219 protein-coding genes, 1 tRNA gene, 1 pseudogene and 5 riboswitches (2 of these 226 running past the window's edge) are annotated in these 230686 nt (G+C 46.0%); of the genes and pseudogenes, 164 read left to right on the forward strand and 57 right to left on the reverse strand.

Annotated features, from left to right (window positions below; translation table 11 throughout):
• The 3 genes from nhaC to ACN6KS_RS02065 form a co-directional block, all read left to right on the forward strand.
• Positions 1–862: the 3' portion of a Na+/H+ antiporter NhaC gene (gene nhaC / locus ACN6KS_RS02055; protein WP_440961221.1), read on the forward strand. It extends 617 nt beyond the left edge of the window; the window shows 862 of its 1479 coding nt (coding positions 618–1479); the start codon falls outside the window, past its left edge; the stop codon is at positions 860–862.
• A 23-nt stretch (positions 863–885) separates the two neighbouring features.
• Positions 886–1275 (forward strand): RidA family protein, encoded by a 390-nt coding sequence (locus tag ACN6KS_RS02060; RefSeq protein WP_440961222.1) that lies wholly within the window; start codon positions 886–888, stop codon positions 1273–1275.
• A 218-nt stretch (positions 1276–1493) separates the two neighbouring features.
• Positions 1494–3044, forward strand: coding sequence for a flavocytochrome c (locus tag ACN6KS_RS02065; RefSeq protein ID WP_094869686.1), 1551 nt, complete (start codon positions 1494–1496; stop codon positions 3042–3044).
• A gap of 114 nt (positions 3045–3158) precedes the next feature.
• Here the strand turns inward: ACN6KS_RS02065 and ACN6KS_RS02070 are convergent, their stop codons facing one another.
• From ACN6KS_RS02070 to ACN6KS_RS02095, 6 genes are all read right to left on the reverse strand, one after another.
• Positions 3159–4001 carry an ABC transporter ATP-binding protein gene (locus tag ACN6KS_RS02070; RefSeq protein ID WP_440961223.1) on the reverse strand — a complete coding sequence of 281 codons (843 nt, stop codon included), beginning with the start codon at positions 3999–4001 and terminating at the stop codon, positions 3159–3161.
• A 16-nt stretch (positions 4002–4017) separates the two neighbouring features.
• Positions 4018–4779: an ABC transporter permease gene (locus ACN6KS_RS02075; RefSeq protein WP_076300092.1), complete on the reverse strand. Its 762-nt coding sequence runs from the start codon at positions 4777–4779 to the stop codon at positions 4018–4020.
• A complete protein-coding gene (locus ACN6KS_RS02080) occupies positions 4776–5069 on the reverse strand; it encodes a thiamine-binding protein (RefSeq protein ID WP_036682688.1) in 294 nt (97 codons plus the stop codon). Before ACN6KS_RS02080 ends, ACN6KS_RS02075 begins: the two co-directional genes overlap by 4 nt.
• Before the next feature lie 290 nt (positions 5070–5359).
• Positions 5360–6409: an ABC transporter substrate-binding protein gene (locus tag ACN6KS_RS02085; RefSeq protein ID WP_440961224.1), complete on the reverse strand. Its 1050-nt coding sequence runs from the start codon at positions 6407–6409 to the stop codon at positions 5360–5362.
• Positions 6410–6568: 159 nt separating this feature from the next.
• Positions 6569–6679: riboswitch (TPP riboswitch) on the reverse strand.
• Between the two features lie 154 nt (positions 6680–6833).
• A complete protein-coding gene (locus ACN6KS_RS02090) occupies positions 6834–8288 on the reverse strand; it encodes a hypothetical protein (protein WP_440961225.1) in 1455 nt (484 codons plus the stop codon).
• Positions 8289–8368: 80 nt separating this feature from the next.
• Positions 8369–9583 (reverse strand): MFS transporter, encoded by a 1215-nt coding sequence (locus ACN6KS_RS02095; protein ID WP_440961226.1) that lies wholly within the window; start codon positions 9581–9583, stop codon positions 8369–8371.
• Between the two features lie 161 nt (positions 9584–9744).
• Between ACN6KS_RS02095 and ACN6KS_RS02100 the strand changes: the two genes are divergently transcribed.
• The 7 genes from ACN6KS_RS02100 (at position 9745) to ACN6KS_RS02130 (ending at position 15316) form a co-directional block, all read left to right on the forward strand.
• Positions 9745–10164 carry a pyridoxamine 5'-phosphate oxidase family protein gene (locus ACN6KS_RS02100; protein ID WP_440961227.1) on the forward strand — a complete coding sequence of 140 codons (420 nt, stop codon included), beginning with the start codon at positions 9745–9747 and terminating at the stop codon, positions 10162–10164.
• A 149-nt stretch (positions 10165–10313) separates the two neighbouring features.
• Entirely contained in the window at positions 10314–10988 is a 675-nt protein-coding gene (locus tag ACN6KS_RS02105; protein ID WP_094877905.1) for a response regulator transcription factor, read from the forward strand.
• A complete protein-coding gene (locus ACN6KS_RS02110) occupies positions 10985–12409 on the forward strand; it encodes a histidine kinase dimerization/phospho-acceptor domain-containing protein (protein ID WP_440961228.1) in 1425 nt (474 codons plus the stop codon). The genes ACN6KS_RS02105 and ACN6KS_RS02110 overlap by 4 nt, the downstream gene beginning before the upstream one ends.
• Before the next feature lie 70 nt (positions 12410–12479).
• Positions 12480–13391 (forward strand): ABC transporter ATP-binding protein, encoded by a 912-nt coding sequence (locus tag ACN6KS_RS02115; RefSeq protein WP_094877907.1) that lies wholly within the window; start codon positions 12480–12482, stop codon positions 13389–13391.
• Positions 13388–14104 carry an ABC transporter permease gene (locus ACN6KS_RS02120; protein ID WP_094869694.1) on the forward strand — a complete coding sequence of 239 codons (717 nt, stop codon included), beginning with the start codon at positions 13388–13390 and terminating at the stop codon, positions 14102–14104. The genes ACN6KS_RS02115 and ACN6KS_RS02120 overlap by 4 nt, the downstream gene beginning before the upstream one ends.
• Before the next feature lie 2 nt (positions 14105–14106).
• On the forward strand, positions 14107–14841 hold the full coding sequence (locus tag ACN6KS_RS02125; protein ID WP_094877909.1) for an ABC transporter permease: 735 nt from the start codon (positions 14107–14109) through the stop codon (positions 14839–14841).
• A 109-nt stretch (positions 14842–14950) separates the two neighbouring features.
• Positions 14951–15316: an ArsR/SmtB family transcription factor gene (locus tag ACN6KS_RS02130; protein WP_094869696.1), complete on the forward strand. Its 366-nt coding sequence runs from the start codon at positions 14951–14953 to the stop codon at positions 15314–15316.
• A 108-nt stretch (positions 15317–15424) separates the two neighbouring features.
• Here ACN6KS_RS02130 and ACN6KS_RS02135 read toward each other — a convergent pair whose 3' ends face one another.
• Positions 15425–16186, reverse strand: coding sequence for a CPBP family intramembrane glutamic endopeptidase (locus ACN6KS_RS02135; RefSeq protein ID WP_280787168.1), 762 nt, complete (start codon positions 16184–16186; stop codon positions 15425–15427).
• Between the two features lie 232 nt (positions 16187–16418).
• Here ACN6KS_RS02135 and ACN6KS_RS02140 point away from each other — a divergent pair, with 232 nt between their 5' ends.
• The gene (locus ACN6KS_RS02140) at positions 16419–18665 is read left to right on the forward strand and encodes a heavy metal translocating P-type ATPase (RefSeq protein ID WP_094877911.1); all 2247 of its coding nucleotides are present in this window, start codon (positions 16419–16421) and stop codon (positions 18663–18665) included.
• Positions 18666–18735: 70 nt separating this feature from the next.
• Here ACN6KS_RS02140 and ACN6KS_RS02145 read toward each other — a convergent pair whose 3' ends face one another.
• The 3 genes from ACN6KS_RS02145 to ACN6KS_RS02155 all read right to left on the reverse strand — a co-directional run bounded on the left by ACN6KS_RS02145 (position 18736) and on the right by ACN6KS_RS02155 (position 20864).
• Positions 18736–19698 (reverse strand): L-lactate dehydrogenase, encoded by a 963-nt coding sequence (locus tag ACN6KS_RS02145; RefSeq protein ID WP_094877912.1) that lies wholly within the window; start codon positions 19696–19698, stop codon positions 18736–18738.
• Between the two features lie 171 nt (positions 19699–19869).
• Entirely contained in the window at positions 19870–20370 is a 501-nt protein-coding gene (locus ACN6KS_RS02150) for a CcdC family protein (RefSeq protein ID WP_094869700.1), read from the reverse strand.
• 233 nt (positions 20371–20603) lie between these two features.
• On the reverse strand, positions 20604–20864 hold the full coding sequence (locus ACN6KS_RS02155; RefSeq protein WP_094869701.1) for a GlsB/YeaQ/YmgE family stress response membrane protein: 261 nt from the start codon (positions 20862–20864) through the stop codon (positions 20604–20606).
• A 250-nt stretch (positions 20865–21114) separates the two neighbouring features.
• On the opposite strand from ACN6KS_RS02155, the gene ACN6KS_RS02160 reads away from it, so the two are divergent.
• On the forward strand, positions 21115–22164 hold the full coding sequence (locus ACN6KS_RS02160; RefSeq protein ID WP_094869702.1) for a lactonase family protein: 1050 nt from the start codon (positions 21115–21117) through the stop codon (positions 22162–22164).
• 128 nt (positions 22165–22292) lie between these two features.
• Here ACN6KS_RS02160 and ACN6KS_RS02165 read toward each other — a convergent pair whose 3' ends face one another.
• On the reverse strand, positions 22293–24503 hold the full coding sequence (locus ACN6KS_RS02165) for an alpha/beta hydrolase family protein (RefSeq protein WP_440961229.1): 2211 nt from the start codon (positions 24501–24503) through the stop codon (positions 22293–22295).
• A gap of 441 nt (positions 24504–24944) precedes the next feature.
• On the opposite strand from ACN6KS_RS02165, the gene ACN6KS_RS02170 reads away from it, so the two are divergent.
• The 4 genes from ACN6KS_RS02170 to ACN6KS_RS02185 all read left to right on the forward strand — a co-directional run bounded on the left by ACN6KS_RS02170 (position 24945) and on the right by ACN6KS_RS02185 (position 28946).
• Complete coding sequence (locus ACN6KS_RS02170) at positions 24945–26072, forward strand: sulfate ABC transporter substrate-binding protein (protein ID WP_094869717.1); 1128 nt, start codon at positions 24945–24947, stop codon at positions 26070–26072.
• Positions 26073–26338: 266 nt separating this feature from the next.
• Positions 26339–27193, forward strand: coding sequence for a sulfate ABC transporter permease subunit CysT (gene cysT, locus ACN6KS_RS02175; RefSeq protein ID WP_076285184.1), 855 nt, complete (start codon positions 26339–26341; stop codon positions 27191–27193).
• A gap of 553 nt (positions 27194–27746) precedes the next feature.
• The gene (gene cysW, locus ACN6KS_RS02180; protein WP_042184404.1) at positions 27747–28610 is read left to right on the forward strand and encodes a sulfate ABC transporter permease subunit CysW; all 864 of its coding nucleotides are present in this window, start codon (positions 27747–27749) and stop codon (positions 28608–28610) included.
• Between the two features lie 111 nt (positions 28611–28721).
• Positions 28722–28946, forward strand: a complete 225-nt coding sequence (locus tag ACN6KS_RS02185) for a YezD family protein (RefSeq protein ID WP_042184406.1) — start codon at positions 28722–28724, stop codon at positions 28944–28946.
• A gap of 330 nt (positions 28947–29276) precedes the next feature.
• Here ACN6KS_RS02185 and ACN6KS_RS02190 read toward each other — a convergent pair whose 3' ends face one another.
• A complete protein-coding gene (locus ACN6KS_RS02190) occupies positions 29277–29585 on the reverse strand; it encodes a hypothetical protein (RefSeq protein WP_094874205.1) in 309 nt (102 codons plus the stop codon).
• 256 nt (positions 29586–29841) lie between these two features.
• Here ACN6KS_RS02190 and ACN6KS_RS02195 point away from each other — a divergent pair, with 256 nt between their 5' ends.
• From ACN6KS_RS02195 to ACN6KS_RS02205, 3 genes are all read left to right on the forward strand, one after another.
• Positions 29842–30255, forward strand: a complete 414-nt coding sequence (locus tag ACN6KS_RS02195) for a GNAT family N-acetyltransferase (protein ID WP_094878239.1) — start codon at positions 29842–29844, stop codon at positions 30253–30255.
• Between the two features lie 217 nt (positions 30256–30472).
• Entirely contained in the window at positions 30473–31105 is a 633-nt protein-coding gene (locus tag ACN6KS_RS02200) for an NAD(P)-dependent oxidoreductase (RefSeq protein WP_094878238.1), read from the forward strand.
• A gap of 46 nt (positions 31106–31151) precedes the next feature.
• On the forward strand, positions 31152–32792 hold the full coding sequence (locus ACN6KS_RS02205; protein WP_094874202.1) for an NAD(P)H-hydrate dehydratase: 1641 nt from the start codon (positions 31152–31154) through the stop codon (positions 32790–32792).
• A gap of 7 nt (positions 32793–32799) precedes the next feature.
• Here the strand turns inward: ACN6KS_RS02205 and ACN6KS_RS02210 are convergent, their stop codons facing one another.
• Together ACN6KS_RS02210 and ACN6KS_RS02215 are read right to left on the reverse strand one after the other, a co-directional pair.
• Positions 32800–33255, reverse strand: coding sequence for a hypothetical protein (locus tag ACN6KS_RS02210; RefSeq protein WP_094874201.1), 456 nt, complete (start codon positions 33253–33255; stop codon positions 32800–32802).
• Between the two features lie 32 nt (positions 33256–33287).
• Positions 33288–34187: an SDR family oxidoreductase gene (locus ACN6KS_RS02215; protein WP_440961230.1), complete on the reverse strand. Its 900-nt coding sequence runs from the start codon at positions 34185–34187 to the stop codon at positions 33288–33290.
• A 129-nt stretch (positions 34188–34316) separates the two neighbouring features.
• Between ACN6KS_RS02215 and ACN6KS_RS02220 the strand changes: the two genes are divergently transcribed.
• The 3 genes from ACN6KS_RS02220 to sdaAA all read left to right on the forward strand — a co-directional run bounded on the left by ACN6KS_RS02220 (position 34317) and on the right by sdaAA (position 36748).
• Positions 34317–34898, forward strand: a complete 582-nt coding sequence (locus tag ACN6KS_RS02220) for a DUF4269 domain-containing protein (protein ID WP_440961231.1) — start codon at positions 34317–34319, stop codon at positions 34896–34898.
• Between the two features lie 264 nt (positions 34899–35162).
• A complete protein-coding gene (gene sdaAB / locus ACN6KS_RS02225; RefSeq protein WP_076285196.1) occupies positions 35163–35873 on the forward strand; it encodes an L-serine ammonia-lyase, iron-sulfur-dependent subunit beta in 711 nt (236 codons plus the stop codon).
• Positions 35870–36748 (forward strand): L-serine ammonia-lyase, iron-sulfur-dependent, subunit alpha, encoded by an 879-nt coding sequence (gene sdaAA / locus ACN6KS_RS02230; RefSeq protein ID WP_440961232.1) that lies wholly within the window; start codon positions 35870–35872, stop codon positions 36746–36748. Before sdaAB ends, sdaAA begins: the two co-directional genes overlap by 4 nt.
• A gap of 28 nt (positions 36749–36776) precedes the next feature.
• On the opposite strand, the gene ACN6KS_RS02235 is transcribed toward sdaAA, so the two are convergent.
• Positions 36777–37079 carry a hypothetical protein gene (locus tag ACN6KS_RS02235; protein WP_094878233.1) on the reverse strand — a complete coding sequence of 101 codons (303 nt, stop codon included), beginning with the start codon at positions 37077–37079 and terminating at the stop codon, positions 36777–36779.
• Positions 37080–37140: 61 nt separating this feature from the next.
• Here ACN6KS_RS02235 and ACN6KS_RS02240 point away from each other — a divergent pair, with 61 nt between their 5' ends.
• On the forward strand, positions 37141–37338 hold the full coding sequence (locus ACN6KS_RS02240) for a YwbE family protein (RefSeq protein WP_042184438.1): 198 nt from the start codon (positions 37141–37143) through the stop codon (positions 37336–37338).
• A gap of 104 nt (positions 37339–37442) precedes the next feature.
• Here the strand turns inward: ACN6KS_RS02240 and ACN6KS_RS02245 are convergent, their stop codons facing one another.
• Positions 37443–38168, reverse strand: a complete 726-nt coding sequence (locus ACN6KS_RS02245) for an HNH endonuclease (protein ID WP_440961233.1) — start codon at positions 38166–38168, stop codon at positions 37443–37445.
• Between the two features lie 362 nt (positions 38169–38530).
• Between ACN6KS_RS02245 and ACN6KS_RS02250 the strand changes: the two genes are divergently transcribed.
• From ACN6KS_RS02250 to ACN6KS_RS02300, 11 genes are all read left to right on the forward strand, one after another.
• Positions 38531–39013 carry a hypothetical protein gene (locus tag ACN6KS_RS02250; RefSeq protein ID WP_094874195.1) on the forward strand — a complete coding sequence of 161 codons (483 nt, stop codon included), beginning with the start codon at positions 38531–38533 and terminating at the stop codon, positions 39011–39013.
• Between the two features lie 52 nt (positions 39014–39065).
• Positions 39066–40085, forward strand: coding sequence for a LacI family DNA-binding transcriptional regulator (locus ACN6KS_RS02255; protein ID WP_280787177.1), 1020 nt, complete (start codon positions 39066–39068; stop codon positions 40083–40085).
• A gap of 305 nt (positions 40086–40390) precedes the next feature.
• The gene (locus tag ACN6KS_RS02260; protein WP_094874193.1) at positions 40391–41728 is read left to right on the forward strand and encodes a glycoside hydrolase family 30 protein; all 1338 of its coding nucleotides are present in this window, start codon (positions 40391–40393) and stop codon (positions 41726–41728) included.
• A 28-nt stretch (positions 41729–41756) separates the two neighbouring features.
• Positions 41757–44984: a cellobiose phosphorylase gene (locus tag ACN6KS_RS02265; protein WP_440961234.1), complete on the forward strand. Its 3228-nt coding sequence runs from the start codon at positions 41757–41759 to the stop codon at positions 44982–44984.
• A 305-nt stretch (positions 44985–45289) separates the two neighbouring features.
• Positions 45290–46240 (forward strand): ABC transporter permease, encoded by a 951-nt coding sequence (locus tag ACN6KS_RS02270; RefSeq protein ID WP_256990030.1) that lies wholly within the window; start codon positions 45290–45292, stop codon positions 46238–46240.
• Between the two features lie 18 nt (positions 46241–46258).
• A complete protein-coding gene (locus ACN6KS_RS02275) occupies positions 46259–47149 on the forward strand; it encodes a carbohydrate ABC transporter permease (RefSeq protein ID WP_094874190.1) in 891 nt (296 codons plus the stop codon).
• Between the two features lie 109 nt (positions 47150–47258).
• Positions 47259–48959, forward strand: coding sequence for an extracellular solute-binding protein (locus ACN6KS_RS02280; protein ID WP_094874189.1), 1701 nt, complete (start codon positions 47259–47261; stop codon positions 48957–48959).
• A gap of 119 nt (positions 48960–49078) precedes the next feature.
• Positions 49079–50989 carry a cache domain-containing sensor histidine kinase gene (locus ACN6KS_RS02285; protein WP_440961235.1) on the forward strand — a complete coding sequence of 637 codons (1911 nt, stop codon included), beginning with the start codon at positions 49079–49081 and terminating at the stop codon, positions 50987–50989.
• Positions 50986–52548, forward strand: coding sequence for a response regulator (locus tag ACN6KS_RS02290; RefSeq protein WP_440961236.1), 1563 nt, complete (start codon positions 50986–50988; stop codon positions 52546–52548). The genes ACN6KS_RS02285 and ACN6KS_RS02290 overlap by 4 nt, the downstream gene beginning before the upstream one ends.
• Positions 52549–52697: 149 nt before the next feature.
• Positions 52698–53501, forward strand: a complete 804-nt coding sequence (locus ACN6KS_RS02295; RefSeq protein ID WP_440961237.1) for an aminoglycoside N(3)-acetyltransferase — start codon at positions 52698–52700, stop codon at positions 53499–53501.
• A 38-nt stretch (positions 53502–53539) separates the two neighbouring features.
• Entirely contained in the window at positions 53540–54178 is a 639-nt protein-coding gene (locus ACN6KS_RS02300) for a histidine phosphatase family protein (RefSeq protein ID WP_094874185.1), read from the forward strand.
• A 161-nt stretch (positions 54179–54339) separates the two neighbouring features.
• On the opposite strand, the gene ACN6KS_RS02305 is transcribed toward ACN6KS_RS02300, so the two are convergent.
• Both ACN6KS_RS02305 and serS read right to left on the reverse strand, forming a co-directional pair.
• Positions 54340–62247 (reverse strand): 5'-nucleotidase C-terminal domain-containing protein, encoded by a 7908-nt coding sequence (locus ACN6KS_RS02305; protein ID WP_440961238.1) that lies wholly within the window; start codon positions 62245–62247, stop codon positions 54340–54342.
• Positions 62248–62625: 378 nt separating this feature from the next.
• Positions 62626–63912: a serine--tRNA ligase gene (gene serS / locus ACN6KS_RS02310; RefSeq protein ID WP_440961239.1), complete on the reverse strand. Its 1287-nt coding sequence runs from the start codon at positions 63910–63912 to the stop codon at positions 62626–62628.
• A 497-nt stretch (positions 63913–64409) separates the two neighbouring features.
• Between serS and ssuE the strand changes: the two genes are divergently transcribed.
• Entirely contained in the window at positions 64410–64958 is a 549-nt protein-coding gene (gene ssuE / locus ACN6KS_RS02315) for an NADPH-dependent FMN reductase (RefSeq protein ID WP_094874470.1), read from the forward strand.
• A 172-nt stretch (positions 64959–65130) separates the two neighbouring features.
• On the opposite strand, the gene ACN6KS_RS02320 is transcribed toward ssuE, so the two are convergent.
• The 4 genes from ACN6KS_RS02320 to ACN6KS_RS02335 form a co-directional block, all read right to left on the reverse strand.
• Positions 65131–66162 (reverse strand): ribonucleotide-diphosphate reductase subunit beta, encoded by a 1032-nt coding sequence (locus tag ACN6KS_RS02320; protein WP_094874469.1) that lies wholly within the window; start codon positions 66160–66162, stop codon positions 65131–65133.
• A gap of 246 nt (positions 66163–66408) precedes the next feature.
• A complete protein-coding gene (locus tag ACN6KS_RS02325) occupies positions 66409–68742 on the reverse strand; it encodes a ribonucleoside-diphosphate reductase subunit alpha (RefSeq protein ID WP_094874468.1) in 2334 nt (777 codons plus the stop codon).
• Between the two features lie 56 nt (positions 68743–68798).
• Complete coding sequence (gene nrdG, locus ACN6KS_RS02330) at positions 68799–69314, reverse strand: anaerobic ribonucleoside-triphosphate reductase activating protein (protein WP_440961240.1); 516 nt, start codon at positions 69312–69314, stop codon at positions 68799–68801.
• Positions 69311–71296 carry an anaerobic ribonucleoside triphosphate reductase gene (locus ACN6KS_RS02335; RefSeq protein ID WP_094874466.1) on the reverse strand — a complete coding sequence of 662 codons (1986 nt, stop codon included), beginning with the start codon at positions 71294–71296 and terminating at the stop codon, positions 69311–69313. Before ACN6KS_RS02335 ends, nrdG begins: the two co-directional genes overlap by 4 nt.
• A gap of 217 nt (positions 71297–71513) precedes the next feature.
• A riboswitch (cobalamin riboswitch) is annotated at positions 71514–71747 on the reverse strand.
• Positions 71748–72123: 376 nt separating this feature from the next.
• On the opposite strand from ACN6KS_RS02335, the gene ACN6KS_RS02340 reads away from it, so the two are divergent.
• From ACN6KS_RS02340 to ACN6KS_RS02365, 6 genes are all read left to right on the forward strand, one after another.
• Complete coding sequence (locus tag ACN6KS_RS02340; protein WP_094874465.1) at positions 72124–72432, forward strand: MTH1187 family thiamine-binding protein; 309 nt, start codon at positions 72124–72126, stop codon at positions 72430–72432.
• A 95-nt stretch (positions 72433–72527) separates the two neighbouring features.
• A tRNA-Thr gene (locus tag ACN6KS_RS02345) sits at positions 72528–72599 on the forward strand.
• Between the two features lie 161 nt (positions 72600–72760).
• On the forward strand, positions 72761–73810 hold the full coding sequence (locus ACN6KS_RS02350; protein WP_440961241.1) for a tyrosine-type recombinase/integrase: 1050 nt from the start codon (positions 72761–72763) through the stop codon (positions 73808–73810).
• 2 nt (positions 73811–73812) lie between these two features.
• Entirely contained in the window at positions 73813–74565 is a 753-nt protein-coding gene (locus tag ACN6KS_RS02355) for a helix-turn-helix domain-containing protein (protein WP_440961242.1), read from the forward strand.
• Positions 74566–74674: 109 nt separating this feature from the next.
• Positions 74675–74782 (forward strand): putative holin-like toxin, encoded by a 108-nt coding sequence (locus ACN6KS_RS02360; RefSeq protein ID WP_440961243.1) that lies wholly within the window; start codon positions 74675–74677, stop codon positions 74780–74782.
• A gap of 258 nt (positions 74783–75040) precedes the next feature.
• Positions 75041–75988, forward strand: coding sequence for a tyrosine-type recombinase/integrase (locus tag ACN6KS_RS02365; RefSeq protein WP_440961244.1), 948 nt, complete (start codon positions 75041–75043; stop codon positions 75986–75988).
• Positions 75989–76138: 150 nt separating this feature from the next.
• On the opposite strand, the gene ACN6KS_RS02370 is transcribed toward ACN6KS_RS02365, so the two are convergent.
• From ACN6KS_RS02370 to ACN6KS_RS02385, 4 genes are all read right to left on the reverse strand, one after another.
• A complete protein-coding gene (locus ACN6KS_RS02370) occupies positions 76139–76747 on the reverse strand; it encodes a replication-relaxation family protein (RefSeq protein ID WP_440961245.1) in 609 nt (202 codons plus the stop codon).
• Positions 76680–77873: an FtsK/SpoIIIE domain-containing protein gene (locus tag ACN6KS_RS02375; protein ID WP_440961246.1), complete on the reverse strand. Its 1194-nt coding sequence runs from the start codon at positions 77871–77873 to the stop codon at positions 76680–76682. Before ACN6KS_RS02375 ends, ACN6KS_RS02370 begins: the two co-directional genes overlap by 68 nt.
• Before the next feature lie 222 nt (positions 77874–78095).
• Entirely contained in the window at positions 78096–78281 is a 186-nt protein-coding gene (locus ACN6KS_RS02380) for a hypothetical protein (protein WP_440961247.1), read from the reverse strand.
• 121 nt (positions 78282–78402) lie between these two features.
• A complete protein-coding gene (locus ACN6KS_RS02385; RefSeq protein WP_440961248.1) occupies positions 78403–78627 on the reverse strand; it encodes a helix-turn-helix domain-containing protein in 225 nt (74 codons plus the stop codon).
• A gap of 165 nt (positions 78628–78792) precedes the next feature.
• Between ACN6KS_RS02385 and ACN6KS_RS02390 the strand changes: the two genes are divergently transcribed.
• From ACN6KS_RS02390 to ACN6KS_RS02435, 10 genes are all read left to right on the forward strand, one after another.
• Positions 78793–78951 (forward strand): hypothetical protein, encoded by a 159-nt coding sequence (locus ACN6KS_RS02390; protein WP_440961249.1) that lies wholly within the window; start codon positions 78793–78795, stop codon positions 78949–78951.
• An 18-nt stretch (positions 78952–78969) separates the two neighbouring features.
• Positions 78970–79266 (forward strand): hypothetical protein, encoded by a 297-nt coding sequence (locus ACN6KS_RS02395; RefSeq protein ID WP_440961250.1) that lies wholly within the window; start codon positions 78970–78972, stop codon positions 79264–79266.
• The gene (locus ACN6KS_RS02400; protein ID WP_440961251.1) at positions 79266–79604 is read left to right on the forward strand and encodes a hypothetical protein; all 339 of its coding nucleotides are present in this window, start codon (positions 79266–79268) and stop codon (positions 79602–79604) included. The genes ACN6KS_RS02395 and ACN6KS_RS02400 overlap by 1 nt, the downstream gene beginning before the upstream one ends.
• A gap of 107 nt (positions 79605–79711) precedes the next feature.
• Positions 79712–80137: a hypothetical protein gene (locus ACN6KS_RS02405; RefSeq protein WP_440961252.1), complete on the forward strand. Its 426-nt coding sequence runs from the start codon at positions 79712–79714 to the stop codon at positions 80135–80137.
• On the forward strand, positions 80124–80690 hold the full coding sequence (locus ACN6KS_RS02410; RefSeq protein WP_440961253.1) for a hypothetical protein: 567 nt from the start codon (positions 80124–80126) through the stop codon (positions 80688–80690). The genes ACN6KS_RS02405 and ACN6KS_RS02410 overlap by 14 nt, the downstream gene beginning before the upstream one ends.
• A gap of 1310 nt (positions 80691–82000) precedes the next feature.
• Positions 82001–82801, forward strand: a complete 801-nt coding sequence (locus ACN6KS_RS02415) for a BRO family protein (protein WP_440961254.1) — start codon at positions 82001–82003, stop codon at positions 82799–82801.
• Positions 82802–82872: 71 nt separating this feature from the next.
• Positions 82873–83850 (forward strand): hypothetical protein, encoded by a 978-nt coding sequence (locus tag ACN6KS_RS02420; RefSeq protein ID WP_440961255.1) that lies wholly within the window; start codon positions 82873–82875, stop codon positions 83848–83850.
• Positions 83851–84344: 494 nt separating this feature from the next.
• Positions 84345–84791, forward strand: a complete 447-nt coding sequence (locus tag ACN6KS_RS02425; RefSeq protein WP_440961256.1) for a hypothetical protein — start codon at positions 84345–84347, stop codon at positions 84789–84791.
• A 200-nt stretch (positions 84792–84991) separates the two neighbouring features.
• Positions 84992–85441, forward strand: a complete 450-nt coding sequence (locus ACN6KS_RS02430) for a hypothetical protein (RefSeq protein WP_440961257.1) — start codon at positions 84992–84994, stop codon at positions 85439–85441.
• Between the two features lie 562 nt (positions 85442–86003).
• Positions 86004–86393, forward strand: a complete 390-nt coding sequence (locus ACN6KS_RS02435) for a phBC6A51 family helix-turn-helix protein (RefSeq protein WP_440961258.1) — start codon at positions 86004–86006, stop codon at positions 86391–86393.
• A gap of 161 nt (positions 86394–86554) precedes the next feature.
• Here the strand turns inward: ACN6KS_RS02435 and ACN6KS_RS02440 are convergent, their stop codons facing one another.
• Entirely contained in the window at positions 86555–87115 is a 561-nt protein-coding gene (locus ACN6KS_RS02440; RefSeq protein WP_440961259.1) for a tyrosine-type recombinase/integrase, read from the reverse strand.
• A 477-nt stretch (positions 87116–87592) separates the two neighbouring features.
• On the opposite strand from ACN6KS_RS02440, the gene terL reads away from it, so the two are divergent.
• The 26 genes from terL (at position 87593) to ACN6KS_RS02570 (ending at position 110151) form a co-directional block, all read left to right on the forward strand.
• The gene (gene terL / locus ACN6KS_RS02445; protein WP_440961260.1) at positions 87593–89275 is read left to right on the forward strand and encodes a phage terminase large subunit; all 1683 of its coding nucleotides are present in this window, start codon (positions 87593–87595) and stop codon (positions 89273–89275) included.
• A 14-nt stretch (positions 89276–89289) separates the two neighbouring features.
• Positions 89290–90747, forward strand: coding sequence for a phage portal protein (locus tag ACN6KS_RS02450; protein WP_440961261.1), 1458 nt, complete (start codon positions 89290–89292; stop codon positions 90745–90747).
• Entirely contained in the window at positions 90747–91580 is an 834-nt protein-coding gene (locus ACN6KS_RS02455) for a phage minor capsid protein (RefSeq protein WP_440961262.1), read from the forward strand. Before ACN6KS_RS02450 ends, ACN6KS_RS02455 begins: the two co-directional genes overlap by 1 nt.
• An 82-nt stretch (positions 91581–91662) precedes the next feature.
• A complete protein-coding gene (locus ACN6KS_RS02460; protein WP_440961263.1) occupies positions 91663–92277 on the forward strand; it encodes a phage scaffolding protein in 615 nt (204 codons plus the stop codon).
• Between the two features lie 69 nt (positions 92278–92346).
• Positions 92347–93273, forward strand: coding sequence for a major capsid protein (locus ACN6KS_RS02465; RefSeq protein ID WP_440961264.1), 927 nt, complete (start codon positions 92347–92349; stop codon positions 93271–93273).
• Between the two features lie 19 nt (positions 93274–93292).
• Entirely contained in the window at positions 93293–93517 is a 225-nt protein-coding gene (locus ACN6KS_RS02470) for a hypothetical protein (protein WP_440961265.1), read from the forward strand.
• 14 nt (positions 93518–93531) lie between these two features.
• Positions 93532–93915: a hypothetical protein gene (locus ACN6KS_RS02475; protein ID WP_440961266.1), complete on the forward strand. Its 384-nt coding sequence runs from the start codon at positions 93532–93534 to the stop codon at positions 93913–93915.
• Complete coding sequence (locus tag ACN6KS_RS02480; protein ID WP_440961267.1) at positions 93915–94235, forward strand: hypothetical protein; 321 nt, start codon at positions 93915–93917, stop codon at positions 94233–94235. Before ACN6KS_RS02475 ends, ACN6KS_RS02480 begins: the two co-directional genes overlap by 1 nt.
• Positions 94235–94615: a minor capsid protein gene (locus ACN6KS_RS02485; protein WP_440961268.1), complete on the forward strand. Its 381-nt coding sequence runs from the start codon at positions 94235–94237 to the stop codon at positions 94613–94615. The genes ACN6KS_RS02480 and ACN6KS_RS02485 overlap by 1 nt, the downstream gene beginning before the upstream one ends.
• Positions 94616–94684: 69 nt before the next feature.
• Positions 94685–95215 carry a hypothetical protein gene (locus tag ACN6KS_RS02490; RefSeq protein WP_440961269.1) on the forward strand — a complete coding sequence of 177 codons (531 nt, stop codon included), beginning with the start codon at positions 94685–94687 and terminating at the stop codon, positions 95213–95215.
• Positions 95216–95274: 59 nt separating this feature from the next.
• Positions 95275–95709 (forward strand): hypothetical protein, encoded by a 435-nt coding sequence (locus ACN6KS_RS02495; protein WP_440961270.1) that lies wholly within the window; start codon positions 95275–95277, stop codon positions 95707–95709.
• A 308-nt stretch (positions 95710–96017) separates the two neighbouring features.
• On the forward strand, positions 96018–96419 hold the full coding sequence (locus tag ACN6KS_RS02500; protein ID WP_440961271.1) for a hypothetical protein: 402 nt from the start codon (positions 96018–96020) through the stop codon (positions 96417–96419).
• Entirely contained in the window at positions 96416–100183 is a 3768-nt protein-coding gene (locus ACN6KS_RS02505) for a hypothetical protein (protein ID WP_440961272.1), read from the forward strand. The genes ACN6KS_RS02500 and ACN6KS_RS02505 overlap by 4 nt, the downstream gene beginning before the upstream one ends.
• Positions 100180–100728 carry a phage tail domain-containing protein gene (locus ACN6KS_RS02510; RefSeq protein ID WP_440961273.1) on the forward strand — a complete coding sequence of 183 codons (549 nt, stop codon included), beginning with the start codon at positions 100180–100182 and terminating at the stop codon, positions 100726–100728. The genes ACN6KS_RS02505 and ACN6KS_RS02510 overlap by 4 nt, the downstream gene beginning before the upstream one ends.
• Before the next feature lie 72 nt (positions 100729–100800).
• Complete coding sequence (locus ACN6KS_RS02515; RefSeq protein WP_440961274.1) at positions 100801–101205, forward strand: phage tail fiber protein; 405 nt, start codon at positions 100801–100803, stop codon at positions 101203–101205.
• A 19-nt stretch (positions 101206–101224) separates the two neighbouring features.
• Positions 101225–103213: a glycosyl hydrolase family 28-related protein gene (locus tag ACN6KS_RS02520; protein ID WP_440961275.1), complete on the forward strand. Its 1989-nt coding sequence runs from the start codon at positions 101225–101227 to the stop codon at positions 103211–103213.
• A gap of 17 nt (positions 103214–103230) precedes the next feature.
• Positions 103231–103509, forward strand: a complete 279-nt coding sequence (locus tag ACN6KS_RS02525; protein ID WP_440961276.1) for a hypothetical protein — start codon at positions 103231–103233, stop codon at positions 103507–103509.
• An 85-nt stretch (positions 103510–103594) separates the two neighbouring features.
• The gene (locus tag ACN6KS_RS02530) at positions 103595–104104 is read left to right on the forward strand and encodes a phage distal tail protein (protein ID WP_440961277.1); all 510 of its coding nucleotides are present in this window, start codon (positions 103595–103597) and stop codon (positions 104102–104104) included.
• 14 nt (positions 104105–104118) lie between these two features.
• The gene (locus ACN6KS_RS02535; RefSeq protein WP_440961278.1) at positions 104119–106248 is read left to right on the forward strand and encodes a phage tail protein; all 2130 of its coding nucleotides are present in this window, start codon (positions 104119–104121) and stop codon (positions 106246–106248) included.
• A gap of 75 nt (positions 106249–106323) precedes the next feature.
• Entirely contained in the window at positions 106324–106884 is a 561-nt protein-coding gene (locus ACN6KS_RS02540; protein WP_440961279.1) for a hypothetical protein, read from the forward strand.
• 72 nt (positions 106885–106956) lie between these two features.
• Positions 106957–107175, forward strand: a complete 219-nt coding sequence (locus ACN6KS_RS02545; RefSeq protein ID WP_440961280.1) for a hypothetical protein — start codon at positions 106957–106959, stop codon at positions 107173–107175.
• A complete protein-coding gene (locus tag ACN6KS_RS02550) occupies positions 107176–107487 on the forward strand; it encodes a hypothetical protein (protein WP_440961281.1) in 312 nt (103 codons plus the stop codon). It begins immediately after the preceding gene.
• A 2-nt stretch (positions 107488–107489) separates the two neighbouring features.
• Positions 107490–108263, forward strand: coding sequence for a M15 family metallopeptidase (locus tag ACN6KS_RS02555; protein ID WP_440961282.1), 774 nt, complete (start codon positions 107490–107492; stop codon positions 108261–108263).
• A 4-nt stretch (positions 108264–108267) separates the two neighbouring features.
• Positions 108268–108486, forward strand: a complete 219-nt coding sequence (locus ACN6KS_RS02560; RefSeq protein ID WP_440961283.1) for a hypothetical protein — start codon at positions 108268–108270, stop codon at positions 108484–108486.
• Positions 108487–108935: 449 nt separating this feature from the next.
• Positions 108936–109067 (forward strand): YjcZ family sporulation protein, encoded by a 132-nt coding sequence (locus tag ACN6KS_RS02565; RefSeq protein ID WP_218832805.1) that lies wholly within the window; start codon positions 108936–108938, stop codon positions 109065–109067.
• Positions 109068–109608: 541 nt separating this feature from the next.
• Entirely contained in the window at positions 109609–110151 is a 543-nt protein-coding gene (locus ACN6KS_RS02570) for an NAD(P)H-dependent oxidoreductase (protein ID WP_440961284.1), read from the forward strand.
• 64 nt (positions 110152–110215) lie between these two features.
• Here the strand turns inward: ACN6KS_RS02570 and ACN6KS_RS02575 are convergent, their stop codons facing one another.
• A complete protein-coding gene (locus ACN6KS_RS02575; RefSeq protein WP_341133642.1) occupies positions 110216–110590 on the reverse strand; it encodes a winged helix-turn-helix transcriptional regulator in 375 nt (124 codons plus the stop codon).
• Positions 110591–111035: 445 nt separating this feature from the next.
• The gene (locus ACN6KS_RS02580) at positions 111036–111428 is read right to left on the reverse strand and encodes a hypothetical protein (RefSeq protein WP_094874463.1); all 393 of its coding nucleotides are present in this window, start codon (positions 111426–111428) and stop codon (positions 111036–111038) included.
• Positions 111429–111920: 492 nt separating this feature from the next.
• Positions 111921–112011: riboswitch (cyclic di-GMP riboswitch) on the forward strand.
• Between the two features lie 110 nt (positions 112012–112121).
• Between ACN6KS_RS02580 and ACN6KS_RS02585 the strand changes: the two genes are divergently transcribed.
• From ACN6KS_RS02585 to ACN6KS_RS02630, 10 genes are all read left to right on the forward strand, one after another.
• Positions 112122–114245 carry a choice-of-anchor A family protein gene (locus ACN6KS_RS02585; RefSeq protein WP_440961285.1) on the forward strand — a complete coding sequence of 708 codons (2124 nt, stop codon included), beginning with the start codon at positions 112122–112124 and terminating at the stop codon, positions 114243–114245.
• A gap of 172 nt (positions 114246–114417) precedes the next feature.
• Positions 114418–115353, forward strand: a complete 936-nt coding sequence (locus tag ACN6KS_RS02590) for an alpha/beta hydrolase (RefSeq protein WP_094874524.1) — start codon at positions 114418–114420, stop codon at positions 115351–115353.
• Between the two features lie 820 nt (positions 115354–116173).
• A complete protein-coding gene (locus tag ACN6KS_RS02595; protein WP_094874525.1) occupies positions 116174–116563 on the forward strand; it encodes a NusG domain II-containing protein in 390 nt (129 codons plus the stop codon).
• The gene (locus ACN6KS_RS02600) at positions 116547–117104 is read left to right on the forward strand and encodes a Gx transporter family protein (protein ID WP_094874526.1); all 558 of its coding nucleotides are present in this window, start codon (positions 116547–116549) and stop codon (positions 117102–117104) included. Before ACN6KS_RS02595 ends, ACN6KS_RS02600 begins: the two co-directional genes overlap by 17 nt.
• Before the next feature lie 29 nt (positions 117105–117133).
• Positions 117134–117988 carry an ATP-binding cassette domain-containing protein gene (locus ACN6KS_RS02605; protein WP_094878683.1) on the forward strand — a complete coding sequence of 285 codons (855 nt, stop codon included), beginning with the start codon at positions 117134–117136 and terminating at the stop codon, positions 117986–117988.
• Positions 117979–118884, forward strand: coding sequence for an ATP-binding cassette domain-containing protein (locus ACN6KS_RS02610; RefSeq protein WP_094874528.1), 906 nt, complete (start codon positions 117979–117981; stop codon positions 118882–118884). Before ACN6KS_RS02605 ends, ACN6KS_RS02610 begins: the two co-directional genes overlap by 10 nt.
• Positions 118877–119668 (forward strand): energy-coupling factor transporter transmembrane component T family protein, encoded by a 792-nt coding sequence (locus ACN6KS_RS02615; protein ID WP_042184497.1) that lies wholly within the window; start codon positions 118877–118879, stop codon positions 119666–119668. The genes ACN6KS_RS02610 and ACN6KS_RS02615 overlap by 8 nt, the downstream gene beginning before the upstream one ends.
• A 43-nt stretch (positions 119669–119711) precedes the next feature.
• On the forward strand, positions 119712–121637 hold the full coding sequence (locus tag ACN6KS_RS02620) for a peptidase U32 family protein (protein WP_094874529.1): 1926 nt from the start codon (positions 119712–119714) through the stop codon (positions 121635–121637).
• 99 nt (positions 121638–121736) lie between these two features.
• Complete coding sequence (locus ACN6KS_RS02625) at positions 121737–123023, forward strand: aspartate aminotransferase family protein (protein ID WP_440961286.1); 1287 nt, start codon at positions 121737–121739, stop codon at positions 123021–123023.
• A gap of 40 nt (positions 123024–123063) precedes the next feature.
• The gene (locus tag ACN6KS_RS02630; protein ID WP_094874531.1) at positions 123064–123948 is read left to right on the forward strand and encodes a UbiA-like polyprenyltransferase; all 885 of its coding nucleotides are present in this window, start codon (positions 123064–123066) and stop codon (positions 123946–123948) included.
• A 486-nt stretch (positions 123949–124434) separates the two neighbouring features.
• Here the strand turns inward: ACN6KS_RS02630 and ACN6KS_RS02635 are convergent, their stop codons facing one another.
• The 6 genes from ACN6KS_RS02635 to ACN6KS_RS02660 form a co-directional block, all read right to left on the reverse strand.
• Complete coding sequence (locus ACN6KS_RS02635) at positions 124435–125298, reverse strand: IS3 family transposase (protein WP_440962363.1); 864 nt, start codon at positions 125296–125298, stop codon at positions 124435–124437.
• Positions 125299–125309: 11 nt separating this feature from the next.
• Positions 125310–125627: a transposase gene (locus ACN6KS_RS02640; protein ID WP_440960679.1), complete on the reverse strand. Its 318-nt coding sequence runs from the start codon at positions 125625–125627 to the stop codon at positions 125310–125312.
• A gap of 235 nt (positions 125628–125862) precedes the next feature.
• On the reverse strand, positions 125863–126843 hold the full coding sequence (locus tag ACN6KS_RS02645; RefSeq protein ID WP_094874532.1) for a polyprenyl synthetase family protein: 981 nt from the start codon (positions 126841–126843) through the stop codon (positions 125863–125865).
• A 17-nt stretch (positions 126844–126860) separates the two neighbouring features.
• Entirely contained in the window at positions 126861–127310 is a 450-nt protein-coding gene (locus ACN6KS_RS02650; protein ID WP_042184507.1) for a hypothetical protein, read from the reverse strand.
• Between the two features lie 247 nt (positions 127311–127557).
• Complete coding sequence (locus ACN6KS_RS02655; RefSeq protein WP_094874533.1) at positions 127558–129438, reverse strand: FAD-dependent oxidoreductase; 1881 nt, start codon at positions 129436–129438, stop codon at positions 127558–127560.
• A 48-nt stretch (positions 129439–129486) separates the two neighbouring features.
• Positions 129487–130377, reverse strand: coding sequence for an FMN-binding protein (locus tag ACN6KS_RS02660; RefSeq protein WP_094874534.1), 891 nt, complete (start codon positions 130375–130377; stop codon positions 129487–129489).
• Between the two features lie 448 nt (positions 130378–130825).
• On the opposite strand from ACN6KS_RS02660, the gene ACN6KS_RS02665 reads away from it, so the two are divergent.
• From ACN6KS_RS02665 to ACN6KS_RS02685, 5 genes are all read left to right on the forward strand, one after another.
• The gene (locus ACN6KS_RS02665; protein WP_094874535.1) at positions 130826–131029 is read left to right on the forward strand and encodes a CsbD family protein; all 204 of its coding nucleotides are present in this window, start codon (positions 130826–130828) and stop codon (positions 131027–131029) included.
• A gap of 170 nt (positions 131030–131199) precedes the next feature.
• The gene (locus tag ACN6KS_RS02670) at positions 131200–132612 is read left to right on the forward strand and encodes an ATP-binding protein (RefSeq protein WP_341133648.1); all 1413 of its coding nucleotides are present in this window, start codon (positions 131200–131202) and stop codon (positions 132610–132612) included.
• Between the two features lie 95 nt (positions 132613–132707).
• Positions 132708–133982, forward strand: coding sequence for an MFS transporter (locus tag ACN6KS_RS02675; RefSeq protein ID WP_094874810.1), 1275 nt, complete (start codon positions 132708–132710; stop codon positions 133980–133982).
• A 19-nt stretch (positions 133983–134001) separates the two neighbouring features.
• A complete protein-coding gene (locus ACN6KS_RS02680; protein ID WP_094874809.1) occupies positions 134002–134667 on the forward strand; it encodes an oxidoreductase in 666 nt (221 codons plus the stop codon).
• 92 nt (positions 134668–134759) lie between these two features.
• Positions 134760–135140 carry a RidA family protein gene (locus ACN6KS_RS02685; protein WP_076285938.1) on the forward strand — a complete coding sequence of 127 codons (381 nt, stop codon included), beginning with the start codon at positions 134760–134762 and terminating at the stop codon, positions 135138–135140.
• A gap of 81 nt (positions 135141–135221) precedes the next feature.
• Here the strand turns inward: ACN6KS_RS02685 and ACN6KS_RS02690 are convergent, their stop codons facing one another.
• Positions 135222–135995: a tryptophan-rich sensory protein gene (locus tag ACN6KS_RS02690; protein WP_094873954.1), complete on the reverse strand. Its 774-nt coding sequence runs from the start codon at positions 135993–135995 to the stop codon at positions 135222–135224.
• Positions 135996–136497: 502 nt separating this feature from the next.
• Between ACN6KS_RS02690 and ACN6KS_RS02695 the strand changes: the two genes are divergently transcribed.
• Together ACN6KS_RS02695 and ACN6KS_RS02700 are read left to right on the forward strand one after the other, a co-directional pair.
• Positions 136498–139584, forward strand: coding sequence for a DEAD/DEAH box helicase (locus tag ACN6KS_RS02695; protein WP_094873956.1), 3087 nt, complete (start codon positions 136498–136500; stop codon positions 139582–139584).
• 32 nt (positions 139585–139616) lie between these two features.
• The gene (locus tag ACN6KS_RS02700; RefSeq protein WP_094877494.1) at positions 139617–140420 is read left to right on the forward strand and encodes a hypothetical protein; all 804 of its coding nucleotides are present in this window, start codon (positions 139617–139619) and stop codon (positions 140418–140420) included.
• Between the two features lie 100 nt (positions 140421–140520).
• Here the strand turns inward: ACN6KS_RS02700 and ACN6KS_RS02705 are convergent, their stop codons facing one another.
• Complete coding sequence (locus ACN6KS_RS02705; RefSeq protein WP_256990013.1) at positions 140521–141195, reverse strand: GTP pyrophosphokinase; 675 nt, start codon at positions 141193–141195, stop codon at positions 140521–140523.
• A gap of 305 nt (positions 141196–141500) precedes the next feature.
• On the opposite strand from ACN6KS_RS02705, the gene ACN6KS_RS02710 reads away from it, so the two are divergent.
• From ACN6KS_RS02710 to ACN6KS_RS02725, 4 genes are read left to right on the forward strand one after another with little or no spacing between them, the layout of a single operon-like run.
• A complete protein-coding gene (locus ACN6KS_RS02710; protein WP_094877493.1) occupies positions 141501–142283 on the forward strand; it encodes a zinc ribbon domain-containing protein in 783 nt (260 codons plus the stop codon).
• A gap of 33 nt (positions 142284–142316) precedes the next feature.
• Positions 142317–143135 carry a TrmB family transcriptional regulator gene (locus ACN6KS_RS02715; protein ID WP_094873964.1) on the forward strand — a complete coding sequence of 273 codons (819 nt, stop codon included), beginning with the start codon at positions 142317–142319 and terminating at the stop codon, positions 143133–143135.
• 22 nt (positions 143136–143157) lie between these two features.
• Positions 143158–143460, forward strand: coding sequence for a hypothetical protein (locus ACN6KS_RS02720; protein WP_094877492.1), 303 nt, complete (start codon positions 143158–143160; stop codon positions 143458–143460).
• Positions 143461–143502: 42 nt separating this feature from the next.
• Positions 143503–144096 (forward strand): xanthine phosphoribosyltransferase, encoded by a 594-nt coding sequence (locus tag ACN6KS_RS02725; protein ID WP_094873968.1) that lies wholly within the window; start codon positions 143503–143505, stop codon positions 144094–144096.
• A 100-nt stretch (positions 144097–144196) separates the two neighbouring features.
• On the opposite strand, the gene ACN6KS_RS02730 is transcribed toward ACN6KS_RS02725, so the two are convergent.
• The 3 genes from ACN6KS_RS02730 to ACN6KS_RS02740 all read right to left on the reverse strand — a co-directional run bounded on the left by ACN6KS_RS02730 (position 144197) and on the right by ACN6KS_RS02740 (position 146711).
• Positions 144197–145153, reverse strand: coding sequence for a diacylglycerol/lipid kinase family protein (locus ACN6KS_RS02730; protein WP_440961287.1), 957 nt, complete (start codon positions 145151–145153; stop codon positions 144197–144199).
• A gap of 110 nt (positions 145154–145263) precedes the next feature.
• Positions 145264–145602 carry a DUF4870 domain-containing protein gene (locus ACN6KS_RS02735; RefSeq protein WP_094873972.1) on the reverse strand — a complete coding sequence of 113 codons (339 nt, stop codon included), beginning with the start codon at positions 145600–145602 and terminating at the stop codon, positions 145264–145266.
• 92 nt (positions 145603–145694) lie between these two features.
• Entirely contained in the window at positions 145695–146711 is a 1017-nt protein-coding gene (locus tag ACN6KS_RS02740; RefSeq protein ID WP_440961288.1) for a serine hydrolase domain-containing protein, read from the reverse strand.
• A gap of 469 nt (positions 146712–147180) precedes the next feature.
• On the opposite strand from ACN6KS_RS02740, the gene ACN6KS_RS02745 reads away from it, so the two are divergent.
• The 7 genes from ACN6KS_RS02745 (at position 147181) to ACN6KS_RS02775 (ending at position 153238) form a co-directional block, all read left to right on the forward strand.
• Entirely contained in the window at positions 147181–147369 is a 189-nt protein-coding gene (locus ACN6KS_RS02745) for a hypothetical protein (protein ID WP_042123803.1), read from the forward strand.
• A gap of 398 nt (positions 147370–147767) precedes the next feature.
• Positions 147768–148814 (forward strand): cytochrome c oxidase subunit II, encoded by a 1047-nt coding sequence (gene coxB / locus ACN6KS_RS02750; protein ID WP_042123804.1) that lies wholly within the window; start codon positions 147768–147770, stop codon positions 148812–148814.
• Positions 148815–148941: 127 nt separating this feature from the next.
• Positions 148942–150789 (forward strand): cytochrome c oxidase subunit I, encoded by a 1848-nt coding sequence (gene ctaD / locus ACN6KS_RS02755; protein ID WP_094874004.1) that lies wholly within the window; start codon positions 148942–148944, stop codon positions 150787–150789.
• A complete protein-coding gene (locus ACN6KS_RS02760; RefSeq protein WP_094877489.1) occupies positions 150786–151412 on the forward strand; it encodes a cytochrome (ubi)quinol oxidase subunit III in 627 nt (208 codons plus the stop codon). Before ctaD ends, ACN6KS_RS02760 begins: the two co-directional genes overlap by 4 nt.
• A gap of 5 nt (positions 151413–151417) precedes the next feature.
• Entirely contained in the window at positions 151418–151744 is a 327-nt protein-coding gene (locus tag ACN6KS_RS02765; RefSeq protein ID WP_042184535.1) for a cytochrome C oxidase subunit IV family protein, read from the forward strand.
• Between the two features lie 82 nt (positions 151745–151826).
• Positions 151827–152747: a cytochrome c oxidase assembly factor CtaG gene (gene ctaG, locus ACN6KS_RS02770; RefSeq protein ID WP_094873976.1), complete on the forward strand. Its 921-nt coding sequence runs from the start codon at positions 151827–151829 to the stop codon at positions 152745–152747.
• A 26-nt stretch (positions 152748–152773) separates the two neighbouring features.
• On the forward strand, positions 152774–153238 hold the full coding sequence (locus tag ACN6KS_RS02775) for a DUF420 domain-containing protein (RefSeq protein ID WP_042123812.1): 465 nt from the start codon (positions 152774–152776) through the stop codon (positions 153236–153238).
• Positions 153239–153627: 389 nt separating this feature from the next.
• Here ACN6KS_RS02775 and ACN6KS_RS02780 read toward each other — a convergent pair whose 3' ends face one another.
• Positions 153628–153777: a hypothetical protein gene (locus tag ACN6KS_RS02780; protein ID WP_179283708.1), complete on the reverse strand. Its 150-nt coding sequence runs from the start codon at positions 153775–153777 to the stop codon at positions 153628–153630.
• 372 nt (positions 153778–154149) lie between these two features.
• On the opposite strand from ACN6KS_RS02780, the gene ACN6KS_RS02785 reads away from it, so the two are divergent.
• Genes ACN6KS_RS02785 through ACN6KS_RS02810 form a run of 6 tightly spaced genes read left to right on the forward strand, consistent with a single transcriptional unit; the run spans position 154150 to position 158696 of the window.
• Positions 154150–154878 carry a hypothetical protein gene (locus ACN6KS_RS02785; RefSeq protein WP_094873978.1) on the forward strand — a complete coding sequence of 243 codons (729 nt, stop codon included), beginning with the start codon at positions 154150–154152 and terminating at the stop codon, positions 154876–154878.
• A 60-nt stretch (positions 154879–154938) separates the two neighbouring features.
• Positions 154939–155334 (forward strand): GntR family transcriptional regulator, encoded by a 396-nt coding sequence (locus ACN6KS_RS02790; RefSeq protein WP_094873980.1) that lies wholly within the window; start codon positions 154939–154941, stop codon positions 155332–155334.
• A gap of 19 nt (positions 155335–155353) precedes the next feature.
• Complete coding sequence (locus ACN6KS_RS02795) at positions 155354–156283, forward strand: ATP-binding cassette domain-containing protein (protein ID WP_094873982.1); 930 nt, start codon at positions 155354–155356, stop codon at positions 156281–156283.
• Positions 156284–156287: 4 nt separating this feature from the next.
• Entirely contained in the window at positions 156288–157190 is a 903-nt protein-coding gene (locus ACN6KS_RS02800; RefSeq protein WP_094873984.1) for an ABC transporter ATP-binding protein, read from the forward strand.
• A complete protein-coding gene (locus ACN6KS_RS02805) occupies positions 157183–158472 on the forward strand; it encodes an ABC transporter permease (RefSeq protein WP_094877486.1) in 1290 nt (429 codons plus the stop codon). The genes ACN6KS_RS02800 and ACN6KS_RS02805 overlap by 8 nt, the downstream gene beginning before the upstream one ends.
• Before the next feature lie 32 nt (positions 158473–158504).
• The gene (locus ACN6KS_RS02810; protein ID WP_094873988.1) at positions 158505–158696 is read left to right on the forward strand and encodes a hypothetical protein; all 192 of its coding nucleotides are present in this window, start codon (positions 158505–158507) and stop codon (positions 158694–158696) included.
• Positions 158697–158981: 285 nt separating this feature from the next.
• On the opposite strand, the gene ACN6KS_RS02815 is transcribed toward ACN6KS_RS02810, so the two are convergent.
• Positions 158982–159434: a hypothetical protein gene (locus tag ACN6KS_RS02815; RefSeq protein WP_440961289.1), complete on the reverse strand. Its 453-nt coding sequence runs from the start codon at positions 159432–159434 to the stop codon at positions 158982–158984.
• A gap of 39 nt (positions 159435–159473) precedes the next feature.
• Positions 159474–159983: a hypothetical protein gene (locus ACN6KS_RS02820; protein ID WP_094873992.1), complete on the reverse strand. Its 510-nt coding sequence runs from the start codon at positions 159981–159983 to the stop codon at positions 159474–159476.
• 573 nt (positions 159984–160556) lie between these two features.
• A riboswitch (cyclic di-AMP (ydaO/yuaA leader) is annotated at positions 160557–160722 on the reverse strand.
• Between the two features lie 422 nt (positions 160723–161144).
• Positions 161145–161334: riboswitch (cyclic di-AMP (ydaO/yuaA leader) on the forward strand.
• Between the two features lie 190 nt (positions 161335–161524).
• Between ACN6KS_RS02820 and ACN6KS_RS02825 the strand changes: the two genes are divergently transcribed.
• The 6 genes from ACN6KS_RS02825 to ACN6KS_RS02850 all read left to right on the forward strand — a co-directional run bounded on the left by ACN6KS_RS02825 (position 161525) and on the right by ACN6KS_RS02850 (position 169075).
• Positions 161525–161941, forward strand: coding sequence for a hypothetical protein (locus ACN6KS_RS02825; RefSeq protein WP_440961290.1), 417 nt, complete (start codon positions 161525–161527; stop codon positions 161939–161941).
• 126 nt (positions 161942–162067) lie between these two features.
• On the forward strand, positions 162068–162145 hold the full coding sequence (kdpF, locus tag ACN6KS_RS02830; RefSeq protein WP_076285959.1) for a K(+)-transporting ATPase subunit F: 78 nt from the start codon (positions 162068–162070) through the stop codon (positions 162143–162145).
• A 12-nt stretch (positions 162146–162157) separates the two neighbouring features.
• The gene (kdpA, locus tag ACN6KS_RS02835; protein ID WP_440961291.1) at positions 162158–163834 is read left to right on the forward strand and encodes a potassium-transporting ATPase subunit KdpA; all 1677 of its coding nucleotides are present in this window, start codon (positions 162158–162160) and stop codon (positions 163832–163834) included.
• Positions 163835–163850: 16 nt separating this feature from the next.
• Entirely contained in the window at positions 163851–165884 is a 2034-nt protein-coding gene (kdpB, locus tag ACN6KS_RS02840) for a potassium-transporting ATPase subunit KdpB (RefSeq protein WP_094873998.1), read from the forward strand.
• Positions 165885–165939: 55 nt separating this feature from the next.
• A complete protein-coding gene (gene kdpC, locus ACN6KS_RS02845; RefSeq protein ID WP_094874006.1) occupies positions 165940–166548 on the forward strand; it encodes a potassium-transporting ATPase subunit KdpC in 609 nt (202 codons plus the stop codon).
• Positions 166549–166750: 202 nt separating this feature from the next.
• Positions 166751–169075, forward strand: a complete 2325-nt coding sequence (locus ACN6KS_RS02850) for a histidine kinase (protein ID WP_440961292.1) — start codon at positions 166751–166753, stop codon at positions 169073–169075.
• Between the two features lie 202 nt (positions 169076–169277).
• Here the strand turns inward: ACN6KS_RS02850 and ACN6KS_RS02855 are convergent, their stop codons facing one another.
• Positions 169278–169517, reverse strand: coding sequence for a glutaredoxin family protein (locus tag ACN6KS_RS02855; RefSeq protein WP_440961293.1), 240 nt, complete (start codon positions 169515–169517; stop codon positions 169278–169280).
• Complete coding sequence (gene ytxJ / locus ACN6KS_RS02860) at positions 169514–169840, reverse strand: bacillithiol system redox-active protein YtxJ (protein WP_042123836.1); 327 nt, start codon at positions 169838–169840, stop codon at positions 169514–169516. The genes ACN6KS_RS02855 and ytxJ overlap by 4 nt, the downstream gene beginning before the upstream one ends.
• Positions 169841–170164: 324 nt before the next feature.
• Here ytxJ and ACN6KS_RS02865 point away from each other — a divergent pair, with 324 nt between their 5' ends.
• The 9 genes from ACN6KS_RS02865 to ACN6KS_RS02905 all read left to right on the forward strand — a co-directional run bounded on the left by ACN6KS_RS02865 (position 170165) and on the right by ACN6KS_RS02905 (position 178339).
• Positions 170165–170887: an SDR family NAD(P)-dependent oxidoreductase gene (locus tag ACN6KS_RS02865; RefSeq protein WP_440961294.1), complete on the forward strand. Its 723-nt coding sequence runs from the start codon at positions 170165–170167 to the stop codon at positions 170885–170887.
• Positions 170888–170928: 41 nt separating this feature from the next.
• Positions 170929–171564 (forward strand): ThuA domain-containing protein, encoded by a 636-nt coding sequence (locus ACN6KS_RS02870; protein ID WP_094873540.1) that lies wholly within the window; start codon positions 170929–170931, stop codon positions 171562–171564.
• 128 nt (positions 171565–171692) lie between these two features.
• A complete protein-coding gene (locus tag ACN6KS_RS02875; RefSeq protein ID WP_094877474.1) occupies positions 171693–172085 on the forward strand; it encodes a MerR family transcriptional regulator in 393 nt (130 codons plus the stop codon).
• A 38-nt stretch (positions 172086–172123) separates the two neighbouring features.
• Positions 172124–172450: a thioredoxin family protein gene (locus ACN6KS_RS02880; RefSeq protein ID WP_094873544.1), complete on the forward strand. Its 327-nt coding sequence runs from the start codon at positions 172124–172126 to the stop codon at positions 172448–172450.
• 180 nt (positions 172451–172630) lie between these two features.
• Positions 172631–173539 (forward strand): RNA polymerase sigma-70 factor, encoded by a 909-nt coding sequence (locus ACN6KS_RS02885; protein WP_440961295.1) that lies wholly within the window; start codon positions 172631–172633, stop codon positions 173537–173539.
• An 85-nt stretch (positions 173540–173624) separates the two neighbouring features.
• Positions 173625–174062 carry a carboxymuconolactone decarboxylase family protein gene (locus tag ACN6KS_RS02890; protein WP_440961296.1) on the forward strand — a complete coding sequence of 146 codons (438 nt, stop codon included), beginning with the start codon at positions 173625–173627 and terminating at the stop codon, positions 174060–174062.
• Positions 174063–174272: 210 nt separating this feature from the next.
• The gene (locus ACN6KS_RS02895; protein WP_440961297.1) at positions 174273–176015 is read left to right on the forward strand and encodes a spore germination protein; all 1743 of its coding nucleotides are present in this window, start codon (positions 174273–174275) and stop codon (positions 176013–176015) included.
• 27 nt (positions 176016–176042) lie between these two features.
• A complete protein-coding gene (locus tag ACN6KS_RS02900; protein WP_440961298.1) occupies positions 176043–177134 on the forward strand; it encodes a GerAB/ArcD/ProY family transporter in 1092 nt (363 codons plus the stop codon).
• Positions 177131–178339 (forward strand): Ger(x)C family spore germination protein, encoded by a 1209-nt coding sequence (locus ACN6KS_RS02905; RefSeq protein WP_440961299.1) that lies wholly within the window; start codon positions 177131–177133, stop codon positions 178337–178339. The genes ACN6KS_RS02900 and ACN6KS_RS02905 overlap by 4 nt, the downstream gene beginning before the upstream one ends.
• 22 nt (positions 178340–178361) lie before the next feature.
• On the opposite strand, the gene ACN6KS_RS02910 is transcribed toward ACN6KS_RS02905, so the two are convergent.
• The gene (locus ACN6KS_RS02910) at positions 178362–179246 is read right to left on the reverse strand and encodes a CHAD domain-containing protein (RefSeq protein ID WP_440961300.1); all 885 of its coding nucleotides are present in this window, start codon (positions 179244–179246) and stop codon (positions 178362–178364) included.
• A 178-nt stretch (positions 179247–179424) separates the two neighbouring features.
• Between ACN6KS_RS02910 and ACN6KS_RS02915 the strand changes: the two genes are divergently transcribed.
• Positions 179425–180354: a lipoate--protein ligase family protein gene (locus ACN6KS_RS02915; protein WP_440961301.1), complete on the forward strand. Its 930-nt coding sequence runs from the start codon at positions 179425–179427 to the stop codon at positions 180352–180354.
• A gap of 71 nt (positions 180355–180425) precedes the next feature.
• Here the strand turns inward: ACN6KS_RS02915 and ACN6KS_RS02920 are convergent, their stop codons facing one another.
• A complete protein-coding gene (locus ACN6KS_RS02920) occupies positions 180426–181205 on the reverse strand; it encodes a carbon-nitrogen family hydrolase (RefSeq protein ID WP_094873558.1) in 780 nt (259 codons plus the stop codon).
• Positions 181206–181368: 163 nt separating this feature from the next.
• Here ACN6KS_RS02920 and ACN6KS_RS02925 point away from each other — a divergent pair, with 163 nt between their 5' ends.
• The 8 genes from ACN6KS_RS02925 (at position 181369) to ACN6KS_RS02960 (ending at position 188148) form a co-directional block, all read left to right on the forward strand.
• Complete coding sequence (locus ACN6KS_RS02925; RefSeq protein WP_094873560.1) at positions 181369–181797, forward strand: MarR family winged helix-turn-helix transcriptional regulator; 429 nt, start codon at positions 181369–181371, stop codon at positions 181795–181797.
• Positions 181798–181839: 42 nt separating this feature from the next.
• Positions 181840–182481, forward strand: a complete 642-nt coding sequence (locus ACN6KS_RS02930) for a nitroreductase family protein (RefSeq protein WP_440961302.1) — start codon at positions 181840–181842, stop codon at positions 182479–182481.
• A 27-nt stretch (positions 182482–182508) separates the two neighbouring features.
• Entirely contained in the window at positions 182509–182802 is a 294-nt protein-coding gene (locus tag ACN6KS_RS02935) for a putative quinol monooxygenase (protein ID WP_094873564.1), read from the forward strand.
• Between the two features lie 172 nt (positions 182803–182974).
• Positions 182975–184543 carry a phospholipase D-like domain-containing protein gene (locus tag ACN6KS_RS02940; protein ID WP_440961303.1) on the forward strand — a complete coding sequence of 523 codons (1569 nt, stop codon included), beginning with the start codon at positions 182975–182977 and terminating at the stop codon, positions 184541–184543.
• Positions 184544–184604: 61 nt separating this feature from the next.
• Positions 184605–184982, forward strand: coding sequence for a hypothetical protein (locus tag ACN6KS_RS02945; protein ID WP_094873568.1), 378 nt, complete (start codon positions 184605–184607; stop codon positions 184980–184982).
• A gap of 73 nt (positions 184983–185055) precedes the next feature.
• A complete protein-coding gene (locus tag ACN6KS_RS02950; protein WP_042123860.1) occupies positions 185056–185382 on the forward strand; it encodes an ArsR/SmtB family transcription factor in 327 nt (108 codons plus the stop codon).
• A gap of 99 nt (positions 185383–185481) precedes the next feature.
• Positions 185482–187260 carry a SulP family inorganic anion transporter gene (locus ACN6KS_RS02955; protein WP_440961304.1) on the forward strand — a complete coding sequence of 593 codons (1779 nt, stop codon included), beginning with the start codon at positions 185482–185484 and terminating at the stop codon, positions 187258–187260.
• Between the two features lie 186 nt (positions 187261–187446).
• On the forward strand, positions 187447–188148 hold the full coding sequence (locus tag ACN6KS_RS02960; RefSeq protein WP_440961305.1) for a DUF1361 domain-containing protein: 702 nt from the start codon (positions 187447–187449) through the stop codon (positions 188146–188148).
• Here the strand turns inward: ACN6KS_RS02960 and ACN6KS_RS02965 are convergent.
• On the reverse strand, positions 188145–188462 hold the full coding sequence (locus ACN6KS_RS02965; protein ID WP_440961306.1) for an MGMT family protein: 318 nt from the start codon (positions 188460–188462) through the stop codon (positions 188145–188147). The genes ACN6KS_RS02960 and ACN6KS_RS02965 overlap by 4 nt on opposite strands.
• A 221-nt stretch (positions 188463–188683) precedes the next feature.
• Between ACN6KS_RS02965 and ACN6KS_RS02970 the strand changes: the two genes are divergently transcribed.
• The 10 genes from ACN6KS_RS02970 (at position 188684) to galU (ending at position 199526) form a co-directional block, all read left to right on the forward strand.
• Positions 188684–190234, forward strand: a complete 1551-nt coding sequence (locus tag ACN6KS_RS02970; RefSeq protein WP_440961307.1) for a spore germination protein — start codon at positions 188684–188686, stop codon at positions 190232–190234.
• The gene (locus tag ACN6KS_RS02975; protein WP_440961308.1) at positions 190231–191385 is read left to right on the forward strand and encodes a Ger(x)C family spore germination protein; all 1155 of its coding nucleotides are present in this window, start codon (positions 190231–190233) and stop codon (positions 191383–191385) included. The genes ACN6KS_RS02970 and ACN6KS_RS02975 overlap by 4 nt, the downstream gene beginning before the upstream one ends.
• Positions 191386–191624: 239 nt before the next feature.
• Entirely contained in the window at positions 191625–192731 is a 1107-nt protein-coding gene (locus ACN6KS_RS02980) for a GerAB/ArcD/ProY family transporter (protein ID WP_440961309.1), read from the forward strand.
• Positions 192732–192855: 124 nt separating this feature from the next.
• Positions 192856–193482: a hypothetical protein gene (locus ACN6KS_RS02985; protein WP_440961310.1), complete on the forward strand. Its 627-nt coding sequence runs from the start codon at positions 192856–192858 to the stop codon at positions 193480–193482.
• A 19-nt stretch (positions 193483–193501) separates the two neighbouring features.
• A complete protein-coding gene (locus ACN6KS_RS02990) occupies positions 193502–193798 on the forward strand; it encodes an antibiotic biosynthesis monooxygenase family protein (protein ID WP_440961311.1) in 297 nt (98 codons plus the stop codon).
• A gap of 14 nt (positions 193799–193812) precedes the next feature.
• On the forward strand, positions 193813–194631 hold the full coding sequence (locus tag ACN6KS_RS02995; protein ID WP_440961312.1) for a phosphotransferase family protein: 819 nt from the start codon (positions 193813–193815) through the stop codon (positions 194629–194631).
• Between the two features lie 26 nt (positions 194632–194657).
• Positions 194658–195203: a DUF1697 domain-containing protein gene (locus ACN6KS_RS03000; RefSeq protein WP_440961313.1), complete on the forward strand. Its 546-nt coding sequence runs from the start codon at positions 194658–194660 to the stop codon at positions 195201–195203.
• A 193-nt stretch (positions 195204–195396) separates the two neighbouring features.
• Complete coding sequence (locus tag ACN6KS_RS03005; protein ID WP_440961314.1) at positions 195397–197535, forward strand: glycosyltransferase family 39 protein; 2139 nt, start codon at positions 195397–195399, stop codon at positions 197533–197535.
• Positions 197536–197613: 78 nt separating this feature from the next.
• Positions 197614–198594 (forward strand): glycosyltransferase family 2 protein, encoded by a 981-nt coding sequence (locus ACN6KS_RS03010; RefSeq protein WP_440961315.1) that lies wholly within the window; start codon positions 197614–197616, stop codon positions 198592–198594.
• A gap of 20 nt (positions 198595–198614) precedes the next feature.
• Positions 198615–199526, forward strand: coding sequence for a UTP--glucose-1-phosphate uridylyltransferase GalU (gene galU, locus ACN6KS_RS03015; protein ID WP_094878270.1), 912 nt, complete (start codon positions 198615–198617; stop codon positions 199524–199526).
• A 374-nt stretch (positions 199527–199900) separates the two neighbouring features.
• Here the strand turns inward: galU and ACN6KS_RS03020 are convergent, their stop codons facing one another.
• From ACN6KS_RS03020 to ACN6KS_RS03030, 3 genes are all read right to left on the reverse strand, one after another.
• Positions 199901–200467, reverse strand: coding sequence for an FAD-dependent oxidoreductase (locus ACN6KS_RS03020; protein WP_042184618.1), 567 nt, complete (start codon positions 200465–200467; stop codon positions 199901–199903).
• 148 nt (positions 200468–200615) lie between these two features.
• Complete coding sequence (locus ACN6KS_RS03025) at positions 200616–202199, reverse strand: sensor histidine kinase (RefSeq protein ID WP_440961316.1); 1584 nt, start codon at positions 202197–202199, stop codon at positions 200616–200618.
• Positions 202196–202879, reverse strand: a complete 684-nt coding sequence (locus tag ACN6KS_RS03030; RefSeq protein WP_076116779.1) for a response regulator transcription factor — start codon at positions 202877–202879, stop codon at positions 202196–202198. Before ACN6KS_RS03030 ends, ACN6KS_RS03025 begins: the two co-directional genes overlap by 4 nt.
• A 463-nt stretch (positions 202880–203342) precedes the next feature.
• Between ACN6KS_RS03030 and ACN6KS_RS03035 the strand changes: the two genes are divergently transcribed.
• The 3 genes from ACN6KS_RS03035 to ACN6KS_RS03045 all read left to right on the forward strand — a co-directional run bounded on the left by ACN6KS_RS03035 (position 203343) and on the right by ACN6KS_RS03045 (position 208262).
• Positions 203343–204506: a glucose-1-phosphate adenylyltransferase gene (locus tag ACN6KS_RS03035; protein WP_094873597.1), complete on the forward strand. Its 1164-nt coding sequence runs from the start codon at positions 203343–203345 to the stop codon at positions 204504–204506.
• Positions 204507–204628: 122 nt separating this feature from the next.
• Positions 204629–205732, forward strand: coding sequence for a glucose-1-phosphate adenylyltransferase subunit GlgD (gene glgD, locus ACN6KS_RS03040; RefSeq protein WP_094873599.1), 1104 nt, complete (start codon positions 204629–204631; stop codon positions 205730–205732).
• Positions 205733–205829: 97 nt separating this feature from the next.
• The gene (locus ACN6KS_RS03045; protein ID WP_094873601.1) at positions 205830–208262 is read left to right on the forward strand and encodes a glycogen/starch/alpha-glucan phosphorylase; all 2433 of its coding nucleotides are present in this window, start codon (positions 205830–205832) and stop codon (positions 208260–208262) included.
• Between the two features lie 199 nt (positions 208263–208461).
• Here the strand turns inward: ACN6KS_RS03045 and ACN6KS_RS03050 are convergent, their stop codons facing one another.
• Positions 208462–208941, reverse strand: a complete 480-nt coding sequence (locus tag ACN6KS_RS03050) for a GAF domain-containing protein (protein ID WP_094874767.1) — start codon at positions 208939–208941, stop codon at positions 208462–208464.
• A gap of 228 nt (positions 208942–209169) precedes the next feature.
• Here ACN6KS_RS03050 and ACN6KS_RS03055 point away from each other — a divergent pair, with 228 nt between their 5' ends.
• The 3 genes from ACN6KS_RS03055 to ACN6KS_RS03065 all read left to right on the forward strand — a co-directional run bounded on the left by ACN6KS_RS03055 (position 209170) and on the right by ACN6KS_RS03065 (position 211729).
• A complete protein-coding gene (locus tag ACN6KS_RS03055) occupies positions 209170–209451 on the forward strand; it encodes a hypothetical protein (protein ID WP_094874766.1) in 282 nt (93 codons plus the stop codon).
• 184 nt (positions 209452–209635) lie between these two features.
• The gene (locus tag ACN6KS_RS03060) at positions 209636–210196 is read left to right on the forward strand and encodes a GNAT family N-acetyltransferase (RefSeq protein WP_094874765.1); all 561 of its coding nucleotides are present in this window, start codon (positions 209636–209638) and stop codon (positions 210194–210196) included.
• A 24-nt stretch (positions 210197–210220) separates the two neighbouring features.
• Positions 210221–211729: an MDR family MFS transporter gene (locus ACN6KS_RS03065; protein ID WP_094874764.1), complete on the forward strand. Its 1509-nt coding sequence runs from the start codon at positions 210221–210223 to the stop codon at positions 211727–211729.
• 114 nt (positions 211730–211843) lie between these two features.
• Here ACN6KS_RS03065 and ACN6KS_RS03070 read toward each other — a convergent pair whose 3' ends face one another.
• Positions 211844–212311, reverse strand: a complete 468-nt coding sequence (locus tag ACN6KS_RS03070) for a MarR family winged helix-turn-helix transcriptional regulator (protein ID WP_042123913.1) — start codon at positions 212309–212311, stop codon at positions 211844–211846.
• A gap of 344 nt (positions 212312–212655) precedes the next feature.
• Between ACN6KS_RS03070 and ACN6KS_RS03075 the strand changes: the two genes are divergently transcribed.
• From ACN6KS_RS03075 to ACN6KS_RS03085, 3 genes are all read left to right on the forward strand, one after another.
• Positions 212656–213999, forward strand: a complete 1344-nt coding sequence (locus ACN6KS_RS03075) for an MFS transporter (RefSeq protein ID WP_440961317.1) — start codon at positions 212656–212658, stop codon at positions 213997–213999.
• Between the two features lie 201 nt (positions 214000–214200).
• Positions 214201–214941, forward strand: coding sequence for an ABC transporter ATP-binding protein (locus tag ACN6KS_RS03080; RefSeq protein ID WP_179281789.1), 741 nt, complete (start codon positions 214201–214203; stop codon positions 214939–214941).
• Positions 214920–216200 (forward strand): ABC transporter permease, encoded by a 1281-nt coding sequence (locus tag ACN6KS_RS03085; RefSeq protein ID WP_143812452.1) that lies wholly within the window; start codon positions 214920–214922, stop codon positions 216198–216200. Before ACN6KS_RS03080 ends, ACN6KS_RS03085 begins: the two co-directional genes overlap by 22 nt.
• A 67-nt stretch (positions 216201–216267) precedes the next feature.
• On the opposite strand, the gene ACN6KS_RS03090 is transcribed toward ACN6KS_RS03085, so the two are convergent.
• A complete protein-coding gene (locus ACN6KS_RS03090; protein WP_094877195.1) occupies positions 216268–217536 on the reverse strand; it encodes an NAD(P)/FAD-dependent oxidoreductase in 1269 nt (422 codons plus the stop codon).
• A 278-nt stretch (positions 217537–217814) separates the two neighbouring features.
• Between ACN6KS_RS03090 and ACN6KS_RS03095 the strand changes: the two genes are divergently transcribed.
• From ACN6KS_RS03095 to nadE, 3 genes are all read left to right on the forward strand, one after another.
• Positions 217815–219437 (forward strand): two-component system sensor histidine kinase NtrB, encoded by a 1623-nt coding sequence (locus tag ACN6KS_RS03095; protein WP_143812417.1) that lies wholly within the window; start codon positions 217815–217817, stop codon positions 219435–219437.
• A gap of 116 nt (positions 219438–219553) precedes the next feature.
• Complete coding sequence (locus ACN6KS_RS03100; protein ID WP_440961318.1) at positions 219554–219988, forward strand: BrxA/BrxB family bacilliredoxin; 435 nt, start codon at positions 219554–219556, stop codon at positions 219986–219988.
• Between the two features lie 168 nt (positions 219989–220156).
• The gene (gene nadE, locus ACN6KS_RS03105) at positions 220157–220966 is read left to right on the forward strand and encodes an ammonia-dependent NAD(+) synthetase (protein WP_094870726.1); all 810 of its coding nucleotides are present in this window, start codon (positions 220157–220159) and stop codon (positions 220964–220966) included.
• 171 nt (positions 220967–221137) lie between these two features.
• Here the strand turns inward: nadE and ACN6KS_RS03110 are convergent, their stop codons facing one another.
• Positions 221138–221959: an alpha/beta hydrolase gene (locus ACN6KS_RS03110; protein WP_440961319.1), complete on the reverse strand. Its 822-nt coding sequence runs from the start codon at positions 221957–221959 to the stop codon at positions 221138–221140.
• A 207-nt stretch (positions 221960–222166) separates the two neighbouring features.
• Here ACN6KS_RS03110 and acpS point away from each other — a divergent pair, with 207 nt between their 5' ends.
• Both acpS and mutY read left to right on the forward strand, forming a co-directional pair.
• Complete coding sequence (acpS, locus tag ACN6KS_RS03115) at positions 222167–222565, forward strand: holo-ACP synthase (RefSeq protein ID WP_440961320.1); 399 nt, start codon at positions 222167–222169, stop codon at positions 222563–222565.
• A gap of 37 nt (positions 222566–222602) precedes the next feature.
• On the forward strand, positions 222603–223976 hold the full coding sequence (gene mutY, locus ACN6KS_RS03120) for an A/G-specific adenine glycosylase (RefSeq protein WP_280788345.1): 1374 nt from the start codon (positions 222603–222605) through the stop codon (positions 223974–223976).
• 933 nt (positions 223977–224909) lie between these two features.
• On the opposite strand, the gene ACN6KS_RS03125 is transcribed toward mutY, so the two are convergent.
• Positions 224910–225518: a superoxide dismutase gene (locus tag ACN6KS_RS03125; RefSeq protein WP_042184652.1), complete on the reverse strand. Its 609-nt coding sequence runs from the start codon at positions 225516–225518 to the stop codon at positions 224910–224912.
• Between the two features lie 479 nt (positions 225519–225997).
• Between ACN6KS_RS03125 and ACN6KS_RS03130 the strand changes: the two genes are divergently transcribed.
• From ACN6KS_RS03130 to folE, 5 genes and pseudogenes are all read left to right on the forward strand, one after another.
• Positions 225998–226417, forward strand: a complete 420-nt coding sequence (locus ACN6KS_RS03130; RefSeq protein WP_036676822.1) for a GNAT family N-acetyltransferase — start codon at positions 225998–226000, stop codon at positions 226415–226417.
• 190 nt (positions 226418–226607) lie between these two features.
• Positions 226608–227216, forward strand: a complete 609-nt coding sequence (lepB, locus tag ACN6KS_RS03135; RefSeq protein ID WP_256990523.1) for a signal peptidase I — start codon at positions 226608–226610, stop codon at positions 227214–227216.
• Positions 227217–227253: 37 nt separating this feature from the next.
• Positions 227254–228450, forward strand: a pseudogene (gene queG, locus ACN6KS_RS03140) (tRNA epoxyqueuosine(34) reductase QueG); the annotation flags it as partial.
• 129 nt (positions 228451–228579) lie between these two features.
• Positions 228580–228831, forward strand: a complete 252-nt coding sequence (locus ACN6KS_RS03145) for a YneF family protein (RefSeq protein ID WP_042123938.1) — start codon at positions 228580–228582, stop codon at positions 228829–228831.
• Between the two features lie 45 nt (positions 228832–228876).
• Positions 228877–229470, forward strand: coding sequence for a GTP cyclohydrolase I FolE (gene folE, locus ACN6KS_RS03150; RefSeq protein ID WP_042123940.1), 594 nt, complete (start codon positions 228877–228879; stop codon positions 229468–229470).
• A 121-nt stretch (positions 229471–229591) separates the two neighbouring features.
• Here folE and ACN6KS_RS03155 read toward each other — a convergent pair whose 3' ends face one another.
• Positions 229592–230686 carry the 3' portion of a Fe-Mn family superoxide dismutase gene (locus tag ACN6KS_RS03155; protein WP_440961321.1) on the reverse strand. Its footprint extends 84 nt past the window's final position, so 1095 of the gene's 1179 nt are visible here — the last part of the coding sequence; its start codon lies off the right edge, out of view; it ends in the stop codon at positions 229592–229594.

Consider the following 230686-nt stretch of genomic DNA (forward strand, 5'->3'; position numbering starts at 1 on the left):
CGTTGCAAGCGTTGTCTTTATTATCACAGGCCTAAACACAGATGCTGCGGGTGCTATTGTTCCAGAAAAGGTTGGAACGATCATGGGAACATTAGATACCATTTACGACTTTAATCTGCTGCTATTAGTGCCTGTATTAATCATCTTGTATGGTTCTATTACGAAGAAGCCGACCATACCAGTCATGCTGATCTCTTCCATGTTCGCTATGGCCAACGCACTTGTATTTCAGGGATTTACGTTGAATGATGTCGTATCTTCTGTTGTTAATGGATTTAATATTTCTATGGTTCAAGTAGCTGGATTTGATTCTGCTAACATTATTGAAGATGTACCCCGTCTTTTAAATCGTGGCGGAATGAACTCTATGATGGGTACACTTCTCATTTGCTTCTGTGCAATCACGTTCGCTGGAACCATATCTCTGACGAAATCCTTGGAATTAATTGTTAATAAGCTTTTGAAGTTCGTCCATTCCACAGGTTCAATGATCGTAGCAACCATTGTTACAGGTCTTACGATGATCGGGGTTACAAGTAATGGTCAGGTATCCATCTTAATGCCAGGTGAAATGCTGCGTGAAGCATATATCCGTCGGGGCTTGCATCCGAAGAATTTGGGACGTACGATCGAGGATTCAGCGGCGATTACCGAGCCTATTCTGCCTTGGACAGCTGCAGGTGCTTATATGGCGGGAACGCTGGGTGTTGCAACGTTAGACTATTTACCTTGGGCTGTTCTCTGTTGGACAGGAATAATCTTTGCGACGATATGGGGCTTCACGGGATTTGGTATCGCGAAGTTAACGCCAGAGCAACAGGCAGAAATGCTAAAGGAATATGACGGTAAAACTAATGAATAAGTTGGATAAAGGAGTCTTTTAAAATGAAAAATATGCATAAAGAAACTGTAATAACAACGGATGCACCAGGTGCAATTGGACCTTATTCTCAAGCTGTAAAGCTTGGGAACGTCCTATATACTTCAGGACAACTCGGACTAGACCCGGTTAGTGGGACTTTTCCTGCTACGGTTGAGGAACAGACGGAACAGTCGTTGCTGAATGTCAAAGCCATACTGGAAGCGGCGGGTACAAGCATGGACCAGGTAATAAAGACGACCGTTTTCCTAAAGGATATGAATGATTTTCTTAAGGTAAATGAGATTTATGGAAGGTTTTTTGCTCAGCCATATCCTGCTCGCAGCGCAGTTGAAGTAGCACGTCTGCCTAAGGATGGGCTCGTAGAAATTGAAGTTATTGCTTATATACCATAAGTGACTAGAAAATAAGGCAGATGGCCGCCCTGAAAAGGGTGGCTTTTTTTGAGTAGTAAGTTGCGGAAATATTGAAAGCAAGAATTTTTATGAAAATTTAAATGAAAATATTCATGAAAATGTAACAGTAAGTATAACTAATTACTAAAAAACCTTCACAAAACAGCATCCTTGCGTTATCATAAATGTGAAAACATTCACAAAGGGGCGTTATAAAGATGAAGAAGACAACAAGTACTGCTCTCATTCTCATTCTCTCTGTCATGCTCGTAATCGCAGGCTGCGGTAACAGTAATAGCAACAGCGCAGGTAATAGTAATGGCAATGAGAACAAAAGTAAGGTAAATGAGACGGCCAAAAATGATAAAGCTGAAGCCGTATCAGGTGCATCAGAAGCTAGTTACACACCACTGGATCAATTAAAAGATAATTATGATATCGTTATTGTCGGTGCTGGTGGTGCGGGAATGTCTGCTGCACTGGAAGCTAAGGCTAAGGGCTTGAATCCGGTTATTTTAGAAAAAATGCCGGTTGCAGGTGGGAATACAAGTAAATCCTCCTCAGGGATGAACGCTTCCCAAACGAAATTTCAAAAAGAGCAAAGCATTGAAGATAGCAATGATAAGTTTTATGAAGAGACGCTAAAAGGCGGTCATGACACGAATGATAAAGAGATGCTTCGTTTCTTCGTTGACAATTCCGCAAGTGCGATCGATTGGTTAGATTCGATCGGAATCAAGCTGAACAATATTACAATCACAGGCGGCATGAGCGAAAAACGCACCCACCGTCCAGAAGATGGATCTGCGGTAGGCCAATACCTTGTCAAAGGATTGGTTAGAAACGTACAAGAAAAAGAAATTCCACTGTTTGTGAACGCGGATGTTAAAGAAATTACTCAAAAAGACGGTAAGGCTAACGGCGTCAAAGTACTCTTTAATCAAGCTGATGAAAAAACCATTACAGCGAAGGCAGTTGTTGTAACAACAGGTGGTTTTGGATCCAACATGGATATGATATCAAAAGTTAGACCTGATCTGGAAGGATACGTTACGACTAACCAAATCGGTAGTACAGGCGACGGCATCAAGATGATCGAGGCACTTGGCGGAACTACTGTCGATATGGATCAAATTCAAGTTCACCCAACAGTTCAACAAGATAAATCTTATCTGATCGGGGAAGCCGTTCGCGGTGAAGGATCTATCCTCGTGAACAGCGAAGGCACACGGTTTGTAAACGAATTGACTACACGTGATAAAGTTACCGAAGCGATCAATGCACTTCCTGAAAAAGCGGCAACGCTTGTCTTTGATTCCGGCGTTAAATCACGCGTGAAAGCAATTGAACAATATGACAAAATGGGCTTCGTAATCCAAGCGGATACCATCGAAGCATTGGCGAAAGAAATCGGTGTTCCAGCCGATAAGCTAAAAGCGACACTTGATACTTGGAACAGCGCAGTAAAGAACAAGAACGATGCTGAATTCGGCAGAACAACAGGAATGGACAACGATTTGTCCGTTGGTCCTTACTACGCTATTAAGATCGCCCCAGGGATTCACTACACCATGGGCGGCGTGAAGATCAATACGAATACAGAGGTATTAAATAAAGACGGCGCTGCTATTCCTGGCCTGTATGCGGCTGGTGAAGTTACAGGTGGATTGCACGGTCAAAACCGGATCGGCGGTAACTCTGTAGCAGAAATCATTATTTTCGGCCGTCAAGCAGGGATTAAATCTGCTGAGTTTGTACAAGCACAATAAGATTTAACTGTTATTCTGATTAAAACAAAAGAACCGCTTGGGCTAATTGAAGCCCGGGCGGTTCTTTGTTTAATCTCTTGTTTAAAGTGAGTGGAGTGACCTCTATTCAAAAAGCTACTTCCCGCTCTTAGCCTGTTCTTCGCGCATCCACTGTGACAGCTGGCGTTTGAGCTTAAGGAATTCCGGGGAATCCGTAATCTCATCGCGGCGTGGCCGTGGAAATGGCACGTCAACAGTATGTAGGATGGAGCCGGGGCGGCCCGAGAATATATAAATACGATTCGAGAGCAGCAACGCTTCTTCGATGTTGTGGGTGATGAACAGCACAGAGCGGCGATTCTCCTCCCACAGTTCGAGCAGCCAACGCTGCATTTCACTGCGAGTTAGGGCATCCAATGCGCTGAAAGGCTCATCGAGCAGCATCAACTCCTGCGGAGCCAGCAATGCCCTGAGAAAAGCCGCACGCTGCTGCATCCCACCAGACAGCATATGCGGATAAGCATGTTCGAACCCGCTCAAGCCAACCTTGGAGAGCCACTGGCGCGCTTCTTCACGAGCTCCATCCTGCAGAGCGCCTTTGATTTCCCCGGCGAGCAGCACATTATCCTCAATCGTACGCCAAGGGAAAAGCGCGGGCTGCTGTGGCATATAACTGATTTCACCACGTTGACCTGTAACGACCTTGCCGTTCATGCGGATCGTTCCTGCATCAGGCTTCACTAGTCCGCCGATCATATGGAATAAGGTGCTTTTTCCGCAGCCGGAAGGACCGACGATCGAAACGAACTCTTGCTGCTCTACCTTAAGAGAGACGTTGTTCAGCACGTTCGTCTCGCGGCGGCGATGGGTGAAGGACTTGGAGATGCCGCTTACTTCAAGAGCAGGTGGTGCAGTATGAGCTTCAGGAGAGCTTATGATTTCTGATGTTCTGTGCTCTATTTGCGTCGCTTGAGACATACAGGCATCTTCCTTTCTATGAGTTACGGCGCGGTTTCCAGCGAACTAACCATTTTTCGAGCAAGGCGATAATCGCAAAAAGTACAAGACTAAGGAGCACAATAATAACAATAGCGACAAACATCCGATCCGTACGGTAAGCCGATTTTTGCAGGAGCATATAGTAGCCAATCCCTTTATCCGCGCCAATCCATTCAGCGACCACGGCTCCCATAACCGCATAGGTAGCTGATATTTTCACACCGGAAAATAGTGCCGGTATAGAAGACGGAAGCTCCAGCTTGGTGAAGATTTGCCACTTGCTTGCGCCCGCCATTTTCATATAATTCATCATGACCTGATCACTTTGAGACAAGCCGCCCATTGCAGCGACAGCTACCGGGAAGAAGCATACCAGTGTAATCAGTACGATTTTGGGCAAAAGACCAAAGCCAAACCAGATGATAAGCAGTGGTCCGAGTGCGATAGAGGGAACATTTTGGCTCAGAATAATCAGTGGATAAAAAGCGCGTCTAGCCCAAGGCAAAAGATGCAAAAGTAGAGCGACGATCAAGCCTACACCTGTACCAATAGGAAAACCGATTAATGTGAGTCGGAGCGTAGCCATCGTATGAGCCCAGAGACCAGAAGCATTACTGGTGGATTCGCGGGCAATATCAGCAGGACTCGGCAGAATCCAGGATTCGATATGGAATAGAGAAACAGATAACTGCCATACGGTTAAAAAGAAGACGACCGCCACAAGGGGCGGCCATATTAGCTTCCAGGTCGATCTCACGGCCGATATTTCTCCGTCAATTTATCCATGCTGATTCCGTTAGGATTATGAGCGATTTTGATTTGTGAGATCACGCTTGGACTACCAGCTTCGATCAGCGCCTCCTGCATTTGACGTACAACCTCCAGGAGCTCGCTCAGTTCACCTTCCATAGTAGTTTCCAGTGGATTCACCTGATGTTTAACACCGGATTTTTGAATAACTTCAATCGCTTTATCTACGTATGGGATGGAATCCTCATTGTTTGGAGTCTTAGGAATTACTTGAATGCTGAGCAATGTGTTAGCCACAATAATCAATCCTCTCAATTTGTATAGGTAAGTTCAAAAAGCCAACTTTGATAACGAAGTAATTCAGGAAGCGGATTCGACATCGAATCTTGAACGAACTTGGGAAGTCCGGTACTCACGTAGCACATCACTACGCTCCGTTCCTCCTTCCTCAAGTAACGTTCAACCTTCTTGGTTCTGAAAGCCGACTTTTTGAGCTCTCATTGAAGTGGTAAGTTCAAAAAGCCAACTTTGATAACGAAGTGATACAGGAAGCGGATTGAATCTTGAACGAACTTGGGAAGTCCGGTCTACTCCGCCGGTAAAAAATCATTCGTGAATGCACTAGCTGCATCCAGCGGTTTGTCCAGCAGCTTCAAATCATACATCCAGTCGCCGTAATTCTGCCAGACCTCGGTTTTTTGCTCTCCCCAGCGGGGGGCGTCGTCTTTATATTTCGGGCTAAGCCATTTTTGGCTGGCTAGGACAAGCTCGGCATCAAGGTCAGGCACAGCTTTGGATAATGTAGCGGCAGCCTCTTCTGGATGATCAATCGCATATTGATAACCCTTCGATGTGGCTTTCAGGAAAGCCTTCACCAAATCTGGATTCTCAGAAATCTGCTTCTCGCTCGTGGTCAGCACAGGGGTGTAATAATCGAGCTGAGGCGCATAATCCTTCAAGTACAGCATATCCAGAGGCTCTCCACGCAGTTCGGCTTCAATACCGGTCCAAGCGTAGAAGATCCAAGCGAAATCAATGTCACGTTTGACTGCGGTAAAATAGTCAGCTTCACCAATACTGATTAGCTTCACCTTTTTCACATCGCCACCAACAGGGTCCATGATCGCCTTCATGGCTGCTTCCTCGGCGGGAGATCCCCAGCCTCCGTAAGTTTTACCCTCAAAATCTTTTGGCGATTTAATATTGCGATCCACTGGAGCGGCGAATCCCGACGTATTATGTTGAATAATGGCTGCAATCGAGACAAGGGGAACGCCTTGTAGACGAGCTAGAGTCAATCCTTCCTGAGCGCTGATCCCAAAAGCAGCTTCCCCAGAAGTAACCATGGTATCGGAGCCTGCTGCGCCAGGTTGAACGATTTCTACATCCAGACCTTCTTCCGCGTAATAACCAAGATCCTTGGCTACGTAAAGACCGGTATGATTCGTATTCGGTGTCCAGTCCAGTGCAACCTTAACTTTGGTAAGCTCTTTTGGAGCATTTGATCCGGTCGCTGCATTCGATTCCGCAGCAGTCCCTTTGTTTCCAGCTGTATTCCCGTTGTTGCTGCCGCATCCGGCAATCGCAAGAATGAGCATACAGATGAGGCTAAGCATGAGTGCTTTTTTGACATGCATGTCTTCTTCTCTCCTTTAAGGTTGCCAGATCCCGTCATCCAACATGAACCATAAAGTGTAGTATGTACATTTCTTCTACATCTTTTGTGATCTACACAAAAAAAGCGCCCGAGTGATCGGGACGCTGGCTTGGCGCAAGGTTAGTAAAGGTCACAGGGACCAAAACCAATTGGCAATTCCTACGCTGGCATTATCCAGATCAGGTATAAGGGTCAGTATCTTGTGGGATACAATCTCAGCCGGCCAATTCCAGCACCCCTGGTTCTATGAAGTTAACGGGTATTTCCACTTGAAATATAAGAAAGTTTAGGTTTTGCACCTATACTTTATAGCTTATATTTCTTGCATACGCTGTATTATAGACGGCTGTTCTCGGAATGTCTAGTAGCATGATCCTAAATTTTTCAAATCTCTTAGTCCGTTTTCATTCATCCAGATCTTTATGTTTCTTGCGATGACGCCGCTTAAGCTCAGTAACCAGAGCACCTAGTGTAAGGACAACACTGATCATTATCCCGCTCATTATCACGAAGAGAGCAAGAAACTCAAAGGGGGAATAGCTAACCATTTTACTCCACTGAATCTTTCCATCCAGATCGTCAATGACTTGATTCATGCCATAAATCCCACTTACCACCGTAAATACAGTGAGGATCATCAGCAGATTATCCCGGCGCTTCGACTGGAATTTATCTTGATACTGAAACAGGTCAGTCAATGTTTCTTTTACTTCCTCGAATAGAGCGTCGTTCCCGTATACTTTACGCAGCTGAAGAAAAATCTCCCGTCCTTGCGACTGTGAGATTAGCTCTAAGAAATAAAACTTTGCCGAGAATTTATTAATCGAGTAGATTAAATTATCGATCTCATCATAATCGTGGTTTATGCGTAGTCGGGAATGCATATTTGCCAGCTTTAGCAGAACGATTTTGTGGAAAATATTGAGTAGAAATCCGTAATAGTATTGCCCGTACATCTGGTCGGCCAGGCTAATGGCGATCTTTGGTTCAGCTCGGGTAAGGCAGCAAAAGGTCTGCTCATTCATCATATAATACGTGTCTGGGCCCCATCGATTATAGGAATGCTCATGACAATAATTCGCAATATACGCTGGGTCGCTGGCACTGGCATAGGGCTTGCCGTTCAGATCAATTCCATCAAGCTGAGAGGCGCGATAGCGGATATTTACACTAATCTCATCAGAATCTCCTTCATTCTGAAAGCCGTAAAAGGCTTGCACCTGCATTCTTTCATCTACGAAAAAGGGAAGGGTCTCGAAATAAGCCCCATTGATATCCGAGTGATCCAGAAAAGGCTCCAAGCCATCTACCAGATTTCGGAAGACAAAATCCTCTACCATCTCATAGGTCTGTTCCCCGCAATGGATATAGGTATAATCATCCTGTACGAAGGTATTCTCAAGCGTCCGGAAGCGGTCCGCGAATTCCAGTGCAATACTAAAGGGAATCGAATCCCCCTCAAGCTGGACACGCATGGTCACAAATCCAAGCTGAAAAGGACATATGAATATATCCGTCGAGAGAATTTTAAAAAATATAGACTGCTGAGGAATCTCTAGGATACAGTCCAGATCATTGACTCTGGAAAAGCGGCGGAAAGAGTCCACATCCTTCTTGCGTGGAAAAAGAATGTGTGCAGCAAACGGTAAATAGGTACGCTCCAGCCGTTCATGGGAAACACAGTAGCCTTCTCCGTAATAGGCATTTTCTAGCTCTTTATTATCCAGAAAAAAACGTGTGAAGCCATCATCCTGCAATTGTTGGATGAGCTTCTTAGAATCACCCTTTTTTATTGAAAAGGGAAAAATAAACTGCATAAGCGCAGTATGTAATAAAGGTTCAGTTGAAAGCTTATCCATTCATCGTCCATCCTTGTGCTCAGAATATGCTTATAGATGACATTACCCTTAAAAGATTAGGTTGATACCATTCTAACATTCTAAATACTGGAACTCTTTCTTTGTACTGCTTGCCTGGATTGGAATCTCCATGCGGCAATGCTCAGCAAGAATAGGAAGGCGGCAAAGCCGGCAAGTACCCCAGCAGTTTGTGCTACTTTTAAATGGTCCATAGACCAGCCCATAAATAGGGGCAGCAGAGCTCCACCGACACCTCCAGCAGCGATCATTATGCTGGGTGTTGATTCTTCGGCTCCTGGCAGCATCTTGCTGGAGAAGACTAAAGCTATGGAGAAAATACCGGACATAAATAGCCCAAGTAGCATAATTACGATGAATGCAGCTAATCGATTTTCTGTGAACGGAAAAAGAGCCAACAGTAACAAGGTCAGTAAACAGCTACATAAAATGTATACACGGTAAGAAATTTTCTCTGCAATCACTCCAGCAAACAATCTTCCCGTAGACATAGCTAGCCAAAAGAAAGTGACTGTCAGCGCCGCCGCAGATTCTGTCATTCCTAGCTTGGCGATAAAGATGGCGGGCATAAAGTTGACCAGACTCATCTCCGTACCTACATAGAGAAAGAAGAAAAGAATGAAGATACCCAGCAGAATCCATTGTTTCCCTTTATACGGAAGCTGTGTGCTGGACTGCGAGGAATGCGGGGATGCTGAGACTTTGCGAGGTGCTCGCTCGTCTAGTATACGTTGCAGATTCCCGAAATGGCCTCTTCCCCAGAGAATGAGGGAAAGTAATGAGAAGCAAGCGACAATTAGAAATGTCAATCTCCATGCTCCGGTAGCAATGAGCGGACTGGCGATAAGAGGCATTAGGAGTGCCCCTACCCCAAAAAGGACTTCAAGTCGGCTCATCGCGATCGCGGTTCCTTCTGTCACAGCTCCGATAATGATGGTGCCGATGACGGCTTCGATCATACCGAAACCAAAGCCAGCCGCAACAGCAATGACATACATCCATCCCCAAGGTGGCAGAAAAGCATATGCAATTTCAGCAGTCAGGAGAAGAGCGGTGGCGATAATGATGCCTCCTCGTTTGCCAAAACGGCGATTGAGTAGGGGAGAGACAAGCACACCAGCCAGAAAACCAGCGAATTGACTAAAGATTAATTGCCCGCCGGCACTATAATTTTGGTCATAATGCTGTAACAGAACGGGAAGAATAGATCCCAGTACGACATGAGCAAGTCCAATGACAAAGTAGGAAAGACAGCCGATCCAAATCAGTTTTTTCACGAAGTAAGCCCCTTATATTGAATGTAGTTTATGGAGTAAGGTCGGATTCAATGTGAACCTGAAGGGTACATTATAATAAGCACCATTGTTATGATAAATCCAAACGGTGAGCTTGGATATATAAACTTTTGTTTACATGCTTGAAGGGAGAGATTTACGTAATGGATAACAAACAACTGGAGCAACTCATTATTAAAGCATTGGATGCCAACAAGTTCGGTTCCTTTAGTACGATCGAAGAAGGAAATAAGCCGAAAGTACGTTATATGGCTATTTTCCATGAGGGTTTGAAGATTTATTTAGCTACGAATCGCAAAACTCATAAGGTGGAGGAATTATCGAATAATCCGAACGCCTTTTTGCTGCTTGGATATGAGTCAGGCGGAAGCAAAGATGTGCTGGAGATTGAAGCCACCGCTGCCGTTTCTAAGGATGAAGGGCTGCGCACAAAGGTATGGAACAAAGAGCTGGAGCCATGGTTTACAGGACCCGATGATCCTAATTATGTGATTCTTGAACTTACTCCAACGCGTATTGAGTATGTTGGCAGTAATAAAGAGCACGGCGTGTGGACTCCCTAAACCAATTTAAAATCGTTTCCGAGAGCCTTCCTATCCCCCACGGGTTTAGGAGGGCTTTTTTTAAAAGATAAGTCCCTGAGTGTCCTGTTAAAACATGTTATAATGACTTCAACTTTTTACGTAATTTCTCAGGGGAGGACTTAAAATACATGACCGTTACTCTGTTATATATTGAAGATGATCATGAAATCGGCAGCGTCGTGTCTGCGGATTTAAGTGAGCGTGGTTATAGTGTGCGTTGGCTGCGGAGCGGGGAGGGAGCGACGGAGGAAGCTTCGCCTTGTCAATTGGCCATTCTGGATGTAATGCTTCCGGGTCTGGATGGCTTTACTGTCGGACAACGATTGAAGCGGGCGTACCCTAAACTTCCGATCTTGATGCTCTCCGCACGGACTTCCATTGATGATAAACTGCAGGGGCTTGAATTCGCGGATGATTATTTGACGAAGCCTTTTCATCCGGATGAATTGGCAGCCAGAATTGAAGTGCTGCTCAGGCGGAATGGGGCATCTGTTCAGGATTCGCTCACGCTTAAGCACCTAATCGTATATGAAGGAGATAACCGGGTAATAAATGCTCAGACTCAGGAAGAAGTCATGCTTACGGGTAAGCAATTTCAGATTTTTTCTTATTTGCTGCGTCATCTCGGCCAGATTATGACGAAGGAGCAGATTTATGAAGCCGTCTGGGGAGAAGCCTATCTCGAAGGGGATAAAACTTTGATGGTACATATACGATATTTGCGCGAAAAGTTAGAACTTGATCCGGGCAATCCGGAAATTATAGAAACTGTCCGGGGGATTGGATATCGGGTAAGAGCATGAGTGGGTTAGGGCGCATTCGTAAGCAGCGCAACTCCTCTTTGCTGTCGGGATATTTGCTTATTATCGTTTCTGCACTGCTTTTTATCCCTGTGGTTCTGCCGTTATCTTTTGTTCTCTACAATATGGTTAATGAAGTGACTAAAGGGGCTCCACCTGTAGATACCTCTTTGTATTCGAGTGTTGCAGCGCTGGAGGCCATGTGGCATAAAGAGGCGCTTCAATTGGAAGATGCTTCTTCGGAAGGCATAAATAAGCGGTTAGATGAACTGAGCCGGAAATACACTGAGGCTACTATGTTTTGGGTAGATGGGCAGGGAATGACCCGATTGATTCTCACACCTGATAAAGGCAATCCGGATCATGGCAGCGGAGTTCCGGAGCAGTGGACTGCGGCTGAGGCTATTTATTTTATGAAAGAAAGTACAAAGCGTGATCCTTTAGCCATCGTCGCCTTCATGGGAGATCGAGTGGATGCGGGTAAAGGGTTTATGGTAATGCAAATTCCAAACAAGCTGCTCAACAAAGGCGCTTATGGGGGAGTCGGGGCTTGGGCTTTGTATTACTTTGTGCTCTTTGTACTTTTTGGAGGGTTCGCACTGGTTTCTTTGCTGTTCTTTAGAAAAATACGCAAACGGCTACTACAGCTGCAAACCGCGATGACAATTACGGGACCGGATAGAATGCCTAAGTCTATTATGACGGGCAAGCTGGATGAGATTGGAAGACTGGAGGAAGCTTTTAACACGATGGTGGCGAAGCTTGACGAAAGCCGAAAGAGGGAAATCGAAGAGGAAGAGCTGCGTAAGCGTCTAGTATCCAACTTATCTCATGATTTACGTACACCACTAACGGTTATTCGCAGTCACATCCATGTAATGACTAAAGAGAGCTTAACCCCGCAAGGACAACAGTCCTTAGAGTTAATGGATAAGCGTATAGCAGATCTTAGCGTCTTGATTGAGAATCTTTTATCCTATAATCTTCTCAACAGCGGACGGATCACTTTGAAGCGGGAGCGTAAAGATGTCTTGCGCTTGTTGCGGGAAAGTGCTGCTGCTTGGTACCCCGTATGGGAAAAAGAGACCTTCGAGATCGATATTGACCTGGAGGCTGAACCGCTGTTCTGGATGGTGGATGAGGTCTGGTTCCGCCGTATTCTTGATAATCTATTTCAGAATATTGTACGTCATGCCAGCAGTGGTCTTTATGTAGGGATTTCTATGGAGTCCCGTAATGGGAAACGTGTTATTTTGATTACGGATCACGGCAGAGGTATCCAGAGTCCATCCGATTACAAAGGGGCAGGATTAGGGCTGTCCATCGTGGATCTGTTAATGAAGCATATGGAGTTAGAGTGGGATATGGAGAGTACAGGAGATGGTACCTCTATTGTAATCTTCAATCCACGGGATGAAATTTAAACAAAACTTAAACTTCGTGCCGCCTTGTTCTTAACCTTGGGACGTTATGCTAATTACCGAGGTGAGGAACATGAAAGAAACAGTGATTGAAACGAAGGATTTATTAAAAAAATACCGTGGCCGGGCTGCGGTAGAAAATTTAAATTTGAATATCCGCAAGGGAGAAATCTATGGTTTTCTAGGCCCAAACGGGGCTGGAAAAACAACGACGATTCGTATGCTGCTTGGACTGATCACTCCGACATCAGGAGGGATTGAGGTGTTCGGCCAGGATCTTCGCAAGCATAAGCTGCAAATTTTGCGGAAGGTAGGGTCGCTTGTCGAATCTCCATCCTATTACGGGCACTTAAGCGCTGTGGATAATCTTGAAGCCATCCGCCGTATTCTTGGTGCTCCGAAGTCACGGATTGCTGAGGTGCTTGATATTGTTTCCTTAACAGGGGAAGAGAAACGTCCAGTGAAAGGGTTCTCTCTCGGGATGAAGCAGAGACTAGGTATTGCTGCTGCCTTGCTCGGGGAACCGGAGCTGCTTATTCTGGATGAGCCGACGAACGGACTTGACCCGTCAGGGATTCAGGAGATTCGCGGACTGATTAAACGATTGCCGCAGGAGCAAGGGATTACTGTCGTAGTATCCAGTCACTTGCTTAGTGAAATTGAGCAAATGGCGGATACCGTAGGGATCATTCGTCAAGGGCAAATGGTATACCAAGATAGTATAACGAATCTGCAGCGGCAAGCCGGGGGAGAAATGCGGTTAGCAGTCTCGGACCCGGAGGCCGCGCTGCGCCTTGCTGAAGAACGGGGATACACAGGGATACTTCAAGACCAAAAGCTAGTCTTCTCCCGGATGATCGATGCAAGAGTTGCCTTGCTAGTCAAAGCCTTGGTAGAGAACGGGCATGCTATTTATCGTGTAGAGGAGCGGAGACAATCACTTGAGGACTTCTTCCTGCAGGTTGTAGGAGGAGAGGAATCATGATGTGGCGGGCACTGTCGGCGGATTGGCTCAAAATCCGTGGCAAGGGACTCTGGTTTCTAGTGTTTCTTGGACCGCTTGGACTTGTAGCCATGCAAGGCCTAAACTTCGGCCTTCGTTATGACTATCTTCGTGAGCAGTATGGCGCGGATCTATGGGGTGGGCTTCTGAACAATGTGGCTGCCTTTGTGCCCATTGCTCTTTTTCTCGGAGGGACCTTAGTATGCTCGTTGATTGCAAATGTAGAACATCAGATGAGCTCGTGGAAGCAGCTCTTGGCGCTACCTATCTCACGTACTTCAGTATTTATGGCTAAGCTGGTCTTATGTTTGGCGCTAGTGGCGGTTTCTTGTTTGCTGCTCTCGGTGGGTACAGTTGGTTTAGGGCTTGTTTTAGGCTTCAAGGTCGAACTGATACCATATTTGGATGTATTACGAATTGGCTTTATGTCCTTTATTGCAGCGTTGCCGGTTATCGCTTTGCAACTGTGGCTTTCTCTGGCTAACCGTAATCAGACATTGCCAGTTGCTCTTGGAATAACCTTATCTCTGGTGTCTATCTTCTCCATGTTACTTTCGGAGTGGGTCCCTTTAACATGGCCATATATGGCTTGGGAATCTTCGCATCGTCTCTTATTTAGCGGTGCAGGGTTGCTGCTGGGGCTGCTGATTCTTTTGCCGGGTGCACTGCACTTCGCACGAAAGGATGTGGATTAACGATGAATACATTTTGGAGAGTGTTGTCGGCAGAACGATTAAAAATGTCTAAATCATATGTCTGGATTTTAGTTATAGGCAGCCCGATTTTAGCATTACTTCCCGGGGCATTGGCAGATAATCAAGGGGAGAAGATGAGTTGGGAACTGCTGTTAAATGTGATGTCCATGATGCATGCCTTGCTGTTTCTACCTGTGCTCTCGGGTATTTTTGCAGCGCTGATCTGTCGTTATGAGCATCATGACGGGGGCTGGAAGATGCTGCTGTCTCTGCCTGTGACTCGGTTATCAGTGTACCTCTCAAAATATGTGATGATTATCGGATTGCTGGCTGCGGTTCAACTAACGTTTCTGGTGATGGTACTAGGGATGGGCTTATTCCGAGATGTTCCAGGATCAATTCCCTGGTCGCTGCTACTAAGCTCGGTATTTGGCGGCTTTATTGCCTGTCTGCCACTCGCTGCACTGCAGCTGGCAATCTCTCAAGGCTGGAGCAGTTTTGGCGCACCGCTGGCGCTTAATGTGAGTCTGACCATTCCTAATATGCTGATCGCCAATTCTTCAACCTTTGGCCCCTATTATCCTTGGGTACAGCCGATGTTGGCTATGATGCCGTATGGTGATGACACGTTTGGTGCTTTTAATTTACCGTTCGAAACGCTGATGATAGTAGTGGGCGGTAGTTTTATTGTATTTTTTGCGGCAGGACTACTCTCCTTTTATCGTAAAGCGGTCTGATTTACAGCGATTCTTATAAACGCCTTCTCGATGGACATCCAGAGCTGGTTTTCATATAATTGAGGAACACAATCAGCAAAGCTGACTAGCTGGTGGAGGAGGCGATAGCATGGAGCCAACGGCATTAGAAGATTGCGATAACACATGCAAGGGTTCGGAGCTTGAACCGGAATCCATTGCATTGATTTTGCCTGACCGAGAAATAACGGATAAAATGGCAGAGATGTTCAAAGCGTTGGGTGATCCCACACGAGTGAGGCTCATTTACGCTTTGTCCCAGCAAGAATTATGTGTACACGATTTGTCCGTGATCCTTGATATGGGACAATCTGCGATATCCCATCAGCTCCGTTATTTACGGAATTTACGAATTGTGAAGCGTCGTAAAGAAGGAAAGACGGTATTCTATTCGCTCAACGATGCGCATGTAGAGCAGATTTTTCTGCAGACCCATGAGCATGTCCGTCACGAATAGCTGGGTATTAAGTATTTTTTTACATCAAAAAAGGGAATCTCAAAAGCCATGTAATGGCTGACGGGATTCCCTTTTCTTATAGATATCGTGAAGCAAGGGTTTAGTTTGTTAACTAGATTGATTTAGGTTGCTCGATACGGTTGGTTTTCTAAAGGATAGAGCCAGCCAGAGACAATGCACAGCGAGTACGAGAAGAATGAATAGATCGATCCCCATATATTCGCTTGTATTATCGTTACCAACAAACTGAATCAGATTATGTACAAAATGAAACAATATCAGCGGTAGAATATTATTATTTTTCAGCATCAACAAAGAAAGCACAAAACCGATCAGAACAGAATATACGAGCTGTAGGAGGATTTGCGTCATGTCTGTACCGGATAAAGCATTAAGTAAGTGGGTAATAGAGAAGAGTATGCTTGAAGTAATCACAGCCGTTTTAGCGCCCTTAGTGAGTAAAGTCTTGAAAATCAATCCGCGGTAAATACTTTCTTCTACAAAGGCTACAAGCAGGGTGAAGAAGATAAAGAACAACACCTCAGACGTACTGATCTCACGAAAACCTTTAAAGGATATGGTGATCAGGACGACAGCTAGAGGTGCATAATAGATCCACCTCCCAGAGGAAATGGTATTCAGAGGACGGAAGCCAAGATCACTCCATTTGTTCTTAACCGTGAAGTAGATGATCAGTACAAGTGCGATTGGAATAAAGGAGATCAGTACAGGGGCGGTATACGAAAGCTCTTTGATTGTAGCGTAAGTTCCGGCGGCAGATACCGCTAAAAGTAACAGCACCTCAATAATAACAACGGTCCAAACAGGGTGTTTCTGTGAAAAAGAAGACGTCTTGGCTAGCTTTGACATGGTATATATTCATCCTTCCTTCTGTGTAATTTAGTTGCCAATCCATCTCGGATGCAATCATACATGATTTACCATATTTTCACGAAAAGGTCAATTTATTTAATTTTTATGGGAGCGGAGAAAAATGGTGTATATCCCGTATTGACCTTCAAAAATAAAGGGAATATAATAGCAATAAGAAAACATATGAACAAGTGCTCATATATGGTTTTTATTTGAGGAGATGTGCCGTATGGATACGATGCAAGGAAAAGTAAAACGTCAGTGGGAATTAGAAGGCTTAGATTGCGCCAATTGCGCAAGGAAAATTGAAGATAAAGTGAGTAAAATCGAGGGCGTATCGTCTTGTTCCGTTAATTTTGTTACGAAGACAATGACGATGGAAACCGCCGCAGGTTATGAGGAATCGGCGATTGTAGAAGCAAAGAAAACGGTGAAGGCACTTGAGCCCCATGTAAATGTAAGAGAGAAGGCTCAGGGCAGTCGCAAGCTGCAGAATAACAGTAGTCACAAGCATGGGGAGGATCACAAACATGGCCATGAACATGATCATCAGACTGCAGACGGACATAAGCATGATGATGCGGATGGTCACAGCCATGGCCACAGCCACGAGCATGGAGTAGGTGATACCCGTAAGATTCTACTGCGGTTAGGTGGCGGTGGGATACTTGCGCTTGCCGGAATATTCTTACCGGTAGAGGGTGTAGTAGAACTGCTGATTTTCTTAGCAGCCTATCTCATCGTGGGCAGTGAAGTTGTCTGGCAGGCGGTTAAAAACATTATCCGGGGTCAGGTGTTTGATGAGAATTTCTTGATGGCTCTTGCAACCATCGGTGCTTTTGCGATTGGTGAGTATCCAGAGGGCGTAGCGGTTATGCTCTTTTACCAAATCGGCGAGCTGTTCCAAGGTCTAGCAGTAAACCGCTCACGCCGATCTATCACAGCACTTATGGATATCCGTCCTGAATTTGCTTATCTTAAGCTTGGAAATGATCTGAAAAAAGTCTCTCCCGAGGAAGTAGCGATCGGTGATTTGATTGTTGTGAAACCGGGTGAGAAGGTACCTCTGGACGGAACGATCCTTGAGGGTAACGCTATGATGGATACATCAGCACTTACCGGGGAATCTGTGCCGCGTTCGGCTGGACCAGGAAGTACGGTATTAAGTGGGTTTATTAACCGGAACGGTGTTATTACGATGCAAGTCACTCAGACCTTTGGAGAATCAGCGGTATCCAAAATTCTGGAGCTAGTGCAGAATGCTTCGAGCAACAAGGCCAAAACGGAGAACTTTATTACTAAATTTGCACGGGCTTACACCCCTGTAGTAGTGATCACAGCAGTACTGCTAGCTGTCATTCCTCCACTAGTGATTAGCGGGGCGACCTTTTCAGATTGGATTTACCGGGCGCTTGTCTTTCTAGTGATCTCCTGCCCATGTGCGCTTGTGGTCTCGATTCCACTTGGTTTCTTCGGAGGGATTGGTGCAGCTTCACGCAGTGGGATTCTGATTAAAGGAAGCAACTATCTTGAAGCATTGAATGATGTGAAAGTAGTTGTCTTTGATAAGACCGGAACATTGACTAAGGGGCAATTTAAGGTTACAGGAATTTATCCGTCAGGTGGCAAATCTAAGGATGAATTGCTGCAGACAGCTGCTTATGCGGAGAGCCATTCGAACCATCCGATTGCCGAATCGATTAGGGCGGCTTATGGAGAACAGATTTCTAAGGAAGCGATCTCGAATTACAATGAAATTTCCGGTCATGGGATCGAGGTTTCGATTGAAGGCAAGACTGTACTTGCAGGTAACGCGCGTCTGATGGAGCGAGAAGGTATAGCTTATGAGGTGCCAGAGCAGAGTGGTACAGTTGTTCACATCGCGGTGGATCATCAGTATGGGGGTTACCTGGTGATTGCTGATGAAGTGAAGGAGGACTCGCAGCAGGCTATTCAGAGCCTCAAGAAGCTTGGCATCCGTAAAACGGTGATGTTAACTGGCGATGCTTCTTCTGTAGCTGAAGATGTTGGGAAGCGGTTAGGTGTAGATGAGGTACACGCGGAGCTTTTGCCGCAGCATAAGGTAGAGGCCATCGAGAAGCTGGATCGTGAAAAGTCACATCGCGAGAAAATTATTTTTGTCGGTGATGGAATTAACGATACCCCAGTACTAGCTAGAGCAGATGTTGGGATCGCAATGGGCGGACTGGGCTCCGATGCTGCGATTGAAGCGGCAGATATTGTAATTATGACGGATGAACCTTCGAAGATTCCTGTTGCTATCGGAATTGCCAAGCGTACACGGATGATCGTATGGCAAAATATTATTTTCGCTTTAGGTGTTAAAGCTATATTTCTTATTCTCGGCGCATTTGGGATTGCCACGATGTGGGAGGCTGTCTTCTCTGATGTTGGGGTAACCGTGCTGGCTGTACTGAACAGTATCCGAGCATTAAAGGTTAAAGATCAAGGATAAAAAAATCGCTCTTTAGGGTATTGGTGTTATCTACCGATCCCTAAAGAGCGATTTTTCCGTTTGCAGGAGATTAAATGCTGTCTTCCAAATGTAGGCTCTCAATGCCTGAGCGAACAATGCTGCAGGAGGCGTTGAATTTCTCCGCTTCTTCGGTGTTTAGGTTAAGCTCCAGTAGTTCTTGAATTCCAGTGTTGCCAATAATGGCAGGTACGCCGGTACATATACCACTTTGCCCGTACTCTCCATCCAGAATTGCGGATACGGCAATGATCTTATGCTCATCATTCAGAATGGAACGAGTAATGTAAGCCAGTGCGCTGCCAATACCGAAATGTGTGGAGCCTTTTTTGGTGAATATCTCCCAGCCCGCATCTTTGGTCTTGCGGGAGATGTCCTCCAGATCCAGATGGTGGAAGCGTTCACGATGCTGATCCATAATTTGCAGGATGGGCTTGCCGCCAATCGTCACATGTGACCAAGCTACAAACTGGGATTCACCATGTTCTCCAAGTGCGTAGCCGTTAACGCTGCGTGGATCTATGGAGAACACATCAGACAGTAGTGTCTTAAGGCGCGAGGAGTCAATGGAGGTTCCTGTACCAATAATTCTATGGCGAGGAAGCCCTGATATTTTCCATACCATATAGGTGACAATATCGACCGGATTAGCGGCGACTACGAATATTCCATCGAATCCCCCAGCCATAATGTTGGTAATAATTTCTCTAGTAATAACTGCAGAGGCTTCCAGGACGTCAAGTCTTGTCTGACCAGCCTTTGGATTAGCGCCAGCGGTTAAGATAACTACATCCATTCCTGCGCAGTCGCTATGGGTTCCGGCATACACCTTGGTGCGTGTGCTTGTGAAATCCATGCAGTGTGAGAGATCAAGTGCTTGTGCCATAGCGCGGTCATAGGTGCGGTCGATCATCATGATCTCGTCGCAAATGGCCTGATTAACCATGGAGTAGGCGCAGCTGGAACCGACCATTCCGGCACCGACGATGGCAACTTTTCTTGATTTGCTTTTCAATTGCCTTGACCTCGCTTTCTATTGTTAGTATGCATATATTTTAACGTATCCCTCCAGAAGTTACCTAACATCGGACATAAAAAAATGTTGTTTACTTTAAGGTATTCATCCGCGTAAGAAGCCATCTCAATCGTATGAATTGAGATGGCTTCTTAGAATATCAATATATACTTATGACTGTAGGGACTGTGCCTCCGAGGAGGTGATAGCTTTATAACGTTTGTACATAAAGAATCTCCAATGAAGAATCATTCCGAAGGCCAAGATGAAGAATAATCCACCGGACTGAGGGATACTAACATAACTATTAATAAATTCATGGAGTAAGGTGCGAACTAAAAGGAGGCCGAGCAGAATGAAAGCAAAGCTCTTTGAACGCTGAGCATAAATTTGTCCATCCCGTTGTTCGAAGTTTGTGCTGCGTATTAGAGGATACGCAAAGATGAACCAGCCAATTAGAAAGGCGAGCGCTGCCCACCACCAAGGGAACCTAACTTCAGGTACAACGAACATGGCAAAGCCAGTCGACATCCCGAGAGGTGGAATCCATATTTTTCGAATGGTAACCGGACGTGCGCTAGCTTTTAGCCGAATAAAAATAACCATTAGCGCCATGAGCAAGGTCCCTATAGTGGAGCCGATATGTAGGAGTGAGGGGTTGATGCTACCCATGATTCACGACCTCTCTATGATTTGAGTCACTTGTATCTTCATTATAACAGAAAAACGATGGCAGAACATTGAAGTGTAGCCGCTGTATGGAGGTAGTAGCTCCATAAAAAGCACTGCATACTACTTTAAGTAGAAAGGGGCCGAAAACACCAAATAGCAGGTCAAGGTAGTTAACCTTGACCTGCTATTTTTAATAATATAAGTAGTCCAATAGTTATTGGTTCAGCCTAAGCTTATGAACGGCTACGTCCACTTGTCGAGCGAAGAATAAGGCTGACGATAAAGATCAGGACAATCGCACCGATCAAAGAAGGGAAGAAGTAGAAATCACTTACTTTAGGTCCCCAGCTTCCCAGAAGCACGCCGCCGAGCCATGAACCGATAATACCAGCGATAATGTTACCAATAACCCCGCCTGGAATATCTCTGCCCATAACCAGACCCGCTAACCAACCAATAATCCCACCAACAATTAACATCCATAAGAAACTCATGTTACTTCAACTCCTTCGTTTTGTTGTTTTCGATGTCTACTATTAACCTTGCCAATCATGTTTAAACCACTTGTAAAAACTTACATGTTCCGGGATAGTTAGGAAATGGCCTTAAAATACGCGTTCGATAATGTATTACAACTATAAACATGCTATAGTGAAAAAATATTATGAAATACTGCGTAAGCTGCTATTAGTAAAGGGTAATTAAGAAGTAAATACACTATATACAAACAAAGGAGTCGCTACTATGGAACGGCCTAATGAAGTATTGTTTTATGTGGGAACGTATAACCCTGAAGGTGAGGAAGCTATTCTACTATGCTCACTTAGTCCTTCATCAGGGGAAATGAAGATTCTAGAGGGTACTAAGGGTATTGAGAATCCATCGTTTTTAGCAGTAAACAGCACAGGCAGCGTGCTCTATGCGGTTAGTGAGAAGGATGAGGGCGAGGTCTATGCTTTTGCTGTTAATCCTGTTACTAAAGCGCTGAGTCCACTTGGAAGTCGTCCTACGGAAGGTGGCGCTCCTTGTTATGTCTCGATTAGTCCTAAGCAAGATTACATATTCGTCTCTAATTATTCCGGTGGCAATGCCAACGTATTTCCTGTAAATGAGGATGGTTCGCTTCAGGTCATGTCTGACCAAGTGAAGCATGTGGGTTCAGGAATTCGTGAAGACCGTCAGGAAGCTCCGCATCCACACTCTGTTATTCCGGATGGAAGCGGTAAGCATATCTTGGTTTGCGACTTGGGATTGGATCAAATTCTGATTTATCGCCTTGAAGAAGGTAAGCTGTCTAAGCATCGGGAGATTGATCTCCCACCAGGTTCAGGCCCCCGTCATCTGGCAGTACATCCTTCAGGACAATGGATTTACCTGGCGAATGAACTAAACTGTACAGTTACGGTGTTTGCTAATGATGAGCAGAATGGAAACCTCAGCATTTTACAGCATGTCAGCACGCTTCCAGAGCAATATAATGCGGGTAGTGACGATACAGCTTCCGATATTCATGTATCGCCATGTGGTAAATTCTTGTATGTCTCAAACCGGGGACAAGACAGTATTGCCTTATTCCATATTGAGGGTTCAACTGGTCATCTTGAAGCGGTAGATTGGCAGGTTACAGGCGGACGTACTCCGCGTAATTTCGCCATTATTGGTGGCAAGCTGCTCGCTGCGAATCAAAATAGTGATATTATTACTTCGTTCTCCATCGATAGTGACAGTGGCAGATTAATTCCTACAGGGAATGAGTTGAAGATTAAGACACCGGTTTGTATTCAAGCCTTGTAGGCTGGCAATAGGTTATTGTATGTTTCAATATTAGGGGCTATTCCCCGAAATTCATCAAAATAAAAGGCCTTCCAATCAGCTGTACATGTGCTGAGGGGAAGGCCTTAAAGGTATAATAGCAAGTTACCTTAAAATATATTTCGAATTCCTAGATCGTAAAATCCAATGTCATCTAGCATGATTTTATCTCCCTCGGCTTCAAGGTAGAAGGTGATTTCCGTCAGGTTCTCAGGCTCTAGCTCAGGTTCCTCCTCTTGAAACTGTTCGAACGGCATCTCATAGGTTTGAAATACAGCTTCGGACAGATCACCGTACTTCCCATCATTAATCCGTTCTTCAAGCCATGGGAATAACGTGAACTGAGTTTGCGGCAGTGGCAAAATATCCATTACCACACTTAACGGCAAGCGTGCTGAGGTATCATTTTTGTCGGTTAACTCAACCTCTACATTGGGAGGTAGCGGAATACTTAGTTCATCTTTGATATCACCATTGAGGTTTGCTAAGGAAAATGTAAGGCCATCTGCGTCTGAAAGGGCCATTTCAGTAACAACACTATCTTTAAGCTTAATGTTGTAATAAGCTTCCTCGTCTTTTTTGGCTGTACGTTCAAGAACGACACCATATGTGGCTTTGCTCTTCGATTCACGATCCTTCGCGAGCTCTTCCGACCAGGATAATCCGGATGCTTCTGCTGTTCCGAGATTAACGGTATTCTTGTTGCGATCCTCGTCAAATGTGGCTACTGGCCGATATCCCCCATCCTGGAATCGATTGTAGTAAGTGGTCTCCGGCAGCCATTTCAGTCCGCTGCGGTAATCCCGGAATAAGCTCTGGTATTCGTCTTTTCCATGCAAAGTGGTCTCCAGAAAAGCTGACACATACACTTTAGCGATTTGCCGCTGCTTGTCTGCACCCATAATTTGCGCTCGATTTAAAAAGAGGCCAGCAGGTAATGTCTGATCATATGCGCCCCAATCGCTGTTGAATTGACTGTGATTGGCGTCCGCAATATACAGCGAGCTTTTGAAAGCAGAGGACCCTTGGGAATAGGAAGTACGTATATACTGCCGGTCACCATAGAAATCATGTACATCCCCATCACGAGCCCCTTGGAGCGTCAAATAGTTGACATCCTTGAGAAGGGCTTGCTGATCGTCTATCGTTTTGTCCGTAGGGGCAAGGGCGATTACAGAGGCTATATTAAAACGATCTGCTGCCTTCATCACGGGATCATTTTTGAACCAGCGATCGGCATCTACTGCCATAGCAACAGCTTGTCCTCCACGGCTATGGCCGAGCAGGGCGGTTTTTGTGAAATCTATCTTTTGATAAAAAGGATTGTCTGGTTCATCCGAGAAAGCTGCTAGCTGCTCCAGGTGTTTTAGAATGATCCAGGTCCGTACTTTGAAATCATTGTCCGGAATACCGGACCAAGCAGAATAGTTCAGAAAATTCTCATCCAGGGAAATTGCGATAAACCCCCGGCTGGCCAAGAGTTCACCGAGATAAGCATAGCCTCCGTCAGAGTAATCCTCCATCATATGATTTCCGTGCACCATCAGAACTACCGGATAGGGACCTTCGCCCTCAGGCATCCATACTCGGCCGTTCAGTGGAAGTGCATTATAATTGAAACCCCAGAATAAAGTGCGGAGTTTTGACCAATCCTTAATATAAGCAGAAGCATCTACTGTAGAAGAGATCACATTGGTATCCTTGCCGTATTCGGTCCGATGCAAATCCTTACCGCTGGCATAAGTGAAGGTCTGATAGGCTTGATTGCCAGGTTGTGACGGACTTGCGGCTGTTAATGGAATTACATCGGAATCACTGATATCAATGGGTTCTAAAGTAGGTAGTTCCTGCACTCCGTTTGCCAGAGCAAGTTGGGAAAAAGTCACCGTAATAGTAAGCAGAAGTCCCATAGTTATTCTTTTACTGCGCAGCAGACCGATGGCTAATCCGCCCAAGGCACCTAATACTGATAGTAGAACAGCAATGACAGCCGCAGCTTCAATCTCAAAATCTGCGTAATATAAGATTAGTAGAATCGCTCCAACATCGCTCAATACACAGCCTGCGAATAGACGCGGGATGCGCAGTCCGGTCAACGCGATCAGGCCAGCAATGATATTGCTGGCAATGGCCAGCAGAATAGTACTCGTCCCTGCAGCAAGTGCAATATCTGTTGGCACCCCTAATCCAGTGGGGATACCTAATACGGCAGTGGTGAAGGCCAAAAAGCAAACGATCCAAAGACCAGCGATTGCTGTCCTCCAGACCGTTGTATCATAACGGTAAGTTCCCCTAATCCTTCGACTAATTTCTTGAGTCATTCTCCTATGAAGCCGTGGTCTTATCGGCGCAGGGGCGTACTCTAAATCCATACCCATGATATTCTCACTCCCGACATTAAGCGGTAATTTCTCTAGACCATAAGCTGTAGCAATAATATTACTTTATAGCATCAATAACAAGTGGATCTTACAGGAACCCACACCATTGCCTGTATAGCGAGGGGAATTGAAAGATTCCTTTGTCATTGGTTGGAAAAAAAGGTTTGACACGGTTAAAGGGTTTCAGTATTATATCCATATAAACCAACTAAGTAGATAGGAATAATTGAAGAAAGTTCTTACCGTACAGACGGAGGAACGCCTGCATTAGGCTCGCAGACACGTGTCATAGGACCGGTTTGACTTGCCATACGTGGGCTTTCCTCCGTTCTTTTTTTACGAAAGAAATGAAGGCAAGAAAAACATGGGGGAGTGGGAATGATGAAGAGAGCTATGAATAAAGGGCTTCTTGTAGGATTTACCTTGTTGTTGACGGCAGGACTTACTGCTGCTTGCGGCGGCAATAACAATAGCGGAAATAGTGCTAGTTCGGCAACGGACACACCAGCAAAAACCAACACAGCGGAGGCCACGAATGCTGCTGAAGCTACAAAAGCGCCATCCAAAGATCCAGTAGAACTACTGAACGTATCTTATGACCCTACTCGCGAATTGTACGAGAATTATAATAAAGCTTTTGCTGCCTATTGGGAGAAAGAAACAGGACAGAAGGTCACGATTAAACAATCCCACGGTGGATCGGGGAAACAAAGCCGTGCTGTGCTTGATGGTCTGGAAGCGGATGTTGTGACATTAGCACTTGGTTATGATATTGATGCATTGCAAGAAAAGGGCCTTATTAATGAAGGTTGGCAAAGTAAATTTGATCATAACAGTTCACCGTACACCTCGACGATCGTATTCTTAGTACGCAAAGGAAATCCAAAAGGAATCAAAGATTGGCCAGATCTGCTTAAGGAAGGCGTAGAAGTGATTACACCGAATCCGAAAACATCAGGTGGCGCACGTTGGAACTACTTGGCGGCGTGGGGTTACGCGCTAGACCACAACAATAACGACGAAGCTAAGGCTGAGGAATTTGTAAAAGAATTGTTCAAACATGTTCCGGTGCTGGATACGGGTGCGCGCGGTTCTACGACTACTTTTGTAGAGCGTGGAATTGGCGATGTGCTGATTGCATGGGAGAATGAAGCTTATCTTTCTGTAGAAGAGCTTGGTCCAGATAAATTCGATATCGTGAATCCATCTGAGAGCATCCTGGCCGAACCGCCGGTAGCAATAGTAGATAAGGTTGTGGATAAAAGAAATACGCGTGAAGTGTCCGAGGCTTACTTGAAGTATCTCTATACGGAGGAAGGACAAAAAATCGCAGCTGAGAACTACTACCGCCCGACGCTAGAAAGCGTGAAAGTACAATATAAAGATAAGTTCCCGGAAATAAAGCTCTTCACATTGGCTGATAAATTCGGAACCTGGAAAGAAACGCAAGAGAAGCATTTTAACGATGGCGGGATCTTTGACAAGATTTATGTGCCGGGTGCTAAATAACAGATTAATAAAACGGAAATTATATTTTTCTTTAAGTGCGTGTTCAAAAAGTACGGTTTTCAGCACCGAGAAGATTGAAAGAAGGTAGAAACTGAGGAGCGGAGCGTAGTGGAAGCTACGCCTGAATTCAATATTCGATGTCGAGTAAGCTTCTTGGGATACTTCGTGATCAAAAGTGGACTTTTTGAACAACCTCATTAAGAGATTTGTCCCTAGTAAGGGGCTGATCGGCTAACCTGCCGAAGGCGAGAAAGGATGAATAGGGGATGAATGTCACCGCAACGACTACAGCTGTATCGGCGACAACGCGACGAAAGATACTACCCGGTTTTGGGATAACGATGGGGTACAGCGTACTTTATCTGAGTCTCGTGGTACTCTTGCCACTCTCAGCATTGCTGTTCAATTCTACTGGGCTGAGCTGGGCGAAATTCTGGGATGTAGCTACTGATCCGCGTGTATTGGCTTCGTATCGTGTCAGTCTGTCTACGGCAGCGGCCGCTGCTTTTGTGGATGCTATTCTAGGTCTCTTGCTAGCGTGGGTACTAGTGCGTTACGAATTTCCGGGTAAAAGAATATTTGATGCGCTGATTGATCTTCCGTTTGCTTTACCGACAGCTGTAGCTGGTGTCTCCTTGACGGCTCTTTATGCCACAAATGGCTGGATCGGGGCGTGGCTTGAGCCACTAGGATTAAAGGTGGCATTTACTCCGCTTGGCATTACCCTCGCCTTAATGTTCATCGGAATACCGTTCGTCGTGCGAACGGTACAGCCGGTGCTGGAGGATTTGGACCGAGATATGGAGGAAGCCTCGGCAACCCTCGGTGCAGGCCGCTGGAGAACCTTTCGTTCAGTAGTACTGCCTGAGCTGTTCCCGCCGTTGTTAACAGGCTTTGCTTTGGCATTTGCCCGTGGTATTGGCGAATTCGGCTCTGTCGTGTTCATCTCCGGTAATATGCCGATGAGAACGGAGATTGCGCCTTTGCTTATTATGTCCAAACTGGAGCAGTATGATTATGCTGGTGCTACCGCCGTTGCGTTGCTCCTGCTTCTCATTTCCTTCTTAATGCTGTTAGTCATTAATACGCTCCAGCGTTGGGTGCGTAAGACTTCTCGGTAAGTTCTTTCGGTGTTACTCCTTATTTCTCTAATGTTTTTGTATTAGAACTTGCTGAGCGAGCACTAGCGAAGCTACACTCTAACAGGTAAATGACGACTTTATTTTAGGAAGCATACTTGCTTCCGTGAAAATGCGGAATCTTCCGTTAGATAAAGTACCCGAAGAGTAATTTGGGTGTTGGAGGAGCGATAGCGATCTCGGTGTTTGAAACTGAATAATTGGTAAGAAAGGAACGGAGAGGAATATTGGAACTGTAGAAGCGTAGCGTTCGCCCGAAAGCTTTCCAACGGAAAGCTAGCATCGTAAGCATATGCTTATCCTCGGATTTCTTCCGCGGTGAGCGGTTCAAATCAGGAAATCTGAGGATAACAGCGATCGGAAGTCCAATATTCCTTGGAGTGACTCATTCCAATAATCAGGGTTAACAAACTCGGAGATAGCAGACAGTCCGATAACTCCCAAATTTACTCAAGACCCTTCATATTTACCGCCATTCGGCATTTTTCAGAAGCAAATCATGCTTTCGTAAAACCCTTTAAAGGAGGAATAACTTGTGGCAGGCACCATCCCACTCCAAGCCCCCCGGCTGCAAAAGAATACGTCCTCGCCAGCGACAACGGAAACCAAGGCTGTAAAATGGGTATTGATCGGAGCTGCTGGCCTAGTCCTTTTTTGGCTGATTGCCTTGCCTTTGATTGTAGTGCTGACAGAGGCGCTGAAAAAGGGCTGGGACGTATATATAGCTGCTCTGACCGATCCAGATGCCCGTTCCGCGCTGCGGCTGACGTTGCTTGTTGCAGCGATTACTGTTCCACTGAATACCTTTTTTGGCGTAGCGGCTGCATGGGCAGTAACCAAGTTTCGTTTTCGAGGCAAAGGGTTTCTCATTACCTTGATTGATCTCCCCTTTGCAGTATCGCCTGTCATCGGCGGTCTGATCTTTGTGCTCGTCTTCGGCGCTAACGGTTGGTTTGGCCCTTGGCTGAGCGCCCATGATATCAAGATCGTATTTGCGCTTCCAGGCATAGTGTTGGCCACACTGTTTGTTACCTTTCCTTTTGTGGCGCGTGAGTTGATACCACTGATGGAGGATCAAGGGACACAGGAGGAAGAGGCAGCGATAACCCTCGGAGCACATGGGTGGCAAATCTTTTTCAGAGTCACGCTTCCTAATATTAAATGGGGGTTATTATACGGCATTATTTTGTGTAATGCGCGGGCCATGGGCGAGTTCGGTGCAGTCTCAGTCGTGTCTGGTCATATACGTGGGGAGACAAATACACTGCCGCTGCATGTCGAGATTTTGTACAATGAGTATCAATTTTCAGCCTCTTTTGCAGTAGCTTCTCTGCTCCTGTTGTTGGCTTTGGTGACGATGATTATTAAAAGCTGGTTATCACGAAAAAATGCCCATTGACAGTACTTTTGGTTCCGTGCTAAGTTAATTCATAGTATACTGGTTGGTAATAACGGAATTATGAAATTTAGGCGGATATAATCCTTTGGATGGGGAAAGGGAGGCTAGGGAATGGCTAAACCGCTGAAAGTGGATGATTTATGGCTTACGCGGATTGCAGGGCTTCTGGATGATATGGAATTTGGCTCCTTGCACATCGTGGTGCATGAAGGTCAGATTGTTCAGATGGAGCGTACGGAACGCAAACGTTTTGAGAATGGCAATGGCAACGCAAATGGGCGTTACATTAATGAGAGTGGAACCCGGCGGGCCGATTCCCAATCGGCAGGACGTTGATGCAATCTCGGGCAATCATAAAGGGATCAATTATCTTTCTGGATAAAAATTATGGAGTTGCCTCAGCAGCCTTGAAATCCCTGCTGGGGCAACTCCTCTGTTTTTTGATACAAAACACCGCTCGGACTCAGAAGACTCTAAACGCAGTTTTTTGCACATTTGGCATGCTAACGAACCTATAATCGCTATTGGCTTGAAAAACACCAAATAGGTAGCTCTTTTTAATGAATAGCAGCAGTGGAGAAGACAGAGCGCGATTCTTCCGAACATGGAGAAACGCTGCTCTGTTCTCTTTTCACCAAGCAAGCGACCGACGATACAGGCAGTTTTTTAATAACGAGGGGCTTGGCGTGAGGCGGACACACCCTCCATCAGCAGTACGAGCGCAGTGACGCCGTGCATAATCCAGCCTAGGATAGGGATGAACGCTAAAATCGAGGTGATGATACCTAGAACGTTTCCGACGATGGGTCTCCGCTCTCTTTGCAATATAACGATAGCTACTGCGTGTAGCAAAAAGGCAATGGCAAGTGGGACCCAACCATTAGCGATGATAAAGAGTCCACCGATCAACGGCAGAGCCAGAAAGGCTTCATACAGGCATGTTCCCCATTTGAACAGCTTGGCTACAGGAGACATTATGCTTCACCATCCCTTTTAGAGTATTGTTATAAATACTATTCCACACAGTGAGTAATAGGATTCAAGAATATAATACTTACCACTTTGTTGGATGTGTCTGTTTGCTTTATTTTTACTTAATGGTTAACAGATCAGTTCAACCCAACGAAGCCGGCGAGTCTTGCCTGTGTACCATAGAGTCGTATATAGTTGGTACAGCAATGCTGAACGGTGTTAAGCTTGGTTTATCGTATAAAGCTAGGAGGTGAACGGTATGGGGACAACAGGAAAGCTGGATATACGTCATGAATGTCCTTCAGTGGAACAGTATTTAGCGCTGAGAAAAGAGGCTGGACTGAGTGCAATGAGCTCCGAAGGGGCTGCAATAGGGCTGCCTCGTTCTATTTTTGCGGTAACCTTGTACGAGGAGAGTACCTTAATCGGGATGGGAAGGGTGATCGGCGATGGGGGATGCTTTTTTCAGGTCACGGATATCGCAGTGAAGCCTTCATATCAGGGGCGCGGTTTAGGGAAATTGATCATGGGGGAAATCAGGGAGTTCCTTTATACTGTACCGGGCAATTCCTATGTAAGTCTGATTGCAGATGGGGAAGCTTCTAAATTATATGCACAATATGGCTTTGAACCGGTCATGCCACGTTCTCAGGGAATGTTTTTGCGTCGTTAATGCGAGTACATGCTACTTAGTAGAGAGTGCCCCTTGTATTGGTTAAGGGGTTTTTCGTTTGGAAGTTAACTTGTGGGGATTATGATTTCAAGTAGACCTCATGGGATTAATAATGATTAAAGGTTGTAAGGGAAAGCTACAGAGACGAGTATTAAAAAATATAAAAAATAGGAAGGTCGTACGCTGGCCTTACCCGGAAAAAGTGAGGAAAAAACAGATGGATGTTGTAGTATTGGGTGCATCAGGAACGATTGGAAAGGCGATTGTACAGGAGGCTTTAAAAAGAAAACATGAGGTAACAGCTGCGGTACGGAATCCAGAATCAATAACCCTTGAACATGAACGTCTGCATATCACAACTGTAGATGTTCTAAATCCTGCTTCAGTTGCGGCTGCGGTCCGTGGACATGAAGAGGTAATCAGTGCATACGGTCCAGTACTCGGCCAAGAGAAGAATCTGATAACAGCTGCTAAGGCAATTGTAGAGGGAATGCAAGAAGCTGGGCTAAATCGACTGCTGGTTGTGGGTGGTGCAGGTAGTTTGAAGACTGAAACTGGAGAGCTATTGATGGATACGGCAGACTTCCCAGCTGAGATTAGACCATTGGCAGAAGCCCATGCGGAAGCCTATGAAATTTACAAAAATACAGAACTGGATTATACGTATGCCAGTCCTGCTGCGGTAGTTCATTCAGGTCGACGTACAGGCCAATTCCGCATTGGACTCGACCGTCTCGTTTTTGATGAGAATGGCGAAAGTATAATCAGTGTAGAGGATTTTGCTGTTGCTATGGTGGACGAGCTGGAGGAAGGGAATTTTAGCCGGACGAGATTTACTGTAGCGTATTGATATTAAGCTAGATGTGGATTGAAGTGTAGCGGAAAGGGGCCGAACCATGTATCTGGTAACTGCTGAGCAAATGCGGCGGCTGGACGGAGAAACAATTCAGCGGCTGGGGATTCCAGCTATTGCGCTGATGGAGAATGCGGGAAGAGTGATCGCAGAGGAGATCGTTGCACTGTGCCGGCGGAGAGGTGGAGAGGGCTGCAGAAATGCAGCCGGATGGGAAGACGCCGGGAAGGATGCCGCGCTGGCTGGCGCGGCATTTCAGGTCAGCGCAGATCATGCGCTGACCCTGGACAATGCCGCCGCCGAGCGATGGTTCATCCTCGTCGGCAAAGGCAACAACGGCGGCGATGGCCTCGCCGCCGCACGGTATCTTCGCGAGACTGGCATCGCCGTCACGCTCGTTTATGCGGTGCCGCCGGAGTCGCTCTCCGGCGAGGCCGCCCTGCAGCGCGATGCGGCTGCAGCCATGGGTCTCCCTGCCGTGGTGTACGGCAGGGATCGGCTGGACCTTGCCGAGTGCAGCGGCATCTTGGATGCGCTGCTCGGCACCGGCGCCGCGGGAGCCCCGCGCGGCGCCTATGCCGAGCTGATTGCCGCAGCGAACAGCAGCGGCAAAGTGATCGTGTCCGCGGACATCCCGAGTGGTCTGAACGCGGACACGGGTGAGACGCATGAGCCTTGCATTCATGCGTCGGTGACGGTTTGCCTCGCGTTTCTCAAGCGAGGCCTCCTGCAGTACCCCGGCGCTAGCGCTGCGGGGCAGGTGAAGGTCCGGGCCATCGGTATTCCTACTGCGTTGGCCCCTGAAAGCGGTGTGCAGGTTCACCTGCTGACACCGGAAGTGCTGCATGCCCATCTGGGCGTAGATCTGGCCCGCCGGCGTTCGCCTGAAGGCCATAAGGGGACTTATGGGCATGTCCTTCTTGTTGCCGGCACCTTAAGAATGAGCGGTGCCGGCCTGCTCTCTGCCCGTGCTGCGCTCCGGGCAGGCTGCGGATTAGTGACATGGGCGCTTCCGCAGAAGCTCTTGCCCTGTATCATCGGTTCTGCCCCTGAACTCATGCTAGCCGATGTTGAGGGTAATGAAGATGGAAGCTGGCAAGCAGGGAGCGTTTCAGAGCTACTGAAGCTAAGTAAAGAGCGAGATGTTCTAGCCATTGGTCCCGGTCTTGGTCGATTCGAGGCGGATACAGAATGGCTTCGCAATCTCTGGGAAGGGACGGATTGTCCTCTGGTGATCGATGCGGATGCTTTAAATATATTAGCTGACGCTGATTACAAGAGCTGGGCAAGTAGACGCCATCCGGTGATTCTGACGCCTCATCCAGGCGAGATGGCCCGTCTTGCTAGTATAACAATAGCTCAGGTGCAACGGGACCGCATCAGTCTGGCTATGGGATATGCGAAAGAGCATGGGGTTACGCTTGTATTAAAAGGAGCCCATACGGTAATAGCAACGCCTGAAGGACAAGCATATGTAAACACCACAGGCCATCCCGGCATGGGCACTGGTGGAGCCGGTGATGTGCTAACGGGCATCATTTCCAGCCTGCTGGCTCAGGGATTGAATGAGGCGCAGGCAGCAGCTTTTGGTGTATATCTACACGGATTAGCCGGGGAGAGAGCCGCCCGTCAGCGGAATAATCCAGCGGGTATCATTGCCGGTGATATCATAGAAGCACTCTGAGTGCAGCTTATAACAGCAGTAAGCAGAGCAGCGGTAGAAAAAGTGCAAACACTGGCAGTAACAGAGGGGAACGCTCTACACCCAGTTGCGTCACTCGTAGCAGCAACAGTCCCAAAATTCCAGCCAGGCCCCATAGCAGTAGCTCTGCACCTTGTTCTGCTGCCAGCCATAGACCTGCACCGAAACCTGCGGCTACGTATACAACAAGGGAAACGATGTGGGATGTGGAACGCAGGAGGCGCAGCAGAACATCGGCTACCAGTGCGGCTGGCAGTCCATAAGCGTAAATCGCATAGGGGATCGAAAGAGGCCAACCCTCAGGTATGCCGTTATGTTGTGGAAACCCAAGCATAAGTAAGGAGATAAGGACGTATGTTAGCCCTGCGCAGGCTAATTTTGTTAAGGCATACATGCCACTTGTTAAACGGACAGAAGGAATATCATAATCGGGCATCTTATTCATAGGTATACATTCCTCTCGTGGTGTATTGTGTATCAGCTGGTGACCATATCTCCACCGTTGACATGTATACATGTCCCGGTAACATATGAAGAATCAGGGCCCGCTAAAAAGAGATATGCTCCTGCTAGCTCATAAGGCTGTGCAGCACGTTTAAAAGGTGTATCTGTACCAAAGATACTAACTTCCTCTGCAGAGTAGCTTGAGGGAATCAGTGGGGTCCATACCGGACCGGGAGCTACACTGTTGACGCGGATGCCAGCGTCTACGAGAGACAAGGCTAAAGAGCGGGTAAAAGAGACCACCGCCCCTTTGGTGGAGGAATAATCTATGAGCTCTTTATTTCCTTGATAGGCAGTAATGGAAGCGGTATTAATGATGGATGCACCTTTTTTAAAATGTGGAAGTGCGGCTTGTGTGAGATAAAAGAATGGGAAGATATTCGTCTGAAACGTCTGGTACAATTGCTCTTCTGTAATATCCAAAATACTTTTCTGGGGATATTGGACCCCGTGATTATTGACCAGAATGTCCAGCTTGCCGAAGGTGCGGATCGTATACTCCACAGCCCTGAAGCAATTCTCCTTATGGCGTAAATCAACTTCAATCCTTAAACAGCGTTGCCCTAATTCTTCGATCCGCTTTTGAGTGACTTCTGCATCTGAGGCTTCGTATAAATAAGCTATAGCAATGTCTGCACCTTCTTTGGCAAAAGCAATGGCTGCCGCTTTCCCAATTCCGCTGTCGCCTCCGGTGATGAGTGCAACCTTTCCCTTCAGTTTTCCACTGCCGATAATTTCAGGGTTTTCACTGATGGGACGAGGATTCATCAGACTTTCCAGGCCCGGCTGACGATCTTGATGCTGTGGAGGAAAAGCAATAGGCTGCTCTTTACATACTGTCCGCTCCCCATAATAGGGGTAGATGGGATTCATTTTTTTGAAATACCCTCCTTGCATTCTATCTTCCGTATATTTCTATGCATGCGCCCAGAAAAGCGTGCGCTGTCATCAATACATACATATGCGTTTATAAACCCGAGTCGGAGGAGGCGCTTGTCCAGAATGAATGATTGGCGAAATGTTGATTATTTGATTCATGGAACCGCGGTTCAGAAAGAGGTCTATAACCTTCTTTTAGAGCTGGATATTATGAATTTGCTAACAGACTATAACCCTTTGTTGGTTGGGACAATACCGCTTGGAATTCAAGTGGAGGGCAGCGATTTGGATATCATTTGTGAGGTTTATGATCCTATGAAGTTTAAAGCGCTAGTTGTTCGATATTTTGGAGCCATGCAGGGGTTTGTTAGCGAATCACGAGTGGTTCAAGGCATTCCTCGAACGAAAATTAACTTTATGGTAAAGGGCTGGCCTATCGAACTGTTTGGACAGCCGAGGCGAACGGAGCTCCAGAATGGTTATTTGCATATGATCGTTGAAGCTGAAATTTTAGCTCAGATGGATGATGATTTTCGCGAACGGATCATTCTTTTAAAATCAAGCGGATGGAAGACAGAGCCTGCCTTTGCGAAAGCTATGGGATTAGAGGACGATCCTTACGAAGCGCTGTTGGAGCTGGAAAAGCTTCCTCGGAGCACACTTCATGCTTTATGCCATGCTGTTCAAGCGAGGGAACAAGTATGATTTATAGGAAAATGGTTGCGGATAATTATGAAGCTGCTTATCAGCTGTGGTAGCATACTGAGGTAGTATATAGGTGGAATTATGCTGTATTCTCAGGATATCTTGTGATACTCAGGACAAAATAGAAAATACTCCCCTCCCTCTGAATACGCAATATAAGATATATATTTATCACAGCAAATGTCACGGTGAACTCCGACTGCTAGTGCAGTATACTATATAGGAGTACGATAATTGCCTATTCTTGCAGGCAGGAGGTCTTTTATGCGTTTTAAGGATGTATTTTCAATTATTGGTCCGGCAATGGTCGGTCCTTCAAGCTCACATACCGCTGGGGCGGCACGGATCGGGAGGGCTGCAAGGCAGGTGTTGGGTGAAGTGCCGCGTGTGGCTGAAGTAACGTTTTTTGGTTCTTTTGCAGCAACTTATCAGGGACATGGCACAGATCGGGCGATTGTTGGAGGGTTACTTGATTTCACTACCGACGATCACCGGCTTCCAGATTCCCTAGAACTGGCGGTCGAAGCAGGGATGGAGGTTTCTTTTAAGCAAGGAACAGGTCTGTTCCCACATCCGAACACGGTTAAGCTGCATCTCATCGGACAAGAAACAGGAAGCGAACTGACGCTAACAGGGACATCTATTGGTGGAGGAAACATCGAAATTGTTGATATCGACGGTTTTGGGGTGAAGCTTACGGGGATCTATCCGACAGTTCTGATTAATCATATGGATTATTTAGGTGTTCTGGCAAGTGTTACGGAAGTAATGCGTAACGGACAGTTTAATATAGGGCATATGTCTCTGGATCGTAAGAATCGTAGTGGTGCAGCCTTAACGGTGCTGGAGCTGGATGAAGCGGCTACACCGGAGCTTATTGAAGCGCTTAAAGCGCTCACTGCTGTGAAGTCCGTGAAGCTGGTCAACTTAAACGAAGGTAAGCAAGATGAGAAGGGGAAGGAAAGTTTAACATGAATTTTCAAACACTTAGCGAGCTGGCTGTATTGTGTGAGGAACGTGGTCTCACGATTGGAGCACTTATGCTCGAAGAGCAAAGCGCGGAATCTGGACGTTCCAGTGATCATGAATTTTCCACAATGCGTGAATATTATGGCGTGATGAAAGAGGCTGTTCACCGCGGAATGAATGAGGATACAACTTCGCGCAGCGGCCTTACAGGTATGGATGCCCAGCGTGTAGGCGCATATAACGCGGCTGATGAGCCATGCCTAGGTGGACCTGCAGGTCAAGCTATGGCTTACGCGCTGGCTGTATCCGAAGTGAATGCTTCTATGGGCCGGATCATTGCGACGCCTACTGCTGGTTCATGCGGGATTATTCCGGGTGTATTTCTCAGCTGTCAGGAACGGTTTGGCTGGGATGATGACTACATGGTATCCGGATTGTTCGCAGCCGGGGCTATCGGTTATGTCATCGCCAATAATTCCTTTGTATCGGGTGCGGAAGGCGGCTGTCAAGCTGAGGTAGGTTCTGCCATTGGGATGGCAGCAGGCGCGTTAACCGAGCTACGCGGCGGAACGCCTGCACAAGCAGTGCATGCTGTCGGGCTAGCCCTTAAGAACACTTTAGGCTTGATTTGTGATCCGGTTGGCGGACTTGTAGAGATTCCTTGTATTGTTAGAAACGGATTCGGTGCAGTTACCGCACTTGCCGCCGCAGATATGGCACTGGCTGGTGTTCGTAGTGTGATTCCTTCCGATGAAGTTATCAAGGTCATGCTCGAGGTAGGCTCAGCTATGCCAGAGAAACACCGCGAGACTGCAGGAGGCGGTTTAGCACAGACCCCTACCGGCCGTAAAATCATGCAGGATTTACGAAGAAAGAAGTAATTAATACGTCTCAAATCACAATTTGTATTTAGAGCATTTTGAAACGTTCCAGCTGATCCCATAAACCTTCTTGCCGAAGGATTTCTGCCTGCCTTGGTCCAATGAGGTCGAAGTGGGGAAACGATGAACGATTATGAATATATTGGGCAGGCAGCCCATTCTTCTCGCACCAATGTTTCAGAGTGGTAAGATCACTACAGCCCACCTTGGTGACGGTAGTGATGCCAGGAAAACGAGGATCCAGCCAATAATGAGTCAAGAAGGCGATCTCTCCTGCGGAGACCGCTTTTTTCCAACGGGTTAATTCTTCTCTGTTGATGCCGAAGGCCATAATGTCTCATCCTTATCTATTGTTGTTGACAACATTATAACCCATGAAAGGGGATTATTTCATGAACGGACAAGTAAGAGCGGATATTCGTCCTGGGCTTGAAGTGGATATTGTACTTAAGCAGGATCAGCCTACAGGCAAGCTAACACACGGTACGGTGAAAGATATTCTCACGAACTCGCCTCGGCATCCGCACGGCATTAAGGTCAGATTGACTAGCGGACAGGTAGGACGAGTTAAGAATATTACAGGCAACTAAATAAACTACACTTCTCCACATTAAAAAGCGACCCTAACCTCGGAGGCTGTTCTGTTCACGGAAACAGAACAACCTCCGAGATTAGGGCTTTTTGATTTGAGTTGTTATATTCGGCCCATAAAATCCTCAACAGATTTATCAGCTTTAGTCTGATTACATAACGTGCAAGCACAGACACAATTATCTGGGGTTGTATGGCCGCCTTTAGCACGAGGTAGTAAATGATCAATGGTGTCCCCATAAGCGCCGCAGAAGTAGCAGGTGGAATTGTCTCTGGCTAGTATATAAGCGCGAAAATCCTTATTACTATACAATCGTCGAATCGTTCGACGGTTTACAACGATAGCGGCATGTTCCCTGACGAGGGTAATTGCAAGCGCTAGATCGATCTCCTGATGCCAGCGCCGTCCCTTGTCGCTATGACCGCGCATTAGAATCATCCCTTTGGCAGAAGGAATCAATTGGGTTGGATCTTCGGGATTTAGCTTTGTGCCTTGAGCATGCGGCCTTTTTCTTCGCTGCTCCAAACCTCGTACGCGTCGGTTCGGATTAGATTGTCCTGAAGAAGCAGCAGCGGAAGACGGCTTTCCCTCTTTGGGACGCTCCAATAGAGTGTGCTGATGGGTTTGGATCGTATCAAGCTTCACCAGTAAGGGGTTTGCTGTGAGTTTTATATTTAGTGTTTCCCGTTGCTTGCGACATTCACGGCAGGCACCACGGCGTGACTGCCCCTTGGAACGTTTGCCTGTACGTCTGCGAAATTCTGTGAGCGGCTTTAGCTTGTGGCAATAAGCACACTGCTTGGTAGATAGAAGGTCGGTATCGTTCATAGGTATGTTAGGTGCAGCGCATGTGTACGCATGTCCTGTCTCCTTGTTTTTGAAATATAAACTATAAGTTCCACACCATACTTTATGTCTTGGCTTTCTCGCTTATAAGGACGTAGAAGTTGTTTATGCTTTGGATTCAATGATGTTTATTTATGAGTTCCGTTAGGTGAAATGTAAGCTTCTAAACTTAGTATAACGTAAAGCGCTGCTGTTCACATCGTACGTAAAAAAACCGTAAACACAGCCAAATTTGTGATATGCATCTCGGTGACAAACAGGGAAAACTTGTAAAATAGAAAGAAGGGCAGATTCGTTATCTAGATAGGGTTGCTCTAATTCTTATTTGGAAATGGGGAAGTAAAATGGAATTAACGAAGGGAAGGCCGGGTACAGTAACATGGCTTTATATTCTTCTTATTTTTTTGGGGGTTGGAGCGTTAGGAGGGGGCGGTGCTCTTGTAATAGATCCAAGCGGGGATCTAATGAAAATGCCGACTTCTATGCTGGAAAGATCGCCATTCTCTGATTTTTTATTCCCGGGTATTCTGCTATTTATCGTATTTGGTCTACTACCCATCTTCGTTGTTTATGGTCTGGTCAAGAGACCTCAGTGGCACTTGGTGGAACGATTAAATCCGTTCAAGAAATTATATAGCTTCTGGGCTTTGTCTCTGTATATCGGATTTGGGCAAATCATTTGGATAACGGTGCAGACGTACATGCTGAATAGTGTTGCAATTATACATCTGATCTATATGAGTCTAGGGCTGTTGATTCAGGCCGTTACACTACTCCCCTCTGTACAAAGCTACTTTTCGCTGGACGGCGGTACGGAAAGACGTTAAAATTGCAGTGAACAAAAGGCATTTCATTTGTCAGGGCAAGGAGCGAGCCGATTTGACAACGATATACGATATTGCCAAAAGAACCGGTTACTCTCCAACAACGGTTTCTAAGGCGTTTAATAATTATTCCGATGTACGTGAGAAAACTCGTCAGGAAATATTCCGGGTTGCCCAAGAAATGGGATATTTACCGAATTCACATGCCCGTACACTGACCACTAAGAAATCGTGGACCATCGGTGTGCTATTCGTAGAGAATACGGGATTTGGTATTCGCCATCCTTTTTTCAGCGCTGTGATCGAGAGCTTTAAGAAGGTTGCTGTTGAAAAGGGTTATGCCCTCATGTTTATCTCCAAGGATGTTGGCGGTAAGCAAAGCGGTTATTTAGAGAATTGCAGAATTCGTGGCGTAGACGGCGTTGTTGTCTTCTTGTCCGATTATGAAGATCCGTATTTCCGTGAACTGCTTGAGAGTGATATTCCTACCGTTATTATGGATTTTGAGACTTCTGAGACGCATACGGTATGCTCAGATAATACATCTGGAGCCCAGCTGGCAGTGGAGTATCTAGCCTGCTTGGGGCATCGCAAGATTGCCCATATATCCGGAGGTATGAACACGTTTCCAGGGAAAATGCGGGAGCTGGGATACAAGACCGCCATGAAGCAACGAGGGTTTAAAGTGCCTAAGTCCTATGTAGTAAACGGAGCCTTTTATTCTCGGGAAAGTGGCTATAACGCGATGCTGGAGCTTCTTAAGCTCCCTGAACGTCCAACCGCCGTCTTTGCTTCGGGTGACTTACTAGCCTTAGGGGCTATTATGGCCGCTAAAGATAGTGGACTTTCCGTACCGATGGATATTTCAGTTATGGGTTACGATGACATCGATCTTGCCGAGTATGTTTCACCTGCGTTGACAACGGTGCGTCAGGACACGGAACTTCTTGGAAGCCGAGCAGCAGACATTCTTTTAACTACAATTGAGGGTAAAGTGTTAGATAAGGAAGCGATTTTAGTTCCGGTGGAAGTGGTTGAACGGGAATCCTGTGCACCTCCGACTAACGGATATTAGTCCGATAACTTGACGAACTGAAAAGAGTCCTGCTAAAGTAAAAGACAGTATAGCTTTGAATTGTTCATATGAGATGAAATAGTGGTATTTGGCACATCTTATTTAGTGAGATGGAGCTATAATAGAACCATTGTTTATAAAATGCTCTTTCAATTGATTTGGAAGATCATTTTTTTTCGAAATAATCGAAACCGGTTTCGATTATTTCGATTAAATGGCTCATTGCTCCGAATCTATAACATCGGAAGATGATCCAGTAAAGACTAGTGCTTTGGTAAGAAAACAATTCAGAGGAGATGGATGAAATGGCAAAAGTTCAAACTGTGGTAACTGCAAAAGATACAGGGGAACGCTTAACTCCAAAAGATGCAATTGTTTTTAGCGCAAGAGTAGGATCTGGGTCTGCCGATGTGGAGATTAAGCCAGAGCAGGAGTTTCAAAAGATGATTGGATTTGGCGGCGCTTTCACAGAAGCTGCAGCTTATACGTTGTCACGCTTGAGCTCCGAGAAACGGGCAGAGGTTATTCATCGGTACTTCCATCCTGTAGAGGGGTTAGGCTATAGCATGGGCCGTGTTCATATTCACAGCTGTGATTTTGCCCTCGGAAATTATACGTATGTTGCGGATTATGACACAGAGCTAGCTACTTTTGATATCTCACATGATCATAAGTGGGTACTTCCGCTGATAAAAGACGCCATGGAAGTAAGAGGCGGTGCATTCACGATGCTGGCTTCTCCTTGGAGTCCTCCGGCATGGATGAAAACCAATGGAGAAATGAATAACGGTGGATCACTGAAGCCGGAATTCGCAGAAGTTTGGGCACGTTACTATACGAAATTCATTGAAGCTTATGGAAAAGAGGGAGTACCGATTTGGGCAGTTTCCGTGCAAAATGAGCCGGCTGCCGTTCAGGTCTGGGATTCATGTATTTATAGTGCGGAAGAGGAACGGGATTTTGTTAAAAATCATCTTGGACCGGTGATGCATCAAACCGGCCATTCCGATGTGAACATTGTAATTTGGGATCATAACCGCGATATTATGGTCGAGCGTGCTTCGGCAGTATTATCTGATCCTGACGCTGCAAAGTATGTATGGGGTACAGGTATTCACTGGTACGGAGGTGAGGAGTTCGACAAAGTAGAAAAGGTACATGATTTATTTCCTGACAAGCATCTGTTGTTCACAGAGGGCTGCCAAGAGGGCGGCGTTAAGCTGGGGGAATGGTTTACTGGCGAACGTTACGGCAGAAACATGATTGGAGATTTCAATGCGTGGACAGAAGGATATCTGGATTGGAACCTGGTACTGGATGAGACTGGAGGTCCTAACCATGTAGGCAATCTCTGCGATGCACCGATTATTGCAGATACGACAGCGGATGAAGTGCATTATAACAGCTCCTATTATTACATTGGGCATTTCAGTAAATTCATTGCGCCCGGTGCGGTACGGATCGGATTTACATCTGAAGCGAAAGGTATCTTAACCACAGCATTCCGTAATCCTGACAGTAGTATTGCTGTCGTACTGATGAATGAAAGTGAAGAAGTACACAATGTAACGCTAGGTCTAGGCGAAGAAATTGCAAGCTGTGAGCTATCGCCTCATTCCATCGTAACGCATTTGATTTCATAAATAATCTACTACTTAGGAGGACATAAGTATGAGCAACTATTATTTCGAATCAGGTACATTTGTAATGGAGCAATTTGATGAAGGAAAGCCTTTCTCCAGTTTCTTACCGGGTCTTGCCGGACTGAAGGGAATTCCGATGTGGACTTTTTATGTGAATCGGGGTCAGGCCATTTGCAGCTTCGGGGTACGCGATAAGAATTCGCCGATCATGGAATTCTCTCCTGCAAATATCTCTTATAAGAACGTAGGCACGACCGGTTTCAGAACCTTTATCAAAATTAAAGGCGAGCAAGAGATTTATGAACCGTTTCAATCTGCACGTCCAGATCCTGCTGCAAAGCGCCTCATGACCATTTTGCCTAATGGACTTACCATTGAAGAAAGCCATGCCGGACATGGTCTTAAGACGACCGTACACTATTTTAATTTGCCTAATGACGATTATGCAGCATTGGTACGTCGGGTAGAGATTGAGAACATTGGCGGTAAAGAGATCGAGCTGGAGCTGATGGATGGTTTGCCTGAAATCTTGCCTTACGGCGTAGAGAACAGCGGATACAAGGAAATAGGAAATCTGCTGCGCAGCTGGATGGACGTATACAACTTAGAGAATGGCATTCCGTTCTATAAGCTGCGTTCCAGCACCAATGATGATGCACAGGTTAGCGAAATTACCAAGGGCCATTTCTACCTGTCGTTCACTGGAGAAGGAGAAAAAGTCTCGCCAATCGTCGATTTCGAGCTAGTCTTTGGTGGCAATACCTCGCTTACGTACCCAGACCGTTTTGCGGGATTAACTCTTGCCGAACTGGGCGAGCTTCCGCAATACCCGGTCAACAAGGTTCCATGCGGTTTTAGCGGAGTGGCAAGACGTTTAGCACCAGATAGCAGTCTGATCCTGAATACACTGGTTGGACATGTAAATGACATCGACAAAATCAATAAGAAGGCGGAGCAGCTATGCCGCGATGAATATATCCTGTCTAAATCTCAAGAGGCCGCAGGTCTGACGGAGGAATTAACAGAAGACATTGCTACGCACACTTCATCGGCTGTGTTTGATGCGTATTGCCGTCAATCCTATCTTGATAACTTCCTGCGTGGAGGCTATCCTTTTGTCTTCGACAATGGTGGGGATGGCTTTGTAGTTCATTTATACTCGCGTAAGCATGGCGACTTGGAACGTGACTATAACTTCTTCTCATTGGCTCCTGAATATTATTCACAGGGAAATGGTAATTTCCGCGATATGAATCAGAATCGGCGGAACGATGTGTTCTTCAATCCGAAGGTGGGCAGCTTCAACATCAAAATGTTCTATAGCTTGATTCAGGCGGATGGCTACAACCCACTGAGCGTACAAGGAACAACCTTTGAAGTGAAACCGGACCGTAAGGCGCAAGCTGCGGATTGGATTGGAGAAGCTGTAGCAGATCATCAAGCGGAGCTTGTAAAGCTGTGCAGCAGTCGATTTACACCGGGTAGCTTAGTGAACTATATTGCGGATCATAATGTTACCTTGAAGGTAAGTGAGCAAGAGTTTTTGTCGGGCTTACTAGCTTTGTCACAGCAAAACATTGAGGCTGCTTTTGGCGAAGGCTTCTGGTCGGATCACTGGACATATAATATGGATCTGGTAGTAGGTTATTTGGATATCTTCCCTGACAAAAAGCAGGAGCTTCTATTTGGGGATAACACTTATGCGTTCTATGACAGCCCAGCGTATGTGCTGCCACGCAGTGAAAAATATGTAATCAGTGACGGAAAAGCCCGGCAATATGGCGCACTCCTTGAGGATGAGGAGAAGCTGCACAAGCTGAAATGGAAAGCTGGAGATACCCATTGGCTGCGTACTGAAGGCGGTCACGGCGCCATTTACCACACCAATTTGTTCGTGAAGATGCTGTCTCTTGCCTTGAATAAATTTACTACACTTGACCCTTATGGTATGGGTGTAGAAATGGAAGGCAATAAGCCGGGCTGGAACGATGCTATGAATGGGCTGCCAGGATTGTTCGGCTCCGGAATGAGTGAGACTTTTGAGCTGAAACGTACCGTAGTCTTTTTGTTAGAGACTCTGAACAGCAAAGAGAGCGTCCAAGGAGCTGTAGACCTCCCAGAAGAAATTGCACAGTTGCTTGAAGAGGTATATCATGCGGTCACGGCGGTTCTGTCGGGAGAATTGGAACAATTCAATTATTGGGACACTGTAGCTTCGGCGCGTGAGGCCTATAGAGCACGTATCCGTTTCGGTATTACTGGGACTGAGTCTGAAGTAAACTTAGAATACATTCGTGAGGTTCTCTCCAAGTTCTTGGTCAAAATCGACGAGGGGATCAACAAGGCAGTAGAACTTGGTAATGGACTTACCCCAACCTACTTCCGTTTTGAGGCGAAGAAATTCCAGCAGGTAACAGATGCTGAGGGGCAACCGGTAATCAGCGGATATGGCCTGCCAAAAGCTGTGGTCGAGGAGTTTGAGGTCTATGCCTTGCCATATTTCCTTGAGGGACCTACTCGCTGGTTGAAGACGCTGAAAGATCCGGTGCAGGCGAAAGAAATATACAATTTGATTAAGCGAACAGAGCTATATGATCCGACTACGTCTATGTATCAAACATCGGTTAGTCTAGAGGGAGAGTCTCATGAGATCGGACGAATGAGAGCCTTTACGCCAGGCTGGCTGGAGCGGGAGTCTAACTTCCTGCATATGTCCTACAAATATTTGCTTGAGCTGTTGAAGGGCGGGCTTTATGAGGAGTTCTACGGAGAACTGAAGACCTCGCTGGTTCCGTTCCTGGACCCGGCTGTCTATGGACGCAGCACGCTTGAAAATTCATCCTTTATCGCTACCGGAGGTAATCCTGATCCGAACAATCACGGTAGAGGGTTCGTTGCAAGATTAAGTGGGTCGACCGCTGAATTTCTGAGTATGTGGAGAACGATGATGGCCGGAAGCCATGTTTTCAGAGTAGAAGATGGACAGCTTACATTATCTTTGGATCCGGTTCTACCTGGCTGGCTATTTGATGAACACGGCAAACTTTCCTTCATGTTCCTAGGTGGAACGGAAGTCACTTATTCGAACCCAGAACGTGAGAATACATTCGGTGAGAAGAAGGTTGTTATTCAGAGCATGACGCTCGTCTACTACGATGGAACAGTGACCGGAATTTCTGGAGCATTCGTTCGTGGTGAAGAGGCAGAGGCTTTGCGGCGTGGAGAAATTAAACAAATTCAAGCAATATTAGCATAACACTAAAGGGGAGGGCTTAGGCCCTCCTTATCTTTTTCCATATACAGGAAAGTAGAAGCTTCACATGATACATTATCCTTATTTTTCTTGCATAAACGCTTACCGTCTTTAAAGGATTCCGAAAGCGTTTTAGCTTGAACCCGAAAAATGGAACCTATAATCCGAAATTCAATACCTTACGGAGACAGGCAAAAGCAAATACAATAAGTATATAGATATTGTAAGCGCTTTAGAAATAGAAAAAGATATATAGCCTGGAGGTCCAAAGGATGGAGAACAAAAAAGGCGTGGAATTAAGTCCAGCGATGAAGCCGCTTATTCCTGGCAATTTCGAAACCGGTAAAGTAAACCGCACCCCGATTTGGAAGAAGTTCATTACTCAACGACATTTGCAGACAATGGCACTGCTCGGTGTAGTATGGATGATTATTTTTAACTACATTCCGATGTATGGCATTATTATTGCCTTCAAGGAGTACAACATCGTCAAGCCCATCTCGGAAGCCCCTTGGGTCGGTCTCGCGAACTTCAAAGAGTTCCTGGCAGACGATAATTTTATGTATGTAATGAAGAATACGCTGGGCATTAGCTTAATCAAACTATTGATCTTTCCGCTTCCGATCATATTCGCCCTCTTTCTGAACGAAATCCGATCCGTTCGCTTTAAGAAGAGTATTCAGACGATATCGTATCTGCCCCACTTCCTGTCCTGGGTCGTTCTTGGCGGGATTCTCGCCACTTGGCTGGCAGATGTGGGCATCATTAACAATATTCTGATGGCGCTGCATTTGATTGATCAGCCGATTTCGTTCCTGGCTGAACCGAAATATTTCTGGACCATTATTATTACCTCGGATTTATGGAAGGAGCTGGGCTGGTCAGCGATCATCTATCTGGCTGCCATTACCAGCATATCTCCAGAAATGTATGAAGCGGCCACTATCGACGGTGCCGGAAGATTCCAGAAAATGTGGTATGTTACCGTACCGACCATCAAAGGCACGATCAGCATCTTGTTTATTCTGGCGGTCAGCGGTGTACTGAACTCCAATTTTGACCAGATTCTGGTACTGCGCAATTCGCTGAATGACAGCGCGAGCAATGTGATTGACTATTATGTTTACTATACCGGTCTGCTCTCGGCCCGCTTCTCGTATTCAACCGCAATTGGGATGTTCAAATCGGTTATCTCGCTCATTCTGCTGCTAATTGCCAACCAAGTATCCAAAAAACTCAACGACACCTCGTTGTTTTAGGCCAAGGAGGACCTGTACATGATTACACTGAATCGCAGAACAAAGGGCGAAGTTGTCTTTGATATAGTCAACAATATTGGAATGCTTTGTATTTGCTTCGTTACGCTGTATCCGATCTGGTACGTGCTGATTAATGCTTTTAATGACGGAAAAGATGCTATGCTGGGCGGGATTTACTGGTTTCCGCGCAAATTTTCATTGGAGAACTTTAGTGCCGTATTCGCTAGCCCGGGAATTATGAGGGCGATGTGGCTTACCGTAGCTAAAACACTTCTCGGTGTAGGTCTGCATGTGTTCTTTACGGCGATGGTAGCATATGCGTTTTCCCGCAAGGATCTGGTAGGGGGCAAATTATACATCCTGTTAGGCACGATAACCATGATCTTTGCAGGCGGACTTATTCCGACGTACCTACTCATCAGAGATCTTCATCTACTGGAAAATTTTCTGGTTTATATTATTCCGGTTATGTTCAGCTTCTTCGATCTAATCATCTTCATGACCTTCTTCCGGGATATTCCTGATGGTCTGGAGGAAGCGGCGCGTATTGATGGAGCGAATGACTGGTCCATCTTCCTGCGGGTTGTCCTGCCGGTCTCCTTACCTGTACTGGCTACCATTGCGCTGTTCCATGGCGTTTACCAATGGAATGATTATTTTACCGGAATGATTTATATGAACAATGAAAACATGCAACCGATTCAAACTTTCTTGTACCGGGTTGTTGCCCAGTCCAGTTCCAATCTGATGATGACTGCCGTACAGGGAAGCGCCGTGACCAGGACCGTGACCTCGCAGTCCATCAAGCTGGCTACGATGGTTGTTACAACACTTCCAATTATCTTTGCTTACCCGTTCCTGCAACGTTATTTCGTGAAAGGGATGATGATTGGCTCCATCAAGGGCTAAGTGCCAGTCGCACTTCACCCGAACTAGTGGTAACTCCTCCGGACTGCTCCCGCAGTCTTGGAGTTATAAATTATATGATTAATCAATCTCAGAAAAGGGGTAAACAAGCATGGACATGAAAAGAAAGCCAAAGAAAATAATGCTGCTGCTAATGGCAGCAATCATGGTTCTGTCCGTAGCGGGCTGTTCCGGCAACAATGGCAACACCGCAAATAAAGGTAATGCCGCAAACAAAACTGAAGGTAACACAGCAGAGGCAACAGCTACAACAGCCCCAGAAGCTACAGCACTATCCGCTGATGAGCCGGGTTGGAAATCTGATACATCACCTATTACGTTTGACTGGTACCTGAACTTTGCCTGGTTCCCTAATAAATGGGGTGTAGATCCTACTTCCCAATATATCACTAAGAAAACCGGTGTTGACATTAACTTTATCGTTCCAGCCGGTAACGAAAATGAAAAGCTGAACACACTGATTGCTTCCGGTAAACTGCCGGACTTCATTACACTGGGCTGGTATGAAGATGCTGTTAAGAAAATGATTGAAGGTAATCTCGTGCTTCCTCTGAACAAACTGGCCGAAGAATATGATCCTTATTTCTTCAAAGTATCTGACCCTGACAAACTGGGATGGTACACACAAGCCGACGGCAATGTATATGGTTATCCGAATGCTTCTTCCTCACCTAAAGATTACGAGAAATATGGCGACACTTATGTATCCAACCAAACCTTCGTAGTCCGCAAAGACATTTATGAAGCGATTGGCAGTCCTGATATGCGCACACCGGAAGGATTCGTGGCAGCGCTGAAGGCAGCTAAAGAGAAATTCCCTGAAATCGATGGTCAACCGATGATTCCGCTCGGTCTGCATGAATTTACCGCAACCGGTAACGATTCTCTGGAACAATACATTCAGAATTTCTTAGCTATTCCAAGAGAAAAAGACGGAAAGCTGTATAATCGTGAGACTGACCCTGAATATATCCGTTGGATGAAAACTTTGCGTCAAGCCAACCAAGACGGCTTGCTTGCTAAAGATATCTTTATTGATAAACGTCCTCAAATGGAAGAAAAAATCGCTCAAGGCCGTTACTTCGCGATGCTGTACCAACGCACTGACTTTGCAGCCCAACTGGGAACGCTGTATCAGCAAGACCCGAACAAAATTTATATCGCTGTTGACGGACCGGCTAATACCAACCTGGATGCACCTACTCTAAACGGCCCTGCTATTTCCGGCTGGACAGTAACGCTGATCTCCAAAGATGTTAAAGATAAAGAACGTGCTATTAAATTTCTTAGTTACCTGAACAGCGAAGAAGGTAATAAAGACCTCTATCTTGGTGAAAAAGGCGTCAGCTATGATACGATTGACGGCAAAGACCAATTTAAACCAGAAGTCTTTGATCTAATGAATAAAGACCGTTCGGCATTCGACAAGCAATATGGTTCTTCCTTTACGTTCTGGATGCTGATGAATACCAATATTACAGCTCAATGGACACCTACAGCTGTAGAGCCTTTCAAACAGCTGGAAGACTGGACTCGCGGAAAAACAAAAAGTATCTCCGAGTTTGATCAAATCGATCCGTTGGCAAGCTCCCCGGAGGGCGTCATCTTATCTAAAATTAAAGATTTGCGCAGCAAAACGCTACCGAAGCTTTTGATGGCTTCATCCGATGCTGAATTTGATACCATCTGGACTGGTTACATCAAGAAGCAAGAGGATCTGGGTCTGGCTAAAGTGCAAGCCTTCCAACAAACAAAATATGAAGAGAATAAGTTAAAACTCGCAAATAAATAAAATAAAAACGACCCAATCGCCCGCTATTGCGGGCGATTGGGTTATTTTCAATCTATAATATGGTATAGATATTAAATAGGTTAAGCATTCACTATTTTAGCGAGGTGGACAGTACAGAAGTGTATAGAGTGAACAGACGTGAACGAGCTAGAGAATTATGGAATTCTTTTAGTTATTGGTGGGGAAGAAGATCTCTCCAGAGTCGTTTAATTGCAGCCTATGTTTTTATTATTTTAGGCCCGTGCTTGCTGGTATCCGTCTACTTCTATGAGTCTATCAATAATACCTATCTTAGAGATGCCATCGAGAAGAATGATTATTTGCTGCAAATGGAAAAGTTACATATCTATAATCAAATTGAGGCAATGGAACGTGCGGCACAGATGGCTTATTCTGATACCGATGTAGAAGATTTCCTTGCGAATGAAACCGAACCGCAGCTAGTAGATTTGATTAATTTCAATACAAATGCCTATGTGAATATGACTCGTATTCAATTTAATAATCCGAATATCGAGCATTTGCGGCTGTATTCGAAAAGCAATAAAGTGCATGAAATTTGGCCGATTATCTTTCGTGAAGAGAGAGTTTCTTCCAATCTATGGTTTCAGAAAGCGCTTCAAATGAAGGGGCAGGAATACTGGTCTTTTCAGAAAAGTGATCCGGATCTAATGCAGAGATACTTGGGAGCACCGACGGAAAGTCTGCCCAAGGTCTCATTGCTGCGTGAAAAGAGTCGTCCGGCAGACAATCATATAGGCATGGTGCAGGTGGATATGATGCTGAGTCGTTTTACACCTAAGACGTATACAGATGTCCGGGATAATCAGACCCAAATGTTCCTTGTGGATAGTGAACTGCAGCTTTTCACCAGACCGGATCATTCTTTTTTACAGAATAATCTGAAGATGGCTGATATGATTGCAGAACGGTATAAGCATTTTCGGGAAACTGGGGAATGGGATAGCGAGTACTCGGAGAATGGTCAATCGTTTTTGTTGATTAACACTCCGCTTGAACATATTGATGCTTATTTGTTAAATGTAGTGTCCATGGAGGGGGTTATGAAGGATATCTCCCGAACGCGCAACTTAATCATTGGTGCCAATGTCGGGTTTATTACCTTGCTAACGCTGATTGCTTATGTGACAAATGCCTTTATTCTAAAAAATCTACGTAGATTGACTGAAACAATGAAAAGAGTGCGTAGAGGTGAAGCGTACACTGGAATTATGATACGGGGTGGAGGGGAAGTTGGTGAGCTTGCCCATCATTTCTCTAAACTGATGAACACGATCAATACATTGGTAGCTCAAGCAGTAAGCAAGCAGGCATTGTCAAAAGAGGCTGAGTTACGTACGCTGCATAACCAGATTGACGCACATTTTTTATATAATACGCTGGAAAATATTAAAATGCTGGCTGAAATTGAAAACCAACGAACGATCTCAGATGCATTAACCTCACTAGGGGGGATGATGCGTTATAATTTCAAATGGTCCGGAGAGTATGTCAAGCTGCGAGACGAAATTCGTCATATTGAGAATTACATTGAAGTAATGAATATTCGTTTTGAGTATCCGGTTAAGCTGATGCTTCATATTGAACCCCGATATTTAGAGCTGGAGGTGCTTAAAATGTCACTGCAGCCAATTGTGGAGAACAGTGTTAAGCATGCTTGGTGCGATGAGAAAGATAATATGCAGGACCCGATCGTTCAAATTACTATTTCGGAAACGGAAGGTGATATTTTCATAGAGCTTCGTGATAATGGCATAGGACTAACACCAGAGCGTCTACATGCTTTAAACGAGGCGATTTATGCGAAAGATGAACGCCGTGAGAGCACTGCTGAACAGACAGCGACTGACCGCCGAACAGGTGGCATTGGTCTGAGAAATGTACATCAGCGTCTGCAAATCTTTTATGGCGATGAATATGGGCTTGTAGTACAGAGTGAAGCAGGAAGCTGGACGATGGTACGTTTAGCCTTGCCGAAAGTTCTTTTGACGGGAGAAAAACAACTATGAAGAAACTACTGATCATTGATGATGAGAAAAATATTCGTTTCGGTCTCAAGACTATGATAGAAAGAGAATTTCCGTCCATTTATACCATCACGATGGCGAGTAACGGTGCAGAGGGGTTGGATATCTATAAGACTGATGGTGCAGATATTATTATTACAGATATACGTATGCCAATAATGGATGGAATTACGCTGTTGAAGCAGTTGTCTTCGGCGACAAGGGGTGAGAAAAGTCCAGCAGTGGTAATTTTAAGCGGGTATGACGATTTTGAATATGCCAAAAGCGCGATCCGATATCGCGTGAAGGATTATTTACTTAAACCGATTCGTAGAGATGAATTATTCGAAATTTTGAAGTGTATAGATAAGGAGCAGGAGGAGCAGAATCTCAGCGCAAGGCAGCAGGAGCAGGAAGCAGAACATTTTCGCCGAGAGCTGCGCTCTAGCCGTTTACGGGGGCTGTTTATGCAGCAGGAAGTTCAGTTGGAGCCAGAGCAGCAGGAGAGTCTAGATGACTTGGAGGTTCCTTTTACAGTAGGTGTGTTGAATTACTATTGTAATGACGGATCAAGAATGAAGCCGGGGGATGTTCAGGGGCTGGTTGAACGATTGATAGGACCACTTGAAAAGTGTTTTTCGGAAATCACAACGGACTGGGACGGTAAATTAGTATTACTCGGAACCAGAAAACAGGATTTTATAGAGCTGTCCAGACAAGCAGAAGCTAAAGAAATAATGGGATTGTCGATTGGAATAAGCAGCGAAGGAAGAAGTCTCGCAGATCTTCGTTCCTGTTATAAGGAAGCGTCCCGGGCTTTACAGTATACTTTTGTATATCCGCAAGTGAACTTATTGAATTATGCGGATGTGAGTCAAGAACGGTCTAATTCTCCCTTACCGAAGGAGGGAATTCGTAAGCTGCTCAATATGCTTGGAACAGAACGCGAGAAGGAAATGAAGCATCTTCTGGCTGAGATTTTTCAGACCGAGCATTTGAAGGCGCTTGACCTGTCTTATTTGGAGTCGGTGGGACAGAATATCAATGAATTGGTGCTGGATGAAGTATTTCGGGTGCATGGCGAAGCCTCGGTAGAGGTGCTGAAACTGTATCGTACAGTAGGCAATATGTACAATTATCGTCATTTCCATGATTATTATCGTGCGCTGGAGAATTTGCTCCTGAGTGTGAGTGATTATATTCTAGGGGTGCGCTCTGCTCATACGGAGCATGCTGACATGGAGGAAGCGCTAAATTATATTGAGACGAATTATGCTCGTCCACTAAATATGGCTATGGTTAGTAACCATGTTTCTTTGAATTATTCTTATTTTAGCGAAGCCTTCAAAGCATATACTGGGGAGAATTTTGTCATTTATTTAAAAAAGGTGCGCATCCGTCATGCTAAAGAGCTGTTAGCGAAAGATTGTGGGAAGCTTGCGGAAGTTTCGGAAAAAGTAGGTTTTGAGAACAGCAAGCAATTTGCCCGTGTATTCAAAGAGTTGGAAGGAATCTCTCCAGGGGATTATAGAGCCAAAATGCTGTCTGAAGATTTTTCGTAAAAGGCAGGATAAGTAGCTTTAGTATAAATATCATTGCTGTACTGTACCTTGATGGACGGTATGGGTGTCGTTAGAAGTAATCCTCCTATATAATGGCAGTGAGAAGCTTTGTTAGGATTAGCAGCAAGAGAGTTTGGAGGGAATGAAGGGTGGAAGAAATTCAAGGCAATTTGATTACAGTTCAGACGTTGGCAGAGGACTTTAGGCGACTGGGTGTACAGGCGGGGATGACGATTATACTGCATTCGTCCTTCAAATCACTAGGCCAATGGGTGGCAGGTGGCCCGGTTGCCGTTATTTTGGCGCTTGAGGAGGTCCTTGGAGAAACAGGCACGCTTGTGATGCCGACGCATTCAAGTGATCTGACGGACCCTGCTGGCTGGAGTAACCCACCAGTGCCTGAATCTTGGTGGCAGAGTATCCGTGAGCAGATGCCGGCCTATGATCCAGACCTGACTCCACTGAGAGGGATGGGTATTATTCCGGATTGCTTCCGTAGGCAAAAAGGGGTAAAACGCAGCGATCATCCCATTCATTCATTTGCGGCTTGGGGCAATCATAGGGATGAGGTTATATATGGTCACTCCCTCGAATACGGTTTGGGGGATGACTCACCATTAGCTCGTATTTATGATCTTGGGGGAAGTGTACTGCTGCTAGGCGTAGGAAATTTAAATAATACTTCATTACATCTTGCTGAATGCCGTGCCTGCTATGAAGGAAAGAAGCAAGTCATTGGCGGGGCACCTATGATGGTGGATGGACATAGACAGTGGTTGGAATTCAAGGAGCTAGATTGGAACTCTGACGATTTCGTTGAACTTGCTGAACAATTCGGGCAAGAAACAGGGCTTATTACATATGGTCACATCGCCTCAGATGCTGCTCAATTGATTCCGCAGCGTGAAATTGTTGACTATGCGGTGAACTGGATGGAGCGAAACAGGAAGTAGACTATCTCTGGATTTGGGGCTAAGAGGAGGAGCGGCGGATGAATACTACAACGATATATCTAACGCGTCATGGTCAGACAGAATGGAATGTGCAGAATCGTATGCAAGGTCATATGGACTCTGCGCTGACGACGCTTGGTGTACAACAGGCGGAATGGCTGAGCCGGGGAATGCAGGCTATGAATCTTGATGTTATTTATGCAAGCTCTAGCCCAAGGGCGCTGCGTACAGCTGAAATTATACGCGGAGAGCGGGATGTTCCGCTGAAGATTTCCGATGCATTTAAAGAAATCGGCATGGGTGTATGGGAAGGTAGAGATTCTACTGAACTGGCAGCTCAGTATTCAGACCAGCATCGTTATTTCTGGAAGGACCCCGACCAATTTAAAGTGGAGGGCAGTGAGACCTTCGCAGAGGTGCAGATAAGAGCGCTAGAGAAGCTTCAGGAAATTCTCACTGCCCATCAGGGTGAGACGATTCTTATCGTAACGCATACGGTAGTGATCAAGCTCTTGATGGCTTATTTTGAGGGCAGAGAGTTGCCTAAGCTATGGGATCTGCCTTACATTTATCCAACCTGCTTATCGAGGATTGATTTTACGGATGGCGTGGCGGAGATCCTGCTGCACGGGGATACAAGTCATTATGAAGTGAATAAGGCTGGGATGGAATCGTAGAATTGTAGTACTTACATTCAATCTAGTAGGACTTATATATAAAGGCGGTTCCTCGGGTGCATGATGCACTCGGGGAACCGCCTTTTTGTAACGAGAAACGCAGGGATATCATAGAAACACTATATCACCGTTTCTTCCCTAGAGCTGAGGATCAGCCTATATTAGTTGATAAACTGGAGATATTTCAATGTCTTTTCGAGCATCGTAACGGCTTCAGCACGAGTTGCTAGTTTCTGTGGAGCAAAGGAACCGTCTGTCGCTCCTTGGATAATGCCCGCAGTAGCGATTTCTGTGATTGCTGCTTGGGACCAAGCAGGAATGCTTACCGCGTCACTGAATTTAGCTAGTGCTGCAGGATCGGCATTTAAGGTTTTGCCCGTGTACTTGATGGCTTTAGCTAATACAGAGGCCATTTCTTGACGAGTGATCGGGCTACCTGGCTTAAAGCTGCCATCGGAATAACCAGAAATCAATTCGGCTTCTGCTGCAGTGCGAATAGCATCAGCATACCACGCGCTTGGATTTACATCCTTAAATGATGCCTCACCACCTACTGTCGAAAGTCCTAGAGAACGCGTAATTAATGCTGCGAACTCAGCCCGTGTGATCGACTGTGAAGGAGAGAACGTATCGTTATTTGTTCCACTGACGATCAACTTGGAAGCTAACAGATCAATGGACGCTTTAGCCCAGTGTCCGTTAAGATCCCCGAACGTTTTGGAAGTCTTAACGACGGTGTAATAGCTGTTGCTATTCCGTTTAATCGTAACATCCGTGGTCCCATCAGCCTTAGGCGTAAATATCGCAGGTACGAAAGAAATCTTACCTGTAGCAGGATCGAAGACAACTGCTGTTGCGTTATTTGAATTTAAGGAAGAAGGTACATTGATCATCCGATTAACGTAAGTACTGCCGAAGCTGTTCAGCGGTACAAGCTTTGTTCCAGCTTGCGCTGAAACACTGAAATCAATTACTGGAGCAGCTAAAGTAGCATTGTCTAGCTGTGAAGAAATAGCTTGGTTTGTACGGTTTAGTGTTCCCGAATCCGCTAGAAGAATGGATACCGTAATTGTAAAGTCGCTGCTACCTAATTGAGCAGTAAGTGCTGCGCTGTTTATAACGCTGAGCGGTAAGGAATAAGAAGTGCCAGCAGTTGTAAAGGTAAGAACGGTATTAGGCTGTGCTGCAGCTTGTTGTACAAGCACACTGCCTGGAAGTACTACTTGAGCGCCGCTAGTAGTAGCTTTAACCGGAATGACCAGCTCATGGCTACCGATTGCCAGTTCACTGAGTTGCTTGGTCAGATCAGAAGCATTAATCGTTGTTACTTGCGGTGTCGCTATTGGTGCAACAGTTGGCGCCGGTGTCGCTGTTGGTGCTGTTGTTGCAGTTGGAACTGCTGGTGATGTTGGTACTGTTGTTGGTACTGTTGTTGGTACTGTTGTTGGCTCAGTTGTTGGTACTGTTGTTGGTACTGTTGTTGGCTCAGTTGTTGGTACTGTTGTTGGCTCAGTTGTTGGTGATGGTGTTGGCACTGGTGTTGGAGTTGGAGTTGTCTCCGGCAGTGGTGCCCCTTTCAGGTCCACAATGCGGCCCTCAACAGCGGAGGTATTCGCAGTGACAGTTCCAACTTGTTTAAGATAATTCGTAAATACATCAAAGTCCGGCAGATACAGCAGGTTCACGCGGCCTTCTTTATAGGCCTTCTCAAGGGAAGTATAGAAATCTCCACCTTTAGCTGTGAAAGCGTTAGTAGCTACTTCATAAGATGCCTTCAGATCCAGAGGAACGTATTTGTCTTCGTTCTTCACTTCAATCCGTAATACGCGTTCGTTCACAGGTTTCGTAGAGTCGTAATAGAATTTCAACCCTGCAACATGTGGGAAACGTCCGTCTGCTGCTGGAGTTTTGGAAACACCATTCTCCATCGCATCTTTAATTTCTTGTCCGGTTAAAGTGATCGTAACCAGATCGTTGTTGAATGGAAGTACGCCGAGTACTTCGCTTTGTGTAATCGGTCCTTCATTGATAGATTCGCGAATGCCGCCGCCATTTTGCAGGGCGATTACAGCATTAGTACCAGCTTTTTTGGCTGCAAAGAGCATACCATCGGCAATCAGGTTACCGAGATTGGTTTCCTTTGTGCGAACATTGTCACGAACGCCGTTTAGGACAACCTCTGAATTACCTACTACCTCATTGCCCAGTTCCTCAATACCCGGTTTATATTCGGTTTCCAAGATCAATTTGGCTTCAGGATCCTCTGCGATAACATAGTTAGCGCCATTTTTAGCATCGATGGAGATTAATTGGTCTTTCCAAGTAGTTAGTACGCCATCTTTGTTAAATTTAACTTCAAGTTTACCAAGGAATAGTCCTTTTTCACCGGTTTGTACAATAAGCTTCGGTGCTTTTGGATCGCTGTTATCTACAACGGCTTGATCCAGTTGTGTATGGCTGTGACCACCGACAATAATATCAATACCATTAACGGCTTTGGCTAGTTTGAGATCTTCTTCGTAGCCAAGGTGAGAGAGAACAATAATCTTGTTAACCTTCTCGTTTTGCAGCATAGCGACAGTATCTTTTGCTTTAGCTACAGCATTGTCGAAAGTCACTTTGCCTGGTGAAGCAATGTTGGCTGTATCTTCTGTCGTCAGGCCGATGATACCGATCTGTTCGCCGTCTACTTCTTTGATCAGTGCAGGGTAGATGGTTGCTGCGTTACCCGACCGACCAATTTCATTGGTGAACATTTTACTTAGGATTTCATCCGCAGAGAAATTTACGTTGGATGAGACAAAAGGGAATTCAGCTTTACGGATGAAATTGGAAAGCGTCTCAGAATTTTTATCAAATTCATGGTTCCCGAAAGTCATAGCATCATATTTTACCAAATTCATGAATCTGAGATCTGCTATACCCAGATATTTATTGAAGTAAAGCGTTCCAGAGAATACATCACCCGCATCGAGAAGAATAGGGTTTTCTGTAGTCGCCTTAGCCTCTTTGATTGCCGTTACACGGCGCAAGATATTATTTGGCGAGCTTACAGTGTCTAGTCCCGCATGTGTATCGTTGGTGTGTAGAACAGTTAACGGGAAGTCTTCATTTGTCTCCGGCAGTGGTGTACCTTTCAGATCTATAATACGACCTTCAACAGCGGAAGTATTCGCAGTGACAGTTCCAACCTCTTTAAGATACTTTGTAAATACATCGAAGTCCGGCAGATACAGCAAATTCACACGGCCTTCTTTATAGGCCTTCTCAAGGGAAGTATAGAAATCTCCACCTTTAGCTGTGAAAGCATTAGTAGCTACTTCATAAGATGCTTTCAGATCCAGAGGAACGTACTTGTCTCCGTTCTTCACTTCGATACGTAATACACGTTCGTTCACAGGTTTTGTAGAATCATAATAGAATTTCAACCCTGCAACATGTGGGAAACGTCCGTCTGCTGCTGGAGTTTTGGAAACACCATTCTCCATCGCATCTTTAATTTCTTGTCCGGTTAAAGTGATCGTAACCAGATCGTTGTTGAATGGAAGTACGCCAAGTACTTCGCCTTGTGTAATCGGTCCTTCATTGATGGATTCGCGAATACCACCACCATTTTGCAGGGCGATTACAGCATTAGTGCCAGCTTTCTTGGCTGCAAATAGCATACCATCGGCAATCAGATTACCGAGGTTAGTTTCTTTTGTGCGAACATTATCACGAACGCCGTTTAGGACAACCTCTGAGTTACCTACTACCTCATTGGTCAGCTCTTGAATGCCTGGCTTATACTCGGTATCTAGGATCTTCTTGGCTTCAGGATCCTCTGCGATAACATAGTTAGTGCCGTTCTTAGCGTCGATGGAGATTAATTGGTCTTTCCATGTTGTTAGAACGCCATCTTTGTTAAATTTAACTTCGAGTTTACCAAGGAACAGTCCTTTTTCACCAGTTTGCACAATAAGCTTCGGTGCGCTAGGATCGCTGTTATCTACAACAGCTTGATCTAGTTGTGTATGGCTGTGACCACCGACAATAATATCAATGCCGTTAACGGCTTTTGCTAGTTTGAGATCTTCTTCGTAGCCAAGGTGAGAGAGAACAATAATCTTGTTAACCTTCTCGTTTTGCAGCATAGCGACAGTATCTTTTGTTTTAGCTACAGCATTGTCGAAAGTCACTTTGCCTGGTGAAGCAATGTTGGCTGTATCTTCTGTCGTCAGGCCGATGATACCAATCTGTTCGCCGTCTACTTCTTTAATCAGAGCAGGGTAGATGGTTGCTGCGTTACCTGACCGACCAATCTCGTTGGTGAACATTTTGCTTAGGATGTCATCCGCAGAGAAATTTACATTGGATGAGACAAAAGGGAACTTAGCGTTGCCGATGAATTTGGAAAGCGTCTCAGAATCTTTATCAAATTCATGGTTGCCGAAAGTCATAGCATCATATTTGACCAGATTCATAAAGGCCAAATCGGCTTGACCCAGATATTTATTGAAGTAAAGTGTTCCGGAGAACACATCACCCGCATCGAGAAGAATAGGGTTTTCTGTAGTCGCCTTAGCCTCTTTGATTGCCGTTACACGGCGCAAGATATTATTTGGCGAGCTTACAGTGTCTAGTCCCGCATGTGTATCGTTGGTGTGTAGAACAGTTAACGGGAATTGTTCAGAAGTATTGAAATCAATCTGTGCCATAACCGCATCATGATCGGATACCCGACCTTTCGATGGTGAGAAGTCCGCATTTAGATGGACGACATCTACTTTTGAAGAAGGCGTTAGATTTTTACTGACAAGAATATGATCTAGTACTTGAGAGTTTCCGTCATAGGTATACGTATACTGCTCATTTAAAGGCAGTGTATCGATCAAATTGTCTAGCTCTGAGCCTTTTAAGATTGTTGCAGTTTTAGTGAATTGGAAATCATTCAAATCGCCAAGCGCTACTACGTTGGCTTTAGGATTTGCAGTCAGAATTTCTTTGACAAATCCGTTTACGACTGCTGCAATTTTATGACGTTGGGTTTCACTGGACAATACGGGGGGCTGAACATTTCCAAAAGGACCATTATCGCCGCCTTTTGAATTGAAATGGTTTGCGATCACGATCACTTTTTCGCCGCCGAAAATAAATTGTGCAGCGAGGGGTTTACGTGAACTTGCAAATGCGGCATTCGTTGGATCAATCCGTCCCGGATTGTAAGTTAGCTTATCTGTCGCTGTGTTGTAGCCGACGGATTGTGTAGCAGAGCCTTTTTGTCCAGTTACACTGTCTGCAAGCTGTACTCTTGTTGGGTTGTACAGGAATCCTACGCGAATGTTTCCGCCTGGGGCTCCGCCATCCTTATTGTTCTCCGGAGCGATATCTGTGTATTTGTATACAGGACCGCCAGCGGTTTCAATAGCTTTAATTAGCTCGTTTGCGCTTGCTTCAGTGATTCCGTTATCGGTTTCACCATTGCTGTCCTGCATTTCGACCACGCCGATAATGTCAGGCTTTTTCATATTATTCGTGATGGAGTCGGCAAGCTTCTGGATTTTTGTTGCTCCGACACCTGGGTAGAAGTTCTCAATGTTGTATGAAGCGATTAATAGCTTGTCCTCATTAACCTCAAGAGTAGTTGTTTCTTGTTTAAAGGTACTTGGGGTAATGGTTGGCAGCTTACCGTTCTCCGGAATTACTTTGAAATTACCATTGTTGTATCCGATGACCCCTGTAACATCTCCAGCGAACTTATCTCCGGTGATGACTTCTTGACCCGGATTTCCATAGGCAATGATAAGGCGCTGAGGATTGAATTGGTTATATTCCTTTAGAACTAGTCCACCAGCTGGTGTGATGACATCAGGAGTATCATTTTCTACTCTTGTAGGGATGTTATAAAGCATGGAATTTCCGCTACCACTTGTCCAGTAAGGACTAATGATCGTAGGGGTAGGGAGTTTTACAAGCATACCTTCTAACGATTCATAGAAATCAATAGCATCTTCACTAGGTTCAAAATCCGCCATGCCGTCATTATCAATGATGGAAGAAGGAATAGCTCTTCCACCTTTGCCAAGTACGATAGGTTCAGGCACAGTATAACTAGAAGAGGAATCTACTGTTAGTGATGTCATATTAATTTGAGTGGAGGTTAGATTGCTCGCACTTCCTTCGTTATACTCGGAAACGGCTCCATTAACGCGCACTAAATCTCCAACTTTAGGCTTAAGGGATGCATTTGTGCTGTAAACGAAAATACCTTCCGATGTGTTCACGTTATTGTCCGGCTGAGGGTCCTGCATAAAGAAACCTCTATAAGCGCCAGTTGCGAAAGTGTATCCGTATTGGGTAACGATGCCTTCAACATCAGTAACGTTCTGGCCTGCATACTCAGAAGTATGAGATTCTCCTTGGATATCATGGATACGAGGGAGATCAGAAGCTTTATAAGCAAAGGTATACACTTTACTGGTCTTGCCATCTGCTACGACAATTGCATTAAGGGTAAGATCTTTACTAACTGTAATTGGATCTGAATAAAGTTTGCTTGCTGCGGTTGGTTCTGTTCCATCAGTCGTGTAATAAATCTGTGCTCCAAGGGTAGGACTGGATAGGGTCACAGCACTTCCTTTAATGATGCGACCTGCACCAGGGCTCGCCATTACGGAAAAGGTTTCTTCCACCATAGCGTTTTCGTTAAGTGGAATGAATTGATAAGTTGTATTATATTGCTCAATAACCCCAGTAATGCTGTCAAAGGTTTTACCCTTAACGAGTTTAGGCAGGGTAGAGAAAATTGTGAATTGCTGCCCACCTTGACTTGCAGTCACTGTATTTCCATTTACATTGTCTATGGTCACATTATTCATAGTAACTAGCTGAGCTTCATGGCTTTCGCCGTTCGCTGCAGACAAGTCAGCTGCTGTAATCAATTTAGGTGCAGGAACACCCACATCATTCGCAACGATAGAATATTGAAGTCCACTTTGGAATTTGATTTCTTGCAGGTTGCTGTAGATATCCATCGTGCCACTAACTTCAACACGATCTCCAACGTTGGCGAACTCTGGGAATCCGTAAAGTACGATCCCGCCGGATTCATCCTGAATATACATTTTTGCTGCATTAATGTGAGTTACGATACCTTCTGTTGAAATATTCTGGCCTTTACTAGCAAGGCGTGCTGTTGCGACGTCTGTTTTGGTCAGAATTGTGTAATCAAAAGCCGTTATAGGGCTATCCGGCATATTTGGTTCTGAAGCATACGCCTTAATTGTAGTGTCCTCAGTTAAGGTAATAGGCCCTGTGTAAGGTTGGAAATCAGTTGAACCAGCTGCTCCATAAACAGCTGAATAGACGGATGCTCCAACTGTCGGAGAATTCAGAGAGATTTCAGTACCTACCGGCCAGGCATTAGCGGCTGGTGAAGCTACTACGGAGCTAGCTGTCTCCGGTGCTTTACCATAACTACTATTGCGTGGACTTGCTGCTTGAACAATAAAATCCGTAACGTTGTTGTCCGTATCTAGACCACGGCTATCTGCTGGCGCACCAGCTGCGGCTTTACGAATAGCGGCTGTTGCGTTGGTGAGAGCAGGGGTTGGAGTTCCCTCAACACCTGTAGCTGTACCGTAGCCAACTAAATCTATTGTATTATTCGATGGGTCAACCAAGTCGACTTTACCGTTTGTTCCACTCATAGCTAGGATACCTGTAGCATCAGGAGCAGGTAGTGCAGTAGTTCCTCCTGTTCCTGCAGCCTCTTGGACAAGGTAGTATCCATTTGCAGGAATCGTTCCTGTTAAATCTGTTCCGGTGCTAAAGGTTCCAGTAGCGGAAGTATATCGGACTTTCCATCCAGTCAAGACCACTGGTTTGTTGGTAGGATTGTATAATTCAATAAAATCATTCTTAAACTCTGCTCCGCTGTTTCCTCCACCGCCATAGACTTGTGAGATAACAACATTGCTATTATCCGGTGCTGCCTCGGCAGTCTGAATTGCTGGTAGCACACTGCCGACAAGCATTAATATTGCCAGTCCACTAGCCCACCATTTCCTTACTCTTGAAGAAATAATCATTTGGATAAGTATTCTCCCCTCAAATCTTTTATTAGAAACCTACTAAATCTTATCATTCAAATGTAAAATGAAAGGTTGGTTTGCATTAATATAAATTAAAGGTTCTATAAATTAAAATAAAAAAATAAAAAGTTATTGTTTTCGCATAAGAATAGGGGCTGAAAATAGTGCGTAAATACAATAATCCTTAAAATCTAGTGTTTATTGGAGGATGAATAATCCCATATATGAGTTAAATTTTACATTTGAATAACACATAGAGAAGGCGTTGTTAGGCTCGATTATTTGGGAGGTCTTAGAACAAAAAAATGCCCATTCAGCTTCTTGTTGAGAAGTGAATAGGCATTATTTATTTCAAATTTACTTGGATAAAACAGATTACTGTTGTAGAAGCTCTAGCTGCTCTAATCCGTCCATATATTTGCGCAGCGCCTGAGGGATGTAGATAGAACCATCCTCTTGCTGGTGATTCTCCAGCAGCGGGATCAGAATTCTTGGTGTAGCGACTGCGGTGTTATTTAAGGTATGGCAGTATTGTAAGCGACCATCAGCATTCCGATAACGGATGCCCGATCGGCGAGCTTGGAAATCGAGTAGATTAGAAGCCGAATGGGTCTCACCGTATGCGCCTCTGCTAGGCATCCATGTCTCGATATCATACTGCTTATGCGTCTTCAGGGACATATCCCCTGTGCAGACAGCCATGACTCGATAGGGGAGCTCTAAGAGCTGAAGGATGTGCTCGGCATTTGCGAGGATCTCGTGAAGCATATGGTCCGAGACACCTTCGTCATTTCGGCATAAGACGACTTGTTCAATCTTCGAGAATTGATGAACACGGTACAGCCCGCGCACATCTCGCCCCGCTGATCCGACTTCACGGCGGAAGCAAGTCGACATTCCAGCTAGTCGCATCGGTGTATCAAGCTCTACAATCTCGTCGCTGTAAAGCGAAACTAGCGACACTTCCGATGTGCCAACCAGCCAGCGATTATCTCCGCTGAGCTCGTACGTCTGATCCATCCCACCGGGAAAGAATCCGGTTCGCTCCAACGCTTCAGGGCGGACAATTACAGGAACATCCATCACGGTGAATCCGCGTGCAGTGAGCACATCTAGGGCTAGTCTCTGTACAGCAAGATGTAACATCAGTCCTGCTCCTTTAAGCACATAGCTGCGGGGGCCGCCTGCTTTGACGCCACGAGGGATATCGATGATATCGTGGAGTTCACCTAGCTCCACATGATCACGAGGTGTAAAGCCGAATTCCGGCACCGCTCCGTTCAACCGCAGTTCTAAGTTATCGTGATCATCGTGGCCGATGGGTGTATCCTGCGACACCGGATTCGGTGCGAGCAGCATGAGCTCTCTACAGCAGCGTTCAGCCTCGTTCAAATCTGCTTCCAGCAGGTTCAGCCTATTATTGAGTTCTCGTACCTGTGCTTTGACGATCTCTCCAGCAGGGCGGTCACCCTTACGTAGTAATTGTTCAACCTCTTTGGTTAGCCCATTACGTTCGGCTCTTATCTGTTCTGTTTCTTGTCGCAGGCTTCGGCGCTTTTCGTCCCAATTCAGCAATTCATCCAGTGGGAAGTCGACTCTTTTCCAGGTGGCAGTGTTTCTTACAAGTTCCTGATTATCCTTAATCCAGTTCATTTCCAGCATACCGTTTCGCTCCTTTTTGTTTAAAAGATAAGGAAGTGTAAGGTTCATCCTTCACTTTATCCTTCTATTTCTCGCACAAACACTTACCGTCCTTATAAGGACGACGAAGGTGATTATGCTTGAAAAAACGCAAAAAACGCCCTCATCCATGGGACGAGGAGCGTCAGCTCGCGGTGCCACCCAGGTTGATCGAATCTCCTTAACAACAGGAAAGAATCGACCCTCTTTGGTCTTCGCGGTAACGGGCGAAACCCGGTGAACTTAGGGAGTCATTATAGGCTCCGGTCGCAGACGCCTCACGGTTGGATGCCGATCATTGGCCTGATTCTTGGATTTAATATTGTTGCTTAGTATATCGCAAGAGTGGGATGAGCGCAAGCGTTTATGGTTTGACAATAATATCTAATCTGCGATAGGATTAATATTAATTTAAAGTATTCCTGTCGGGTTAAATATTGCAGTGTGAGCTGCTCAAGTGGGATGAAAGAGGTGGAGAAGTGGCTAAAATTGTTGTGATTAACGGAACGCCTTCCCTGGTATCGCGTATCAATGCAGTTATAGAGTATGCGGAGGCAAGCTTAACGGATCAGGGCTTTGAGGTTGAGCGTATTAACGTAGCTGAGCTGCCAGCGGAAGATCTGATTCACACCAAGTTTGAGAGCGATGCTATCGTCAAGGCGAATGGCCTTGTAGCTGAAGCGGATGCGGTAATCGTGGTTAGCCCGGTTTATAAAGCCTCTTATACAGGCGTGCTGAAGACCTTCTTGGATCTAGTTCCGCAAAAGGGATTGGCCGGCAAAATCGTACTCCCGCTCTTCATGGGTGGCAGTCTTGCACATCTCCTCACGATTGATTATGCTTTGAAACCTGTGTTGTCTGTACTCGGTGCACGTTACATTCTTGGTGGAGTGTATGCCGTGGATTCTCAGGTGGTTCGTAATGATCACGGAGTGGTAGAGCTTGCTGAGGAGCTGAAGCTGCGACTGAATGATGCATTAGCTGAGCTGGCAGAAGAAACTACACATCGAATAGAGCGCAAGGCATAGGACTCAGCAGTAGGCATTCTGTTTCTGATGGATTCATAACAAATATATAAGCGTCTCATTCATTCCTGATGTAAGGGTTGAGGAGACGCTTTTTTGCTATAGCAAAAAAGCCATCTCACTGTAAAAGTAGAGAATGGCCTCTTTTTTATCTATGGATCGTTATAGTCCAGTCTTACAAATCGTCAAATCCGTTATCATCGCCAACCTTACCGTAGTTGCGGGACTTGGCTTCGAAGAAATCAGTTTTCGTAGCATTCAGCGCATCGTCGGAGAAAGGCTTGATCCAAGGCATGCAGTTAACATCAACACCTTGGTAAGCTTTTTCCATACCCATCAAAGTCAGACGTTTGTTCGCTGTATATTTGATATAGTCGCTAAGCTCGTTAAGGTCAATGCCACGAACATTAGTGAGAGTGTAGTAAGCCCAGTTGGTTTCAAGCTCTACCGCGCGGTCGATGGTACGGTATACGTAATCCATGTTTTCTTTGGTGTTCAGCTCAGGGAAGTCTACGAGCAGCTGCTTAAATACTTCTGCGAAGAAGTAGCAGTGCTGATTCTCGTCACGTTGAATATAAGAGATCATTTGGCTGGTCGCCATCATCTTCTGGTCACGGGCCAGATTGTAGAAGAAGGCGAAAGTGCTGTAGAAGAAAATTCCTTCCAAGATGAGATCTGCTACCAACGCATGGAAAAAGGTTTGTTTCGTTGGATTATCACGGAACTCTTGATAAATATCGGAGATAAATTGGTTGCGCTCCAGTAGAACCGGATCTTTCTTCCAATACTCGAAAATCTCTTTCTGTTCACTATCCGACACGATAGAGGAAAGAACATAGGAATACGATTGGTTATGCACTACTTCTTGTTGCCCGATAATGGCAGAAATAGCTTCTAGTGAGGAGTCGGTGAAATAACGCTTCACGTCGCTGACGAACATCGTCTGCATCGAATCCAGCACAGCGAGCAGGGAGATGTTGATCTTAAATACACGTTGCTCCTCTGCATCCAGCATAGGGAATTGTTGCGCATCTTTGGACATTGGGATTTCATCCGCGATCCAGTGATTAAGCAGAAGGACCTTGTACAGCTTGTACATATGAGGCATGCGAATATCATTCCAGTTCAGAATGCCTGAGCATTCACCGTCGATAATGCGTGTGGATTGGTTAGGTGCTTCAGTATTAAAAATCTTTTGTAATTGCATTTCTTATCCCTCCATTTTTTTGCGCGGGTAATCTTTCTTTGGTGTCTTGTTCATAGAAAGACGGTGATGGAGTAACGGAGAGGAAGTTTGGAGCTGTAGGAGCTCAGCGACCGCCTTTGTCATCGGATGTCATCCGCTAATAGCGGTAAAGATCAAGACATCTGATGACAACAGCGGCCGGAAGCCCAAACATTCCTCGCAGTTACGAAATTCATCATCGTTTTTCTATTCAGGGCACTAAGATAATTAGCTAGCGCAAGAATCACACTCTTCTATTGTCAAAGCACGGCTACGCACATAATAAGTTGATTTCAATCCGCCCTTCCAGGCGTTCAGATGCAGCTCAAGGAACTCGGTAGCCTTGATGTCAGGACGAACATACAGGTTGAAGCTTTGGCCTTGATCGACGTGACGCTGACGAGCGGAAGCCATGCGGATCGACCAGTTTTGGTCAATGGTGAAAGCTGTCTTATAGTACCAGATTGTCTTGTCGGACAGATCTGGTGCCGGGTTAGCGATCTTGTAAGTTGTTTTCTCTTCATAGGAAAGCAGTTCATACAAAGGATCAATGCTGGCTGTGGAGCCGGCAATAATCGATGTGGAGCCGTTCGGTGCAATCGCGAACATCCATGCGTTACGAACACCGTCTTTAGCCACTTCTTCTTGCAGCTCGCGCCATTGTTCAGTGGTTACATATTTACCTTCTTGTTCACCGCTAACGTAGCCACGTGAAGTAAAGTACGCACCTGTCTCCCAATCGGAACCGGCGAACTTCGGATAACGGCCTTTTTCACGGGCAAGCTCCATGCTCGAACGTACCAACAGGTAGTTGATGTGTTCATACAAATGATTGTTATATTCTACGGCTTCATCAGATTCCCAACGAATGCCCTTGAGTGCTAATAGGTGATGCAAGCCGAATGTGCCGAGACCCACTGCGCGGTACTGGCTGTTCGTGTATTGTGCTTGCAGAACTTCAATATTATTGATGTCGATTACGTTGTCCAGCATACGTACTTGGATAGGTACAAGTCTTTCCAGCACGCCAGCTGGAATCGCACGTGCCAAGTGAATAGAATTTAGGTTGCAGACTACGAAATCGCCAGGAATCTTGGAGATAACAATCCGGGTCTTGCCATCTTTGGTTACTAATTCTTCCTGTTCAATCACGGTAGCGGATTGATTCTGCATAATTTCTGTGCACAGATTGGAAGAGAAGACCATACCTTGGTGGCGGTTCGGGTTCGTCCGGTTCACCGTATCACGGTAGAACATATACGGAGTACCTGTTTCGAGCTGTGATTTCATAATCCGTTTCATGATGTCGATCGCAGGAACGGTAATACGGGACAATTCCAGATTGGCTGTAGCTTCAGCATATTTTTCACGGAAAGTACCTTTACCAAGCTCTTCATCGTAGAAGTCTTCCAGACCCAGCGGACGACCATCCTCATCCGTCCAGCCCATAACCTTCTTCACTTCATGAGGGCAAAAGAGGTTCCAGTGGCTGCGTGATTCAACAGCTTCCATGAACAAGTCCGGCAGGGTTACACCGTGGAATACGTCATGGGCACGCATGCGCTCGTCACCGTTATTTAGCTTAAGATCGAGGAAAGCGAGAATATCTTTATGGAATACATCAAGGTAGACAGCGACAGCACCTTTACGAGTACCTAGCTGATCTACGCTGACTGCGGTATTATTCAATTGGCGAATCCAAGGGATTACGCCGGAGCTAGTGTTCTTGTGACCACGGATATCCGAACCACGTGCCCGTACTTTACCCAGGTAGACGCCGATACCGCCGCCCATTTTGCTAAGGCGCGCTACGTCTGTATTGGAATCAAAGATACCCTCTAGGGAATCGTCCACCGTATCGATGAAGCAGCTGGAGAGCTGTCCAGCGACCTTTTTACCGGCATTGGACATGGTAGGGGTAGCAGCTGTCATGTAGATGTTGCTCATAGCCCAGTAAGCTTCTTTTACAAGCTCAAGACGTTTCTCGGCTGGCTCACGGTGCATGAGGTACATAGCGATAATCATGTAACGTTCTTGCGGAAGCTCCATTACACGGCCGTCAAAATCATGCGCCAAATAACGGTCAGATAGCGTAAGCAGACCAATGTAATCGAATAGAAGGTCGCGTGTATAATCGATACATCCACCTAGCTCGATGATTTGCTCTTTAGTGTAATGCGTTAGAAGCTCCTCACGGTAGATTCCTTTTTTAACAAGATCCGTGATTAGAGGGTACAGCTCACCGTAAGGCTCTTCTGGATAAGCTTTATAGCGGCGGTGAACGGCTGCTTTTTTATAAAGGGTAGTCAGAAGGGCACGGGCAGCTGCAAACTTCCAAGTAGGCTCTTCTTTTGTTACAAGTTCTAGGGCACTCATAGTGAAGGCGTTGCTAATTTCTTCTCCGCTTACGGAGTCACGGCGCAGTTTGGAAATTACTCCCCGCAGCAATGTTTCTTTATTTAGTTGATCAAGACCCTCCAAGATACGGTCGGCGTATATGGAAAGGCGTTTCTCATCAAAAGCCAGTTGGCGATTATCTGGTTTAACTACGAATTGTGGCATGGTTATTTCATCCCTTCTTATTTTTGGATTAATTTTGAATATCAAAAATTGATATATTATAGCGCAGTAGGCTGCCACAGAAAGACCTCCGAGCCGTTCATACTGGCCGGAATGTCGATTATGCGTTGGTTAGAGCTTCCTCGGTAAGGAAGTGTAGTATCTTTTAATTCTTCTATAAAACGTCCATCTATTAATACCTGACACCGTGTAAGTAGATTCCACTCCGGAGAACCGGGAAGGGCGTTTAGTTCCTCATACGTATAACCACTGTAAATCCAGATGGGGAAGCCTGGGAGCACGGCGCGAAGCTCATGAATGAACCCAAGTACCTCTTCTGCCGAGAAAAAAGGATCGCCGCCTGCTAGTGTTAAACCATCCAGCAATGGGTTAGCGGCGATTTCTGCAATGATTTCATGTTGACGTTCTAAGGTGAAAACTTCTCCATATTTAAAATTCCATGTCTCGGGATTAAAGCATCCCGGGCAACGATGGCGGCAGCCGCTGAGGAAGAGGACGGCCCGCATGCCCTCTCCCTCGTTAATCGACTCCGGATAGTATCCGCAAATATTCATAGATGCTTAACACGATCCCGTACTTCGGCTTGTTTGGCGGCGTTGAAGCGGGTCTGATAGTCGCCAGTTAAATAACCTGTAACTCTGCGCAAACGACGGATGTGCACGTCATTCTCATGTGCGTTGCAGGAAGGACAGTTTGTTCCAATTACGCCTTCGTATCCGCAGCTTGAGCAGCGGTCAATCGGATGGTTAATGCTGAAGTAGCTGACCTGTTGTTCTAGTGCGTATTTAATGATTTTGATAAAAGCGGTTGGATTGCTGCGGGCATTACCGTTTAATTCGACATAAGAAATAGCCCCGGCATTGCAGTATTCATGGAAAGGAGCTTCCAAGCTGATCTTCTGAGCAGCGCCTAGATCATAGTATACAGGGATGTGGAAAGAGTTCGTATAATACTCACGGTCAGTTACGCCTGGAATAGAACCCAGTACCTTACGATCAATCTTGGTGAATTTACCGGACAGACCCTCGGCTGGTGTTGCGAACAAGGTGATGTTGAGATTCAGTTCTTCACTTTTCCGGTCGCAATACTCCCGCATGTGACGTACGATAGCCACAGCCTTGGCATGGACTTCCATATCCTCGCCATGGTGTTTGCCGTACATGGCTTTCATGCATTCCGCCATACCGATGAAGCCGAGCGACAGACTACCATGCTTCAGCAGTTCACCTACAGAGTCTTCAGGAGCGAGGGTTTCGCCGCCTTCCCAGACGCCTTCTCGCATCATGAAATCGGATGCTTTAGCTTTTTGCGCGCTTTGGATGCGGAACCTATGAAGAAGTCCTTCCAGCGCAATGTCCATATAGTGATTTAGATCCTCATAGAAGCCAGCTTCGTCTGCGACGGTACGCCGGCCTGTTACTGTGCCGTGTGCCAGACCGAGCCGAACCAGATTCAGTGTATTAAAGGAAAGGTTGCCCTTCCCGGAGCAATGGTTACGCCCAAAACGGTCACCGAGCACTCGAGTGCGGCAGCCCATTGTAGCAAATTCCGTATCAGGATCACTTGGATCATAATACTGCAAGTTGAGCGGAGCGTCTAGATTAGCAAAGTTCGGATACAGTCTGCGTGCAGAACATTCCGCTGCTTTTAGGAACAATTCATAGTTAGGATCGCCTTGCTGTTGGTTGATTCCTTGCTTGCATTTGAAGATTTGAATAGGGAATACAGGTGTTTCTCCGCTGCCAAGCCCGTTCATCGTTGCTGTTAGCAGGGAACTGATTACAAGCTGACCTTCTGGTGAAGTACAAGTACCATAATTGATACTGGTAAACGGAATTTGCCCGCCGGATCGGCTGGACATGGTATTGAGATTATGTACCATACTTTCAGCCGCTTGCAGGGTTTCGATTTCAGTTTCTTTCAGTGCATAACGGAACGATTTCGGATATACCTCGGCCAGATCGGTCCGGCTCATTGTGATCTCGCCCAAAGATTCATTAGCTTGTCCCTCATCAAAATAATCCAGACCCTTGCGGAACAGCTTAGCGAAGGATTTGGTTACATAAGGTGCCAGATCATAGTCGAGTTTATTGGCGGATACGCCGCCATATTGAGCATTTTGCTGGGATTGAAAAATGATTGCTACTAGTGACATAGCTGTCATTATGGAGTTCGGAGGACGAACACTGCCGTTGCCGGTGTTGAAGCCTTCTCGGAGAAGCTTATCAAACGGGATAAAAATGCAGTTAGTCGTTCCGATTGCGTATTGATCCAGATCATGCACATAGACGACATTGTCATCAATGGCTTGCACCAGCTGCGGCGGCATCGTAAAGTTACGGGCGTACCATTTTGAATATTCACTGCCGAACTTGCTCATTTTACCGGAGAAACTCTCTCCGTTCAAATTGGCATTCTCGCGCAGCAAGTCCAAATCCCGGCTGTCGATAATATCGCGTCCTAAATCAATGAGCTCTTCTAAAAGAACTTCCCGTGCATTTGTTGTACCGTTAAATTGTCTCTCCAACAACGTCATTGTATAGCTCTCCTCTCAGTCTATCGTCCTATCATTAAGAAGTGGGGCCGCATAAGCGGCCGTATATTCATTGTGATCTCATAAAAAAAGCATCCCCTAGCGAGGATGGCTGAAAATGCCCGATGCGTTATGTAAATATCCACACAGATATTTGTAGTGGTCTCTATGAAGATGACCGCATGCGGACACCGCTCCTGTTCCTCGCAGGCACTCATAGTTGGTGTCGTCGAAACAGGCAGGTCTCCTGGCTTCCGGAGGACCTCTCAGCGCCTTCCCAAGGGGGTTCTTACCCTCAGTGGCTTCTGCCAGGAGATCTGCCCATCTTTAGCTTCTAAAAGCTTGTAAAGGGCATCCGGTTACAGTGGCGGGACCGCAGCGGATTTTCACCGTACTTCCCTATTAAGCTCTAATTCCGATTAAGGATCAAAGCGCCTGTCTCCACTATATTTTGTTGTCGTTAGATAAAAATAACCCAAGATGTTGTGTTTGTAAACAGTTTTTTAGAAAACCCGCGCGGGGAGCGGGTTCTTCAAAAGTACTCCACAAATGATCCACAGGCTGTCCATAAGTAATCCACAATTGATCCACAGGCATATGAAAAATGATTCATAAATTGTCCGAAAAGATGCCACAAAGAGTCCATAAATGTAGTGCAGATGACCCTAGAATTCACGTAAGAAAAAATACCCGTGGCGAAAGTCATATTTCGGAGAATTTTTTGGGGAAAGAAGAAGGGGCATAATAAAGCTGAGATCATTTGTGGGAGAGCGGTGGAGTTGTTACAATAGAAGGAGACACATACTTTAAAATTCCGAGGAGGTATTTCCATGCCTATTGCTGAAGTAACCGTTATTCCGATTGGAACAGGTAGTACGAGCCTTAGCAGCTATGTTGCGGATATGCAGCGAGTGCTGAAGACGGTAGAAGGGATTACTTATGAGCTTACATCCATGGGTACAATTATCGAAGGGCCTCTTCAGCGTATTTTTGCTGCAGTCGAGGCGCTGCACGAGTCTCCTTTTGCCGCAGGTGCAGAGCGTGTCTCTACCTCACTTAAAATAGACGACCGCCGAGATAAACCCTCTACTAGCCGTGGAAAGCTGGAATCTGTGGAGCGTAAACTACAGATGGAATAGCAGTTCGGGAGAGCAGGGAAATAGAGAGAAATAGACTTGCGTTTCTGGGTGGAAGTTGTATAATATTTTTTGTTTGACAGAAAAATCAGCTTTAAGCTGGTGTAGCTCAGGGGTAGAGCAACGCACTCGTAATGCGTAGGCCGGGGGTTCAATTCCCTTCACCAGCATCTGCGTTAAAATTCCCCGTTATATCAACGTTTGTCAGCGTTGAATGTTACGGATAGGCATACGATAGGGCAACGCATTCCGGACGTTAATTCGTCGGTGCGTAGCCGCTGATTTACGGATAAATACGAGCCTCCTACGGTAAAATGTGGGAGGTTTTGTTATGTCTAATGATCCGCGATTAGGAAAGAAAGCCGTTATTAACTCGAAGAATAGCCGCGTAAATAAGCCGCCGGTAGGAACAACGCTCGAAATGGCGTTCGACTTGTTTTATAGTGCAAAACGGTCCGAGGGGCTACGCGAGCGCACGTTATCCGATTACCGCAGTTATTGGCGCTACTTTAACGAGTGGCTGGCGAAGTATGGATATGATATAACCGACGTTACGCAGATAAACGCGGAGCTGCTTCGTGAATATCTCGGCTATATGACGCACGATCATACGCGTTATGAGGACGTAGAGGATCGGCAGAAGGACGGTAAACCGCTGTCTAACGCGACTGTTACGTCCAGGCTCCGCGCTTTACAGACGATGTGTAAGTTTTGGGCGGAAGAAGATATCGTAAACGAGAACGCGGCAGCTCGTATTAAAGCACCGCGCCATGATACGGAGGATAAGACGGTATTTACGGACAAGCAGCTCGACGCCCTATTAGCGGCTCCGGATACAGGGAGCTACGTCGGCATAAGGGATAGGGCTGCCATGTTAACGCTCGCAGATACGGGCCTGCGCATTAATGAACTACTCGCGCTGGAGACTCCGTATATAGACTTCTCTGCACGTTGTATACGGCTCCCTGCGTCGTTGAATAAGAACCGTAAGCCAAGAATTATTCCGCTATCTCCGGCTGTCTTACGGGAGCTCCTGCGGCTTATACAGGAAACGAGCGCGCATTTCGATACGACATTTGTATTTGTAAGTAACTACGGGGAACAATTAAAGGCAGACCACTTCCGTAAGCAGCTACGCAAATACGCAACGCTGGCCGGCATTGATACGAAGGAAACGCGCATATCTCCTCACAGGTTCCGCGATTACTTCTGTACGAATTACCTCGTTAATGGTGGGGATTTATTCACGCTCGCTCGGATTGTTGCGCATGCGGACGTGAAGACGACGCAAGGCTATGTAAAACCGAGTGAAGGCGCAATTAGAGACAATCACGCGCAGTTCTCGCCTATATCACGTCTTAACGTAAAGAGACGGGGGTAAATATGAAACCATCAGGTGGAATTGTCCGCGTATCTAAACGCGATAGTAGTTACACGATACTCGATCCGTATTTCTTATCAGACGAGCGGTTGTCCTGGAAAGCGAAGGGGCTGCTCGGTTATCTCCTTTCAAAACCGTCGAATTGGCAGGTTTATATTGGCGATCTCGTAAAACGCTCTACAGACGGCCGGGATGCGGTCTACAGCGCTATTAAAGAACTAGAGGCTGCTGGATACGTTGAGCGCCGACAAACACGTGATTCATCTAATCGTATCACCGGCATGGAGACGATTATTTATGAGCGGCCAATCGTTGATGATCCAGAGCCGGATTTTCCACATACGGATATTCCCGATATGGACGAGCCGAAATCGGATAATCAGATACAAGTTATTAATGATTTAAGTAATAAAGACTTTAAGAGAGAAATAAATAAGGGCGCTACGGAAAATGATGAAGCAGTCCTACAAACATTATCAAAAGCACTGCGTAAACTGCCGCTCAACGATACGGCATCTCTTTACGATCACTACTTCGCGGATATATACCAAATGCTGACGCGGAGGTTTAACGGTCGCCTAGAGCCAGACATAATCGAACTGGCTGCGGATAGATACTTCGCGAAGGCGGTGGATCTTCGGACAGGGTTGCCGAAGGAGAGCGTATATTCTCCGGTAGGTCTGTTTTACGATGCCTATACGGAGGCACTAGCGGAGTGTAAGGCGCTGCGGTATAAACGAAGGGCTGGCGGTTGAATATAACGCGAAGGTACGCCGAAAACGAACATACGTTCGAAAATTGGTTGATGCGAGAATTAATATGCTATAATATGGATGCGAGACGAACGGCAATGGAGCGGATAAAATGAGTACTTATGAATCCTTATCGTTAATGTTCAATTTCGGAAACTACACTATTGCCGTGATGGCGCTTATTATTTCAATACAAGCTTTAAGACAAACAAAAAAGTAGCTCGCCCCGACCAAGAGTTAGCTACTTTTCTATGATCTACATTTAAAAATATGAAGCCGTATCGTCTCGCGATAATTACGGTCTTCTTACTTTTCTTACTCTTATTGTACGCTTTTTCGGGCAACGTTACAACAATTGTTGTTTATATGTTTTTACTTATAGGTATTGCTCGGCCTCCGAATCCTAAAGAGGTTGGGCGCTTTTTCTGTTTACAGTTTTGTGGTAGCCTTTCGAAGATACAACGAGGAGGTTACCTATATGGACTACAAGGAAAAAAGAAAATTAATACTTGAGGCACGCGAGGAAAAGGAAAAATTGGATATGTATTCTGCAATAAACATGTTCATAACATCGCGTAAGATTAAGAATTTGACCGAGAATACCACAGATTCATACAGACAAGCTCTCTCAAAATTCAACAATTTTCTAGACGACAACGGTATTGAGAGAATCAACGACATTATCGTTGAAGATATTCAAGAGTTTATTCAAACGAGAATGGATGACGGTAACAGCGCGCCGACGATCAACAAATATATACGGAGTTTGCGAGCATTCTTTAATTTCCTTTGCAGCGCCGGATATCTGATCGAGAACCCGATAGAGTCAGTAGAGAAGCTATCGGAGGAAAAACGTGTTTTGCGTACGCTGAGCCGTGATCAAGTGAAGGCATTACTTGACGTGCCTAATCGATCGACGCCGATAGGTTACCGGAATTACGTGTTTTTACTCTTGATCCTGGATACCGGTCAACGCCTAGAAGAAGCGTTGACGTTTCGTGTTGAGGATGTGCATTGGGAGGAACGAGTAATTAAAGTTTTCGGAAAAGGGCGGAAGGAAAGATTCGTCCCATTCAGCGACATACTTGCTGCACACATGCGCGAATATCTGGAACTCCGCGGTGAGACTGACTCTGCCATTTTCTTTGTTAATGTTGACGGACAACCCTTGAAACGTCGTACTATCCAGGAGGAGATATCTGAGTATGGGAAGACGGCCGGTATAAAGGGCGTTCGTGTGTCGTGTCATACTTTGCGTTATACCTTCGCCAGAAATTACGTGTTGAATTCTGGAGATGTCGTAAGTTTGATGCGGATTATGGGACACAAGAGCCTGCACATGGCGCAGCTGTATACTGAAATGTTTCAGGCCGACATATCAAAACAACACGATAAATTTTCGCCAGTCAGTTCGATCTTCAACTAGCGCAATCAAGCCGGAAAGCCTACATAGGCCAACCGGCTTTTTCTTCGTTATATCGTCATATACGTTAATTTTTCCGTCATTTAGCCGTGAATTAGCGCGTATGGGCCCTGTATGAGTATTAGCAGTATGGTACGAGGTAAAGGCGCTAATTTAACGCAATTCATCGACCGTTAGAACTCGCGCTTTCATCCCGTCTAATAGCGCCGCCAGCTTTTTGCGCCGGTATTCGCTCACTGTTACGTATAGAATATCCGGAAACGCTCCGTTCTTTGCCTGCCAGCGCCCACTATCCCGGATCTCACGGTACAGCGCTATCTTACGTTCATTCTGCGCCATAGATTGCGTAACATCCACCTCAAGAAACGTATATCCGCCCGGCTTACCATAGAGCGCGTCCGCTACGATAGATTTACCGTCCCACTTTACCGTATACTCTTCGCGCCATGATTCCGGCTTATATGCGATATATACTTCGTTTCTAATGATCGTATGTTGTACGTGTAACGTGCGCCGCCGCTGCGTTTGGCTGCCGATTTCCTTGCGGCCTTTTGCGCTTAAATACCATACGGTTTCACCTTCGCGGAACGACGAAAGCAGCTCGCCCATATCATTCAGTATACGCGTGGTATTACGCCGGCCGCCGAGGTTATGGAGCCGTTGTATCTGCGAAGTAGTAAGGTATCCGAAGCGATCACAGCTCGATAAAATTTCGATCCAACGTGAAACTTTTGCCTGCGTCCGGTTTACTGTCAGCGACATAAGGGGCGTCCTCCTTAATTTCCTTCGTAGGTAAGTCCGCGATTAACTTCCGAGCATCTTCCGCCGTTAGGTACGGAGCTTGTAACGTCTCATCATACGCCGTCTGGAATATAAGGCGTCCAGGAACATCCGGCAATTCTTCTGCGCTTGTGTTATCGAGGATAATGCGGCTCTGTGTACCGTCACGCGTACGGAAGCAGATTGACGCGGCGATATTCGTTTTAATCAATCCGTCTACGATATCCGCCGATGGACGCTGTGTAGCCAGTAATATAAGCACGCCAGCCGCGCGACCTTTAGCGGATATTCGCGTAAGTATCGACTTAATTTCGCCTTTTAGCTTACTGTCCGGGTCACCGGCGCGTGTTTTAAAGTCCGCTAACTCATCGACGACGAATATCGCCTTCTTACCGGACCATTTCTGCGAACCATTAGCGGACATCACCTCGTAGCGCCTTAACATTTCGGATTCAACGGAGGCAAGGACAGTCCGAACGTCCTGCAGCGTAGTAGCGAATCCCCTAACGCTTGCCAAATTACGAAAGATACCGAGCTCAACGCCGCCTTTGAGATCGCATAAATACATATCCGGCGCAGGTCCGGTTGCTAGCGTTGTTAATATTGAGCGCAGCATAACCGACTTGCCTCCGCCACTAATCCCGCCAATGAGCAGATGCGGATAAGCTCCGTCGAAGTCATAGTAACGTTCCTCACCGCGTCGCGTTACGCCAATAAGTACGCGGTACGAATCTCCCGACGGTTGTTTATGCGGGACTGAGTCCGGCATTCCTGCGGAAAATATATCGAGGATAATTCCGTCGTTGTAACGCATCTCTACGTCGTTCGGATCTACGCGGATAGCTTCGGCAAGCGCGAGCTTCTGGTCTATGAATTTCTGCGACGATAATCCAACGGGTAGACCGATGAGTAGCCGCACGCCCCAGGGATGCGCATACTCTGCATTGACGGAGGGGAGAGCAACTTCCTCGCCGTACGTTACCATCAGTCCGAGCGTTTTGCACGCAGAGATGAGCTGCTTACTTCGATCAAAAGAAAAAGAAAAAGAGAGAGAAGAGAATAAAGATACAACAGACCCAATCAATAACCCAATCCCAATCTCGAACAATTTGGGGGCCTCCTGTCTAAACTAAGGTTCTTTCGAGTTGGCGGAAGGGTAGCGTACAAGCTATAACGCTACTGCTGCAGCCATCTAACCATTCGGATTGACTGTTCGCCTGGCGCATAGTAAACGGATGAAATATCGGTATAAAGGGGGAGGGGGTTGCTTCGGCTAAACTCGGAAATGTAGGAACGCTATACGGTAGGGGTGGCGGAAGATCGGCGTCCGTTATCCGAGCATATCCATCATTGCGATGATCCATTCAGCCGCGATCAGTCCACCGGTAACTAATAGAAACATCCGGCCAAACCTCCGCGCAGCTAACGCCCCGTTCGTGTTGCCTGCCGTCCGGCATCGCTTTTCAACTAATACGGAACCTAACGTGACAATGACGATCGCTCCATACGTAACCATAATGTACAACCTCCTTCGGAATATTCCGTTCATGCTTATAACGTATGAACGTTGATATGTTGATATGTCAAAAAGTTGACTTAAAGGGCAAAATAAAAACGACCTACGCAGGTCGTTTTGTTTATTCGTTTGGAGTTAGTTTTAATATGTCTCCGGGCGTCAGGTCCAGCCCTACACATAAGCGTGTGAGTGTGTCGTAATTGATTTGATTAGTGGCGTTAGCAGCTAGTGACGTTATCGTGTTCCGGCTAATCCCGGTTAGTTCAACTACTTGTTTATTTGTGAGTCCCCGTTCTTTCATAACTACGCCTAAGCAACAGCGAACTTTCATAGTAAGTGTATCCACAAAAAATCCCCCAAAATAAATTAGTGTCAGGATGTTGACAAGTTGTGCCAAAAGGATTATATTCAATGTACGAGATGCACAACATGTTGACATATCGATATGTTAACTAATATGTAATACGCAGATTATAACATATGGTTTCACTATTATAAAGGAGGTTTCAAAATGTCTACCAATATCATCGAAGTTTGTCCATATCCAAGCCGCGCCCTCACACGTAACGGCATCCGTAACCGCCGCTCTATGCTTAGAGGTGCGTTATGGCCTATCGCTAAAGCTACCGTTTCCTTAACCGCCGTCTTTGTCCGCGAACTACTCTTTTAAATCGGAGGGATTACGCTAATGTCTAAAATCACCGTTGTAACTGAACTGTACGATAGGAACGAAGAATTAGAGCGTTACGAATATCCCGGCGTCCTCGTTGATGATAACCACGCGTTTTATATCGACGCTGAATACCGCACCGTTATCCTTGAGCGCGTTAACTGCGTCAACGGCGAATACCTAACAACCGGAGGCTCCGGAGCAGTCGGCTTCGATTTACCGGTAGACGATGTAACGTTTTTCGATCGCATAACGGAAATGTCGTCCATCGAACTTTTATCCAAGTTGGTCCGACGCAGTAAGGAGGGCGCGTAATGAACGCTAAGCCTATTACGCTAATCTACCTGTATGACGCTGATGACGAGGAACCGCAGTACGAAACGTTGCAGGCTTTCCTCATCGGCGAGGACCGCGCACTCTTTGTATCTGATAGCCAACTATGGGCGCAGGAAGTCCGCCAAAGCGAAGGTGATCCGGATATTTACGTAGGAGGCAACGAAGACGCTGGCGTGATTATTGCAGAGAACGTGACCGGCGCGGCTGCTGACGTAATACCGGCGCTGGTTAAAAAGTGGACAAGCATTTCGGCTTTGGAATTTATCGTGCGCGATTTGGTTGCCGCGCCGTTGCTGGAATTGGGGTTGACGATATAAACTACCGCCTGATGATGGCCCGTCGCGGCACGGGTTGAAACGGAGAACTCATATTTGAGTAGTCCGTCGCGGATTACCGCTATCATACACATATTGGAGGTTAAGTAATGACTATTAAGCTGAATTTCATGCGTTGCGACGAAGGTGTTCGCGTAGCGCTATCGTTGGGAGACGTGCAGGCAGGTCAGGGCGCCCTTATTGGTTTACCAACGTTTACAGCTATATTCCCGCAGGTAAGTCTTCGCAAAATGTACGGCGAGATCACAGCCACGCCAGCACAGACTCGGCAGCTCAACACTAGCGCCCCTATTGCCTGGGTCACGTACAAGCCCGGTCCATACGGTAATATTATCGTTTCCCTTCTCGATACCCCGCAAGAACTTGTAATCAACGCTCGTGCATTTCAACGTATTACTGGCGTTTCCGAACGAGCTGTTATCGGCAGCTTACCGGTTACACGCACACTCGCAGAAGATATCGGATTCATCATTCCTCCTACAGAAACGGAGGACCTCGCATATGCAGCTAGTTAAAATACCCAACGACATCAGCACCACAACTGACAACACAGCTTTACTCACGATTAAATATCTGCGCTGCGGAAGCAAGGGCGGCCGGGTGTCCTTTACCTTTGTAAGTGATGTTATAGGCATTCAGCGTGCGCTTATTGACTGGTCGGTAGCTGTCGCGGTCTTTCGTCGCTCTAGACTTCGATTAATGAGTGGGGAACTTTTGGTGACGTCGAGACAACTTCGTCAAATCGGTTTTAACGTTACAGTCGAACAATTAGTAGAAAAACCAAAATCAACTGAATGTTTTATTAAATTACCGCGCATACAGGAGATTGGTTATTGCGTGGATATCCGTAGAGGAAACTACATTGTCACGCTGCCAAAAAACAGATGGTCCCGTCGTCAGCAACGCGTCTTATCACCGAGGGCCTTCCTCCATGTTTTTCCTGGGACAGATCGGCGGTCGGCCGGCGGAACGCAATTCGCATCGGTTGCTCAGCTCGAATTGCTTGGATTCCGCATCACACCAGTTAAGACGGTAGTAAAAGATAATGTGCTCGCTATAATCGCCTAATGATTTTACCTTCACCGAGGGCGCTCGAACGCCGGAGAAGATGAATTCGCGCAATTCTATAAAGGAGGTGATAGCCGATGAAATGGGACCGTAGACTCGCCCGTAAAGACCGCCGCCGACTGTACATCCGCGAAGTTAACGATAAGTGGGCGGAAATTAAGCTCAATCCCGTAGGTGTGCGCCTCGGGTAACGATTTGCCTTCGGACCGTCTTCGCGCTAACGTTGATGGCCGATACTGAATGTTGACATTCGTTTTACTTCCGTACCTACCGGTTACAGACGGAGGATCGTCATGCGGGATTATAAAGACCTCTCAGCGCCACCACGTCATAACGTAGTACGTCAATACTGCGTGTAACACCCGCTCGTAGCGCCAAATGCTTGCGGATCATGTCCGGTCACTCACGCCAATGTGTGTCCGGATTTTATTACGCCAATTACTGTAATCTGCGGACTTGTCCGTCTGCAGGCTACGTTAACATATAGCGGGTGGCACCGCCTTTACTTTTAGCGGCTTCGGGGGCATCCGAGGTTGCTTGTCCTTTATATTACAGTAATACGAACGTATGTTCAATAGGTTCCAAATATTTATAAATTATTATCCCTGTTTATAAAACTGTTTACAAACACTATATATCGGGTTATTTTTACCTAAATAGACTATATATAGTACATACGGGCGCTATAAGAAGAAGAAAGCGTCCTTTTTCATGCGATCATGGTGCGTGAGTGTCTGTAGACTTCCAATAATGTAGTATAGCGCATGTCTCAGTTTGTAGAATTAGCGTCCATATCTATAGTATAGGCGTTTTTCCACAGATAGTGCGGGAGGCGATGGTATACACCCAAATTAACGTATAAGCGTGCGGGTAGGCGTGTAACGGGAGCATTCGTTATGGGGGGGGTGTTGATATCCGAATTAGTGCGGGAAGCCGAAGTCATTACGTATATATTCGTATAGTGTGTACGGAACGAGATCGACCACGTTAATACAGTTATACGGAAAGTGTGCGAAACAGTAGTCTGCGGCACCAAGTACAGTAAGGGCGCAATTTTCTCCGAAGTGTGCGATAGGACACTGCGCTGTAAATAATACCGTAAATGGTGTGGGAGGCTCTGTAGGCTGTAAGTATATGAGTAGCGGATATTTTATTTTCGCTGAAAGTGTGCGGGAGGGTAGGCGTTTACGTTGATAATTATAGAGGTGTTTAAAATCCACACGATAAGGGAGGACGCGGATATAATACCGACGCGGCTGCCTTTCGTAGCTTAGTCGTTTATATAAAACCAAACAAAAGGAGGCAGCGTAATGGAGCAGCTAACGAAAGTATTTTCGTACGAATCGGCGGAAGTGAGAACGGTAATGGTCGAAGGGGAACCATGGTTCGTTGCGAAGGATATAGCGGAGGTACTTGAGTTTTCGGAGACCTCTGCGATGACGAGATACCTGGACGATGACGAAAAAACCAACCTGTCAATTAAGCAGGGCGGTAGTAACTTAACCACCAACATAACAGCGATTAGTGAGCCGGGTCTGTATTCCGCAATTCTGCGTAGCCGCAAGCCGGAAGCGCGTGCCTTCAAACGCTGGATCACACACGAAGTAATCCCGTCGATCCGCAAAACGGGGATGTACGCGACTGATGCGCTCCTCGATGATCCGGACTTATTATTAAAGACGGTCACACGGCTTGCGGAGGAACGGAGAGCCCGCCTCGCGGCAGAAGCGCAAATCGTCACAATGGCGCCAAAGGTCGAGGCCTTCGATACGTTCATCGACGCAGACGGGACGATGACGGTCGATCAAGTGGCGAAGTTGCTCGGCATGAAACCGAAAGTGTTACGCGACACACTAAGAGACCGTAAGTTGATCCGCCAAGACGGACTCCCTTATCAGCGGTATACTCCGCGCTATTTCGAAGTAATACCGTATGTGTCTCCCGGCGGAGTAGCGCGTCCATACTCTCGCGTAACGACGGAAGGTATTGCGTACATTGAGCGCGTTCTCGCGGGTAAGGTTGCACCGGAAGCCTATCCGCCGGGTAACGTAATCACTTTCGAACCGCGTCGGCCATCCTCGATAACGCTTAATTTAAACCTGAACGCATAAACAGACCGAAAAGAGGCACTTTCAGATTTGAAGGCGCCTCTTTTTCACAAACAAACGGAGGAGGAATACGGATGGATTTTCGCCAAGCAGTAGCCGCGTACCAAACGGGCGGTGAGCGCCACATAATCGAAGTAATACTTGAGGATGTCGAAATGGATTTCTTAGCGAATACTTCACGCAGATACAAAACGAACTTCACGCACGATATTTCGATTAATCTAACAAGCCCGGAGGAGTATATCGCATATCGGATAAAGGCGATCCGCGAGAAGGCCGTCAAACAGGTGTTTTATATACGTAAAGAATCTATGTGGGCGCATTCGGAGATAAATCGCTACCTATCAATTATGGTACTCGATTTACGTATGCGCGTCCCCACCAAACCGGTGCGGCAGAACGATTTCGGCTATGAATACACGTTAACACCGGAATTAACCGCTTGGCTAAGAGAAAAGAACAGCCGAATAGAGCTAAGATTCCGCGAAGAAGGATTCGGTAGCTCGTTCGGACACTTCAAACACGCCCTAGACGTTGCCGAACGTACTGAACGGGAAGTCGTGATTGAGGAGGCGCGGATACGGGCGGAGGTTATGGCGGACATGGTCTGCGCGCTAGAATACGCGCTTAAACACGTAGATGTCAGCCGTAGTCCAAGGGAGGTTGTTACCTACGTCAATAAGGCGCTATTAACGCGCTACTATGAAGCCCAAGCGCGCCGAAAAGGGATGCGGAGGGTTACCGTAGACGGGCGGCGCCGAATGGTTGCGCCTTTTTATACTGGGGCTCTCCGAACGATACTAGACGTTAACTCTACGGAAAATTACGTATATAAACGCGTAACTAGTAAGCAGGCGGATTTTCTACGTGAGCTCATCGTTATTGTCGAAACGGACATGGCCGCGGGGGACTGCGCGTCCTACCACGTACTCCCAAGCGGTGAGTATCGTCTTTCACGGAAATACGCAGCGGAGAAGATTGGACTGCCGTACACAACCGTGAAAATGCGGCTGTTGAGAATCCGTAAATTAATTACGGAAAGGGTCGCGTAAATGTATCCGTAAGGATGTATATCTAGAGTCTTTGTAGGAAGAAGTAAAGGCGATCGCTGCCTAAAACCCCGCACAAACCAAAGGGAGAAAAGGCGGAAGAGTCTGGCGGCATTCGCTTTATTTTATGGAAAATGTAACAAGGGGAGACGTATTTTGCGTGGTTTGGTTGCATTATGCGCGATCTGCGGACTAAGAGAGTACAGAGCGATAAGGTTACGAATGTTGCGGGTATACTCCGCACGTCCTTACGTTATTTTAACGATGGAGGGGTTGATAGAGTGGGAGTTCTAGAGAAGACGATAGAGGTGAGTCTAGTATTCAACAACCGTCAGTATTACGTTGACAGGGGTTACGCTATAGACTCCAGCGTAAAGAAGCTAAACGTATCAACAGAAGATCTACCACGCAGGTCCGAAAAGCTCGTTACTCCTATATGTGACGCTTGCGGTAAGGTAGGGAGACCTCGGAAATGGTCTCTTGTTAGGAGGGACCGCATGTACGGCACAGACCTCTGTGCAAAGTGTATGTACGATATAAATGTCATTATTGATCCTGGCGGCCGTGAGTCTTCGGGTGAGAAAACCGTAAAATACTGGCTAGATTTTTACCAGTTAGAATATAGAATGCAAGTGCGCAGGAAGGGCGTTACCGGAGCTTGCGGGAGACCTCTACTATTCGATTTTGCAGTGCTAGGATCCTCCGGAGAACCTATCGCGTTTATCGAGTACGACGGGGAGCAGCATTACAAACCGTCAGTCTTTAGCGAAGGGGACCCGAGTAAAGCAGACTATAATTTCGCGTTTCAACAAGAGTTTGACCGTAGAAAAGACAGGCATTGCGCAAAGGCGGGCGTTCCTATGATTCGCATAAAGTACGCGCTGACCGTACAGGAAATCGGCGAGGTTATAAGTAGTTTGAAAGGGGAGTTGCGCGTTGCCTAGTAATTACCTTTATTGTTATTCACCGGCTATGTTCCACTTTCTGAGGGCGGCTGGACACCGATATATCTGCGTAGGACTTAACGAAAAGACCGGCGGACGCTTCTGGCTATACGCTAAGGATGACTCGGTTAAACGGAGCCTAGATGAGTATAGCGCAGCTAGTTAGCGCGTAAATTACGTGGAGTGGAGTGATGTGGAGTATGGGCAAACAATTTCGCGACTTAGGACACGAAGCTGCAAGACGCAAATCAGCGTGTTTGGAACGGGGGCTATACGCGCCTGTTCCGCACGATTTATTCCGTCGGTTGGTGCCAATCGCGCGCGAATACGACAAGAGTAACGTGCACATGGCGGCCCTATATACGTATCTCCTGGCGATGGTAAACGGACAGCCGGATAACGACCGCTACATGAGCGCATTCCCTTCCGTACAGCGTATCGCTGACGAGACGGGAATCGGGCGGAACCGTATACGGCCGCTATGTGATGCGCTTGAGGCGGTTGGGCTCGTTAAATCAGCGTACGATTATATGACTAATAAGCGCGATAAGCTCTATTATCCGCAGTATTATAGCGGACTTACTGACGAGCAAATACGAGGTAGGCTGGACGTATTATATGGTCATTCACCGAGGAGTGAACTAGCTTAATCACTCTACAGTGAATTACCTAAATCACCGGAGAGTGACGGTAATAAGAACAAACGTGTAATAACGAACATGTAAGAATAAACAAAACATACCACATCGGATTAATTCGCTACGCTCATGAATCCTCGCGGAGCTTATATAATGATTGATAGATTATTCGCGCATAAAAATAGTTTCGAGGGAACGGTAGTGACTGAGATAGGTTTAGCAAAGGACAGAACTCTTACATATTCATGATGATTAATCAAAGTAGTATCTCATGTAGGCAAAGACAAGGAATAGCGCGGATGTTAATAAACGTAGTTTACTTCGCTTGTATAACGCTATATACCGAATCTATTACGTTAGGTATCGGATACGCGCGTATGTTAGTAAACGTAGTTTCTTTCGTTTATATACGTTAAGTATCGGATATAGTTAGGCGCTGTTCTTACGCTTTGCCTGGGCGTAGGAATAGCGCTATTTATATGCGTACTTTTTACGTTAATATAGGCGTTTATCACGCAAGGTAGTACAAATACTATACGCGTCATTTAGGCGCTAATATACGGGAGGAATTACGGTGGCATTGAAACGGTTAAATCCGGAACACTTGATAGCTATACGTTACCTAGCGCTTCCGAATAGGGGCGGACTTACTATTGAGCAGATAGCGCAGGAATGCGGTGTCTCACGTCAAGCGGTATGGAACTGGCGTAGCGATCCGCTATTTGAGTCGGAACTAAAGAAGCAGATACGGCGTAACCTTCTCGATCGCGTGCCTTCGATTGGTGCGGCTATGGCTGACGCGGCGGAGGCGGAACACAACGCTGCAGCCGCTAAGCTCGTGCTACAAATGACGGACGTACTAACGGAGCGCATTGACGTAACCACAACGGAAGGTACATCGCTGAACCGCGAGGAACTGGACCGTAAGATTGCGGAATATCAAGCGCGTAAAGTGGAGGAGTAAACCGGGATAACTTGCGTCCTATTAATGAAGGAATACGCAATACTTACTTAACCGGCGTTGACATGGCGGTAATTTCACCTGCTGCGAAGCTTGGGCGCGTGCCCTCCGAGAATTTTCGGAATGGCGAAAAGGGTACGCATTATCTACGTACCCTACGCTCGTTATAGCTTAAACCCTTCGAGTGACTCGTCGATTTCGTCCTGGCGTATGCCTATGTAACGCTTCGTTATGGATGGCGCGGAGTGGTTGAATATCTCCTGCAGCGCGGCTACGTCCTTATTGCGCTTGTAATGGTGATAACCGAATGTCTTGCGCATTGTATGCGTACCGATATCCGTACGGTCGATCATCTCGCCAGCCTTTACGAGCGCTCTATACGCTTGTGTAGGCGTGATATAGCCGTTGCCTTTACGGGAAGGGAATAACCAGTCCTCCGGACTCATGCCGCGTATATACGTAGCGATCTCCGGCTGGATCGCTTTGAGGTTAACGTTGCGAACCTTACCGCTTTTCTGTTCGACGATGCGTACATGCGTCTTATCCTTGACGTCCGCAACCTTGAGCGTGACTATATCCGATACGCGAAGGCCCGTATTTATTCCAAAGACAAACATAAATAAATTGCGCTCACCTGACCATCGGCGGAGTGACTGCTTCATGTCCTCGATTTCCTCGCGTGTTCTAAGCGGCTGGACATCGTATATAGCCTTTTTATCGCTCACATTAACACGTCCTTTTTATACATAATAGTACGTTGAATGTACGATTACATTATCATGTGCTAATCATATCACGTAAACCTAGTAAAATCAACGTTTTGAATGTACGAAAAGATACAAAATCATACATTCGCAAGAAAATATGAGGGCGGCCCACCCCCGGCACCCCTAGCCAGGCCGCATTCTCGTGCGAACACAATCCGCGTATCAATTTTAACTTTGAACTTTACATACAAACGCTGCAACGTTGATACTCGCTGGCACACGCTTGATTTTACCGTAGAATTTCCGTGAAATTAGCGCGATACAAGCGCAATACGACTATTTGGTAGGTAACGCAGTAATCACGCTAATTTCACGGGAATTTTACGCAATTATAACGAAGGAGGTGACGCGGCTATCGCATGGGTAAATGACCAATGGCTTAAGCGCGATGAACGAACGGAAACGATCGCAGGGCTCGACGCTCTTATCGGAGCGATGACTGCGAACCTTGACACGTTGTCTTACGAGGAAGAGGCGGAACTGGCGCAGTACCTTGACGAAAGTGAGCGGTTAACGCGGATAAATCGGGGAGAGGGTGACCTACTATACTTCGCGTTCGAATATTTCTCAGAGACACGTAATCCAGGTAACGCCGGTAATTGGGACGGGTTCAATATCGCCAGTCTCGACGAAGCGCCCGATTTTCACTGTGAAATATGCGCGACAATGGACGATGTTTCGATGCGGACGATAAACGCTAAGGTCGTACGTGCCGCGCCGCGATCTCACGCAAAATCATCGTATTTATCGAAGGCTAAACCTTTACGCGAGATAGTGTACCGGCACCGTAAATACATCATCAATATTTCGGAGACGCCTACGGTTTCAACCGGCAACCTCGAATGGATCGCGGGCCAGCTCAAAAGTAACGAAAAGCTACGGCGCGACTTCGGACCGCTATTATCCCCGAAGCAGCAAGCGAATCCAAGAGATAATTCTACGGAGTTTATCGCATGGGAGCCGCAGCCTAACGGAGTTCCGCGTCTATTAACGAAGATGGAGGCGGCAAGTAGTAACCAAACGTTGCGTGGACGAAATTGGGAAGGCGTACGGCCGGATCTGATTATATGCGACGATTTGGAAGACGTCAGAACAAACGCGGCTACTCCGGAACAGCGGCTAAAGCTGCGTGATTGGTTTTCACAGACGGTTGTGCCGCTGGGCGATCCGGAAGGCAAGAAGACCGCGATTATCTATATGGGTACGGTTGTACACGTTGAGTCACTGCTGCGAACCGTAATGAAGCGGCCGGACTTCAACGATAAGCTATATAAGGCGCTGATTGAGGAGCCGGAACGTGCGGATCTGTGGGATAATTGCCGCGCAATCTATCTGAATACAGACGATGAAGACTCGGTAGTCCATGCGCGAACCTTTTATGATGCTAACCGTACCGAAATGGACCGCGGAGCCGTCGTATTATGGCCGTCAGTTCAGCCGTTATGGACGCTCATGACTTGGAAATGGGCTAACGGAAGCAAGGCGTTTAATACGGAATATCAAAATACGCCCATCGACGAAGAGTCCGCGATATTTAATCCGGAACAATTTCGTTACTACGACGAATCTGATCTATTTGACGATTCCGGGCGTCCTAGACCCTTAGAGCTATACGCATTTTGGGATATCGCGCAAGGAAAGAATAGCAGGTCTGACTATAACGCTATAGTGACGATAGGAAAAGACCGAACAACGCGCGTTATGTACGTGCTCGATGCGTGGGCGCGCAAATGCCCGGCACACGTTGCACTAGAGCAGGCGGCACAGTTTATAAAAGATTATGGACATAAGACGTTTGCGGTTGAAACTGTCGGCGCACAACACGATATGTACCGGCAATTACACGAACGGTTATCGAAAGAACGTATCGGAACTACTCGACTAAAGCCCGTCATTTCACGGACTAAAAAGGAAATACGCATAGAATCCTTGGAGCCGCTCATTGAGAGCGGTTTTTTACGTTTCAACCGCTCGCACCGCCTATTGTTTGAGCAAATGGAGCAATTTCCAACAGGAACACACGACGATTTGCCTGACGCATTGGCTGGCGCAGTTGAGGTAGCTGGTGGAACAGGGCGACGAGGGCGAACGTGGCACAAGAAGCCAAAAGGATTTTAAAAGGAGGTTAGGGATTGTTCAAGGTAGGACAAGTTTATCCACCAAAAGACCACGAAGATCGGATAGAACGTTATCGAGAAAACGTGGATTTGGTGAGTTGTAGTAAATACCTAATTAGCCGAATTGCTCAGTTACTCGAAGTAGAAGAACATCGGTTTATCTATACGAACTACGCCGGGCTGATTTGCAAGAAGTCAGCGGACCTTCTGTTCGGTGAATCTCCGATATATAGCGCCGGCGAGGACAGCTCTACGGAACAGAAAGCTCTTGAGCGTATCGTAAAGGACAACGCACTAGGAACTGTCAACTACGAAATGGCTTACGGTAACGCCTATCGGGGCGACTCGTTCTTTAAGGTGAAGTGGGCGCAGGAATATCGCGGGGCCTTATCCGAAACTCTCGACCCTTACCGTGCCGTAATTGAAGCTCAAAACGCGGCGTACGTGTTTCCGGAAACTATCCCAGGCAACGAGAAGAAAATCGCAGCTTATCATATCGCGGTTCCCGTAAAGGTAACCGAAGGGAACTCCGTTAAGTGGGAGCTTTTCGTCGAGACGCACAGGCCGGGCGTAATCATTACGGCTAAATACGCAATGTCTGCTCAATCGACTAAAGATGGCGAGGTTATTTCGTGGAATATTACTGAGGAACTGGAAGCGCCAGGTGATCCGGTGGCTACAGGAGTACCGTTGCCGCTAGTGGTCCATGTTCCTAACTTTGCGCTAGATACGTCATGGCAAGGCGTCGACGACATTACGGAGAATAGGGCGCTTCTGAGCGAGATTAACCACCGTCTTACGCAGATATCTAACATCTTAGATAAACACGCGGACCCAATCCTAGCGGTTCCGACCGGCATTTTAGAAGATGGACCAGATGGCATACCGCAGCAAAAGGCCGCCTACGCAAAAGTAGTGGAAGTGGTAGGGAAAGATGACGTTATTCCGCAGTACATTACTTGGGACGGACAACTTGAGTCCGCCTTTAAGGAGCTAGACAAGCTTATTGACGCGCTGCTAACCGTGGCCGAACTTCCTCCGGTGGCACTCGGTAAGGAGAACGCTGGCACAAGCGGAGCAACGGGGCTAGCGGTCAAGTATCGGATGGGCCCACTACTTTCGAAGACGACGCGTAAGCGCCAGTATTTCGATAAGGCTCTAGTTGAGGTGCTGTTCATTGCGCAATTGCTGGAACACGCACAATCAAACGGAGAGCTCGATTATACTCCAACGAAGCCGCACATTATTTTCAAAGACGGATTACCTACTGACGCCCGCGAAATGGCAGAAATAGCGCAAATACGTACCGGCGGAAAGCCGACGTTAGCCGTATCCGATGCGATTAAACGTCTAGACGGAGTGAACGACGAGCAGGCCGCACAAGCAATCGCACGAATTGACGGTGACGAATCACGAACGGTTGGAACGGTTGACTCCTCGTTATTTAATGACACCGGCGAGAGTGCCGCGTAATGAGTATACCGGACCCGAAGTACGACTACGACGTCACCATACTCGTTCGCGCATTCAAAACCGCGCTACTCGATATAACTGGCGAACTTTCGCGCCTCGACCTAACCGGCCTATCCCGCGCTAATTCAAAGTTTGCACTCGCGGAAGTTTCAAAGATACTTAGCGGACTTAACGCGGAGTCCGCAGCGTGGGTAGAAAAATACGTACCGAAAGCGGCGACCGACGGAGTAATCCGCGCGATCGTCGATTTGGGCATTGTATCAACGGTAGAAGAGGCGGAGAAGATCGCGAAGTTTAGCCGCATCAATCGTGAGATGGTCGCGGCAGCTGTGGCGGATACGCAAGCCGACGTATTGGCCGTTACGCAGAATATCGAGCGAAAGGTTCGGATTGCAGTACGCCAGGCTACCGCAGATTCCTTGCGCGGGAACATGGCGAAGGGAGTCAACGGTAGCCGTACGATTAGCCGCGATATTCTCAGCGGAATGAAGAAAACGCTAGGCGATTCCGTTAATACCGGAATAATTGATTCGGCCGGAAGGCGCTGGGACCCGAAAGTTTACACCGATATGTTGGCGCGAACAAAGTTATCGCAAGTACATCGCGAAGCTACGACTAACGAGGCGGTAGGACGCGGCGCTTATTATGCGGTTGTTTCACGTCATGGTGCGACGGATGCCTGCCGTAATTGGGAAGGCCGGATAGTTAAACTGATTCCGGAAGCGCCCGGCGAATTTCCATTTGTGGGCGACATTCCGAGACGTGAGCTTTTTCACCCGTCGTGCCGCCACGTTTTATCACCGATACGCGATCCGAAATTACTAGAGCAATAAGCTCCGCGTCCGAACGCAAACGACGCCATAAACTTCGCGGAAACTATGCGCTACGCGGCGCTTAAACGCGGGAGGACTAACGATGCAAAACGAAATTAAACGTTCACGATATCCGCTAAACCTGCAGTTATTTGCGGAAGAAGATACCGAACCGGACAAGACGTTCACGCAAGCGGATCTAGACCGCGTAGTTGCCGAACGTTTGGCGCGAGACCGTAAAGGCCGCGAAGATTACGACGATATCAAAACGAAATTGACCGCGCTAGAACAGGCGGAGGCTGAACGTGAGGCCGCAAAGTTAAGCGATACGGAGCGATTAGAGGCGGAGAAGGCGGCCGCGCTCGCTGCAGCGGAGTCCGCAAAGGCTGAGCGGGATAGGGCGCTCACTACAGCGAATCAACGTCTGATTAACGCGGAGTTTAAGTCATTGGCGCGCGAGGCTAACGTACCTGCGGACCGTTTAGTGGCTGCGTTGAAACTAGCGGATTTGAGCGCAGTTACGGTGGATGACGACGGGAATGCGGTCGGCGTAAAGGAAGCGGTCGATGCGCTCATCTTGGCGGAACCGTACTTAGCGAATACGGCTGGCGGTGGGAGCCGTCAAATTGGCGGAGATACAAACGGCGGGAGTCGCAAGCCTGGAACTGACGGCCTCAGCACTCGGGAAAAGCTTTCGGCAGGATACGCAAGTAAATAAGTAAGTAAGCAGAAGGGCCCCTTGTGGGCTCTTTTTTATTACAAAAAACATAACTAGGGGGATTTATAAATGGCTTTGACACTATTGGAATCCGCGAAACTTTCGCAAAACACACTTCAACAAGGGGTAATCGAGACTTTTGTACAGAATGCGCCGGTGCTGCAACTCATGCCGTTCATGGACATTCAAGGTAACGCCTACACCTACAACCGAGAGGCTACGCTACCAGGAGTTGCATTTCGTGGTGTGAACGAGGCTTACACTGAGTCTACTGGTACGGTTAACCCGGTTACTGAGAGCCTGGTAATCCTAGGCGGAGACGCGGACGTGGATAGATTCATTCAACAAACACGTTCTAATATCAACGATCAACGTGCTATTCAAACGGCGCTAAAAACAAAAGCTGCAGCTTTTAAGTTTCAAGATACTTTCTTCAACGGAGATACCGCAGTAGATTCTAAATCCTTCGACGGTTTGAAGAAACGCCTTACGGGTAGTCAGTTGATTAGTGCAGCGCCTAACGGTTTGGATTTAAGCGATGCAGCTAATGCAACAATGTTCCTCGAAGCTCTGGACGCTTTGATTTATCAGACTCGCGGTAGAGCGGACGCACTGTTCATGGACTCCAAGACAATGATTAAGGTTAATTCCATTGCGCGTAAACTTGGCTACTTCACGCAAAGCGAGGATGCTTTTGGTAAGCCGGTAGTTACTTACAACGGAGTGCCTATGTTCGACGCCGGTGATAACGCTGCTGGAACTAAGGTAATCGGACACGCCGAGACTGCAGGTACGTCTTCGAATACAACTTCGATCTATGCCGTTAAATTCGGTGCTGACGAGTACGTATCCGGTCTGACTAACGGCGGCGTAATGGTTGAAGACCTCGGTCTTCTGCAAGAAAAGCCAGCTTACCGTACTCGTATCGAGTTTTACACTGGATTGGCGCTGTTTGACGGTAAGTCCGCCGCACGTTTGTCCGGTATTATTGCCTAATTGACCGGGAGGTGCGCAGATGCACGTAATCAAAACGCCTAACGTGAACTATGACGGGACGACACATGGCGTCAAGTTTAGTAATGGTGTGGCTGTAGTTGAAGACGAGGGTCTGCGCAAGATTCTCGTTAACGATTACGGCTACGCGTTGGAAGAAAACGAAAGCAAGCCGGAGGAGCCGCAAGTCAGCGTCATAAAAGCGCCAAGACCGCGCAAGACTGCCGCAAAATCCTCCGGTAAATAAACGGAGGTGTGCGCATGTCAACGACAGTAATCGCAGCAGATGCTTATATTAGCGCGAACGTAATTGATACTGAGGGATGGACGGATTCAGACGCAGCCAAAAAACAACGAATGTTAAATGTGGCCGAGCGTACTTTAATTCGCTATTACTCGAGATACACGATTCCGGACGATGCTGTATACGAATTTGCTGCGGCTTTGGCTACGGTCTATAGCGATGTAATGGTGCAAGGACAACGCGGCATACAGTCCACGTCACTCAGCGGCGTAACTTCGATGAGCTTTCGGGACGGGACGCGCGAGTTGTTTCGGTTAATTCCGCAAACATGTCGTGATTTAATCGGTGATGCAAACGGAATTACTCTTCCTGCGCGACGCGTCGGGAGGTTGATTCCGTAATGCCGGTTATACCACTTAAACAAGACGTGATTATAGCGCCGTTTACCGGAACCGATCCGGATTATAACGAACCGCAATACGGAGTCCCATACGCGATGAAATGCCGCTTTAGTGAGGGCGTTAAACTCGTACGCGATCAACACGGAGCCGAAGTCGCCAGCGTCGGCGCATTTCTATTCGATAAGCTGCCGAACGTTTCGCTCAACGATATCTTCACGTACACCAACGAACTATTAGCGGAGACAACGTATACGCCAATCGCAATAAGCGTAAAACGGGCGCTCAACGGGAAGCCGCTAATAACGGAGGTGGACGTATAATGGCGCTCTTAACTGTCGCAGATGTTAACGCAGCAATCCGCTTAATCATTCCGGGATTTACCGTAGTCGGTAACGATTTCGTAGCGGCGAATCCGGACGATTGCGCTTATACGCGGATAACGGGCGGACCGCCTCCGAAAGAATGGTCATCCGTTGCCTATCCGTCAATACAAGTCGTAATACGCGCGAAGTCTACCGCGACTGCCGAAGCGAAGGCTAACGCAATATTCGAAGCGCTACACGGTAAGGCGGAATTTACCGTCGGAACAACGCGCGTAGTTAAGTGTCTGGCGGATCAGAGCGCGCCTTGGTATCTCGGACCTGATGCGAATAACCGCGCGTTATACTCCGTTAATTTCACGCTTACCACATCGATATAAACGCAGGGCTGTCCGTAATCGGGCGGCTCTTTTTTGTTCGCAAATATAAATAAAAGGGGACATGTGAGAATGTCACAAAACTTTGGCAAGATCGAGGTAGGCCCAGCAATAGTCGAATATGGCGAAGGCCCAACGGCGGTAAAATTCGAGACAACGATCGGCGGCGTCGTTTTCAACACGGAAACTACTTATCGCGAACAGAAGACGGATCAAACCGGAGAGACCATCGTCGGCAAGCGCGTAACCGGACGTAATGCCAGCGTAACCGTTCCGTTCGGTGAGTACGAATTATCCGTTATTCCGAAGATTATGGCGGGCGCGGAAGTCGTAACAGGCGCAGGCGGATCGAAGGTTAACGTTAAAACTGGCGTAGGTCTGAATCTGATCGACTCCGCGAAGAAAGCCGTTATTAAACCGCTGGCTAAACTGACTGATCCGGATTTTTGGATTACGATGCCACTGGCGTACAGCGAGACGGACTTATCTTATTCATACAACAACGAAAACGAACGCATCACCAACGTAACTCTCCGGTCAACACCGGATGCAGACGGAATCATCGCGATTCTAGGAGACGAAGAAATCACAGCAACACCGTAAGTATCACGTTGAAAGGGGCGCATAGTTGCGCCTCTATTTCTTTATAAGGAGCGAATATAATGCAGATTTTCAAGCGTTCAGATAAAGCGGAAACTACCGCGCAAGAAATCGTAATTGACCCCAACGTAATTAAGCTCGGAGACAGAACGGTAATCGTGCGGAAGGTTGCGGTCGGCCAATGGCGCGAACTATTTGCCGCAGTTAACATGTTGCCGGAATTAATTATGGGCGTAATGGCGGCGCCGGCTGACAACCGCGTAGCTTACTTATTTGCGTTTATCGATCACGCGTTAACCGACATCGTACGCGTAGTCAGTATCCTAACGGAGTTCGAACCGGAGTGGATCGAAGCTAACGTAGCGCCGGACGAATTGATGGCGTATTTTACCGCCGTTGCGCGCGTTAACAATTTCGGAGGACTCTTAAAAAACGTGCAAGGCGCTCTGCAACTAGCGAACCTGCAGACGGGGACAGCGGAAGCGAGCGCCGAGTAACGATTGACGAGTTTTTTATTGACGCAGCCGTACGCCTCGGTAAAACGCAAGTTGAGTTCGAGCGCGGTTACTACGTTATGGACTTGCTCGACGTGTTAGATGCGGACAAGCGGCGCAAGGCTGGCGAAACACTAGATGCGCTAAACGTTAACGTCATGTCGCACACGACGGACGCAGAAGGATACCGCAAGTTTACGACGGGGCTGCAACGTGAGGCGGGCTTCACAACGCAGAGTAAGCCGAAGTTTGACGAGGCCGGATTTAACATGTTACGCGATCAGATGACCGCGGGGAGGGTGTGACGGACGATGGATTTTCGGATGGAAACGGAGGCGCTGCGTCAGTTTTTAGAGCGTCAGAAAACGCGCGTCCTCGACGGGGCGACTATCGGATTACACGACGCTACCGACCACTTACTCGCGGCATCGCGTAATGAGGCTCCGTTAAAGTCGAGTACATTGCGGATAACGGCCGGCAAGGAAGTCGTAAATAGGGACGGACGGATTTACGGAGAAGTGTTTTACTCCGCAACAGAAACGGGCGCAAGTGGGGCGCGCTTTAATTATGCGTTACGTGTTCACGAAATGGGCGAGTATAAGAATCCGACGACGCCCGGAACTCGTCCGAAGTTCTTATCGCGACCACTCCGAACGAATGAGCGGATATATAAACAATTTATCGCGGATGCAGTAAGGAGGGCGCTAAGATGAGCACGGGCGGAACTAATGTAGGCGAAATACAAGCGCGGATTATCCTCGACATCGCGGAGTTTAGGCGGAATATTGACGAGGCTCGGCGCAGGATACAGGATCTCGAAGACCAAAGTAGACGCGGAGCAGACGGTATGCGGAACTTAGGCTCCGCGCTTGCGGGCCTCGGTGCTGGCGCTGCTTTAACGAAACTTGTACGAGAAATGCAGTCGGTCGTCGCGGAGAGTACGAAATTATATAACGCGTTCCAGGGACTTAACGCCGTTGCGAAGGGCTTCGGTATCCAAACGGGAGACGCACAGCAAGCCGCGCAGGATTTAGCAAAGCGCGGTTTTTTAACGCTCACTGAATCGGTGCTAGCGTTTAAGACCGCGATGTCTACCGGACTTGATCTCGGAGAGTCTACGAAGCTTATTAACTCACTCGCGGACTCAGCCGCATATAACCGTCAATCTTTTTATACGATGGGCGGCGCTATCCAAGCGTCACTCGACGGTATTAAGAATGGTAACTCCGTACTTTCCGACGCAGTAGGGATCACCAAGAATTTATCCGTTCTCCAAGCAGAATATGCGGAATCAATTGGAACAACGGCGGGTCGCCTGACGGATGCGCAGAAAATACAAGCAGCCTACACTGGATTTATGCGTGAAGGTGCGATATTTACTGGGAACGCGGATGAAGCGATGCAAGGATTCACCGGTACGCAAAACCGTTTCGCGCAAGCTACGAACGAAGCACGTGTCGCACTCGGGGAGTCGTTTACTCCCGTTGTGCAGAAAACGCTTGAGTCGCTGACTCCGACGATAATTGCGCTAGCGGACTTTGTAACGGAACATAAAGCGCTTGTAGCGGGACTTGCAACGGGAACCGCCGGAATGCTTGCGTTTGTGTCCGTGCTCACAATGTTACCGCCGTTATTTGCGTTAATTAAGACCGGGATGATGGCGCTAGGAGCATCCGCAGGCCCAATCGGATTGGCGATCGTAGCTATCGGAGCACTGGCGGGCGGGATCGGCGCGTTGGTTGCGAAAAAGGGAGAAGACGCAAGAGCGACGCAGGACATGCTTAAGGCGCAGAAGGAACTTAATACGCTGCTCGATAAAGCGCCCGTCGATCAATCAGCCGCAGACATCGAAACGCTCACGGCTAAGACGAAGGAACTTACGGACGCCCTCAACGAACGCGCAACGATGGAAAGGCGCCTCAACGAAATCCAAGCGGCGGGTGATAAAGGTTTAGGGAATCCCGCGATGATGTCGGAAGCAATGGACATTAACGAAGCTCTTGCGGAAATGGACGATAAGCTGCGCAATATGGGATTCGACGGAGTAGAAGCCGCAACGTCTAAACTCGAAGAGATGAACAAAGCGCTCAAATATTCCGTAGACTCAATATCCGCGCAAGACAAGGCGGAAGCATCCGCACTCGCAACGAAGAAGGCGACGCTCGTACAAATGAGCGCATTGGCGACGCAGTTTAAGGAGTTATCCGGTTCTCAAACGCTGGACGCCTCGCAAAAAGGACGGCTCGTTGACGTAACGGAGAAGTTGATCGAACAGTATCCGGAGCTTAACGCGCGGCAAGGCGAGGACGGGCGTATTCGTGCGGACAATATCGACGTGATCATCGACCAAATTGCCGCGGATAAGAAATTTACGGACTTAGCAGCCGATCAAGCTGCGGCACGGATTCGTAACTTCGCGAAGGAAAATAAGGCGCAAGAGGAATCGGTCAAGACGCAGATTAAGAACTATACGCTGTTGATCGAAGCTATGGCGAAAGTATCCGGAGCAAAAGCGGCAACATTTGCGGAGTCCGTAGCGCAAGGTGAGGCGCGCATGAACGGTAAGACGCCGAACGTTATGGACATCGTAAACAACGATTACCTAACGAATAAAGTTACGGAGGAAGCAAAGCAGGGGCGGGATCTAGCGCTCGTACAACAGCAGAAATATTCGGACGCAGCACGCGAGATGGAGAAGTTAGCGGCGGAAGTTGAAGCCGGATCTCAGACGTTTACGAAGGATATTATTCCGCAGGATGATCCGAAAGCCAAGAAGGAAAAGAAAGCGAAGGGTAAGACCGCCGCGGAACTTGCCGCAGAAGCACGTAAGGTTGCGTACGATGCCGATCTTAAGACCGTCCAATTCCAAGCGGACTTTTACGATATGACCGCCGACGCGCAGATTAAAAAGTATGACGCGCTTAAGGCGAAACACGCAAAGTTTCTAGCGGAATCCATCGACGACGCGCGTACGTTGCAGTTGCAGCTTAAGCGGTTATCGGAGGACAGCGCCCAATCACGCTATGACTTTTCGACTACGTGGATTGATGCGGAGTCTAAACGGATGGAAGACAGCGGCAAGTCCGAACTCAAGATCGCGGAAATGAAGCTCGCAAGCTGGACGCGGCTACGTAATCGTTACGCGAAAGACAGCGCAGAGTATATCGCCGCCGATGATCAAGTCCGCCAATCACGCAAGAACGTAGCTACCGCAACCGAAGCGGAAGCGCGCGCTCAATATAGCGCATCGTCCAAGTGGATTAGCGCAGAGGAACGCCGCATGTCTGACGCAGGCAAATCGGAAACAGAGATCGCGCAAATGAAGATTGACGCATGGACTCGCGTACGGGATCGATACGCCAAGGACTCGGAGTATTATGCGCAGGCAGACGAGCAGCTCTACAATCTCCGCAAATCCCTCACGAAGCTGACGAAGGATCTCGCGGACGATCTCGTTAAGAAGCAGAAAGCCGCGATTAAGGACACGAAGGATGCGGAGCTCAAGGCGATCGAAGCGCGCAAGCAAGCGGCACTCGACGATTATGACGCGCGGATTGACGCTATCCAGCGCTTACGTGACGCCAACAAAGAGCTTAATGTTGACGCGGACTATGCGACGCAATTAGCGGAGAAACAAGCGCGATTGGCGGAATTGGCAAGCGCAGTCGGTCCGGAAGGAATTGCGGAACGTGACGCGCTTCTTAAGGAGATCGCGCGCATGCAACTCGAACACGACCGCGAATTAACAGACCGTACGCTTGCGGATCAACAGGACGCGCTCAAGGACGAAAAGACTGCGCAGACGAAGGCGTACGAAGCGGAGAAGACCGCAGCCGAAGCGCAATATGACGTACTTACGGCGGCATTTGATGCGTACTCAGGCGATATCAAGTCGATAGAGGACGGAATCGCGGCGTATCGTGTTAGCGCAAGTGGTTCCGCGAATAGCGCGATCCTCACGGAGCTCGATTCGTTCGTTGCGCAGTATAACGCAAAGATGGCGCAAGTTACGCAGATTAATGCGGAGTCGAAGAAGGCGGCCGATCTCATTCGTTATAACGCGAATAAGGATGCGTACGACGCGGCGAAGAAGTCGGGAAACACGGCGGAAATGCAACGTCTACAATCGGATAATCAAGCGATCCGTGATATGTACGGAGTCACGACTGATACCGGTAAACTGCAGGCATTCAAGGAAGGCGGCGTAGTTCAAGGCTCGTACGGTTCGGCGGTTCCGGTAATAGCGCACGCCGGCGAGATTTATTTAAATCCGCAGCAACAATCTACGCTATTTGATATGATCGCAAATCCGCGCCTGAGTCCGGCGGCTCCGTCAACGACTACGAATATTACGAATCACATCGACATGAGCGTCAATGACGTAGAGATCGCAGATAAAGCGGACATGCGAACGGTTTACGACGAAAGAGCTCGCGCCATAGAACGCCTGCAAACGATGGGAGTGAAGGGCGGATGATAACGTACGATGTAGCGGTAAATGGCGTGTGGCTATCAACGGTGGGCGCTTCGTTATTTGAGCGGCGCTTGCCGGTCCTGCCGGAAATGGACGATAACACCGTTAAACTCGCGGGAACAGATGGCGTAGTTGATTTCGGCGGCTCATACGGAGCGCGAACGATCGGCTTAACGTTTGAGATAACGTCATCGGCTGCGGAGTTTCATCGAACTCTTGCGTATTTAGCGCGGACATTCAACGCGAAGCGCGGAGAGATTACGCTACAGTTTGCGGACATGCCGGACAAGTATTACCGCGCAGTTTATTCCGGAACACTGACGCTCGGTGCGACAGGCTCGCGGCTGATCGACGTGGAGTTGCGCATGAATGATCCGTGGCCGACCGGTAACGAGTCCGTAACGGAGTATACGATAACAACAGCGGTAGCAGCGGTAGATATCGAATCGAATGCGGACGTTAACGCGCAGCCAGTCATTACGCTGACGAATACGGGCGGAAATGTAGTCCGCGGCTTTACGATAACGAACGAGTATACGCTCGAATAATAGAAGACAACGTGAGAGGCGTCGGGAAACCGGCGTCTTTTTTGCGTTGATCTAACGGAGGAGATCGATTAAATGGCGATGCAAATATCGAACACACTATCGGCGGCTTTACTTAACGCGGCTCTACGTAATACACCGTACACCGGCCCAGCTACGGTTTATATCGCGCTATACACGTCCGACCCAACAGCGGCGGATACAGGCACGGAAGTAAGCGGAGGCTCATACGCTCGCCAGACGGTAACATTCGGAGCGCCGACGCTCGTTAGCGGACAACAATCCGTAGCGAATACTACGGAGGTTGTATTCCCCGTTGCGACTGCGGATTGGGGACTCGTAACGCATATCGGATTACGTACGGCGGCGACTGGCGGCTCTCTACTATGGACGAAACCGCTAGATAATCCGCGCACACTACTCGTCGGCGACCGTCCGAGATTCGCAGTATCAAGTACGTCGGTTAAATTCACGCAATAACGGAGAGGGGAACGAATAGATGACGCAGCAAATCATGTATCCTGCGCAGGCAAATTCGCCGGCAACGGAATTAACCGCAGCAATTACGGACGTAGCGACGACTGTCTCCGTATTGGATGCGTCGAAGCTACCGGATGCTCCGAATATTGCGACGATTGGCGTAGATGAGAGCGCGGAGACGATTAAGTATACGGGAAAAAGCGGAAATACGCTGACCGGAGTTGCGCGCGGATTTAACGGGACAGTAGCGAAGGCGTGGGCGGTGGGTAACGGAGTCGCGCGTTATTTTACCGCGTACGATGCAGATGCGATGCGGACGAATATCGAAGGGCATAGCGCGCAGTTGGCGGATATTGTGATAAACGTCAAAAGTTTCGGTGCGAGTGGGGATGGCGTCACAGATGATACACTACCCATCCAGACGGCGATAGATAGTTTGATCGAGGGACAAACCCTACTCATACCCAAAGGTATTTATAATACTAGTGACCTGATCGTGAATACAAGAGGCGTAATCATTGACTGTCGAGGTGTATTGAATTACATCGGCACTGGTTCATGTCTGACCATATCAGAATATTTCATCACTTTGAAAACGCCGAACCTTAGAAGAACATACACGGGTACAGGGATTGCTAAAAATGACCTGTTATATACAGGCGTTGAGATCAGACACGGAAAAAATTTCACCATTGAAACCCCAAATGTTGAAGGATTCCGTAATGCTATTCTGTTGCGTGACGATACAGTGAATTTAGGTGCAGCATATGGAAACATTTCAAATGTATTCTTGGCAAATAATCTGATCGGATATAAATGTTTAATAGATAATGTTGGAGGTTGGACGAATGAAACTAAGATGTTCGGCGGCCGGATCGCACTTGTCGGAGACTACTCGGACTATTCAGAATCGGCATACTTCGATTTACTCGGCGACAATCATAAATTTTATGGGGTATGCGCGGAAGGTGTCAAAGTCGAACGGAAAATCAAAGGAAACTTTCGAGATAGTGAATGGACTGGATGTCGTTTTGAAGGTTCTAATGGCGTCCTTGACATTGAAATTACTGGCAACGGGAACCGATTAATCGGAAATCGCGATTATGAAAACATCATACTCAACACAGGTACAAGAAATGTTATCACCACCAGTTGGAAGACGGAAACGGGCATTTCGACAGGATATATTCCTAAAATTTTGACAGCTACAACAGCAGCGCACGATTATACAGTTACAGTAGAAAGTTGTTATTACCTCATTAATGCAACGCAAAACGCCGCCAGCATAACATTTCCACAAGCGAGTGCTAGTACGATTCGATATGTGCCGATAACAATTAAAAAACTAGATTATACAAGTAATCAAGTTTCTATCGGAGTCCAGAACGGCAAAGGAGATTACGCCCTCAGAACATTCAAGCTGACGAGGCAAGGCGAATCGGTTACGTTAATGTCTGACGGCTCTAAATGGGAGATACTCAACAACTATGTACTCGGAGAGAGTAGCGCTACAGGCGGATTTGACAACCGGACATTTCCAGCAGGAATTGAAATTAAGAACGATGCAATCGGATTGACTGCCACGTATGCATCTAAAATATGTGTTCAAACCGGGACAAATGGCGGCGGCACGATTACCGCGACGGGCACCGCAGGACAGAATACCATAATCGCATCTGGAGATACTACCCGACTTGAAGTTGGTCAGTTCATCACTATTGCAACTGCAGGTGATTTCATAATAACCGGAGTCTCCGGAACAACTATATCCTTGAATGGTAACTTATCCGTATCTGTAACCAGTCAATCAGTAACGTTTACGGCCCCAGTGTTTAGAAAAAAAGACGCTATTCGTATTGAAATGGCTTCTGCGCCCACATCGGGAACGTGGGTTAAAGGTGATATTGTTTGGAACTCAAGCCCCTCTGCTGGAGGTTATGCAGCTTGGATTTGTATAACAGCAGGAGCACCAGGAGTTTGGAAAACGGTTATGCCTATTGCCGCATAAATAAAGGAGGTTTTAATATGGCATTAAAGAAAACGATAGTCTTGGATAGTGGATTAACTGCAAATGGCGCTTACATCCGTATTGACTCATTAAGCGGATATAAAGGCGGATTAGACATATCCGTGAATTCGTATATCACTCAAGAGGCTTTTAATACTGGACAAGGATATTTGGAACAGAAGTTTTATAGCTTTGTTCCTTCTGTGGAGGATGATGCACCTAACTTTATTAAACAGGGTTATGAATACCTTCGGACACTCTCAGAATTTGATGGTGCCATCGATGTTTTAGAATAGACGATACTGCGCACTAACTCGCAAGCCCTTCGCATCCACGTGCGGGGCTTTTTTTCGCATTCCAAACGAAAGGAGCCGCACGCCTATGTCGTTCAACCGCGCGCCCTTTAATCGCCCTTACGTAATCCGAACGTACTTCAACGTAACTATCGAATCCGCCACGGAACCACGCGCACGCTTAAACGCTGACTTCGCGGTCGGTATCGTATTTGACACCGCGACTAAGTTCGACGGAGCACCAACGCGCGATATCCCATCCACCGCTACGTTTGCCTCGGCTACGCAAATGCTGACGCAAATGATTCGCGAACGCCTAAACTCGGTGAGCATCCGGTCGGCTACGCAATTTAACGCGAAGATCCGCTATATGCACGTTGATAAGCTCGGCTTTACCGGAAACTTCGCGCCTGGCGATAAACTCGTTATTGATACGAAGAAACAGACGATAACGCTGAACGGAGTCAACGCGATTTACATGCTTGACGGAGACTTTTTCGAGCTCGGCCTCGGACTTAACGAAGTCACATACGCAGACAACGAAGCCGCACGGTCGGTTCTTACGCGGATTACGCATCGCGACCGTTATCTCTACTAGAAAGGAGCGCGCATATGTCACGCTATCTACAATCGTATGACCGCCATTTCCGGCGGATCGGCATATTAAACAGCGCATGCGATATCACGCGGACGCGGCGGATCAACGCGGATTATACGATGACCTTCGCGGTTCCAATGACGTCGGATGATTTCCGCGATAAGTTGCCGCTGAAAGGTCACGTTAAGGATGAGCGCGGTCAGTATTACGTAATTAACTCGCGGAAACGATCGCGCGAAGATCGCAAGTTAACCGCGCAGGTTACGTGTTCGCACGTTATGTTTAAACTCGCGGATTATAAAGTACCGTACACATCGTATATACGCGAAGCCTACGGTATCCAAATATCGCAACTCACTACGCTAATAGGGGCCGCCACCAACGGTCGCTTTAGCTTCGCTGTAGACGATACGTTCGATCTCGTTGACGTAAAAGACTTCGGCGGCGGCAACTGTCTCGAAGCGCTCAACGCAGTCCTTACGCTCTACGGCGCGGAAGTTGTGCCGGATAACTTTACGCTACATCTGCGCAAGAAGATCGGCAACGCCAACGCAGACTATCGCGTACAGCTTACCCGTAACTTAATCAGCGCCTCGCTAGCGGATGATGTAAACTCGCTATGTACGCGCCTATATTGCGAAATGAAAGATTCGCGGACGTGGGTCGGTCAATCTGCGGACATCCTAACGGCGGACGAACGCGCGCGACTCTCCGCAATACCTGGCGCAATCACAGACGGCATTCTCCGCGTTAACTATCTCGTCAGCCAATACGCGGCGCTTTGGGCATCCGATAGCGTTCCGTATTATGACGATGTGATTACGGAGCAAGACGTTACCGATCCGCTGAAACTACTGGCGGCGGCGCGCCTACGGTTGGCTGAGCGTGAAGTACCGTCGCTTGAAGTATCCGTAAGCGCTGCGGACTTATTCAAGCTCGATAAAAACGAAGCGCGACCGGAACTTGGCGATACCGTTACGCTAGTTGATCCGGAACTAGGACTCGACGGAATAACTGCGCGCATCACGGAAATGGTGGAATATCCGTACGCCGCCGATAAGCACACGCAGTTAACGGTCGCTAACGTTATGAAGCGTGACTTTACGCAGATACTCGCGGATTTGGAATCATCACGCCGTACGATCGATAACGTATTTAGTGGCGGACGGATTCGGGCAGAAGTGTTCGAAGAGTTTGCGCGGCTGGCGGTCAACGAGATCAACGCGAGTAAGACGGAGATTAAATACGATGAGCGCGGAATCGTGCTGCAGTCGAAAACGGACCCGTCCGATCAAGTCATACTGACGTCAAACGGACTTATTTTAACGACAGATGGCGGAGCAACTGCGCGGACAGCGATAACAGCTACCGGAATATCCGCGGAGGTAATCGCAGGGCAACTCGGTAGCTTTGTATCGATGGTTATCGGCGCGGGTAATAACGTAGTCAAGATCAACACGAATGGAATTAGCGCCGGTCATGACGATTTCAACTCCGCACCTTTCCATTTAGATATGGAGGGCAACGTCGTACTCAATAAGCTGACCGCAAATAGCGCGTATATCAGTACGTCAAATTTAAACGCCTCAACATGGAAGGATGGTTACTTCACCGGAAATATTACGGCTAATGGCGAGATCACAGGTGGAACGATAACTGGCGCATTGATTCGAACTGGAATATCCGGAGCGCGTTTCGAAGTAGACTCGTCGGGCTGGCGAACATATGACGCAGCAGGGACGCGGAGAATCGGAATATACGCGGACTCTGGCTATGGAATGAGCGCGATCACTTTCGATAAAACTGGCGGAGGGCGCAGCGGTTATATTAACGGCGGTGACGGATTATTTGCCATTGCTTCGTCCGTTGATATGCAGATATCCGCAATGACTGGGAGTGTGTATTTTCAAGGCCAACTTGATTTTAACTCAGCTTATAGTATCAAAGGTCTACAGATGACGCATATCAGCGGTCTTTCCTCTGCCTTATCCAACAAAGCTGATAAAGGAACGTCCACAAGCTCCGTTAACGCTGGCGGGCACAACCACGGTATCCCAAACGGTACACAGTTTAAAGATGTTAACGGTGCGGTGTACACTTGGTCCTCCTACGCAGGCTTTACGCACGACCACGTTCAACAATAAAATTATTGAAACTTTAGCGCCGGTATGACGATAATACTAATGTAGGAAAATATCGGAAATCGGGAGCGTGGTGTAATGAAGAAGTTCGTGACAGGCCTATTAGTAGGTCTTACCCTTTTCGCCGGAACCTCTGCATTAGCAGGTCCAGTAAACAAACTTATAGGCGCTAAAGTACAAGGAGTATACTCTCTTGAGAAGAACGGAAAATCAATCGGAGAGGCTATCGTTATTGACGGCAAAGCATACGCGCCCGTCCGCACTATATCCGAAGCGGCAGGCGTTGGACTGACAATAGAGGGGAAGACGATAAAAATGTCAGACATAACGGTAAACGAGACAGGGGATTATGTCCTCGGACCAGACTCTCTAGCGCTAGCTAATGAACAAGCGCAGCTTCGCGGTACCGTATCCAGTGCGAAGGGGCTACTAAAGGCATCACAGGAAGCTTTAAAAACGTATGAGGATTCCCTTGCTGCGGATGCGGCCCGTTCGGAACCTATGCCGGGCGCTGCGGATGCCTTAAAGACCAACATCACGAAAACTAAAGCAGAAATAACGAAACTTGAAACGGAGATTAAAGCAGCCGAAGCGCGGATCGCGGAATTACAAACGCAGATCGACGCAATGAAGCCGTAATAGTAAACGAAAAATAACGAAGAGTCTCGCTTACACAGCGGGGCTCTTTTTACGTAAAGGGGCCTACGTTATATGAAAGCACGCGCATTACTCGAATGTACGATAGATACCGCTAATCCCGCCGCTGAACTCGCCGCAACTATTAGCGCAGTCTTAGCCGTTTTACCTAACGCAGAAGCCCGCCTATCCGTACTCCAAGCGCTTGACGACGAAATCGGACGGGCTTTAGCGGACTATGAAGTAGCTAACGCTACAGTTACGCAGTCAATTCCGGAGGAGGCGGTCGCGTAGATGGAAACGCTATGGGCGGAAGTCGCCAAGAACGGAATATTTGCGCTCGCCGCTGCGGTCATTGCCTACGCGCTGTGGAAGCAGATGAACCGAATATCCGACGAAGCGAAAGCGCGCGAGGAACGGATTAGCACGGAGGCGAAAGTCGAACGCGACCGGATGCACACGGAAGCATTAACGCGTGAAGACCGGTTGATGCGCTTAGCGGAGGGTCTAACCGCGCGGTTCGAAGCGCTCGCAGGTCAATACGAAGGGCTGGCGCAAGACGTACACGAAATTAAATCGAGTATTAACGGAAAGGATGTTGCGTAAAAATGACGCTCACAATTGAACATATACGTGCGAAGTCCGCGGCTAAATTGGTCGGGCTTATTCCGTGTGTCAAAGCGGCAGCCGAGGCGCTTATCGACCGGTCATTCGCGGCGGGTATTCTAGTCATAGTTACGCAAGGTCTGCGCACAATCGCGGAGCAGGACGCGCTATACGAACAGGGGCGCACGAAGCCTGGCGCTATTGTAACGAATGCGCGCGGAGGTTATTCGAATCATAACTTCGGCGTCGCGATTGACTTCGCGTTACTTACGAACGAGGGGAAATCCGTATCCTGGGATACGAAGCTCGACGGTAATCGGAACGGTGTCGCGGATTGGAACGAAGTCGTTACGTTAGCAAAGGCGCTCGGCTTTACGTGGGGCGGCGATTGGAAAACGTTCCTTGATCTACCGCATTTCGAAATGACATTCGGATTATCCACCGCACAATATCGAGCGGGTAAATGTCCGACTCAGGCGCAGATTGATGCGATATTAAAATTAATCGAAGGGGATGACGCAATGATAGCGGAGCAGCTAAGTGCGTTACAAAAAACGGTGGACGAGCAATGTACGCTAATTCAGGCGCAGGCTAAACGGATTGAAACGCTGGAAAGTAAAACGAAGATGAGCGCAATTCCGGTATGGGCAACACAGGCGTGTGTCAACGCGAAGTCAGCCGGTTTCGTCGATACGACGGCGGACGGTAGCTACGATTTCTACCGGTTCGTGACGCTGTTAGATCGCGCAGGGCTATTCGTAAAGGAGGCGAAATAATACGATGAGCAAAAACGATATCTTGCGTAAATTATCCTCACGGAAGTTTTGGGCGTTATTGGCTGCGCTGGCTACTTCGGTACTTACGGCGAGCGGTGCGGGAGATAATACGGTGTTGCACGTAACTGGCGTCATTGGTGCGGTCGGTGCGTGCGTTGCGTATATGCTGGCGGAGGGAATTGCGGACGGTGCGAGGGGAAGCGGAGATAAGACGGAGGATTAACGATTTAAAAGGCGCAGTTCTTACGGGAGTGACTCCGTAGGGGCTGCGCCTTTTTTTTTGCGTTTACATAATCGCTTTTAATCGTGGACAAACTGCGCTATAATAGGCTGTACGTAGGACTTTGTAGAAAACGTAGGTCATCGTATGAATGTCCGTTATAGGCTGCGTAAGGCATCCGAAGTTATAACGTGGAATTAACGCACTCGTAATGCGTAGGCCGGGGGTTCAATTCCCTTCACCAGCATATCTAAGAATTGCGCATGGCACGGCTTCCGGGATTTCGGGACCGTGCCATTTGTCTTAAAATCATCTATTTTCTAACATTCTTCTAACCTTTGCCTACGGTCGGGGCTTTAAATGGATAGATATCTAATTACCTATTTACCCAAGCACTATAGTGTGGATTTCATAAGCTAAGATGAACTTAAATACAAAGGAGGAAATTTAAAATGAGCGAAAATATTGCTGGCTTTGGTGGTGTCGGATATGGTGGCGGTATCGGAGGAGCCTTTACATCTACCGGTGCAATCTTGGTACTGTTTATCCTCCTTGTAATTATTTCTAAGACTATCTTGCTATAAAATGAGAAGGATGTTTTGCTTGGAAGCTTGAGGATGTGCTTCCACAGAGCTATATCAGCCTTAATCTGGTGTAGCCCAGGGGTTCAATTTCCTTCACCAGCATCTCTAAGAATGGAATAACGGCGCGGTTTTCGGGGATCCCCGAACCGCGCCGTTTGTCTTGAAATCACCTATCTTCTAACATCCTTCTAACCTTTACTCAAGTAAAGTGAGGGATCAGTCGTAATCCCGACCTCTTTGCACGTTTCAAGAATGGAGTCGCCGATCCCTCGAAGGGCTGCTTCTTGTAAGCTGGGGAGAACATGTGAATAAGTATCCAGTGTAACATTGATGGAGGAATGACCCAGTCTCTCTTGTGTGATATTTGGGTGTATACCGAAGATGAGAATCGCCCCGAAGACTGTACGTCAATATACGTGCAGACAGGTTGCTGTGCTTACCTTTAGGTAAGTACGTGAACTAAAAGTGCATACTTACGCGATGGCGTGATGGGAGGTATAACTCAAGTCCTAAATCTGATTCAAACATGGAGGATACACCATTGAAAACACTTGTTGTCGTTACGCACCCAAACATCGAAACATCCGTTGTTAATAAACGCTGGATCGAAGAACTCCATAAATATCCAGACAAATATACGGTACATGAGCTGTACAAAGCCTATCCCGATGAAAAAATCAACGTGGAAAAGGAACAACAACTAATTGAAGCGCATGATAAGCTCGTCTTACAATTCCCTGTCTACTGGTTTAGTAGTCCGCCTCAGCTTAAAAAGTGGCTGGACGAAGTATTTACTTACGGATGGGCATATGGCTCGAAGAGTGATAAATTAAGAAATCGTAAAATCGCATTAGCTGTAACTGCCGGAGGAAGTGAAAAAGACTTCAGTGAAGATGGTAAACTCGGCTACGGGCTTGACCGTATTTTATCTCCCTTTGACACGACTTTTGTTTACTGCAACGCTGATTATCGTTCCTTCTATGCCATTTATGGTACGGAATCTGAGACGGTAGGAAGTACGGATTATTTTAAAAAATTGGACATCAGTTCGCAAGGCTATGTTGAATTTATCGATAATATGTAATTAGAATTGAAACAAAAAGCAGCATTTTCATTAATGGAAATGCTGCTTTTGTCATAAGTCGTCGCTAAATCGTAAACGGTACTGTTATCTCTTGCGCGGCTGGAACGGAATTTTTCTCTCCCCAAGTGCACATCATATCCAGCACCGGAATAAGCGATTGGCCCTTCTCAGTCAAGGAATACTCAACTTTAGGGGGAATCTGGGGGAATTCCTCGCGCCTGACGAGACAGTCCGCTTCCAGTTCTTTCAACATAACACTTAACGTCTTAAAAGGTATTGTACCGATACCTCGTTGCAGTTCATTGAATCGCACGATCTTGTTTTCAGAGAGATAGTAGAGAATAGTCATTTTATATTTACCACTAATGATAGACAAGGTGTAGCCGAAGCTAGTGTCCTTCTGATGAATGCCAGGTGGTATACAGATTTCATCACTCATGGGCTATTACCCTCCTTCAGAAAATATAACGAAAAGGCAAACGCCTATTGCTTCTCCGTACTCAGGTCTCGACTTTATTATGTTTTACAACCAGCTATCAAGTCATCCTGCGAGCAACGAACCCACTATATCATTTTAAAACAATTAGTTCAAAGCACTCGTGGCTAACTATCCATCGGTCGGTTTTTCTGTCGGCGAAGCGGGCTACTTTGGTTGGAAATCAAAAGTGTCAAGCGGATAGTCTAAGCGACGAATTGATGTTTTTAATGTAATTTTCATGTGAGCATCATCTTATTTTCAGGTTCAAGGTTTATATTGAAGACACCAAACACCCCCCAGTGTTTTGTGGTATAAATCTCTCAGGTCTTGCCAACTCCCATGGTAAGGCCTATTTTTTTGTTCGCTAATGGAAATGGGGGGGAAGGGGGACAGCCTCTACGCGGCTTTACTTAATCTGATACTGCTCTTCATAGCTCTTAAAAGATGAAATATCCAGACCGAGATATCTGCGCATATGAATTGCAGCTTGGGCAGCGACAATGTCGTTTAATAGCAGCATTCGTTCATGGTATCCACGACATATAAATTTGGCTTCGATCCCTGCATTAAGTCTGTTCTGCTCATAAACCTTGATTCCCCGTTTTCTCATCTCTGAACGAACATCTCTTAAATCTGTTGTAGCAACTGCTGCGGCTGTTTCAAGAACCTCCAGATAGGGGGCGGGTGTTCGTAAATGTGCAGATAGAATGGCGGAGTCCCGTTCGAAAGCTGATAAAATCATCGGAAGCAATAAATAAGATTTCACCAGCATATTGTCCCTGCTTTCAGCTCTATGCATGAATCTCATCACCCCTAATGGGAACGTATATTCGTATTCTACCCCGATATTCCAAAAATAATCAATGGTATTTCTAAACAGCTAGTACAATGTGATTAAATTCACAACTAAATTAGAAAGAATAAAATATATTAAAATTGTAATAATAAAAATTAATGCTTCAGACTTATATAAAGGGAGAATTTGGATGAAAGAGGAAGAAAGTCTCGCCCGTGGAATGGTATTTGGTCTGATTCTAAGTATTCCATTATGGATATCGATATTAGGTTGGATAAAGTTACTTTAAAATTGAAGGAAAACCTTTGTGTGAAGCGCCTTTTGGCGCTTTTTTTGTGCTTGCTTACGCGTGTAAATATCAAAAGGAATTGATTGACAATTGTGGGGATGGAGCGCTAAACTATTGTTAGTTCCAAAGTATTAAAAGTCATAGACCATTATTTAATAGGATGCTTAAGCTACTAGTTCTAATTTGCAAAGGCTATACATATATAATCATGATAATAGCAAACCGCCTGAAAGGGTGGGACGCAAAGTTCAGGAGTCTAAAGTGTCTAAAAGACACTATGACCGTCCGACTGCCATGAGAAGGGAATTCTACTTCTTTTTTGGCGGTCTTTTTTTGTTATTAGGTTCTTTAGAGTTCTGGTAATTATTCTGTTTAATTATAAATCATAGTTTTAGGAGGTGCGCATTTTGAAAAGAAGAATGAAACCGTTGCTCTCATTAGTAATAGCGGGGATTTTGATGGTGGGTAGTGGGCTTTCTGGAGGTGGTTATTTGGTCAGTGCGGCAGGGCCTGTGCTTCCGTATATTCCTACACCTGTGTTAGGCATTGCAGGAAATTTTAATACTTTTATCCTTGGTGACTTCAATCAATCTAATGATCAGGTTCACGGGCGCCTGGCGGCCAAAGGTAATATTACTTTGCAGAATTACGGCGTATCCAAGGATAATCCAGGTGGAGATGTCCTTATTGCTGGCAATGACATCACTTTTACTAATGGGACTGTTCATGGAGCATCCGTTCATGGTGGTGTTTTTATCAGAAACGGTGTAGATCTTAAAGAACCAGCGAGAAAAGGGACACCTATTGATTTTGATTATGAAGAGCAATATCTTATTGGACGTTCTAATGAATTCTCTTCACTTGCTACAGTCGGAACTTTCAAAAAGGAATATGGGAAAATAACAATTGATGCTCCGGAATCATTTAACGTTCTTAATCTAAGTGCTGCTGATTTCGTTGGTGCTAATGGCTTACAGTTTAATATTGCAAATAACGCCACAGTTATCGTTAACGTTAGCGGAAGTTCAGTTGAAATTCCAAGCTTTCAAATTTGGGGAGGCAGCCCTAACAAGGTATTATTTAATTTTTATGAAGCTAGCACTGTAAACATTGGAAGTTTAACAATAGAAGGAACTATTCTAGCTCCGCTTGCAAAAGTAACTTATAATTCCGGAGAACTGCATGGGACATTGATTGCGAAAGGATTTGCTGGTGGTGTGCAGATGCATTGGTATCCATATGAAGGGGTAGAGTCGCCTCCTACGCCGACGCCAACAGTGACGCCGACACCAACAGTGACACCAACGCCGACCGTTGCACCGACACCGACGCCGACCGTGACACCAACACCGACGCCAACGCCAACCGTAGCACCAACACCGACCGTGGCCCCGACGCCAACGCCGACCGTGGCCCCGACACCAACACCGACCGTGGCCCCGACGCCAACGCCGACCGTGGCCCCGACGCCAACGCCGACTGTGGCCCCAACGCCAACGCCTTGCGTGACGCCAACACCGACGCCAAAGCCAACACACACACCAAAGCCAACACCGACGCCAAAGCCAACACACACACCAAAGCCAACACCGACGCCAAAGCCAACACACACACCAAAGCCAACACCGACACCAAAGCCAACACACACACCAACACCAAAGCCAACACCGACACCAAAGCCAACACACACACCAAAACCAACGCACACACCAACACCGAGCGTGACGCCGTCACCAACGCCGGAAGTAACACCAACACCGAGCGTGACACCGTCACCAACGCCGGAAGTAACACCAACGCCGAGCGTGACACCGTCACCAACGCCGGAAGTAACGCCAACGCCGAGCGTGACGCCGTCACCAACGCCGGAAGTAACGCCAACGCCGAGCGTGACGCCGTCACCAACGCCGGAAGTAACGCCAACGCCGAGCGTGACGCCGTCACCAACGCCGGAAGTAACGCCAACACCAACGCCGACGCCAACGCCAGAGGCAACAGCAACGCCAACACCGACACCGTCGCCAGAGGCAACAGCAACGCCGACTCCGTCGCCGGAAGCAACGCCAACACCGACGCCGTCGTCAGAGGTAACGCCAACACCGACATCGTCGCCAGAGGCAACACCAACACCGACATCGTCGTCGGAAGTGACACCAACGCCAACGCCGGAGCCTCCGGTGTTTCCGACACCAACACCATCATTTGTAATTGGCACTATTGTTGTTAATGATGACCCTGTGCCGCTGGGTCCTGTAGCTTCATCGACGCCAGCACCAGTACCCACACCAACCCCGTCGAGCAATACAGAAGTCCTTGTTGACGACGATGAAATCCCACTAGGACCGGTGGCAACGGAAACGCCGTCACCAGAGGATATTGCAGTAGTGGATGATACAATTCCGCTAGGTAATCCACCTGTGGATGAACTGCCAAAAACGGGAGAATCAAGTCCAGTTCCTTATTATGCAGCAGGTCTAGGTTTTGCTCTTATCGGACTGCTAATGAGAAATAGATTCTCGAACAAGAAATAATAAACGGTGATTATAGCGTGAACGCAAGCTAAGCCGTGAAGAATAGAAGAGCCGCTTTCGGGACATATTCCGATGGCGGCTCTATTTTGTCATGATTGTTATATTTTGGCGCATTCTAAGTAGATGTTATACTGATTTACAACGAACATAAGGAAAGGACGGGGAAGACGAATTGGTATGGTTCTTCATTAGTGCTGTCATCGTCATTGGAGCTCTGATCTATGCTGGCTTTTTCTTTTATGGCATTGCTATTAAACGAGCACCGAAGGAATTCCTGAGTACTAATCGTGACTTGAAGGTTGATCCCCCGGTTGCCGGGGCTTCTTGGGGTGAGGGGAAGGATTGGATCTCCAGTCAGAGCTTTGAGAATGTGGAGATTACATCTGAGGACGGGCTACAACTAAGAGGGTATTTGCTCCTTTCGGATCGTGCTGAAGGTCGTACGGCGATTCTAGCCCACGGTTATTCTGGAAAAGGGAAGGATATGGGGGCGTACGCCAAAATCTATTACGAGAGACTGGGCTTTAATATCCTGATTCCCGATGCCAGGGGACATGGGGAAAGCGCTGGAAATTATATTGGCTTTGGATGGCATGAGCGCAAGGATTATTTACACTGGATTAAATATATAATAGAAAAGACTGGGCTCAGTGCTCAAGTTGTGCTTCATGGGGTTTCTATGGGCGGTGCTACAGTGCTAATGACCTCAGGTGAAAATCTCCCACCGCAGGTCAAAGCTATTGTCTCGGACTGCGCTTACAGCTCAGTTAAAGCACAATTAGCTTACCAACTAAGGCGTATGTATCACTTGCCAAGCTTCCCTTTTATCCAAAGTGCAAGTCTAATTACTCGTTTGAAAGCAGGGTATGGTTTTAGTGAAGCGTCTGCCTTGAAACAGGTGCGTAAGGCGAAGGTGCCGATTCTTTTTATTCATGGGGATGCTGATAATTTTGTACCATATAGTATGATGAATGAATTATATGAGGCATGTCAGAGTCCAAAAGAGAAGTTCGTAGTGCCGCAAGCGGGGCATGGATTAGCTTATGATACGGATAAAACGGGTTACATAAATGTAGTAACAGCTTTTGTGAATCAATATGTAAATTAGTGGCCCTGAACGTAGACAGCGCCCGATATCCGCTTGGTAGCGGTTATCGGGCGCCTATATTTTTCCACACATGGCATGTGTCCTTGTGTAAGGTTCGTACAGCCATGCTTTTTCGTTATATTCATCCCCCGCCGTTCGTGAGTAACGGGTGTCTTAATTCCTTGTTATTTCCAGCAGCCGTGTGGCGAGAATAATCCTTCCAATACGACAAAAGCCCTACCTCTCTTTTGCCCTTGCGGCTCCATTGACCGCGCCAGTGTGAATCGGAATGCTATATTTCGAATTTAATCTCATAAAAAGGAAAGTTTCTGCAAGAAAACATGAAGCCTCTGTGTCCAAATTGCCGAAGTGTAAAATAGTCGGCCTGACATCTTCTTGATGGGGATATACAATATATCGAAAAACAAATACGATATAAATATAACACAGTATTGTTTAAAAGGCAAATATAATAATGAATTCCAAGATAAGGATGGTTTTGCTTAGGAGGGGAACAAGTCTCCAGAGGGGGCGTTTCAGATCCGAATGTGACTTAGACTAGATTAATTGTGGAATATTTCGGAAAAGCTAGTAAACCAGAAGAGATGGGCAATCTCGGTTCAAATGGGCTAAAGTGTAAGTTTAATTTTTGCAAACGCTGCAAATTACACCTGAATTTGCTCGAAGCGAAAGGCTTGAGTCTGTGGGGGTTATTTTGCGTGCCTATTTTGTGAACAGGTCTTTAAAACTTACATAAAACCCCAACATTGATTGAAGGATTGAGGGCAGACCGTTATAATTAATAAGTCTGGATTTTAATTAAAAAATAAGGGAGATTTATATGAAACGCGCAGATGTGTGGTTGATTTCCATCGTATTGATTGCTGCGCTCGCTTTTCTCGTACCGAGATGGTTTTCGGACAATGATGATAAAGGTGGGGCCGGTAAAAATCTCGTAGCCAATGTGACTGTGGACGGCGAGTTATTTAAAACGGTAAAGCTTACAAAAGAAGAACAAACCATTGAGGTCCGTACCGAACGTGGTTATAACATCTTGAAGGTGCATGATTACGGGATTGAAATGTACGATGCCGATTGCCCGGATCAAGTATGCCTAGGTTTTGGTTTTATTACCCTGCCCAAACAGACGATTGTCTGTCTACCACATAGAGTATTAGTGGAGATCACAAGTGCGTCGGGGGAGGATGATATAGATGCCTATGTCCAGTAGTGAATCTGCAACAGCTTTAAAAAGAACGGTAATTATTGCGATTTTTGCCGCAGTGGCGGTAGTGCTCAGTCTAATAGAGGCTCAGATCCCATTATCAGGGATGGGACTGGTGCCAGGTGCTAAACTTGGACTAGCTAACATTATGATTTTGACCTGTATTTACTTTTTACGTGGACGGGACGCTTTCCTGCTTGTCATTCTCAAAACACTGCTTACTGCATTTCTGCTAGGTACCTTTTCGAGCTTATTGTTCAGTTTATTCGGTTCGCTTTTTAGCTTTGTTGTAATGTTCGTGTTAATGCTGCTTAGTGGCAAAGGTAAAAGTATAAGCTTGATCGGAATTAGTATAGCTGGTGGAATTGCACATAATATCGGTCAGCTGCTGGCAGCTTCTATGGTATTCTCGTCCCTTAGTATTTTTTATTATCTTCCCATGCTGCTGATCACTGGAGTAGTAACAGGAATTGCCGTGGGCTATGCAGTCCGTTATTTGGTGGCTTCATTGTCAAAAATATCGTTGTTTGAAGAGTTTTTGGACTGATTAGTCACATCAGCGGAAGGATGACTAACATGAATGAATCATATGATGGTCAAGAGTTAGAGGGAGAAGGACAAGCTGTCATCTCTTTGGATGGGGTATCGTTTGGTTATGATCCTGAGCATCCGATTCTTCAAAATATAACGTTATCTATTTCACAGGGACAATGGGTTAGCTTGGTTGGCCCCAATGGCTGCGGGAAGTCTACGCTAGTTAAGCTACTAAATGCTTTGCTGCCTAAGAGTGCTGGTGAAATTGTGGTTAGTGGTATGCAACTCAGTGAGGAGACGATCGGAAGCATTCGGCAATGCATCGGTATGGTGTTCCAAAATCCAGATAATCAGTTTATTGGAGCCACTGTAGAGGAAGATATCTTATTCGGCCTGGAAGGGCTTTGTTTGTCGTACGAAGAGATGGCTGAACGATTACACGCTTATACGACGAGGCTGGGAATAAATCATCTGTTGTCCAAACACCCAGGTGAGCTGTCTGGAGGTCAAAAGCAGCGTGTCGCTATCGCCTCCATTCTTGCTATGGAACCAGGCATCGTCATTTTTGACGAGGCCTCTTCTATGTTGGATGAAGGAAGCAGAAATGATCTTCTTGGTATTTTGCAGGATATGCGAGCGGAAGGAAAGTATACGATTCTTATGATTACACATGATGCAGATGAGATTTTGGCATCGGATCGGGTGCTTGCACTGCATGGAGGTGGTTTAGCTGCTGATGTTACACCGGCGGAGCTGTTCCGGGACGAAGAGCTTCTGCAAAAATGCCATCTGTGTGAGCCGTATCCTTGGCGTCTTGCACGCGAGCTGCAGAATCAGGGCATCTATGTGGATGTTCCCGCCAGTGAAAAGGAGCTTATAGACACGTTATGGCCATAGAATTACAGCAAGTAAGTTATTCCTATGCTGACCGAAGCCTATGGAAGCTGACGGCGCTCCGCGACATTAACCTCAGTGTTCCACTAGGCTCTATGGTTGGTATTGCTGGAGCGACAGGCTCTGGTAAATCGACGCTACTGCAGTTGTTTAACGGGATATTGAAACCAACGGAGGGTACGGTAAAAGTGCTCGATGTAACCATCCAGGCGGGGGAGAAATCACCTAAGCTGATGCCGCTGCGCCGTAGAGTCGGATTGGTATTTCAATTTCCAGAGCAGCAAATGTTTGAAGATACGGTCGAAAAGGATCTTATCTTCGGTCCTCTTAACTTCGGCATGAGCCTCGAAGAGGCAAAGGCACGCGCAAGACAGGCCATGCTAGATATGGGGCTGGATCTTGCGCTGCTAGAGCGGAATCCTTTTAAATTGAGCGGTGGGCAAATGCGCAAGGCAGCTATCGCCTCCGTGCTAGCTATGGACCCTGAGGTCATCGTTCTGGATGAACCGACGGCTACGCTTGATCCCATCAGCCGTGCAGAGCTAATCCACTTGCTGGAGCGTTTATGCCGTGAACAGGGGAGAACGATCATCGTCGTCACGCATCGGATGGATGAGTTATTGCCTTACGCGGACAACTGGCTTGTCCTTAAAGAGGGCAGCACGGCGTTTCAAGGCAGCGTAAAGGCGCTGGCAGATGACCCTTCGATTCTGGAACAGTGTGGCTTGACGGTTCCGCAGTCTCTTCGTTACTGGCGTGCAGTCGCTGATCGCTTTGGTCTTACGGATGAAGCTCCTCGCTTAACGGCAGAGAGCTTAGCAGAGCTAATTGCTTCGCTGCCATCTGGATCAGGCAACTCTAGCGAGCAGCACGAAGGAAAGAGGGATAGCCATGAATGAGAAGCTAATCATAGGGCGCAGTATTGAGACCGGTTCATGGGTGCATAAGCTAGATGCTCGTGCCAAAATCACCGGAATGCTATTATACGTAGCTGTTATCCTGCTCTCCCGTTCGTGGATGGCTATGGCGCTGCTGGCTATTTTCTCAATAGCGGTTATGGCTTCCACTCGGATTCCGCTTAAATACTTTCTGAAAGCAGCTAAGCCTTTACGGTATTTAATGCTATTTATCTTTATCGTACAGCTGCTGTCTGTGAAGACGGGGGAGGCGGTGCTGACGCTTGGTTCGTGGTCTATTTATGAGGGAGGGCTAAGATTAGGCGCATTTTCGGTCATCCGCATGTTTTTTCTGATCACGTTCACGGCACTACTTACATTCACCACAACGCCGGGTAAGCTGAATCAAGGGCTGGAGGGGATTTTGGCTCCTTTCAAAAAGTTTGGTTTGAAGCCCGACCGTATCACACTGATGATCAGCATTTCCCTTCGTTTCATACCTACGATTCTAGACGAGTCGCAGATTATCATGAAAGCGCAGGCCTCACGGGGTGCTGATCTGAAGGAGCTGCCTTTAAAGGAAAAGGGACGAATGTTAGTGTCCTTGCTGGTTCCGATTATCGCTAGTGCGTTTAGGCGTGCGCAGGATCTGGTATATTCCATGGAAGCCCGTGGCTTTCGTATGGATGCTCCGCGTAGCCAGTATCACCGCCTAAGGTGGGGCATATTCGATACTATTTTTATTACTATGTTTATTGTAATGGGGATTGCAGTAGCTTTGGTGTAAAGTACAACTTGTATGGAGAGTATCAACTTGGGAGGGAACTTGAATGGCACGTTATTTTAACGGTAGAGAGATTGAATTATTAGCACCCGCAGGAACGTTTGAGATTTTCAAGGAAGTGATCCAGGCACGATGTGATGCAGTTTATTTTGGTGGACCTGTATTGAATATGAGAATGATGCGTAAAGGATATAATCTGTCTCATGAGGAGATCGTAGAGGCACTAGATATTGCTCACCGTCTAGACAAAAAAGTGTATATCACAGTGAATAACCTGTTTAGTGAAGAAGATGTGGAAGAGGCTAAAGAATATCTGCGTTTCCTTGACGGTGCTCGCCCGGATGCCTTAATTGTTCAGGATATGGCAGTGCTGGAGCTTATTCGCGAGATGGGGCTTAATCTTCCGATTCACTCTTCGGTAATGATGAATGTGCACAACCTGGAAATGATCTACGCGCTGCGTGATCTGGGTGTAAGTCGTGTGGTTACTTCACGGGAAATGGATTTGCAGACAGCTAAACTGCTTGGTCAGCGGAGTGGGATGGAACTGGAGTATTTTATTCACGGAGATATGTGCTCAGTTCACGGAGCGAATTGTTATTTCAGCTCTCATGTATTCGGTATGAGCAGTAACCGTGGGAAATGTATGAAGCCTTGTCGCTGGGATTATCGGGTGAAAAAAGATGGTTATGTTTATCCTGCTGAATATCCATTGGCTGTAAAAGATATGTTCATGTATGAGCATCTGCCGGAATTAATTGAGTCAGGCATTACCTCCTTCAAAATAGAGGGCCGCATGCGGGATAAGGAATTTATGGTGATGCTGGCGAATAGTTATGGTGAAGCTATTGACCGGTATATCGATGATCCGATTGGCTTTGACCGTACGGTCGATACTAAAGAACTCTATAACAACCGCAAACGTGACTTTTCGACAGCTTATGCTTTTGGCAAACCAGGCTTGGCTAACATTAACCGCCGTTACGAAGGTACAGGCAAATTTTATAGCACTGGAAAAGTGTTCAGTACACCAACCGCAGAGCGGGAATTATCTGAAAAACGTGTTGAGCAGGTGCGGGAGAGTTTGGCTGAGGTTAAGCAACCGCAGAAGACAAAAGCTAAGCTAGCTGTCCGAGTAAATAATATGGAACAGGCCCGGATGGTCTTAGAGCTTGGTGTTGATAGCTTGTACTTGCCGGGGGATGTTTTTGAACCCGATCAACCTTTTACGAAACGGGACATTAAGGAACTTGGTGAACGGAAAGGCGATAGCAAAATTTACTTAGGTTTGCCACGTATGATGACAGAGCTGCATTTTGATCAATATGATCAATTACTTCAGGGAGAACGCTTGCCGATTGACGGTCTTATCGTTACAAATTTAGGAGCCATTCGTCGTTACAACGCTACAGGATACCCGCTAATTGGGGACAGTAATTTAAATGTATACAATCATCTGTCAGCGCAATTATATACTAACTTAGGCTTGACTCAGCTTTCAGTGTCTCCGGAAATGACGGTGGAGCATTTTGCTACCTTTGCCTCACGTTGTAAAGCGCCTTTGGAAGTGGTAGTTCATGGTACACCTGCACTAATGTATATGGAACATGATCTTTATGAGAATACTGAGTTGATGGAGCCTATTGCTGAAGAGGATAATGAATATGTGCACAATAGTGTTTTGGTTCTAAAGACAGACAAAGGTGAGAATCCGGTATATCGTGATCAGCACGGCCGTTGCCATCTGTTATTTGCCAAAGAACTCTGCTATTTACCATTGTTGAATGAAATGAGTGAACTAGGAATATCAAGCTTCCGTATTGAAGGAGCAACCTATAGCGTCGAACAGCTTCGTGAAATTATTATTTCATATCAACAGGCAATTAACGGATCCGATAAGAAGGATGACATGCTGGGCGGCCTCAAGCCGGTCTATGCGGGTTATACTTTGGGCTCATTGCAGTTCAACTAATTGTATTTTAATGGGGACTAGATATCGCCGTGTAATAGGGTGATGCACAGGACTCTATGAATAAGTTACTATTTTCACAAAAAGGAGAGAGAACCCTTCATGGAACAACAAGACTTCATCGGAAGAGAAGCGGTAGCATCCAAACGTAAGCAATATTTCTATCCTTGTACACAGCATTTTTACCGTGATGCACCTCAGCTTGTTCGTGGTTCAATGCAGTTTGTTTATGATGAGAAGGGTAAATCCTATACGGACTTTTTCGCGGGTGTATCCGTAGTCGCTTGTGGGCATTGTAATCCAGCCATAACAGCACGTACGATTGAACAACTGCAACAGCTGCAGCATACGACAACTATTTATTTAACCCAACCAAGTGTAGATTTAGCTGAACGTTTGGAAGAGGTAATGCCGGGTGATTTACGTCGGACCTTCTTCGTTAATAGTGGCTCTGAGGCGAATGAGGGAGCTCTGCTATTAGCACGGATGTATACGGGACGTAAAGGGTTCATAGCGCTGGAGAGCGGTCTACATGGCCGTACCAATCTGACTATGAGTGTGACAGGTCTGCCAATGTGGCGCACGGATAAATATTTGGATCATGATGTCGAGTTTATTCCTCGTCCGTATCATCAGGATCTATCTCTGGAGGAAGCGGCTTCCTTATCCCTGGATTCGCTGGAGCGGGTGCTCGAAGAGAAGGGCAATACTATCGCTGCTATGATCTTAGAGCCAATCCAAGGCAACGGCGGAATGATCATGCCAACCCGATCCTACTTCCGGGATGTAAAAGCATTGTTGGAGAGATATGGCGTGCTCCTGATTGCTGATGAGATTCAAACTGGATTTGGACGTACTGGCAAAATGTTTGCTATGGAGCATTTTGATGTCGTACCCGATATTATAAGTATGGCCAAAGCACTTGGCAACGGAATTCCGGTCGCAGCCTTTGCTACAACCGATGAGATTGCCCTTGCACTAAACCGCCCGTCAGCCTCTACGTTTGGGGGCAATCCGGTATCTGCTGCAACAGCGCTGGCTGTGCTTGATTATATTCGAGATGAACGGCTTCCGGAACGCTCGGTAGAACTCGGAGAACGATTGAAAGCAGGTTTGGAGGCGCTACAAGCCCGTTATCCTTCGCTAATTATTGAGGTGCGGGGAACTGGACTTATGCTGGGTGCAGAACTTGCCGGTGCAGATGCTGAAGGCGCAGCGGCACTTACAGATCAAGTGCTGGAAACGATGAAGGACCGGGGTTATCTAATCGGAAAAAATGGCATAGGACGTAATGTACTGGCCTTCCAGCCACCGATGATTATTACGGAAGAAGATATTGACGGGATGCTTAACGTCCTGAACGAAGTCCTTGCAGAGCATAATCATTAATGAACTTAAACACAAGTAGTAAAGAAAGAGGAATGCACGAATGGCGATTCTAAACATATGTAAAACTGCGGGACTAAAACTTAAAATGTTCAGCGAACTGGTCATGTTCTCTCATACGCTTTTTTCGCTGCCGTTTGCGATTATATCGATGGTATGGGCCGCAGGGGGCTGGCCATCGGGACATTTGATGATCTGGGGATTGATTGCATTGATCGGCGCCCGTAATGGCGCCAATGCTTTCAATCGGCTGGTGGATCGTACGTTCGATGAACAGAATCCTCGTACGGCACATCGGCATCTGCCTCGACGTTTACTGGCGGAAAAAGAAGTTGTTGTCTTTGTTATCGTCAACTATGCTATTTTCATTGTAGCTTCAGGCATGCTTAATTTGCTCTGCTTGATCTTATCGCCGGTGGCTATCGTATTGATATCAACTTATTCCTATACGAAGCGGTTTACCTTTCTCAGTCATTTATATTTAGGGTTTGTTATTGCCTCTGCACCGATTGGTGCATGGTTTGCTGTCACCGGAAATATCGCATTTACACCGTTTGTCATCGGAACAGTAGTTATGCTGTGGATTGCCGGTTTTGATATTATTTACGGTACTCAGGATATCGAATTTGACCGGCGGCATGGGCTATGGTCTATTCCTAGCTTTTTCGGACTGGAGAATGCCCTGCGCATTTCAAAAGGTCTACATTTCATCATGATTATGTTGCTATTGTTCCTATATGTATGGCGTGACCTCGGCTGGATGTATCTGGTGGGGATTGGCATTGCGACGCTGCTCCTGATGACCGAGCATAAGATTATTAAACCATCCAATCGTAAATTGATGAAGGTGGCCTCTTATAATCTGAATCAGGTGATCAGCATGGTGATTTTATTGTGTACGCTGATTGATTTTTTCTATGTTAGCTAGGGAGAGTTAGTTCGGTGGATGGTTAGGAGGTTAGGAAGCTGCACTGCGTGGAATGTTGGACTTTCGAGCGCTACGCTTCTACAGTTCCAAAATTCCACGCAGTGAAGTCCTAACCATTGGCGCATTGCCTCCAAGCTAACAACAAAAGACAACAGCCTACCCAAAACAGGGTAGGCAAAGGGATCGGAAAGCTGGCAACGCGGCTTTCCTTTTTTGTTTTTGTTGGCATCTGCGAGGGGGGCTAGAGCCGTGTGAGAGGGCTGAACTAATCCAAGGTAGACTTATAGGGAAAACCTCCCTATATTTCCGAGCTTTATTGACTTTAGATCTTGTTATAGGGAAAGTCCCCCTCTAAATTGGCTGATTAGTCTATAAACCATACAAATTCAAGTTTTTAGAGGGAGGAATTCCTTATAATCGTGGATTCCAAGCGATTTTAAGCTAATTAAAGGGAGGATTGGACCTCTGTCAAGAAAGTAGACATCATTAAACTGCCTTTCTCTTATTAAATTGCGCAGCAAACCGTACCGGCGAAAGATAGCCTAACGAGCTGTGGATTCGTTTCCGATTGTAAAAAAACTCAAGATAACTATAAATCTCGTCGTATGCTTGTTGTTTCGTTTTAAAGCGTGGGCTACAGTAAATAAGCTCCTTTTTCAGAATGCTGTGAAAGGATTCTATGCATGCATTGTCGTAGCAATTTCCTTTGCGACTCATGCTACTTTTCATCTTGCATGTTTTAAGTTGCTCTTGGTAATCCTCAGATGCATATTGACTTCCACGGTCAGAATGGTGCAATAACCCCTTCTTGGGTTTCTTGGCTACATAAGCATCTTGTAGGGCTCCTAGTACTAAGTCGGTTGTCATGCGGTCCTGAAGGCGCCAGCCTACAATCTCACGCGTACACAGGTCAAGCACACTTGCGAGATAAAGACGTCCCTCTCTGCACGGAATGTAGGTAATGTCGGTAACCCAAACCTGGTTAGGCTTTTTTACTTTAAACTGCTGATTCAAAAGATTGGGTGCGATTGGAAAGTTATGGTTAGAATCGGTCGTTTGGATTTTGAATTTCTTACAAACACAGGAACGCAGACTGAGCTCTTTCATATACAAGCCAACGGTTCTCTCGGTAACCTTGTAGCCCTCATGCCGCAATTTTTTTGTAATCTTAGGGGCACCATAGCGTCGATAGTTATCGTGATAGTGATACGTAATTCGCCCCATTAACTCACGCTTTCGCAACTCTTGCTTGCTCGGCATAGAGGTTTTCCACTTATAGTATCCGCTCCGAGAAACTTCCATAACCTTGCACATCTTCTCCAAGATGAACTCGGAGCGATGATCCTCAATAAACTGGAATCTTAGTTCCTTGGTTTGCTGAAGATGTGCACTGCTTTTTTTACAATTGTGAGTTCTTCCTCAACATCTGCAATCCTTTTATCTTTCATCTGAATCTCATGTTCTTTTTCTCTAAGCAGCTGTTCCATCTCTCGGAATCGTTCCAAGGTAACAATAGGTTCATTTTTGAACTCGCGATATTTAGCCTTCCACCCATGCAAAGTCTTTGCTGGAATGTTCAACTCTAACGAGATATCCTCCACCGACTTTGTCTGCTCTTGCAAATATTTAACAGTGTTTCTCTTAAATTCTTCATCATACCGTTGCCGCTGTTCACCCATGTGAACACCTCCTTAGATATCTTCATTATCTTAATCTCTTAACGAGGTGTCCACTTTTAATTCTAGTTTCAGATTTCCCTATATGTTGAATAGTAGAGCCTGGAAGCTAAAAGGCTAAACACGCTCACGGGCGCTGCGCTACGTTCGGCTTGTTTAGCTAAAGTACACAAAAAAACGGATACCCACCCAAGTGAATGGGAGGTATCCGTTTTTAATTGCTACGTTAGCATCTGCTTTAGCGATCACGGTCGGCAAAATATTGCAGTAGCGTATCCAGATCGGCATGCGCCGGATAGGAGGAGAGCTGCTGCACAATCGCCCCAGCCTTATCCAGGTAGTTCTGGCTGACCCTTTCTGCGCGAGCTAGGGCATCGCTTCTCTTAATAAGGGCGAGCACATGTACCACCTCAGCATCGGAAGAATCAGGGCCGATTGCACGAATCACTGGCGAAAGCCTTGGATCCTGTAATGCATAAAGCACTGGCAGGGTAACCTGACCATGACGCAGATCGCTACCGGCGGGCTTACCCAACACAGCCTCAGACTGCGTGAAATCCAGCAGGTCATCTTGTATTTGAAACGACATGCCTAAGGCTTCGCCAAAGGTATACAGGAGGTTGGCCACTTCCTCTGAGCTTTCGGTGGATAATGCACCCACACGTAAGCAGGTAGCCATAAGGAGAGCTGTTTTGTTTAAGGACTTCTCCAGATACTGCTCCATTGTAATCTCATAATCAAAAGCATGTTCCATTTGCTGATACTCACCTAGACAGAGCTGAGCAGTAGCTACAGAAGATAAGTCATGAACATATTTGTTTTTGTCTCCGGTATATTTGCTTAACAGTTCGATAACCCGAGCGGACATATAATTGCCAATATGCACTGCTGATCGTGTGCCCGTCTTAGTATGTAGGGCGGGTTTGCCCCGCCGTAACTCAGAATCGTCGATGATATCATCATGAATTAATGAGGCAACATGAATAAATTCAGCGGCAGCAGCTAATTGAAGCGCTCTTCGACCTGTATCCTTTCGGCCAAAACGACTGCCAACAATGACCATAAGAGGGCGGAGGCGTTTACCTCCAGAATTTATAAGCTCAAGAACACTCTGCCCGAGTTGAGATTTCTTAGGAACATCCTTATCTCGTGCCACAAGATTTACGATTTCACGATTAATTTCATCTATGTCTATGTTTAAGGCCTCATGCAGCTTCATCTTATAGATCCCACCTGTCAAATGGCTTTGCTTGTGCGACTACGCTGTCTGCACTCTTGAATCAAGAATTGTTCGATTCCAGCCGCTGGATCATGTTCCGCGAAGTCTCCATTTGACCGTCTAATTTGCATTTTTTTGATCGAAGGAGCTAAATAAGCAACTAGGTCAAGCTCACGGCATTTCACCGCAAACTGAAGGTAAAAGCTGTACAAGTAATCTCCATCCAAAATGTTGCGTGTAAGGTCGGGATGATGTGGGATACATTCCATATGGCGCTCAGCTGCCAAAGTGAGAATAGTGTAAATACCCAGCAAATTGACTTTGCGGTTGTATTCCAGATCATGGCGTTCTAGTACCGAGATTAGCTGCTCACATGCAGCCGGAGAGGGATTAAGCTCAATTCCGGCAATAGGTGACATTTCAGTATGCAACAACCGGAGGGTATCTTCTATGAGTTGTTTGTTCACAAGATTCTCTCCTTCTTGTCGGTTTTGCCGGAAGAAACCATACCCCTGATCATCCCTACAAAACCATTCATTAAAGAATAAACTGACCATTTCCTGATATTAGGAAGATTATTTTCTTCTTGTAAATAAGGAGAGTAATGTGTCCTAGGGACACATTACTCTGAAGTACATCCATATTTAGCTTACTGACATGCAATCTACATATTTTCTTTAAAATAAATGATTACACGAAATCAGGGCTTTATAATCAGTCGGTGTATAGATACCATCGTCTGACGATTGGAACTCTCTTCCAATGTTTCTTAAGCCAAGGAAGTACATAGTAATCTAGGCCAAATGTGCTGCCCGATCCGCCGATGCAGGCGATACCCGCACCAACATACCATAACATTTCTGTAGAAGCCATTTTGGTCGACCAGATCATGACGGACATGGCTATCGTCGCTATAGAAGCAATAGCTGTGAACAGACCAACGATGAGCATAATACCGAATACGATTTCTGCACATACCATACCGATTTGGAACCATTTCGCGAGGAAAGTATAACTTCCGTCGTTGTTGTAGAACATCAAATCCATGAAGAAGTTCGTAATATCATATACGAAACCAGGAACTGGCAATGCTTCAACCGCTTCTTTTGCAGTGGATACTGCTGAAGCTGCAGATTGTGCATCTACTGTTGTTTTAACTGCATCCACCGCTACGCTGGCTGCTGATGAAGCATCCGTTGCAAAAGGAGCGGCTGGAATTAGGAATATCTTATTCGGATCTACCCAAATTTTCCGTAACTTATCTATACCTTCATATAACCACATTCCACCAAGCAACATGCGAAGCGGAACGAGCCAGAAGTTAGGTGAACGCTTGGAGAAGTGTCCGCCCAAGAAGCTCTTACGGTTCTCAACATGGAAGAACTCATGCATCATGTAAGTCCAAACTTTATTGAAGCCTACAACCTGAGACAGGTAGAACATATTGATAAAGTGTTTGGATAACATTGCCATAAAACCAGTAAGCATAAAGAACTTGCCTGGCAAACCAACGTTTGCTACACCGTAACGGCTACCGATGGATACCATGGTACCGTGGAAACCTGGTTTGTATGCCTTTTTAGCAGTGTTCTGAATGTCAGCTGCAATGTTACCAGCAACGATCGGAGCTGCTTGTTCAGCATTCTCAACCATTTGTGGTACAGGACGAGTTTCACCTTCAGGAATGAAGAAAATATTGTCCCCTACTACATATACGTTCTTATGATCTACACTTTCAAGGTTCTCATTCGTAACAATACGTTTGCGTCCTTGTTGTTGTACTTCAAGTCCGCCTACGATTTCAGATCCTTCGACACCTGCAGTCCAAACGATGGTTTGTGAAGCGACAACGTTTTTCTCACCAAGGGCAACACTGCCTTCGCCCACTTCAGTGATTTTGGCGCCTGTAACAATTTCCACGTTCAGCTTGCGAAGGTGAGCCTCAGCTTTTTGAATCAGCTTATCTGGAAGGATAGGCAGAATCTTCGGAGCCATATCAGCCACAATCAATCTCACTTCGGATGGGTCGATATAGAACTCTTTGCATAACTCTTCGCGTTGCTCAGCCATTTCCCCAACAAGCTCGACACCTGTAAAGCCGGCACCGATGATAACGAAAGTTAACATTGCACGGCGTACAGTTGGATTTTTCTCCATAGCGGCTTTGGTATACATGTCGCGGATTTGACGTTTCAATGCTACCGCATCATCGTAAGACCAGAAGGAGAAAGTATTCTCTTCTGCACCTGGAATGCCAAAGAACGTTGGTTTGCTACCTGTACCGATTACAAGGTAATCATACGCATAGGTAGTTTTATTGGATTTGAGTTTCTTACCCTTGAAATCAATATTGCTGATTTCGTCAAGAACAACATTCACTTTAAGGCCAGCAAAGATTTTCTTTAGATCGATCTTAATTGAATCCTCTGGAGCGCGGTTCGCGGCAACCTCATGCAGCTCAGTCAATAGAGTGTGATATGGATTCCGGTCGATCAGTGTGATTTCAACATCTTTGTTTTTCTTAAATTTCTTTGCCAGTTTCTTAGCCGTGAGTACGCCGCCGTAGCCGCCGCCTAAAATGACTATTTTTTTCAAAAGAAATTCACCTCATTCGTCTGATTAACTGCAGAAGGTTATGCGAAATTATTTCGCGCCTTCGAGTGCTTTTTCAGCAAGTGTAAAATATTCACCAACATGAATACTCACGCCGGAAATTGCATCAGTTTTACCTTCAGCTGTAAGTTCTGGAGCAGTACCTTTTTCAAGATAGTATTGCTCAACTTTTGCGATTTCTTCATGCCATTCAGCAGAAGCGCCGCCAGCTTTCATACCGTATTTACCATCAACGGAGAATTGTTTCTTGTCGTCGCCAGCAGCATTTACGCCGCTGAATTTAACAGCAACAACGTTACCGTTAGCAACAGTCAAGTCAACAGTAGATTTCCAACCGGAGTCTTTATCCATCTCGCCTTCAGCATGGTAACCTCCGTCTTTGTATTGGCCAGCTTCAACAGGTCCAGCAGCCAGAGCAGCTTCAGAAGCTTTCACAAAGTCAGATACGTGTACAGATACACCGGAGATAGCATCAGTTTTCCCCTCAGCGTCTAAAGTTATAGCTGCTGGATCTTGTTTTTCAATCAGGAAAGCTTCAGCTTTTGCTGCTTGCTCGTGCCATTCAGAAGAAGCACCACCAGCTTTCATGCCATATTTACCATCTTCGGAAACTTTTTTCTTAAGGTCACCAGCTGTATTGACGTTGAAAGCATCCCAGTCAGCTTTAGTAATCTTGCCACCTTCTACAGTTAAGAGTGCGAAATACTGCCAGCCAGTTTTAGCATCAACATCAGCAGTAGCGTAGTATGTTCCATCTTTGTACTTCGCCGCTTCAGTTCCAGTGTTAGTGGAATTAGTTGCTGTGTTGTTTTCTGTTGGAGCGTTTGTTGCTGCCGGTGTGTTGTCTGTGTTGTTACCACAACCTGCAAGCAAACTACCAAGGATAAGGGCAGTCGACAAGATTACTGTTGTTTTTTTCATTTGTTATGACCTCCAAAAATATAGTTTAAAATATATATATTAAAATGTAAAACATTTTAATAGCTGTGCGAAGTGATAAAAATCACTTTATAAATGATATTTGTCACTTTAATTTTGGGATGAAGTACCAAACTCCAACAGTATCATGACATATATCGGCATGTAATAGAAAAAAATTTAACCATGTTGTTTTATCTCCGAGGGCATTTTAGCATATAGATCAGATAAACCCATGTGAAAAAAATCACTTAAAAAATTAAATGTTTAATTTATATCTAGATTGTATCAAATTTTAAAGGGTTTGAATACCTTTTTTTAAACTATTATTTGACAAATTGTGACTTTCTATAGATTAAGTAAGATTCATGGCGAATAGGACAGGGTAATGTAACGATAACACAGGTTAGAATTCTACCCTATTTAATTCAGCTAAGGAGATGAGCATATAATGGACAACAATGTGTTTAAAGGAAAATGGAAACAGCTCAAAGGCGAGGCCAAAAAGCAATGGGGCAAGCTTACAGATGACGACCTTGATGTGATTGATGGTGAAAAGGATAAGTTAGTAGGTAAACTACAAGAGCGTTATGGCCATTCGAAAGAAGACGCGGAAAAAGAGTATCAAACCTGGGGACGTTCCTACCGCGATTAAATCAAATTAGCTTATATTCTTAAGTACCCAAATATAAAATGCATAGGAAGAGCGCAAATCGTATACGATTTGCGCTCTTCCTATGCAACAATTAGGTGTGCAAAGGTTAAGCTATGGTATTATTGTGAGATGAAATCTGTAATTTATCTTGTGCAGGTAGGAGCAAAATCATGGGGTATCTTAAAATATTTTTCGGGAATACCGCAATTCTTATAGCCGTGGCCTATTTGGCTAATCTGATCTATAAACATACCATTTCGAATGCAAGTGTAGGAATAAAGAAGGCCAGTTGGGTGATCCTGGCGATCTTTGCTGGTTGGATCAGTACTCTTTTTGGTTATAATCTGGACGACCACGTGATCTTTGATTTGCGGTTTGTACCCCTAATCATCTCGACGCTAGCATATCCTAGACCCATCACGCTTATATTAATCGGTATAGGCACGGGGCTTACAAGGTTAACTTTTGGAGTGACAGAGGCAGCGATTGCAGGAATGCTAAATCTTTTTATTTTGGGAGTTATTTGCGCGGCGCTTAGCTACTGGGTCAGACGCTCAACCCTCAGTATTGTGAATCAAGGTTTGATCGTTATTCTAATTGTTAATCTTATGAATGCCATAAACATTATGTTGTTAGGCGTTATCCCTGTGGAAGAGTACATAAGAGAGATTATGCCAATTACGTTCCCGGCGGGGCTGATTTTAAGTATTTTGTTCTCATTAATTATCCGGGATTTTCAACTCGGTCTTCTAAGGAATGAGCAGATCCAGCATGCTAACGAACAGTTGTCTGCTCAGACTGAAGAATTACATAAGAACAAGCTTGATCTTGAAGAGCGTGCTAATCAGTTAATGATGGCGTCTCAATTCAAGTCGGAATTTCTAGCCAACATGTCACATGAACTTAGAACTCCACTGAATAGCATCATTAATTTATCGCAATTAATTGAAGAAAATGATGATTCGCTTACGGAAACAGATATTAGAGAGTATGCAGCCATAATCCATCGTTCGGGTGATGAGTTATTGATGATCATCAGCGATATTCTGGATTTGTCCAAGGTGGAGGCCGGTCGGTTAGATATTATAAATGAAGAATTAAATGTTAGCGAGATTCCAGATTTGCTGGCTATGCAGTTTGCTGTAACCGCCAAGCAAAAAGGACTGGAATTTAACATCTCTATGGATAAGAATGTCCCTCTAATGATTCATTCCGATCCACATCGAGTGCAGCAGATTTTGCGTAATTTGCTTTCAAATGCTTTTAAGTTTACAAAGACAGGTTACGTATCGCTGCATATCCGCGAGCAGGAATGTGGGGAAGGGGATAACGTGCAACGTTGGCTTGTATTTGATGTGAAGGATAGTGGCATAGGAATCGCACCGGAGAAGCATGCCATGATCTTTGAGGCCTTTCAACAGGCTGACAGAACGACTAGCCGGAAATATGGTGGAACAGGACTAGGACTTTCCATTAGTAATGACTTGGCCAGATTGCTCGGCGGGTTCATTTCTATGGAGAGTAAGGAAGAGAAGGGGAGTCGATTTTCGCTTCATTTGCCCCTTGAAGCGGATAGTGAATAAAGCTCCAATATTATTTGTTGATTTGGCGTATTGACAGTAGATTGATGCGGAGTAGAATGAAGCCAATGCCGCATCAAAGGAGTGTTACCGCCTCTATGGACAACATGGAAAATAAGCATAAGGTTACGGTTTCAAAACGTGTTCGTAAACCTTCAGTGCATCGCAGAAATTTGCGAATAGCTACGTTGGAAGGTGTGCCGTCAACTATTTTTCAGGTACTGCTGCAAGGGCAGTTCCTAACAGGATTCCTGCTATATTTAGGAGCCTCCTCTAGTCAAATTGGATTTGTGCTAGCGCTTACTACATTAGTTAATGTGGCACAGATTGGTGTAGCTTTTCTGATTCAGAAGCTGCCAAGTCGCAAATGGGCCATGGTTACTTTTATCGGTCTGCACAGGATACTTTGGGGTTCTACGGGACTAATCCCGTTTATTTTTCCTAAAGAATATTGGGTCATCGCATTTATTGCTTTATATACCACTGCCTTTATTGCGAATACTGCTGGTGGTGTGCTGTGGAGCTCTGTGATTAGTGATCTAGTTCCCGCACGGGTACGTGGACGTTATTTTGGGATTCGTAACACTGTCCTGAATGCACTTGGAAGTTTGGTTATGTATGGCGGAGGTATTATTCTGGACCGCTATCCCGGGGGTCATGGTTTTCTGATTCTATATATTGTTGTGTGGATCTTCTCGATATCGAATGTCGTAGTATTCTTTTTTTATCCGGATGTGCCATTCGAGAAATCAGAAGAGCATAAATTTTTACCCATGTTTAAGAAACCGCTCAAAGATACATTATTTATGAAGTCAACCTTGTTTCTGGCTGCTTGGCTATTGTTGCAGAACCTAACGGTTCCACTATACTCTTATGTCATGTTGCAGTTACTTCATATTAATTATGAAACGTTGTCATTGCTTAATGTGTCCCAGACCGTGTTTATGATGGCTAGCTTCTACGTTTGGGGCAATCTAAATGCGAAATACAGCAATAAGCGACTGTTATTCTTTACTTTGCCGATTATTGCGTTGTCCTCATTGATGTGGGGACTCTTGTCTGTGATGCCGATGCTGCTGGTCTTATTTGCGGCCCATATCGTTTTTGGTGTTGGTGTAGGCGGTTTCAACCAGCTGGCCTTTAACTTTATTATTGGAGACACGCCGAAAAAAGAACGACCGATGTATATGGCCACCTATGCGGCGCTTACCGGGTTATCATCCTTTTTTGGTCCGCTTATTGGCGGTCAGCTCTATGAAAAAATAACACACTGGCCGCAATGGACTCAGGTATATGGTATGCAGCTAGTGGTAGGGACGCTGATGATTGCACTTGCGTTTCTGCTAGGTCGTCGTATTCTAAAGGACGAATAGAAGTAAAGGAGGTTATTCCTTGTTAAGAATAGCGATGGTATTAGGTGCCACCGGATTGGTAGGCAAAGCGGTTACGGAGGAATTGTTAAATCGTGATAGCTGGGAAGAAGTAAGAGTGCTTGTACGGACACCGTTAGCCATAGAACATCCTAAACTTAAACAAATCGTTGTAGATTGGGAGAACTTAAGAAACTATACAGAGTCGTTCGAAGGGGTACATTCCATCTTCTGTTGTTTAGGGACTACAATAAAAAAGGCGGGTTCACAAGAAAAGTTTGAACGAGTTGATCTACACTATCCGCTTGATGCTGCAGCGATAGCTAGAGATCAGGGTGTTAAACAGTTTTTGGTCGTCTCTTCAATAGGGGCAGATGCGAAGTCGCGTAATTTCTACAGTCGGACAAAGGGAAGAGCGGAAGAAGGTTTAACCGCTATTGGATTCCAAGGGATGCATATATTTCGCCCCTCCTTGCTACTAGGCCAACGTGAAGAATTCAGATTAGGGGAAAGAGTCGGAGCTAGTTTGATGAAAACGCTGGATTTTGTAATGGTGGGTAAGGCGGCTAAATATCGTGCCATACCTGGTACGACAGTCGCAAGAGCTATGGTTAACATTGCGTCTGCGGATACTCACGGATTACATATTTATACGAATGAAGTGATACATGTGATTGGGAGACGCTAAGCTTTCTGAGTCTCTAATAAATTTGCATTAAGATGAGAACAGGACTTACAATGGACAATAAATGATCAGCGATAATGGAGAGGGGTAGTAAGATGAGCAAAAAACAAGTAGCTACAACAAAAGCACCCGGAGCAATCGGTCCTTATAGTCAAGCTATAACCACTGGTAGTTGGGTATACACTTCAGGACAACTTGGTCTGAATCCGGAAACGGGTAATTTGGCTGAGGGCGTACAAGAACAAGCGCGACAAGCGCTTAACAATGTACAAGCTATTCTTGAGGAAGCTGGTGCAACACTAGACCATGTAGTAAAGACAACCGTATTCTTAAAGGATATGAATGATTTTGCGGCCGTTAATGAGGTTTATAGCACCTTCTTTAAAGAACCTTATCCTGCCCGCAGTGCTATTGAGGTTGCGCGTCTGCCTAAAGACGGACTTGTTGAGATTGAAGCGGTAGCTCGTAAGAAATAAGGAGTTATCCTTTGCACTTTTTTTTATTAATATACAAAATGGCGGGCTAAGGTGGATAACCTTAGCCCGCCATTTTATATATTAGAATCTAGGACTACTGTACCTGCTGCGGCGAGGTGTAAGCACTAGCCAGATGCTGTAGAGCAGCAGGATGCCTGCTGTAATTAGGCCAGTTAAATAGACATTGCTGGCCTCTTTTTGTTCCAAGGCAATCGCGATGAAAGCCCATACGAATACGAGTGGATAGATGCTATCTCGGTAAGGATAGCTGACCACAACCGCAAGCAGAGTCCCCACGCAGAGCAGGATAACGGCCCAAGTGCTACCGCTAAGGCCCCAACCTTCCCAATGATTCTTCTCCAGAACAACGCTGACGTTCACGATAGTGGCCACAGAGATCCAGCCAAGGTATATACTGAAGGGCAACTTTACAAGCCAATTCTCGCCTGGAGTAGGATTTGCAATCAGGCGTGTTTTTCGATAAATGACAATTAGTGTGATTAACATCAGCACCATAGCAACCAGAGAAAGCTCGATGTATAAATACTGCCAGAGGAAGAGCCAGCTCATATTAAAAATACAGCTCAGAACAAACCAGAACTGAATCGCCCTCACAGAATCTCTAGAGGCTGTATAGGAGCGGAATTGATAAATAACGAAGCCGGCTAGCAGTAGATAAATCAGTGACCAGATGGAGAAAGCATAACCAGCAGGGGTCATGTAGGTATGATATTTGTCGGAAATTTCACCGGTGCTGTTTCCACCTAATGGCAAGGTCACTGAGAGTACATTGACAATAATCACACCTAGAAAGAACAGAAGATTCCACCACTTATAAGGATTATAACGTCTCAAAGAATTCACTCCCTAGCTTTTTTAATAGGGTAATACCTACTTAAAATATACCCGCTTTCAGCACAATTAAGACTATAAACAAGAAAAGAAGTGACTAGTCAGTCATAATATTCATGGATAGTATGGTAGTGGTGAAGGGTATTTTACGATAGTGGCTAGAACATTTGTTAAAAATATGCTGAAATGAATCAAATTTCATAGGTGTTTCTATGTACTTCAACTTTATTTGCATAAAAATCTACAGAAAATATGCAGAAACGTTTTTAAATCAGCGCTTTTTCGTATAAGATGAAGAGATGAAGATTCAAGAGCAGATAAGTTTTATCCTAGTTCTTTATCCTTATATTTCTTACAGGAGTGTATCTCATCTCTAAAAGGATGGAGAAACTACTTCTACTTGTATAGCTTCAAAATTTTATTTCTCGTGAAAAAGGTTGCAGTTACCACCTGATGGTGGCGGACTGGTTCTTTTTTTGCTTGCTTAAAAGACAGGAGATCACCGATGACTAAGCATCTTTATGCAATATGGTTGGGGGATGTGTTATTTTGCTTCTCTGGCGAAACTTCGGAGCCGAAGGTTGACGCTTGGACCCGAGTGGTGAAGCGGCTGGAGCTGCAGGGAGGAGTTCGCCCTTTTGCGAGTGCTGCTCTGCGGCTCGCAGAAGTGAAATATCCGGCTCCTCCTGTAGAGGGGAAGCCGGCACGCCGTGGATTGCCCGGAAGAACATTTGAAGGGCTCGCCTTAGTCCCTAGCGATGCATTTGAACTGCTTCTGGCATGGGATGAGTCGTTATGCCGGGATCAGGGAGTAGAGCCTGGCGGCGAATTGCGCTATTGGGCGGCAGCAGCTCGTTTTGCGCTGGAATTGATGGGTACAGGAGGCGTTACGCCTGGAGCCTTGCCCCCACGTCCGGTAGGTTCACGCCGGCGTGGTGGTGAACAGGCAGCAACGGTCTGCTGGTCACCAGCTTTTCGAAAACAGGAGGATCAGGAGATCTTTCTGCAACTAGCGGCTTCCATGCCAGTATTGGCACTCGGGACACATATCGCTGAGGCAGGTGACTTATCCTCGCGGGAAGAGGCTGGCGCCTATGTGCTTTACTCCTTTATGCAGGCGGTAATGACTGCAGAGATAAAGAAAGTGATTGCGGGTATTGAAAGTGAACTTACCCCTTACAAAGCTAATTATCGCCGGGGTTACTCCCCTTTAACTGAGCTGTGGTGGAATAGTCTTCTTACAGGCAGCCGGGATATACCCGTGCAGGGAACTCAAGCAGAAGTGGCAGATCTTCTGGCTACCGTGAATGAGACAGCTGGTAGCGATGTGCCGCAATCAGAACCTGTAGAAGCACGGAGTGGACAGCTGGGTCTTGGGCTACGACTTGAGCCACCTGGAGATCATGATGAAATTTGGCGTTTAACCTTCTGGGCGGAGAACAAGGAAGAAGGGGAATTCTGGATTCCGGCAAAATCGATTTGGAGCAGTAAGGAACGAGAGTTTATGTTATGGGGGAAACGCTATCGCAATATACAGCAGCAGCTTCTTATAGCGCTGGGCCGAGCGGCAAGAATCTCTCCAGATATAGAGCGTGCTCTTTCTAAGCCTGCACCTACGGGAGCGGAATTGGAACCAGAGCGTCTTTATTTCTTTTTGAAGGAGACGGTGCAGCAGCTGCGTGAGCGTGGAATAACCGTGCAGATGCCATCGCGCTGGAGCCGTGAGGGACGCCGCCGGATTGGCATGAAGATGAAAATGCAGCCGGTAGTGAGCGGGATTGATAGTCCTGCTCCAGTGGCTCTTGGGATGGAAGAGCTGATTTCATTTCGCATTGAAGCCTCACTTGGGGAGAGTACAATCAGTGAAGAAGAACTAAACGCACTGGTGGAGGCTGGCGTACCTTTTGTACGTTTCCGCGGAGAATGGATTGAGATAGATCCTAAAGAAATTCGCCAGGTTCTTAGATATATGAAACGCCATGAAAATGGGGAAATGACCGCAGCCGATTGGATGCGTCTAGAAGCTGAGGATGGTGAAGAGCGGCTCTGGAAAGGGATGTCGGTCACGGGGATGGAAACATCCGGATTATTGTCATCGCTGATGCGGGGTGACATATTGCGTAATCTTCCAGTGCGTCCCGTACCTGAAGGTCTGCACGGCACCCTGAGACCTTATCAGGAGCGTGGCTATCAATGGCTCTCCGTTCTCAGTGGTCTGGGATTTGGGGTATGCCTGGCCGATGACATGGGTCTCGGTAAGACGGTGCAGGTCATTACCTGCCTGCTGGACCGCGCTTTAAGTGCCCCACCTGAAGAAAAGCAGGAGCCTGTGCTGATTCTATGTCCAACCTCACTTTTGGGGAACTGGCAGCGGGAATTGCAGCGCTTTGCGCCTTCGCTTAAAGTTCACATTCATCATGGTGGACGCCGCGTGCGGGGGGATAGCTTTTTAGAACTGGCTGCCAGTCATGATATTGTATTGACGACCTATCATTTAGCGGGTCGTGACAGCGAGGATTTAGCGAATGTTCAGTGGTCCACCGTGGTGCTGGATGAAGCTCAGTATATTAAGAATCATCGGACGAAACAGGCGCAAAGTGTGATGAAGCTATCAGCGCCGCATCGCATAGCTATGACGGGGACACCAGTAGAGAATAGATTAGGCGAGTTATGGTCTATTTTTCACTTTTTAAACCCGGGCTATTTAGGGACCTACCATTCCTTCCGGCAGCGTTATGTATCAGGAGAGGGTGGAGAGCGACTAAGGGAATTGCATCGCTTGGTATCACCATTCTTGTTGCGCCGCTTGAAAAGCGATCCGGATATTTCTAAAGATTTACCGGAGAAGCTGGAGCTGAAGTCTTATTGCCCGCTGACGGAAACACAGGCAGTCCTATATCAGGGTGTCGTGGATGAAATGCTTGGCGTGATCGGAGAGAGTAGCGGGATGGCTCGCAGAGGACTCGTGCTGTCTTCTCTAACGAAATTGAAGCAGATTTGTAATCATCCTCAGCTATTCCGCAAAGAAGAAGGCAGGGGTCCGCGAAGTGAGCATTCCGGTAAAATGGAGGTCATGTTCGAGATTCTGGATAGCATTGCGGAGGTCGGAGAATCTGCGCTGATCTTTACTCAATATGTAGCGATGGGTGAGCTCTTGGTTAGCAAGCTGACTAAGCGTTATGGAACAGCACCGCTGTTCTTGCACGGCGGAATTCCAAAACGGGAGCGCGACGAGATGGTTCATGATTTTCAAGAGGGAAAAGGGCCATCCTTCTTCGTACTTTCTTTAAAAGCGGGTGGCGTAGGGTTGAACCTTACAAGAGCTAATCATGTCATCCATTACGACCGTTGGTGGAATCCGGCCGTTGAGAATCAGGCGACAGACCGGGCATTCCGAATTGGTCAGGATAAGAATGTTCAAGTGCATAAGTTGATTTGCCAAGGAACGTTGGAAGAGCGTATTGATGAATTGATTGAGCGTAAAAAAAATCTTTCCGAGCAGGTTGTTGGCTCTGGCGAAACATGGTTGACTGAAATGTCCAATCATGAGCTGAAGGAACTTATTGAACTGCAGGATCAGGACTGGATGTAAGACAGATATGAGTGTTACGGAGGGATCGAACAATGAGTGAACGGTTAGAGATGCGGCTGGAAGTTGTGCCTGGATTAGTAAAGGCAGCATGGACGATGCTACCTGGGAAAGTGACAGGAGGGTCTCGGTCGAAGGGTGAATTGAACGCCAGCGCGCCTGCTCAGGAACAACAAGCGGATCGACCTCTCTCTCTGAAGGTTCCGGTATGGCATGCTTCCCGAAGAAAAGAAATTTTACGAAGTCTCGCACTAAGTCCTGGGGAAGTATTTGCCTTGCTGCAAGGGCGTTTGACGGGTGAGCTGGCAGAGCTTGAGCTTTTACCTACGGATAGTGAGCTGGAGCAAGCCCTTTTTGAGGGTGAAGGTGTGGAGTATAAGGCGGAGACTTTGAAGCTTATTAAAGAACGTCTTGCTGAAGAGCCACTGCTGGCACTTTCGCTCAGAGGATTTACTAAGGGAGAGCTCTTGGACGGAATTTTTGCCCTTTGGGCTGAAGGGGATATTTCTAGCGGCGAAGCTGAAACAGAGGAAGAAGAAGCCTCGGTTAGTGATCTTTCTACTGAATTGGCTCGGCTTGAACGCAAGGGTCCGGCCATTTCCTCTGGAGAATGGCTGGCAGAAGCGGCTGCTGAAGGTTCGCTACATCAGCCTGGGCCACAGTTCCATGAGATTGCGGCTAGACCTTTTCCTTCGCCGGTAGTAGTAGCTGAAGTTACAGAAGACTGGGGAGCGTTGCTACCGCAGACACCTAAAGCCATTGAGGGATTAACTTTGATTATGCAGCGGGTTGCAGAAGCGTCTGCGCGTCGGGCGAATAAGAGTCTGATTAAGCGGTAAGTGAAAATACGAAAGAGGCTGTCTCAAAAGTAGTGAATGCTACTCTTGAAACAGCCTCTTGTTTTGCCTAATTATCTAACAGAGTTTCTGGTTAGTTATTCTAATGCTGACCAGCAGGAGGCGATTCTCCTTCTGAAAGCTCTAGAATCTCGCGGCGAAGACGAAGCATTTTTTGATCTAGTTCATCAGCGGCACGCGCGGCTTCTTTTAGTTCATCAGCGACATGGGAAGGCAACTGCTTATCGAATTTATAATACAGAATATGTTCCATGCTTGCCCAAAAGTCCATAGCAAGGGTACGCAGCTGAATCTCAGCCTTGACCCAGCGTGTTCCTTCCAACAGGACGAGGGGGATACCGACTATAAGATGAAGACTTTGATATCCGTTTGGTTTAGGATGAGCTATATAATCTTTAATCTCAAGCACGCGGATGTCTTCGCGTGTACTAAGATGATCTACTAAACGGTATATATCTTTAACGAAGGCACATACAATCCGCATTCCGGCAATATCGTGAATGTATTGCTCCATATTTTCCAAGCTGAAACCGTAGCCTTTACGCTCCATCTTTTGAAGAATGCTCTTTGGTTCTTTAATCCGGCATTTGACATGTTCGATAGGACTAAAGCCGTCGCGGGATTGCCATTCCGTCTTGATCACATCGATTTTATTCTGAAGATCATTTAACGCGTGGCGATAGAGTGCTGGTAAGGCTTCGAACTCGTTAACCAGTTTGGCGAAATCCTCGTTGCTGTTACCTTGCCACTGTTGCAGATCCTTTACGTGTACCTGTAGCTGACTAAGCGTAAGCTGTGTGCTCTCATGTTCTTCCACTGAAACTCTCCCGATTTCGTTATTTGTGATAATTCTATTTTAACCGATGTAGAACCCCTGACGCAAAATTACATTCAAAATCAAGAAAAATAATCCATAAGTGTAAGGGATGAGTGGCTTAAATCAATTAGTATGGATTTTATAGGAACATTCTCCTCTAAATCGCGTATTAAAGCACATTAATGAATCTACTCGATACATTTGGTATGATAGAAACACGTATCGCTGGAGAGGGAGGAACTGTAATGAGTTTTATCAAAAAAATTAAAGATAGCGCGAGCCGGGTTACCGAAAAAGCCCAAAACTCAGTAGAGATCGGCAAGCTGAACGGACTTATTTCCGATGTTGAACAAGAGATGGAAGTTGAATTTACGAAAATGGGCAGACTTTTTTATGAAGGATATCGTTCAAAGGATATGTCGGTTGCTGAAGGTAAAATGGTGGAGCTGTCCCGTAACTGTTCCAAACTTCAGGAAAAAATCGAAGTCCTGCGGACACGAATTGCTGAGCTGAAAAATGAGCGGTTATGTCCATGTGGTCATATTGTGGCGCTTGATGCAAACTTTTGTCCGAAATGCGGAAGTAAGCTGGAGCCATTGTCCGCTTCGAGAAAGGTGCCTTCTACACCGGTATTTGTTCAATCTGTGAATGAAGATGATGAAGATCAATATTATGGCGCAGATGAGCTTACGGATGAAGAGAAGGAAATTGCAATGAAGCTGCACCCGCAGAGTGTCGTATATGCTGAAGTTCAGCATCTGGATGATGAGCTGCCATTTGAAGAATATAAGGCGAGCGAACAAGATATTGAGCGGGAACGTAAACAAGCCGAGCAGCTGGAACGGGAAAGAAAAAGACAACTTGAACTAGACCGTCGCTTCGGCGAATGGCACAAGAATGAGCATCAGGAGGAATCTGCGGTCACTGAGGACAATGGTGTACGAGATATGATCCAGTGCCAAATCTGTCGGAACGAATTACCTAAGGGCTCCTTATGGTGTCCGCGATGTGGGTCAGAGCAAATATAGAACGGATTTCAGTCAGCTTAGGGGGACAACAAGATGGAACAGCTGCTGCTGCATCTGCGCAATCTGGGCTTCACGGAGATGGAGTCCAAAATTATGGTAGAGCTTGCGACAAAAGGTCAGGCTTCTGGCTATGAGGTTGCCAAACAGCTCGGAGTTTCAAGATCGAATGTGTATGCGGCGTTACAACGCCTTACACAGCAGGGATATGTACGATGTGGCGAAGGAGAACCTGCGCGGTACAGTGTTCTCAATCCAGAAGAGCTCGCGACCATGATCTCGGGACGGGTCCAAGCTTCACTGGCTTATATGGAAAGTGAGATGCCTCGCGGTGGACCTGTTAGCCCATCGTTTTATAATGTGGAAGGTGACCGCAATGTATTGGGCGCTCTTATTCGCCAACTTAATATGGCTGAGCAAGAGATCGTAGTGGATATGTGGCGTGAGGAAGCGTCACTTCTGCGGAGTGAACTTGAACAGGCGGAGTTGCGAGGCGTTAGACTCTTATGGGCGTTTGACGGTGGCAATGCTGCTCCTGCCGCCTATCCGGTATGGCCGCCTCTCGGAAGAGATTCTCAGCGAACAGATGGACGGAAATTTTCATTCGTGATTGATCGGAGCTGGTGTATGCTCGGGATGCGCTATGAAGATGGATCGGCGCAAGCGGTTGTAACCGAGCACCCGGTCTTAGTAGATCTGCTATTGAATCATTTTGCACAGGAAATGGTGTTGTTCGAGCTGGAGCAGGATATGGGCGCAGAATTAGAAGAGCGCTACGGCGAACGTTACAGCAAAATTCATGGCAAATATGTGATGCATGATCAAAGTGATGATGGGGAAAAACAGGCGCAGTAGCTATTATAGGGAGGTGAAAAGCATGGAATGTATCGTACATTTTGAAGTGGTGCATGAGGATGGTCCTAAGAAATTGCGTGGACTTCTGTTTCTGGATAAGGGAGCAAGTCCCGGAGAAGCAGAGCTAGTTGAAATGTTCAAGGACATGAAATTTAACGTGAGACTTACAGACCGCGAGAAATTGATTTTTAAGCCGGTAAATCCGGGCGATTTCGTGGAGATTCGAATTACGGGTTATGATAACGGGCAAGAAAAGACCAAAGATGATCATAATTTAAAATCTATCGTTGGAAATTTATTACCACAGAAACCGACAGGTCTTTAAAGTGGGAAGAAAGGTTTCATTGATGGGAGAAGGAGGAGCACTATGGAGCTGTTGAGACAAAAAGTGTTGAAAGAAGGAATTGTACTCGGGCAAGGCGTGCTCAAGGTAGATTCTTTTCTGAATCATCAGATGGACCCCTTCCTAATGCGTGAAGTTGGCCGTGAGTTTATCCGCCGTTTTTCCGGCGAAGAAATTACGAAGGTACTGACGATTGAATCTTCGGGAATTGCTCCGGGGATTATGACGGCATTAGAGCTGGAGGTTCCGCTGATTTTTGCCCGTAAGCAGAAATCGTTGACGCTGACAGAGGATATTTATGTAGAGAAGGTATACTCCTTCACGAAGAAAGAAACGAATGAGATTACCGTTTCGAAGAAATTCATTGCTCCGGGTGAGCGGGTTCTGATTGTCGATGATTTTTTGGCGAATGGCGAAGCCGCCTTCGGACTTGCTCGTATTGTTGAGCAGGCAGGAGGAAGTGTGGTTGGGATTGGTATCGTGATCGAAAAAGCGTTCCAGCCAGGGAATCGGCTTCTGCAGGAAGCTGGCTACCGGGTAGAATCACTCGTGCGGATCGCTTCCCTGGAGGACGGAAGAATTTCTTTCGTCGAAGAAGAGGAAGGGCTACTCAGCTAAGATTCTTTAGTGTAGATTCGATGAGGTTAACAAAAAAACAGCAAGAGACAAGGTTGATAAGCCTGTCTCTTGCTGTTTTTTTGTGATGCACCGGTATGGCTTACCCGTTGCCACCGCATGCCGCTGCAGGATCGGCGTGGTGCTGCGCGCTAACCGCCGCCAGCGGCGAGAGCACCCGCAGCGCTCCTGGCTCGCAGCGTACGGCAAGCGGCCCTTTGCCGAAGCTCTCGCCATCGCCGATCGCTGGCCGGGCCTCTGCGAAGTTGACGGCTACGCTACGTCCACGCAGCATGGACACGAAGGGCAACGCTACATGCTTGCCCTTCAGTACCGTGGGGAACAGCCGCAGCAGTTGCCCGCGGCTGCACCCATGCACGACGCAGACGTCGAGCTGGCCGTCATCGGCCTTCGCCTGCGGGCAGATCAACAGCCCGCCGCCGTAGCTGGGCAGGTTGCAGACCGAGACCAGCCATGCCTTCTCAAAGACGTGCTCCGTCCCGTCGCACGCAACACTCACCCGGCATGGCTTAAACGTCATCAGCGTATGCAATATGCCGATGATATAAGCCAGTTGGCCTGCGCCAATGGCATTGCACAGCCGTTTGTAACGGCTGGCATTCACATTCTCGGCCACCTGAGCATCAAAGCCGTTGGCAACGGCTGTTAAAGTCAGTCCGTTTGCGCCTGAGATCAGATCGGCTTCGATATACCGTTCGCTAAGTGCAGCTTCCAGCGCGGCTTCAGTCGAAAGCGGAATGCCGAAGCCGCGTGCGGAGTCGTTACCGGAGCCGGCAGGGATGATTGCCATGGGAATGTCCTTGCCACGAAGGGCACCCAAAATGCTGTGCAGCGTGCCATCGCCGCCGATTACAATCGCGGCTTTCCAGTCCTCGCGGTGTTTAATTGTATTTAGAACAAGGGCTTCTGCACCCTCTTCGCTATGCGTAAACAAGGTCATATATGGCAGCATCCGCTCTTTTATGAGCGCCTCTACAGTATGCCAGGTCCGTCCTCCTGCGCCCCCGCCGGAGCGTGGGTTTATGATGATTAGATACATTTAAATTCCTCCAGCCTGTAGAATTCCGTGATGCCCGTCTTTCCATTGTAAGGAGTGGAAGGGCAAAAGGGAATACTTTTCAGCGATTAGAGGTGTTCCTTCAGTGGTGTTTATAGATGTCGAATCTGACTTTCCGCTACATCCCCAACCCAAGGAAGCTTATACCATCTGCTACTTAAAGCTTGATAGATCATAAGTAGCCATATAGCAAAACTGCAAAGAGAAAGGATTGCACTCATTAGGGCGCCAAGGAAAGGGATAAATCCGGTTAGAACATGGAGAATCATCAGCACGCCGAACGTAAGCAGTGATTGCAACGCGTGGAACAGCACGAAGCGGTTGCGTTTCTCCAGAGCGAGAAAGACCACGCCGCCGATAAAAGGGAAAAAATAGCACAGCGCGCCCGCAATATTATCGGGCAATCCGGTGGATGATTTGAAAGGGGACAAAGGGCTCACTCTCCTTCTACTTGGAGAAGAAGGGGGTTAGTTCACTACTCCTTCTTCCTTAAAAGCCTATGACTTGTCAGGAAAAAGTATGTTTAGCTCATTGTGGGTATAATATACTTTTCGAGCAGCTTGCGGGGGCTCTTCCAATTGTTTGTCTTACTCTCTGCTGTAAAGACCACAACCGCATCTAACTTAGGTAGGAGAAGGATTTGCTGTCCACCATGACCGTGGGCAAGCTTGTAGGGTTGGCCGCTCATCGTACCCACCCAGAACTGATATCCGTAATCTCCAAAAGCCGGGTATCCGGTAGTCTGTGCGGTGAGTGCTTCTTGGAGCCAATGCTTCGGAATGATCTGCTGCTTCGCAAATACGCCGTTATTAAGCAGACAGATTCCAAATTTAGCCATATCTCTTGAGTTCAAGTACAGACCAATATGTCCCATACTATGACCTTCGGGACTCGGTAACCAAGCCGTGTGAGTCATTCGGAGAGGGCTAAATAAATGCTCAGCAGCATAAGTAAACGCATCTTGACCTGTAGATTCACTTAAAATCATCGAAATCAAATGGGAGTCGATACTACGGTATTGAAATTGACCGATATGTTCCGGAATTATGTTCATACTAAGAGCAAAGGAACCCCAGCGGCGACTACGATGGAGATTCCGGACGAAGGGCTCCCCAAGCTTCTTGCCCGTGATCCAGCTAAATCCGGAAGTCATGGTAAGCAGATGACGGAGAGTGATTTTTGATAAATGAGGGGAGTGTAGGTATGGAACATGTTTACGAAGTACCTTGGAAACCGAGACATCGATATCAGGGATATCTCCCCGATCGATAGCGATTCCGGTAATTGTGCTGATAAAGCTTTTAGTCGCAGATCGAAGATCATTTAATGCCCCGGCATGATGGTTTCCGTAATAACGTTCAAAGATGAGCTTGCCATGGCGAGCAATAAGCATACTATGCATCTTTGGGTATTCTTTCTGAATAGCATAATCAGCTTGTTCAAGGCCTTCACGGCGCGTTGCAGTTTCCTCAGGTAGCGCGAAAGTCATCGCGGGAACTACGTTATAGGATGAAGTCAGTAATGGTGTGGGTTGGCCCATAGGATCTCTCCTTTTCTTGCTGTGGTATGTGTTAGGTGTGGCCTGCTATAGAGCATAATGTATTTTAACCCGACACGAGCAATATGACTTACGAAGAACATTATAAAAAATAAAAATTTTCCAATTAGCACATTTTACAAGGAAAGGTGGAAGTTGGACCGGAATATGATACAATATAACGATAAGGCCCGAAAGGGGTGATTCAGTAAGTGGCTCTTCGGGTAATAAAAGTGTCAAGGAGCTTTCGTTCAACAGGCGTCCTTACTCTCAGCCCAAATCACGACGAACCTGCTTCACCGGCGAACCAGTATCTCAAGGCTTTGAAGCTTTGAATTTTACGTTTTGGCGGATAATGCAAGCCACGTATGTGTAATGGTTACTTCACTTGCATTCGAGGTTACGGCGTACTTTTCATCATGCATTCTCTACAACGGAGCATTCATTTTCAATGTTTTGGGAGGGAACGATCATGGCAAGTAAAGGTCATAACGAAGTCAAGGAAAGTTTACGGGAAATGACACGTATTTTCCGGCCCAAAGATCCCAAGAAATTCGTAAAGGAGTACGTCCGAAAATATCGGATTACCGGAGGCTATGAAGAAGAACTGACCATGGTCGTGGAGCATGAGCTGGTAAAGATGAATTCATCCGTCTCCTAGCTAACAGATACGAGTGTCACTTACTTTTGACATCATTTTGAGTAATAACATCCACGAGGATTCTTATAAACCGTGCCCGAGCAGCGTTTGTTGCAGGAATCGGTTTTTTTTGTATGTACATTTATGAATAAGAAATATCGTCTCTCATAAAATAGTCAAATGAATTAATAGACACATTTCGTAATGAATGCGCTTTAATGATCATTTTTTATTTGATTGCGTTTTCAAAAAATGCGCATAAATGCAGGTGGGACAAGGAATTATTATGTCGAAAATCACAATGTGAACTAGTTGTGAACGATTGACAAAACTTTCCCTTAAACTTATATTAATAGTGATTGTTATAATTGACAGAAAAAAACAGGAATCTACGAAATCGGGAAAAGCGGGGTAGATCAATGATGAAAACGTGGCAGGCTGTAAAGCGACTCCTTCCCATGACCGCTATGTTTGGTCTCTTTCTTGCCGGGTGCGGCCGTGAGGACTTGTCAGTACTCAGACCACAGGGTCCTCAGGCGGAAATGTCTTATGGATTAATGGAGCTGTCGATCAGTATTATGATCGTCGTGTTGCTGATTGTCTTTACGATTGCAGCTTATGTACTGATCCGTTTCCGTCGAAAGCCGGGTCAGAATGAAATCCCTGAGCAGGTTGAGGGTAGCATCAAGCTTGAGATTCTCTGGACGGTCATTCCACTTATCCTCGTAGTGGTACTGGCAGTTCCAACGGTGAAAGCAGTGTTCGCCGCAGGAGATGATCATGCCAATGACAAGGATGCGATTAAGGTTAAAGTAACCGGCCATCAATATTGGTGGGAGTTTGAGTATACCGATTACAAGGTGACTACAGCACAGGATCTGATTATTCCAGTAGGCAAAGATATTGCTTTTGAACTGGAGACTAAAGACGTGCTGCACTCCTTCTGGGTCCCTTCTCTTTCCGGTAAAATTGACACCAACCCAGCCGGGACGATTAACCGCTTCAGCTTCAGTGCACCTAATGAAGGCGTTTACCGTGGCAAATGTGCGGAACTATGCGGGCCGTCTCATGGATTCATGGAGTTTAAGGTGAAATCGGTTAGTGAACAAGATTTTCAGAAGTGGATAGATTCGATGAAAGCACCCGTAGCTGTGCTGCCAGAGGATCCTGCTTTAGCTGAGAAGTTCAAAGCGGCGTGTCTGACTTGCCACGCTGTAGGTGATCAAGGGATTAATAATGCGCCGAACTTGACCGGAATTGGTTCTCGGGAGTCGATTGCAGGAATTCTGCTCAACGACGACACGAGGGAGGATGGTGCACCAATTGAGGAGAATCTCAAAACATGGCTGCATGATCCACAATCCGTAAAACCGGGCAATCTGATGCCTAACCCCAAAGATCTAGGCCTAAGTGATGCGGAGATTGATGGCATTGCTGAGTATCTGGCCAACTATAAGCTGGACTAATGCCTTAGCCTAAAGGCGGGCGGAACTTTCGAAAAAGGGGGTACGAACTTTGGCTCAAGCAGCGCATACCTTGAATTCATCCAAGCCTCTGGGGCATGGCCACAGTGTGAAGCGCCATACAGGACTTATGGATTGGCTAACAACCGTCGATCATAAAAAAATCGCAATTTTGTACCTATGGGCCGGAGGATTATTTTTTGGTATCGGTGGAATTGAAGCACTTCTGATTCGCTGGCAACTCATCAAACCAATGAATAATTTTTTGGATGCCCAAACGTTTAATGAACTTATTACCATGCATGGTACGACGATGATATTCCTCGGCGTCATGCCAATCATCTTCGCCTTAATGAATGCTGTCATACCGCTACAGATCGGTGCACGTGATGTAGCCTTTCCTTTTCTAAATGCACTTGGCTTCTGGACCTTCCTGTTCGGCGGAATTCTACTGAATCTCAGCTGGATAATGGGTGGCGCTCCTGATGCCGGATGGACCTCCTACACCCCACTATCTACGAGTACATACAGCACTACACACGGTGTAGACTTTTATACGATTGGTCTTCAAATTGCCGGATTAGGTACCCTCATCGGGGGGATTAACTTTCTAGCCACGATCATTACGATGCGCGCGCCGGGAATGACCTACATGCGGATGCCGATGTTTGCTTGGACTACATTTATTACTTCCGCAATTATTTTGTTTGCATTTCCGGCAGTTACAGTAGGATTAGTACTGCTGACATTCGACCGGATACTTGGAGCCAATTTCTTCGAGGTTGGGGCTGGCGGTAATCCGGTGCTCTGGCAACATATCTTCTGGATATTTGGGCATCCAGAAGTATATATTCTCATTCTGCCTGCCTTCGGAATTATATCGGAGGTTATCCCGACTTTTTCGCGGAAGCGACTGTTCGGGTATAGCTCAATGGTGTTCGCTACCATCCTGATTGCCTTCCTGGGCTTCATGGTTTGGGCTCACCATATGTTCACTACCGGACTTGGACCAGTAGCTAATGCGTTGTTCTCTGTATCGACGATGTTGATTGCGGTTCCGACCGGAATCAAGATTTTTAACTGGTTGTTCACGATGTGGGGCGGGCAAGTGCGTTTCACGACACCAAACCTGTTCGCGGCAGGATTCATTCCTACCTTTACGATGGGTGGCGTCACTGGCGTCATGCTGGCTTCTGCGCCTGCTGACTTTCAGTTCCATGATACGTATTTTGTTGTAGCGCATTTCCACTACGTTATTGTTGGCGGATTGGTGCTTGGCCTGTTTGCAGGTCTGCATTACTGGTGGCCGAAGATGTTTGGTCGGATGCTAAGTGAAAAGCTGGGCAAATGGACCTTCTGGACATTTATTATCGGATTCCATCTGACATTCTTTGTACAGCATTTCCTTGGACTTATGGGGATGCAGCGCCGGGTATTCACGTATTTGCCGAATCAGCAATTCGATTTACTGAATTTAGTCAGTACAATCGGTGCTGGATTGATGAGTGTTGGCATGATTATCTTCTTGGTCAACATCTTCCTGACTTCAAGAAAGCCGGCGGATGCAGCAAATGATCCGTGGGAGGATGGACGTACACTAGAATGGACGATTCCTTCGCCGCCACCGGAATATAACTTCAAGCAAACCCCGCTTATCCGTGGGATTGATGCATTCTGGAAAGAAAAAATGGCAGGAAATAAAGGCATGACTCCGGCAGAACCGGTCGGCTCGATCCATATGCCATCTGCGACTATATTGCCGTTTACTATGTCTGTTGGGATTTTCATCGCTGGACTTGGCTTCATGTTCAGTCGGGACGACTTCGGCAACGCCTTTATGAGCTTTATGTTTAATAATTATATCGTTACAGCCATCGGTCTTATCATTACGTTTGGATCCATGCTGTTGCGTTCGCTGTATGATGATCATGGATGGCATATTGAACCTGAAGAGCTGGAAGGAAGTGAGCGGACATGACAACGGCACATGCAGAAGCTTCTAAGGAAGAATTTCCTCACGAGCCGGAAAAAGCTACGCTCGAAGGACGAAACAAGGTTCTTGCCTTTTGGTTGTTTCTAGGTGGGGAAGCGGTATTGTTCGGCACGTTGTTCGCTACGTTCCTCGCATTGCGTAATCAGACGAATGAGGGGCCATCGGCGAATGAACTGTTTCACTTGCCGCTTGTAGCTGCTGCGACATTCATTCTTTTGGTAAGCAGTTTGACGAGTGTGTTCGCTATTCAAGCGATGCATAGAAACCGTCCGGCTGTGCTTCGTAACTGGCTTTTGGTCACTGTAGCCTTAGGGCTTGGTTTCCTAATTCTGGAGATCTATGAGTTTACTCAATATGTGAGACACGAAGACTTCGGAATGACTACAAGTGCATTCAGTTCGGCATTCTATACATTAGTAGGATTCCACGGTGCGCACGTAGCTTTCGGGATTGCATGGATCTCCATCCTGATCGGGCAACTCATGCGTAAAGGATTAACCGTAGTTACTGCACCAAAAGTGTATGTGTCAGCCATGTACTGGCATTTTATTGATGTGGTATGGGTCTTCATCTTTACGGTTGTATACCTACTTGGAAAGGTGGGCTAGACACTATGACGACAGATCAGCATGTGCCGGAGAACGACGGGTATAAGCATCGCCATCGGCATGAAGGGCCACAGAGGCATATTGTTGTCTTTATACTGTCCATTGTCTTGACCTTAATTGCTTTCGCCGCTGTTGCGGCTGGAGGCGTGAATGCCACCTTTGCGGTTATTCTACTACTGGTGATGGCAGTCATTCAGGTTATTGTGCAGATGGGCTTCTGGATGCACCTGAAAGATAAAGGACATCTAATCCCGATTATTTTCATGCTGGGTGGTTTTTTTACCGCCGGTACCTGTATTATTATGTCGCTGTATTGGGTTTGGTGGAATTAACGGACTATAAAGAAAGAGGCGGGCTGCGATGCCCCCTCTTTTTGGTGTTTAACTAGATCCTGCGCTAGGAGGGGTTAGGGTTATGCTCGGATTACAATATTTTAGCTTTGCAGAACTATGGAGCCCGCTTTTTCTGGCGGTTATGCTGCTGCTGACGGCGGGTTATTTCGTTTGGATTGGTCCGATTGCTGGACGTTATGCGGATTCAGTTCCGGTTCCATTCTGGCGAAGAGCACTATTTGTGTGCGGAATGCTTGCGCTTTATCTGGCACAAGGCGGTCCTGTTAGCTTATTAGGACATATGATGTTTTCATTCCACATGGTTAGTATGGCCTTATCATACCTAGTGGCAGTGCCGCTAATTATGCTGGGGATTCCAGATTTTATGTGGCGCAGCCTATTGAAAGTAAATCCCTTTCGTCGGCTGTCTTTCTTAGCTCGACCGGTGGTAGCTGCTCTTATGTTTAATGGACTATTTTCCTTGTACCATATTCCTGTTATCCATGATTATGTGATGCTGCATTTTACCGTTCACCGAATCTACTATATTGTTTTATTCCTAACCGCTGCCTTAATGTGGTGGACATTGATCAATCCGCTACCGGAGCGCCGAATGGCGAGTGGACTGGGCAAGATTGGGTTTATTTTTCTAAATATGGTATTGCTGACACCAGCATGCGGACTGATTATTTTTGCAGATCAACCGCTCTATGCTACTTACAGTGATCCGGAGACTTGGGCACTTGCCATGGGCTACTGTATATCGGGTGATCCTTCTGCCTTACTTCAGAATTTTGGGGGTCCTGCGTTCTTTGAATTGTTGTCACCAAAGGTGGATCAGCAGGTGGGAGGGATCGCGATGAAGTTCATTCAGGAATTTATTTTTGCCTCTATGCTTGCTTATGTGTTCTATCATTGGTATAAAAAAGAGAACGGACAAGAGGGCGATGAATTATCGACGCCTTCCTCAGCACTCGAGGAGAGCACCTTGACCCGTGCATAACTGGTAGACTGCCAAGGAGGAGAATCATGGATATTTTTACGGTGTTTCCAACTATTAGCACATCGTTCATCGTGCTTAGTGCGGTGCTCGTAGCTATTGGCTGGTGGCTCATCATTAAGGGCAAACGCGAGGCGCACAAGAAGACGATGATTGCTGCCGCAATCGCTGCGCTCCTGTTTTTTATTGTTTATGTCTCTAGAACGTTGTTCGTGGGGAACACCTCATGGGGCGGACCGGATGAACTACAGACGATTTATCAAGTGTTTCTGATCTTCCATATCGTGCTGGCAACGGTAGCTGCGGTATTCGGACTTACTACATTAACTCTTGGATTTAAAGCGAAGTACTCCAAGCACCGTAAGTGGGGCAGAGTGACATCTATAATCTGGTTCATTACTGCGATTACTGGCGTTATGGTGTATGTGCTGCTTTATGTTCTGTATCCAGGTGGACACACCAAGCCGGTGTGGGAAGTTATTTTGGGCGCGTAGGTTAGCTGTGTGAATAGAGCTTGTGATTGGCGTGTGAAAAGAGCATGTGAATATGCGTGCGAATCGTACGTGAATTTGTGTGAATAGTAATGAAATAAGCCTGTGTATCTGCTTGTTCCTAAATAGGGATAGTGGATGCCAGGCTTATTTTTAGGGAAAACCTCCCTGAAAAGAGATAAGTTTTGATCTCGAAAACGATAATTAGGGAATTTCTCCCTGTATTTTAACCGTTTTAGCTCTAAAACGTAGAATTGGGTGAATTATTAGGGAGAAATTCCCTAAAAACGTTGATTTCAGGCAAAATCCAAGTAATTTGAGGGAGATTTTCCCTAATTGTTGATCTACTTCACATGATGTCATACCTCAGATTGATCTGACCCAGCTCGCCTTCACCCCTCGCAGTTGCATATGGCAGTTACACCCACCGAGCGATCCCATCCACCCAGTAGTAGCATCCGCCAAGCAGTCGCATCTGTCGAATGGTCAGATTCACCCAGTTGCGCACCCACCGAGTCTTCGTATCTAACCACAAATCGCATCTACTCAACACCCCTCCACGAAGGAGCAACAGCCCCCGCATCCTGCAACCTACAACTTATAGGCGAAGCAACAATGAGGTAATCTCACTCCGCATTCTTCGCATACATTAAACCTTTCCACATGCAATGCTTAACCCTCTGATTAGTTAATCCCAATAATGATAAGCCCTCATGCGTGTAAGGTCTTCTCCAAAGGAAGGGGAGCGAATACCTCCTAATCTCTTTGAATATTTACCATTTACAGGATTGACAATGGTAAATTAGGGACATATACTGTGTATATAGATATATACAGTAAGCACAGGGATATGAACACCTGCTTCCCGAAGACGCTGAAGACATTGAAGACATTGTAAAGCGAGGTTAGCATTTATGAGAACAATAAGGGATTCGTGGTTTATCGTCTGCTCTGATTTTAGAGGAGACAAATTAAAAGTATTTGGAACACTCATAACCACAATTATTTTTATGGGTTATCTGGCTGGAATGATGAGTTTGGTAACAAATGACGTGCTAGCTAATCAAGATCGGACAATGTTAGCAGATTTTTTACTTCTCTCATTAATGCCGTTAATCGGAGTCTCATTCTCCCGTCGTTCTATGAAATATTGGAGTGAAGACTCCTACACAAGAATGTTGGCTTACTTACGAGCTTTACCGATTCCTGTGACAGTGGTATTAACTCGGAGAAAGTTTCAGGCGATAGGGTCCTTTACTGTGAATGGTGTATTGTTCTTCGGAATTGTCTATATGCTCGGTGAGAACTACCGCAAGGGGATGACATTACCGGCGTTTATTGCTTTTGCTATAACTTGGATCGGTGTAGGACTCATTGTTTCAGGCTTATATATTTTTATCGAATATCTATTTAGCGGAAAAGTTTATCTAGGGCTAACCGTGCTAATCGTAGTGGCATCTTGGGCAATATCGTTCCTGGTTATGCTAGGGGGAGGCAACCTATTCTTGTATAGCATCTCGCTTTCTAAGGAATGGGGGCTGCTATCCCCGATCATGTGGGGCACACTTCTGCTAGGGACAATATCCGTGCAATTATTCTCTAAATGGACTATCCATCGACTCAAGAGTCGCGATCTCGTATGAACAATCTGAAATGGCAAGGACGGCGCTCTAGCAAGCTAGAGTGGAAGGCGAGGTGTAAACATGTGGATACCCGTACAAATCAACGAAAATAGTGCTGAACCCCTCTACCATCAGATAGAGACTCAGCTTAGATCATTAATCATAAGTGGAGTTATTACAGAAGGTACGCTGCTCCCCTCGATTCGTGAGTTTGCTGGAGACCTGAAATGTAGTGTGATTACGGTGCGACGCGTGTATCAGGATCTAGAGAACGAAGGGTTGCTACGAACAAGACAAGGAACAGGTACCTTTGTATCCCATGTAGGTGCCTCTGCGATGGAGGAATATAAGCGAGAGACGATCAGCAAAGCGCTTGAGAGTGCAGTAGACATCGGTCGATCGGTACATTGCAGCAAGGAAGAGCTTGAACAGATTTTTCTGGAAATTGTAGAACGTAAATATAGAGAACAGGAATGAAAGGTGGGCGCTTACTCAGATGGTACAGATGGCGATAGAATTGCGGAATGTACGTAAACAGCGGCGTAGCAAGACAATTGGACCGCTAAACCTGAATCTGCCTCAAGGATATATCACAGCTTTGGTAGGTCAGAATGGATCTGGTAAAAGCACGTTACTGAATCTACTTCTACAGCTGTCGAACCCAGAGGAAGGTGATATTTATTGGTTTGAGAACAAGTATGATAACGAGCTGCCTATAGAGCTGCGACAATCTATTGCTTACGTCCCTGAGAATCCGATTTCAGAAGAGAATCACTGGAATGCGGAACAAGCGTCCCGATTTCGAAAGCATTGGTTTCCAAACTGGGATGAGTCGTATTTTCAGGATCTGATGGATCGCTTTGAAGTTCCGTATCATATGAGGCTCTCGAAGATGTCTAAAGGTGAGCGTCGGAAATTTGAAATTGCCGCAGCTCTTGCGTCACGCCCACGTCTGTTATTACTGGATGAGCCCTCTTCTGGCCTTGATCCTTTTGCCTGGAAGATTATGATGGAGACGCTTCACAAGTATATGGAAGAGACGGATGCAACGATGATTATCTCTACACACATTGTGGAAGAGGTACGGCGGCTGGCAGATTATATCGTGCTTATGCATAGGGGTGAACTGCTGGGTATGGCCGAAAAAGACAGTCTATTCGGTGCTTGGACTGAAGTGTGGGTGAATATTGCAGATGAAGAGGAGCTTGCTGAGTTATCAGCGGAATTACCGGGAGGCATAAACTTTGCCATGGATACACCGGGTGTAGCTTCGTTTATCATAGAACAATTTTCTAAGAACGAGAAACGCATTCATGACTTGGGCGTAAAAGTTATCAAGAGTCGCATTTTGGAATTAGATGAAATATTGGGTTTATGGACACAGGGATACCGTCCTATCCTGATTGATCACAAGAGAGGGGACTAGAGAAATGGAAGCCTTAAAGCTGGAAAGTGTAATGAAGCAATATGGAGAAAAAACCGCTGTAAACGGAATTAATTTATCGGTAGGCAAGGGGGAAATTTACGGATTACTGGGGGCAAATGGTGCTGGAAAAACAACCACAATGCGTATGGTGCTTGGCCTAATTTACCCTGATGGCGGGAATATTTTATATAATGGAAAGCCTTATAACAGCGAACTCCAGCAAATCATGGGCTATCTGCCCGAAGAAAGAGGATTATATCCAAAGGTAAAGGTAAGCGATCAAATCGTCTACTTGGCACGTCTGCGCGGGATGTCGGCTAGTGATGCAGATAAGAGCCTTCGCTACTGGCTCGATCGGTTTGAGGTTCCGGATTATTACAATAAGAAGATTGAAGAGCTCTCCAAAGGGAATCAGCAGAAAATGGGCTTTATCGCCGCAGTTGTTCATAAGCCGCAAATTCTGATCCTTGATGAAGCCTTCAGTGGTTTGGACCCTGTTAACGTGGAACTACTGAAAGATACGGTAAAAGAATTGCGTGATCAAGGAACAAGTATCTTATTCTCTACTCACCGGATGGAGCATGTTGAAGAGCTTTGCCGTAATATTACGATTCTGGATCGTTCCAATACTGTCGTGCAGGGCGATATTCGTACGATTAAGAGTGGGTATCCTCGTGAACAAGTATTGTTGCGTACGGATAACGAAGTGACTGGTCTAGAATCAATTGCAGGTGTAACAGCAGTACAGCGACAGGAGAGAGGTTATCTGCTGTCAATCAGTGAGATCGGCGCAGCACAACGTATCCTACAGCAGGCGATGGCGCAGGGTGAAGTGGAGCATTTTGAAATTAAGGAACCAACGTTAAATCAAATCTTTATCAGAGCGGTGGGTGAATCTCATGAATAAGATGGGGACAATTATTGGCTTTACCTTTAAAAATAAAGTAAGAACGAAATCATTCATGATTACTACGTTAATTCTAGTGTTGCTGCTCAGCATCGGGATGAATCTTCCGTATATCATCGATCAGTTTAAGGGTGATTCTAAAACAAACGCAGAGACTCAAATTGCTGTGATCGCGGAAGATGGAAATCAGGCTGCAGAGTTGTTGAAGGCATATACTTCACCTGAAGGAATGCCGCAGGCGAAAGTTGTGCAATATACTTCTGCCGATGATGCGGAGCTAAAGAAAGCTTTAGATGAAGGGACTGTAGAGGGGTATGTTACTTTTGCAGAATCGACTGGTGAAGGACTTCCACCCGTTACTTATTATAGTGAAAGTGGTGAATTGAAGGGCGATGTACAAATCTATCTCCAAAATGCCCTTCAGCAGGCCAACACCCAGTTCGTTGTTGGCGACAAGCTGACACAGGAGCAGATTGCTGCTATGTCAACACCGGTACAGATAGCTACTCAGCAGCTCAACCCTGATGGGACTGCGGGAGATAAAGATGCGTCGCAGGAATCCGCTCCAGCTATTAATTACGTTATTGTATACGCCATGCTTATGCTGTTCTTCATGTCTATCATGATGACTGGTAATATGATCGCAGCTGAGATTACTTCGGAGAAGAGCTCACGGATCATGGAGATTCTGATTACTAGTGCCTCACCGTTAGCGCAAATGTTCGGTAAAGTTATCGGAGTCTTCTTAGTAGGATTATTACAAATTGGCGTCATTATCGCAGCGGTAGTCGTCAATCTTAAGCTTCCGCATAATGCAACGATTTTGAAAGATTTAGACCTGGATTTAGGCCAGCTTAATATTAACTTGTTGCTTTATGGGATTGTTCTTTATGTACTGGGTTATTTCCTCTATGCCTTGATGTATGCAGCTGTAGGTTCAATTGTCAGCCGTACAGAGGATCTTGGCCAAGCGGTTATGCCGATTATGATGTTAGGCTTCGTAGCATTCTATGTTCCACTATTCAGTATCTCCAATGCGGATACTCTGCTGGTTAAGGTAGCGAGTTATGTGCCGTTCACCTCTCCATTGACCATGCTGCTCAGAATTGGTGTCGGTGAAGTAGCGATTTGGCAAGTTATTGTGTCATTAGCCATCCTGCTTGTTACCACGTTCATCTTTGGATGGTTGGCTGCCAAGATTTATCGCACGGGCGTATTGATGTACGGTAAACGTCCAAGTATTAAAGAGATCAGAAAAGCGATGAAGGCTTACAAGATCTAAGTGGCTTAAATAACTTTTAAGGAGTGGTAATCATGACTAAAAGTGAACAAAATAATATGATGCTTTTAATGAGTTCGGTATCTCTAGCTATGGTTAGTAGAATGCTCCCGACAGATGGATCCATTTTAATGGATTTCACTCAAGGTGTATTAACTGGTATCGCCATGGTAGGGATGGTTGCAGGATTGTGGATGTACGGTAAGGCGCGTAAGAGCAAAGCGTAATAGTAGGGAATAAGGAAGCCGCGGCAGATGCCGTGGCTTTTTTGTATACATATCGTAAAAGTTATGTAGCCGCTGCTTCTCCTTTGTTGATATTCATTATGAAGGAGTAGATCTAATCTTAGCTTCATCCGGACTCAGCAGGCGTTATTTGCGAGTAAACCGCCTTTGGAAGATAGTTGCGGACTCCAGTGCAGCTGTTCGATATGGATGGGGGGTAGTTGGTGTTTTTGATCCAATAAGGTCCATGAAGTTCGCAAACTTACCAAATGTCTTTTCCCATTAGGGCTACACAACGGATAGATTACCACTAGGCAGTAAATCCTCTTGAACAGTCAGTTGCTCCCGCACATGTCTAAGCTGCGCTTTTAGTACAGGAACACTCTTTTGCAGGATAATGCTTATTTGAGGTAAAGATAGCTTTAGGCCATACCACATCGTTTTTACAAGCTGTTCCTCCCAAGGCAATGCCTTGGCAGATAGGAGAGACCGGCGCGTGTAATAATCAGCGCATTGTCGGATACAAGAGCGGTAAGCTTCGATAGAGAATAGCTGGCTGTCGAAGCTTTTTTGACGGAATAGTTTATGAAGCTCTTTAAAAGTACGGATAGTAACCTTCTCGGCTTCTGCTGATTGTTGTAACAACATAGAACTGAGCGCATAGATATCATTCGTACACTTTTGAACACACGCTGCAAATATAGCTCTACGGGGTGATTCAGCAGGTAAGGGGTCAGGCATGATAAACACGATCCTTTCAGAATGGGTTATGGGATGAACCTATAATATAGAAAAGTAAGAAATGGATTTGTTTATAAGCTCGGCGGTATCAGGTTCTGGATAACTATGTTTTTGAAGCGCAACACTGGATGGTTTATAATATAGCCGCCCTCCTCTGGAATCTCTCCCACCAGCAACAGCTCTGTACAGACGACCTTGCTCAATGTGCCCTGCCAAGGATTTACCCTGCAGCTTGGCTTTTAAATCCTGTAAAGCACCTTGTACTAGCTCAAACTGAGTCTGATCCCACTCTGAACCATGGGTACGTACTTTATCTATCGCTTCCTCAAGCCGGCAATGGTATATCATTCTGAGAAAAGAACTCCATTTAATAAGGTCGAAGGTTTGGGTATTGGCAGAGATAAGACATGCCCCCCAGCTGCTACCTCCTTTACAGGTAAGTTTCAGGATGCCATACCGGCTGCCTTGATGAGCCTCCATTCCATAGTGAATAGGCTCAGGTGAATCAAAGACAAATACTTCTATGCGAGATAGTCTTCGCTGGTCCATGACGGTTTTCTCCTCCTTAGGTTTCCAAAAGCTTTAGATCTACATGGTGAATTACGTTAGCCTTCTCTATACAGGCGAGCATTTCAGCTTCATACTCACAGACTGCGGTATGCTCCAGCCATAGTAAGAATCTCTGTTTGCGTATAACGGATAAATGTAAGGGAAGGTTGTTGCGGGATCTCATTGCGTACCAACCGACTTCAACATCTTTTCACGGTTCCTTAAAAGCGGTGAGACACGGAAAACGTTGGTGTGCTGACCAATCCTCAGCTGTTGCTTTTCTCGGATGTTTTTATATATTTCGTATATAATCGTTCGATCCAAACAGTATTCACAGGTAGATGGGCTGTTGAAATGGCGAAGTGAACTCCAAAGTAAACATAATTTAGACTTTTCGGCTCAAGTAGCCCTTACTGAGTTCCCCAATAATAGTGTTTCATTCCTTTCACCCCGTCCAGCATGCTATCACCCTATAGAATCAGGTAACGCAAAAACCGCAGCAAGAGGAGGACCTCTGCTGCGGTTTTGGAATACAGGTATATACACACCTGTGCCAAAGCGTGGCGGATCAAGGGTCTCTCTCTTTACGCTTACGAGGTTAGCTGCCGGATTCGGACGGTGAGAGTCGCCCTACCTATGTGAGACTTGAACAGTCTCCTTCGGATTCACCCCAAGTAGGCCATGTGGCCTGATGGTTCCCCCGTTCCCTGCAAAAGCAGGAACTCAGCGTTGAATGTATTTCGTGAAATAGATTCAACCCGAATCATACTCTTTTCAAGGTGTTTCTGTAAAAACAGAAAGTGTTCTTTTGAGCGCAATTTTATCCATATCCTGCCGACTACGACGAAAAAAGGATCCAAATAGGTATTTATTGCGCGTTATCGGGCTTCTTCCTCGCTTAATCTCGCTTTCTTGTTTCCTTTCCTATAAAGGCGATTTTTGGGGATTCCTCCAATTGTGGTGAATAAAATCACGTGGTATGCCCGTATTTCGCTAATCGATTCAAATTCGAGTAAACAAGAGATATAGAGAGATTGGATATCAAGTAAGCGCTATCCAATACGAAAATAGTTTTTAATTTGCATTATTTTGGCATCAATCAGGTTTTACAATACTTCCTGCATAAGGGTATGATTACTCCTGTTTCAACACAACAATCGAATATTTGATCCGCTTAATTTCCGTTAAGGAAAGCGGGGGAACCAACAATCGGCAGACGATGTGAGAGTCGGAAGCCGGTTATGGGGTGAATCCTGTAGAGGATGCGAGTGTGCTCGCATCTATACAGGTAGGGCGACTCTCACCGCCCGAATCCGACAGCTAACCTCGTAAGCGTATGGAGAGAGGATGAGTGCAATGTGACCGCTAGCGAGCCACAGAGGAGAATCCTTTGTGGCTTTTTGCTGTGCTTTTTTAAGCAAAGCATTTATGGAAAACCTCACGAAGAGGTCGTTATATTCATCATTAGCGGTAGCTTTTCTTTCAAGACCAGGGTGATCAAGCTCTGATCTTACAAGCAAAGCATTTGAGGAGAATAAGAGATGACAGATCAGAATGAATATGTACTGGTATGTGCGCCAACGAAGGCAGGAGAACATTTTATTAAGCTTCTAAAATTCAGAGGCATTAAGATGGCCGGATTGACCAACAACTTGCCTGAGAAGTCCCTACTTGAAGAGATGGGGATTGAGCAAGTTGTTCTAGTAGATACCCGCCATCAGAATACTTGGTTTCGCCCGCCGTTCCCGGTAGGCCGGGTATATCTGTTCGAGAGCAGCTTTACATTATGCTGCCGCTATATTCAGATGTGCCGCACTTGGACGACACAGCCGATTTTTGTAATCACAAGCTCAATAAATCCTAGATTGGTCTATAAAAGACTTGGCGCAAGTTATGTAATCTATTCCCACAGTGGTGATGCTGATTTTCTGATCGACAGATCACCTCATCAAGGATAAAAGAAGGAGTGCGGGAAATATGATGGATCTGTATATGGTGGCTACGCTAGCTGTGATTTACGGGTTGTTTTATGGATTTATGCGCTGGTGCGCAGGTGTAGTTGAGGATACAGGGAGGGATAAGCTGTGATTCTAGTAATCGCTGTTACCCTATTACTGTTTGTATATCTGGTTTACGCATTGATTCATCCGGAGAAATTTTAAGGAGGGGCATTCATGGGCATTTTGCAAATCGCTCTTGTAATCGTAATTCTCATCTTGCTGGTTAAGCCGATGGGCACGTATTTATATTATGTATTTTCTAATGAACCGAACCGTACGGATCGCTGGTTTGGAGGTATAGAAAAAGGGATTTTTAAGCTGATCGGCCTGAAAAAAAAGGACGGAATGTCCTGGAAGAAATATGCGCTCACCTTTGTTTTAACGAATATCGTACTGGTAACTTTCAGTTATATTTTTCTTAGATTACAGCGGGGACTGCCGCTAAATCCGAATGGAATTGCAGATATGGAACAGACGCTTTCATTCAATACGGTGATCAGCTTTATGACCAATACGAACCTGCAGCATTATAGCGGGGAGACGGGGCTTTCGTATTTTTCACAAATGGCCGTCATCACGATGATGATGTTCACGTCTGCAGCGAGCGGATTTTCTGTTGCGGTTGCTTTTGTCAGAGGGATCACAGGCCAGAAATCAGTCGGGAACTTCTTCGAGGATTTCGTCAAAGCACATATTCGTGTGTTCATTCCACTAGCTTTGTTAGTTTCATTGGTGCTGGTAGGCTTGCATGTGCCGCAAACGCTAAAGCCTTCGCTTGAGGTCACTACTCTGGAAGGGCAAACCCAACAAATTGCTATCGGGCCAGTCGCTTCTTTGGAATCGATCAAACATTTGGGCACGAATGGGGGCGGCTTCTTCGGGGCTAATTCCTCACATCCTTTTGAGAACCCTAATCCACTTACGAATGTTCTGGAGATTCTCTCCATGTGGATGCTGCCGGCTTCGCTACCTTATATGTACGGATTGTTTGCGAAGAACAAACGTCAGGGCTGGGTGATTTTTACTGCGATGATGACCTTGTTCGTACTGCTATTAAGCCTGAACTTTTATGCAGAATCAAAGGGCAACCCTGCGATCAATGCACTGGGAATTGAATCTTCACAAGGTAGTATGGAAGGGAAAGAGGTACGCTTTGGCATACCGCAGTCTTCCTTGTTTACTTCAGTAACAACCGCAGCTACAACAGGTAGTGTTAACAATATGCATGATACGCTGACGCCACTGGGAGGCATTACGCCTCTTGCACTGATGATGCTCAACAATGTTTTCGGTGGGAAAGGTGTCGGACTAATTAATATGCTGATGTATGCCATCATGGGAGTCTTCCTATGTGGATTGATGGTTGGTAGAACACCGGAGTTTCTCGGACGGAAGATAGAGGCCAAGGAGATGAAGCTGATTGCCATTGCGATCCTTGTTCATCCATTCATTATCCTTGTGCCAACCGCAGCTGCATTCCTGACCGATTTGGGGCAAGGAACGATTACGAACACTGGATTCCATGGGCTCAGTCAAGTGTTATATGAATATGTCTCTTCTGCCGCGAACAATGGTTCAGGCTTTGAGGGACTTGCGGACAACACAACCTTTTGGAATGTTACAACCGGGATTGTCATGCTGCTAGGTCGTTATGTCTCTATTATCGCAATGCTGGCGGTAGCAGGTTCTCTGCTTAAGAAGAAGCCGGTTCCTGAGACGATTGGCACGTTCCGCACAGACAATGGACTGTTTACGGGAATTCTGATTGGTACCGTAGTGATTATTGGTGCGTTGACGTTCCTGCCGGTCATTGTACTCGGTCCCATTGCAGAATATCTAACCTTACGGTAGGAAGAGGGAGAATAAGATGAGTACTGTAAAAAGAAAAAAACTGCTGACGGGACCCATACTCCTTAGCGCTGTAAAGGATAGTTTTATAAAGCTTAACCCAGTAACGCTAATCAAAAATCCAGTCATGTTCGTGGTAGAGGTCGGTACGATCATTGTCCTCCTCATGGTGCTGGCTCCTGGATATTTTAATGCAGAGCAATCGATAGGCTTTAATATCACTGTGTTGTTCATTCTGCTATTCACAGTGCTATTTGCGAACTTCGCTGAAGCATTGGCGGAAGGCCGGGGTAAAGCCCAAGCCGATTCGCTTAAAAAAACAAAACAAGATATCACAGCTAACAAACTGGTTGGAGGAGCGGTGAAGACAGTCTCTTCCTCCGAGCTGCGTAAAGGAGATATCGTCATCGTCAGTCAGGGAGAACTCATCCCTGGTGACGGTGAAGTGATTGAAGGACTGGCTTCCGTAGATGAATCAGCGATTACAGGTGAATCTGCACCTGTAATCAAGGAGGCTGGTGGGGACTTTGGATCCGTTACAGGCGGTACACGGGTCGTCAGTGATGAGATTAAAGTTAGAATTACAAGTGATCCTGGTGAGTCGTTTCTAGATCGAATGATCTCCCTTGTTGAAGGGGCGAAACGTCAGAAGACACCGAATGAAATCGCACTAAATACGCTTTTGATCAGTTTGACGCTGATTTTCCTGATTGTAGTAGTGACCTTGCGGCCAATTGCGACTTATCTTGGTGTTGATCTAGACATTCCGGTCATGATCGCTTTGTTGGTCTGTCTGATTCCGACTACAATCGGTGGACTACTCTCCGCAATCGGAATAGCGGGTATGGACCGGGTGACCCAGTTTAATGTACTCGCGATGTCGGGTAAGGCCGTTGAGGCTGCTGGCGATATTAATACCATGATCCTAGATAAGACCGGTACGATTACCTTTGGGAACCGGATGGCGAGTGAATTTGTACCTGTCGGAAATGAATCCGAAGCGGAGCTTACGGCATGGGCGGCTATCAGTTCCCTAAAGGATGAGACGCCTGAGGGACGTTCTGTGATTGAGCTGGCCAAGAAGCTGGAACGCAGCTATGACAGCAAGCTTGCTGAAGGTGGCGAATTCGTAGAGTTCAAGGCAGAAACTCGGATGAGTGGTATTGATCTGCAAGATGGACGCTGTGTACGTAAAGGTGCGGTGGACTCCATGAAAAAATGGGTACAGTCGAAAGGTGGAGTCATTCCTGCGAACCTAGACAGTAATTCTGATGCCATCGCTCGAATGGGGGGGACCCCATTAGCGGTTGCGGTAGACCATCGGATCTATGGATTAATCTACTTGAAGGATACCGTTAAGCCAGGCATGAAAGAGCGGTTTGATGAACTGCGGAGGATGGGGATTAAGACCATCATGTGTACGGGTGACAATCCGCTGACCGCAGCTACCATTGCCCGTGAAGCGGGTGTAGATGATTTCATCGCGGAAAGTACACCTGAAGATAAAATAGCAGTCATTCGCCGTGAGCAGAACGAGGGCAAGTTGGTTGCGATGACCGGGGATGGTACCAATGATGCCCCTGCTCTTGCACAAGCCGATGTGGGCTTAGCCATGAACAGCGGTACGACAGCCGCTAAGGAAGCGGCAAATATGGTCGATTTGGATTCTGACCCTTCGAAGATTATAGAGGTCGTAGCGATTGGTAAACAGCTGCTGATGACACGGGGGGCGTTGACAACCTTTAGTATCGCGAATGATATCGCGAAGTATTTCGCCATTATTCCCGCAATGTTCATGCTCGCCATTCCGGAGATGGAAGCCCTGAATGTAATGGGACTAGGCTCGCCAAGCTCAGCAATAATATCCGCCTTAATATTTAATGCAATTATTATTCCCCTGCTCATCCCGCTGGCGATGAAGGGTGTGTCCTATAAAGCTATGAGCTCTACGAAGCTTCTGGGACGCAATATTTTTATCTATGGGCTAGGCGGAGTCGTTGTTCCTTTTGCGGGCATCAAGCTCATTGATATGATCGTAAGTGTATGGATTTAATGACGTGTTGACTAATCACTGAAAGGGTGAGAGCATCGTGAATAACAGAAACGCCATGGAGGACACTGAAGAGCAGTTGTCATCATCGAAAGGTGCTTATTTCTTTATTATTGTACGAATTAGTTTAGTATTTATTGTTCTCTGCGGAGTGATCTATCCTCTGACAACTACAGCGCTTGCCCAGGTTCTGATGCCTTCGCAAGCGAACGGTAGCTTGCTTAAGAATGATGCTGGAGTAGTGGTAGGCTCAGAACTCATTGGGCAGAACTTTACGAACCCAGCTTTATTCCAGGGTCGTGTGTCCAGCATTGAGTATAAGGCAGAAGCTTCAGGTTCCAATAACTACGGTCCATCCAATCCGGATATGCTGCAGCGGACAAAGGACTTTATTACACAGTGGCAGCTTGATAACCCGGATGTGCCCGTGAACAAATTACCAGTCGATTTGGTCACCAACTCAGGTTCAGGGCTTGATCCGCATATCACACCTGGTTCGGCCATCGTGCAGATTCCTCGGATTAGCCATTTAACCGGTATTCCTGCGTCACAGCTGGAAGAGCTTGTGAATAAGCATACCGAGCGTCGTGACTTGGGGCTGTTCGGTGAAGAAAGGGTAAATGTGTTGAAGCTGAACATGGAGCTTCTGAAACTATCGAACCAATAAATATAGCAAATGTCCCTGCCAGATTACTAGAATCGGGCAGGGATATCTTGCTTTCTAAAATATAAGAAAGTGTAAGTTTCACATTATACATCATCCTTATATTTCTACGAGAAACGGCTGTCATCTTTGAAGGACGACAACGTCGTTTCTTCTTGGAACAGAAGAATACATGCATGATCGGGGTTATTAAGGAGTGGTCTGGATGGGAACATACCGTAGGAAGACGCCGGAGGAACTGCTGCTCTCTATCTATGAGCTGCATCGGGGACGTCTTAAGATCTATATAGGACCAGTTAGTGGTTCGGGCAAGACGTATCAGATGCTGCGTGAGGGCCAGGCACTTAAAGCGCAGGGAATTGATGTCGTGATCTGTGCAGTTTCAACGAATCAAAGCCCAGAAACTAAGGATCAGCTGGGCGATTTGGAACGGATTCCAAGTATTCATTGGTTCCAGAAGGAGTTCGAGAAGAAGGATCTTGATGTGGAAGCTATTGTGGCTCGTAATCCTGAGGTTGTGCTGACCGATGGCTTGGCCCACCAGAATCGCGAGGGTGCGGAAAGATCTGGAAGACTGGACGATATCAAATACTTAATGAGCAATGGGATAAGTGTTATCACAACTGTAAACGTATACGAACTGGAGGGTGCTGCGGATTTAGTGCGGAAATGGACCGGAATTGAGGTAGAGCATTCCCTTCCTGCTGAGGTGCTTACCCTTGCTGATGATATCGTTCTAATTGATGTGACGCCGGAGAAGATACTTCAGCGCTTGTCCGACGGCCATTTAAGTAAACATCAGCAAAGATCGCTTTTTAACAAGGGGAATATAAGCAAGCTGCGGGAACTGGCACTTAGAATGGTTGCTGAAGATGTTAATGATTCACTGGAGAAACACAGAGAAGAACAGGGGCTGCTGGGAGCTTCGGGGATCGCAGAAAAGGTGTTGGTATCGGCACAGTATTATTGGAATGGCTCGATCCATATCCGCCGTGGACAGCAGATTGCCAAGCGGTTAAATGGGGATCTTTCAGTGGTGTCATTCTCGAAGCAGGGTCTCACCCTTTCTAAAGAAGCAGCTACCTTTAAGCGCTCCCTCTGGAAGCTGACTGAGAAGATTGGAGCCTCTATGGAAGAGATAACTTTTCGCTCGAAAAGGGAGATCCCTCATCTGTTGGTAAAATACGCAACCCGGCACAACATTACCCGGATCGTTATGGGACACTCCAAGCAGACCGCTTGGCAGGAGTTATGGAAAGGTTCGATCGCCAATTCGTTACTGAAGCAAATCAGAGGTGTGGATGTGTTCTTCGTGGCGGATCGCGCAGACCGAGAGGGAGAACGTGTACTTCCAACCCGGCAGCGTCGTAATGAACGGAAAGCGGATGCCTATCACAGATTAAGCAGTCAGGAAGTAAAGGATCAAATCGATGCGATTCACGGAGGAACCTTTAAGGTATATATTGGGGCTGCTCCCGGTGTGGGCAAGACTTACAAGATGCTGCGTGAAGGGAACGATCTCTTGAAGAGAGGGATTGATGTTGTGATCGGACTTCTTGAAACGCATGGCCGCCAAGAAACCCTTGAACAAATCGGTGATCTGGAGATCCTACCACGTCTACGTATAGAGTACCGAGGGACTGTCCTTGAGGAGATGGATACGGCAGCTATCATACAGCGTAATCCAGAAGTCGTCCTAGTGGATGAACTCGCCCATACCAATATGCCAGGCAGCAAACATAAGAAACGGTATATGGATGTTATGGAGCTGCTCGATGCGGGAATATCTGTGATCTCTACTGTGAATGTGCAGCATTTAGAAAGCCTGAATGACGCCGTAGAGCAAATTACAGGAGTTAGAGTAAGAGAGACCTTTCCGGACAGCATTCTACAGCGGGCTAACGAGGTAGAACTTATTGATGTATCACCCAAGACGCTTCAAGAACGAATGAAGGACGGGAAAATATATGCCATGGCCAAGGTGGATCAGGCGCTGGGGGCTTTTTTCAAAATCGGGAATTTGATCGCCCTTCGGGAGCTGGCGTTGCGGGAAATTGCTGACGATGTGGATGAGCGGCTGGAATCCTGGGAACGCGTCGGTTCGTTACGGGGGCCTTGGCGGCGTGAGGAAGTCATTTATGTGTGTATCACCTTGGGGGATCATGCGGAGCGCTTAATTCGGCGTGGTTTTCGAATCGCATATCGTCTAAAAGCTTGCTGGTATGTTACGTATGTGCAGGAATTTAAACATCATGGACCCGTTTATGATAAACGAATAACTGATTTAAAGGAATTGACGGAACGACTGGGTGGGACGTTTAAGATGATTGAGAGCGCGCTTCCTGCCCGAGTGGCGTCCTTGCTGCTTGAAAGATCCCAAGCTTTGCAGAGCACTCAGATTATTATCGGTCAATCACAACGCTCCTGGCTGCGAAAAAGTATTCACGGCGATGTTACCAAGCAGATTCTGCGTTCTGCCAGAAACGTGGATGTGCTGGTCGTGGCAGATCTCATACGTGTGGAAGCATAGACTAAGACTAACAAATAAAAACGCCTTCGCCGTCCCTAAAGGACGGTAAGTGTTTATGCGAGAAATATAAGGATCATGTATAGCGTGAAAATTATAGATTCTTATATTTTGAAAAAGGGTACCTTCAAGCCGATTGGCTATGAGGATACCCTTTTTTTACAGCTATGAATTACATCATGTACTGAATAGTTTAATGGCTGAATTATTGGGCAGCTCCGATGAGTGCTTTGAGCGCAGGAAGATTAAATCCCTTGATCGCTTGATCCCCTGCTACAGTGACAGGAACGCCCATGAATCCAAGCTTCTCAACTTCCTCTTGATAGACTGTGCTGGTCATAACATCTCTTACTTCAAAAGGGATACCCTGCTCCGTAAGATAGGTTTTAACCAAATTACAGTCACTGCACCCTGCGGTTGAATAGACAATCACTGGCCCACTCATTGGTTCACAGCCTCTTTGATTGCATCTCTTGTGATTTTCCAGTGGGAAGTGTTCCAGCGAACCTCATTGTCCTCAAGCAGGAAGAGTTGTGGAGATTCATGTTTGATGCCAAAATCCTCAGCAATTTGATTGGAAACGGGACGATCCTCGATGACTAAGACCACTGCAGCGGCAGTATCCGCATCCTTCAGATAAGCCTGAAACTCTTCATTAGCTTTAGCACTAATCGGGCAGGTCGTGCTGTGTTTGAACAGCAGCTTCTTGCCAGGCTTAGCTACATATTGCTCAAGATCCTCCAGCGTATGGAGTTGTTGAATAGACATAGATATCACCCTCCTGGGATCGTTATTTTGAAATATAAGAGAGTATAAGCTTCACGTTATACACTATCCTTATATTTCTCGCATAAACGCTTACCGTCCTAAAGGACGCTGAAGGCGTTATTGCTTGCTAACAATTGTGTTGTTAACAACCTGTAATCATGATTGTAACATATATCAAAATTAAAACAAAAAGGATTCTTAAAGGCTTGCACAAGAGGCGCTATACCTGAAACCAATTGCGTTGAAAAAAAGAGTTCAGCATGCTAAGGTGGACAGAAGCAACATGCCTAACCATATCGCTAGGAGATAGGAGTGTTCAGAAGAATGAAGAGAGTTGCATGTGTAACTGGAGCAGACCGGGGGCTCGGACTGTCGCTTGTACGCTCGTTGCTGGCCAAACAGTTCTCCGTATTTGCAGGACAGTTTTTGAAAGAATCAGAAGATTTGAAAGCGCTTAAAGAGCAATATCCTGATCAACTGGAGCTTATCCCCCTAGATATCAGTATTAAAGACAGTGTGAAACAGGCTGCAAGAGTAATAGCAAGTAAAACCGGATATGTCGATATTATTATTAATAATGCAGGGATTATCCGTTCGGCTGATAATGCTACTGTGCTGGTAGAGCTGGATGATGAAGGCATGGCAGAAATATATAATGTAAATACGCTTGGCGCGTTAAGAGTCAGCAATGCACTTATGGGACTGCTGCTACAAAGTGAGGATAAGTTAATCGTCAATATTTCCTCGGAAGCGGGTAGTATTGCCCGGAATAAACGTATCAATATGTATGGCTATTGTATGTCGAAGGCAGCACTAAATATGCAGTCCTCCTTGATGCATAATCATCTGAGAACACTTGGCGGTCAAGTGATGGTGTTCCATCCCGGCTGGCTGCAGACCTTTATGCAGGGTAAGAAGGATGAGCAAGCGGACACGACACCGGAAAAGTCGGCAGAGCAGATTATCGGTCTTGTATTGAATCATTCAAAATATATGGGCGAGGAACCGGCCTATCTGGATATGGATGGAAGCTCTTGGCCGTGGTAGTACGATATCTCAAATAAGATAAGAAGAAAGGCGCTGATCATATGTCTACACTAAAAGCACTTGCACTTGGAAGCTACGCGGAGGTTAAATATCACCCCTTTGCAGGCGTGGACCGGGAGATTGAGCAAATACTGGCCAATGATCTTCAGGTGTTCTCTTCAGAGGATTACGGGCTTCTTAATAATAAAACGTTGTCTGACCACAAGCTGGTAATCTCCTACACCGAATTTTCGGATGACAAAATCCCGGTGGAACAAAGCGCTGCTTTGCTATCCTATGTGGCTGGCGGGGGCGGACTGCTAGTGGTACATAACGGAATTTCCTTACAACGGAATCAGGAGCTTGGTGTTATGCTGGGCGCACATTTCACCCATCATCCAGAGTTTACTTCTCTGCAGATGTCCATTCCCGCACGTGAGCATCCCATTATGCAGGGAATTGAAGAATTTGTGATTGAAGATGAGCCATATTATTTTGAGATGCATCCTCATTTTGAAACGACGGTGCTCGCTGAATATCCTCATGAGGGAGCGATGCGACAAGCGGCTTGGTGTCATGAATTTGGCCTGGGGCGGGTAGTTTATTTAATGCCGGGGCACCATTTACCTTCATTTTCGGTAGAGCCATTCCGCGAAATGATTCGTAGAGGCGGGCTTTGGGCGGCAGGATTATTGTAGGATGTTGTAACATCATAATGAATCCAACTGTGGGGTAACTACGGTTGGATTTTTTTTGTTGACTCTGACATTGGTGTCAGGGTTTATACTGGGGTAGAACAATTCTCATGAACCCCGGGGAGAATGATATGAAAATAGGTGAGCTTGCTAAATTAACGGGCGTAAGCGTCCGGTCAATTCGTTATTATGAGAGTCAAGGATTAATCTCGTCGATCCGTCAGGCCAATGGATATCGGGAGTACTCTCCACTCGCTGTGGAGACGGTAGAAACGATTAAATTATATTTGAATCTGGGTCTGTCCACAGAACAGATTGCGGGCTTTCTACATTGTGTCTTGAAGAACAAAGAAGCCTTCTGCGCAGAAGTGATGCCACTATACCACAGTAAACTTGAAGAGATTGAACGTCAGCTTGTAGAACTGAATCAGATTAAGCACAATTTGGAAGAAAGAATGGCATCTATCTTGCGAGAGCAGAACGAGTGTAGTTTAGAGGCATGTACACTGGAGAGTTTGGAGTAGGTACTGCTGGAGTTGAAAACTATGAGGAGGAAAGACAAATGGCTATTACAAATGCAAATAGCGCTGATTGGGTGCGAGCAGAAATACGCGGTGGTGGAACGGTGTTGGTAGATTACGGTGCGCCATGGTGTCCCCCTTGCAAGGTACTGCTGCCCCTTTTGGAGGACCTTCATCAAGAATATGGAGACGATGTTTCTATCGTAAAGGTGAATTGTGACGAACTGCCGGATCTGGCTGGGGAAGCTGGTGTTATGGGGATGCCTACAGTCATTGTATATAAAGATGGGCAACCAATGGAAAAGTTGGTTGGCTTACGTCCGATAGCAGCCTACCAAGGGATATTGAACAAGGTTATTCAAGCATAGGGCATTGGAATTTAGTTGTATTTTGATGCTATATTGATCTCAAGCTGAGAAGGCGTTAATAAGCCACATCCGGATATTTTCCTGCGTACGCTCGATAAGCTGGACGTAAAGCCCTAGGAGAGCGTCTATATTGTTGATTATCCGCTGAACGATGTAGACGCCGCGGTGAGCCGTGACGGTATGAAAGGCACAGCTTTGGAAGGAGTAGCCCGTATGGATTTTCAGGTCGCATATACCAACTATCACTCTCTGCTGCAAGCAATCGCTTACCGTATGACCGGCTCTATAGCAGATGCAGAGGACCTCGTTCAAGACGTATTCATCGAGTACAGCAAGCTACAAACAATAGATATCACCCATCCGAAAGCTTACTTAATCCGTATGATTACAAATCGTTGCATCAACTATATGCAATCCGCCCGTATAAGGAGAGAGCAATATGTCGGCACATGGCTGCCGGAGCCGCTCGTCAGCTTTACGAATGGAAGCGGCGATAATCCTGCTGATCTCTTCGATCACGATGAAAATGTATCCTACGCCCTGCTCGTCATGCTGGAACATTTATCGGCTGTCGAGAGAGCCGTCTTCATCTTGCGCCAATCCTTCGCTTTCGAATATAGCGAAATTGCCGATGTATTAGGAAAATCAGAAGCCAACTGTCGAAAAATATTTAGCCGCGCTAATGATAAGCTGCATCAACAATCGCCCATTCTACCAGATAATACGGCTCAGGCAACACCTCTAGCGACAGCATTCCTTGCAGCTGCGCGAGGCGGCAACGTCGATGCGCTTGTTAGTCTGCTGGCCGAGGACGCGCTGCTTACGTCGGACGGCGGTGGTAAAGTTCGCGCAGCGATCTTCACCATCACGGGCAGAGATCGTGTTCAAGCTTTCATTGAAGGTGTCATTACGAAGGGCTTCCTCGGAGATTCGCAAAGGATGGTGCTACTTAACGGCCAGCTGGGCATCGTCATCTATCGGGATGGCCGGCCGCTTAAGGCGATAAGCTTCCAGCTTGATACGGCCGGGGAGCGGATCGAGCATATTTATATCGTACTCAATCCCGATAAATTACAACGAATGGGGTAACCTGTCACAAACGGAGCTTCTGCATTGTCTTATTAGTGAAACAATCAAAAGATAACCGGTCTATAGCCGGAGAGGAGCTATCCCCATGGAACAAAGAATGGATCTGGCCGGTGAAATCCCAGCCGCATACAAAGCAATGATGGGTCTTGAAGCGTTCGTACAATCGACAGGCATGGAGAAGTCGTTATTGGAGTTAATCAAAATCAGAGCGTCACAAATTAACGGCTGCGCCTTCTGTATAGATATGCACAGTAAGGATGCCCGCAAGGCAGGCGTGTCGGAACAGCGCATCTACATGCTGAACGCATGGCGTGAAGCGCCGTTCTACAGCGACGAGGAGCGCGCAGTGCTTGCCCTGACCGAATCGGTTACGCTCGTGACGCAAGGACATGTACCGGACGATGTCTATTCGGAAGCGGAGCGCCATTTCGATACTAAGCGACTTGGCGAGATCATCATGGCAATTGTTACAATCAATGCATGGAATCGCATCGCGATCACCACTCGCATGTTGCCGCAATAAACTTTAATCACGTCAGCCGAACGCCGAAGGCTAGCACCTTACCATCTCTGAAATTTGTTAATTATGGGATCTGAAGATGATCTCATGACGCTCTAAAGATCATATGAAGTTTAACTTAGGGAGACCCCATACTGTGGGGTCTTTTTTGTATGCATGAATTATCCATCTTCGGTAAAAAATACGGTCACAGCTACGAAGGAGGTGTTAGCGGTGTGGAATGAGGTAATAGAATTAATTCCAAGTTGGGAAGTGGTTTTCCAAGGGATTATGATCTTCTGCGTCCCGTTTATCATACTTCGATCAATAAGTTGGGCTAAAGCTAAAGAAGATCGAATAACGACCAGGGCTAAAAAAGCCATAGGCAGCAAAGGTGGGGGAGTTCCATATGGAGAAGCATCCAGAGGGAAAAGCATCTCAGAAGGGTCTAAGGAGCAGCAAAGCACAGATAAAGTAACTAAGGATAAGGGTGAAAGATTAACTTACAGTGGTCATTTAAACGAGGATTTGCAGACATTCAAAGAGATCAGTGCGGATATGCATGATGTGAATATAAGGGAATTGCGAATCGGAAGCATACAGACAAAGGCAGCGTTGTTGTACGTAGACGGGCTAACGGACAAAGACAAAATGGATCAGAATATATTAAAGCCGTTAATGAATGCGTATCAGCCTTTTAAGGATATGAATACCATACCGGAAGCGAAAGATCTACAAGATATTCTCATCCATGAAATATTGCTCATTTCGGAAGTTGAGCTCACGGATAATGTATACCTCTCCCTTCAAAAAGTGTTATTTGGATCTGCCATACTGCTCGTAGAGGGGATATCAGAGGTTTTTGTGCTTAGTAGTCCAAAGGGGGCTACTAGAGGGATTCAAGAGCCAGAATCTGAAGCAGTCTTGCGGGGATCGCGAAGCGGATTTAATGAGACATTAAGCGACAACACGGCAATGCTGCGTAGACACGGGCAGAGTACGGAGCTAGCGATGATTTCTTTTACTGTAGGAAAGAGAATGCAGAAGGAATTGATCCTAACGTATATCAAAGATATTGCGAATGATGAGCTTGTAGAAGAGGTCAAACGAAGAATTAAAACGATAGATATAGATGATGTTCAAGAATCTGGTTATGTGGAGCAATTAATCGAAGACAATAGCTTCAGTCCTTTCCAGCAGATTCAGAATACAGAAAGACCAGACCGCGTAATGGCAGCACTCCTGGAAGGAAGAGTAGCTATCTTAATTGATGGTACGCCCTTCGCCTTGATTATGCCGGTTACCTTCGGGATGTTACTGCAATCGCCAGAGGATTATAACGATCGCTGGATGGTAGGGTCGCTGCTACGTCTGTTACGTTTTTTTGCGGCAACGATATCATTGTTTGCGCCGGCACTATATATCTCCTTTCTCTCGTTCCAACCTGGATTGATTCCAACAAAGCTGGCCATTTCCATAATTGCCTCCAGGCAAGGCGTTCCCTTCACTGTATTGATCGAAGCATTGATTATGGAAATTTCGATTGAAATCTTACGGGAGGCTGGACTTCGTTTGCCTAAACCTATCGGTCCGGCGATGGGGATTGTCGGCGGTCTAATCATCGGCCAGGCCGCGGTAGAAGCAGGAATAGTAAGTCCAATCCTAGTTATTGTGGTTTCAATTACGGCGGTTTCTTCCTTTTCTATGCCAATGTACAGTGCTGGGATGACGCTTCGTATGCTCCGGTTTGCAGCCATGTTTTTTGCAGCAATCTTTGGTTTATACGGAGTAGTACTGTTTTTTCTTTTGCTCAGTAGTCATTTAATTAAGCTGAAGAGCTTTGGTGTTCCCTATCTTGGTTTGGCAGTCCCCAATAAGACGGTTAATTGGAAAGATTTTATATTCCGTATGCCTTTGCAATTTCTAACAGGGCGCCCTACGTTTTTTAAACCAAAGGATCCCTTGCGTAAAGGGTGAGAAGTCTAGATAAAGGAGGAAGAGAACATGAGTGCCGAGGTAAAGGACCGGATTACTGCTATTCAAGCGACGATCATTCTAGCTAACTATACAATTGCGGCAGGGGTACTTACACTTCCTCGGACCATTGTAGAGGCCAGTGGCAGTCCAGATGTATGGATAAGTATTTTGTTAGGGGGAGTAATCTCTTTTCTGTCAGGATTGATCATCGTGAAGCTTAGTCAACGGTTCCCAGGTCAAACTTTCTTTCAATATATTGGGAAGATTATCGGCAAACCACTCGGAGTAGTTCTTGCCATAGGAGTCGTGGGTTATTTTCTCAGTATCGCTGGCTTTGAGATACGTTCGGTACAGGAGGTAACCTCTTTTTTTCTCCTGGAAGGAACACCTCCTTGGGCAATAGTGGCTGCTTTTGTATGGATAGCTTTCTATTTATGTAGAGGAGGAATTAATGCGATCACTAGCATGTGCAGACTCATTGTTCCGATTACCTGGACAGTGTTTCTTGGGGTTTGTCTGCTTAGTTTTGAAGTTTTTGATCTCAATAATCTACTACCCGTACTTGGAGATGGATTGGACCCCGTGTGGAAAGGGATCAGGCCAACCATCTTAACCTTTACAGCTGGAGAAGCAATGCTGTTCGTTGTTGCTTTCATGGACAAGCCTCAAAAAGCAGTAAAGGTAATCATTGCGGGCACCTGTATATCGACGATATTTTATACCCTAGCTGTTGTAGCGACCATAGGTGCCTTTTCTATAGATGGAGTGATCACAAGAACCTGGCCGTTTCTCGATCTTGTACGAAGTTTTGAAGTGAACTATCTCATCTTTGAAAGGTTTGAGTCTTTGTTGTTGGTGATCTGGATTATGCAGATCTTTTGTACCTTTTGTATTGCCATTTATGCTGCGGCTTTAGGATTATCTCAAGTCATTCATAAAAACTTCAAAAGTTGTTTGTTGGCCATACTTCCGGTTGTCTATGTAATATCTAGAATTCCTCCAAATGTGAATGCTCTGTTTGCTTTAGGAACAGGTATCGGTGATTGTATGCTTATTCTATTCGGATTGCTTCCGTTACCATTGTTAATAATCACATACTTCCGGAGGGCTGCTTCATGACAAAATGGAGGCTGTGGATCGTACTCTCAGTACTATGTTCTCTGTTAACAGGCTGCTGGAGCAGCACACCGATTGAGGAACTAAATATGCAGATTGGCGTTGCACTGGACAGTGCGGAGGAGTCAGTTGGCGAGGAGGCAGCTAAGCCGGAAGGAGGGGATCATACGAAGCCTGAAAAAATAATAAGTACCTATCAATTTACGATTCCACAAGGGTCAGGAGGAGCTATCATGAAGTCTTCTGCCAATTCCTCCTCCTCGTTTAAGAATTACTATAATATGAGTGAAATCAGCGATTCTATCTTTGAAGCAATGCGGCAGCTTTCGCTGCGTACTAGACGCACTCCGATTGGCCATCATCTGAAGGTTATTGTGATCAGTGAAAAGCTTGCTCGTTCCAATAACCTTACTAAAATCATAGATTTCTTTACTCGGGATAATGATATCCGTCCGAGTGTTATGTTATTTGTCAGCAAGGGAATGGCCAAAGATGTTTTGGAAAATGCACTGCCGGGTCAGACGCCTGCATTTGTACTTGAAGGGATATTCAATAACAGAGACCGGAATATGGGGATATGGGAGCCGGTATCTCTGGCTAAAGTCGTTGGCCCGTTGCAAGGAAAGAAAAGCTTCTTATTGCAAAATGTTATCCCTATTGATCATGAGACAAAGCTGTCAGGAGCAGGTGTAATTAACGGGGGGACTGGAAAGCTAGTTGGCTTTTTGGATGAGTCGGAGCTGGAAGGGATGGCCTGGCTGACCGGAAAGGGGCTAGGAGGAGTGCTTAAGACGTATAATCCAGAGAACAATGACCTCTTGACCTATGAGGTGAAATCCATGCATAGCAAGATCAAGGCCAATGTGAATAATGGTCAGATCTCTTTTAATGTGAAAATAAAATCTACAGGTAGATATGCTGAGGTTTTTGCCGAGAAATCGCAGAAATTACACGACGGAATTGTAAAGAAGGATAAAGCTTTGCTACAGAAACGTGTCGTAGAAATGGTGCAAACTACTGTAACAAAAATGCAGAGGGAACTGCATACTGAAGCTGCCGGTTTCGGCACCAGTCTACATAATCAGCATCCAGCCGTATGGCGGAGCGTCAAGGCTAACTGGGACGAAACCTTCAGCAAAATTCCGATTACCTATGAAGTAAACCTGAATATTGAAGAATACGGTGCGTCAGATACAACAGCTGAATAGAAAGGTTGTAGATAATTCAGTGCTACTTCATGTGATGTGTGACAGGTATTACATCATTTTGATGCAGCGCATCAAGTACTTCGGTTTTTAATTGTTTAGTAAAGGTATTCCATGTTTTTTTGCCGATATCCAGTTCTTCACGTCCAATAGTGTTTAGTGTTTCTAACCAAAGGCGTTTATCGTTAATTAGCCCGAGCTGATCTTGGATCTGCTTATATATTTCCTCATGGGCATGAAATTTTTGATTTAACGCAAAAGAGGCTGCACTAGCCGTATATCGCAGTTCCTTAGCAGCCATCCTCAGCTCATGCAGTGCGTCGAAGGCTGCTTCAGATTCGGCATCTTGTCCACGAAATATAACCTTGCAAGCTTTTTTCTTCTGCTCGTAAGCTACCTCAAGTTCGCGCATGACAACATTGGCATCTTTTTTCGCTACCAGGGCCTCAAGCTGTTCACTTAGGAAGACTTTCCACTTCTCATCCAGATCTTCATTGATTAGCTTAGGCAGCTCATCGGCCAGCTTCTTACGATAAGTTTTGCGCTTGTCCTTTTGGTGGTCGATCACTGCCTTCAACAATTCTGCGGTCTTTGTATCGCCGTTTTCCTTGGCGTGTTTGCGTTTAGTCTTGAACGATTCGATCAGAACGTCTTCATCTCTGACCTTGCCTAATCTCTTTTGGGCTTTTTCAAATAAGGGGTATAGCCCTAGAGTATGGCCAGGGTCGAGAATGGATAGCAGTGTTAACAGCTTGCGGCAGTTCACTCTTGCTTGATGAATATCCTCGTCATCGAATTTGCTAAGTGCATCATGGCAGTAATCCCAGAAATCAATATACAGCAGGTTAAGTGCCTGTTCCCATTGTCTTGTCTTAGTTAACTGTCGTTCCTTCATCACTTCCACTGTCATGCGGCATCACTCCTTAACGTTGTGTATAGCATGAACCTAAGGCTACCCCCTATTCGAGCTGGGGCCTGTTCGTATACTATAAGGATAGCGTTATCATAACCTCATTTCAATTCTGATTTCGCACTAGCGAGGCAGATCGATTACAATATCACAGATAATACGGGAAAGAGGGGAATTGGTGGATACTCGGGAGTACGATGGAATGATCAATGGATCTGTTGATAGAAGTAAAGAATTCATCGGACTTCCTGCAGAAATGGGACTTTTCCAGCATCTAATCTTAAAGAGTGACAGTATAGATGAGGAAGCAGGGGGCATCGGGGAGATGCTGATCCCGTTCGCCTTTGAAGAGACCCTTTGCAGGGATGTCGGATCGGGACTTGTTCCTCCTAGTCTGCACCTATGGAGTCATTCCGGGGGTGTGGTGCTCGGCCTACGGGACAGCAGGCTTCCGTACGCGGCTCAAGCGATGGCTAAGTTAGAGCAGCAAGGAATTCGTACAGCGGTAAGACATTCCGGTGGTGCTGCGGTGCCTCTGGATGATGGAATTGTTAATGTTTCGCTAGTTCTCCCCAAAGGACGCGGAAAGCTGGACTTTCATGATGACTTTAGGCTTCTGGCTTCTCTGATCACTGAGGCAGTTGCTATGAGTCATCCACAGGCTGCTGCTCAAATTAAGGCTGGTGAAATTGTTGGTTCTTACTGCCCGGGGGACTTCGATTTGGCGATCGGTGGGCGAAAATTTTGCGGCATTGCTCAGCGCAGACAAAATAATGCCTATTTTGTGCATGCATTTGTAGTGGTTTCGGGTTCGGGACAGGAACGTGGTGAGCTCATTCATAAATTCTATGAGCAAGCCTCAGGAGGAGACTCAGCATTATCTTATCCACGGGTTCGTCCAGAGACGATCGCTGGGCTTGGTGAACTAGGTGGACCGAATGCTACTGAAGTATTTGCCGAAGGCATTAGACAAGCATTAGCCCACCGTGGAGTGGTGCTTAAATCCTCTGACAGGCTACAGCAGGAGACCGGATATTTCTTGGACTATGAAGATCGGCGTGTTCTGGATGCTGCGCGAGTCCTGCATGAACGTTATGCCCAAAGATAAATGGATATTGAGCATGGTTAAGAAGGACGTAACAGAAATCTGGCGAGAGGCCAGCATCTGTTACGTCCTTTTTAATCATATAAGTCGGGACGTCTGTCTGCAAAAATAGGGATTTGTGCTCGAATTTCACGCACCATATGTAAATCGATATCCCCCGTTAGGATTTTTTCCCCTTCAGCAGCTTCACATAAAATATCTCCCCAAGGATCAATTATCATAGAATGCCCAGCAAAGGTGTTGTAAGGGTCGCTTCCTGCACGGTTGCAGGCTACTACATAACATTGGTTCTCGATTGCTCGGCTGATCAGTAGTGCACGCCAATGTGATAGCCTGGATAATGGCCATTCTGCACTAACAAACAAGATTTCTGCACCTTGTGCGGTATGAGCGCGAACCCATTCTGGAAATCGGATATCATAACAGATTAATCCGGCACATAATGTGCCCTCCAATGTGAAGAGACCCTTGTCTTCTCCCGGCTGCAAATATAGATGTTCATCCATTAGCTGAAATAAATGCAGCTTACTGTATTCGCCAACGAGTTCTCCAGATCGGTTAAATACAAACATACGATTAGTTACACCGGAGGCGTTCCTGCTAGCGACTGAACCAGCGACGATATTGACGTTGTATTGTCTGGATAAGCCGGAGATGAATTCCTTGGTGATTTCTCCTTCTGGATCGCCAATATCTTCTAGTCGGGCCAGATCATAGCCAGTGGTCCAAAGCTCAGGGAGAATAAGACAGTCGGGGGCTGTGGCGGCAGCTTCACTAATTTTATTTGCTGCAGCAGCATAATTCACATCGGGATTGCCAAATGCTATATCCAGCTGAATCAGGGAGATTCTCATAGGATGCCTCCTTTTTGTTCAAGACTATAGCACCATAAGAGGATAAGCAATGTTGATTTGTAAAAAATGATTTGATATATTAGTTGACGGGTCAATGATTATCAGTTAGTATAATTTTATACAAAACAATTGTATGCAATCAAATTAAAAAAGGAGGTATATTTTGACGGAGCACTATCCTGAGGAAGACCGCATATTTGAACTGCTGCAGGCATTAAACAAGGGAATCTGTCCGAAATTCGAACGATGTGCTGGGATTAGTCCCACACGGCTTCGCCTCCTGCATGAATTATTCCAAGTAGATGAAGTCAGCCAAATTACGCTGCAAAAGGGCATGGATATAGATGCGGCCGCCGTTACCCGGCACTTGAAAGGAATGGAAGAGAGTGGTACGATCACTCGCCGCAACAACCCCGCAGATAACAGGGTTACATTGGTCTCACTGACGGATCAAGGGCGGGAAAGAATGATTCAATATAGCGAAGAGAAGAGGCGATTTGTCGCTACTCTGCTAACTGGATTTAACGATCAGGAGCGAAAAGTGCTCATAGATATGCTTAATCGCCTGCAATCTAATATCAATCTGTTGTAACTGTAACTACCCAAATTACACATTCAAAGGAGAAATACACATATGAACGCTACACAAACACAAACCAATGATTTTAAAGAAATTATTACGGGTCGCCGCTCTATCCGCAAATATGATCCATCCGTTAAGATCAGCAAAGAAGAGATGACACAGATTCTTACCGAAGCTACGCTTGCACCTTCCTCAGTGAACATGCAGCCTTGGCGTTTTCTTGTCATCGAAAGTGATGAAGCTAAAGCTACACTAGCGCCTCTTGCTCGCTTTAATGGTGTACAAGTTGAAACCTCTGCCGCTATGATTGCCATCTTCGGTGATTTGAACAATTTCGACTATGCAGAGGAGATTTATGGCACAGCTGTTGAACGTGGACTAATGCCTGCTGAAGTAAAAGAAAACCAATTGACTAGATTATCTGCTCACTTTGCCACCCTGCCACATGAAGTTAACAAAGACACTGTGCTCATCGATGGTGCTCTTGTTGCGATGCAGTTGATGCTGGTTGCCCGTGCATATGGTTACGATACAAACCCAATTGGCGGTTATGAAAAAGATCAAATCGCAGAAGCGTTTGGCATGGAGAAAGACCGCTATGTTCCTGTAATGCTGCTTTCCATCGGTAAGGCTGTTGATGCAGGTTATCCATCTGTCCGTTTGCCTATTGATAAGATTGCTGAGTGGAAATAATAAATTACACCTTAGGAGGAAAATACAATGATCATTATTCATGCTGTGCTTAAAGTAAATCCGGAACGTCGCGAGCAGTTTTTGGCGGAGTCTAAAACACTTCTCACGGCTACTCATACTGAAGAAGGAAATCTCTCTTACGAGCTGTATGAGAATGCTGGAGAAGCAAACTCATTTATTATGGTGGAGACTTGGCGTGACGCTGAGGCCGTATCCAGCCACAACACGAGCCCTCATTTTACCGCGTTCTCAGCTAAAGCTGGTGAATTCTTGGCTGCACCACTAGACGTAAAAGTGTTTAGCGCAGAGCAAGTGAAATAAGTTATCTCGATTCTTAGTGAATCCTGGTTGATCTTAAACAGGGATGTTCCATAGCCATAATGGCTACGGGCATTCCTGTTTTTTATATTCCCCGTTTATAAAGAGGAGTTCAAGGGTATCTAACCTTACCTTGATACATGTGTACTCACAATAAAGATAGGGGATCTTACATATGGAAATACAGAAAAATATGATCGACATCTTGAACTATTATTTATCAGGCGGTTCACTTGTCCGGATTTTGGGCGAAGCTGGAGAAGAGGCGGAATGTACGCTAAAGGAGATCGACTTAGAGGCGGCCAAAGCATATCGTCAGTCCATTGGCGGAGTTATTACCGAGGGTCAACAGCTATTCCAGGTTCCTGGCTTTAGCCCAAGATTGCTGGGGCATCTTACTGAAGCATTAGGCAGACTAGATTCAGACAAACTAACAGTTCTAGCCCCGCAAACCACATGGAATAACCAAGTAGATCCTTACGTGAATGGACCTGCGTGCCTTGGGATGATCATAGAAGAAATAAAGAAGGCGCAGCATTATATTCACCTGTCCGTGATGCTCTTCTTTAATGACCGTTCAGGCAATCTGGTTGCAGATGAATTATTTCACGCTCTTAAACGGGGGGTGAAGGTACGGATCGTGGTCAATTACACGCTGACAGCATTAGGGTATGAGAATAATCTGGCGTTTGGCCAATTCTCCAAGATTTCTGAAAGGCTTGAAAATGCAGGAGCTAAACTGCTGGATACCTTCAATTCGTATTATACAGCCGTAGAATGGCGTGTGAAGCGGAAGGTGCTGGAGCAGCAAGGTGTACCGGAAAGCATCCTGTTCTTACAGGATAAAGTACAAGAGGACGTAGAGATCACTGGACTGAATGTCATTGATCATCGGAAGTTTATGGTCATTGATGGGGTAACCTCTATTATTGGCAGTCTGAACATTGGGGATCAGTACACATACATGACGCCTGTTCAGGCATCATCTGCGGTCAGTATAGAAGGACAACTGCAGGGGATTCCTAGTAAAAAAGAGGAGTGGCATGATGGCTGCTTCCGGATTCGTGGCGCGGCGGCGCAGTCTTTAAATGCTAAGTTTCATTCCCGTTGGTTGCTTCTGGGAGGTGATCATTTTGACGTGGAGGATGCCTTCTACCAGCCGAATGTAGATTATCATTTTGGAGAGGAAGAATGTACGCTGTTTGCAAGCTTTCCGGGCAATCCAGTTAACTTCATTCAGCAATATTACTTGAATTTAATTACCTATGCTACGGAGGAGACTGTGATTGTAAATCCTTATTTGATTGATCAAGAGTTCTGGGATCGGCTGGGGGAGCTGGGGCCAGACTGTTCCTGTCATCTGAGCATCTGCAATCCGCTGAAGGTTAATGATCATCCTACCAATTCTGCGGCGGTACGAGGCAATATGTATAAGCCGTTTATCAATGGGGTTTCCTTTTATGATTACAGCTTCACAGGCCGGTTTTCACATTGGAAAATAGCCTATGACCATAGATCACGGGCGGTATTTCATGGCTCCTACAACATCAATGAGAGAAGCGCCTGCCACGATTTTGAGCTGGGAATGCTGGTGAAAGGGGAGGCCTTCGCAGAGCGGATAAAGTTTATGATCGATTATGATCTGGGTGTCTCACGGAGAATCACGAAGAAAAATGAGTTCTTTAAGCATCCTTGGCTGCATCCTAGTACTTATCTGAACAAGGTTACCCAGAATTACACTTGATAATATCCGTTCATTGTCATGTATAATGATCGTTATAAATGATCAAGGTGGAATAATAGCTATGAAAATTAAAATTACAAAGATTGGCTTGAAAAAGGACGAGGTATTCTTTCGCACGGAGTTTGGCGAGGGTAAGGGGATCTGGTGCGGTGCTCCTGTGGAGCCAGATACGGAAACAGATGTGGAATTCGAGCTTTCGGAGCTGCTGATGAGATGGGTGGATATTCTGCCTGTACCTGCTAGTGAGTTCAATATTAGGTTAGAGGGAGATAAGGTTGTTTTTACCGGTGTGCTGGAGAATATTGAAGAAGACGGGACAGGATTTTTGCGAACAGGTGAAAGTTTACTAATGTTCGAGTGTCTCGGTGAGCCTATGGCGCTTGGTGTGTTTGTAGAAGTGCAGGTTCGTAATGTGAGCATCTACCCCTTGAGTATTTGACGCTTATCAGGGACTAAGATAACATACAAAGATAACATTAGATTCAGAAGTAAGCTATGAGGAGTAGAAGTCTATGAACACCGAAATTCAGCAATTTAAGACCGAATTCTTCAAGGCGCTGGCTCATCCGATGCGAATTCGTATACTGGAACTGCTCAGCGAAGGTGAGAAGAATGTGAATGAGCTACAAGCCATTCTAGGATCGGAAGGTTCTGCAGTATCCCAGCAGTTAGCTGTTTTACGCGCTAAGAATGTAGTAGCCAGTGTAAAAGAAGGTACCACTGTGATCTATTCGTTACGTGATCCTCTGATTAAAGATCTTCTGGTCGTAGCTAAACAAATATTTGATAACCATCTGGTGAATACCATTTCATTGCTCGAAGGTATGCGCGGAGAATAAAGGAATAACATTATTTTGGCGTTGACAACAGTTGCGTCCTAGAGTAATGTTTTTATTATATTCAAATAATCAGATATTTAAAAAAAAGAAGGTTTGATCATGACAGGGTGGGGCCGATATAAAGGCTACAACATGAATGCATTTCGTAAGGATTTGATTTCGGGAACAATCGTTGGTGTGATTGCCATTCCTTTGGGGATGGCATTTGCTATTGCATCCGGAGTGAAACCCGAGTATGGCATTTACACGACAATCGTTGCCGGAATATGTATTTCATTGTTCGGAGGATCAAAATTTCAGATTGGTGGACCGACAGGTGCTTTTATTCCTATCTTGTTTGCCATTGCGATGGAGTATGGCTATGAGAACTTGCTTATTGCTGGGATGATGGCAGGGGTTATTCTAGTTCTCATGGGATTATTAAAGCTGGGTGTATTGATTAAGTTTATTCCGAGGCCAGTAACGATTGGTTTCACAGCAGGGATAGCGGTCATTATCTTCACCGGGCAGATTGCAAATTTCCTTGGATTAAGGAATATAGAACGGCATGAGAGCTTTGTAAATAACATGAAAGAAATAGGGATTCATCTATCGACGATGAATGGATACAGTATCCTGACCGCCGTGATTTGTCTTGCCGTCGTTATCCTAGCGATTCGATTCGCGCCGAAGGTGCCTGGATCATTGGTAGGTCTTCTGTGCGCGACTGTGATTGCTGCGTTATTCTTTAGCGGTAAAGTGACTACGATTGGCTCTGCTTACGGAGATATCCCTAATACCTTACCAAGCTTTCGATTTCCGGACATTACTTGGGAACGAATTACCCTGCTCATTCGTCCGGCATTTATCATTGCAATGCTAGGTTCTATTGAGTCATTGTTATCCGCTGTTGTAGCGGATGGAATGACAGGTAGCCGCCATAATAGTAACCGAGAGTTGATCGGTCAGGGAATCGCCAATATTGCTGCTCCCTTGTTCGGAGGCATACCAGCGACAGGAGCAATTGCTAGAACAGCGACGAACATCAAGAGTGGCGCTGTTTCTCCGATCTCGGGGATCGTTCACGGTGTTGTGGTGTTTCTAATTCTCCTGTTGCTCGCACCCTATGCTTCCAGTATTCCTTTAGCTGCGATGGCACCTATCTTAATGGTAGTAGCTTGGAATATGAGTGAGCGCAAAGAGTTCCTTCATCTGCTTAAGATCAAGACCGGCGATTCCTTGGTGTTATTCATCACCTTCTTGTTAACGATATTTGCAGATTTAACGCTGGCTGTAGAGGTGGGGTTAATTCTTGCGGTTATTCTGTTTGTGAAACGAATGGGAGAGGTTCATTTGGTAGCCAAAGTACTGCCTGATCCGAAGTCCGTTAAGGTAGAGGCACATATGGTTACGGAGAGTCATGATTGTCCGCAAATTGGAATTTACACGGTAGAAGGTCCGCTCTTTTTTGGCGCTGCTTATCGATTCGATGACACTATGCCAAGCTATGGTTCAGATCAGCCTAGAATTATATTAATGCGGATGGGAAAAGTACCCTTCATGGATACTACCGGAGAATCCAATTTAGCAGAGCTGGTGCGGCATTTACAAGCCGTTGGAGGGAAGCTTATGATCTCAGGTATTCAGCCACAGCCGCTTGAGCTACTCAAGAGAACTGGACTGTATAGTACCATAGGAGAGGCTCAGTTTTATCCGCGCACCGGGGAAGCAATTAATGACGCACTTAACAGCATCGATTACAGCAAGTGTATTGGATGTAGCCATGCCGCTTTTAGGGAGTGTACAGCGTTCTCCAGCCTGGAAGAGGCGGGAAGTATGCACGGTCTGAAAGGGCGTAAGAATCCTGTAATTGCACCTGAACTAAATAGTGGTCTTTGAGTTAAATAGATAAGAGTCAGCCCGGACGTTTCTGCGTCCGGTTTTTTCTATTTAAATATAAGAAAGTATAAGTTTCACACTATATATTAGCCTTATATTTCCCGCAGATTGGACTTGAGAATGCCAAATTTGTACAATTGGGTATAAGTTAAATGTAAACTATCTCGATAAGGAGAATATAAGCTCATGAAGGAATTGAATTATCCGAAGGTGTTTATGCTCTTGGCAGGTCTGTCTGTGGCGACATTGGCCGTATATCGTGTAGTGTCACTACAGACGGATTCGTTTTATGCATTTTTACTCTGGAATTTATTCCTGGCTTGGATTCCGTTCCTGTTCTCTATGGCTGCTTATGAACTGGATAAAAGGAAGATAGGTGGCTTGCTGCTTGTTCCGCTAGGTATCGCTTGGCTGCTGTTCTTTCCGAACGCGCCTTATCTCATGACGGATCTGGTGCATCTAACGATAAGAAAAAGCAGATATATCGTGGATGGCACCATTCAGAACCGGTATTGGTATGATCTGGCTACTCTCTTATTGTTCACTTGGAGCGGCTGGTTGACTGGATTCTTCTCTTTATACCAGTTCCAGACGGTTGTTTACCGCAAAAGCAGCCTGCTGTTCTCTTGGATATTCATACTCGCAGCATGTGTACTTGGGGGGTATGGTGTCCTGCTTGGCAGAGTCTACAGGCTGAATAGCTGGGACGTACTGACGGACCGGCATCAGTTGTACCAACTGGTTATGGATAGCTTGAATCGACAGTCGGTATTTTTTAGCTTGTTCATTGCGTTCGTATTGCTGGTTATCTACGCTACGATGTACTGTTTGCTAAATGGTCTTGGAACCAGTGAAAAAGGAAGGAACGCCAAGCGCATACGTGGTTAATCCATAAATTCCGGATCAAATTGGTATTGCTTCAGATCTACCCCACCTTTTTCATTAAAAATAATCCCTTCCTCCTGCAAATAAAGCTTTTGGAGGGAGTTGGATTCATCTTCAGTCAAGGCGATCATGCCTTTGGCGTTGATAACCCGATACCAGGGAAGTTTATATTTTCTACTCATGGAGTGGAGGATACGAACCACCTGCCTTGCGCCTCTTGGGCTTCCTGCCGCACGAGCCACGCCTCCGTAAGTCATCACTTTTCCTTCAGGTATAGATTGTATGATACGAATCACTTGTTCTGTAAATGGTGTCATAGGGAGCTCCTATCTCTTATTTTTATCAAATTATACCAGATAACCCCTACAATCATAAACATTCAACATGCCGCTGCTAAAGCGGCTTTTTTTTATTTTAACGGATGGAGTTTACTCCCCCTTGCAAAGAAGTTGATCCCTTTTCAGTATAATTTTGGCGGATAGTATTTAGTGAGATGGGGGATAATTTCTAGGAAACTATTGTGACAGGAGTGACTACTGTGGAGAAAAAGGCAGGAGATGGTAACCGCAAAGATTCTCAACAAAATACGACCTCTGAGCAGACTCCGAGTACGTCACTAGATGAAATGATGAATCTGTTTCGGCAAATATTCAAGGATGATGGAACACTTAGGATAAGGGTGATAAATAATATCCATAGTGACGGCATCCGCTGCGGATTAGTCTATGTAGACGGAATGGTAGACAGGGAAATGATCCAGTACGGGGTGATAAAGCCTCTAATGGATTTTGATTTTACGGCAATGGATAGCGGGAATACAGCCGAAATGATGGAGAAAATTCGGACGCTGGTAATTAACATTAGCGATGTGGTTTGCTCTACGAGTCTGGATGAGATGGTTAGCGCGGTCGTAGCTGGAAAAACATTATTTCTGCTGGATGGCTTTGCTGGTGCGCTTAACATTAGTGCGCAGGGGTGGGAAACGAAGGCCATCGCGGAGCCTGTGACGGAAAAAAGTGTCAAGGGTCCACGAGAAGGTTTTACAGAGTCGCTGCTTGTGAACTTGACGCTCATTCGCCGAAGAGTGCAGAGTCCGGACTTAAAGTTGATTTATGGTCAAGTCGGGACTCGCTCCAAAACACAAACCTGTATTTGTTATATGGAAGGCTTGGCCTCACCGGATGTTATTAAAGAGCTGAAGAACCGAATTCAGCAGGTAGACATAGATGTTGTATTGGATACGTCTATTCTTTCGGAGCTTATTCGAGATGACCCCTTTTCACCCTTTGAAATGACCGGAAGCACAGAACGTCCTGATTCTGTAGTAAGCAAAATTATGGAGGGTAGAGTTGCCTTATTAATGGAAGGCAGTCCTTATGCAATGACAGTGCCCTATTTGTTTGTGGAGAATTTTCAGGCTAGTGCTGATTATTATATTAACTATTACTTTGGTTCGTTTAACCGAATGATAAGAGTACTTGGAGCCTTCTTGTCTATTAGTATTCCTGCTTTGTACGTGGCTTTGGTTACTTATAGCCAGGAAATGTTGCCTACCATGTTGTTGCTTAGTATTTCAACATCGAGAGTAGCCGTTCCCTTTCCAACTGTAGTGGAGGTCTTGTTCATGCTAACGATATTTGAAATTCTACGAGAGGCAGGAGAACGAATACCAACCTACATTGGACAGGCGATTAGTATCGTAGGTGCGCTTGTGTTGGGTCAGGCGGCTGTGGAAGCGAGGATAGTTAGCGCACCTATGATTATTGTTGTGGGTTTAACCGGAATTATGGCTTTGCTTAACCCTAGGCTGACGGGTCCTTTAATCGTAGTAAGGTCGCTGCTGCTGTTCGCCACCTTTTTCCTGGGGTTATATGGGTATTTTTTAGGCGTGATCGGTTTAGTGATTCATTTGATGAGTTTACGTTCCTTTGGAGTTCAATACATGCTTGGAGTAGGTTCTATTCGCCCGCAGGATATTAAGGATACAGCTATAAGGGCGCCGTGGTGGCATATGTATCTGCGTCCAGCGATGATTGGTGCCCGTAACCGAAAGAGAAAAGCGACAAATAAAGTAAGGAATCGGTCATGAAAAAAATCAAAAAGGGGTTGCTAGCTTGTATATCGCTATTACTTCTGGTCAGTATCTTGGGCTGTTGGGATTACACTGAAATTGAAGACAGGGCGGTTGTAGCAGGCATTGGCATCGATAAAGATTCTGACGGGAAGCTATTAGCAACGGTCGAAATCGTGGATACGAAAGAGGGGATGAAGTCTAGTCAAGCGGGATATAAAATGGTTAGTCTTTCAGGTAAAACGTTGTTTGAAATTGTGCGAGGCATGATTTCAATCACGGGAAAAAAATTATTCTGGAGCCATTCCAAGGCGATCATTATCAGTGAGGAGGTAGCGAAGGAAGGGGTTGTAAAGGTGATTGATTGGTACAACAGAGATACAGAAACTCGGTCGGATGTATATGTGTTTGTTTCTAAAGAGAAGACGGCTCAGGAAGTAATTAATTTGAACAGCTCAACAGAAACTATTATGTCTTATGGTCTTGCTCAGCAGATGGCAATTGAACAAAATGTGAGTACGGCTCCGGTTGTGGAAATTTGGGACTTCATTGAAAAGCTTGAAACGCCGGGGGATTGTGCTATAGCTCCTCTTATTTATATTCACGAAAAGAATGGTCAGAAGAATCCGCGTGTTAGTGGAACAGCTATTTTCAAAATGGACAAAATGATTGGCAAGCTGAGTGGCGAAGAGACCAAGTATATGTTGTTTGTTAAAGATAATATTAAGGGAGGGGTGTTAACCGTGAATAACGAAGAGGGAACCCCCGACTTTACACTTGAAATTTTCTCTAATAAAACAAAAGTAAAGCCTGTTTGGGTAAACGGTAAGCTTCGATTACAGATAAATACGTTCACGCATACCGGGCTTGATGAGGTAATGACTACTGAAGGATTCACTAGTCTGAATAGTAAGAATGTTATAGAAAAGCGTGCCGCTAAGGAATTACAGAAGAATATTCTCTCTGTAGTTAAAAAGGTACAGCAGGATTATCATTCCGATATTTTTGGATTCGGAGAGATTATCTTTGAGAATATGCCTAAGACCTGGACCGAGCTAGATAAAGATTGGGAGCGGGAATTCTCTGATCTAGAAGTGGTTGTAAATTCAACAGTAATTATTGAGAGCAGTGCTCAAAACTCAAGATCTATCCAGATCCATCAAGAATAGGTGATTAAATTGGCTGTTATCGTTGTGTTAATCTACTTTTTTGTTGTATTGATGGATCCTTACGGACTATTAAAGCAAGGGATGAAACGGGATTTTTATGTGTGTTGTACACTATGTCTGTTTTCTTTCTGTATTGCTTTTGCATTGGCCATGAAATGGCAGCTTCCTAGTCCTTCGCCTTTAATTGTAAGCTGGATCAGCAAGTTATTTTAGTTACAAGTCTAAGAGGAGATTTAAGCATGAAAAAAGAGATCATACCCGCAGGGCATTCTATAAGTATTGTTGTTCTATTTATTATTGGGACTTCACTATTTATGGGACTTCCGGGGAAATCGGGCAACAGTAGCTGGATTGCTCTACTTTTTGCCATATCGTTAACGGTTCCCCTGCTGTTTATATACGCGAGATTTCATGTGCTTTTTCCGGCGAAGGATCTATTTGATATCTTGATCACCGTATTTGGATCTATCTTTGGAAGAGTAGTTTCTTGTATGTATATATGGTACGCGCTGCATATGGGGGCCCTCGTTCTAAGAAATTTTGGGGAATTTAGTAAAACAGTGGCTTTGACTGAGACCCCTATGATTGCACCCATGTTATGTATTGGACTGTTATGTATCTGGGTGGTTAAGACAGGAATTGAGGTGATTGGACGATGTGCTAAACTATTTCTACTGCTGCTTTTAGCTGAGGTGCTGTTTATTGAAATCTTAGCGATTCCCAAGTTTAAGTATCACTATTTGAAGCCTTTTCTTGACAGTGGATGGTCACCGATATTTGCAGATACATTTGGATCATTTACGTTTCCTTTTGCTGAAATTGTTCTTTTTATGGGAGTATTTAGTCATTTACCGGCAAAAGACTCAGCCAAAAAGATTCTGCTAAGCGGATTACTGATTTCTGGTGGAGTGATTTTACTCGTTTCACTGCGGAATTTGCTGATTCTCAATCCTGATATTGTTCAAAGCTTATACTTTCCCTCTTATGTAGCAGTTAGTCGGATTAATATCGGGGATTTTTTGACCCGAATGGAGGCATCATCCGCACTTGGATTTGTAATCACCATATTCATAAAGGCCAGCTTATGTTTATATGTGGCTAGTGTTGGAGTAGCTAAGTTATTCAAACTGAAGAGCTACCGATCCGTTGTGCTTCAGCTGGGATTGATTATGGTTTATTTCTCTCGGTTTATCTTCAAGGATATTATGGAGATGCAGCATTTTGCCTATACTATTTATCCAATATATGCGCTTCCTTTTCAGGTGATTATTCCGTTGATATTGTGGATTTGTGCTGAAATTAAGGTTAGTAAAAGTAAACATAAGCAGGTGGCATCACAGCAATAGACCTACTTTCGAACATTCCTGATCTCTAGTAAAGATTAGGAATTCTTTGATTTTAAAACTAAACATAAGTTAGCTATAATGATAGATATATAGAATGGTTGTTTTAGAAAAGAGGGAAACAGGTATGAACGTCAGCAACATCATTATGTCCTCTTATTGGGGTAGAGAGGTTAGACATAAATATATTACTCAAGGATCTAAGACACTGGCTGTTATTTTTCCAGGTAAAAATTACTCGGCTGAACGCCCTCTGCTAGATTATGCGGCCAAAGCTGCTCGGGAACATAATTGCGATGTCCTGCTGCTTGAATATGGCTACCAGAGTGCTAGAGTAGGTTTTAAGCGTGATGAAATGATTATTCTCATTCAGGAATGTAAGGCGGCTATTGCATCTCTTCCTGATTACAAAAAGATTCTATTCATTAGCAAAAGCGTGGGTTCGGTCATAGCAGGAAGAATTGCAGAAGAGCTGGAAATACAGAAAAAGACGTCTCATCTATATATAACACCATTACCTGAGGCGATCCCTTTGATACAGCAGAGTCGTGGGACTGTAATTTATGGCGGAGGCGACCCTTTATTTAGCGAACAGCTATCTGGTGAAATTAGTGGGCTTCATCATTTAAAAGTGTATAGAATTGATGATGCTAATCATAGCCTTGAGGTAGAGCAGGTCAACGAGTCACTAGCCATTCTGCTTGTTATTATTAATTTTTATCATGAATTTTTCCGTGATGCTTTAAATACATAACCTTTGGAGGATGCTGATTATGATTTTGGAAGCTGCGATGCTGCAAGTGAAGTCTGGTTTTACTACTGAATTTGAAAAAAGCTTCAAGGAGGCCTCAAGCTTAATTTCTTCGATCGAAGGCTACATAGGGCATGAATTGCAGCATTGCTTGGAGGATGATCATAAATATCTTCTGCTTGTGAAGTGGAGAAGGCTTGAAGATCACACCATAGGATTCAGAGAATCCAGCCAGTATCAGGAATGGAAGGCGCTGCTTCACCATTATTACGCCCCATTTCCGGTAGTTGAGCATTTCACCCGTATTAATCTGGACTAAATGGAGGATGACGAATGAAAGCGAAGCTTGTTGGGGAAGGCAGAACAGCGGAGATTTGGGAGCATGATGATCAGAGGATTCTTAAATTGTACCGGGAGTACATATCAGAGCAGGACGTTAGCCAGGAATACAAAATCAGCCAATTTGTACATGCGCAGGGTGTTCGGACACCGCAGCCCTTTGAACTAATTTCTGAACAGAGTCGACAAGGAATCGTTTTTCAACAAATTCAAGGTCCCACCCTGCTAAAGGTGATGGGTGAGAAGCCTTGGAAAGTTACCCATTATGCCAGAATGATGGCGGGACTTCACTGTGATTTGCATAAGCTTGAACCTACAGAAGAAATTGGCCAGCAGAAGGATATGCTAAAAAGAAACATTATGGGCGCTCCTATGTTGAGCGAAGAGGAAAAGTCCGTCGTTCTAAAGTATTTAGAAAAGTTGCCGGAAGGAACTCGTTTATGTCATGGGGATTTTCATCCCGACAATGTGCTTATGGACGAGCATCTCTGGGTGATCGACTGGATGACAGGTGTGACGGGAGAACCAGCGGCCGATGCTGCTCGATCTGTAGTGATGTTCAGTTTGGGAGCCATGCCTCCTGGTGCTTCTGCTTTCTCAAAATTGATGTTAGGTTTTATCAGAAAAAGATTAACTAAGGGGTATATTCAAGAGTATATCAGATTATCAGGACACACCTATGAGGAAGTAGACCGCTGGATTCTGCCGATCGCTGCCGCGCGTCTGGTGGAGGGGCTATCACCTCCTGAGAAGGAGCTGCTGGTAAAAGAAGTACGTAAACGTCTACAAACCTTAGCCGCAGAGGTGAGCTGATCCTGACAAGAAACGGAGTGTGCTTCATGACTATCTATATTGCGCTGCTGCATGGCATTAACGTCGGCGGCCACAAAATCATTAAGATGCAGGATCTGAAGACAATGTTGCAGTCCCTTGGTTTTCACAATGTACGAACGTATATTCAGAGCGGCAATGTAGTGTTTGAAAGTGATGAGGAATCGGAGAGTCTCCTTAGTGGAGTCATTGAACGCCAGATTCATGAGGTTTTTGGTTTTGAGGTCTCTGTTATGATTCGTACACTGGCTGAGATGGAGGAAGTAATCACTAATAATCCCTTTCAGCTAACCGACCCAGAGGCGTTCAAAAGAGGGTATGTTTCTTTTCTGCCAGCAGTGCCTTCAGCTGAAGCACTAGATAAGCTGCGTATTTATGAGGAAGGACCGGATAAGCTGCGTTTTGCCGGCAGAGAGATGTACGTGTTATATGAGATCAGCGTGAGCCAATCGCCGCTTTTTAAGGTTTCTTTTGACAAAATATTGGGTATGTCTGTTACAGCACGTAACTGGAATACAGTGAATAAGCTCGTTGCTATGGGCAGGATGAAATAGTCAATTTTAAAAACAGAAAGGCTCCACATTGTGGGTCTTTTTTGCGTTCTGGGGGCCTTGTATATTCAGCAAACATTCAGCTTGGACTCATTGAGAGTTAAGGTAAGGGTGAAATAATACACCTACAGAAAGATTGAACCGGGGGCACAGAACTGCCGGAATACAGATGATCAAAGGATAGGAGTGGATGGAGATGAGCAGGGTCAAAAAAATAAGCTCGGATCTTATATTGTGGCTCATTTTATTACTTGCCGCTTTTTTATACGGGTATGGAGTTTGGAATGACCACTATGTGAATACATACTACACCACCGCGGTGGGAAGTATGCTGCAGAGCTTTCATAATTTCTTCTTCGCTTCACTGGACTCCGCGGGTTCAGTAACGGTAGATAAACCACCAGTTACCTTTTGGATTCAGACACTTAGCGCGCTTATCTTCGGGCTGCACGGTTGGAGTGTGATTTTGCCACAGGCACTTGGTGGCGTGGGCTCCGTGTTACTTGTATACCTGCTGGTGAAGCCTACCTTTGGAAGAGCGGCAGCACGTATAGCAGCTCTAGTCATGGCGACTACTCCGGTAGCAGCGGCAGTCAGCCGGACGAACAATATTGATGCACTGCTTGTATTCACCCTTCTGCTCGCGGCATGGTTTCTATTTAAAGGGACGAAGAGCAACAAGATGGGTAGCCTTCTTACCGCATTTGCGTTAATCGGTGTTGGTTTTAACGAGAAGATGCTACAGGCGTACATGGTTCTACCGGCTTTTTATTTCTTTTATGTCTTAGCTGCCAAAGTGAACTGGAAGCGGAAGACGGGAGTATTGGCCGCCTCCACAGCAATTTTGCTTGTAGTTTCCTTATCCTGGGCAGTGATCGTGGATTCGATTCCCGCCAGCAAACGGCCTTATATCGGCAGCAGTGGTACCAATTCAGTGCTGAATCTTGCTTTTGGGTATAATGGCGTGGCCCGATTAACGGGGGATCGTGGGGCAGGTGGTGGTGGCGGTGGAATGCCAGGAATGAATGGCGGCGAGATGCCGAACATGAATGGTGAAATGCCAGCTATGAATGGCGAGATGCCCAACATGAACGGGTCAGGCAGTAATAGTGGCGCTGATGGCGGACGTGCAGCATTTTCGGACCGGCAAGGCACAAATTCGACCTCGAATAGCCAGACTGGTGACGATGATGGAGGTGCACCAGGTCAGCCTCCTAGTGGAACAGACAGTCAAGGCCGGCAATTTGGTGGCGAGGACGGCGGGCGAGGAAATCGCGGCGGCATGAATGGCGGTGGAAGCGGAGGCGGAATGTTCAATACAGGAACAGCAGGTCCACTGCGCCTGTTCCAATCGGAGCTGTCAGGTCAAGCTAGCTGGATGCTGCCTTTCGTATTGCTAGGCATCATTGGATTATTCGCCAATCTGCGGAGAAAGAACTTTAACCAAGCTCATAAAGAGGCTCTCTTCTGGTTAGCGTGGCTGGTGCCCGTTATGGGATTCTTCAGTATCGCAGGATTCTTCCATCAATATTATCTGGTGATGATGGCTCCACCAGTTGCAGCATTAGTCGGTGCAGGATGGTCGAAGCTGTGGACGCTATATCGGGAGCACTCTGGTTGGCTGTCTTGGCTATTGCCTGCCGCAACGCTGGTTACAGCAGGGTTCCAGTGGTACATTGTTCATCCTTATAACGATACGATTGGCAGTGGCTGGTCCATTGGGATTTTAGCTGCAGGCATAGTGGTTTCGCTGGTCCTGGTAGTTCTTAAAGGCTTTAAAAAATTCTTTATTTATACGACAGCGACAGGTATTGCAGCCGTATTAGTATTGTTAGTTGGGCCGCTTTACTGGGCAGCTACTCCCATAACTTATGGTTTAAACAGTCAAACCCCTGAGGCAGGCCCGAGCAGTAGTGAGGGTAGAGGGGGAATGGGCGGCAGTCCAAGCAATTTTGGACGTAATAGCGCCGCAAGTGCGAATGAGAGTCTGTTGTCCTATCTGGAGGAGAACAATACTGGGGAGCCTTATCTTTTTGCTACATTGGATTATGGCACAGCAGCTCCATATATCGTTGATAAGGGTGCCTCGGTTGTTATTTTGAACGGATTTTCTAACTCAGACACCGTGTATACCCCAGATACCCTAAAGGCGTTCGTAGAGAGCGGAAAGGTGAAGTACTTCCTGATCAATAGCGGTGGTATGGGTGGTGGACGCGGGGGAAGCTCCGAGTTGACGACTTGGATCACAGAGAATGGTACAGAAGTTCCAGCAGCCGATTGGGCAGGAAGCGATGGAGGAAACAGCGGGACATTATACAAGGTCACTGTAAACTAGGCGAATGTAAATCATATGAAGCGTGTTATGAGATAGATCAGGCACGCTTCATTATTCAAATTTAAGGAGGAGCTGCTCATGAGTACCCACGTGCGCTATTCCATTATTATACCGATGTTTAACGAAGAGGCGGTCATTCAAGAGACGTATCGACGTATCAAAAAAGTAATGGGCTTAACTAATGAAGTGTATGAGCTGATCTTTGTGAATGACGGCAGCACAGATAATTGCGCCCAGATGATTGAGGAATATAGCTACTGGGATGAGAGTGTGAAGCTGATCGACTTATCTCGTAACTTTGGACATCAGATCGCTATTACTGCCGGAATGGATTATGCCCTAGGGGATGCAGTTGTCATTATTGATGCCGATTTACAAGATCCGCCGGAACTGATTCTGGACATGATTGCGGAATGGAAGCAGGGGTATGAAGTTGTATATGCCAAAAGGATAAAGCGCAACGGAGAATCCTTATTCAAAAAGTGGACGGCCAGCCTCTTTTATAGAGTGCTACGTTGTTCAACCGATATTTCAATACCTGTCGATACGGGGGATTTTCGCCTCATCGATCGTAAAGTCTGTGAGGAGCTCAAACGCCTGCCGGAGAAAAATCGATTCGTACGCGGTCTGGTCAGCTGGGTCGGTTTTCGGCAAAAAGCCATTGAATATGAACGCGATGAACGTCTGGCGGGAGAAACAAAATATCCGCTGAAACGGATGATTAAGCTCTCTCTGGATGGAATTACTTCCTTCTCTTATAAACCGCTGAAGCTGGCAGGATACCTTGGCGCGTTGCTGTCGGCCTCTGGTTTTCTATATCTGATGTATGTGCTATATCTGGTGATTTTTACGGATTCAGTCGTTAAAGGCTGGGCATCGATGATCGGAATCACACTGACCTTTAATGGTTTTGTGCTCATTATGTTAGGGATTCTGGGTGAGTATGTCGGTCGGATTTATGATGAGACCAAGGGACGTCCGCTCTATATTGTTCAGGAGTTCTATGAAGGCAAGAAGCAGCAGGATGCTCGTGAGCAGCAAGCTCTACACAATCGATAAATACAAGGGAGGGATTCGTTGTGAAGATTAGAAAAGCGGTTATTCCCGCCGCGGGTTTAGGCACTCGTTTCCTGCCTGCAACTAAGGCTCAGCCCAAGGAAATGCTGCCCATTGTGGATAAGCCGGCGATTCAATATATCGTAGAAGAAGCTGTTCGATCCGGCATTGAAAGTATCATTATCGTGACGGGGCGTAACAAGAAATCGATTGAAGATCATTTCGATAAATCAGTGGAATTGGAACAGATGCTTTTGGAAAAAGGAAAAGAGGAGCTGCTTCGTGAAGTCCAAGCGATTAGCGAACTGGCCAGCATTCATTACATTCGGCAAAAAGAGCCGCTAGGACTAGGTCACGCCATCCTTTGTGCGGAACAGTTCGTTGGCGATGAGCCGTTCGCTGTTCTGCTCGGTGACGATATCATGGTCTCGGAGGACCCGGCGCTACTGCAAATGATGCAATTGTATGAACAAGAAGAGAAGACCATCGTCGGTGTTCAGCAGGTACCACGGCAGGAGGTTCATAAATACGGAATTATTTCATCTAGCGGTTCACTACAAGGCGTCCATGAAGTTAAAGGTTTGGTGGAGAAGCCCTCACCGGATACGGCACCTTCAGAGCATGCGATTATGGGACGTTACATTTTGGAGTCTTCGATATTTTCAGTGCTGGCTAACCTTGAACGGGGAGCAGGTGGTGAATATCAACTGACTGATGCATTGCATGAGGTATGCCGTACTGAAGGTCTGCTAGCGCTGGATTTGATCGGCAGACGTTATGATATTGGTGATAAATTCGGCTACATTCAGGCTACGCTGGAGGTCGGATTGATGCGGGAGGAGTTGCGTCCATTACTGGTTCCGTATTTGCAAAAGCTGGCTGCTAGTCTGAAGGAAAGTGAAGAAGTGGGGGCGTTACCTTGGGGTACACGCTAGTGATTGAAGGAGACTGTTCCAAACGATCCTAACATCGTCTTCGGCGGCGGCGGGAAGATGTTTGGGGCAGTTTTTTTGCGCGTGGGGCGTTTACAGGGCAGTTGGGGATGAACAAATAAGCGCACTTTATGCAATTAAAAAGCGCATCAGACTGCTATATATCGACCTAGTTGCACTTGATACACTTATTTCTTCATAATCCAATGGAAATACTCTTTCCATCTGTTTTTTGTTGCATAAACTGCACTTAAAAGAGTCATAGAGGGGCTAAGGTATGAAATAACTGCACCAAGTACAGTTATTTTTTGCGATATAAAAAATCCGGAGGACAGATTCCTAAGAATCGTCTCCGGATCTATATTTTCAGTCATTGATTAAGCCTTTAGCACATCATGATCAACATAACGCGCGCCATTTAGCTCGCTAATCACATTAATGGCTACCTTCGCGCCATCGCCTGCCGTAATAATGGCATGTACACTTACTCCGGCAACGGTACCTGCAGCCCAAATGCCTTCAATATTTGTTTTGCCTTCTGGATTAACAGCGACTACTGTTTTGATTCTTGGTTCTGTACCATCCTTAGTTTCCACACCTGCTTTGGCGGCTAGATCGGTAAGGGCGCCTGTTGCTAGAATAACATGTTTGGCTTCATAAATGATTCCGTCTTCAGTTTCAATGACGAATCCATTGCCGCTGGAAGTGAGGTTAATCGCTTGTTCTGCTACCAGCTCAGCGCCAAATTTGACGGCTTGCTTATGTCCGGTTTCTACGAGATCAGGACCGCCTACTTCGGAAATTCCATAAAAGTTTTCAAACCATCCTCTACGGGTCATGCCTTTATCATTGTCGATCAGCAGCGTTTTTTTGCCCGCCTTGGCGGCGAACAGGGCTGCGCTTGCACCGGCAGGACCGGCTCCAATTACGGCGATTTCGTACATTTTTTTGACCTCCTAAAAGTTTTGTGGAGCAAAACTCGCTTCGAAAGCATAGGCTTAAGTTTTGCGGAGCGACGCTCCTTAGAATGGACAACATAGTAAAACTACTTCGTAAGCATGGGCTTAAGCCTATCATCTATTATAACGACTATTACTCTCTCTTGGCTAATCCTTCCTCGCAAGGAAGGGTAACCCTGAACGTTGTTCCCTCACCGAGGGTGCTGCTTACAATAATCTTGCCCTGATGTGCCTCTACGATAGACTTGGTAATAGAAAGGCCGAGTCCAGATCCACCATATTTTCGTGTACGAGAGGAATCGCTGCGGTAGAAGCGATCGAAGATATGTGGGATATGCTCTGGAGAAATCCCGCAGCCGTTGTCTTGCACCGTTAGAATGGCCTCATTTCCCCTAGCATATAAAGAGAGATGAATGGTGCCAGATTCTGCATCCGTATGCTGAACCGCATTGTGGAACAGATTCAGAATCACCTGTTTGATTTTATTGGGTTCATATTTACCCTGGATGCCATACGAGATATCAAAAGTAACCTTGCGCTGATCCGCTAACAAGAGCAGATGCGGCTTCATTTCGGATATGACCTCACCGAGCAGCAGATTCGTCATCCGCAGTTGAGGGGCGCCGTCCATCCGAGCGAGCAGCAGTAAATCCTCCACCAGCTTATTAATCCGTTTCGATTCGCCATGCATGCTTCGCAATGAATTGTATAACTGTTCTTTATTATCCGCAGCGCCTCGCAGTAAGACCTCTAGAAAGCCATGGATCGAGGTCAGCGGCGTTCGCAGCTCGTGAGAAGCGTCGGCAGCGAAGCGGCGCATTTGTTCCTTGGCTTCCCGTTCATTATGAAAGGATATTTCGAGACGCTCGAGCATACCATTGAATGAATGAGCCAGCTTGTCGATCTCAGTCTGGCCTTGGTTCATTGGAAATCGGATATCCAGATTACCGGCATCAATGATCTCGGCGGACTCTCCCATATTTGACAGAGGGACCAGCGTCTTTCGAAGGGCAGGCAAGTATAGGAAGAAGCCAGCCAATAAAGCAATCACTGACAAGCCTGCGTAGATCATCAATTGCTGTAAGATTACATCCGTAAGAGGTCCGGTATTCACACTCATTTGGAGTAGCAATCGAGTATTTCCAGGTCTATAGAGATTCACGAATATAGCCAGATGTTCAGTGCCGTCATCGGCCTCTACGAGCTTATAGTTTCCTGTTGCTCTATCCGTGATATGAGTGAGCAGATTATTGTATTGTTCATTCGTTAATCTAGGCGCGGCTGAATCAGATAAAGTCATTTGCTGTAAGTCTCGGAAGGTGCCATCCGCGCTATAAATAGCGAGTGTTGTATGGGCATCCAGCAGGAGTGGACGCCTATTTTCACCGGTTCTTTGACCATTTGGAATTTTATTCTCGCCGTTTCTTTCCCCCGGCAAATTGCCATTAAACTCGGTGTTTCCATCATTTGGAGTTGTGGTGTCCTCGTCATAGGAATTGAAAAAGTTGAAAAACATTTCACGGGGAACAGAACGTATTTGCGCTTCCATAGACTCTGCTCTATTGCTATATATGAAATCCCGCATGAGTATATATTGTAATACTCCGATTAGCAGCAGCAATCCTGATAGAATGAGCAGCGAAATGGCTAGCAACTGCTTACGCAGAGAACGTGGTGCAGGCAGCTTACGAAACCATTTAAAGATGCGCTTACTCATAGATCTACCCGGTAGCCTGCTCCCCGCAGGGTACGGATAATACGGTGCTCCTTATCCCCTAGCTTCTCGCGAAGTGAACGGATATAGACCTCAACGATATTTTCCTCACCACCAAAGTCATAGCCCCACACTTTATCAAGAATCATGGGTTTACTTAGTACAAGGCCGTGATTAATAACGAGATACTGTAATAACTCGTATTCCGTGGGGGAGAGTTCAAGGACTTCTTCCTTGAAGCGAATTTCTTTTCTACGGCTATCAATTCGGAATGGACCGCAGCGCACCTCGCCGAGCAGACCTGGAAACTGATTGCGTAGCCGCGCTTGAATTCGGGCAAGCAATTCGTCGAAGCTGAAGGGCTTGACCATATAATCGTCAGCGCCAATAGTGAGACCCTTGACTCGATCGTCCACTTCATCCTTTGCAGTTAGCATAATAACGGCTAGTTCCGTCTCTTCTGAGCGAAGGTAATGACATAACTCGAATCCATCCATGCCAGGCATCATGACATCTAGGATGGCTACATGTGGCTTGAACTCAGCAGCTACCGAGATGGCTGTGATCCCATCGGGTGCGGTTCTGACTTCAAATCCTTCGTTAAGGAGACCCAGCTCCAGAAATTGTAGTATATGAGGCTCATCATCTACTAGCAGTAGTCGAACGCCTTGAGCTGCTTTCATCATAGGTACCTCCAAATCAGTGATAGATAGCTACATTATGACATATCCGGTTGAAAGTTTGCTGAAGATCCGTCCCTTTGCTTTACGTGTAAAGGAATCTTTTCTTATTTCATGATGTTTCAAAGGGGTTAATTTAGTTATAAGTAATATTAATGTGTTTAATAACAAACAAGGTTAAAAAATCCGGATTTTCGAAAATGTGATAAAGGGTTTTGACGGCGGATATAGAACACTTTACAATAAGGATAATCTCCTGATTTTGGTGAAAGTTACCCATTTTAGGGAAGATTATTCGACCGTGTTATATTTCCTTCCACGTTTTTCTCATCTTTGTCCATCTTCCTATCAAGGCTCATTTCTTTCAAGTGTATTTCTTGTTCATTCACTTCTTTTTGGAACTTCTGTTCATTCAACCTGTGCTTGCTGAACTTCATATTACCCATAAGTCAAGGGAGGCTTTTCCATGAAGAAAAAAGAAATGGTAGCCATGCTATTGGCTGGAGGCCAAGGCAAAAGATTGAAAGGTTTAACCAAATCGCTTGCCAAGCCCGCTGTTTATTTTGGAGGGACCTATCGGATCATCGATTTCCCTTTAAGTAACTGCTCCAATTCAGGTATTGATACAGTGGGTGTGCTGACTCAATATGAGCCACTCATACTGCATTCTTACATCGGAGTAGGCAGCGATTGGGATTTGAACCGTAAGAACGGCGGGGTATTCGTGTTGCCACCGCATGAACGTGAGAATGGAAGCAGTTGGTACCGGGGAACAGCAGATGCGATTTATCGGAATCTTAAGTTTGTGGATCAGTTTGATCCAGAGCATGTTCTTATTCTATCCGGAGATCACATTTATAAAATGGATTATCACGCTATGCTTCAATACCACAAGGAAAGAAACGCTGATTGCACAATTTCTGTCATTGACGTTCCGCTGGAGGAAGCAAGCCGATTTGGAATTTTGAATACCGAGGAAGATCTAAAAATTTACGAATTTGAGGAAAAGCCCGCTCAGCCAAAAAGTACATTAGCTTCTATGGGGGTGTATATCTTCAAATGGGAGGTTCTCCGCAAGCATCTACTGGAGGATGGAGAGAATGTAGGATCCTCCCACGATTTCGGCAAGGATATCATTCCTTTAATGCTGGAGGACGGAAACTCCTTATTTGCTTACCCTTTTGAAGGATACTGGAGAGATGTAGGTACAGTAACTAGCTTATGGGAAGCGAATATGGATTTGCTGAGCGATACCCCGCCACTTAATCTAAATGATCCTAGCTGGCGCATTTTTACACGTAATCCGAATCAACCTGCCCAATATGTCGCCCCTGGGGCGAAAGTGTCAGGCTGCATTATTAATGAGGGCTGCATTGTGCACGGAGAAGTGAATCACTCGGTTCTCTTTTATGGTGTAGAAGTGGGTGAGGGAAGTGTAATTACGGACTCCGTGATTATGCCTAAGGTCAAGATTGGCAAAAATGTACGTATTCATAAAGCGATTATTAGTGAGAATACGGTAATCGACGATTATATGGAAATAGGCATCGAACGGGAGAATGAGAATGAAATTCTGCTGATCGACAACAAAAGCAAAAAACGTAAATCAGCTGTAGCCAAAACCATATAATCAAGCTAAAACGCCTTTGGCGTCCTTCTAGGGACGGTAAGCGTTTATGCGAGATTTATAAGGATAAAGTATATCGTGAAACTTATACTTTCTTATAAATTATAAGAGGACGGTGGATTCCGATGAAGCAACTCATGGGTGTAATTAATCTGGATCATGAACTTGACAAACTAAATGAACTCACTTATTTCCGCTGTGGTGCAGCCGTACCTTTTGCAAGTCGTTATCGGTTGATTGATTTCGTGCTTTCTAATATGATGCGTGCAGACCTGGAGAGCGTTGGCCTGTTCGTCCGCCGTAAATACCGTTCTCTAATGGACCATTTGGGTGACGGAAAATCTTGGGATATGAACCGCAAGCATGGAGGATTATTCATTTTGCCTCCAGACTGGAACGATCCTACGGATACTTCTCTCGGGGACTTACAGCATTATCATAACAATCTGGATCTTTTTAAACGGGGATCTGCTAAATATATCGTGTTTTCCGGCAGCCAGCATATCAATACAATTGATCTTCAGGATTTGTACAGTTACCATCTGGAGAAGGGTGCCGACGTTACAGTAGTGTATAAAAAGATTGAAGAACTGCAGCCAGAACATGATCTATGCCAGCGTATTGAAGTAGACGAAGAGAATAAGGTAACTAATATCCATCATGAGAAAGACCATCCTAATTTATATCTGGATATCTTCATTATGGAGAAAAAACTGTTCTTGGAGCAGGTGGAGCATTGCATTGCGCATGGAGAGAGTTATTTTTTCCGTGATGTGATTCAGAAGAACCGACATAAATTTAATATCGCCGCATACGAATATCATGGCTATCATGCCGTAATTAATTCATTAGAGAGTTATTATAAGAACAGTTTGGAACTGCTCCAGCAGGAGAATTACTTCAGTTTGTTCAAAGAAAGCCCGGTACAGACGAAGATTAAATATGAGGCTCCAACAAGGTACTTGGAAAGTGCTAATGTCAGTAATTCGTTGGTGGCGAATGGCTGCATTATAGCTGGAACAGTAGAGAATAGCGTGATCTTTCGTGGGGTCCAGGTGCGTAAGGGAGCGAAGATCATCAACTCAGTAATTATGCAAAAGTGCGTCATCGAAGAAAATGCGGTCATTGAGAATGTAATTATGGATAAAGACGTACATTTGAGTAAGAATCGAATTCTTGTTGGAGATAGCAAACGTCCATTCGTCATCGCCAAGAGCAGCAAGATCTAACGACTGGATTAGATGCACAAAGCAGTATTAACCTGTCTGATCTAATGGCACAGTCTGCTGCACTTCTAATAAAAGCATTTGTCAGGAGGACCTACTGTTGTTTAACGATAAAGAATCTTTCAAACAGGTATTCCGTGAGACCCTTATTGGTAAATTAGGTAAACCGCTTGAGGAAGCCTCGAATGCCGATGTCTATAAAATACTGGGCAACATGATTCGTGAGAACGCCGGAAAAAATTGGGCGGAAACGAACCAGAAATATAAGCTCGATAAAGATAAGCAGGTTTATTATTTTTCAATGGAGTTCTTGATCGGTAGGCTTTTAGGGAACAATCTGCTGAATATGGGTGTACTGGAAGTAGTACGTGAAGGTTTAGCGGACCTTGGCTTTTGCTTGCAGGATATAGAGGAGGAGGAGTCGGACGCTGGGTTAGGGAATGGAGGTCTCGGTCGTTTGGCTGCCTGCTTTCTGGACTCACTCGCTTCCCTGCAATATGCGGGACATGGCTGTGGTATACGGTATAAATATGGCCTGTTCGAGCAGAAGATCGTTGATGGGTATCAAGTGGAGCTTCCTGATTATTGGCTGCAGAATGATAATGTTTGGGAAGTGCGCCGCGAAGACAAGCAGGTTGAAGTTAGGTTCTGGGGGACTATTGAGACCCGCGAAGAGAACGGACGGCTCGTATTTGAGCATACGCAATATGAGGCTGTTCGTGCAGTGCCTTATGATGTCCCTATCATTGGTGCAGATCGCCGGCATGTGAATACACTGCGGAACTGGAGTGCAGAATCCATTACCCAGCCCTCTAGAACCTTTGGTTCTTTTGCCGGGACGGATTATCATAAGTTTCTGGAGTATAAGCGTTCGGTAGAATCCATTTCGGAGTTTCTGTACCCAGATGACTCTCAATACGAAGGCAAGCTGCTTCGCCTGAAGCAGCAGTATTTTCTCTGTAGTGCGGGGCTGCAAAGTATTCTGCGTACCTATGCCAAGCTTGGGATTCCTATAGAATCGCTGCCTGACAAGGTTGCTCTTCATATTAATGATACACATCCAACGTTGGTGATTCCTGAATTGATGAGGATTTTGATGGATGTACATGGTTTAGGATGGGATGAGGCATGGAGTATCACGACGCGTATGGTCTCTTATACTAATCACACTATTCTGAGCGAAGCGCTTGAGAAATGGCCTATTCAAATGGTTAGGGAGCTACTGCCACGTATTTTTCTTATCATTGAAGAGATCAATGCGCGCTTCTGTGGCGAGCTTATGAGTCGTTATCCGGGGGATCAGGATCGAATTGCGCAGATGGCGATTATTCATGATGATCAGGTTCGGATGGCTCATCTGGCGATTGTAGCGAGCCATAGTGTCAATGGAGTCGCGGCGCTGCATACAGAAATATTAATGAAGCGCGAGATGCGGCTTTTTAATGAAATGTATCCACACCGGTTTAATAATAAGACGAACGGAATTACCCATCGGCGATGGTTACTGCATGCCAATCCGGACCTGGCTAATTTGATCAATCAATCGATAGGGACCCGTTGGGTGAGCCATCCTCAAGAAATGATTGGCTTGATTAAATATTGTGAGGATGCTTCCTTCCAGGAACAAGTAGCAAGTATTAAGCGCCAGAATAAGCTTCGTCTTGCAGAGTACATCTACAGCAAGCATTCTGTACATGTCGATCCTGACTCTATCTTTGATGTACAGGTGAAACGTCTGCATGCCTACAAGCGCCAGTTGCTTAATATTTTGCATATTCTGCATTTGTACAATCAAATCAAAGATAATCCTTCGATGGATATGGTTCCACGCACGTTTATATTCGGAGCAAAGGCAGCGCCAAGTTATCATCTGGCGAAGCGGATTATCAAACTGATTAATACAGTTGCGGAGGTAGTCAATAAAGATCCGGATGTTAAAGGGAAGATTCGTATCTTTTTCCTTGAAAATTATTCGGTATCCCTAGCAGAAAAGATCATTCCTGCAGCGGACATCAGTGAGCAGATTTCTACAGCCAGCAAAGAAGCATCCGGTACCGGGAATATGAAGTTTATGATGAACGGTGCATTGACGGTAGGGACGATGGATGGCGCAAATGTGGAAATGCATGAAATGGTGGGAGACAACAATATGTTCCTGTTCGGACTTCGCGCGGAGCAGGTCATGGATTACTACCAGCATGGCGGTTATCATGCGCGTGATATTTACAACGGGGATAGTCGTGTGAAGGAAGTGCTGGATCAGTTAATCAAACCAGGACCTATATGTTGTCACGCTACGGAGTTTGAGAGTATCTTCCACTCTCTTCTGGATAATAACGATGAGTTTTTTGTCCTGAAGGATTTCGCCAGTTACGTTGAGACGCACGTCGAAATTGATCGGGCATACCGCAACCGGCAAGAATGGCTGAAGAAGTCCATTATTAATATTGGTCATTCCGGTAAATTCTCCAGCGATAACACAATTAGTCGCTATGCAGCTGAGATTTGGAACATTAGTCCAGTTCGACTGTAGGATCAACATAAAAGGCTGTCTTATAAGTAGGTAACCCCTACAAATAAGACAGCCTTTTTTAAAATATAAGACATAAAGTATAAGTTTCACACCATACTTTATGTCTTATATTTCTCGCTTAAACGCTTACCGTCCTTATGAGGACGACGAAGGCGTTTATGCTTGACCTATCAGAAAGTATATATTTGTGAGAGGATTTTTAGATAGCTTCCGATACTAAAGCTGCGAACCGCTCCAGAAACCGGCGTTCCTCGTCATCAAAGCGATCCTTAAGCGGACTGTCGATATCAAGCACGCCAAGCAGGCGGTCATCCTTTAGTAAAGGAACAACAATCTCGCTGTTAGAAGCTGCATCACAGGCAATATGACCTGGGAATGCATGCACATCTCCTACTACAAGTGTGCGTCGCTCTGCGGCTGCCGTTCCGCACACCCCGCGAGATAGCGGAATTCGAATGCATGCAGGGAGGCCTTGAAAAGGTCCAAGTACTAGCTCCTTGCCGTCAAATAAATAAAAACCGGCCCAATTCGTATCCGGTAGAGCGTGTTTAAGTAGTGCCGAAGCATTAGCCAGATTGGCTGTAGCACTTGGTTCGTCCTTCATCAATGCTTCGAGTTGGATTAGAACGGCTTCAAACTGCTCGCTGCGCGTTCCATCATAGGGCATAGCTTGAAACATGAAGCATCACCTTCCTGTACTTTAAATTCAATATGAAACCATTAACTGTAACTAACAACATAGTACAGCTATGAGGGGTACGTCAAGACACAACATTAATTTGTAATATTTTGGGATGTGTCAAACTCCCTCTGTAGCGCTGAACCCTTGTGGTGATGTTTCCAATGAACTGTCATAGGGTAATGCAAGAGTAAATACCGAAGGCTTTGTTGCCAGAAGGAGTGGAATATGCGCGCTGATGTACAGAACTTGTTCATAGGAATCCACATGCTTTATTGTGCCCATGATAAAGATGTGACGATCTCGGAGATGCTGCTCGGACTGGAAGACATGGGATATCGTGTAGGAGAACGCGAAGTGAAACAGGAATTGGAAAAGCTGACGCTGGACAACTTTCTGACTGCACATAGTGAAGGGTACAGTATTACTGGCACGGGTATTGAAGAGTTCAAGGATATTCGAGCCAAACTTCAGGTGCTGTGTAGTGAAGTTATTCAGGGAGCAGAATGAAATCATTTAACTCAAAGTTTCATAAAAGTGTCTGTATCAAGGGAGAATTAACCTTCTGATGCAGGCGCTTTTTACGTGAGAGGATACAATTTGTTCTTTTCTATGTTAAAAAAATTAGAACTTTTAGCTTAAGGATATACTCTTGAATGATGTATAATTGATAAGTTGAAGGGGGAGCGGAGAATTGTATCTATGCAATGGAGTGACACCTACACTGATCGGTAGAAGATTAAAATTATGTGCTATGACTACAGAGCATGCGTCAGCGTTATTTCAGGTTTGGTCTGATCCGGAAGTTACTCTCTGGCTGGGTGCACCGGCATTATCCTCTATAGAAGAGACGAAGCAGCTTATAGACCTTCTATCACAGATGGCTCAGGAAGAGGAGAGCTTACGTTGGAGTATTATTGGACCTGGGGAGGAAGTCATAGGTAGCTGTGGGTATAACCATTGGCAGCTTCAGGGGGCTTACCGTGGTGAAATAGGCTGTGATCTGTCGCCTGCCTTTTGGGGGCTTGGATATATGAAAGAAGCACTTGGTCTTGTACTCGATTTTGGTTTCAATATTATGGGCTTGAATCGGATTGAAGCGTTCTGTCATCCAGATAATATCCGTGCGGAGAGGCTGGTTCATACGCTTGGATTTCAGAAGGAAGGCTTACTGCGTCAATACAGGCAGATCGCTTCCGGCTTTCAGGATACTGCTCTCTATGCTTTACTGCGCGAGGAGTGGCAATCCACTTAATACATAAAGAGAGGGTTTGGAACATTGAAGTCAACAGGGGATTTAGAACGTAAACTAATATTAACAGGGGTACTGCTGGCCACGTTTCTGGCGGCCATTGAGGGGACTGTAACAGGACCAGCCGGGCCGGCGATTGTAGGCGACTTTCAGGGAATGCAGTGGCTGAGCTGGATATTTACTTCATATTTACTGGCAATGGCTATTACTACACCTATTTTTGGCAAAATCAGTGATCTGTTCGGACGCAAACCTGTATTCATGTGGGGAGCGGCTGTTTTTTTACTAGGCTCATTATTATGCGGCATATCTCAAAGTATGGAACAGCTGATCCTGTTTCGCGCGATACAGGGGATCGGTGCGGGTGCACTTATTCCAATGACCTTTACTATTATCGGTGATATTTACAGCATTGAAGAAAGAGCAAAGACACAAGGGCTGCTAAGCTCTGTATGGGGGATTTCCTCTTTGGTAGGGCCACTGCTTGGTGGCTATGTGGTAGATTACTTAAGCTGGCGCTGGGTATTTGTGTTCAATCTTCCATTTGGCATATTGGCTATGGTATTTATTGCACGTTATCTGAAAGAAGAGAAGGTGCGTCGGAAGACACAAATCGATGTGGCAGGTGTTCTTCTGTTCGCAGCAGGCATGGGGGCTTTACTCTTTGGACTGTCCACTGGAGGACAGAACCTGGCATGGACTTCTCCATTACTACTGGCAACACTGGGTGCAGCGGTTATCCTGTTAATTCTATTTCTGTTTGTGGAGCGCCGTGCACCAGAGCCTATGCTTCCACTGAACTTATTCTCAAACCGTAACATCGCGGTATCAACGGGTGCTAACCTGCTGGTAAGTACCTTAATTATTGGACTTTCTACGTATATCCCCTTATGGGTGCAAGGCGTATCTGGAAAAAGCGCTGCAATCTCAGGTTTGCTGCTTGCACCAATGTCTGTAGGTTGGATGCTTGGGTCAATAGCAGGTGGACGGATGATTCTGCGCGCGGGTTCTCGCCGGACGGCAATGCTTGGGTTGATGATGATTGCTGCCGGAGCAATTGGACTGGTCTTCTTGACTGGAGAATCTTCGCAGCTAATACTCTTAGGCTTAATGCTGGTCTGTGGAGTGGGCTTCGGATACTCTTCTACGGTCTTCACGATTATCGCTCAATCTTCGGTTGCGTACGATCAACGTGGTGCGTCCACAGCGCTTAATGCATTTACCCGTTCACTGGGTCAGACCATTGGGGTAGCTATATTTGGTTCTTGGCTGAACTTGAATATTGATCAACTGTTGCGAAAACAACCGGATTCAAACGTAACAGGTGAAGATATTAATAAGCTGCTCGGCTCGCATACAGGAACTAACCTGTCTGGTGAAGTATCCAACAGTTTGCGTGGTGCACTTGAAGGAGGACTTCATTCACTATTCATCGTGATGGCAGTATTCGCTGTCTTATCACTAATTATATCTTGGGGTTTGCGCAAGGGTGTACCTTCGGTAGAGGATGCTACTTCTTCTTTGAAAAAGGCATAACTCATTCTCTAAATCATATAAAGAAGCCCGACCGGGTATTTACCGGTCGGGCTTCTTCGTGCGATAACAGCTTGTCTAACACATATGAAGTAAAAAGCAGCCTAGCCTCTAGCTCTACTTACGGGGAAGAGGGGAAAGCTTCTCAGCTTGCAGGCCCATCTTCTTGAGCAGAGTGATCATTTGTTCCTTCTCTTCATCATTTAGTCCGCTGAAAGCAAGATGAAGACGCTCTGAGTATTTCGGATACATCTCATTCATGAGACGTTCGCCTTCCGCGGTCAACTCCGCGAAAATCACACGACGATCACTTGGACAAGGCTTGCGCTGCAAATAGCCGCGTTCTTCAAGCTTGTCGATTACGTAAGTCACGTTGCCGCTTTGTAGCAGCAGTTTGGCGCCAATTTGTTGAATGGGCTGTGGTCCCTTATAGTACAACACTTCCATGACGGCAAAGGCAGTAGGATTAAAACCTTCAATTTTGCTACCAGTAACAGCATGCTCATTAATGCTTTTAAAGGATTTGGCAAATACCCGGTACAAATGTAGTGTTAATTGTGTATCACGTTCATAAGATTGTATCATGCTTCTCCACCCTTTATCGTTAATCATGTGAACTCGTCGCACGTTCTGTAATCATATCTATTAGTGCACGGTTTACCTGTGCAACGAACTTTGAGATAACAATAGAATACGTGAAAGATCGGATGAAGAACATGTGATTTGTCACAATGAGCAACTTTTAATTATTAAAAATCAAACAATTTTTTGAATATGTTGAAATTGAATGTTTTTCACCTCAGTCTCTGAAAGGATATTAATTTCATTCCACGGTTCAAGTGCCATTTACGCCCCGAGACGGATGAATCTCATTCTCCAATATTTTACTATTATTTTATCGAGAAATAGTAATGGGGAGTGAAGGAAGGATGGAGGAACATCATATTCATGCTTTAAAAGAAAGTAAGTTAACCGCGAATAAGCCATTTATGTTGCTTATCGCTGCACAGCTTGTATCGAACATAGGAGACTGGTTGCATATATTGGCACTATTGACGATGGTAGGATTCAAATGGAATGCTACGCCATGGGAGATTACGGCCCTATCTTTATGTATGGCTGTGCCTCTGCTGTTAGGAGGTCCGTTTGCCGGCTATTTAAGTGACCGTTTCAACCGCAAGGCAATAATGATTGGTTCAGATATAGCCCGTGCAGCGGTGGTTATTTGCTTGGTATTTGCAGGCTCGCTGTGGCAGGTTTATGTGCTGCTGCTGGCTAAGGGATGTATGGATGTGCTGTTCTCTCCGGCCAAAAGCGGAAAGATTAAGGAACTTGTGCCTGTGGCTCAGATGGATAAAGCAATGGCGCTTAGCTCATCTATAGAGCAGATAACTAAAATTGTGGGTCCAGCGCTTGGTGGATTGCTAGTTGCAGCCTTCGGCATATCTGTTTGTTATATGATCGATTCTGCTACATTCGTTTTATCGGCGATCATTTTGCTTGGATTACCGCGTACAGCTGCAATTAAGAAGAAAGATACGGAAACAAGCGGGGGGGATACGGAGGTACGTAAATCCTTCCGCCAAGAAATGTCGGCAGGTCTGCAAGTGATTGCAGGAATGCCTGTAGTGCTGTGTGGCATTGTTATGTTGGTACTGGTGCTGCTAATGCTACAGATCGGAGACTCTCAGATTGTAACGTTATTCCGGGAGATTCCAGGTGTGAACGGAGATCTGCTGGGGTGGTGTGTAGCAGCCAGTGGCTTTGGAACCTTGCTATCTGCGCTGCTTGTAAGCCGATTAGGCAGTGGTAAGCATCCGCTTATTTTTATGGGATTAGGGGCTGTAATCATGGGCGTTGTCTTCTCGGGTGCAGGAATCGTAACTGCTCATGGCCAAGCGGGAATCTGGATGAACATTGCTTTGTTTGGGTCCTTCATGTTTGCTGGTGTGGGTGCAGGATTAGCGTTTATCCCCTTCAATTCAATGCTCCAGCAACGGACACCTGCGGAATACACAGGTCGTGTATTTGGAACCATTGGCAGTCTTACAAGCGCAGCTGTTATTCTAGGACCTGTAGCCGGTGGAGCCTTAGTGACAGCATCGGGGCCGGTATCTGCCTTTATTCTATCTGGTTTGCTTACAGGATTGTTAGGACTAGGGTTGTTAATGCTGCGTGGTAAAATCGAACGCAGGGATGAGGCGGCGATCAAGAAGCAGGAAGGAATAGCTGCGACGAATAACATGGAATTTGTAGGACAGACCTCCCTTTGATGGGAGGTTTCTTTTATTCGCTATTGCACAGGGCTTAAGTTATTATTGTGAAAAAAGCAGCTTGATTATTTTCAGGAAAAATATATAGTACGATTAGATAAGTTGCGATTGCCTCTGTTGATCATTTGAATATCATTCATATACGTAATAGAGAATGCAATTTATAATAGTACCTATTAGAAGTTTTAGGAGATGGAGAGTATGGAGAAGGTAGATACAATGATGGATACCGATAGCTACGACGACATTGTGCTCGATGTTGAGATCGATGAAGCTGGCTATGAAGCGGGAGATCCTTGCATATTCGATATTTCTTTTCAAGTGAAGCGAGGGCAACTGCTCGGATTGATCGGACCTAATGGTGCTGGGAAAAGTACAACCATTAAGACCCTGCTTGGTTTGTTGAAGAATACCAAGGCTAAGGTGTCTTTTAGTGGAGTTAATAAATCATACGCTTATGTACCGGAGCAACCTGTGTTTTATGAGGATTTGACATTGTGGGAGCACTTGGATTTAGCGGCCGCTGCCTATGGACTGAAGTACGAACAGTTCGAAGAAACTGCAGAAAGACTGTTGAAGCAGTTTGGTATGGGCCATGTGCGCAATGATCTTCCAGCTGGATTCTCTAAGGGCATGAAACAAAAAATGATGCTAATGCTTGGCTTTTTGGTACAGCCGGATGTGTATATTGTGGACGAGCCATTTATTGGTTTAGATCCTCGGGCTACGAAAGATTTCCTGCGGCTGCTGGAAGCGGAGCGGAAGCGTGGAGCTGGTGTATTAATGTCCACACATGTACTGGATACTGCAGAGAAAATATGCGATGATTTCGTACTGATCTCCGGGGGAAAGGTTGCCGCCTCGGGAACACTCGAAGATATACGCGATTATGCTGGGCTGCCGGAGGCGTCGTTGTTTGATTGCTTCGACGAACTGACATGAGTAAGCAGGGCAAGCGGGCATTTGCTTTTTCTAATGCCAAACAATTATTCAGACGGCGGCTATTCTCTCATTGGCGTGAGCAATCCGCTATTATCCGTACGGCGGCTGATTGGACCGTGCTCTTATATATTCTTATTCCCGGAGGTTTTCTGGGCGGGCGGTTGTATTATGGATTCTGGAATGAGGGGCTACCGGCTTGGAGCGAAAATTTGCCGTTTATGCTCATTCTTTCATTATTAGTACTTCTGATCTGCAATGGGGGCTTGGTGCTATTGTTGCAGGAAGGCGATCTATTATTTCTTAGACAAAGGCAGCGCTGGATAAATACGATCGTATTTCGAGGATTACTTTACAGCCTGATTGTAACATCGCTGAAGTTCGTTGTGGCTTTTGCACTGTTATTGCCTTTTCTGATTCGGGGATTTGAGATGACGTCATCGGAGGTGTGGGCGCTGTTCGCTCTGACCTTGGCGTGCAGCTGGTGTGTTAAGTTACTTGGACATCTTGTAAAAGTACAAAAGCATGGTTGGCGGCGCTGGTTGTGGCTGTTTCTGGCGATCTCCGTCCCGAACGCTATCTATTTCAGAGTAGCTAGCCTTTGGAGTGATCATCCGCTCTTCATTTGTCTCAGTGCGGTTGTATTTACAGTCGTTGCAATAATCGCCTTCCGTTGTCGCTTAGTGATGCGTGGGACATTTATGAACGACGTGCGCGAAGACTACAAGCAGCGAATGAAGATAGCAGCCATACTGCTTCGCAATGTTCTGGATAAACCTCGTCCGACTCGCCATAAGCCGTGGATTTTCCGGAAGTCACAGCCTTTGCTTAAATCAAAGACTGCCGAGAGCCGGTTCTCTGCGGCAGCGATTAAGGCACTAGTGCGGAATCCGGCCCATTTGAAGCTTTACTTTGCTTTTACAGCCGTGTCCGCTGTAGCGATCCTTATCATTCCATCGGGGTTCAAATGGCTGGGATTTGTAGTCTTAACATCGCTTATGACGTTTTGGCTGTTCTCTTTCTGGTCGTTGTTTGTTGGTGATGATTACATTGGGATCCTTCCGTTTACGAAAGAACAAAAAGCTGAAGCAGGTATGCATGCGGTCCCTATCTTATTGCTTCCCTTTACCATGATTTCCTCCGCACTGATCTGTCTCTCTTTATATGGATGGTGGGGGCTCATCTTGTTCATTCCGGTTGGATACATGGTTGGACTCTTTATCAGCAGAATATTTGGTACGTTCCGGCTGGGCAAAGATTGATAGATAGAACTAAAAACAGCGTGAATTGAGAAGCTTCTCAATTCACGCTGTTTTTAGTTGCACCGCATTAGCTAAGGCGAAGGTCAGCAGCATGTTTGCCTGCTGTATACCCAGTAGAGAATGCGGCTGTTATATTGTAGCCACCAGTGTAGCCATGGATATCGAGTACCTCTCCACAGAAGAATAACCCTTGCATAAGCTTCGATTCCATTCTTTTGGGATCGATCTCTTTCAGATTTACGCCGCCGCCTGTAACAAAGGCTTCGGATAGGGAACGGGTACCATGAACATTAACGGGCATCCTTTTCAAGATGCCTGCTAGCGCAAGCAATCCATTCTTGGATACATGATGCCCCGTAATATCTCCATCCAGGTCAGCTTTAGCTAACAAGAGGGGAATGAGACGTTCTGGCAGCAGCCCCTTTAGTGAATTGCGGATCGCTTTCTTCGGCTCCTGGTCCAGCTTGTCTTGCAGCAATGATTCCACTTCTTGCAAGTTCAGATCAGGGAAGAGATCGATGGACATCTCAACAGTGTCAGTCCCTGATTTACGCTGGACCTGTCTCAGAAATTGGCTGCAGCGCAGTGCAATTGGCCCGGATAATCCAAAATGGGTGAATATCATATCTCCGCGATGAGAAATGACCTTCTTTCCTTTTTGATTCCAGACAGTTAGTGCCACATCGCGTAGCGACAATCCTTGCAGCTCACCGGATTTAATCCACTCTTCCCGTGAAATAATCGGTACCTCTGTCGGAAATAGCTCAGTAATGGTGTGGCCTGCGGCTTCAGCCCATGGGTACCCATCTCCTGTAGAGCCAGTCTGAGGAACGGACTTTCCTCCGGTGGCGATGATTACGGCAGCACTGGAAATCGTTTTGCCGGAGCCCAGCTGAACACCCTTAACAGCCCCTTCTTCATATATTACATGTGAGACAGGACTATCTGTCATAATCTGCACACCTAGGCTCCGTACTTTGTTGATTAAGGCGGAGACAACGCTGGAGGCTTTATCGGAGACGGGAAACATCCGTCCGTTGTCTTCTTCTTTTAATGCAATACCTAAGCCTTCAAAAAAGGCAATGATATCTTGATTATTAAAATGGTCGAAGGCGCTATACAAAAACCGCCCGTTTCCCGGGATATAGGAGATTAACTCATCTCTCTCCTTGACGTTCGTTACATTGCAGCGTCCGCCACCAGATATCCCGAGCTTTCGTCCTAGCTTAGCTCCCTTATCGATCAGTAGCACGGATGCCCCGTGTTCTGCTGCGGCTACACTTGCCATTAATCCCGAAGGGCCGCCACCTATGACGATCACATCGAAGTTGCTCATGAAATTTTACTCCTTTACATGTTAAGACACGGGTGTTACTTCGTGTTTTCCTAACGGAATCATACCATTCTGACTCTCATGTAACCAGTCTTGTCCATCCACTTAGTGATAATTCGTTGTCAGAAGAGTGATCCTGTGCTTTAATCTAGACATGTAGGGCAATTTGTCCATTTTGGGGTGTGATTGTAATTATTGGCGCAATTAAGGATATATTATTGCAAATATCGGCAGCATGCTCCTTTCTTTTTCTGATTCAGTGGTGGGTGGACCGGGGGCTTGTGGCTCGAAAAAAAGGTAGTTTCCCGGATAATCAAACTTTTTTGGTTTTGGCGTGTACGTTAAGCCTTATTCTATGCTCACTTCTTTCGACGACTTTATTCGGTATTGCTTATTTGAATTTAGGAATGATCCCTGCTTATATCGGTATTTTATATGGAACTGTACGTTCAGGGATTCTGTTGTCCATCTGTTTGCTTGTCTGCAATATAATCATTGCAGAGCCAACCGGAATAAGTAATATGATATTAAATTCAGGAATATTATTATATCCGTTGCTATTTGGGCTGGCTAAGCCTTTTAAGAAAGGCACAGTGGTAGAGAAGATAGGAATGTTATGGATGGTTCTTTGTCCGAACATGTTGTTCATTGCACTTGTACCTATTATAGGTGGGGAAAATATATATGAAGCCCATTCTGGCGAGTCGTTTTTGATTACTGTGTATCTTTTTTTCACGATCGCGCTAGGTGGTATTTTTGTTTATTTTGTTGAAATGGTCTGGAGTAGTTGGCGGGCTAAAGTACATATGGAAAGTATAAGTGATAATTTCCAGTGGGAGTCTGAGAAGCTGCAGCAGATTACAAATGTAGTACCTCTCAGTATTATGTCTCTGGATGATCACGGAGTTGTGACCGACCTTAATGATTGTATGTTGGGAATGGCACGAATTCATTATCCCAATTTGAGAAGGGAAGATATTATTGGCAAGCCGGTTAGGGAGTTTTTTAATGGTTCAGCGGATGCTGATGCATATATGCGGGTACGGGATAACATTCAGCATAAACGGCGTTCCCATGAGCGAATGATTCATGGAACGCGGATCTATCAAATTTATTCAGCACCACTAATGCATAAGAACTCAGGATTAACGAGTGGAGTGGTACTCATTGCACAGGATATTACGGATGAAGTGAAACTCCGTTCTGAGCTTGACCATGTGGAACGTTTGAGCTTAGTAGGGCAGATGGCTGCCGGAATTACCCATGAGATTCGTAATCCTATGGCGGTAGTTCGTGGATTCTTGCAGCTGATGAGAGAAAAGAGTTCGGATGATTTGGATTCTTATTATCAGATCGTGCTCGAGGAACTGGATCGGGCGAATAGCATTATTAACGATTTCCTATCGCTGGCGCAGAGCCGGATATCCGATAAGGAGAAGGTGCTTTTACACCGAGTTATAGAAGAAGTCAGTCCGCTGCTATGGGCGGATGCTAATCTTCGTGGTCAAAGTGTTGAGTTAAAGCTGAACGCATCCATCCATGAATTGGAGTTAAACGTTCGGGAAATAAAGCAGCTTATCCTTAATTTAGGCCGCAACGGCATGGAGGCTATGGGATCCAAGGGGATTCTGACACTGGAAACACACAGTAATCAGGATCAGGTGGAGCTGATTGTAAGGGATAGAGGAATCGGTATGTCGGAAAGTCAACGAGAGAAGTTGTTTTCCCCTTTTTTCACAACAAAAAGGGAGGGAACGGGTCTAGGGTTATCCTTGTGTCTCAGTATTGTGGAACGGCATAACGGTAAAATAACTGTAGATTCTGTAGAAGGGGAGGGTACAGTATTTACCATCTCCTTCCCTTTAGCAAAGGAAGAATATAGCGAAGCTATGCTTGCGGATTGAATCAGGTTACTGCAGCATCTCTTGCTTTCACAGAGTATGAATGTATAATAAAGTTAGTAAGTACTGCTGTAATGTTATCTGACAAAACAGTAATTAGTGAAGGAGAGTGCAGAGAAATGTCCATGTCTTTTAATCAATATATGAGAGATTCGATTCAGCCTATGCGTGATGACCTTACAAGCATTGGGTTTCAGGAGCTTATGACTCCAGAAGAGGTGGAAGCCACTCTTCCTACCGCAAAAGGTACGGCGCTTGTAGTCGTGAATTCGGTCTGTGGTTGTGCTGCTGGACAATGCCGTCCTGGTGTAGCTCAGGCATTGCAAAATGAGATCGCTCCGGATTACTTGTTCACAGTGTTTGCAGGTCAAGAGAAAGAAGCTACTGCTAAAGCGCGTGAATATTTTGCTCCTTATCCGCCATCTTCCCCTTCCATCGCATTGATGAAGGATGGAGAGCTCGTTCATTTTATTGAACGCCATAGTGTTGAGAATCGTTCAGCTGCTGAAATTGCTGCTGAGTTGAAAGAAGTTTTTGATCGTTTTTGCAAGTAAAAAAGTTATTCCATATAATCTCGCAATAGTCGGTAATTCGGCTGTTGCGGGATTTTTCAAAATATAAGAGCGATAATGGGATAGAATATACTTAGAAGCACAGAGCTTCACTTGGTATGGATATTTTGATGGATATGGAACCATTTCTGATGGAACGGGGTGTGGTTTGTGAGTTTACAGGAAGAAATTATTGCTGATCTTGGTGTGAAGCCAACGATTGATGTAGAAGATGAGGTACGCAAACGGGTTGATTTCTTAAAGTCGTACGTGCTGAAGGCAGGGGCCAAAGGATTATTGATCGCCATTAGCGGCGGGGTGGACAGCGCGGTAGCTGCAGGTCTATGTAAGCTGGCTACGGACGAGCTGTCGGCTCAAGAAGGCACAGAGTATATTACGCTTGGCGTCTACCAGCCATATGGTGTTCAAGAGGATATCCAGCACAGTTATGATGTCGCTAAAGCCTTTAATCTGACCCATACCGTGGAGACAAACATTGAGGAAGCTGTAAATGAGATTGCGCTTGAAGTTGAGCATAGCCTGAAGTCCTTGGGGCAACATCGTCATATGACCCATCAAGGCAAGGGTAATGTTAAAGCGAGAACACGTATGGTTATGCAATATGCGCTCTCTTTTGAGAACAATCTGATTGTAGTAGGAACGGATCATGCTTCAGAAGCCATTACGGGTTTCTACACCAAGTGGGGGGATGGCGCTGTAGATATTACACCTCTATCCACACTTAATAAACGTCAGGTTCGTCAATTAGCTGCTCATATTGGTGTGCCTGCGGATATTGTTACTAAAGCACCTACGGCAGGCTTATGGCCGGGTCAGACGGATGAAACCGAGCTGGGCATTACTTATGACGATAATAGTGATTATTTGGAAGGCAAGCAGGTTAAGCCTGAGGTAGCTGAGAAACTCGAGAATTATTACCGGAGAACGGCGCATAAGCGCAATGTCATTCCTGGAATTTAGAATAGGTAGCAGTAGAAACCGCCACGGATCTGCGTTGTAGCAGCTCTCGTGGCGGTTTTTATCATATCAGAAAGTATATATTTGGGGTCCCAAAAAAAGTATCTGAGTATTCATCAAAGCAAAGCCTCACTTTGTGGGGATATTTTATGAGATGGATAAGCTACAAGAATTTTAGTTAGCCAGCGTTTGATCGATAAAATCAGTGGTCGAAGCAATCGCAAGCTCCAATTGTGGGGTAGTGCCGGCAAAAGGATGCACAGTACCGAAGGTATGATTACCCTCAGGAATATGAACCCAGTTAATATCGGGTCGGAGTTCAGTGAGCTGCTCAGATCCTTGCCGGAGGTGCACTCCATCCAGACTGCCTTGAATAAGAACAACTGGGAAGGACGCTGTCTTCATGCGTTCAAGGATGTTATAACGTTCTTGTTGGTTCTCCATATCTTCTAAAATAACAGCATCCAGCGGCATTTGTTGGCCCGTGCGTGCATTAAGGACGTGGGTTCGTCCTGTTTGCTTCATCTCCTGCTTTTGTTCTTCCGTCAACAAATCGAGCTTCGTAACCCCGTTCCAGGAAATGACCCCGCTAACTTCATTGGGATGGTCAAGCGTGTAGACCAGACAAATTCCCCCTCCAAGACTATGCCCGAGAAGGAATAAGGGCAAGCTGCCAAATTTCGGGTGCTGGCTAAGGTAGGACAACAGTATTTCTATATCCTTCAGCTCGCGACGAAAGGTGTTGCGGGCGAATTTCTCAAGCTCGGTAAAATGCAGCAGATCCTCTCCGATTCCGGCATGTGAGAAGTTGAAGGTGATCACTTCATGATCTTGGCTGAGAGTAGTGGCTATGTAAGGAAACATCCCCCAATCTTTGAAGCCCTTGTAGCCGTGTGCAATAACGATAAGGCTCTTAGGTGCTTCTTGGGCAGGAAAGTGTGAGCAGCGGAGAACAGCGTCTTCACCAGCGGGTATTTCGAAATTACGATGCTGCATAGGGTAATCCCCTCTCTCTATATATAAATGAAGTAAATCAGCAAGTCCATCACGAAGGCATCTGGATAGACTTCCAAAGCATTTTCTTTTAAGATAGCAGAAAGAATCTTATAGGACTATAATTAAAAATTGAAATGAAAGACCTGTATAATGATCATACCATTATTGAAGTAGTATAGGATACACGTCCATAAGGAGCGTGAAATTTTGATTTACGGAATCGGACATGATGTGTTAGAAATTGAGCGAATCTCTGAGGTAATGCTTAGGGGACAGGGGAAAAAATTTAACCAGCGCATCCTAACGGAGCAAGAGTACCAGCTTGCTGAGCAACGAGGTGGAAGGTTGGCTGAGTTCGTAGCCGGGCGTTTTGCTGCCAAGGAAGCCGTTGTGAAGGCTTTAGGTTGTGGCATTGGTAATGTGGTTGGTTTTCAGGATATTGAGATATTACCTGACCGTAAAGGTAAGCCGGAAGTAACCTTATCATGCGAAGCCTGGAGCAGACTAGATCTACCTGAAAGACAGAAGTATATCATTCATCTTACGATAACACATGGCCGTGATTTGGCTTCAGCTTTTGCGGTGGTGGAGGAGCTAGGTTCATGAATTGAACCGTGATTATAGAAGGGCAAGGAGAGTTACAATGAAACAACAAGAACGACAGGTTTTGCAGGAACGAGAAGAAGCACGAGAAGGACAAGATTTGTTAGAGCGAGATGAACGACAAAAACAGGTGGATTTAAAAGAAGGACAAGATAAACAAGATCAGGAGCTGCGGGAGGCCAAGCAATATTTCAGTTATCATTTGCTGGAGTGGTATCAAGGGCAGAAGCGGGATTTGCCTTGGCGCAGGCATCGCAATCCTTATTATATTTGGATTTCTGAAATTATGCTGCAGCAGACAAGGGTAGACACGGTAATCCCTTATTTTAATCGTTTTATTGAACGTTTTCCGACGGTGGAGTCACTCGCTGATGCCCCTGAAGAAGACGTGCTTAAGTGTTGGGAAGGTTTAGGGTATTATTCCCGCGCACGTAATATACAGCATGCAGCCAAGCAGGTAAAGGAGCTTTATGGGGGACAGGTGCCGAATGATCGTGAGGCGGTGTTCAGCTTAAAGGGAGTGGGTCCTTACACAGCAGGGGCTATTCTCAGTATTGCGTTTAATCGGCCGGAGCCAGCGGTAGATGGTAATGTAATGCGGGTGTTGTCCCGATACTTCCTCATCGAGGATGATATCGCTAAGGGACCCACCCGCGTGAAAATGGAGCGCCTGGCGGCTGAGCTGATCCCAGAGGGGGAAGCTGCCTCCTTTAATCAGGCGCTTATGGAGCTCGGGGCGCTCGTATGCACCCCGAAATCACCGAGCTGCTTAACCTGCCCGGTGATGGAGCATTGCGCTGCGCGCCTGGCGGGCTGCGAGACTTCGCTGCCCGTCAAGACCAAGGCCAAGCCGCCGCGCCCAGAGGAGCGGCTGGCAGCCTTGATCGAGGGCCGCGGTGCCCACGCGGGCCAAGTGCTCATCCGGCAGCGGCCACAAAGCGGGCTGTTAGCCCGCATGTGGGAGCTGCCGCACTGGCAGGCGCCGCCAGCCGAAGGCGGCGCTAAGAGCGCGCGGCTGCCGGAGGCCGCGGCGCGGGACCGGCTGCGCCGGTCACTGCGGCAGGCCGGGATCTCCGCCCGGCCTGAGGAGCACTGGATGGCTGCTGAGCATATCTTCAGCCATATCGTGTGGACCCTGCAGGTGTATCGCTGCAGGGAGGAGGACGCCCTTCCGCTGCCAATAGCGGCAGAAGGACGGGCAGCCTACACCGCGGAAGCAGGCCTGTTCCCAGAGATGGACAGTAAGGTGCCCATTGAGAAATTTGAGGATGGTAATGCTAGTCCAGAGGATGGCGGAGCTGTTCGCTGGATCAGCCGTGAGGACATGGCTAATTATGCGTTTCCTAATGTCTTCTTGAAGCTGCTGAACCTTTATTTCGACGAGCAGGAAGAGCTGGCGAAGTCGGGGAAGTAGAGATTATCCGATGTGGCAAAAGAATGAGTTGTAAGAGAAACAGCAGATATATGAGAAGTGTCTGAAGTAAGTAAATTACGCTGAAGTGGATGAATTAAGAAATGCATCCAAAGTCTCTGGAGTAGGAAATGTGTTAAATGCGTCGATTGTGCTGAGCGAGATGAATATGTAGATGTTTTAGATGTGTTAAATGCGTCGAATGTGCTGAGCGAGTCGAATGTGTAGATATTTAAGATGTGATGAATGCGTCGATTGTGCTGTGTGAGTTGATGCAGTTTGATGTGTTAAATGCATTGATACAGTTAAATGTGTTGTATATATATGTTGTGCGTGAAGAGAGAGTGGCGTACGCATCTAAACATGATCACTTACCTCATCCCTGTGGTCAGTTTAAAGGGAATTCCTCCCTATAAACTGACCACGGGATCTGTATTTGATCTTTTTAGGGAAAAACTCCCTTTAATTTGGGTGAATACCTGAATTATGCTCCAATATGGATGATTTAGAGGGAGGATTTCCCTAATTACTCGTATTTAAGTGTTTATGAGCAGAATTAGAGGGAGTTATTCCCTAATTAGAAGCAGAATGCCTCATTTAGGCGTCTTTTCAACAGCGGTACGATAAAGGGCAGTCTCGTTCCACACTCATTGATCTGCATTCAAGCGGAGTAAAAAAGTGATGTCCGAGGATAAAGATCCACCCTATTTGTTTCTAACAAACCCTGTTACTAACGAACCTTGTTTTTAACAAATCTGCTTCTAAACGAAATTAGTCTCAAACAAACTCTCTACACACCCCACCCAAATAAACGACCCAAACACAAAGAAGGTATCCCTGAGCCATAACAGCTCGGAGATACCTTCTTTGTTTATACTTAGTTAAACGGTAAATCCACAGCCTTGAAGGCTATGACTTTATCCGTAATTTAATTCCTTATTTCGCACTTTCGTAACGTTTGCCAACTTCTTCCCAGTTTACTACGTTCCAGAACGCTTTGATGTAATCAGGGCGTTTGTTTTGGTAGTTCAGGTAGTAAGCGTGCTCCCATACATCCAGTCCGAGGATCGGAGTAGCGCCTTCGCTGATTGGGTTGTCTTGGTTAGGTGTGCTTGTTACTGCCAGTTTGCCATCTTTAACAACTAGCCAAGCCCAGCCACTGCCGAAACGAGTAGTTGCTGCTGCTGCAAAATCTTCTTTGAATTTTTCGAATCCGCCCAGCTCGCTGTCGATAGCTGCTGCAAGTGCGCCAGTTGGTGCGCCGCCGCCGTTTGGTCCGATAACTTCCCAGAACAAGGTATGGTTAGCGTGTCCGCCACCATTGTTACGAACAGCAGTGCGGATAGCTTCTGGTACAGCGTTCAGGTCTGTAAGAAGTTCTTCGATGCTTTTGCTTTGCAATTCAGGTGCCTTTTCCAAAGCTGCGTTCAGATTAGTCACATATGTGTTATGGTGTCTATCATGGTGAATTTCCATCGTCAAAGCGTCGATGTGTGGTTCGAGTGCGTTGTTTGCATAAGGAAGTGCTGGTAATTGAAATGCCATGGAAAAATCCCTCCTGAGTATATTAGAATTTGTATAGATAAAGAACTTCGGCGGTTTATCGTCAAAATTCTTTATTGTTGATATGTACTATAGGGTATCTCCCAATAGGATACTTTAATTAAACAGTATCTGGATCAATAATGCAACACTAAACAAACATAAATGTTTATAAAGTATAATTGGAATGTAAACAGGAATATCAATTGTATTTAGAATGTTAAAAGAAAGAGCCTTCACCCTATAGACATATATCAATATAATTACCCTTATAATGAAACAATGAATCCTAGTCAAAATGTAAACGCTTGATATTAAGCGCTTTCAAAAGAAAAATGATGATATCACGAGAAAAGTGTGCTTTAATAGATTTAAAAGCAGGTATTCCTCGGTATTTGATGCTTTTTTTTATTTTCTCAATGTTAAGGGAACCCCTTCTTTTTGTTAAATTCATAAGCCATAGACAAGGGAGATTTTAAAGAATGCACGTTCGTTCCTTTCAATTAAGCGACGTTAGCCCTGTGACTGATTTGCTGCAAACAGCATTATCGGAAGAATGTTTCGAGAACACTATCGAGCCTTTCTCCAGGCAGCTTTCATGGGATTCAGATCTCATTGTAGTTGCGGAAGATGAAGAAGAAATTGTTGGAGCACTGATTGGTACGATTGAGAAAAACCACGGTTGTTATTTCCGGATTGCTGTACATCCTGATTATCGCCGCAGAGGAGTCGGTAGAAGTCTGGTATCGGCTATGGAATCCAGGTTTCAAGCTCGTAAGGTTAGTGGTATCTACGTAGCTGTCGATGAGCATAATTCTTTTGCCTTGCCATTGTATGAAGCTATGGGATATAGCGAGAATCAAATTTTCAAATCTGTCCGGAAGCTGAGCATTGTTGGGTAATTTCGGTCACTCAGATGCGTAAGCGGAAACATTTACTAAATAAAGAACTATAGTTGATGATATAGTCTGTTTCATTCATACTCAAGCGTATTTTCCAGAAGTCCATTACTAATGGCTGGGAGATATGCTTTTTTATTGTTATAATATCTGCAAGTATAGACATCAATAATTGAGAATAAGAGGTGACATATTGAGTCAGGAGTCCCAAGTAGAGTTCATGCGTAATCGGAAGCAAAGACATAGATCCTCCAGATCAAAGAAAGGCTTTGGAGGTCGTTTGGCCGCGGAACTGAAGGAATGGTTGCTTACAGCGGTAGTTGTCTTTGCGGTAATGTCGGTTCTTAATATTTTTGTGTTCAATATATCAACGGTCAAAGGTCAGTCTATGCAGCCAACGCTTGTGGAAGGTGAGAGGCTCTTTATTAATAAGCTTTCATTGATGTTTGTAAACCCAAAACACGGGGATGTCGTCATTCTTCATGATCCTAGTACGGGGCCTAGTCGAAAGGATTTTTTAGTGAAACGTGTCATTGGCATACCTGGAGATATCATAGAAGTGAAGGATCACCAGTTATATGTGAATGGGAAAATAGTGAATGAGCCGTATATAGATACCGAGATTGAAGACCCGGATTTCGCGGCGTTAACGGTGGAGAGCGGAAATTATTTTGTCATGGGAGATAACCGTCATGCTTCAGCAAGCAAAGATAGCCGTTATTTCGGCTCGATCCCTCAGGACATGATTGTAGGCAGAGCGGATTATATCTGGTGGCCGTTGTCTAAACTGAAAGGATTATAAGAAAGATTATTAACGATATGAAAAGGAGAAGGCGGAAATGAACAATACTTTTCAGTCACCGTACGCACCCCCGCCTTCCAAGTGGGCAGAGCTTAAAGCGGAAATTCAGGAGGCTGCGACGTCACTCGGTATTGATGATATCGGGTTTACTACAGCAGAGCCTTTTTTATATTTAAAAAATATTCTGCAAGACCATCGGGACAAAGGTTATGAATCGGGTTTCGAGGAACCAGATTTGGATAAAAGGACGATTCCAGCACTGTCATCCGGGGACAAGCCTTTGTCAATTATTGCAATTGCAGTAGCGTACCCTTCCAAAATGGAGAATCCCCCGAAGTCTGAGCCAGGTGCGCGTAGAGGCATTCTCGCCCGAGCATCATGGGGCAGGGATTATCATCATGTGCTGAGGGAGGCCTTAAGTAAGTTAGAGGACTTTATTCATGAACGTGTGCCGGAGGCTGTGCTGGAAAGTATGGTCGATACCGGTGTGTTGGTAGATAGAGCAGTTGCGGAGAGAGCAGGAATAGGCTTCAGCGGCAAAAACTGTTCCATCATCTCGCCCAAATGGGGATCCTGGATTTATCTGGGGGAGATGGTTACGAACATTCCTTTTGCTCCGGATGAACCTGTTGAAGAAGGCTGCGGGGAATGTACCAAGTGCATTGATGCCTGTCCAACCGGCGCGCTGGTGGGTCCGGGTCAACTTAACGCGCAGGCTTGCATTTCTTTTTTGACGCAGACCAAAGGATTTCTGAGTGACGAATACATGACCAAGATTGGCAATCGTCTATACGGCTGTGATACCTGCCAGATTGTATGTCCCAAGAATCGAGGGAAGAACTGGAATCATCGCCCTCAGATGCTGCCTGATCCTGAGATCGTGAAGCCATTGTTAATGCCGATCCTGGATCTTAGCAATCGTGAATTCAAAGAGAAATTCGGAAATAGCTCTGCTGCCTGGAGAGGCAAAAAACCAATGCAACGAAATTCTATCATCGCTCTCGGTAATTTCAAGGAAGTAGAGGCTGTGCCTAAGCTAACAGAAATTGTTCTGAAAGAGCCGCGGCCTGAGATGCGAGGCACGGCTGCTTGGGCGCTGGGACGCATCGGTGGTGAGGAGGCTCTAGCTGCTGTTGAATCGGCTTTAGATCGCGAAGAGCATGACACGGTAAAAGAAATGCTGAGCCGGGCACAGGATGTGCTCTTTACTGCGAAGCAGGCACGAGAGGACAGTGATGTTAATGAAGGAAAAAGATCATAGACAGGTTGCATATTCCCAATTGCTGTCCAGTTCTCGAAATGCTATGATAGATTCGCGCGCCATATGGCGATGCAGACAATAGAGTGTAGAGGTGGGCTTTAGATGAATATCGCATTACCTATTATTACATTGGTCGTAGGTCTCATCGGTGGATTTTTTATCGGTGTGTATTATCTGCGCAGACAAATGACAACTATGCAGAATGATCCTGAAATGCTGCAAAAGGTTGCGAAACAAATGGGTTATAACCTGAATGGGAAACAAATGCAACGTGCCCAACAGATGATGAAGAATCAGAACCAGACAGGTGCCCGACCAGGAGCAGCTAAAGGGAATAAACGTAGAAGTAAGTAACCGGGTCCGGATAGAAATTATACGGGTGCGGAAGGGGGAGACATCATGGGAAACATCAATGAATACGTGAACGGTAAAGTATCAGAGAACCGTGAGCAAATCGAGTATCACGTTGAGAAAATATTAGAATTAATCGGTGAAGATACCGGCCGCGAGGGACTGCTTGAAACACCAGCACGTGTTACGCGGATGTACGAGGAGATATTCGGCGGTTATTCGATAGATCCCCGCGAGGCGCTCGGTGTTACTTTTGATGAGTCTCATGAAGAGCTAGTGATCGTGAAGGATATCGTCTATTACAGCCAATGTGAGCATCACATGGCTCCTTTCTTCGGTAAAGTGCATATTGGATACATTCCGAGCGGACGAATTGCTGGACTCAGCAAATTAGCCCGCCTAGTTGAAGCAGTGAGTCGGCGTTTGCAGGTTCAAGAGCGCATTACGACGCAAATTGCGGATATTATGACGGAGGTACTAAGCCCTCACGGCGTTATGGTCGTAGTGGAAGGTGAACATCTTTGTATGTGCGCACGTGGAGTGAAGAAGCCAGGAAGTAAGACGGTAACCATGTCTACTAGAGGGGTCTTCCGGGAGGATGCCGCCGCTCGTGCGGAGTTTCTGAGCTTGATTAAAGAATAGTATATAGAGGTGTCTATGCCTCGAAATTAGAAGGACCGATTATTCACTTTTTGTGAGTGATCGGTCCTTTTGGGTCAATATAAGCGAATAGAAGTGATGTCTTCTACGAAGTGGAAAGTGATCAGTAAGGCTTCCATGCCAGTTTACTGGCAGCGGCATAACGCTCTGACACATATGGCCAGTTGACGACCTTCCACCAATCGTTAATATAATCCGCACGATTATTCTGATGTTTCAGATAGTAGGCATGTTCCCATACATCCAAGGCCAAGAGCGGAACAACGTCCCATTGCGATAAATTTTGATGTTTTTCTGCAGTGAGAATTTCTAGTCTATGGCTGCGTGGACTCCAGACGAGAATGGCCCATCCGCCACCTTCTACTTTATTCGCAGCTTCGGTGAACTGTTTCTTGAAGCTGTCATAGCTTCCAAAGCTTTGTTCTATAGCTTCTAATAAAGCACCTGTTGGGCGCCCCCCGCCTTGCGGAGACATCACGTTCCAAAAGATCGTGTGAAGATAGTGGCCTGCGCCATTAAAGGCTAATTCTCTCTCCCAATGTTTAACGAGATCGAAGTCACCGTTCTTACGGGAATCTGCTAATTTAACTTCAGCCTTGTTTAATCCATCTACATAACTTTGATGATGCTTATCGTGATGAATTCTCATCGTCTTTTCGTCAATATAAGGTTCTAGTGCATTATAGGCGTAAGGCAAGGGAGGTAGCGTATGGCCGCCAATGGGTACCGCGTCGTTTTTATCGCGGATATCAGGAACAGTATCAGTAAAAGTAGAGAATCCATCATTTCGCGTGATATCGTCTGTATCGATGCTTACGACATAATCCTCTTTATAATCGCGCATGATTTGTGAAAGTTTTCCGGGCGAGCTGAGTGTCTGCAGTACGGCGAGGAAGTATTCTGATTCGCGAATAATATGCAGAATCACAGTAGTTGCAAGGGGGACAGCTTTGACCGCCGCGCTGCTCTCCATGATGGCAAAGAGCTGCCGGACGAACTCTTGGGATTGATTGCAGGAGATATGTAGCAGTTTTTCCGTTTCCGCAGTGAGTTCTGCCTGTGGTGGAGGAGAAGCGGAAAGGGCAGCATTCAATAGCTGCTGTGCCGCCTGCTCTGTTGCACCAAAAACAACGGCCCATTCATCGAGGAGTTTCACATAAGGATCCTCTAATTTAGGTACGATCGCTTTGATGACCTC

It is taken from the genome of Paenibacillus nitricinens, assembly GCF_052056485.1.
In the GTDB taxonomy this organism is placed as follows: Bacteria; Bacillota; Bacilli; order Paenibacillales; family Paenibacillaceae; genus Paenibacillus_AQ; species Paenibacillus_AQ nitricinens.

Coding starts and splice junctions, on each gene's coding strand:
- ACN6KS_RS02060 (WP_440961222.1), top strand. CDS start 886: ATGAAAAATATGCATAAAGAAACTGTAATAACAACGGATGCACCAGGT.
- ACN6KS_RS02065 (WP_094869686.1), top strand. CDS start 1,494: ATGAAGAAGACAACAAGTACTGCTCTCATTCTCATTCTCTCTGTCATG.
- ACN6KS_RS02070 (WP_440961223.1), bottom strand. CDS start 4,001: ATGTCTCAAGCGACGCAAATAGAGCACAGAACATCAGAAATCATAAGC.
- ACN6KS_RS02085 (WP_440961224.1), bottom strand. CDS start 6,409: ATGCATGTCAAAAAAGCACTCATGCTTAGCCTCATCTGTATGCTCATT.
- ACN6KS_RS02090 (WP_440961225.1), bottom strand. CDS start 8,288: ATGGATAAGCTTTCAACTGAACCTTTATTACATACTGCGCTTATGCAG.
- ACN6KS_RS02100 (WP_440961227.1), top strand. CDS start 9,745: ATGGATAACAAACAACTGGAGCAACTCATTATTAAAGCATTGGATGCC.
- ACN6KS_RS02105 (WP_094877905.1), top strand. CDS start 10,314: ATGACCGTTACTCTGTTATATATTGAAGATGATCATGAAATCGGCAGC.
- ACN6KS_RS02110 (WP_440961228.1), top strand. CDS start 10,985: ATGAGTGGGTTAGGGCGCATTCGTAAGCAGCGCAACTCCTCTTTGCTG.
- ACN6KS_RS02115 (WP_094877907.1), top strand. CDS start 12,480: ATGAAAGAAACAGTGATTGAAACGAAGGATTTATTAAAAAAATACCGT.
- ACN6KS_RS02120 (WP_094869694.1), top strand. CDS start 13,388: ATGATGTGGCGGGCACTGTCGGCGGATTGGCTCAAAATCCGTGGCAAG.
- ACN6KS_RS02125 (WP_094877909.1), top strand. CDS start 14,107: ATGAATACATTTTGGAGAGTGTTGTCGGCAGAACGATTAAAAATGTCT.
- ACN6KS_RS02130 (WP_094869696.1), top strand. CDS start 14,951: ATGGAGCCAACGGCATTAGAAGATTGCGATAACACATGCAAGGGTTCG.
- ACN6KS_RS02135 (WP_280787168.1), bottom strand. CDS start 16,186: ATGTCAAAGCTAGCCAAGACGTCTTCTTTTTCACAGAAACACCCTGTT.
- ACN6KS_RS02140 (WP_094877911.1), top strand. CDS start 16,419: ATGGATACGATGCAAGGAAAAGTAAAACGTCAGTGGGAATTAGAAGGC.
- ACN6KS_RS02150 (WP_094869700.1), bottom strand. CDS start 20,370: ATGGGTAGCATCAACCCCTCACTCCTACATATCGGCTCCACTATAGGG.
- ACN6KS_RS02155 (WP_094869701.1), bottom strand. CDS start 20,864: ATGAGTTTCTTATGGATGTTAATTGTTGGTGGGATTATTGGTTGGTTA.
- ACN6KS_RS02160 (WP_094869702.1), top strand. CDS start 21,115: ATGGAACGGCCTAATGAAGTATTGTTTTATGTGGGAACGTATAACCCT.
- ACN6KS_RS02165 (WP_440961229.1), bottom strand. CDS start 24,503: ATGACTCAAGAAATTAGTCGAAGGATTAGGGGAACTTACCGTTATGAT.
- ACN6KS_RS02170 (WP_094869717.1), top strand. CDS start 24,945: ATGAAGAGAGCTATGAATAAAGGGCTTCTTGTAGGATTTACCTTGTTG.
- cysT (WP_076285184.1), top strand. CDS start 26,339: ATGAATGTCACCGCAACGACTACAGCTGTATCGGCGACAACGCGACGA.
- ACN6KS_RS02185 (WP_042184406.1), top strand. CDS start 28,722: ATGGCTAAACCGCTGAAAGTGGATGATTTATGGCTTACGCGGATTGCA.
- ACN6KS_RS02190 (WP_094874205.1), bottom strand. CDS start 29,585: ATGTCTCCTGTAGCCAAGCTGTTCAAATGGGGAACATGCCTGTATGAA.
- ACN6KS_RS02195 (WP_094878239.1), top strand. CDS start 29,842: ATGGGGACAACAGGAAAGCTGGATATACGTCATGAATGTCCTTCAGTG.
- ACN6KS_RS02200 (WP_094878238.1), top strand. CDS start 30,473: ATGGATGTTGTAGTATTGGGTGCATCAGGAACGATTGGAAAGGCGATT.
- ACN6KS_RS02205 (WP_094874202.1), top strand. CDS start 31,152: ATGTATCTGGTAACTGCTGAGCAAATGCGGCGGCTGGACGGAGAAACA.
- ACN6KS_RS02210 (WP_094874201.1), bottom strand. CDS start 33,255: ATGAATAAGATGCCCGATTATGATATTCCTTCTGTCCGTTTAACAAGT.
- ACN6KS_RS02215 (WP_440961230.1), bottom strand. CDS start 34,187: ATGAATCCCATCTACCCCTATTATGGGGAGCGGACAGTATGTAAAGAG.
- ACN6KS_RS02220 (WP_440961231.1), top strand. CDS start 34,317: ATGAATGATTGGCGAAATGTTGATTATTTGATTCATGGAACCGCGGTT.
- sdaAB (WP_076285196.1), top strand. CDS start 35,163: ATGCGTTTTAAGGATGTATTTTCAATTATTGGTCCGGCAATGGTCGGT.
- sdaAA (WP_440961232.1), top strand. CDS start 35,870: ATGAATTTTCAAACACTTAGCGAGCTGGCTGTATTGTGTGAGGAACGT.
- ACN6KS_RS02235 (WP_094878233.1), bottom strand. CDS start 37,079: ATGGCCTTCGGCATCAACAGAGAAGAATTAACCCGTTGGAAAAAAGCG.
- ACN6KS_RS02240 (WP_042184438.1), top strand. CDS start 37,141: ATGAACGGACAAGTAAGAGCGGATATTCGTCCTGGGCTTGAAGTGGAT.
- ACN6KS_RS02245 (WP_440961233.1), bottom strand. CDS start 38,168: ATGAACGATACCGACCTTCTATCTACCAAGCAGTGTGCTTATTGCCAC.
- ACN6KS_RS02250 (WP_094874195.1), top strand. CDS start 38,531: ATGGAATTAACGAAGGGAAGGCCGGGTACAGTAACATGGCTTTATATT.
- ACN6KS_RS02260 (WP_094874193.1), top strand. CDS start 40,391: ATGGCAAAAGTTCAAACTGTGGTAACTGCAAAAGATACAGGGGAACGC.
- ACN6KS_RS02265 (WP_440961234.1), top strand. CDS start 41,757: ATGAGCAACTATTATTTCGAATCAGGTACATTTGTAATGGAGCAATTT.
- ACN6KS_RS02270 (WP_256990030.1), top strand. CDS start 45,290: ATGAAGCCGCTTATTCCTGGCAATTTCGAAACCGGTAAAGTAAACCGC.
- ACN6KS_RS02275 (WP_094874190.1), top strand. CDS start 46,259: ATGATTACACTGAATCGCAGAACAAAGGGCGAAGTTGTCTTTGATATA.
- ACN6KS_RS02280 (WP_094874189.1), top strand. CDS start 47,259: ATGGACATGAAAAGAAAGCCAAAGAAAATAATGCTGCTGCTAATGGCA.
- ACN6KS_RS02290 (WP_440961236.1), top strand. CDS start 50,986: ATGAAGAAACTACTGATCATTGATGATGAGAAAAATATTCGTTTCGGT.
- ACN6KS_RS02300 (WP_094874185.1), top strand. CDS start 53,540: ATGAATACTACAACGATATATCTAACGCGTCATGGTCAGACAGAATGG.
- ACN6KS_RS02305 (WP_440961238.1), bottom strand. CDS start 62,247: ATGATTATTTCTTCAAGAGTAAGGAAATGGTGGGCTAGTGGACTGGCA.
- serS (WP_440961239.1), bottom strand. CDS start 63,912: ATGCTGGAAATGAACTGGATTAAGGATAATCAGGAACTTGTAAGAAAC.
- ACN6KS_RS02320 (WP_094874469.1), bottom strand. CDS start 66,162: ATGCAATTACAAAAGATTTTTAATACTGAAGCACCTAACCAATCCACA.
- ACN6KS_RS02325 (WP_094874468.1), bottom strand. CDS start 68,742: ATGCCACAATTCGTAGTTAAACCAGATAATCGCCAACTGGCTTTTGAT.
- nrdG (WP_440961240.1), bottom strand. CDS start 69,314: ATGAATATTTGCGGATACTATCCGGAGTCGATTAACGAGGGAGAGGGC.
- ACN6KS_RS02335 (WP_094874466.1), bottom strand. CDS start 71,296: ATGACGTTGTTGGAGAGACAATTTAACGGTACAACAAATGCACGGGAA.
- ACN6KS_RS02340 (WP_094874465.1), top strand. CDS start 72,124: ATGCCTATTGCTGAAGTAACCGTTATTCCGATTGGAACAGGTAGTACG.
- ACN6KS_RS02350 (WP_440961241.1), top strand. CDS start 72,761: ATGTCTAATGATCCGCGATTAGGAAAGAAAGCCGTTATTAACTCGAAG.
- ACN6KS_RS02355 (WP_440961242.1), top strand. CDS start 73,813: ATGAAACCATCAGGTGGAATTGTCCGCGTATCTAAACGCGATAGTAGT.
- ACN6KS_RS02360 (WP_440961243.1), top strand. CDS start 74,675: ATGAGTACTTATGAATCCTTATCGTTAATGTTCAATTTCGGAAACTAC.
- ACN6KS_RS02365 (WP_440961244.1), top strand. CDS start 75,041: ATGGACTACAAGGAAAAAAGAAAATTAATACTTGAGGCACGCGAGGAA.
- ACN6KS_RS02370 (WP_440961245.1), bottom strand. CDS start 76,747: ATGTCGCTGACAGTAAACCGGACGCAGGCAAAAGTTTCACGTTGGATC.
- ACN6KS_RS02380 (WP_440961247.1), bottom strand. CDS start 78,281: ATGGTTACGTATGGAGCGATCGTCATTGTCACGTTAGGTTCCGTATTA.
- ACN6KS_RS02390 (WP_440961249.1), top strand. CDS start 78,793: ATGTCTACCAATATCATCGAAGTTTGTCCATATCCAAGCCGCGCCCTC.
- ACN6KS_RS02395 (WP_440961250.1), top strand. CDS start 78,970: ATGTCTAAAATCACCGTTGTAACTGAACTGTACGATAGGAACGAAGAA.
- ACN6KS_RS02400 (WP_440961251.1), top strand. CDS start 79,266: ATGAACGCTAAGCCTATTACGCTAATCTACCTGTATGACGCTGATGAC.
- ACN6KS_RS02405 (WP_440961252.1), top strand. CDS start 79,712: ATGACTATTAAGCTGAATTTCATGCGTTGCGACGAAGGTGTTCGCGTA.
- ACN6KS_RS02410 (WP_440961253.1), top strand. CDS start 80,124: ATGCAGCTAGTTAAAATACCCAACGACATCAGCACCACAACTGACAAC.
- ACN6KS_RS02415 (WP_440961254.1), top strand. CDS start 82,001: ATGGAGCAGCTAACGAAAGTATTTTCGTACGAATCGGCGGAAGTGAGA.
- ACN6KS_RS02420 (WP_440961255.1), top strand. CDS start 82,873: ATGGATTTTCGCCAAGCAGTAGCCGCGTACCAAACGGGCGGTGAGCGC.
- ACN6KS_RS02425 (WP_440961256.1), top strand. CDS start 84,345: ATGTACGGCACAGACCTCTGTGCAAAGTGTATGTACGATATAAATGTC.
- ACN6KS_RS02430 (WP_440961257.1), top strand. CDS start 84,992: ATGGGCAAACAATTTCGCGACTTAGGACACGAAGCTGCAAGACGCAAA.
- terL (WP_440961260.1), top strand. CDS start 87,593: ATGACTGCGAACCTTGACACGTTGTCTTACGAGGAAGAGGCGGAACTG.
- ACN6KS_RS02455 (WP_440961262.1), top strand. CDS start 90,747: ATGAGTATACCGGACCCGAAGTACGACTACGACGTCACCATACTCGTT.
- ACN6KS_RS02460 (WP_440961263.1), top strand. CDS start 91,663: ATGCAAAACGAAATTAAACGTTCACGATATCCGCTAAACCTGCAGTTA.
- ACN6KS_RS02465 (WP_440961264.1), top strand. CDS start 92,347: ATGGCTTTGACACTATTGGAATCCGCGAAACTTTCGCAAAACACACTT.
- ACN6KS_RS02470 (WP_440961265.1), top strand. CDS start 93,293: ATGCACGTAATCAAAACGCCTAACGTGAACTATGACGGGACGACACAT.
- ACN6KS_RS02475 (WP_440961266.1), top strand. CDS start 93,532: ATGTCAACGACAGTAATCGCAGCAGATGCTTATATTAGCGCGAACGTA.
- ACN6KS_RS02480 (WP_440961267.1), top strand. CDS start 93,915: ATGCCGGTTATACCACTTAAACAAGACGTGATTATAGCGCCGTTTACC.
- ACN6KS_RS02485 (WP_440961268.1), top strand. CDS start 94,235: ATGGCGCTCTTAACTGTCGCAGATGTTAACGCAGCAATCCGCTTAATC.
- ACN6KS_RS02490 (WP_440961269.1), top strand. CDS start 94,685: ATGTCACAAAACTTTGGCAAGATCGAGGTAGGCCCAGCAATAGTCGAA.
- ACN6KS_RS02495 (WP_440961270.1), top strand. CDS start 95,275: ATGCAGATTTTCAAGCGTTCAGATAAAGCGGAAACTACCGCGCAAGAA.
- ACN6KS_RS02500 (WP_440961271.1), top strand. CDS start 96,018: ATGGATTTTCGGATGGAAACGGAGGCGCTGCGTCAGTTTTTAGAGCGT.
- ACN6KS_RS02505 (WP_440961272.1), top strand. CDS start 96,416: ATGAGCACGGGCGGAACTAATGTAGGCGAAATACAAGCGCGGATTATC.
- ACN6KS_RS02510 (WP_440961273.1), top strand. CDS start 100,180: ATGATAACGTACGATGTAGCGGTAAATGGCGTGTGGCTATCAACGGTG.
- ACN6KS_RS02515 (WP_440961274.1), top strand. CDS start 100,801: ATGGCGATGCAAATATCGAACACACTATCGGCGGCTTTACTTAACGCG.
- ACN6KS_RS02520 (WP_440961275.1), top strand. CDS start 101,225: ATGACGCAGCAAATCATGTATCCTGCGCAGGCAAATTCGCCGGCAACG.
- ACN6KS_RS02525 (WP_440961276.1), top strand. CDS start 103,231: ATGGCATTAAAGAAAACGATAGTCTTGGATAGTGGATTAACTGCAAAT.
- ACN6KS_RS02530 (WP_440961277.1), top strand. CDS start 103,595: ATGTCGTTCAACCGCGCGCCCTTTAATCGCCCTTACGTAATCCGAACG.
- ACN6KS_RS02535 (WP_440961278.1), top strand. CDS start 104,119: ATGTCACGCTATCTACAATCGTATGACCGCCATTTCCGGCGGATCGGC.
- ACN6KS_RS02540 (WP_440961279.1), top strand. CDS start 106,324: ATGAAGAAGTTCGTGACAGGCCTATTAGTAGGTCTTACCCTTTTCGCC.
- ACN6KS_RS02545 (WP_440961280.1), top strand. CDS start 106,957: ATGAAAGCACGCGCATTACTCGAATGTACGATAGATACCGCTAATCCC.
- ACN6KS_RS02550 (WP_440961281.1), top strand. CDS start 107,176: ATGGAAACGCTATGGGCGGAAGTCGCCAAGAACGGAATATTTGCGCTC.
- ACN6KS_RS02555 (WP_440961282.1), top strand. CDS start 107,490: ATGACGCTCACAATTGAACATATACGTGCGAAGTCCGCGGCTAAATTG.
- ACN6KS_RS02560 (WP_440961283.1), top strand. CDS start 108,268: ATGAGCAAAAACGATATCTTGCGTAAATTATCCTCACGGAAGTTTTGG.
- ACN6KS_RS02565 (WP_218832805.1), top strand. CDS start 108,936: ATGAGCGAAAATATTGCTGGCTTTGGTGGTGTCGGATATGGTGGCGGT.
- ACN6KS_RS02575 (WP_341133642.1), bottom strand. CDS start 110,590: ATGAGTGATGAAATCTGTATACCACCTGGCATTCATCAGAAGGACACT.
- ACN6KS_RS02580 (WP_094874463.1), bottom strand. CDS start 111,428: ATGCATAGAGCTGAAAGCAGGGACAATATGCTGGTGAAATCTTATTTA.
- ACN6KS_RS02595 (WP_094874525.1), top strand. CDS start 116,174: ATGAAACGCGCAGATGTGTGGTTGATTTCCATCGTATTGATTGCTGCG.
- ACN6KS_RS02600 (WP_094874526.1), top strand. CDS start 116,547: ATGCCTATGTCCAGTAGTGAATCTGCAACAGCTTTAAAAAGAACGGTA.
- ACN6KS_RS02605 (WP_094878683.1), top strand. CDS start 117,134: ATGAATGAATCATATGATGGTCAAGAGTTAGAGGGAGAAGGACAAGCT.
- ACN6KS_RS02610 (WP_094874528.1), top strand. CDS start 117,979: ATGGCCATAGAATTACAGCAAGTAAGTTATTCCTATGCTGACCGAAGC.
- ACN6KS_RS02615 (WP_042184497.1), top strand. CDS start 118,877: ATGAATGAGAAGCTAATCATAGGGCGCAGTATTGAGACCGGTTCATGG.
- ACN6KS_RS02620 (WP_094874529.1), top strand. CDS start 119,712: ATGGCACGTTATTTTAACGGTAGAGAGATTGAATTATTAGCACCCGCA.
- ACN6KS_RS02625 (WP_440961286.1), top strand. CDS start 121,737: ATGGAACAACAAGACTTCATCGGAAGAGAAGCGGTAGCATCCAAACGT.
- ACN6KS_RS02630 (WP_094874531.1), top strand. CDS start 123,064: ATGGCGATTCTAAACATATGTAAAACTGCGGGACTAAAACTTAAAATG.
- ACN6KS_RS02640 (WP_440960679.1), bottom strand. CDS start 125,627: ATGGGTGAACAGCGGCAACGGTATGATGAAGAATTTAAGAGAAACACT.
- ACN6KS_RS02645 (WP_094874532.1), bottom strand. CDS start 126,843: ATGAAGCTGCATGAGGCCTTAAACATAGACATAGATGAAATTAATCGT.
- ACN6KS_RS02660 (WP_094874534.1), bottom strand. CDS start 130,377: ATGAAAAAAACAACAGTAATCTTGTCGACTGCCCTTATCCTTGGTAGT.
- ACN6KS_RS02665 (WP_094874535.1), top strand. CDS start 130,826: ATGGACAACAATGTGTTTAAAGGAAAATGGAAACAGCTCAAAGGCGAG.
- ACN6KS_RS02670 (WP_341133648.1), top strand. CDS start 131,200: ATGGGGTATCTTAAAATATTTTTCGGGAATACCGCAATTCTTATAGCC.
- ACN6KS_RS02675 (WP_094874810.1), top strand. CDS start 132,708: ATGGACAACATGGAAAATAAGCATAAGGTTACGGTTTCAAAACGTGTT.
- ACN6KS_RS02685 (WP_076285938.1), top strand. CDS start 134,760: ATGAGCAAAAAACAAGTAGCTACAACAAAAGCACCCGGAGCAATCGGT.
- ACN6KS_RS02695 (WP_094873956.1), top strand. CDS start 136,498: ATGACTAAGCATCTTTATGCAATATGGTTGGGGGATGTGTTATTTTGC.
- ACN6KS_RS02700 (WP_094877494.1), top strand. CDS start 139,617: ATGAGTGAACGGTTAGAGATGCGGCTGGAAGTTGTGCCTGGATTAGTA.
- ACN6KS_RS02710 (WP_094877493.1), top strand. CDS start 141,501: ATGAGTTTTATCAAAAAAATTAAAGATAGCGCGAGCCGGGTTACCGAA.
- ACN6KS_RS02715 (WP_094873964.1), top strand. CDS start 142,317: ATGGAACAGCTGCTGCTGCATCTGCGCAATCTGGGCTTCACGGAGATG.
- ACN6KS_RS02720 (WP_094877492.1), top strand. CDS start 143,158: ATGGAATGTATCGTACATTTTGAAGTGGTGCATGAGGATGGTCCTAAG.
- ACN6KS_RS02725 (WP_094873968.1), top strand. CDS start 143,503: ATGGAGCTGTTGAGACAAAAAGTGTTGAAAGAAGGAATTGTACTCGGG.
- ACN6KS_RS02730 (WP_440961287.1), bottom strand. CDS start 145,153: ATGTATCTAATCATCATAAACCCACGCTCCGGCGGGGGCGCAGGAGGA.
- ACN6KS_RS02740 (WP_440961288.1), bottom strand. CDS start 146,711: ATGGGCCAACCCACACCATTACTGACTTCATCCTATAACGTAGTTCCC.
- ACN6KS_RS02745 (WP_042123803.1), top strand. CDS start 147,181: ATGGCAAGTAAAGGTCATAACGAAGTCAAGGAAAGTTTACGGGAAATG.
- coxB (WP_042123804.1), top strand. CDS start 147,768: ATGATGAAAACGTGGCAGGCTGTAAAGCGACTCCTTCCCATGACCGCT.
- ctaD (WP_094874004.1), top strand. CDS start 148,942: ATGGATTGGCTAACAACCGTCGATCATAAAAAAATCGCAATTTTGTAC.
- ACN6KS_RS02760 (WP_094877489.1), top strand. CDS start 150,786: ATGACAACGGCACATGCAGAAGCTTCTAAGGAAGAATTTCCTCACGAG.
- ACN6KS_RS02765 (WP_042184535.1), top strand. CDS start 151,418: ATGACGACAGATCAGCATGTGCCGGAGAACGACGGGTATAAGCATCGC.
- ctaG (WP_094873976.1), top strand. CDS start 151,827: ATGCTCGGATTACAATATTTTAGCTTTGCAGAACTATGGAGCCCGCTT.
- ACN6KS_RS02775 (WP_042123812.1), top strand. CDS start 152,774: ATGGATATTTTTACGGTGTTTCCAACTATTAGCACATCGTTCATCGTG.
- ACN6KS_RS02780 (WP_179283708.1), bottom strand. CDS start 153,777: ATGCGATTTGTGGTTAGATACGAAGACTCGGTGGGTGCGCAACTGGGT.
- ACN6KS_RS02785 (WP_094873978.1), top strand. CDS start 154,150: ATGAGAACAATAAGGGATTCGTGGTTTATCGTCTGCTCTGATTTTAGA.
- ACN6KS_RS02790 (WP_094873980.1), top strand. CDS start 154,939: ATGTGGATACCCGTACAAATCAACGAAAATAGTGCTGAACCCCTCTAC.
- ACN6KS_RS02795 (WP_094873982.1), top strand. CDS start 155,354: ATGGTACAGATGGCGATAGAATTGCGGAATGTACGTAAACAGCGGCGT.
- ACN6KS_RS02800 (WP_094873984.1), top strand. CDS start 156,288: ATGGAAGCCTTAAAGCTGGAAAGTGTAATGAAGCAATATGGAGAAAAA.
- ACN6KS_RS02805 (WP_094877486.1), top strand. CDS start 157,183: ATGAATAAGATGGGGACAATTATTGGCTTTACCTTTAAAAATAAAGTA.
- ACN6KS_RS02810 (WP_094873988.1), top strand. CDS start 158,505: ATGACTAAAAGTGAACAAAATAATATGATGCTTTTAATGAGTTCGGTA.
- ACN6KS_RS02815 (WP_440961289.1), bottom strand. CDS start 159,434: ATGCCTGACCCCTTACCTGCTGAATCACCCCGTAGAGCTATATTTGCA.
- ACN6KS_RS02820 (WP_094873992.1), bottom strand. CDS start 159,983: ATGGACCAGCGAAGACTATCTCGCATAGAAGTATTTGTCTTTGATTCA.
- ACN6KS_RS02825 (WP_440961290.1), top strand. CDS start 161,525: ATGACAGATCAGAATGAATATGTACTGGTATGTGCGCCAACGAAGGCA.
- kdpA (WP_440961291.1), top strand. CDS start 162,158: ATGGGCATTTTGCAAATCGCTCTTGTAATCGTAATTCTCATCTTGCTG.
- kdpB (WP_094873998.1), top strand. CDS start 163,851: ATGAGTACTGTAAAAAGAAAAAAACTGCTGACGGGACCCATACTCCTT.
- kdpC (WP_094874006.1), top strand. CDS start 165,940: ATGGAGGACACTGAAGAGCAGTTGTCATCATCGAAAGGTGCTTATTTC.
- ACN6KS_RS02850 (WP_440961292.1), top strand. CDS start 166,751: ATGGGAACATACCGTAGGAAGACGCCGGAGGAACTGCTGCTCTCTATC.
- ACN6KS_RS02855 (WP_440961293.1), bottom strand. CDS start 169,517: ATGAGTGGGCCAGTGATTGTCTATTCAACCGCAGGGTGCAGTGACTGT.
- ytxJ (WP_042123836.1), bottom strand. CDS start 169,840: ATGTCTATTCAACAACTCCATACGCTGGAGGATCTTGAGCAATATGTA.
- ACN6KS_RS02865 (WP_440961294.1), top strand. CDS start 170,165: ATGAAGAGAGTTGCATGTGTAACTGGAGCAGACCGGGGGCTCGGACTG.
- ACN6KS_RS02870 (WP_094873540.1), top strand. CDS start 170,929: ATGTCTACACTAAAAGCACTTGCACTTGGAAGCTACGCGGAGGTTAAA.
- ACN6KS_RS02875 (WP_094877474.1), top strand. CDS start 171,693: ATGAAAATAGGTGAGCTTGCTAAATTAACGGGCGTAAGCGTCCGGTCA.
- ACN6KS_RS02880 (WP_094873544.1), top strand. CDS start 172,124: ATGGCTATTACAAATGCAAATAGCGCTGATTGGGTGCGAGCAGAAATA.
- ACN6KS_RS02885 (WP_440961295.1), top strand. CDS start 172,631: ATGAAAGGCACAGCTTTGGAAGGAGTAGCCCGTATGGATTTTCAGGTC.
- ACN6KS_RS02890 (WP_440961296.1), top strand. CDS start 173,625: ATGGAACAAAGAATGGATCTGGCCGGTGAAATCCCAGCCGCATACAAA.
- ACN6KS_RS02900 (WP_440961298.1), top strand. CDS start 176,043: ATGAGTGCCGAGGTAAAGGACCGGATTACTGCTATTCAAGCGACGATC.
- ACN6KS_RS02905 (WP_440961299.1), top strand. CDS start 177,131: ATGACAAAATGGAGGCTGTGGATCGTACTCTCAGTACTATGTTCTCTG.
- ACN6KS_RS02910 (WP_440961300.1), bottom strand. CDS start 179,246: ATGACAGTGGAAGTGATGAAGGAACGACAGTTAACTAAGACAAGACAA.
- ACN6KS_RS02920 (WP_094873558.1), bottom strand. CDS start 181,205: ATGAGAATCTCCCTGATTCAGCTGGATATAGCATTTGGCAATCCCGAT.
- ACN6KS_RS02930 (WP_440961302.1), top strand. CDS start 181,840: ATGAACGCTACACAAACACAAACCAATGATTTTAAAGAAATTATTACG.
- ACN6KS_RS02935 (WP_094873564.1), top strand. CDS start 182,509: ATGATCATTATTCATGCTGTGCTTAAAGTAAATCCGGAACGTCGCGAG.
- ACN6KS_RS02940 (WP_440961303.1), top strand. CDS start 182,975: ATGGAAATACAGAAAAATATGATCGACATCTTGAACTATTATTTATCA.
- ACN6KS_RS02945 (WP_094873568.1), top strand. CDS start 184,605: ATGAAAATTAAAATTACAAAGATTGGCTTGAAAAAGGACGAGGTATTC.
- ACN6KS_RS02950 (WP_042123860.1), top strand. CDS start 185,056: ATGAACACCGAAATTCAGCAATTTAAGACCGAATTCTTCAAGGCGCTG.
- ACN6KS_RS02955 (WP_440961304.1), top strand. CDS start 185,482: ATGACAGGGTGGGGCCGATATAAAGGCTACAACATGAATGCATTTCGT.
- ACN6KS_RS02960 (WP_440961305.1), top strand. CDS start 187,447: ATGAAGGAATTGAATTATCCGAAGGTGTTTATGCTCTTGGCAGGTCTG.
- ACN6KS_RS02965 (WP_440961306.1), bottom strand. CDS start 188,462: ATGACACCATTTACAGAACAAGTGATTCGTATCATACAATCTATACCT.
- ACN6KS_RS02975 (WP_440961308.1), top strand. CDS start 190,231: ATGAAAAAAATCAAAAAGGGGTTGCTAGCTTGTATATCGCTATTACTT.
- ACN6KS_RS02980 (WP_440961309.1), top strand. CDS start 191,625: ATGAAAAAAGAGATCATACCCGCAGGGCATTCTATAAGTATTGTTGTT.
- ACN6KS_RS02985 (WP_440961310.1), top strand. CDS start 192,856: ATGAACGTCAGCAACATCATTATGTCCTCTTATTGGGGTAGAGAGGTT.
- ACN6KS_RS02990 (WP_440961311.1), top strand. CDS start 193,502: ATGATTTTGGAAGCTGCGATGCTGCAAGTGAAGTCTGGTTTTACTACT.
- ACN6KS_RS02995 (WP_440961312.1), top strand. CDS start 193,813: ATGAAAGCGAAGCTTGTTGGGGAAGGCAGAACAGCGGAGATTTGGGAG.
- ACN6KS_RS03000 (WP_440961313.1), top strand. CDS start 194,658: ATGACTATCTATATTGCGCTGCTGCATGGCATTAACGTCGGCGGCCAC.
- ACN6KS_RS03005 (WP_440961314.1), top strand. CDS start 195,397: ATGAGCAGGGTCAAAAAAATAAGCTCGGATCTTATATTGTGGCTCATT.
- ACN6KS_RS03010 (WP_440961315.1), top strand. CDS start 197,614: ATGAGTACCCACGTGCGCTATTCCATTATTATACCGATGTTTAACGAA.
- ACN6KS_RS03020 (WP_042184618.1), bottom strand. CDS start 200,467: ATGTACGAAATCGCCGTAATTGGAGCCGGTCCTGCCGGTGCAAGCGCA.
- ACN6KS_RS03025 (WP_440961316.1), bottom strand. CDS start 202,199: ATGAGTAAGCGCATCTTTAAATGGTTTCGTAAGCTGCCTGCACCACGT.
- ACN6KS_RS03030 (WP_076116779.1), bottom strand. CDS start 202,879: ATGAAAGCAGCTCAAGGCGTTCGACTACTGCTAGTAGATGATGAGCCT.
- ACN6KS_RS03035 (WP_094873597.1), top strand. CDS start 203,343: ATGAAGAAAAAAGAAATGGTAGCCATGCTATTGGCTGGAGGCCAAGGC.
- glgD (WP_094873599.1), top strand. CDS start 204,629: ATGAAGCAACTCATGGGTGTAATTAATCTGGATCATGAACTTGACAAA.
- ACN6KS_RS03050 (WP_094874767.1), bottom strand. CDS start 208,941: ATGTTTCAAGCTATGCCCTATGATGGAACGCGCAGCGAGCAGTTTGAA.
- ACN6KS_RS03055 (WP_094874766.1), top strand. CDS start 209,170: ATGCGCGCTGATGTACAGAACTTGTTCATAGGAATCCACATGCTTTAT.
- ACN6KS_RS03070 (WP_042123913.1), bottom strand. CDS start 212,311: ATGATACAATCTTATGAACGTGATACACAATTAACACTACATTTGTAC.
- ACN6KS_RS03075 (WP_440961317.1), top strand. CDS start 212,656: ATGGAGGAACATCATATTCATGCTTTAAAAGAAAGTAAGTTAACCGCG.
- ACN6KS_RS03080 (WP_179281789.1), top strand. CDS start 214,201: ATGGAGAAGGTAGATACAATGATGGATACCGATAGCTACGACGACATT.
- ACN6KS_RS03090 (WP_094877195.1), bottom strand. CDS start 217,536: ATGAGCAACTTCGATGTGATCGTCATAGGTGGCGGCCCTTCGGGATTA.
- ACN6KS_RS03100 (WP_440961318.1), top strand. CDS start 219,554: ATGTCCATGTCTTTTAATCAATATATGAGAGATTCGATTCAGCCTATG.
- ACN6KS_RS03110 (WP_440961319.1), bottom strand. CDS start 221,959: ATGCAGCATCGTAATTTCGAAATACCCGCTGGTGAAGACGCTGTTCTC.
- mutY (WP_280788345.1), top strand. CDS start 222,603: ATGAAACAACAAGAACGACAGGTTTTGCAGGAACGAGAAGAAGCACGA.
- ACN6KS_RS03125 (WP_042184652.1), bottom strand. CDS start 225,518: ATGGCATTTCAATTACCAGCACTTCCTTATGCAAACAACGCACTCGAA.
- ACN6KS_RS03130 (WP_036676822.1), top strand. CDS start 225,998: ATGCACGTTCGTTCCTTTCAATTAAGCGACGTTAGCCCTGTGACTGAT.
- ACN6KS_RS03145 (WP_042123938.1), top strand. CDS start 228,580: ATGAATATCGCATTACCTATTATTACATTGGTCGTAGGTCTCATCGGT.
- folE (WP_042123940.1), top strand. CDS start 228,877: ATGGGAAACATCAATGAATACGTGAACGGTAAAGTATCAGAGAACCGT.